Source organism: Bacillus sp. CR71 (assembly GCF_003429245.1).
Lineage (GTDB): Bacteria > Bacillota > Bacilli > Bacillales > Bacillaceae_G > Bacillus_A > Bacillus_A thuringiensis_S.
Genome location: NZ_CP031748.1, coordinates 4,218,302 through 4,448,987, shown reverse-complemented (window position 1 = coordinate 4,448,987; position 230,686 = coordinate 4,218,302). Strand labels below are relative to the sequence as shown.

The following is a 230,686-nucleotide window of genomic DNA, read 5'->3' as shown; positions in this document are numbered from 1 at the left end:
TGTAAGAAATACGGATGACATTCAGAAAATGATTGAACAGATTGATGAGAAGTTTGGTCGAATTGATGTTTTAATAAATAATGCAGCTGGAAACTTTATTTGTCCAGCAGAAGATTTATCTGTGAATGGTTGGAATTCAGTCATTAATATTGTGTTAAACGGTACATTTTACTGTAGCCATGCTGTCGGAAAATATTGGATTGAAAAAGGTATAAAAGGGAATATCATTAACATGGTAGCAACATATGCATGGGATGCAGGTCCAGGAGTTATTCATTCGGCTGCAGCGAAGGCAGGGGTATTAGCGATGACGAAGACGCTCGCTGTTGAGTGGGGACGTAAATATGGAATACGAGTTAACGCTATCGCGCCAGGACCAATTGAACGTACGGGCGGTGCTGATAAATTATGGATTTCAGAAGAAATGGCTAAGCGTACGATACAAAGTGTTCCGCTTGGAAGGCTGGGTACGCCAGAAGAAATCGCTGGTCTAGCTTATTATTTATGCTCAGATGAAGCTGCGTACATAAATGGAACTTGCATGACAATGGATGGAGGACAACATTTACATCAATATCCATTTTAAAAGGGATAAAAAAATGAATGTTTGATTCATTTTTTTATGGTTAAATGTGACGGAATTGTGACATATGAAAGAAAAGTGTTTACAAGAGGTCATATATACGTTATATTTAAGACCTCTTTTTTCTTCATAGTAGAATTGCTAATTCCCCTTAGCATTTTACCCCTCTAATCCCTTCAGGAAAACTGAAGGGATTTTTTATTATTTTTCCGTAAATATCATGTTATAATTTTTGAAAAGTAAAGGGAGGGAAGCACGTTGATAGATGCATTAGATGTAATGAGTAACTTGGATAAAGTCCTTCCTTATTATCAAGCTATTTTTAGTGCTGATGAGCATACTGTAATTGGATATGAAGTAGTAGGACGTATTCAAACAGAAGAGGGCATACAAAGTTTAGCTTCTTTCTTTCACGATGATTCGATTCCAAGTGAATTTCAACTGGAAGCGGATAATATTATAGTAGAAAAAGCTTTAAATCGTTATTTAGAAAGCGATCAAAAATTATTATTATTTATACATCGGAATGCTAATGTATTAATGAATGATGATGATGAAAGCTTGCTTCAACTTTTATTGAGGTATGAAGAACAAGGTTTAAATTTAAAACAAATTGTTTTAGAGATTACAGAACATGAATGTAAAGAAGATATAGAGCAATTTAATCATTTGCTTATGTATTATCGTACATATGGTATTCAAATTTCGATTAATAAAGTCGGAACGGGCACAAGTAATTTAGAGCGTATTAGCGTGTTAGCACCTGATATTTTAAAAGTAGATTTAACGAATTTAAGGCAAACAGCACTTTTACAATCTTATCAAGATATTTTATATTCTTTATCATTACTTGCTAGAAGAATTGGTGCAACTTTGTTATATGAAGAAATAGATGCTTTTTATCAACTGCAATATGCTTGGAAGAACGGCGGAAGATATTATCAAGGTAATTATTTGAAAGAATGTTTACCTGATTTTATTGAAACGAATGTTTTGAAAGAGCGACTTGGTAATGAATGTCATCAGTTTATTCAGCATGAAAAGAAGAAGTTACAAAAAATTTATAATTTGACAGAGATGTTACGCGATCGCATTGGCGATGTTTTATCAAAACAAAAAAAGAATGAAGATATAAATGATTGGTTATTACAATTTAGTCAAAGTGTATCACAGTGTAGTTTTCGTATATTTATTTGTAATGAAGATGGTTTCCAACAATCAGGAAATGTTATGAAAAAAGATGGAGAATGGATTGTGATGCCGGATTATTATATGAAGAACTGGAGTTGGCGCCCGTATTTTCTCGAGAATATCATGAAAATGCGTTTTGAGAATAAGGCAAGGCTTTCAGATTTATATGCAGATATCGAAACGGGCGAAATGGTACGAACATTTTCTTTCCCAATAGATGATGACAACTTTTTATTTATAGATTTATCTTATGAATATTTATATGAAGAAGATGTTTTATTTTAATGCACGAAGAGATTCGTGCATTTTTTGTTTGTTTTTATCATAAATTGGTAATAGTGAAAATGGTGATGAAAATGCTGTCTATCGTTGTAAAGATTTTACGAACGAAATCTGTCCTTTCTTTGCATAATCATTGTTACAATGAATACTACAAAGACAAGTTCTTTTAAAAGGAAGGTGAAAAAATGAGGAAATATGGAATATGGCTTGTTCTATTTGTATGTGTTGCCTTTCTAGTTGGTTATAGTGTTACGACTGTTTTAGGGAAAGAGGAAGTGAAAGTTGATCGGAAAGAAGTATTTACAACGATACAAAAAGGCTATGAAACCCAGTTTTCAATTCGTGGGAAGCATTTGCCGATGAATAAGATGATAGAGACGTTATCACCGTATTTTACAGATAATTTCCTTCAAGTGTTTACAGATGAAAATAGCAGAAGTGATAAACAAAGTGGTGAATATTTACTTCCGGCAAAAGAAGCACCGTTTTCTTTTAATTCAGAAACGAAAATATCGTATGATGAAGAACATAAAAATTTATATGTATATGAGCGGACAAAAAGTGGACAATATCAAATTGTAACATTGAAAAGGGATCAAGATAAATGGAAGTTAGCAGGATATCATGAAAGTCAGGAACTCTTAACTGAAATAAAAAGGTTGCAACAATTATAAAGTGAAACTTTTAATCAGTGGGAGGGATTACTAGCCCATCTAACTCCTTTGCTTTAGCTAAATTTTTTGGGTTTTACTACCTACAAATAGCGGGATAAGAATAGGAATAGGTATTTACCTATTCCTATTCTATATTGAGTAGTTTTTGTAACTTTTCAATTTGAAAACCTGCAACTACTTCGCCATCAATTACGACTGTTGGAGTTGAATAAGAATCATAGTCGTTTAAAAGACGATTGCGAGCAGCAGCGTCTTTTTTTACGTCAAATTCTTCATATGCAACGTTATTATGCTTCAAAAATTCTTTAACAATAACACATGGCGGACAATCAGGTTGTGTATAAACCTCAATTTTTTTCATTGTAATTCCTCCTTTTTTCTGTTTTTTATTATATTCTTCCAGTATAAAAACCGCAATAAAGAAGGGGAAATATGTTCTTTCTGTTTTTTCCTTCGCATTTCGACAAATTTTTAGTTGAGTTTCTGGCCAATAACCTTTATCCTAGAGTGTGGAACATTTTTTCTGTTATGACGGATAGAATGAGTATAGCTGTAAAACCTATTGGTAGGAAGATCAGAGAAAGGAGAGATTTCATGTCTCTACTCCAAGGAATTTTAACTCGACTTGTTAGTCTACAAGAACAAGCTGAAAGCGGTGAAGTAGCACAACGCTATTTTGAAGTGAACGGTGAGCGCAAATGTAGCGTGAAATTTTTCGATAAAAGTGAAATGTATGAGTTAGAAGTGTATCAACAAGGTGAAAAACCTCAAGTGTACCAATTCGATAATATCGACATGGTTGCAATTGAGATTTACGATATCATTTCTTGATACATATAAAAAAGGTACTGCCATATGGCAGTACCTTTTTTAGTTCTATTACTTTCCAGCGTAATGTATAGAATTTTTTTATTTTTCCTACAATGGTATTAAAATGAAAATTTAATCTGTGTAAGTTTGCCTATCCATGTGGATAAGTAGTCCCGCCAACCGGATGAATATGTGAAGCTAAACTTCTCACAATTGCTGGGTTCTGCAAATAGTGGGAGAAATATAACTAGGAGGTTATCGTATGGAACATTTACCAGTTGTGATTTGTCCTAATTGTCAAAGCTCTGCTGAGATTACTCATGTATTAACGGCTCAATCTAATCAAAATGTAATTTATACGTGCCAAGTTTGTCACTTTGTAATTCGAAATATTGAAACGAATAAAGGATAGGAAGTTATAATTTTAGTTTTTGTCCCATACAATGAGAATACGAAAAGTCTGTCTAATTGAAAGGACGTGACTCTGTGGACGGTGCACATAAATTTTACAATGTTTCAGAGAGACATTTAAATTTTGATATGGTCTTTAGCCGTATTTGTAGTTTCATTGAAAAGGATCCACGAAATTTATATCGATTATCCATTGGGACAGACTCGCAAGCACATCAAAAGGATACGAGGTTTATTACAGCAATCCATATTCATCGTGTTGGAAAAGGTGGCTGGGGTTGTTTACACCATAGATCAGTAAAAGATAAGCCAGCAACCTTACGTGAGAAAATATATTTAGAAACGCAGTTTAGTCAAGAAATCGCATGTCTATTTACACCTACTCATATACAAACAATATGGGAGTTATTGCATCCTTATGCTCAAGATGGGGCTGGATTCATAATGGAAATTCATTTAGACATTGGGAATGATGGTTTAACAAAGGAATTTATTTTAGATATGACAGAAAAAATTCGAGCGATGGGATTAACTGCAAAAATTAAGCCGGATGCTTATGCGGCGTTTAGCTATGCAAATCGATATACGAAATGACTTTTTGTATGTTTACAATTGCTACATATCTTTTGGTAAAAACTGAATATTACATCTATTAAATAGGTTAAATTTTTTATATAATAAGAGTAACGATGCGATTGTAAGGAGAGGGGTATATGCAAAGGGAAGTTGTTTTAACGAAGGAAGAAGAAAGTTTACTACTAGATATTTTATTTCAGCAAAATTATGCAAGTGAAATTTTAGCTGTGGAACTTACAGATATTGAGAATGGTTTGAAACAGACGGATGTGATGCAATATAAAAAAATCACAAGGTTATTTTACAGATTAAAAAATAAAGGGTATTAAGCGCTACCGGAATGGTAGTCTTTTTTTTGTGCTGTATGCTAAAATAGCTGTGTGATTGTATTTTTATTGAAATAAATTTAGGACAAAATAATAATATGAAAACGCTGTCATAAAATGTGAATAGAGTTATGAACATAAGCAGGAAAAAGGGAAAATGGGGGATGTAATATGATTAGTATTCCGAAAGACGAATTTCAACAAATTCTTGTGAAGGATTTAATGATTTCATCGGAAAAAGTAGCTCATGTCCAAATTGGAAATGGTTTAGAACATGCTTTACTCGTTCTTGTGAAATCTGGATATTCGGCGATACCTGTCTTAGATCCAATGTATAAATTACATGGTTTGATTAGTACTGCCATGATATTAGATGGTATGTTAGGATTAGAGCGTATTGAGTTTGAAAGACTTGATGATATGAAAGTAGAGCAGGTGATGAAGGAAGATATACCTTTTCTTAGATTAGAAGATTCATTTGCAAAAGCTTTAGAAATGACAATTGATCATCCTTTTATTTGTGCTGTTAATGAAGAAGGCTATTTTGAGGGGATTTTAACACGTCGTGCTATTTTAAAATTGTTGAATAAGAAAGTAAGGCAACATAATCGATAACGTGAGAAAAGTGACTTCATAGAAACGAAGAAGTCACTTTTTTTCGTGCATATCACTTGTGTATGTATTATATTTAAAAAGACATAAAACATAAGGAAAGTTTGCGCTGGAAAATTGTATTTTCTGAATGAAAGCTTGTTGAAATAAGGTGTATGGAAGCTAAGGAAAGAGGGAGAAAGTTGCAAATTGATGATTTTCAAATGATGGTTGTGTTAGCTCAGGAATCAAATATGAGAAAAGCGGCGGAACGTTTATTTGTTTCCCAACCTGCGCTGAGTCAACGATTACAATCTATGGAGAAACAATGGGGAATGAAGTTTTTTATTCGCTCACAAAAAGGATTGACAATTACACCTGAAGGGGAAAAAGTTGCAAATTATGCCAAAGAAATGTTGCAAAAGGAAGAGGATATAAAAAGTGAGCTAGCTGTTTTTAGAACGGAAACGCATGGAACGTTAAAAATAGCTGTTGCATCAGTTATTGGTCAATATTGGCTTCCTCCTGTTTTGAAAAAGTTTGTGCATAAATATCCTTCTGTAAAGATATCGCTGTTTACTGGATGGAGTAGTGAAGTGCAAAAGCAGTTTTATGAAGGAGACGTTCATGTTGCTATACTGAGGGGAACACAAGAATATAAAGGTCAAAAGCAAAAATTATTTGAAGATGAACTGTATTTAGTTGATAAAGAAATAAAAGATATTTCGATGCTAAAAGAAACAAATAGGCCGTTCATTCAATTTAAAAGTGACTCGACTTATTATGGACAAATACAAAATTGGTGGTATGGTTTATTTTCTAATCCGCCTAAGCGAACGATTGTAGTTGACCAAATTGAAACATGCAAACAACTTGTTTTAAATGGTATAGGTTATGCCCTTTTACCTTCTACTGTTTTAAAGGAAGTACAGGAAAATATGTATAAAACACCTGTTCAATTGACGAGAGAAACATGGTTGTTAACAAGTGACTCAGCAAGGCAGTTGAAGCAAGTACAAGCATTTTTAGAAATTATAGAAGAAATTCAAAGGGAAAAATAAGATTATTATCTTGCTACTCGCTCTTTCGTTTGGTAGAGTAACATTATAAATGGATTTAGGAGGCAACAAGAATGAAAATGATGGACGCTAACGAAATTATTTCGTTTATTCAAAAAAGTGAAAAGAAAACTCCTGTAAAGGTATACATAAAAGGGGATTTAAAAGAAGTAACATTCCCTGAAACAGTACAAGCATTTGTGAATAAAAAATCAGGTGTATTATTCGGAGAATGGTCTGAAATTAAGACAATTCTTGATGAGAATAATAAGCACATCGTTGACTACGTTGTAGAAAACGATCGTCGTAATTCTGCAATCCCAATGCTTGATTTAAAAGGTATTAAAGCTCGCATCGAGCCCGGTGCTATTATTCGTGACCATGTTGAAATTGGTGACAACGCTGTAATTATGATGAATGCAACAATTAACATTGGTGCTGTAATTGGTGAAGGTTCTATGATCGACATGAACGCAGTACTTGGTGGACGTGCAACAGTCGGTAAAAACTGTCACGTAGGTGCAGGTGCTGTACTTGCAGGTGTTATTGAGCCACCTTCTGCAAAACCAGTTATCGTTGAAGATGATGTAGTAATCGGTGCAAACGTAGTTGTTTTAGAGGGTGTTACAGTAGGTAAAGGTGCAGTTGTAGCAGCGGGAGCTGTTGTAACAGAAGATGTGCCTCCATACACAGTTGTTGCAGGTACTCCAGCACGTGTAATTAAAGAAATTGATGAGAAGACAAAAGCAAAAACAGAAATTAAACAAGAGCTTCGTCAATTAAACCCAGAGAAATAAAAAGAAAAAAAAGCGTAAGAGCGTAAATGGGCTCTTACGCTTTTTATAGATAGAGGTGCAAAAATGACAGTAAGCAAATTTGTCCAAATTCGTAGAGATCTACATAGAATTCCAGAAATCGGATTTAAGGAATGGAAAACACAACAGTATATTTTAGATTATATAGGAACGCTTTCTCATGAATTTGTGGAAGTGAAGACATGGAAAACGGGTGTAATCGTTAAAGTAAATGGAAAAAATCCAGAAAAAATAATAGGTTATCGTGCAGATATAGACGGTTTACCAATTACAGAGGAAACTGGATATGAGTTTGCTTCTATTCATGAAGGAATGATGCATGCATGTGGCCATGATGTACATACAACAATCGGTTTAGGCCTTCTAACGAAAGCTGTGAGCGAAAGAATAGATGATGACCTTGTATTTCTATTCCAGCCAGCAGAAGAAGGACCAGGCGGTGCTCTTCCTATGTTAGAAAGTGAAGAGTTAAAAGAATGGAAACCAAATATAATTCTTGGTCTTCATATTGCACCAGAATACGCTGTAGGGACAATTGCAACGAAAGAAGGACTGTTATTTGCCAATACTTCAGAATTATATATCGATTTAAAAGGGAAAGGTGGCCATGCTGCCTATCCGCATACTGCAAATGATATGATTGTTGCAGCGAGTCATCTTGTTACACAGCTTCAATCCGTTATTAGTCGCAATGTAAATCCTCTTGATAGTGCAGTAATTACAATCGGAAAAATTACAGGTGGTACGGTTCAAAATATTATTGCAGAAAAATCTCGTTTAGAAGGAACGATTCGAACATTATCAGTAGAATCAATGAAGCGTGTGAAAAGCAGAATTGAGGCAATTGTTGCAGGTATCGAAGCTTCTTTCCAGTGTGAGGCGATTATAGATTACGGAGCAATGTATCATCAAGTATATAACCATGAAGAGTTAACGAGAGAGTTTATGCAATTTGTACATAAACAAACAGATATGAATGTTATTACATGTACTGAGGCAATGACAGGTGAAGATTTTGGTTATATGCTTCGAGAAATCCCTGGATTTATGTTTTGGCTTGGAGTAAATTCAGAATATGGTTTACATCATGCGAAATTAAAGCCAGACGAAGAAGTGATTGAAAAGGCAATTACATTTTTAAGCCAATATGTAAAGTGGAAAGGGAATAGAAAATAAAACTTCCGCTTTCTTGAAGTTTCCAAAAAAAATTTTGTTCTGAGGTGTAAGTAACGCTCGTATAGATTGATTTTAGGCGTTTATATACAAATGAAAGAATAAAGTTAATTGGACTGTTTTAATAATGAGCAGGGGGTTTTTAGCCACTGCTCATTATTAATTATTTGACTAACTTATATATGTTTACTTTTAGTATGAAAAGTGTGTAAAATCAATGTGAAACATAGAAAAAAGGGTGGGGAATTACGTGCAAATTAGCAGTGCGATTTTATGTTTCGTCTTATATGCGTATGTTATTATTGCGGCGGTTTATTTTGGGATAAGTTTTTATGCCTATCGTCTAGTAGATAATAATGAATATGACGAAACATACAAATGGGTGAAGAGATATTTATCACCTGTACTAGAAATTATGAATGGGTTTGTGCTCTTTTTATTTATTGGATTAATTGCTTTCTCAACGAGTTTAGTAGGGAATAAAACTACGTTATTTGTATTGGGTATCATTATTTTTATGCTGTTAGGAATAAGGATTGGTAATACGGTCTTTTGGAATGAAAGAAAAGTAGATGGTTGGACGGGAATGTTAATTCCGTGTATGTTAGCTGCAATCGTGACAAATATAGAACATGAATATTATCAATTACATTTTTGGCTCATTATCGTTTTAACAATTCTTTCTGTTTTGTATATAAGCACAGTAGTACTAACATATATTGCACATGAAAAAGGAGATGTTAAAGGCACTCGTTTCTTTAGAGGACGGGCATTATTTTGGAGTGTGCCGACGATGGCAGTTATCGCGCTTATTGCGATATTAGTAAATGGATATCAATTTTCTAATTGGCAACTATTTTTAGAAAATTGGTGGATCTTTATCTTTTCGTTTATTGCTTTTTTAGGTGCAACGCATTATTTATTTCATCAACATCATTACATATGGGCGTTGTTATTTGCATTCATACAGCTGCTATTTGCCTTTTTTGGTCAAGAAACATTATTATTCGTTTTTGAAACATTTAGTTCGTTTGGAAATATATTTGTATTTGCTATGTTACTTGTTGGTATCGCTTTTTACTTGCAACAATATTTTTATATACAAAAACAAAAATAAGAGCTAATTACAGTTTTTGTGACGCATATAAAGTGTGTTACACTGAAAATAAATAGTACTTGAAGTTATTGGAGGAATTCCTGTGGGTGAGAAAGAAAAAGAGTTTGCTGTCATTGGACTTGGTCGCTTTGGTGGAAGTATTTGCCGAGAACTAGCTCAATTAGGTATGGAAGTAATGGCAATCGATTCAGATGAGGATAAAATTAATGAATTTGCAAATATAGCTTCGCATGCTGTAATTGCAGATTCAACAGATGAGATGGTATTAAAAAGCCTTGGTATTCGAAATTTTGATCACGTAGTCGTTGCTATTGGAGATAATTTAAATTCAAGTATTTTAACTACTTTGATTTTGAAAGAATTGGGTGTAAAAAATATTACTGTAAAAGCTCAAAATGATTATCATGAAAAAGTGTTAAGTAAAATAGGTGCAGATCATATTGTGCATCCAGAACGTGATATGGGAAAAAGGATTGCTAATAATATTGCATCAAGCAATGTGTTAGACTACCTTGAGCTTTCAGATGAGCATAGTATTGTAGAGATTATTGCGAATAAAAAAATTGATGGGCACTCTTTAATTGAATTAGATATTCGTGCGAAGTTTGGATTGAATATTGTAGCAATTAAACGAGGTAAAGAAGTTATCGTATCCCCTCGGGCTACGGAGAATATTCAAGCAGGAGATATATTAATTGTCATTGGTCATGACGATGAAGTGGATCGATTTAAACACTTTTTAAGATAAGAGAAAAGAAAAGGACAATGCCTTCATAGCATTGTCCTTTTTCTTATATTTCCATAATGATTGGTAAAATCATTGGACGGCGTTTCGTTTTCTCATATAGGAATGGAGCTAATGTGTCTGTAATTTCATTTTTAATTTCAGACCATTGTGTTGTTTTACGCTCCATTACTTTTTCTAAATGAGTTGTAATTAATGTTTGTGCATCATTGATTAAATCGCTGCTTTCACGCATGTAAACGAAACCGCGTGAGATGATATCAGGTCCTGCTGCAACTTTAAATTCTTTCATATCAATGCTTACAACTACAATTACAAGTCCTTCTTCAGAAAGGATACGACGATCTCGTAATACGATATTGCCGATATCCCCAATACCGTTTCCATCAATGTAGACCGAACCAGATGGGATTTTTCCAGCTACGCTAGCTTCATCAGAACGTAAAGCAAGAACATCGCCATTATCCATAATGAAGCAATTTTCTTCAGGGATACCACAATCATTTGCTATGTTCATGTGCATACGCTGCATACGATATTCACCATGAATTGGCATGAAGTACTTCGGTTTAATTAGACGTAACATTAACTTTTGTTCTTCTTGTCCACCGTGTCCACTTGTATGGATATTTGAAAGTTTCCCGTGAATTACATCAGCGCCAGCGCGGTACAACATGTTAATTGTACGACTTACGCTAATTGTATTTCCTGGAATTGGTGAAGAAGAGAAAACAACTGTATCTCCAGGAATAATTTGAATTTGGCGGTGTGTACCGTTTGCAATACGTGAAAGTGCTGCCATCGGTTCACCTTGACTACCTGTACATAAAATAACAACTTTATTAGCTGGTAAGCGGTTTAGTTGAGATGCATCTATGAATGTATCTTTCGGGCAACGAATATAACCAAGGTTTTGTCCGATTTCAATCGCTGCTTCCATACTTCGACCAAACACAGCTACTTTACGGTTGTTTTCAACAGCAGCTTCAATAACTTGTTGTAAGCGGTGAATATTTGATGCAAAGGTTGCGAATATAATCCGTCCGTCTACTTTACGGAAAATGTCTTGAATGCTATCACCAACGCGACGCTCAGACATAGTAAAGTTTGGAACTTCACTGTTCGTACTATCAGATAATAGACATAGCACGCCATCTTTACCGATTTCAGCCATTTTTGTTAAATCAGCTGGTTCACCAACTGGTGTGAAATCAAATTTGAAATCACCTGTATGAACAACTTGACCTTGAGGTGTTTTCACAACAACGCCGTACGAATCTGGAATACTGTGAGTTGTACGGAAGAAGGATACAGACGTTTTTTTGAATTTAATAACGTCATCTTCTTGAATTTCGTAAAGTTTTGCTTTACGAAGTAAGCCGTGTTCTTCTAATTTGTTTTTGATGAGTGCAATTGCTAATTTTCCGCCGTAAATCGGGATGTTCACTTGACGTAATAGGTAAGGGATTCCGCCGATATGATCTTCGTGACCATGTGTAATGAATAACCCTTTAATTTTATCTTCGTTTCGCACAAAATAAGTGTAGTCTGGTATTACATAATCGATTCCGAGAAGTTCGTCCTCTGGAAATTTAATTCCAGCATCAATTATAATAATTTCATCTTGAAATTGAACAGCGTATGTATTTTTACCGATTTCACCAAGCCCACCGAGAGCAAATACAGCAACTTGGTCGTTTTTTAGAAATTTCATATCGCTATACGATTTCCGCTAATGTTAAATCAGCGTTTTCTTTTTCATATTCAAGATGAGCGCCAGTAACAGACTGAACAAACTCGATATTATATGCGAACTTATTTAATTTTGTACGAACATCCTTTTCAGACGTAGCCTCTAAATATAAAACTTTTGTATTTTCACGTACTGGAACCTCAGTTAATTTTTCTTGATAAAATACTTTAAAAATCATTTGGAAAACCTCTCCTTGTCTATGTTTTGCATTATCTGTTACTTATTATAAAGCAAACAGTCACGATTTTCATGTTTTTTCGAATGAGAATGAAGAAAAAGCCCGAAATGGGCACAATTTAAGCGATTGTCTTTTTACGGACTAGACCGTTTAAATAACGCTTGAGCTTTTTCTTCAGCTTCTTCAGCATGATTACTCCTTCCTTTCCTTATTTTAAACATGCATATTACTAGTGAAAATTCTATCTCTGATATAAGAGATAGGACAAAAGTGAATGGTGAGTCTTGTCCTTTCCCATACAGTGAAAGTTATTCTATAGTAACGATTAGTAGCCGTTAGTTATAGGTATAGTATGAGGAAGAATGGAAAAGAAAATTCATCCGAACAAGTATCCACATGTTTTACTAATATATATATGCAAAGTTTACAAATAAGGTCAGAAAGGGAACGCTTTCTTCACAGATGTTTAATATGTTATACTTTTTTTTAGAATTTGAAAAGTGATATTCAAAATAGGAATATAGAGTACCAGAAAGGATTTTGACAAATGAATGATAAAATTGTCTTTTTTGATATTGATGGAACATTATTAGATCATGATAAAAAAATTCCACAATCTACACGAGATGCAGTAAAACAGTTACAAGAAAAAGGTGTACATGTAGCAATTGCGACAGGGCGCGCGCCATTTATGTTCGAAGATATTCGTAAGGAACTTGATATACATAATTATGTTAGTTTTAATGGACAATACGTTGTCTTTGAAGATGAGGTAATATTTAATAATCCGTTACATCCAGATTCTTTACATAAGTTTACTCAGTTTGCAAAACAAGAAGGATATCCACTTGTATATCTTGACCATCAAGATATGAGAGCATCAGTGGAATATCATGATTATGTGAAAGAAGGCTTTGGAAGCTTAAACTTTGAGCATCCACCATATGAGCCTAATTTTTATGAGGAACGTAATATTTATCAAACACTACTTTTTTGTGAAGTAAATGAAGAGGAAAAGTTTATTAATCATTATCCAGATTTTCATTTTATTCGTTGGCATGCATATTCAATGGATATCATTCCGAATGGTGGTTCTAAGGCAAAAGGAATTGAGAAATACATTGAAAAGTTAGGTTTTAATCGTGATCAAGTGTATGCATTTGGAGATGGTTTAAATGATTTAGAAATGATCGAAGCCGTTGGCACAGGTATTGTGATGGGAAATGGCCATGAAGACTTGAAAAAGCTTGCAAATCATGTGACAAAGGATGTTAGTGAAGACGGTATATATCATGGACTAAAGTGGGCTGGATTGCTATAAGTGAATATGGAACCCATTTCATAATAAAGAGGCGGAAGATTAACTTCCGCCTCTTTATTATTATCGCTCTAGAGGTTTGGAATCATCAGGAGCGGCAAAAGGATTTTCTTTATTGATATGGTCATAGAACATAACGCCATTTAAATGGTCAATCTCGTGTTGGAATACGATTGCTGGTAAACCTTTTAAACGTAATTTTACTTCTTCCCCGTTAATAGAAGTTGCTTTTACTGTAATTCTTGTATAACGAGGAACATAACCAGGTACTTCGCGGTCTACAGATAGACAGCCTTCACCGCCCTGTAAATATGTACGTTCAACAGAATGGCTAATGATTTTTGGATTGAATAATGCATGGCTATATAATGTACCGTCCGCATCGGTTACATGAACTGCAATCATTTTTTTTGAAACACCGATTTGCGGAGCCGCTAATCCGATTCCAGGGCGTAAACTATATTTTTCAGCCATTTCAGGATCTTGGCTATTTATTACAAATTCAATCATTTCTTTTAGGGTAGTTGTATCTTTTTCGCTTGCCGGTAATGAAACATCTTCTGCAACGTTGCGCAAAATAGGATCTCCTTCGCGAATAACATCTTTCATTGTAAGCATATGTAATCTCTCCTTTCCTCTTTAGTCTACCAAAGGAGATGGAAAAAGTCATCGGCAAGAAAGGGAAGGTATTTTGGAAATCGTTCTATTATAGAGTATTTATGTATGTGATAAACAGAAAAAGACGGCAAAGCCGTCTTTTTCTTTCCATAGTTGTTTCGTTTTACATTAGCGAATGCAAGCAGCACCAACGATAATTAAAAGAATAAACAACACAACGATTAAGGCGAAGCCGCGTCCAGACCCGCCACAAGAACCGCCATAACCGTAGGAAGGATATGAACAAGTTGGATAGCAATATGAGTATCCGTACATGAGATGACCTCCTTTATCATTTCCCGCTAATACTGCGGTTACTATAATGTATGGAAGAGAGGGTAGAAATGTATAGGTATTTACCTAAAAAAGGAAGGATAGTTTGTATATTTTTGTTACGAAGAGAGAAAAACTAAAGAGAATTAAATCGTTTACATATTATTCTAAGAGAAAAAATAAGTGAAAAAGGGAATAATATAACAGTAGGTCAATGCTTACTAATACAGATGTAAAAAATAAAAACACGTTTGTGTAGTAGAAACCTGCATATTATTTATAAAAAAACGTATTCAAAGTAATTGACATCGTAATTAGAATAGTTGTAAACTAAAAAACGTGATCAAGATTGTATTAATATGTTTCTGAAAAAACATTAGTACAGATTGTTAGGTACACAAAATTATTCTCAACCGACAGATAAACATGTTGGTTTACATCGTTGCGCTTTTTAAACTGGAAAATAGCCAGTGAAAGCGTTTCAGAATATGGTTCAAGAGAGGAAGAGGTGAACGGAATGGGTACTAAAACAAAAAAGACCCTATTTAATGTTGATGAGCAAATGAAAGCTATCGCAGCTCAATTTGAAACATTACAAATTTTAAATGAAAACGGTGAAGTTGTGAATGAAGCAGCTATGCCTGAATTATCTGATGATCAATTAAAAGAATTAATGCGTCGTATGGTGTATACTCGCGTATTAGATCAACGTTCTATTTCTTTAAACCGTCAAGGACGTTTAGGTTTCTACGCACCTACAGCTGGACAAGAAGCTTCTCAATTAGCGAGTCATTTCGCACTTGAAGCAGAAGACTTCATCTTACCAGGATACCGTGATGTACCACAATTAGTATGGCACGGACTTCCATTATATCAAGCATTCTTATTCTCTCGTGGACACTTCATGGGTAACCAAATGCCTGAGAATGTAAATGCATTAGCTCCACAAATCATTATCGGTGCGCAAATCATCCAAACTGCTGGTGTTGCGTTAGGTATGAAACTACGTGGTAAAAAATCTGTTGCAATTACTTACACTGGTGACGGTGGTGCTTCACAAGGTGACTTCTACGAAGGTATGAACTTTGCAGGTGCATTCAAAGCTCCAGCAATCTTCGTTGTTCAAAACAACCGTTATGCAATCTCTACTCCAGTAGAAAAGCAATCTGCAGCTAAAACTGTAGCACAAAAAGCAGTAGCAGCAGGTATTTACGGAATTCAAGTAGACGGTATGGATCCATTAGCTGTATACGCAGCAACTGCTTTCGCTCGTGAGCGCGCAGTAAATGGCGAAGGTCCTACTTTAATCGAGACTTTAACATTCCGTTACGGTCCACATACAATGGCTGGTGATGACCCAACTCGTTACCGTACAAAAGATATCGAAAACGAATGGGAACAAAAAGACCCAATCGTACGCTTCCGTAAGTTCTTAGAAGCTAAAGGCCTATGGTCTCAAGAAGTTGAAGAGACAGTAATCGAAGAAGCAAAAGAAGATATCAAACAAGCAATTGCTAAGGCTGACCAAGCTCCAAAACAAAAAGTAACTGATTTAATGGAAATCATGTACGAAAAAATGCCTTACAACTTAGCTGAACAATATGAAATCTACAAAGAAAAGGAGTCGAAGTAAGCCATGGCTCAAATGACAATGATTCAAGCAATCACTGATGCTTTACGCGTTGAAATGAAAAATGATCCTAACGTACTTGTATTTGGTGAAGACGTTGGTGTAAACGGCGGTGTATTCCGTGCTACTGAAGGTTTACAAGCTGAATTTGGTGAAGATCGTGTAATGGATACTCCACTTGCAGAGTCTGGTATTGGTGGACTTGCAGTTGGTCTTGCACTTGAAGGATTCCGTCCAGTTCCAGAAATCCAATTCTTCGGTTTCGTTTTTGAAGTAATGGATTCAATTTCTGGTCAATTGGCTCGTATGCGTTACCGTTCTGGTGGACGTTGGACTGCTCCAGTAACAGTTCGTTCTCCATTCGGTGGTGGTGTTCATACTCCTGAACTACATGCTGATAGCTTAGAAGGATTAGTGGCTCAACAACCTGGTCTAAAAGTTGTTATTCCATCTACTCCATACGATGCTAAAGGTCTTTTAATCTCTGCGATTCGTGACAACGATCCAGTTATCTACTTAGAGCATATGAAATTGTACCGTTCATTCCGTCAAGATGTACCAGAAGGCGAATACACAATTGATTTAGGTAAAGCTGATATCAAACGTGAAGGTACAGATGTATCTGTTATCGCTTACGGTGCTATGGTTCACGCTGCATTAAAAGCTGCTGAAGAACTTGAAAAAGAAGGTATCTCTTTAGAGGTTGTTGACTTACGTACAGTTCAACCATTAGATATCGAAACAATCATCGCTTCTGTTGAAAAAACAGGTCGCGTAGTTGTAGTTCAAGAAGCTCAAAAACAAGCTGGTATTGCAGCTAACGTTGTAGCGGAAATTAACGACCGTGCAATCTTAAACTTAGAAGCTCCAGTTGTACGTGTTGCAGCTGCTGATACAGTATTCCCATTCTCTCAAGCAGAGAGCGTATGGTTACCAAACCACAAGGATATTGTTGAAGCTGTAAACAAAGTAATGAACTTCTAATTTTTAGTTTTTCATGTGCAAAAGAAATCAGCACATGCTGGTTTCTTTTGTACATATTCCATAATAATGAAATGAATCAGGGGGCTGAATTCCGTGGCATTTGAATTTAAACTACCAGATATCGGTGAAGGTATCCACGAAGGTGAAATCGTAAAATGGTTTATTAAACCAGGCGATGAAGTAAATGAAGACGATGTACTTCTTGAAGTACAAAATGATAAAGCAGTAGTAGAAATCCCTTCTCCTGTTAAAGGTAAAGTACTTGAAGTACTTGTAGAAGAAGGAACAGTTGCAATCGTAGGAGATACATTAATTAAATTTGATGCTCCTGGATACGAAAACCTTAAATTTAAAGGTGACGATCATGATGAAGCTCCAAAAGCTGAAGAAGCAGCAGTAGAAGCTCCAGCAGCGGAAGCTACTCCAGCAGCAACTGCAGAAGTAGTAAATGAACGCGTAATCGCTATGCCATCTGTTCGTAAATACGCTCGTGAAAAAGGTGTAGACATTCATAAAGTAGCTGGTACTGGTAAGAACGGCCGTATCGTAAAAGCTGACATCGATGCATTTGCAAATGGTGGACAAACTGTAGCAGCAACTGAGGCTCCAGCAGCAGTAGAAGCTACTCCAGCAGCAGCGAAAGAAGAAGCACCAAAAGCACAACCAATTCCAGCTGGTGAATATCCAGAAACTCGTGAGAAAATGAGTGGTATCCGTAAAGCGATTGCGAAAGCAATGGTTAACTCTAAACACACAGCTCCTCACGTAACATTAATGGATGAAGTTGATGTAACTGAGCTTGTTGCTCACCGTAAGAAGTTCAAAGCAGTAGCAGCTGACAAAGGTATTAAATTAACTTACCTTCCATACGTTGTTAAAGCTTTAACATCTGCATTACGTGAATACCCAATGTTAAACACTTCTTTAGACGATGCATCTCAAGAAGTAGTTCATAAACATTACTTCAACATCGGTATCGCAGCTGATACAGACAAAGGTCTATTAGTACCAGTTGTTAAAGATACAGATCGTAAGTCTATCTTCACTATTTCTAACGAGATCAACGATCTTGCTGGTAAAGCACGTGAAGGTCGTCTAGCTCCAACTGAAATGAAAGGTGCTTCTTGCACAATTACAAACATTGGTTCTGCAGGTGGACAATGGTTCACTCCAGTTATCAATCACCCAGAAGTAGCAATCCTTGGTATCGGCCGTATCGCTGAAAAACCAGTTGTGAAAAATGGCGAGATCGTTGCAGCTCCAGTATTAGCATTATCTCTAAGCTTTGACCATCGTTTAATTGACGGCGCAACAGCTCAAAAAGCGTTAAACCAAATTAAACGTCTATTGAATGACCCACAATTATTAGTAATGGAGGCGTAATAACAATGGTAGTAGGAGATTTCCCAATTGAATTAGATACAGTCGTTGTTGGTGCAGGTCCTGGTGGATACGTTGCGGCAATTCGTGCAGCACAATTAGGTCAAAAGGTAGCAATTATTGAAAAAGCTAACCTTGGTGGCGTATGCTTAAACGTTGGATGTATTCCTTCAAAAGCGTTAATCAATGCAGGTCATCGTTATGAGAATGCAATGCATTCTGATGACATGGGTATCACTGCAGAGAACGTAAAAGTTGACTTTACAAAAGTTCAAGAATGGAAAAACGGCGTAGTTAAGAAATTAACTGGCGGTGTTGAAGGCCTTCTTAAAGGTAACAAAGTTGAAATCATTCGCGGTGAAGCTTACTTCGTAGATGCTAACACATTACGCGTTATGACTGAAGATGCAGCTCAAACTTATACGTTTAAAAATGCTGTTCTTGCAACTGGTTCTACACCAATCGAAATTCCAGGATTCAAATACTCTAAACGTGTTATCAACTCTACAGGTGCTTTAAGCTTACCTGAAATTCCTAAAAAACTTGTTGTAATCGGCGGCGGTTACATCGGTATGGAATTAGGTACTGCATATGCTAACTTCGGTACAGAAGTTACTGTAGTAGAAGCTGGCGACGAAATCTTAGCTGGTTTCGAAAAAGCTATGAGCTCTGTTGTTAAACGTGCTCTACAGAAAAAAGGTAACGTAAATATCCATACAAAAGCTATGGCTAAAGGCGTTGAAGAAACAGAAACTGGCGTAAAAGTTAGCTTTGAAGTTAAAGGTGAAATCCAAACTGTAGAAGCAGATTACGTATTAGTAACTGTAGGTCGTCGTCCAAACACTCAAGAAATCGGTCTTGAGCAAGTTGGAGTTAAAATGACTGACCGCGGCATCATCGAAATCGATGAGCAATGTCGTACAAATGTACCAAACATCTATGCAATCGGTGATATCGTTCCTGGACCACCATTAGCTCACAAAGCTTCTTACGAAGGTAAAGTAGCTGTAGAAGCAATTAGTGGCCATGCATCAGCTATCGATTACATCGGAATTCCTGCAGTATGCTTCACTGATCCAGAATTAGCATCTGTTGGTTACACTAAAAAACAAGCTGAAGAAGCTGGAATGACTGTAACTGTATCTAAGTTCCCATTCGCTGCTAACGGTCGTGCATTATCATTAAACAGCACTGACGGTTTCCTACAACTTGTAACACGTAAAGAAGATGGTCTTCTTGTAGGTGCTCAAGTTGCAGGTGCAGGTGCTTCTGATATTATCTCTGAGATTGGTTTAGCTATCGAAGCTGGAATGACAGCTGAAGATATCGCTCAAACAATCCATGCTCACCCAACATTAGGTGAAATCACAATGGAAGCAGCTGAAGTTGCTCTTGGAATGCCAATTCACATTGTAAAATAATTTAAGTAATGTAAATAGCCCCTCTCTTATTGTAAGAGAGGGGCTATTTTTATTTTCATCAAATGACTTGCAAGGTCTTTAAACGTACTTGTCGAATGAATATATAATACTTTAACAAATGATTTAGGCGTAACTTACTTCAAAGGTAATATATATCATCCTATAATATGTAATTGATTCAAACTTAACCCCATATATTAATAAAATAGAGCATGTCAAAGGAGAAGGTTCCATGAAAATATTACATGTTATATTTTATCATTTACTACTATGGAGTGGCTTTTCCACTGTATTAACATTATCGAATGGTGATAAGTTTCATTATAAAGTTATTCTTTTTTTCGTATTCCTGTATTTAGCCTATGTAATAGCATATTTTGTATTACACGTAAGAAAGCAAGCTTTATTTCTTACATGTTCGAATTGTATACTATTTTTAATCATATTATCTATTTTTTAAATTAACGTTTATAAAAATACATTGTTCTTCCATTAAATAATTGTAACTCTCCTTCTAATTTCTTCGCTAAAAAACGGCAAAATTCATTCGCTTTCCCTTTGTCACCATATGTTGCATTAGGTGGTAAAGAAACTTGGATGAAAGATTGTTCATTTTCTATACCAACACCAATATAAATTGAGTCATACCGGTCGTGATTGGATTGAAGTTTTAATGTTGTTGTAGATGTATCTAAAATTTCATAAGGAAAAGCGGTATTTGTATACGTGTAATTAATTTGGGCCCCAGTTTTAGAAGTAACTGTTTTATAATAATGAAAAAGTTGTTTTATATCATCTACTGAAACAGATTGTTGATTGGATTTAGGTACAAGCGTAATAAAGGCATGTTGCATATAACTTCCCCCCTAACTTAGTAGAATACTATCATTCTACATCCTACTGAATTTTTTGACAATTAAAAGGAGTATTACATGTTTTGTTTAATATACTAGTAATGAAACGTGATGTAGAAAGGTGGAAACCAATGTTTGAAAAATTGTATGATGAGCATGAAAGTGTGAAGGTACGATTTTTAGGGTTTATGACACATGATACACGTTATGATTTTGGTGTTATTTATACAAATATGTTTTTTGGAAAGCCGCTCATTGTTTGTATGCAAACAGGAAGGTCTACTTTACTCGGACGAGATGATGTAGAGAATGTTCAATATATACAGGAGATTTTTAAATTAGGATCAGAAGAGGAAGCGAAGGAGTTAGCTCAGTTTTTCAAATTTCTTGTTCCGTCAACTTCTTTACATGCGGAATATGAAGAATAATTAGTGTGAAACAGTCGTACTTATAAATATGGCTGTTTTTTTATTTGAATATCGCATACTAATTTAAATTTAAAATATTTAATGTGTTATACTAAAAACCTATTGACGTAAAAAGTATAACATATTAAAATAAAGACAGAAAGTTAAGCGGTTACAAAAAGTTTTTGGGATTATAAACTTAGGGGGAAATGAAAAATGGGAACAATCGTATGTCAAGATTGTGAAGGTACAATTGCACACTTCGAAGATGAGAAAGTAACGGTACTTTACGGGAAATGTGGATCTTGCGGATGTGATCACACAGAGCATACAAAAGCCCAATAATTGATAGGAAATGGACAGCTAAAAGTTTTTAGGACCATAAACTTAGGGGGAAATGAAAAATGGGAACAATCGTATGCCAAGTATGTGAAGGAACAATCGGACATTTTGAAGATGAGAAAACGACGGTACTTTACGGAAAATGTGGAACAAATTGTGACTGTGCTAGAAAAGATAATGCGAAAGCTTAATGATAAATAAATAGATTACTATTAAAACTCAGGGGGAAATGAAAATGGGAACAATCGTATGCCAAGTATGTGAAGGAACAATTGGACATTTTGAAGATGAAAAATCAACAGTACTATACGGGAAATGTGGATCTCATTGCGAATGTGACCATAAAGAACATACAAAAGCTTAATAATAAGAAAAAGCGCCTACATGTGTAGGCGCTTTTTTAATAAATTGTAGTTGTATGGCCAACTGTTGCAACGATTGCATCATCTCTAATTGGAATAAAGCTTATGGATGTCTGTGGTGTACTAGAAGAAGCGTATTGGCTCATTATACGGCTATCGATACGGGTAATAGTATCGGTCAAGAAAGCTGAAATAAAAGCGTAAGGGACTCGTCGTTCATTTAATGAATAAATAATTTCTTCTTTTGTTTTTACACCTACGCCATGTCCGTAAAAAAAGAAATTTCCTAAATAGATTGTGTTTTCTCCTTGCCACTCAATCGTAGCTGGATTCACTTGTGGGTTTTTAAAGTAAACGAGGTCACCTGGAACAAGATCGCCACCGGTTTTTGTTATGAGCCTTAGATCTTGATCGTAGTCCCATGTATAAAGTAAAAGGTTTGCAAATAGACGATTGAAAGTTTCTTCCTCATACAATGATAATAAAGCTTTATAAAAAATAATGATCATAGCGGTTGCACATTCAGTTCCATATAGTTTTCCGTTTTTGAAAATATCTTGTATGGCAATAGAAGGTGGTATGTTTGGAAGAAGCTCGAATCCTCCAAGGGATGTTCTTTTCCAATACTGGGGGTTGCAAAAGGATTGTTGAAATGTGCGAAACTGAAATCCACTTTGAAAAAGTTCTAGTGCAGAGATAATAATATTAACTCGTAAATTGAGATCAAAGCTGAGTTCATCAGCTGTTCGGAAGGAATAAACTTCTTGATTTCCTGCCATTATTGATAAAATTTGTTGTTTCTCTGCTGCAAATGGCTCATATTCATTTGTAATATAAGGATGTACAATAGAACGGCCTATTACAATCATAATAGTATCCCCACCTATACGTTACATTCTTTAGTATCGTATGAAGAATAGGAAAAAAGGTGAAAAAAAAGCCTATCAACTGATAGGCTTGTACTCTTTAATAACACGTAATGTTTGTAATGTCATATCTTCAGGACCTTGTACAGGTAAACCTGCTTCTAAGTTTTTACGAATATACTCTAAGTTTTCTTGTGTAATAATTTCCCCCGGAGTAAAGATTGGAATCCCTGGCGGATAAACCATAACAAAATCAGCTATAATACGACCCGCTGCATTTTCAAATGGAATGACTTCTGTTTCCGAATAAAAAGCATCTCGAGGAGAAAGTGCTAGCACTGGAATTTCTGGAATCTCTACTTGTACTTGAACACCTTTATCTGCCCTATTTCTAAATGTTGCTGCTAAATCTTGTAATGCTGCAATAAGTGTATTTGTATCACTTTCTGTATCTCCCAAAGTGATAAGACATAGTATGTTGTATAAATCTGAGAGTTCTACTTCAATGTTATATTTCTCTCTAAGCCATACTTCAGCTTGGTGGCCGGTAATACCTAAATCTTTTACAGATACAATTATCTTTGTAGGATCATAGTTAAAGGTAGCATCTGTACCTAACATTTCTTTTCCAGGACAGTAAAGATGCTCAATAGAATTTATAGCATCACGAACATGTTCAGCTAATTGTATTGTTTGTTCTATGAGTGCTGTTCCTTCTGTGGCAAGACGTTTTCTGGCAACATCAAGTGATGCTAACAAGATGTAAGAAGTTGATGTAGTCGTAAGCATGCTAATAATAGATTGGACATGCTTTACATTCACCAAGCCTTCTTTCACATTAAGAATAGAACTTTGAGTTAAAGAGCCTCCTAATTTGTGGACACTTGTTGCTGCCATGTCTGCACCAGCTTGCATCGCCGACATCGGCAATTTATCGTGAAAATGAATATGAACACCATGAGCCTCGTCGACTAGTACAGGGATGTCATAAGAATGTGCTAATTGTACAATCTGTTCTAAGTCTGCAGCAAACCCAAAGTACGTTGGATTAATAACAAGTAAGCCCTTTGCATCTGAGTGCTCTTCAAGTGCTTTTTTGACAGATTGAATTGTGATTCCATGAGAAATACCGAGCTTCGGATCGATTTCAGGATGCATGAAAATCGGTTTTGCACCTGAGAAAATAATAGCTGACATTACTGATTTATGCACGTTTCGTGGTACTAGGATTTTGTCACCAGGACCGCAAACGCTCATCACCATTGTCATAATAGCGCCACTTGTACCTTGAATAGAAAAGAAAGTATGATCTGCACCGAATGCAGCGGCTGCTAAATCCTGTGCTTCTTTAATCATACCTTTTGGATGATGTAAATCATCGAGTGGCGCAATATTAATTAAGTCAATTGCTAATGCATTATGCCCAATAAATTCGCGAAATGTAGGATCCATGCCCTGTCCTTTTTTATGACCAGGAATATGGAATTGAATTGGATTTCGCTTACTGTGCTCAACTAAAGCGGTAAACAATGGTGTTTCGTATTGGGACAATCTATACACCCCTTCTTCTTCATAATATTTAGTATAATTTGTTTTATATAATCCTGCTCTAAAAAAGGTAAGTCTTTTTTTAGAATGAGGCTTGTTTTTCTGCCATTCAAAAAATCGTTTTTGAGATGGTAGCTTCACTTTATTTTCTATAAAACAAAAGCATTATATCACCAATAATTATAGATGTATAGAAAAAAATGTTTTTAAGGTGAGTATGTTTAATAGTTAGCCTCAACTAATGAATAGAGGAAGACAATTCCATTAAAATGAATAAATAGTGTATAATGCAGAGTGGCTATAATGAATAATAAAATATTCTCTTTAAGATAGCATAATGAAACAAGAAGAAATGATAAATGAGGTGCGAAATGGAATATCAATATCCGTTAGATTATGATTGGTCAAATGAGGAAATGGTTACAATTGTGAAGTTTTATGAAGCGATTGAGAAAGCTTATGAAAAAGGAATTATAAGAGAAGAATTAATGGGTTTATATCGTCGTTTTAAAGAGATTGTTCCATCGAAAGCAGAAGAAAAGAAAATTGATAAAGAGTTTCAAGAAGTAAGTGGATACTCTATATATCGTGCTATTCAAAGGGCAAAGGAAGTTGAAGAACAAAAGGTTGTAAAAATATAAAAATATTTTGAAAAATAAAAACTGAAGTGATATAATGTGATAACAACTAAAAACGGACAATATAAATTGTCCGTTTTCTACTATCGATTACAAAGTGCATATAAAGGAAGGAGTGGTTGCATCGTAGATTCAATCTTAGCAAGGAATTGTTCGTTGGTCATTGCTGAAAACTCCTCTGGTGATATATGAATACCAACTAATAATTCTGCTTTTTTTACAGTAGCTAGTCGTTCAATCATCTTTTGTAAGTCTTCGGTTTCAAGTGTTTTATGTAATTTCACACTTGGTTTAGTATGGTCAATGGACCAAACGAAGTCATTTGGAATATTTGTTTTTAAATCATTTAAATGTTCTAAGAAGGCATGAGCCGTCTCAACTTTTTGTGGACACTCATAGATTAAACCAAAGTATATGAAGGCATGAGTACCCCATAAGCCGATTTGGAAATGCGGTAGCATTTTATATCCTCGTTTATTTGTTGAAAAAGCAACCCAAGTATCGTTTGGTGGATTGACTTTCCGTCGTGCGTGTTTTGCAACATGATAAAAAAAGTTCTCATCAGTGTGTTTGGATAAGTATTCTGCAAATTGTTCCCCTAAAGCTTCTAGCTTAGGATGAATGTTCGTTTTAATTGCACTCATTCGTTCTTCGAGACCATCAACTGTAAAGACATCAAAATCAGTTGACTTGAATGTTTGTATTGTCATGATTGTTCCTCCAACTCCTATTTTGCTTTTATTTTAGCATAGCTTGTACTATTCATAAAAAAAACAGCACAAAAAAATTAAAATAAAAAATATAATTTTGTTGCATAGATGATTTATCCAACATAGTATAGTATAAAACAAAAAATCAGAAAATTGAATTAATTCTAGTCCGAGGGCAGACGAATATTGGGAGGAGGCAAATAATATGAGACAGGTGATTAATGCGTTAAAGAGAACAGATGCCGAAAAGAGAATACCGGTGCTACGTTTGGAGCTAGATTATGAATTAGCAACTTTATATGATGCGATGATGGAAGATGATAAACAGAAAAAAGAAGAGTGTGTACAAAAGTTAGAAGTGTTAAGACTTGAAATGATTCGTTTAGAAGCGTAATAATAGTATATGTATAAAAAATTAGTTGGTGCGAACCTTATAAAGGGTTCGTTTTTTCTGTGAACAGTATAGATCGGAGTGTTTAAACATGCAAGAAGTATGGAAAGACATCGATGCACACGCCAAACGGTGGATTCGGGATGCAGGAGAGCATTTGATGGCATCAATGAAAAAAGCACTTATTATAGAAACAAAATCAAATGCAGCTGACTTAGTTACAAATATGGACCGAGAGATAGAACGGTTTTTAATTGGGAAAATTAAAGAAACATTCCCGAATCATAATATTTTAGGAGAAGAGGGTTATGGAGACGAGATAACGTCTTCTGGCGGGGTTGTTTGGTTAATTGATCCAATTGACGGTACGATGAACTTTGTTCATCAAAAAAGAAATTTTGCGATTTCAATTGGTATTTATGAGAACGGTATCGGAAAGATTGGACTTATTTATGATCCAGTGCACGATGAACTATATCATGCAGTCAAGGGATCCGGAGCTTTTTGTAATGATATATCAATTCCTCCATTGGAAAAAGGAACTGTAGAGCAAGGTATTGTAGCTTTAAATGCGATATGGCTTACAGATAATCCATTGCTTAATATGGAAAGTATGATGGCACTTGTTAAGAAAGCAAGGGGCACGAGATCATATGGCTGTGCAGCACTAGAGATGATATACGTTGCAACAGGAAGAATAGATGCATATGTAACGCCGAGATTATCACCATGGGATTTTGGCGGAGGACAGATAATTGTAGAAGAAGTTGGAGGTAAGGTGACGACATTCTCTGGAGCGCCACTTTCTATCATAGAGAAGAGCAGTGTGTTAGTTGCAAAACCAGGAGTGTATGAAGAAGTGTTATCGTTTATATTAGAGCAACAAAAAAAGTAAGAGGCTGTGTATAAGCTTCTTACTTTTTAGCGTTATTGTGATTTGCGCATTTTTCTTTTTGTTACAAAACCGTACCCAACTGCAACAAATGTGCCGATAATGCAAATAATAATACCGATTGGACTATTTTCAGCAATCATAATGCCGATACCGATTAAGAAAATAACACCGATAATTGCGGTTAATAAAAAGCGATATTGAATGTGTTCCATTTCTTCACCCTCCAATCTCATTTTACTTTCACAAAAGTAAGAATACAACTATATTTTCATTCTTGCTTTTATTTTAATTGCTATTGTATCCCCTTCGCTCTTATAATAGAGAAGGATTAAAAAGACATTAGGAGTTGGACATGTTGAAAAAACGACAAGATTTACGTAATATAGCAATTATTGCCCACGTTGACCATGGTAAAACAACACTTGTTGACCAGTTATTACGTCAAGCGGGGACTTTCCGTGCGAACGAACACGTTGAAGAACGCGCAATGGATTCAAATGATCTAGAAAGAGAACGCGGTATTACAATTTTAGCGAAAAATACAGCGATTCACTATGAAGATAAAAGAATTAACATTTTAGATACACCAGGTCACGCTGACTTCGGTGGAGAAGTAGAACGTATCATGAAAATGGTTGATGGTGTTTTACTTGTTGTTGATGCATATGAAGGTTGTATGCCACAAACACGATTTGTTTTAAAGAAAGCTCTTGAGCAAAACTTAACTCCAATCGTAGTTGTAAACAAAATTGACCGTGACTTCGCTCGTCCTGATGAAGTAGTTGATGAAGTAATCGACTTATTCATTGAGCTTGGTGCAAACGAAGATCAATTAGAGTTCCCAGTTGTATTTGCATCAGCAATGAACGGAACAGCAAGCTTAGATTCAAACCCAGCAAATCAAGAAGAGAATATGAAATCATTATTTGATACAATTATCGAACATATTCCAGCACCGATTGATAACAGTGAAGAGCCACTTCAATTCCAAGTAGCACTTCTTGATTACAACGACTATGTTGGACGTATTGGAGTTGGACGCGTATTCCGCGGTACAATGAAGGTTGGACAACAAGTTGCTTTAATGAAAGTTGACGGAAGTGTAAAACAATTCCGCGTAACGAAATTATTCGGTTACATTGGATTAAAACGTCAAGAAATCGAAGAAGCAAAAGCTGGGGACTTAGTAGCCGTTTCTGGTATGGAAGACATTAACGTTGGTGAAACGGTATGCCCGGTTGAGCATGAAGATGCGTTACCATTACTACGTATTGATGAGCCAACACTACAAATGACGTTCCTTGTAAATAACAGCCCATTTGCAGGTCGTGAAGGTAAATACATTACATCTCGTAAAATTGAAGAGCGTCTTCGTTCACAATTAGAAACAGATGTAAGTTTACGTGTAGATAATACAGAGTCTCCTGATGCGTGGATCGTATCTGGACGTGGGGAACTACATTTATCTATCTTAATCGAAAACATGCGTCGTGAAGGTTATGAATTACAAGTATCTAAGCCAGAGGTAATCATTAAAGAAGTTGATGGCGTAAGATGTGAACCTGTAGAGCGCGTACAAATCGATGTACCTGAAGAATACACTGGTTCTATTATGGAATCTATGGGTGCACGTAAAGGTGAAATGTTAGATATGGTGAATAACGGAAACGGTCAAGTGCGCCTTACTTTCATGGTTCCAGCACGTGGTTTAATTGGTTACACAACAGAATTCTTAACATTAACTCGTGGTTACGGTATTTTAAACCATACATTCGATTGCTACCAACCAGTACACGCTGGACAAGTTGGTGGACGTCGCCAAGGTGTTCTAGTTTCACTTGAAACAGGAAAAGCATCACAATACGGTATTATGCAAGTTGAAGACCGTGGTGTAATCTTCGTTGAACCAGGTACAGAAGTATATGCTGGTATGATTGTTGGAGAACACACTCGTGAGAACGACTTAACAGTTAACGTTGTGAAAATGAAACAACAAACTAACATTCGTTCTGCGACGAAAGATCAAACTTCAACAATGAAGAAACCACGCCTAATGACTTTAGAAGAATCATTAGAGTACTTAAACGATGATGAGTTCTGTGAAGTAACTCCAGAATCAATTCGTCTGCGTAAAAAGATTCTTGATAAGAGTGAGCGCGAAAGAGCTGCTAAGAAAAAGAAATCGGTTGAAGCGTAAAAACAAAAAAACAACGACCTTTATAAAAGGTCGTTGTTTTTTATTTTGTTTATTTTTTAGAATATTTACTCTTTTTTGTGGACAGTATTTTTTTTGCGAGTTACTCTTGTATTAAGTGTATAAAGAAAATTGTATTTTACTGCTAGGGGGGAAGAGTGTGTTAGAAAGGATGTCTTTTTTTGCAAAATTGTGTAAGGTAGATGAAAATCCAGAGTTAGGAATGTGGTTACTTTATGGGACGATTATTATATTAAGTGCTCTCGTCTATAATTTAGGGTTTGCTAGAAAGTTGTCTGTACTTAAAAATATTGTGATATACATATCATTAGCAATTGGATGTACAGTATTAACCTTTTTTGCTGTATTTTTACCCGTTGGAGAAGGACTTGTTGTAGCAGCAATTGTACTTGGGATTTATAGATTACGTTTGCGTCAAGCGAAACAACAAAAAGCAGGATGAGGAAGGGGGAGTTTTTATGCGTTCAGTACAAGATGCACTATATAATTGGTTAACAATTAAAACAGTTGCTGAAGCACGTTCAGATGATAGTGCTGCAAAAGAAACGTATTTGTTATTTCAAAATATGATATATGAAGAACATAAATTAAAAAATGTGGAAGTCGAAAAGAACGAGGAGATGTATTTAATTACATACGAAATAAATGGAGAACGGAAATCTGCAAGGTTTCCGTTAGAAGCCATTGATTGTTTTTTGGATCAGATGAATCGTGAACCAGAAAAATATAAATAAGTCCTTATCTATATGAGTAAGGACTTATTTACATTTTACCAATCATCTTCGATTTTTTTATCACGATATAATCGGAAATTACCACTTGCATGACGTTCCATTGTACGCTCTGCAATTCGTTCCGAACATTCCATGCACATATATGTATGAATAGGGCGATTACGCAGTTTTTTTGCCATAGGATTTTCATCATCTAACATATCTTTTTTATCACAAATCATACATTTGACTCTCATTTCGTCACCTCAATACGAATTCTATCAGTATAAGTATATCATGGAAGTATAATGTTTTTGAATAATAGTGGGAAAAAATAATATTTTCGCAATTCAAAAAATAAGTTATGATAAGGATATACCAAGTATGTTTGGAGGTGAAAATATGGCGAATGTAGTAGAGCCTACCTTAACAGAGGGTTTAGTACAAACGTTGCGTAAAGAGTGTATTGTTATGATAGCAACGACAGATTTCGAAAAACAAGTTCCTAACGTAAGTGCTATTTCTTGGGTGTATGCAGTGAGTAAAACTAGTATTCGATTTGCAGTAGATCAACGTTCACGTATTGTGGAAAATATACGGCATAATACAGGTGTGGTATTGACTATAATGGCGAATGAATCCGTATTTTCCATAAGTGGTGCAGGTGAAATTTTGACAGATAGAATGGAAGGTATTTCTTTAAAATTAACTGTAATAGAAGTAAATGTGCAAGAAGTGCGTGATGTTATGTTTTATGGAGCGAAACTTGCAATTGAACCAACATATGAAAAAACATATGATCTTCGGGCAGCGAAAAAGCTGGATAACGAAGTGCTAGTAGGGATAAGAGAATTATAAAGATGCTAAATAAGAAATTCGTTTATTCACTTTTGTAATCGGTTATTGTGATTTAACGTTAATAATTATAATAAAAGGTAATATATTGAATAGAAATGAATAAAGAATAAATAAAAGGTTTAATGACTATGATTTTCGATTCTACCTCGTTTACACGGTACATATAATTATAACAATGGTTCGTCCATATTTTATGGATGAAACCCTTGTTCTACAAATTTAAAAGTGGAGTCAGGGGGTAACAGGTTGGATAAAATTTATGTGTTAGATACGAATGTACTTTTGCAGGATCCTTTATCTATTTTTTCATTTGAAACCAATGAAGTAGTGATTCCAGCAGTTGTATTAGAAGAGGTTGATTCGAAAAAACGTTATATGGATGAAGTAGGACGAAACGCTCGTTATGTATCTAAGTTAATAGATAAATTTCGTGAAATAGGAAAGTTGCATGAAAGTATCCCGCTAGAAAACGGCGGAACATTTCGTATTGAATTGAACCATCGTTCATTTGTGCAACTACAAGATATTTTTGTAGAAAAAACAAATGATAATCGAATTTTAGCTGTAGCAAAAAATCTATCTTTAGAAGAACAGGAAAAAGAGGACGGGAAGTCTGTTATTTTAGTAAGTAAAGATGTACTCGTAAGGGTAAAAGCTGATGCAATTGGTTTGAAGGCTGAAGATTATTTAAGTGATCGCGTAATTGAAGTAGAAAATATATATTCTGGCTTTTTAGAAGGATATATATCAAAAGAACAATTGGATTATTTTTATGAGAAAGGTGAATTGCCTCTATCTGAAATTGCGAATCATCCTTTTTATCCAAATCAATTTGTAGTAATGAAAGATGCATTGGGGGGCTCTAGTTCTGCGCTTGGCATCGTGGATCACTTAGGTAAGAAGGTAAAGAAACTTATTTTTCACAATGAACAAGTGTGGGGGATACGACCACGAAACGTGCAGCAAATCATGGGATTAGAATTGTTGCTTCGTGAAGATATTCCGCTTGTAACGTTAACAGGGAAAGCCGGCACAGGAAAAACGTTACTTGCATTAGCTTCGGGACTTATGCAAACAGAAGACTTAGGGTTATATAAAAAATTACTCGTTGCAAGACCAATTGTCCCAGTCGGAAAAGATATCGGTTATTTACCAGGAGAAAAAGAAGAAAAGTTAAGACCATGGATGCAGCCAATTTTTGATAACCTAGAGTATTTATTTAATACGAAAAAGCCAGGAGAGTTAGATGCTATTTTAGCTGGAATGGGTTCAATTGAAGTAGAAGCCCTTACTTATATACGCGGGAGAAGTATTCCAGATCAGTTCATTATCATTGACGAAGCACAAAATTTAACAAAGCATGAAGTGAAAACGATACTAACTAGGGTAGGGGAAAAGAGTAAGATTGTATTGATGGGAGATCCTCAGCAAATTGATCACCCATACTTAGATGAATATAATAATGGCTTAACGTATGTTGTAGAGAAGTTTAAAGAACAGCGCATTAGTGGTCATGTGAAGTTTGTTAAAGGGGAGCGATCTAATTTAGCTCAACTAGCAGCAGATTTATTGTAAAAAGGAGTGAGCTTAAGCTCACTCCTTTTCTTTAAATAATTGTAAATTTACGGATGTTCCGGATTGGATTTTGTCGATTAGATCCATCATTGAAATAGAGATGAACAGGTCCGTCTTCTTTTAATGGTTTTCCTTCTTTTGAAAAGCCTAGTATAGCATTTTTGACAGTTTCTAATGGAAGTGTCATTGTATGATCTACCGTTTCAATTTCAACTTGCGTAGTGCCCTCTAAAATTTCAGCGTTAGCAAGGAATGGATGAAATGGTATACCAAATGTTCCAGTAATCAGCTGTTCTTTTTTATATTTCTTCACACTTTGTTGTATCGGCGGGAAGGCAGCACCATCACGGATTTCGCGATCCCAATGTTCTGAAGTGTTTTTTAAATAAGTTTCTAGTTCAGACGTGTTTTCTCTAGTTTCATCAAAGTAAGTTGTCAAATCTACTTTTCGATCATCAAAGATCCAAACAGTTGGATCAATAGTGATTGGAAAACGTACTTTTCCGTTAATAAATAAAATTTCGCTCATTGTTCTTCCCCCATTTGTGTTATACTCCCACTTTTCAGTATAATAGTATTAGACACTGTTGTCACAAAAAATGTTTCTATTGCAATTTATGAAAACTATCGCTAATATTAATAGATAGGATAGAGGAGAGTAGGACGGAAACGGAGGGAATCAATTTGGCGTCTGAGACAGTAGCAAATCATCAGGAAAAGGCACTAGCCCTTCTACAAGCGGATGCAGAGAAGATTTTAAGACTTATTAAGGTGCAAATGGACCATCTTACAATGCCGCAATGTCCATTATATGAAGAAGTGTTAGACACACAAATGTTTGGACTATCCCGCGAGGTCGATTTTGCAGTTCGCCTTGGTCTTATTGCAGAAGAACAAGGGAAAGCAATGTTAGGTGAGCTCGAACGTGAGTTATCTGCACTTCATGAAGCGTTTACAAACAAACAACAATAACGGGTTCAAATAAGGGGGCTCAAACTAAATTAGTTTGAGCTTTTTATTTGTATAATAAAGCAGGAAGAATCAATGTACATATGGAATACAACAATAATTAAATTGAAACAGAAAGAGGAAATGAAATGAAAAAAGTATGGAAATCAATGGATTATTCATTGGTACTTCCTCTTGTTATCTTATGTGTGCTGGGAGTTATAATGGTATATAGTTCTAGTTCCATTGTTGCGATTTCGAGATTTGATAAACCAGCAAATTTCTTTTTTAAAAGACAATTAATTACTTTAGTTGTTGGGACAATAGTATTAATAATTATTGCTACTATCCCATATAAAGTTTGGAGAAAACGAATTTTTTTGTTGGGGAGTTACGGTGCTAGTGTTGCCTTATTAGCTGCAGCTGCTTTTTTCACTAAGAAAGTAAACGGTGCAAACGGGTGGATATTTGGAATACAGCCTGCAGAATTTGTTAAGATAACAGTTATTCTCGTCTTAGCTCATTTCTTTGCCAAAAGACAAGAAACGAATACACCTGTTTCCAAAGGGTCAGGTCCAGTACTTATTGGTGTTGGTATAATCATGTTTTTAATATTAAAGCAAAATGATTTAGGTACTGATTTGTTAATTGCAGGAACAGTAGGAATTATGTTTCTTTGTTCGGGAGTACAGGTTAACTTATGGATTAAACGAATTGCTTTAACTTCTATAGTATGGATTCCAGCACTATATCTGCTTGGTAATTATGCATTAAATCCATATCAAAAGGCACGTTTTTCTGTTTTCCTTGATCCGTTTAATGATCCTCAAAAGGATGGATTTCAATTAGTGAATTCATTTATTGGAATCGCTTCTGGAGGGCTTAATGGTAGAGGATTAGGGAATAGTGTACAAAAATATGGTTATTTACCAGAACCGCAAACGGATTTTATAATGGCAATTATATCTGAAGAACTTGGTTTTATAGGTGTAGCTATCATTTTAATCTGTTTATTACTAATTATTATTCGGTCATTTAGAGTTGCACAAAAGTGTACAGATCCATTTGGAAGTTTAATAGCTATCGGAATTGCAAGCTTGTTTGGAGTTCAAACGTTTATTAATGTTGGTGGTATGTCTGGGGTAATACCACTTACCGGAGTACCATTACCGTTTGTCAGTTACGGTGGTAGTTCTTTATTAGCTAATCTACTTGCGATGGGGATACTACTCAATATTGCTAGTCACGTGAAACGACAAGAGAAACAACAGAATGGATTAATGAAAGAAAAAGAACAAAATGGACCACATCTTGTAGTTGTAAAATAAAAAACACATTGTGCTTTAGAGCATAATGTGTTTTTTATTTTTAAGTAGTTTTAAATGTGATGTATTAATATATATTTCAGTTAAAAGATATATCACATTAAGTTGAATGTGATATACAATTAAGTTGTTAGAAAAGGAAGAGGTATGCTATACTATTTTTGTGAAACAAATTGCACAGAAAACTTATCATTTGTTAAAAAATAAGGTATGATGGATAAAAATAAAGTGAAGCTTTCTAAGTATAATATAATGTGGAAAGTGAAGAACTTCACGCTTTTTAAGGTGTGTATATATTTTATCTCTAGAGTGGTAGGAAAGTAGAGGGGGAAAATCATGACAAAGCTGCAACGTATTCAAAAAGTATTGGTAGCTAACCGTGGAGAGATTGCAATTCGTGTGTTTCGAGCTTGTTCGGAACTAGGATTAAAAACAGTTGCAATCTATTCTAAAGAGGATAGTGGTTCTTATCATCGCTATAAAGCCGATGAGTCCTATTTAGTTGGGGAAGGAAAAAAACCAATTGATGCTTATCTAGATATTGAAGGCATTATTGAGATTGCAAAAAGTAATCATGTAGATGCAATCCACCCTGGATATGGTTTCTTGTCAGAAAATATTCAATTCGCGAAACGTTGCGAAGAAGAAGGAATTATCTTTATCGGTCCGAAAAGTAAGCATTTAGATATGTTTGGAGATAAAGTGAAAGCAAGAACACAAGCGCAGCTAGCACAAATTCCAGTTATACCTGGTAGTGATGGTCCAGTAGATTCATTAGAAGAAGTCGAAAAATTTGCTGAAAAGTATGATTACCCGATTATTATTAAAGCGTCCCTTGGTGGTGGCGGTCGTGGTATGCGTATTGTGCGTACTAGTGAGGAATTAGGAGAATCATATAATCGAGCGAAATCAGAAGCGAAAGCAGCCTTTGGTAATGATGAAGTTTACGTCGAAAAATTCGTTGAAAAACCTAAACATATAGAAGTACAAATTTTAGCAGATGAAGAAGGCAATGTTGTTCATTTATACGAGCGTGACTGTTCTGTACAACGTCGTCATCAAAAAGTTGTAGAAATAGCACCGAGTGTATCACTTTCAGATGATTTGCGTCAGCGTATTTGTGATGCTGCTGTGAAGTTAACGAAAAATGTAAACTATTTAAATGCAGGAACAGTAGAATTCCTTGTAAAAGATGATGAGTTTTACTTCATTGAAGTAAATCCACGTGTTCAAGTAGAACATACGATTACAGAAATGATTACAGGAGTAGATATCGTTCAATCACAAATTTTAATAGCTGATGGACATTCATTACATAGCAAAATGGTAGGTGTGCCGAAGCAAGAGGAAGTAGTTGTGCATGGATTTGCAATTCAATCTCGTGTAACAACTGAAGATCCGCTAAATAATTTTATGCCGGATACAGGAAAAATTATGGCGTATCGATCAGGCGGTGGTTTTGGTGTGCGTCTTGATACAGGAAATAGCTTCCAAGGTGCAGTTATTACACCGTACTACGATTCTTTACTTGTAAAAGTTACAACTTGGGCACTTACTTTTGAGCAAGCAGCTGCAAAAATGGAACGTAACTTAAAAGAATTCCGTATTCGTGGTATTAAAACAAATATTCCATTCCTAGAGAATGTAGTAAAACATAAAAACTTTTTATCAGGAGAATATGATACTTCGTTTATTGATGTGTCACCTGAACTATTCTTGTTCCCGAAACGTAAAGACCGCGGAACGAAAATGTTAAATTATATTGGTTCAGTAACAGTAAATGGCTTCCCAGGAGTAGGGAAAAAAGAGAAACCAATTTTTCCAGATGCTCGTATACCGAATGTATTACACTCAGAGCCAATCCAAAATGGCACGAAACAAATTTTGGATGAGCGTGGAGCGGACGGATTAGTAAAGTGGGTACAGGATCAAAAACGTGTACTTTTGACGGATACAACATTCCGTGATGCACATCAGTCATTACTTGCAACTCGTATTCGTACAAAAGATTTACATCAAATTGCAGAGCCAACAGCGAGAATGTTACCGAACCTATTCTCAGCGGAAATGTGGGGCGGTGCAACGTTTGATGTTGCGTATCGTTTCTTAAAAGAAGATCCATGGGAACGATTACTAGATCTTCGTGAAAAAATGCCGAACGTGTTATTCCAAATGTTACTTCGTTCTTCAAACGCAGTTGGATACAAAAACTATCCAGATAATTTAATCCAAAAATTTGTAGAATGTTCTGCTCAAGCTGGCATTGATGTATTCCGTATTTTTGATAGTTTAAACTGGGTAGAAGGCATGAGAGTTGCAATTGATGCTGTACGAGATACTGGTAAAATTGCAGAAGCAACAATGTGCTACACAGGAGATATTCATGATCCATTACGTAGTAAATATGATTTGAATTATTATAAAAACTTAGCAAAAGAGTTGGAAGCATCGGGAGCTCACATTTTAGGTATTAAAGATATGGCTGGCTTACTAAAACCAAACGCAGCATATGATTTAGTTTCAGCATTAAAAGAGACGGTATCGATTCCGATTCACCTGCATACGCACGATACGAGTGGAAATGGTATATTAACGTATACGAAGGCAATTGAAGCAGGTGTTGATATTGTCGATGTAGCAGTGAGTTCTATGGCTGGTCAAACGTCACAACCGAGTGCGAACACATTATTCTATGCACTAGGTGGAAATGAAAGACAACCAGATGTTAATATCGATTCTTTAGAAAAGCTATCTCATTATTGGGAAGATGTACGCAAATACTATGCACCGTTTGAAAGTGGTATGAATGCACCTCACACAGAGGTATATATGCATGAAATGCCAGGTGGACAGTATAGTAATCTTCAACAACAAGCGAAGGCGGTTGGTTTAGGAGATCGCTTTGATGAAGTGAAAGTAATGTACCGTCGTGTGAATGACATGTTTGGAGATATTGTAAAAGTAACACCGTCATCAAAAGTTGTTGGCGATATGGCATTATTTATGGTTCAAAACCACCTGACAGAACAAGATGTTTTAGAGCGTGGACATGCGTTGGACTTCCCGGGATCTGTTGTTGAAATGTTCTCTGGTGATTTAGGTCAACCGTACGGTGGTTTCCCGAAAGAATTGCAAAAGATTATTTTAAAAGGGAAAGAGCCGTTAACAGTAAGACCAGGTGAACTACTAGAGCCAGTAGATTTCGACGCGTTAAAAGAAGAATTATTCCATAAACTTGGACGCGAAGTAACAATTTTTGATGTAGTTGCATATGCATTATATCCAAAAGTATTTATGGACTATGAAAAAGTTGCTGAGCTTTATGGAAATGTATCTGTACTTGATACACCGACGTTCTTCTATGGTATGAGACTAGGTGAAGAAATTGATGTGGAGATTGAACAAGGTAAGACATTGATGGTTAAACTTGTATCAATTGGAGAACCACAGCCGGATGGAAATCGTGTCCTTTACTTGGAATTTAATGGTCAACCACGTGAAATTGTCGTGAAAGACGAGAATGTGAAAGCAACAGTTGCACAACGTGTGAAAGGAAACCGTGAAAATCCAAATCACATTAGTGCAACAATGCCAGGAACGGTAATTAAAGTAGTTGTAAAAGAAGGCGATGAAGTGAAAAAAGGCGATTCTATGGCAATTACAGAGGCAATGAAAATGGAAACGACAGTTCAAGCGCCGTTTAATGGTAAAGTGAAAAAAGTATATGTTAACGATGGTGATGCAATTCAAACGGGTGATTTACTTATTGAATTAGATCACTAAAATAAAGAAAAGAGCTGTGTAAATACAGCTCTTTTCTTTATTGCAAAAAATCCCTTGCCTAATTGGCAAGGGATTTTAGTTTTAAATTATTTTGTTTGTTTAGAAGTTGATCCGGCTTCTTTTGCATTCACTTTACTTCTTGTTCCTAACATAACTAAATAGCATAGTACGGCAAACAAGCAAGAAATGAATAGAGAATGTAACAATGCCATCGCTAAACTAGCGTTTGTAAATACAACTAAAACTCCTACTACAGCTTGAAGTGTAACAAGGATAAATGAAATGATCCATCCCCAATATACTACAGGTTGCTGCTTGTAATGGCGAATAGCGAGAATCATCGCGTATAGTATCCAAGCGAAAATTAACATCGCTGCAACTCTATGGCCCATTTGAACCCATTCATGTAGTTGAGTTGGCATAGGTCTGTTTTTGCTACATAAAGGAAAGTCTGGACAGGCTAAGCTAGCTCGTTCGTGACGTACTAAAGCACCTGTGTAGACGACGATATAACTGTAAATTGTTACACCATAAATATGAAATTTCATTTTTTTGTCCATAATAAGAGAACGTGCATCAAATTTTTGGTCAATTTCAAAGATAAGACACGTTAATAAAATGACAGAAGCAAATGAAATTAAGGAAATACCGAAATGGATAGCAAGTACAGCTGGCATTTGTCCCCAAACAACTGCTGCTGCTCCCATTAATGCTTGTGCAACTAAAAATACGAAGGATAAAATTGCTAACGTTTTTGTTTCACGCACATGTTTATAATATTTCCAGGACAAAATACAAAGGAGAGTGACAAGAATTCCAGCTGATCCTGATGTTAATCGGTGGCTAAGTTCAATAATAGTTTCCATTGATAAATTAGATGGAACAAATTCACCGTTACAAAGTGGCCATGATTTACCACAACCTTGACCAGAACCTGTTTTTGTAACTAAAGCGCCTCCTAATAAAACTATTAATAAATCAAGGCTTGTAATGACTGCTAACCATTTAATAAAGCGTTGCAATCTCTTTCACCATCTTTCTGCTATGAAGTTATTGCGAAATATTTTCATTCCATTATGTATAGAATAAAACGCGCTAGTTCCTATGATATATAAAAAATAATAAAATAGCAAAGAAATGGAGGGGAAAGGAAAGGGGGAGAAAATAGGTGTAAAAACAGGGTTCCTAAGGAAAAATTTAGGTGAAAAATAGGCTGTTTTGAAAAGAAATGGGGAGAATACGTGTTAAATAGGATAAAATAGTTTATTATAGAAGGTAACATCATGTTATGATAAGGACAAGTCAGAATGAAGTTTTTTATATTCGACACAAAAAGTTCATGTTTTCTTCACAAAATGTTCGGGAAATATGATTTAATATATTGGAGTATGGGCGTAGATTAGTAGTAGAATGGGTTAACAATGTTTCTACTGTAATAATATTGCTATATAGAAGCGAATTATTTCATTTGAAATAGGCGCAAAAAGAAAGATGAAAGTTTTAAGAGGGGGTTAGAGTGATGAACCATGCAACAAGTGAGCTGCATGATGAGTCCGCTGTTACAAGTGTACCGGAAACAACTCGGATACAAGATTTAAAAGCACTCGTTAAAATGGGGATTGTAAACTCAAATACACTTACTGTATTTACAGGATTTTGGTTGGCATTACACTTTAATGGATTAAGTGTAATGGACAATCTGGATAAGTTATTCTTTACAATCGTTGGTTCTGGATTAGTTATGGCAGGGGTATGTTGTTTAAACAACTACATTGATCGAGACATCGATCCATTAATGGAAAGAACAAAGACCCGTCCAACGGTTACTGGAAAGTATAAACCAGGATTTGCACTTACATTTGGACTAGTCATATTACTTCTTGGTTTTGTATTTTTATTATTAACAACACCAATGGCAGTCTTAATGGGATTTATTGGTGCTTTCACATATGTTGTTCTATATAGTTTATGGACAAAGAGAAAGTATACACTAAATACTGTTGTAGGTAGTATATCTGGTGCAGTTCCACCTTTAATTGGATGGGCAGCAATCGATCCATCTTTAGGTCATCCAATTGCTTGGATGTTATTTTTAATTATGTTTATTTGGCAAATCCCACATTTCCTTGCATTAGCGATGAAACGTGTTGATGAATATCGAAATGCAGGAATTCCAATGCTTCCTGTAGTTCATGGATTTGAAATTACGAAACGCCAAATTATGATTTGGACAGTATGTTTATTACCACTACCATTTTATATGAGTGGACTAGGGATAACATTTATGGTAATTGCAACACTGCTTAACATCGGATGGATCGTTTTAGGATTTTATGGATTCCGTAAGAAAGATGACATAAAATGGTCCGTGCAAATGTTTGTTTATTCCCTAAATTATTTAACAATCTTATTTGTATCAATGATTGTAGTTACATTCTTCTAAGACAACGACATAATTGGATTTCTTTACGTTGAGATTTACTTTACTTAACTATAAAGTACAATCTAATTCACAAGGAAAGTGGGGGTTGTTTGTATGAAGAAACAGTGGCGACTGCTTTCGTTCGTTTCACTGCTGGCTTTACTGTTAGGGGGATGCGGTAAAGCCTTTCAATCTACTTTAATTCCGCAAGGAGAAGTAGCAAAAATGCAATATGATTTACTTCTACTGGCGAGTGCAATCATGGTAGGAGTAGTACTAGTAGTTACTATTATTTTCTTGTATGTAATTGTGCGTTTCCGACAAAAGAAAGGTCAGGAAGATTATATTCCAGAGCAAGTTGAAGGAAATCACAAGCTAGAAATTATATGGACAGTTATTCCGATTATTCTTTTACTAATCTTAGCTGTTCCAACGGTTACATATACATTCAAACTTGCTGATGTAAGTGCGATGGAGAAAAAGAATATTGATAAAGATACTATCGTTGTTGATGTAACAGCGAATCTTTATTGGTGGGAATTTTCTTACAAATCAGAAAAGATAGTAACTTCGCAAGATTTAGTCATCCCCACAGGTAAGAAAGTGTATTTAAATTTGAAGGGTGCCGATATTAAACACTCATTTTGGGTTCCATCTTTAGCTGGGAAAATGGATACAAATACAGACAATGTGAACAAAATGTGGTTAAAGGCAGATAAATCGGGCACTTATAATGGTTTTTGTACAGAATTTTGCGGCCCATCACATTCTTTAATGCAATTTAAAGTGAAAGCTTTAGATGAAAGCGAGTACAAAAATTGGCTTGCTGATATGAAGAAGATTGATGGGAAGAAAGAAGTAGCTTCAACAAAGGCGCAAGAGGGCCAAGAAATATTTAATAAAAGCTGTATTGGTTGTCACGCAGTTGGATCTAATGATAGTAGACCACCTTCCGCTCGTATCGCACCAAACTTAGCAAACTTTGCGGATCGCGATATGGTTGCCGGTATTGCCGAAAACAATGAAGAAAACTTAAAAAAATGGCTGAAAGATCCTGAAAATATGAAGCCAGGAAACAAAATGACTGGCAAATATGGCAACTTAACGGATGATCAAATTGATGCATTAAATGCATACTTACAAACGTTAAAAGTTGAAAAGTAAAGAGGGATTATTCGTGAAGGGGAGGTTGAAAACGTGAGTTCTGTAGCAAAAAAACAGGGGATGGGTGCTGTCATATGGGATTATTTAACGACAGTAGACCATAAAAAGATTGCCATTCTCTATTTAATTGCAGGTGGATTGTTTTTTGTAATAGGCGGAATAGAAGCTCTATTTATTCGCCTTCAATTAGCGATTCCTAACAACGCTTTTCTTGTTGGGGATGCTTATAATCAAGTATTGACGATGCACGGTACAACAATGATTTTCCTCGCAGCTATGCCACTCGTGTTTGCATTTATGAACGCCGCTGTACCACTTCAAATTGGTGCACGTGATGTAGCGTTCCCGTTTTTGAATTCACTCGGATTTTGGTTGTTTTTCTTTGGTGGAGTATTTTTAAATTTAAGTTGGTTTTTAGGTGGAGCACCTGATGCAGGATGGACATCTTATGCATCTTTAGCTTTAGCCTCTAAGGGTCATGGTGTTGATTTCTATGTACTCGGTTTGCAAATCTCAGGTATTGGTACATTAATTGGAGGTATTAACTTCCTTGTAACCATTATTAATATGCGTGCGCCAGGAATGACGTATATGCGTATGCCGATGTTTACATGGACGACATTTGTAACATCTTCGCTTATATTATTCGCTTTTCCACCGTTAACTGTAGGATTAGGACTTTTAATGTTAGATCGTTTATTTGGAACAAGTTTCTTTAATCCAGCATTGGGCGGGAATACAATTATATGGGAGCATTTATTCTGGATTTTCGGTCATCCAGAAGTATACATTCTTATACTCCCAGCTTTCGGAATATTCTCAGAAATCTTCGCGACATTTTCGAAAAAACGATTGTTTGGTTATTCATCGATGGTGTTTGCGACTGTATTAATTGGATTTTTAGGATTTATGGTATGGGCCCATCATATGTTTACTGTTGGACTTGGTCCAGTTGCTAATGCTATTTTCTCAGTTGCAACAATGGCGATTGCGGTTCCGACTGGTATCAAAATATTCAACTGGCTCTTTACAATGTGGGGCGGAAGTATTCGTTTTACGACACCAATGATGTGGGCAGTAGCTTTCATTCCATCATTCGTAATGGGTGGAGTTACAGGGGTTATGCTAGCATCTGCACCAGCTGATTATCAATTTCATGATAACTATTTCGTAGTAGCACATTTTCATTATGTAATCGTTGGCGGTGTTGTATTTGGTTTACTTGCAGGAGCTCATTATTATTGGCCACTGATGTTTAATAAAGTATTAAATGAAACATTAGGAAAGATAACGTTTTGGCTATTCTTTATTGGTTTCCATTTAACGTTCTTTATTCAGCATTTCCTTGGCTTGATTGGTATGCCACGCCGTTACTACACATATCTTGAAGGGCAAGGGTTGGAAATGGGGAATATGATTAGTTCTATTGGAGCGGTGTTTATGGCTCTTGGGACTATTGTTCTTCTATTCAATGTAATTAAAACGACAGTATCAAAAGAAAAAGCTGGTCGTGATCCGTGGGATGCACGTACATTAGAATGGACAATGCCAGCACCGACACCAGAATATAACTTTAAACAATTACCATTTGTTCGCGGATTAGATCCGTTTTGGATTGAAAAACGTGAAGGTAATAAAGAGATGACAGCAGCGGAACCAGTTGGTGATATTCATATGCCAAATCCTTCGTTTTCACCATTTGTCATTTCTTTTGGATTGTTTATAGCGGCATTTGGTGCAATGTATATGCAGGGTGGAAAAGATAAGTTCTGGTTATTGGTAGCAATTATTGGTTTAATCATTACATTTGGCGCAATGTTCCTACGTTCAGTAATCGATGATCATGGATATCATATTCATAAAGAAGATTTAGATGATAAGGGGGGCAAGGCATAATGCATGTAGATGAAAAATTAACGAATGAAACATTTCCAGCAGAGCCTGAAAAAGCAACCCTTGAAGGGAAAAATAAGTTTGTCGGTTTTTGGTTATTTCTTGGAGGCGAAACAGTATTGTTCGCTTCCTTATTTGGCACATATTTAGCGTTAAAGAATTCTACAAATGGTGGACCAACATCTCAAGAGATGTTCCAAATGCCACTCGTTTTCATTATGACGATGCTTTTATTAACGAGTAGCTTAACGAGTGTATATGCGATGTATCACATGAAAAACTTTAACTTTAAGAAAATGCAACTTTGGTTACTAGTAACTGTATTGCTAGGTTTAGGGTTTTTAGGGTTTGAGATATATGAGTTTTATCATTATACACATGAATTTAAGCATACTATGAGAAGTAGTGCGTTTGGCTCTGCGTTTTATGCTCTTGTTGGTACACATGGACTCCACGTATTGTTTGGGTTATGTTGGATTTTAACATTAATCTTTAGAAATGCGAAGAGAGGTCTAAATTTATACAATGCACCAAAGTTTTATGTTGCATCGATTTATTGGCACTTTATTGACGTAGTTTGGGTGTTTATTTTCACTGTAGTATATTTAATGGGAATGGTGGGATAAACAATGGCGATAAAGCAAACGAATAATCCTAAAGTTGATCTTGTTTATCGGAAGAGAAAAAGTGCGGAGGAAATGAAGCATCAAGTTATTACGTTTGCATTAATGATTTTTTTAACATTAGTTGCATTTGTAGCAGTGGCGTATCCAAAAACTTTTAGTCCGACTTTCTCTGTTCCATTTATTTTACTATTAGCAGTGGTACAAGTAATTTTTCAATTGTATTATTTTATGCATATGAGTCATAAAGGACATGAAGCAGCAAGTTTCTTTCTATACTCTGGTCTGCTAATAGGGTTAATTACAATTTTAGCATTTATGACAATCGTCTGGATTTGAAAAGTGAAAAATAAGGGAGCTTGTGTTGTCACAGCTCCCTCTTCATATTATGGATAACCTTACGAAGGTAGGTGTGAAAATGAGTAACTTGTGGATATTTGGATTTCAGGCTTTATGGAGTCCAATCTTTTTAATATTTATGCTGTCGATTCTTATTGGGTACTTCTTAATTATTGGTCCATATAGAATGCGATTTGAAAATGCGACGAAGGTAAGTAAGAAGCAAATTTTTTATTTTACGACTGGTATTGTTCTTTTGTATTTTGTAAAGGGAGGGCCTATTGATTTAATTGGCCATATTATATTTAGTGCTCATATGTTTGAAATGGCAGTCATGTATATTGCAGTTCCACCGTTACTGTTGCTTGGTATACCGATTTGGTTATATCGTTACATTACTTCTTTTAAGTTCGTTCAAATTATATTAAAGGTATTTGCTAAACCACTTATTGCGTTGTTTGTATTTAACGGCCTGTTTTCTTTTTATCATTTACCAGTTGTTTTTGATACGGTAAAACAAAGTCAAATTGCTCATCCTATTTGTCTCGCTATATTGTTTTTTACAGCAATCATGATGTGGTGGCCGATGTTAAATCCATTACCAGAATATCAAACGTTAAGTGATATAAAGAAACTTGGTTATATGTTTGCTAACGGTATATTATTAACGCCTGCTTGTGCGTTAATCATTTTTGCGACAGCCCCGTTATTTGCAACGTATACGGATCCGGCTGCTTGGATGAAAGCGATGGAACTATGTGTACCAGCGGGCACTTTATCAGATTTAAATATAACGGGACCAGAATTTTTGCACTGGATGCCAGTTGTACAAGACCAGCAAACTGGTGGTATCATAATGAAAATTGTCCAGGAAATAGTGTACGGTACAATTATAGGCTATGTATTCTTTAGGTGGGCACGTAGAGAACGTGAAAAGGATAAGGAGCAGTTGCAACAATTGCCGCCGTATTTACAGACTAAGTGAAAAAGTGTATGGGATTCCATGCGCTTTTTCTTTTTAGTTTTAGCTCCTTTTAAGAAGGTTGAATTTTCTGACTTTTTATGTTAAGTTAGTGTAGGCGTGTACTAAAAGTGGATATAAAATTTACTACTAGCTTTCATGCGTAATAATTCCATATGTAGTGCAAGTTTTTTAGAGAGTTACAAATATATATTGTTATCTTTAATAAACACGAACTATTTTAAGGGGGAATTTTAATGGGTAGTAGTGGAAGTATGGTAAAGCCGATTAGTGGTTTTTTGACAGCACTAATTCAATATCCAGTACCAGTAGTAGAGTCACGTGCGGACATTGATAAACAAATTCAACAAATCATAAAAACAATTCATTCGACCAAATCAGGTTATCCTGGATTAGAATTAATAGTATTTCCTGAATATAGTACACAAGGGCTCAATACAAAAAAATGGACCACAGAAGAATTTTTATGTACAGTGCCTGGGCCAGAAACCGACTTATTTGCTGAGGCATGTAAAGAATCTAAAGTATATGGTGTTTTTTCGATAATGGAAAAAAATCCTGGTGGTGGAGAGCCATATAATACAGCAGTTATTATTGATCCACAAGGTGAAATGATTTTGAAGTATCGTAAGCTAAATCCTTGGGTACCAGTCGAGCCTTGGAAAGCTGGAGATTTAGGCTTACCTGTTTGTGTTGGACCTGGAGGAAGTAAATTAGCTGTTTGTATTTGTCATGATGGCATGTTCCCTGAAGTAGCTCGTGAAGCGGCCTATAAAGGTGCAAATGTCTTGATTCGTATTTCTGGATATAGCACACAAGTTAGTGAACAATGGATGCTAACCAATCGTTCAAATGCATGGCAGAATTTAATGTATACATTGTCGGTAAACTTAGCGGGTTATGATGGTGTATTTTATTACTTTGGTGAAGGACAAGTATGTAATTTTGATGGGACTACTTTAGTACAGGGGCATCGAAATCCTTGGGAGATTGTTACTGCTGAAGTATATCCAGAACTAGCAGATCAGGCTAGATTAGGATGGGGATTAGAAAATAATATATATAATCTAGGTTCAAGAGGATATGTAGCAACTCCTGGTGGGGTGAAAGAAAACCATATACGTTTATAAAAGATTTAGCTGAAGGTAAATATAAGGTTCCTTGGGAAGATGAGATTAAAGTAAAAGATGGATCTATTTATGGATATCCAGTAAAAAAAACGATTCATTCTTAGGGAAGGGAAATAAAACAAGCGCATCATATTGATGCGCTTGTTTTTGTTAATCAATAATTTGAAGTTCTTTTAACTCTTTTTCGACATTTTGTAGGAGTTGTTCACTTTTTTGAAGTACATTCGTTGGGAAAGTCTCATCATCGCCATATTCAACGCCGTGAGGATAATAATGTTTTCCTAATAAGGGGGGGAGTAGTTTTACTTCAGCGTGTCTACTGCCGATGTCACCTTCAACAGCAACTCCTTGCACTCGTAAATAATAAATATCCTTTAATATTTCAAATTTATAATCGTATGTAACCCGTTCATAATCCCACTGTCCAGCAAGTACGAAGTGGTTGTTTTCCATGATTTCAGTTAAAAGAGTTAATTCAACGACGGCTCCATTAAATTTCGTATTTGTAAATTGCATATAATACCTCCTTTTTTAATGTTACACCATTATTTTTATAATAGTATGAATAATAAGAAAGTGCAATTCATATTGAGAGAAAAGGGATAATCCAGACTTTTTTCACGAAAATATGATATAGTGAAAAGAGTACGGTACACACAAAAAGAAAGAAAAGGATTTGTGTATATCTCAATTTTATGTTTTGTTCAGGAGGTATATCGTTTGAAGAAATTATTGCGTATCGTAATGATTACATTTTTAATTTTAGCTGTTGATTTATACGGAAAATTACTCGTTTCACAATATATATTAACCCCATCTCAATCAAAGCAAGAAAATAAAATTGTGAAAAAGAAAAAGCAAATTAAGGAAGACTCCTCAGACACTGTTTTAAATATGATTGGTGAAGACTCTGAAAATTTATTGGCGAAGTGGGGAGAACCCTCTCGAATAGAGCCGTCTGCATACGGATATGAATGGTGGGTATACAATCAGGATTTAACTCAGTATGCTCAATTTGGAGTTTCTGAACGTAAAGTTGTAACGGCGTATGCTGCTGGTGAACAAGTTAAGGTTCCACCTTATTATATAAATGAAAAATATGAAGAAGTATATAAAAAAAGTCCGCCTTCGCATGAAATTGCGTTAAAAAGAGGGAAAAATAGTTATCAATTTGAACTATCTGATACCGAAGTCATGGAACAACCGTTAATACCTGTAGAAGATGGATGGGCGCAATTGTATTTTGATCAATTTACACATGAGCTTGTGGGTGTTCGTTATATGGATGATGAAACATTATTACGCCAAAGACCGTATCAGCTCGTTTATTCAGGTGAATTAATAGCAGAACAACCATTGACTCCAGAAAAAATAAAACAAGTAGAAAATGGGAATATGCAACAAATTTTTGATTTAACAAATATCATTCGAAGTCGTCATAAATTATCATTATTAACATGGGATCAGGAAACAGCAGATGTTGCTGTTGGTCACAGTAAAGATATGAAAGACAATAATTATTTTTCTCATGACTCACCTACATTAGGTACGCTAGGAGATCGATTGCAGCGCGGGAAAGTAGGATTTCAACTTGCTGGTGAGAACATAGCGGCGCAACATAGTGATGGAATTGCGGCAGTGCAAGGTTGGTTAAATAGTGAGGGGCATAGAAAGAATTTATTAAATGAACAATTTACAGGATTAGGTGTTGGTGTATACGATAAATTTTATACACAAAACTTTATTCGAAAATAAAGCGAAACTGTAAGCGGTGGGGTGTTACATCACCTAATTAGTTACTTCGTATTCACTGAATTGTAGGTGGGAATCTGACCGTATGCAAATAGCAGAAAAAAAGGTGCATGAATCGTCTGAAAATAGGCGAACCATGTGCCTTTTTTTTCTTACTATATAGTAGATATACATGGAGAGGTGAGGATTATGCCAACAACAAAAGGGCCGTTACATCCATCGGTTCAACAGTTTAAAGAATTTGTAAACCATCACCCTAAAATGGTTCATGAGGTTAGAAATGGTCACAAAACTTGGCAACAATTTTATGAAGAATGGTACTTACTTGGTGAAGAAGATCCAATATGGGCAACTTATAGACCGGATGGAGCGCCTGCGTTTTCTTCGGTAAAAGAAAATAAAAAAGAAAAAGATAATCGAACTGAAGAGGAAAAAACTGCTGATGTGATGGGGCAAATGCTTTCTTTTTTTAAAAAGTTGGACGTGGAACAAATGCAGAACCATTTAGCCAATGTGACGAGTGCTATTGGGAGCGTGCAACAAGTTATTCAGCAATTTCAAGGTAACCGTACGCAGCAAGAACAAAGTACTTCAGAAAATAACCCGTTTTTCTTTCAAAAGGATTAGGGGGGAAAGATGATGAGAGCAGAAATTATGGAGTTTATAAAGGCTGATGAGGATTTATCTCGCTATATTAGAGAGCAACCGTACTGGTATAGAAAATTAACACGAAATCCTGAAGAAAAAGAGGCTTTTGAGTTAGCGGCGATGCAACATTTCAAAAAAACAATACCAGATAAAGTGGAAAAATTTCAAAATCAATTGGCTGTTGCTTCGATCATGATTGATATGTTTCAGTATATGAAGCAACAAAATGCAACCTAATTGCAAGTGAAAAATATGTCCGTCATGCAGAACTTTTGTTACAATAGAGATTGATTATTTAAAAAGGAGTTGCAGCATGACGGAAATTTGTTTAGTACGACATGGACAAACTGATTGGAATTTTCAAGAAATTATTCAGGGGCGAGAAGATATTCCGCTTAATGAAGTTGGTAAGAAGCAAGCGAGTCAAAGTGCAGCTGCTTTACAAGAAGAAACGTGGGATATCATTATAAGTAGCCCGTTAATTAGAGCGCAAGAAACGGCTAATGAAATCGCAAAGGCGGCTGGATTACAATCGATTTTATTAGATGATCGATTTGTTGAACGGAATTTTGGAGAAGCTTCAGGGAAGCCAGTTGCGACTGTTAGAGAGTTGATTGCTGAGGGTAAAGTAGAAGGTATGGAGCAAGATGAAGAGATTGTAGCTCGTTGCTTTGCTGCTTTAGAAGATGTTGCAACAACTCATTTTGGCAAACGTATTATTATTGTTGCTCACTCACACGCGATAAAAGCAATTTTACATGCCATTGAACCAGATGAAATTACATTTAAGACACCATTAAAAAATGCGTGTATTAGTTATGTGAAACAAAATAGTGGGAAATGGGATGTTCTTAAATATAATATAGCGGAACATATTAATGTATAAGTGTGTACGGATATAGTGTGAAAATAGTTTCATTATATCTTTCTTTTGAGTAAGTCACTTCAATTAGTAGTTCTAATCTAAATGTGGTATGATGGATACTCGGAGGTGTCTCTCATGATTGTAGCGACGCTAGAAAGCGTATTAATATTAGATAAGGCAGAGCAGCTTGCAAAAGCGATTATCTGTTCAGATATAGCAGAAGATTATCGTAAGTATTATAGAGAATTACATGAAGATATAGAACTTCAGACGTTAATTCAGCAATTTACAGCGATGAAAGAACGGTATGAGGAAGTACAGCGTTTTGGAAAATACCATCCTGACTACACTACCGTATCAATGAAAATGAGAGAATTAAAGCGTTCTGTGGACTTACATGATAAGGTTGCAGCTTTTAAAAGAGCAGAAACTGCTTTGCAGAAGTTATTAGATGAAGTTAGTGTAGCAATCGGTTCGGAAGTGTCTTCTTCCATTAAAGTACCAACAGGAAATCCATTCTTTGATGCTGGTGGCTGTGGTGGAGGTTGTGGTACTGGCGGAGGTTGTGGTTGTAAAAAAACGGGGTGATGTACCCCGTTTTTTAGAAGTTGGAAGAAAACGTATACAGAGTTTGTCCTGTAATGTTATAAATTTCTGATTGGTTTTCATAGAATATAAAATATATGTTTTTAAAAGGAGAAGATGGAGAAGATTATGTTCGGGCAACGACAAAGTATGATTGTTTATTTACATTCATTGAAACATGCCAAGATTTTAAGGAAATATGGTAACATACATTACATATCAAAACGATTAAAATATGCTGTAGTATATTGTGACATGGAACAAATTGAGCATATGATGCATAAGTTGAACAAACTTCCTTTTGTGAAAAAGATAGAACAGTCGTATCGCCCGTATTTAAAAACGGAATTTGAAAATTCCCGTCCTGATCGAGCAAAAGAATACGATTATAGCTAATAGAAAAAATCCCCTGCTAAGTTTAGCGGGGGATTTTTTAATTGAAATAAAGTGTTATTTCATCGGAGGAATGAAATTGTTCATTCGTAAAATGCCAATTAAATGATTAAAAAATAGTTCTTTTTCTGGGAAAGTTGTAGATGGCTTTACAGTAAAAGTAGCCACTTTTTTTCCGAGTTGCTCTGCCGTTTCTTCAAATAAAATGACACGTTTACTTTTTTTATTTTCAAATACAGGAATGCCTTCACGACATATGTATAATGGTTGGAAATCACCAGTAGTAGTTGGTTTTAATATTACAACAAGCGAACACACTTTTTTATCGTTTTTTATCGTTTCAAATTGTAACATATGTGCTATACGTTCTTGATTTGTTTTGGCAATTTCAAGTAATTCATATAAATCAGAGTAGCCTTCTCCGAGTTCTATAAAGCGTTGAATCATATTTTTTCCTCCTCTTTCTTTTACTGTACCATTTCACTTTTTAAATGAAAAGCACACAAAGAAAAAAAACCCTGCATAGCAGGGCCCTTCTTATACTAGCATGTACTAGTAAGAAGGAAAAGGGAGAGGAGAAACCGGAGGAAGAACTTATGGGGAAACGTAAGTCTTCTCCGCGGTTGGCAACAACATCGAAGGTGATGTTGTTATAATTATTTATGTCCAATCTAAATGAAGATATACATAATGAAATTAAATTTTATGTTGGGCTTTTTATTTTTCTTTTTTTTATTTTGTGATAGGATAAAAAAGATAAAGTGGAACTAATATACATATTGGATTCATATTAGTGAATGATGAGATGAATACATAAAAATAATGAGCGGTTATTTGATGGTGAGTTTTCCGATATTTAGGTGAATGTAATTTGTTAACGGTTACCGAAGTGGGAATGGCTTTGTATAATCGCTCGATAGATTGAAATAAAGGTAGTGACAACAGATGAGAGTAGTTTCAGGAAAATGTAAAGGACACCCACTTAAAGCGGTTCCTGGTAATACAACACGTCCAACGACAGATAAAGTAAAAGAATCTATTTTTAATATGATAGGTCCTTATTTTGATGGTGGTATTGCCCTTGATTTATTTGGTGGTAGTGGTGGTCTTGGAATTGAGGCTTTGAGCAGAGGGATCGATAAAGCGATTTTTGTTGATAGGGATAGTAAAGCGATAAAAGTAATTCATCAAAATTTAGAAAGTTGTAGAATACAGGAACAAGCTGAAGTATATCGAAATGATGCGGAACGTGCAGTAAAGGCGCTAATAAAACGTGAAATGTCATTCGATCTTATATTAATAGATCCTCCATATAAAGAGCAAAAAATTGTATCTTTAATTAGTGTAATGGATCAACATGGATTGCTGCATAGTGATGGATTAATTATGGCAGAGCATGGTAATGATGTGGTTTTACCTAATTCAATAGGCAGGCTTGTGAAAGTACGAGCTGAGAATTATGGGATTACTGCAATATCGATTTATAAGTATGAAGGTGAGGGGACAGAATGACAAGTATAGCTATTTCTTCAGGAAGTTTTGATCCAATTACCCTTGGGCATCTGGATATTATTAAAAGGGGAGCAAAAGTATTTGATGAGGTGTACGTAGTCGTTTTAAACAATTCATCAAAAAAACCATTCTTTTCAGTTGAAGAGCGATTAGAACTAATTCGAGAAGCGACAAAGGATATCCCGAATGTAAAAGTAGATTCGCATAGTGGGCTGTTAGTAGAGTATGCAAAAATGCGTAATGCAAATGCAATATTACGTGGTTTACGAGCAGTTTCTGATTTTGAATATGAGATGCAAATTACTTCTATGAATCGAAAATTAGATGAAAATATTGAAACATTTTTTATTATGACAAACAACCAATATTCATTTTTAAGCTCGAGTATTGTGAAAGAAGTTGCGAGGTATGGAGGAAGTGTAGTAGATCTTGTACCTCCTATTGTGGAGCGTGCTTTAAAAGAAAAGTTTCAAACCCCGTTAAAGTGAACGGGGTTTTTCTTTATACGTGCGCAAAAATAATAAAATAATATATAAGTATAGACAAAATAATGTAAAAATTGGTCCGTAATGTATAAAAGATGTCCAAATTTCATGTAGTATAGAAGGATGCTTGGATAAAAATACAGGAATATCTTTTGGTATAGGTGAGAAAGAACTCACTTTCTCATAAAATGGTGTCCAAAATACAAATGTAAAAATAGGGGCAAGAATACTTTGAATAATTCGTGCGAAAAAATAGGGTTTAAATCGGATATCTGTTTCAGCTAATATGCTAGCAACTTGTGCCTGAATAGAAAGACCGCTAAATGCTAAAATGAAGCTTGTTACCATAGCTTGTTGTAAGAGCGGTGTTTCATTTATTTGACTAATCATTTGGCTTCCGAGTGTCATTTCGAAAATACCTGATAATATAGGTATACTAAAATCCGTACTTAGTTGGAAGAATGATAAAATATGTTGCATAATAAAAGAAAGAGCTGCTGTAATGTGGAATACAGTAATCATTTTATTTAACACAGAGAATAAAATAATAAATCCGCCAATCATAAGTAATGTTTGAATAGAAGAAACGATAGCATCCCCAAGTAATTTACCGATTGGCCTTTTTTCTTGTAAGCGCGTCTCGTGAAGAATTAAAAAAGGGTTTTGAAAGCGGCGTTTTTTTGTAGTGTGTGTATTATTTTTGTAAGCGGTATTATGTCCGTAAAAACGCATAATAAATCCGACGGCAAAGTTACTGAAATAATGGGCAGCCGCTAATATAATTCCTAATTTCGGATTATTAAAAAAACCGATAGACACAGCACCGAAAATAAAAAGTGGATTAGAAGAATTTGTGAAAGAAACGAGGCGCTCCGCTTCAATCTGAGTTAAAAGATTGCTTTTTCGTAGTCTAGCGCTTAATTTGGCGCCTGCAGGGAAACCAGAAGCCATTCCCATGGCCCAAACAAATCCACCTATCCCTGGAACGCGAAAAAGTGGGCGCATGAGTGGTTCTAATATAACGCCAATAAATTTTACAACACCGATACTAATTAGAAGTTCTGCAATGATGAAAAACGGTAGTAGTGAAGGGAATACAACTTCCCACCATATATTTAACCCGCGAATAGAAGCTTGCAAAGCGGCTTGGGGGTGGAGTACAAGAGAAAAGGTTAAAAATAGCGTTGATATGGTAAGGAAAGCGGTTTTCCATTTTTCATACATGTAAGTAAATCCCCCTTTGTCCCAAAAAACGTTCATTTCAGTATACGTGGATACGTAGTGAATTTAGACCATAAGTATGAAAAAGGAATGAAAAAAATTAAAGGGTGAGAAAAATGAAAGAACCAAAGATTGGTTTAGCGCTTGGGTCTGGAGGAGCGAAAGGGTTTGCTCATATTGGTGTAATAAAGGTTTTAAGGGAAGCGGATATCCCTATTCATATGATTGCAGGAAGTAGTATGGGGGCGCTAATAGGTACGTTTTATGCGGCAAGTAGTAACGTTGAAAGATTGTATAAATTGGCATCTGTTTTTAAGCGGAAGTATTATTTAGATTTCACGGTACCAAAAATGGGATTTATTGCTGGAAAACGTGTCAAAGATATGATTAAAATGTTTACATATAATAAAAATTTAGAAGAGTTAGATATCCCGACGGCTGTTGTGGCTACTGACATACTGAAGGGGGAAAAAGTGGTTTTTACAAGTGGGCCAGTTGCAGATGCGGTTAGGGCTAGCATATCTGTTCCTGGAGTGTTTGTACCAGAAAAAATAGATGGACGATTATTAGTGGATGGTGGAGTTATTGATCGCATCCCAGTATCGGTTGTGAAAGAGTTAGGGGCCGATATTGTTATCGCTGTTGATGTATCTCCAATTAAGGTGAATGGAGATGTTACGTCCATTTATGACGTAATCATGCAAAGTATTGAAATTATGCAGCATGAGCTTGTAATGAATCGGCAAATTGCATCGGATTTAATGATGCGACCAGCTGTAGAGCAATTTAGTTCACGTGCTTTTACGAACATTGAAGACATTATTCGAGTTGGAGAAGTAGAAGCGGAAAAACATGTTTCAAATATTTATTTATTAATTGAGCAGTGGAAGGAGAAACATAATGTTTAAGCGTTTTCGGTTTATATATGCAATCTTAATAGGGGTTATATTGGCGATGTTACTTGTTTACGTACGTTTACCGTATTATGTAACAAAACCAGGAATGGCTGCCAAATTAGAGCCTTACGTTCAAGTTGAGGGTGGAACGAAAGAATCTGGTGATTTTATGCTTGTTACGGTTTCAATGGGGCCAGCAAATGTGGTGAATTTAATAGCGGCACAGTTTAATAAATATACACATATTTCGAAAGCGGAAGAAATATTGCAAAAAGGTGAGAGTGATGAAGAATATCAATTTCGCCAAAATTATGCGATGAAAGATTCACAAAATGCCGCAATTTATAATGCATATAAACGTGCAAATCGCTCTGTTTCTTTTGAAAATAAAGGTGTATTAGTTGCTGGTGTGGCAAAAGGAATGCCGTCAGAAGGAAAGCTTAAGCTTGGTGATGTTATTATAGCTGTTGACGGAAAAACATTTGAAAAGACGGAGCAATTTATTGAATATATGACTGGGAAAAAAGAAAGCGATGCTGTAAGTATTGAGTACATGAGAAATGGAAAACAATTGAAAGAAAATTTAAATGTAAAGACGATTCCTAATGGAAATGGACGTGTCGGTATAGGTGTTTCTATCGTTACGGAAAGAGAATTAGTGGTCGATCCGAAAGTGAAAATTAATTCTCATGAAATTGGTGGACCATCCGCAGGTTTAATGTTTACATTAGAAATATATAATCAACTTGTGGAAGAAGACTTAACAAAAGGACATGAGATAGCTGGAACAGGTACAATTAATGAAAAAGGAGAAGTGGGCCCAATTGGTGGTATAAATCAAAAAGTGGTGGCTGCTAGCGATGCCGGGGCTGAAGTGTTCTTTGCGCCAAATGAAAAAGGTGCGGAGAAATCGAACTATAAAGATGCACTTGAGACTGCAAAGGATATTAAAACAAAAATGAAAATTATACCAGTGGATACGCTGGATGATGCGTTAACATATTTAGAAAAGATGGATAAGGAAAAAACCTCTCTGAAATAGAGAGGTTTTTTTATAGGAATTTTGTAGTTGTTTCATCATAGCGAATAGGATGGTGTGTTATATCCTGTTTTAATAGTTGCGTGCGTAACGGTTCGTGCATGATGGAGAAATATACAGAGTTTGCTTTTTTCTCTATATCTAAAGCGGCATGGTCAAATGTTTTTGTATGAGTAAGGATTGGAAGTTCGATTTTTTTCTTGTTTTTTGAAAGATAAGTTTGTCCTTTTTGTGACATGCCTAACAGGCGGATATATGGTGCGTGTTGTTCTATATTTGCGCTACGTATTTCCTCTTTTGTTGTGTTTGTTAAAATGTGTGTACAAGCTCTTTGTAATCTAGTCCATGTATAACGTTTTGTTTTTAATGCTTCCATGAATGAATAGAAGGAGGAACTGTTTTGTATTTTTGATAAAATACGATGCTCTAAACCTTCTTCTATTTCATATATATGTCGTAAGTCCCCTGGAGACATCGTCATGAGTTTATATTTAAAAAATGAAAAGTATTGTTCCCAATTATGTAATATCCCGTAGTTTTGTTTGTAATTTGCTAAAAGCGAAGTGGTTGCCTGTGGGAGAAAAGGTTCAATTGTTGTAAATGATCCTTCTTCGCTAAAGAGTTGTTTTCGGATGCTTGTCGCGCTTGCAATATATTGGTCATTAAATGTTTCATCATGATAATGAGAGGCAAATCTTTGTATAGTTTGAGCTTGTATAGAACTATTCTGTGACAGAATTGCTTTCATATATTGGAAGCCTAAAATATTATTTGGTTGTGACATATCAATGTTGTTTTCGGATGTTAAAATGTGTGAGAAAGCATCTGATGTTGCTTTTGCATAACTATTACCAGCGTCCATGAATTGTTTTACAAGGCAGTTAAAAGTCTCTTCTTCGTTTTTTTGTACGGAGATGGTATTATAAAAGTTTTTGATTTGTCCATCCTCACTACCGAAACAAATTTCAGAAACACGTAGGGCATTTAAAATGGAAATAGCACCATTTGCGAAGGTTTCAGCCTTTTGTGTTGCAAAGACGTATGGAAGCTCTACAACAAGGTCTACGCCGTTTGCTAAGGCCATTTTAGTGCGATACCATTTGGAAATGAGTGCGGGCTCACCACGCTGTAAAAAAGGACCACTCATAACGGCAATTATTATATCGGATTGTGTTAACTTTTTTGTCTGTTGCACATGATAAAGATGACCGTTATGAAAAGGGTTATATTCAACAACAATACCACCAGCTTTTATGGTAATCTCTCCTTTCGATGTAGCATCTTTTTGAAAAACGTGATACTCTATATATTATTTACTATGATGACTTCATTATAGTGTAAAGAAAAAACATTGACAAATATAAAATGGCTAGCTATAATTTTGTTTGTTGCCTTGAGGTGATATGATATGAAATGGTCCATCCATCAATTGAATAAATTGAGAAATAAAGGATTGACATTGGATGAGATGGTAGATGTAAGTGAGCTAAAAGAGGTCGAGAAAGATATTCGTGAAATTAATCCTGTGCATGTAATGGGAAGAGTTGATTTTGGCTCCGGTAAGTTTACGTTTCATCTACATATAACTGGAAGCATGGTTTTACCATGTTCTCGCTCTTTAGTAGATGTGACATTACCATTTGACATTAAAACAACTGAGGTGTTCCAAACTTCACAAGAAGAATTTGAAACTGAAGCTGAAATTCATTCTTTAGAAGGAGAAGTACTTGACTTACTGCCCGTAATCAAGGAAAATATACTTTTGGAGATTCCAATGCAAATTTTCAGTGATGATGTTTCTGGTGGAGCACCGACGCAAGGTCAAGACTGGCAAGTGATTTCGGAAGAAGACAAAGAAAAGACTGTTGATCCAAGATTGGCAGGACTTGCAAAGTTTTTTGACAAATAATCGGAAGACTGGTTCAGGCCTTCATATGAAAATAACTATTTCTTTTAAGGAGGTGGGAAGAATGGCTGTACCTTTTAGAAGAACTTCTAAAACAGTAAAAAGAAAGCGTCGTACGCATTTCAAATTATCAGTACCTGGTATGGTAGAGTGCCCAAGCTGTGGTGAAGCGAAATTAGCTCACCGTGTATGTAAAGCATGCGGTACTTACAAAGGTAAAGAAGTAATCAGCAAGTAATTGCGGGAAAATAAACGCAGAAGATATCTTCTGCGTTTATTTTTTTTTGTCTTAATCTTTAGTTGTTGTATTCTATCTTTTCTAGTAACTGCATATGCTTAATAAAAAATGCATAGGGAGGACTAGAGAGATGGCGACAACAAGACAAGATGCTTGGACTGATGATGAAGATTTGCTTCTGGCAGAAGTAGTACTCCGGCATATTCGAGAAGGTGGAACACAACTTTCTGCCTTTAAGGAAGTGGGAAAAAATTTATCACGTACACCAGCAGCATGTGGATTTAGATGGAATTCTTACGTAAGAAAGCAATATAAAGAACGTATTGAGGAAGCAAAGCAACTTCGTAAAGTAGAAAATTATGAAGTGAAAGAGACGAAGGTGTTAGAACCTACGTCAATTACGTTGAATGATGTTATTGACTTCTTGCAAAATTATAAAGATGAAAACTCTTTAACGGTGTTGCAACAACAAGTTGAATCATTACAAACAGAAAGAGAGCGTCTTCTGGAGCGATTATCAGTATATGAGGAAGAGTATAGAACATTACTTGATTATATCGATCAAAAAAGAAGTGTAATGGTAGTGGAAAGAAACAACGCTCGCTCGAATGAAAAGTTAGAGAAGCTTAAGAAATAAAAAACAGCTGTTATACAGCTGTTTTTTTTATTTATTTATTAAGCCGATTCTTCGTTTGTAACCGCATTCAAATTTGTTTCTGGATGCCAAATATAAAAATCTCCATCAGTTACTGATACGGGGTTGAAACTTAATTTATCCCAAAAACCAGATGAATGAATACGCGCTATCGTTTTAATAGGAAATTGCATTTGTTTCGCATGATTTACAAGCATTTGCCCGAATCCTTGTTTTTGAAAAGTTGGTAATACTTCAAGTTTATAAAGTTCTAGGTAAGGACCTGTAATTTCGAATGGTTCTCCGCCGTTTCTTTTCATATATAGACTCATACGTGCAATTAGTGATCCGCCATAATAAATACCGTAAAATGGAGATTCACTGTCGTTTTCAATAATGTTTGCTTGCAATTCTTCCAGCATAGATAGTTCTTGGGCTCCGCACCCTTTAAATTTTTTAAATTCATCTAACGTTTTATAATTGATGAGCAAGCGCTCAACTTTTGGGAATCCCATTACATCACATCCTTTTCTTATCTCGTTGAATGCAGAAAAGTAAAAATATTTACAATAATAGTATAACTCATTTTTTTATTTTTATGAAGAAGATAGTATATTTCTTTTATTATTTTTTTGAGGATTTGCTAAACTAAGAGTATAAGTGTATTAATAGGCAGTATATACGTAGTGAAAAATGAGAGTGTATTTGTTTGGCAGAGGACAACGAAATTATAGGGCGTGCTCATGTACTTTAAAAAGATATAAAAAAAGGGGGGCGGCAAGGGCGCTTAATGTGAATCCCTTGTGTGAAAATGAAAATTGGAATTGTCGGACCAGGTGCTATTGGTCTATTGTATACATTTTATTTACAAAAAAGTAACCAAAATGTTACGTTGTTTACAAGAACAGCTAAGCAGGCTGAAGAGTTAAATGAAACAGGTGTAACTTGTATTAGAGATAGAACATGTGAAACAGTATATCCATCTGTTTTACCGATAGAAAGTATGGTAGCGCAAAATTTAGATTATATATTTATTGCTGTGAAGCAATATCATATAGATGACATACTACCGTTTGTGGAAGGGGCAGCATCATTAATCTTTTTGCAAAACGGAATGTCACATCTTCAAAAGATGCTGAACATAGGGTGTGAAAATATAGCTGTTGGTATTGTAGAACATGGTGCGAAAAAAGAGGGAGGGCATATCGTTCATCATACTGGAGTTGGGGTAACGAAATTTGGAGTGGTTTGTGGTCAATCTATACATTTCGAAAGTGTATTCCATTCTTTTCCCGTGTCTTATTTTCCAGTTCAAATAGAAACGGATTGGAAAGAGATTATGCATAAAAAATTAGTGGTAAATGTATGTATCAATCCGTTGACGGCGTTATTGGGAGTTAAGAATGGTGAATTAACCAAGAATCGTTTTTTTTATCAAATGATGGAGCAAGTGTTTCAGGAGGTCGCCTTTCTTATTAGAGGAGAAAAAGAGATGGTATGGCAAATGGTACGCAATGTGTGTGAAGGAACGTCTCGTAATACATCCTCTATGCTAGCCGATGTAAGAGCGAATAGACAGACGGAAATTAATGCGATTGTTGGATATGTATTAGAAGAGGCTAAGAAACAGCAACGACCAGTTCCGACACTTCAATTTTTGTTCGATGCAATAAAAGGGTTAGAAACAAGAGTATAAGTGTTATTCTTTGCTTTTACGTGAAACATTGACTACAATGTGGATTGGTGAGAGAACTGGATACGAAAGGAAGAATTATATGGAGATAAAAGAAATCTCTGTTCCGCAACAAGGTGTTGTAGCGGACTATATGAACGGTAAAAAAGAGATACAGTCATGTTTTGATTATATGTTAACAGAAGATGCTTTTAAACAGCGTTTACATGATTTGCGTGAAAGGGAGTTTTTCCGCCAAGATGTAGTAGCGCATTTATTAGAATATAATACAAAATTACAAGCGGGAGAATCTACACTTCAAAATGTAAAAGCGCTTGGAGATGAAAATACATATGTTGTAATAGCTGGACAACAAGCGGGGTTATTAACTGGACCGCTTTATACAATTCATAAAGTTATTTCAATTTTAAAGCTTGCAAAGGAAAAAGAAGAAAGTTTAGGGGTGAAAGTTGTCCCTGTCTTCTGGATTGCGGGTGAAGACCATGATATGGATGAGATTAACCATACTTTTTTAGCGAAAAATAAAAAGATGAAAAAAACTATTTTTTATGATCGTAATCCGAAAAAGGCGAGTGCTTCTGAGTCTGAACTTTCTGTTGAAGATTGTAGAAATTGGATTGAAGAGATTTTTAAAACATATCCAGAAACAAATTTTACAAAGGATGTATTAAAATTTGTTGATGATGCTTTGGAAAAATCGAATACGTATGTAGATTTCTTTGCTCATCTTATTACGAAAATCTTTGCTAATTCTGGTTTAATCCTTGTTGATTCACATCATCCTGAATTAAGAAAGTTAGAAATTCCATTTTTTAAGCGAATTATAAGTAAGTATAAAGAGGTACAAGAGGGCCTTCGTAATCAGCAGGAAGTAATTAAAGAACTAGGATACAAACCGATTATTGAAACGAAGTCTCATGCAGTGCATATATTTATGGAAATAGATAATGAACGAGTATTGCTTGAAGAGCATCAAGGTAAGTTTGTTGGAAAGGATGGGGCGCATTCATTTTCATACGAAGAGTTGATTGAAGAGATGGAGAGAAATCCGGCACGTTTTAGTAATAATGTTGTAACACGTCCTCTTATGCAAGAGTATGTATTTCCTACGCTCGCATTTATTGGAGGTCCAGGGGAATTAGCTTATTGGAGTGAATTACAACAAGTATTCCATACTGTCGGTTTTCAAATGCCACCTGTCGTTCCTCGTCTTACAATTACTTATGTGGAGAGATGTATAGCGACAGATTTATTCGATCTGCAATTGAGAGAAAGTGATCCGTTTTTAAATGATGTCGATAAACTGCGTGAAAACTGGTTGTCTAATCAAATAGAGGAACCGATTGATAATCATTTTGAAAAGGCGAAAAAAGAAATTGCCGATATTCATACATCTTTACAGCAATTTGTAAAGAAAATAGAGCCGGGGTTAAGTGCGTTTGCAGGGAAAAACGAATTGAAAATTAATGAACAAATTGAACTGCTGGAAAGAATGTTGAAAAGAAATGTTGAGAAAAAGTATGAGGTTCAGCTAAATAAATTTCGCCGTATACAATTCGCACTTCGTCCATTAGGTGCGCCGCAAGAACGTGTGTGGAATGTATGTTATTATTTAAATCAGTTTGGTTTGGATTTCGTTGATCGTGTAATGGAAAACCCTTTTTCTTGGGACGGAAAACATCATGTTATAAAACTATAAAATCTTGCTCCTTGGAGCAGGATTTTATTTTTATTCCGTTGAATTTACTGTGAAGTGATTTTTTTCTGAATTATCAATCAAAAAAATAGATGTGATAATTGTGTTGGATACTTAAATATATGACAAAATAGCACAAAATGTAAACGTATTATTCGCTTTTTCGACAGTTTTTTATTTAAATTCCCGCAAAAGATGATAAAATTTAGTATATAATAAAAGAAAATAGCGATTTGTATAGTATGTTGCCTTTATTGGTAAGTTAAATGAGTCGTTCTTTCGTATTATTTCATTCTCTAAGCGTGAAAGATGTGTTTAGAGGAAGGGATACATTCAACATAATTAATTGGAAAAAGAGTAGGTGCAACAATGTTTAAACACGTAACAGTGCTTTTAAAGGAAACAGTAGACGGCTTAGATATAAAGCCAGATGGTACATATGTAGATTGTACACTGGGGGGAGGAGGACATAGTTCTTATTTATTATCCCAATTAACTGAAGGTGGAAAATTAATAGCGTTTGATCAAGATGAGATAGCGATTCAAAACGCGAAAGAAAAGTTCTCTTCATACGGTGAACAGTTTATAACAGTAAAGAGTAACTTCCGCTATTTAGCTGAAAAACTGCAGGAAATAGGTATAACAGAAGTAGACGGTATTTTATTTGATTTAGGTGTTTCATCCCCACAATTAGATACACCAGAGCGAGGCTTTAGTTATCATCATGATGCACCGTTAGATATGCGGATGGATCAAGATGCCCCATTAACAGCATATGATGTTGTAAATAGTTGGTCATATGAACAACTTGTAAGGATTTTCTTCCAATACGGTGAAGAGAAATTTTCAAAACAAATTGCAAGAAAAATTGAAGCTTATCGTGAGAATAAAGCTATTGAAACGACAGGAGAATTAGTAGAGCTAATTAAAGAAGGTATTCCGGCTCCTGCTCGTAGAACTGGTGGGCATCCTGCTAAGCGAGTGTTTCAGGCAATTCGTATAGCTGTAAATGATGAATTAAAAGTATTTGAAGAAGCATTGGAATCTGCTATTGAGATGGTTAAGCCAGGTGGAAGAGTTAGTGTTATAACATTCCATTCATTAGAAGATCGTATTTGTAAAACAACGTTTAAGCGAAATAGTACAACGCCACAATTGCCGCCAGGATTACCGATTATTCCTGATGAATTTAAGCCAAAATTAAAGCTTATTACAAGAAAACCGATTTTACCTTCTGATATAGAGCTAGAAGAAAATAATCGTGCGCGTTCTGCGAAGTTGAGAATCGCTGAAAAACGATAAAAGGGAGAGAGAGGTATGACTAATTTAGCTGTAAAGTACAAACAACAAGCGCAAGAAGAGGTGCAAATTCAAACGCCCCCACAGCAGATGGTTAAGCCGAAAGTTAAAGCGAAAATTACAAGAATCGAAAAACTGTTGTATGTAGCGTTTATTGGCTTTTTATTGTATGCCTGTGTCGCGTTTATTGGAAATAAAGCAGGCCTTTATCAAGTTAATGTAGAAGCAGCGACGATAGAAGAAAAAATTGTACAGCAGCAAAAAGAAAATCAAGAATTACAAGCTGAAGTAGAGAAGTTAAGTCGCTATGAACGAATCGCTGAAGTTGCAAAAAAACACGGGCTAGAAATTAATGCGAATAATGTGAAAGGCCTCAAATAAGGCAATAGGTGTGAAGGAACGATGAAGAAGAATATGACTAAATTTCATACCAATAAGGGAGCAGGTTATTTTATGATATTTTTCCTCCTGCTCTTTTTGCTGTTATTAGCCCGATTTTTTTACATACAATCAACAGGAACAGTTCATAATCAAGATTTAGATGCACTTGCTAAACAAAAGCATAGTAAAACAGGAGTTCTTGAAGCGAACAGAGGAACCATTTATGATCAAAACGGTCATGTGTTAGCGCAAGACGCAAACTCTTATAAAATAGTAGCCGCCCTAAAAGGTGCTAACTCTGTTGAGAATAAAGAAGATACTGCAAAGAAAATTGCAGGAGTACTTGGAAAAGGCGAAGAGGATATTTTAGCTTCTTTAAATAAGGAAGGTAGAAGTCAAGTCGAATTTGGAACGTTAGGTAAGGATTTGACGAAAGAAAAGAAGGAACAAATAGAAGCGTTGAAGTTGCCGGGAATATCTTTTATTACAGAAAATGCAAGGGTGTATCCAAACGGTGATTTCGCATCTTACGTTATAGGTCATGCAAAACCAAATGAGAATGGAACCTCGGTAGGTCAATTTGGCATAGAGAAAAGCTTGGATAAATATTTAAGTGCTTCTAACGGAGAAGTAGCATATACAGGTGACCGTAAAGGTGTGTCTCTTGATGGTGGAAAAGTTAATGTAAAGGCACCTAAAAATGGAGATAACGCGTATTTAACAATTGATCACCGTGTCCAAAGTTATTTAGAAGACGCGATGAAAGCAGCAAGTAAGCAATATGAACCAGAAAGTTTAATAGGGATTGTTGCAGATCCGAAAACTGGAAAAATATTAGCGACGTCTACTAAACCTAGTTATGACCCTAATGATCGTCAAATTAAATATTTCTTCAATGACGCAATTGCCAATGCATTTGAACCTGGATCAACAATGAAAATTTTCACGTTAGCGGCAGCTATTAATGAAGGTGTGTACAAAGGGCAAGATTATTATCAGTCCGGGACATATCAAGTCGGAAATAGGAAAATAAAAGATCATAACGGCGGTGCTGGTTGGGGCTCTATCACGTTTGATGAAGGGGTAGAACGTTCTTCAAACGTAGCGTTTGCAATTTTAGGAGATCAAAAACTTGGTCCAGAACGTTTCCGAAAATATATTCATAGTTTTGGATTAGATGAAAAAACGAACATTGATTTATCAGGTGAAGGATCGAATACAATTTTATTTGATCAGCAAATACAACAAGTGACAACAGCTTTTGGACAAGGTTCCACTGTAACACCAATTCAGCTTGTACAAGCTGCAACAGCTATTGCAAATGATGGGAAAATGATGAAACCTTATGCAATTGATAAAATTGTAGATCCGATAACAGGGAAAGTAAAATTAGAACATAAGCCAGAAGAAGTAGGAAAACCTGTTACAAAGGAAACAGCAGCGCAAGTAAGACAGTTATTAGAACGTGTTGTTACATCTCCGAAAGGTACAGGGACAGCTTATAAAATTGATGGATATTCAGTTGGTGGTAAAACAGGTACAGCGCAAATTCCGGATGGAAAAGGCGGCTATATGACAGGAAGACAGAATTATATATTCTCATTCTTAGGTATGGCACCAATGGACGACCCACAACTTGTTGTTTATGTAGCTGTAAAACAGCCGAAATTAAAAGATGATGAGAACGGTGCACAGCCTTTAGCTGATATTTTTAAATATGTAACAAAAAATAGTTTAGAGTATTTAAAGATTAAGCCAAATGAAGTGAAAGATCCGAAAAAACATCTGAAAGAGCAACAAACTACTGTTCCAGATGTAACTGGTAAAACGATGGCTGAAGCGGGGAAAGCAATTGATAAAGCAAAACTTCGTCCAATCGTATTAGGTGAAGGGAAAGTACAGCAACAAGTACCAAAAGCGACTGAACAAACATTGAAAGGCGACCGAGTCTTCTTGGTAGGAGATAAGCCTACAATGCCAAATATACAAGGATGGGCACTGCGTGATGTTATGAATTTAGCGAAGACATTACAGCTTAACTTGAAGCCTTCTGGTACAGGATACGTAACAGAACAAAGTGTGGCGGAAGGAACATTATTACAACCTGGTACAGAATTAGGTGTCACACTCGTACCGCCACTCGAACCACAACAAGAAGCAGAAAAGCCGTAATGGTAAAAGAGAAGAAGTTCTAATTAAATAAGTACAAGCATATATTGGAACAAGCTAGGCGTAAGGGAGGCTTGTTCCGATATGCGTGTATCAAATGTAACAGTTAGAAAACGACTTATTTTTATACTTATATCAGGTATACTTATCTTCACTATTATCGATATTCGTCTTGGATATGTGCAATTTTTTCTTGGGAATATGTTAACGGATCGTGCGAAAGATTCATGGAGTCGTAATATTACTTTTGAACCCGAACGTGGGAAAATTTTAGACCGAAATGGTGTGGAACTTGCCACGAATAAAAGTGCTCCAACTGTCTTTGTTGTACCGAGGCAAATTGAAAAACCAGCAGAGACTGCAGAGAAGTTAGCTGCAGTATTAGGTGTGGAAAAAGATGAGATTTATAAGAGGATTACAAAAAAAGAATCGATTGTAAGGTTAGATAAAGGCGGAAGGAAAATATCACATGACAAAGCGAAAGAGGTACGAGGCTTAAGTTTGAAGGGCGTGTATATCGCAGAGGATTCTATCCGGTACTACCCATTTGGGAATTTTTTATCACATGTATTAGGTTTTGCAGGTAGCGATAACCAAGGTCTTATGGGACTAGAAAAATATTATGATAAGGAGCTAAATGGGGACAAAGGTCATGTGCGTTTTTTTGCAGATGCGAAAGGACAAAGGATGCCTAATGTTGGTGATGATTTCAAAAAACCAGAAGCTGGTTTAAATTTAGGATTAACAATCGATGCGCGTATTACAAGGATTATGGAAAGAGAAATGAATATTGCGGAGTCAACTTATAATCCAGACGGTATGATTGCGATTGCAATGAATCCTAAAAATGGTGAAATTTTAGGTATGTCTAGTCGGCCGAGTTTTGATCCAGCGGATTTTCAAAGTGTCTCTCCAGAAGTGTATAACAGAAATCTACCTGTGTGGAGTACGTATGAGCCTGGTTCAACATTTAAGATCATTACATTAGCTGCAGCATTGAATGAAAATTTAGTAGACTTAGAGAAGGATACGTTTTATGATGATGGAGCAGCTGAAGTCGGTGGAGCTAGATTGAAATGCTGGAAAGCAGGAGGTCATGGCAGTCAAACGTTTTTAGAAGTCGTTCAAAACTCATGTAACCCGGGATTTATTGAACTTGGTGATCGCCTTGGTAAAGACCGATTATTTAAATACATTCGTAATTTTGGTTTTGGGCAGAAGACTGGAATTGACTTGCAAGGTGAAGGCAGTGGGATTTTATTTAATTTAGATAAAGTTGGTCCAGTAGAGCAAGCAACAACTTCATTCGGCCAAGGGGTTTCTGTTACACCAATTCAACAAGTAGCAGCTGTAGCGGCGGCTGTAAATGGTGGAACATTGTATCAGCCGTATATAGCTAAGGAGTTTATTGATCCAAAAAATAATCAAGTTGTTAGTAAAAAGACACCTGTTGAGAAAAGAAAAGTTATTTCCAAGGAAACTTCAGAAAAAGTTCGTTATGCATTAGAGAATGTTGTAGCGAAAGGTTCTGGTAAAGGAGCTTATATTGATGGATATCGTGTAGGTGGAAAAACGGGTACTGCTCAAAAGGTGAAAGATGGTAAATATTTAGAGAATAATTATATTGTATCTTTTATCGGATTTGCTCCAGCGGATGATCCAGAGATTGTTGTGTATGTTGCTGTGGATAATCCAAAAGGGGTTACACAGTTTGGTGGAGTGGTAGCAGCTCCAATTGTCGGGAATATCCTTCGAGATGCTCTTCCTGTTATGGGAGTGAAACCGAGAAAAGAACAAGTTGAGAAAGAATATAAATGGGGCGATACACCAACTGTGGAAGTTCCGAATTTAATTGGAATGAAAAAGAAAGACTTACAAACACAACTCGTCGATTTGCAGCTTGATATAAGTGGAGATGGAGAGAAAGTAATTAAGCAATCACCAGAAGCGGGAGCTAAAGTAAAAGAAGGCTCAAAAATTAGAATTTACTTCGGGAATTAAAGGTAACATAGTACGTTTTATGGTACAATTGGTGGAAGTGAGTTCTTTATAGAACAGTTACTTAATGTGAGACAATAAGTGTCTCATTCATAAATAGGCCAGTAGCACTTACCTCCTTATATAGGAGGTAATGTGTTGCTTACTGAAAAAAAGATAAATAAACAATGTAGAGAGGGTTTAGTGAAATGAAGTTGCATACACTTTTATCATGTTTGCATGATTTTCCAGTTGTTCCAAAAGAAAATCCAGAAATCACATCTATAGAAGCTGATTCACGTAAAGTGAAAGAAGGAAGCTTATTTGTATGTATGAAAGGATATACGGTTGATAGCCATGATTTTGCTAAGCAAGCAGCGGCACAAGGAGCGGCTGCTATTGTTGCGGAAAGACCAATTGATGTTGACGTTCCAGTTGTACTTGTGAAAAATACTTTTCGTTCGTTAGCGGTTTTAGCTGATTATTTTTATGGTCAACCGACACACAAGTTACATTTAATCGGAATTACAGGTACAAATGGAAAGACAACAACATCGCATATTATGGATGAGATTATGCGAGCACATGGTCATAAAACAGGGCTAATTGGGACGATTAATATGAAAATCGGTGATGAAACATTTGAGGTGAAAAATACAACACCAGATGCACTAACACTTCAACAGACGTTTTCAAAAATGGTTGAACAAGGTGTGGACAGCACGGTAATGGAAGTTTCGTCACATGCGTTAGATCTTGGTCGTGTACACGGATGTGATTACGATGTAGCGGTGTTTACGAATTTAACACAAGATCATTTAGATTATCATAAAACGATGGAAGAATATAAACATGCAAAAGGGTTACTATTTGCACAGCTTGGCAATAGTTATAATCATAATCGTGAAAAGTACGCTGTGCTGAATAGCGATGATAATGTAACAGAAGAGTATATGAGAAGTACTGCAGCAACAGTTGTAACATATGGTATTGATACAACAAGTGACATTATGGCAAAAAATATCGTTATGACGAGTGGCGGGACTACATTTACGCTTGTCACACCGTATGAAAGTGTAAATGTTACGATGAAATTAATAGGTAAATTCAATGTATATAACGTACTTGCAGCAACAGCAGCAGGACTTGTTTCGGGTGTGAAATTACAAACAATCATTGCTGTTATAAAAGAACTAGCTGGGGTTCCAGGACGTTTTGAAGTTGTTGATGGCGGACAAAATTATACAGTTATTGTTGATTACGCGCATACGCCGGATAGTTTAGAAAATGTATTAAAAACTGCAAAACAATTTGCAAAAGGTGATGTGTATTGTATCGTTGGTTGTGGCGGCGATAGGGATCGAACAAAGAGACCGATAATGGCAAGTGTTGCAACAAAATATGCAACTCATGCAATTTATACATCAGATAATCCAAGAAGTGAAGATCCAGCGGCTATTTTAGATGATATGGTACAGGGTGCAAGTGGGAATAATTATGAAGTGATTATTGATAGAAAAGAAGCGATACACCATGCGATCGCTAATGTGAAAGCAGATGATATCATTATTATTGCTGGTAAGGGTCATGAAACGTATCAAATTATTGGTAAAGAAGTTCATCATTTTGATGATCGTGAAGTTGCGAAAGAAGCAATTACAGGGCGTTTAAACAACGAAGAGTAACAACGTGAGAGGAGGACTATATGTGCTTGAGCAAGGTTTATTAGTAACGGCTGGGGTAGCATTCTTAATTTCTGTTGCCCTTTCGCCATTGTTTATTCCATTTTTAAGAAAATTAAAGTTCGGACAGAGTATTCGTGATGAGGGACCAAAGTCACATCAAAAAAAATCAGGGACACCGACAATGGGCGGTATTGTCATATATGTATCTATGATGGTCACTTCACTTATTATGGCGATTAAGTTTAATCATTTAGGTGCAGAGGTTTCGTTATTATTATTAGTGACATTTGGTTATGGATTGATTGGATTTTTAGATGACTACATAAAGGTAGTTAAGAAGAGAAATCTTGGTTTAACATCAAAACAAAAATTAGTAGGTCAGCTTGTTATTGCTATTGCGTTCTTTTTAATTGGAAAAGGGCAAGCATTTCACACATATATCATGATTCCAGGTACGGATGTTAAGTTTGAATTAGGTTGGGCGTATTTTGTACTTGTGCTATTTATGCTAATCGGTGGCTCGAATGCGGTTAACTTAACTGATGGTTTAGATGGTTTATTATCAGGAACAGCGGCTATTGCATTTGGAGCATTTAGTATTATTGCAGTAGCGCAAGAACAATTTGGAGTTGCGATATTCTGTATGGCAGTTGTCGGAGCAGTACTGGGATTTTTAGTATTCAACGCGAATCCAGCAAAAGTATTTATGGGGGATACAGGTTCCTTAGCTTTAGGTGGAGCTATCGCAGCTGTAGCAATTTTATTAAAACAAGAATTACTACTTGTAATTATTGGTGGAGTATTCGTAATGGAAACTTTATCTGTTATTATTCAAGTTATTTCGTTTAAAACAACAGGAAAACGTGTCTTTAAAATGAGTCCATTACACCACCATTATGAATTATGTGGTTGGTCAGAATGGCGCGTTGTTGTAACGTTTTGGTCTGTAGGATTTTTATTAGCTGTGTTAGGAATTTATATCGGGGTGTGGATGTAATTGAAAACTGTAACTGAATTTCAAAATAAAAATATTCTTGTATTAGGCATTGCAAAGAGTGGTTATGCAGCAGCTACTTTGTTGCAAAAATTAGGGGCGAATGTCATTGTAAATGACGGAAAGCCTTTAGCAGACAATGTACTTGCTGCAGAATTACAAGCAAAAGGAATGGACGTTGTATGCGGTGGCCATCCTTTAGAATTATTAGAGAGAAATATTTCTCTTGTCGTTAAAAATCCAGGAATCCCGTATTCTAATCCAATATTAGTTGCTGCGAAAGAAAAAGAAATTCCAATTGTTACGGAAGTTGAATTAGCATATCGTATTTCAAAAGCACCATTTGTTGGAATTACAGGGTCTAATGGTAAAACGACGACAACAATGCTGACATTTGAAATGTTAAAAGAAGGGCAAAAGCATCCTGTTATTGCAGGGAATATAGGAACTGTAGCTTGTGAAGTAGCACAGGATGCAAAAGAAAATGAAGTTGTAGTTACAGAGCTTTCATCGTTCCAATTGATGGGAGTAGAATCGTTCCAACCTAAAATTGCAGCGTTCTTAAACTTATTTGAAGCCCACTTAGATTACCATGGGACGAAGAAGGAATATGGTTTAGCAAAAGCAAATGTTTTTAAAAACCAAACAGAAAACGATTATAGTGTAATAAATGCGGATGATGCAGATGTGATGGAGTTATCTGCGGATACTAAAGGTCAAAAAATCCTGTTTTCGACAACGAAAGAAATTGAAGATGGTGCGTGTATAAAAGATAACGCTCTTTATTTCAAAGGTGAAAAAGTTGTTGAAGTAAGTGATATCGTTTTACCTGGTCAACATAATCTAGAAAATATTTTAGCTGCGATGAGTATTGCGAAATTATTAGGTACTTCTAATGAAGCAATTACGGTCGTGTTAAAACGTTTTACTGGTGTAAAACATCGTTTAGAATATGTAACAACGATTAACAACCGTAAGTTTTATAATGATTCAAAAGCAACGAATATGTTAGCGACTGAGAAAGCACTATCTGCGTTTACACAACCGATTGTGTTACTAGCGGGTGGGCTTGATCGCGGAAATGAATTCGATGATTTAATTCCGTATTTCAAAAATGTAAAAGCGATTGTAACATTTGGACAAACAGCTCCCAAACTAGTAAGAGCGGCAGAAAAAGCGGGATTAGATATAATTGAAAGTGTCGATACTTTAGATGAAGCAGTGGTGAAAGCTTATGCTCATTCTAAAGAAGATGATGTTGTTCTTCTTTCTCCAGCGTGTGCAAGCTGGGATCAATTTAAAACATTTGAAGAAAGAGGAGACATTTTTATACAAGCTGTGCATAAACTTATATAAAGTAAATCAAAACATCAGTAGGCTAACACCTACTGATGTTTTGTTACATAGGGCAAAAGGTTCTGCCTAAAGAGGTGGTGTTTGTGGGTAATGAAGAAAACGCCTGATTTTATTCTCATCATCGTAACACTTTCATTGTTGACAATCGGAATGATTATGGTTTATAGTGCGAGTGCAGTTTGGGCCTCTTATAAAATGGGGGACTCATTCTTTTTTGCCAAAAGACAATTACTGTTTGCGGGTCTTGGTGTAGTAGCTATGTTTTTTATTATGAAAATTGATTATTGGGTGTGGCGTACGTATTCAAAAGTAATTTTGCTAGTTTGCTTCATTCTTCTTATTCTCGTTCTTATTCCTGGAGTAGGTCTTGTTCGAGGAGGAGCACGAAGTTGGATTGGGATCGGAGCATTTTCGATTCAACCGTCAGAATTTATGAAGTTTGCGATGATTATTTTCTTGGCAAAGTTTTTAGCGGAACGGCAAAAATTGATTACATCTTTTAAACGTGGTTTATTACCGGCTCTTAGTTTTGTGTTTCTTGCTTTTGGGATGATTATGTTACAGCCAGACCTTGGGACAGGAACGGTAATGGTTGGGACATGTATCATTATGATATTTATTTCGGGAGCGAGGGTCTTTCACTTTGCGATGTTTGGTTTGCTTGGTGTAGCAGGGTTTGTAGGGTTAATCGCATCAGCACCGTATCGAATGAAGCGCATTACATCATATTTAGACCCGTGGGCAGATCCGCTTGGAAGTGGATTTCAAATTATCCAATCATTACTCGCAATTGGACCCGGTGGATTATTTGGACTTGGGCTTGGACAAAGTAGACAAAAATTTCTTTATTTACCTGAACCACAAACTGACTTTATATTTGCAATCTTATCCGAGGAATTAGGTTTTATTGGTGGTTCATTTGTGTTATTATTATTTAGTCTATTATTATGGCGCGGGATTCGTATCGCATTAGGAGCGCCAGATTTATATGGTACGTTTTTAGCAGTAGGTATTGTGGCGATGATTGCGATTCAAGTAATGATTAATGTTGGTGTTGTAACAGGACTGATGCCCGTTACGGGTATTACCTTGCCGTTTTTAAGTTATGGTGGATCAAGTTTGACATTAATGTTAATGGCAGTAGGTGTATTATTAAATATAAGTCGCCATTCTCGCTACTAAACCCTGTTTATAAGACAGGGTTTTTCGTATGTGTGTAAAAATGCAATATGTATATAGAAATAAATATAATGGAAATAAGAAAAGAGAAGCGGAGGAGTTAGTAGTGCGTGTATTAGTGAGTGGTGGGGGTACTGGTGGTCATATTTATCCAGCTCTTGCTTTAATTAGAGAAATAAAAAAGTTAAATCCAGAAGCAAGATTTTTATATATTGGTACGGAAAATGGACTAGAGAGTACAATCGTTCCAAAAGCAGGTATACCATTTCAATCTATTGTTATAAGCGGATTTAAACGAAAAATATCATTAGATAATGTGAAAACAGTAATGCGTTTTCTAAAAGGTGTACAGGATAGTAAACGATATATTCGTCGTTTTAATCCGGATATCGTAATTGGAACGGGTGGATATGTATGTGGACCAGTTGTATACGCTGCAGCCAAATTAGGTATTCCGACTATTGTACATGAACAAAATAGTGTACCAGGTGTAACGAACAAATTTTTAAGTCGTTATGTTGATAAAGTTGCTGTTTGTTTTGAAGCAGCTACAGAGCATTTTCCAGAGTCAAAAGTGGTAATGACAGGTAATCCGCGAGCATCAGAGGTAATGGATCAAAATGGAATGAAAGGGAAACGTTCAGTTGGGCTTTCTCTTCCTAAAAAGTCTGTACTTATATTTGGTGGAAGTCGTGGGGCTAGACCGATTAACGATGCCTTCGTTGAAGCAATTGAACAGTTTGGGAACAAAAGCTACGAAATACTATATGTAACAGGTGAAGTACATTATGACAAAGTGATGGAAGCCGTGAAGCAAAAAGGGAACCCGAACAATGTTATTATTAAGCCGTTCATTCATAATATGCCAGAGGTACTAACTGGTGTAGACCTTGTTGTTTCAAGGGCTGGGGCAACAACACTTGCAGAATTAACAGCGTTAGGAAAACCAAGTGTGTTAATACCGAGTCCGTACGTAACAAATAATCATCAGGAAAAGAATGCACGTTCAGTTGTTGATAAAGGAGCGGCAAAAATGTTACTTGAAAAAGATTTAACAGCTGAAACACTTATTCGTGATATTGATGAGATTTTATTGGATGCACAAACATTACAAAATATGAAGCTAGCTGCTAAGAAACTAGGTATTCCAGATGCAGCAAATAAGCTGTATGAAGTAATGAATAAGCTTGTAAAAAAATAAAGTGAGGCTTTAATCAGTGGGGAGTGATTCTCTCTCGTTGATTATTACCTTTCACTAATCGGATGTTTACTGGCATCCCGATACCGCCTAACTTCTTTGTTACCGCCGAATTTTGATTTAGGAGCTGTAATGCCCGTAAATAGAGGGATAACGTTAGGTGAACGCCCTGCATATTATTGTCATAAGGAGACTTAATATGGGGGAGATTGTCTATGGAACAATTAGTAAATGAGCTTATAGAAGCAGACGTTGGTCGTGTTTTAGTTAACGAGTCGTTAGCGCGTTATACAACTATGAAAATAGGTGGACCAGCGGATATTTTAATTGTGCCTAAGCATGTAGCTGGTATTGAAAAAACATTACAGTTAGTAAAGCAATACAAAACGAAGTGGACTGTAATTGGGCGCGGTTCAAACCTTCTTGTATCTGATCGAGGCATAGAAGGTGTTGTTATTCGTTTAGGAGAAGGATTAGATCACTTAGAGGTCGAAAAACATAAGGTAAGAGTTGGTAGTGGATATTCTCTTATTAAATTGTCAACTTTACTTAGTCGTCAAGGGTTAGCTGGATTGGAGTTTGCAAGCGGCATTCCAGGAAGTGTCGGTGGTGCAGTATATATGAATGCAGGTGCACATAAATCGGATATATCGAGTGTATTATCGAAGGCTCTCATTCTGTTTGAAGACGGTACAATTGACTGGTTAACGAATAAAGAACTGGAGTTTTCTTATCGGGCATCTGTATTGCAAACGAAACGGCCTGGTATTGTTTTAGAGGCGGAGTTTCAATTACAGGCGGGAAAACGTGAAGAAATTGTACGTAGCATGCAAAATAATAAAGATTACCGCCGTGAAACGCAACCATGGAATCACCCGTGTGCAGGAAGTATATTTCGGAATCCAATCCCACATTTTGCAGGCGATTTAGTAGAAAAAGCAGGGCTTCGTGGTTATAGGATTGGTGGAGCTCAAATTTCTCAAATGCATGGCAATTTTATTGTTAATACCGGGGGAGCTTCAGCGCAAGATGTATTGTCCTTAATTGAATTAATAAAACATACAATTAAGGATAAATTTGATGTAGATATGCACACAGAAGTAGAAATCATTGGAAGATAACGGTTATTCGTTCCGCTCATTATCATTTATGTTATAATAAGAAGATAAGAACGGCATGAGGAACATGCCGTTCTTTATGTTACATAGGGGGATCGTACATGAATAATAGTAAAGTGATTAAACTACAAGATCGTGTACCAAAATTGAAAAATCAAAAGAAAAAAAACAAAAAAAATGTTAATCATCGATTGATTTTATACATATCAATTTTATTTTTATTAGTGCTCTTTTTAATTTATTTTCGGTCTCCGCTTAGTAATATAAAAAAGATTAGTGTGTTTGGAAATCATTATATGACGGATGAGCAAGTAATGAAGGATTCAGGCGTGACATATGATACAAGTTATTTCCGAGTGACAGCACATAAAGCTGAAGAAAACTTAACGAAGCGAAAAGAAATTAAAGCAGTAAATGTAAAAAAACGTTTTCCAAACAAGATTGATGTTCATATTGAAGAATATTTAACGATTGGTTATATAAATAAAGAGGGAAAATTACAACCGTTATTAGAGAATGGAAAAACACTTGATGTACTACCTAATGGAAAACTTCCTGTTGCAGCACCGATTTTCGAACCTTTTAAAGAAGAGAAAATGAAGGAGTTAATCGCTGAACTAGAAAAATTAACACCAGCTATTTTAAAATCTATTTCGGAGATTCGCTATTCTCCAACGAATGCGAATGAAGATCATCTTACTTTATATATGAATGAAGGTTATGAAGTGAGCACTACGATTCAAAATTTCGCAAAACGTATGGAAGCCTATCCGCTTATTTTAAAAACAATTGAGCCAGGTAAGAAGGTATTAATTGATTTAGAAGTAGGTGCATATACGAAAGAATTAGGTGCGGAAGAAAAAAAAGAATAGAATGGTAGTTTTCGTTGCTTATAGCAGAAAAAACAAAACAAACGTTCTATTATATGCATACGAATTTAGAAGAATGGTTCATTTGATGAAAAATATGTAAAAATTCTTAGATTCATACTAGTATTGGTACAAGTTTCACTTTTCTATGAGTACATCTTAGTGTAGACTTATACTTGGCGGTAAACTTTACACTCGAAATAGAATTATTTCAAGATAAGCAGTTATTCATAGTTTACTGCGATATTCTTAATTGAATGCTAAATAAAAATAAGAAAAATATAGGGTTAAAAAAGGGAAACGTATAAAGACGTTGAATATTTTTCTTATAAATAGTAAAGTTGCGATTGTTGTTCCATATATTGAGTTGTATGGTATAAATAAAGAAGGAGGTGCCAAAGAATGAACAGCAATGAAATATATGTTAGTCTTGACATCGGTACATCCAATGTTAAAGTCATCATTGGTGAAATGGTTAATGACAGCTTAAACATTATTGGTGTTGGAAATGTAAAATCAAATGGTTTAAAGAAGGGATCGATAGTTGATATAGACGAGACTGTTCGATCAATTAAAAAAGCAATTGAACAAGCTGAGCGTATGGTGGGAATCCATATTGAGCAAGTTGTAGTAGGTGTCAATGCAAACCAGGTACAGCTACTTCCTTGTCACGGAGTAGTCGCTGTTTCAAATGAAGATCGTGAAATCGGGAATGAAGATGTCTTACGCGTTCTAGATGCAGCACAAGTTGTGTCAATTGCTCCAGAACGTGAGTTTATTGATGTGGTACCTCGACAGTTCATCGTAGACGGTCTTGACGAGATTAACGATCCACGCGGGATGATCGGTGTAAGATTAGAAATGGAAGGTACACTTATTACAGGCTCGAGAACTTTACTACATAACCTACTTCGTTGTGTAGAAAAAGCAGGTCTTGAAATTGTTGATATTTGTCTTCAACCTTTAGCGGCTGCAACAGTTGCTATATCTTCAGATGAAAAAAATAGAGGAGTAGCCCTTGTTGATATGGGGGGAGGATCTACAACTTTATCTATTTTTAAAGACGGAGAGTTACAAGCGACGAGCGTATTACCATTAGGTGGAGACCATATAACGAAGGATATTGCAATTGGGTTGAAAACTTCAACAGAAAATGCAGATCAAATTAAGTTGAAATATGGACATGCTTTTTATGATACAGCATCTGAAGAAGAGATGTTTACGGTTCCTATTATGGGAAGTGATCAAACAGAACAATATTCTCAGTTGGAATTATCGGATATAATAGAGGCTCGTGTAGAGGAAATTTTAATGTTTGTTCAAGATGAAGTGCGTAAGTTAGGAGTAAAGCAAGTGGCTTCTGGTTATGTACTAACTGGCGGAATTGCTTCTATGCCAGGTGTTCTTGATCTTGCATATGATATTTTACATGAAAATGTTCGTGTAGCAACTCCTGATTATATTGGTGTGCGTGAGCCCCAATATACAAGCGGAGTTGGATTAATTAAACATTCTTATCAAAAAGCTAAATTACGTGGGAAAAATGTGCAGGAAAAGCAAGAGCATTTTGAAACAGTACCAGCACCAGCACCAACGCCGGTACAACAGCAACCTGCGAAACAAAAAACTCGTAATCAAAACAATAATAATCAAAATGATGACCGTATGATGTCAAAAGTAAAACGTGTATTCCGTTATTTATGGGATTAAAATTGGACACGAAAAATGAGGTTCTAGGGGGATTTCGACATGTTAGAGTTTGATACTACTCAAGATCAATTAGCGAATATAAAAGTTATCGGTGTCGGCGGTGGCGGAAACAATGCTGTAAACCGTATGATTGAACACGGTGTACAAGGTGTAGACTTTATCGCTGTGAACACTGATGCACAAGCATTAAATCTATCAAAAGCTGAAACAAAAATGCAAATTGGTGGAAAATTAACGCGTGGACTTGGTGCAGGCGCAAACCCTGAAGTAGGGAAAAAAGCTGCAGAAGAAAGTAAAGAACAGATCCAAGAAGCACTTCGTGGTGCGGATATGGTCTTCGTAACTGCTGGTATGGGCGGTGGAACTGGAACTGGTGCAGCTCCAGTTGTTGCTCAAGTTGCAAAAGAATTAGGTGCTTTAACAGTTGGTGTTGTAACACGTCCATTTACTTTTGAAGGACGTAAACGTGCAACGCAAGCAGCATCTGGTATTGCAGCATTTAAAGAAAATGTAGATACTCTTATTGTAATTCCAAACGATCGCTTATTAGAGATCGTTGATAAAAATACGCCAATGTTAGAAGCATTCCGTGAAGCTGATAACGTATTACGTCAAGGTGTTCAAGGTATTTCGGATTTAATTGCAACGCCAGGTTTAATTAATTTAGACTTTGCAGACGTAAAGACAATTATGTCTAATAGAGGTTCTGCTTTAATGGGTATTGGTTCTGGTAACGGGGAAAATCGTGCTGCAGAAGCTGCGAAAAAAGCGATTTCTAGTCCATTACTAGAAACATCTATTGATGGAGCTCAAGGTGTTATCATGAATATTACGGGTGGCGCTAACTTAAGCTTATATGAAGTACAAGAAGCGGCAGATATCGTAGCCTCAGCTTCAGATCCAGAAGTAAATATGATCTTCGGTTCTGTTATTAACGAAGGATTAAAAGATGATATCGTTGTAACTGTAATTGCAACTGGTTTTGATGATAGCATTGCAACTCAACCACCAAAACCAATTATTCGTCCGAATGCGAACCACACGCAACAACAGCAACAACCAGTAGCTCAACCTTCAAAACAACGTGAAGTAAAACGTGAAATGAAGCGTGAAGAGCCAGTTGTACATGAACGTCATTCAGATTCAGATGATATCGATATTCCAGCATTTTTACGTAACCGTCGTAGACGATAAAAAAAGGAGCTTTCATGCTCCTTTTTTGTTTTTTAAATGGAAAAGACCTGCTAAGCAGGTCTTTTTTTATTTCGTATATTTCAATATATTTTGTTGGTGAAAATAAGAGTATATCATTCTATGAATTTGTACTTTTATTCTTTACCGACAGATTATGTCTAGAAATCACAAAATAACAAAAAAACACCTCCGCAAATTGACACACTTTCCTATTGGATATGCATTATACTAGTCTCAACTTGAAAAAAGAGGTGAATTGTTTGGTTGTTTACGCCGACGTTGTTTGGTTGTTAAACGCCTGCATTGATTTTCTTTTGCTTTTATTAACAGCTACCGTGTTAAAAAAGAAAATCAAAAGATGGAGGCTTGTGTTAGGGGCATTTATAGGTTCAACTATTGTTATTTTTGCCTTTACTCCTTTTGCTTCTATGATGACACATCCAATTATGAAACTACTGTACTCGTTACTTATTGTGTATACAGCATTTGGGTTTACAACATTTAGAAATTATGCACAGACTGTTTTTACTTTTTACTTTGTAACCTTTATGGTTGGCGGAGGATTAATTGGAACTCATTTCTTTTTGCAAACGAATGAAATGGTAAATGGATTGGTTCAATCTCAGTCAATTTCTTACGGCGATCCAATTAGTTGGTTATTTGTTATTTTTGGCTTTCCGGTAATTTATTATTTTTCTAAAAAGCGTATTGAAAGCGTAGAGGTCACGAAAATACACTATGACCAAATTGTGAAAGTAAAAATTCAATTGGCCGAAGAAGAACTAGAACTGGCAGGTCTTATTGACAGTGGGAACCAACTTTACGATCCATTAACAAAAACACCCGTTATGATTATGCATGTTTCATCATTAGAACATTGCTTACCATCTTGGTTAACAGAACAAATTTATTCCAAAACAGAAATTCCTCAAATACCAGAAAATGATTCTGGTTGGGCGACAAAATTACGTTTAATTCCTTTCCGTGCAGTAGGAGTAGAAAGTCAATTTTTGTGGGCAATTAAGCCTGACAGTGTGCAAGTTGATCATGAAGGTAGTTCTATTGTTGTAAACAAAGTATTAATTGGATTAAATACACAACAACTGTCTACAAATGGGGAGTATCAATGTATTGTGCATCCAAAAATGTTGATTTCACAAAAAATGGTGATCGCTTAATAATGAGAGGCGGGATAATATGATGAAATTAAAATTTTATTTAGTATACCTTTGGTATAAAGTATTGCTGAAATTAGGAATTAAGACCGATGAAATTTATTATATTGGTGGAAGTGAAGCGTTGCCACCACCGTTAACGAAAGAAGAAGAGGAAGTTCTTTTGAATAAATTGCCAAAGGGAGATCAGGCAGCAAGGTCATTACTTATTGAACGTAACTTAAGGCTCGTTGTATATATAGCAAGAAAGTTTGAAAATACAGGGATAAATATTGAAGATTTGATTAGTATAGGAACAATCGGCCTTATTAAAGCGGTAAATACATTTAATCCAGAAAAGAAAATAAAATTAGCAACATATGCATCGCGTTGTATAGAAAATGAAATTTTAATGCATTTACGTCGAAATAACAAAAATCGTTCAGAAGTTTCTTTTGATGAACCGTTAAACATTGATTGGGATGGGAATGAACTGTTGTTGTCTGACGTGTTAGGTACAGATGATGATATTATTACAAAAGATTTAGAAGCTACTGTAGATCGTCACCTTTTAATGAAAGCATTACACCAATTAAATGATCGTGAAAAACAAATTATGGAACTTCGGTTTGGTCTTGCCGGAGGAGAGGAAAAGACGCAAAAAGATGTGGCGGATATGCTTGGGATTTCACAGTCATACATTTCGCGTTTAGAAAAAAGAATTATAAAAAGATTACGAAAAGAATTTAATAAAATGGTGTGAAGAATAAGACCAGCCGTTATGTAGGCTGGTCTTATTCTATTTAGTTGTATTAGGAAAGATAATTTAAATAAAAAATCGTGAAAAAACCATATGCATAAAATCCCCTTCAAAGGAAATACTTTACACTGTACAGCAACTCCCGATAGGAGGGAACACTTTGACGAGAAACAAAGTAGAAATTTGCGGTGTTGATACAGCTAAACTTCCAGTATTAAAAAATGAAGAGATGCGTAAATTATTTCGTGAAATGCAAAGTGGAGAGATAAGCGCAAGAGAAAAATTAGTGAATGGAAACTTACGTCTTGTACTGAGCGTCATCCAAAGATTTAATAACAGAGGAGAATATGTTGACGATTTATTTCAAGTTGGTTGCATTGGACTTATGAAATCAATTGATAATTTTGATTTAGGCCAAAATGTAAAATTTTCAACGTATGCTGTGCCGATGATTATTGGGGAAATACGCAGATATTTGCGTGATAATAATCCAATTCGCGTATCGCGCTCATTGCGAGATATTGCGTATAAAGCTTTGCAAGTAAGAGAAAAGTTGATTGCAGAAAATTCAAAAGAACCAACAGCAATGGATATTGCAAAAGTGCTAGAAGTAACTCATGAAGAGATAGTATTTGCTTTAGATGCGATTCAAGACCCAGTTTCATTATTTGAACCGATTTATAATGATGGAGGAGATCCTATCTTTGTTATGGATCAGTTAAGTGATGAAAAACAAAAGGACGAGCAGTGGGTTGAAGAATTAGCATTAAAAGAAGGAATGAAGCGTTTAAATGATCGAGAGAAAATGATTATTAGAAAACGTTTCTTCCAAGGAAAGACACAGATGGAAGTTGCAGAAGAAATTGGGATTTCCCAAGCGCAAGTATCACGTTTAGAGAAGTCAGCCATTAAACAAATGAATAAAACGATTCAAGGATAAGGTCTCACCAATTATGGTGAGACCTTTTTATATGTAATATGGTTTGTGCTCATAGTAGGGGATTAGTGTTCATATAATGAAACTAGCATGGTGTTTCGTATAGGTGGCTTCCTGTAAATATGAGAAACAGTTTCCAATTCGTCATATAAGGGAGAGGATAAAAATGGTGATACGAATTTCAGAGTTACAGATGAAGGATGTTATAAATATTTCAGATGGAAAAAGGATTGGGAATATTGGAGATATTGAAATTGATATGAACACAGGGAAAATTTGTTCTGTTATTATTTCCAAACAGACACGTATGCTAGGTATTTTTGGAAAAGATGTTGAGATTGTAATTCCTTGGAAGGAAATTGTGAAAATTGGGGAAGATGTCATACTTGTAAGAGTAAATCCTGTTAATTCTGTAACAGAATCAATACAAACACCGACAATTTCATAAAGAATATTACAAATTCCTCTTTTTTTTCTGTTAGGATTATGAAAAAATAAAAGTATGGTAAAATAGACAGGAAGTACCATGCTTTTTTCTGTTATTTTAATTAAAAGGAGCCGCTTTATTATGAGAGAACCATTTAAATATGTGGACGGTATACTGTATTTACAAGCGTGGAAAGAACTTGGAAACATTACTGCTGGATTTACGACAAAAGATGGTGGGATAAGTACGGGCTCCTTTCATGCGATGAATTTAGGATTACATGTGAATGATATCGTGGAGAACGTTCATGAAAACAGACGCATTTTAGCAAATAAGTTACAAAAACCATTAGAAAACTGGATTTGCTCTGAACAAGTTCATGCTCATCATGTTGAAAAAGTAGGGCAACAGGAAAAAGGAAGTGGCGTCTATTCATATGAGGACGGCATTTCAAAAACAGATGGCATTTATACGAGTAATGAAGATGTTCTGTTAACGTCTTGTTACGCGGATTGTGTTCCGCTCTATTTTTATGCACCATCACATGGTATGATAGGACTTGCGCATGCTGGATGGAAAGGCACTGTACAAGAGATTGCAAAGGAAATGATTCAAAAGTGGAATGCAGAAGGTATTTCAAGTGATGAAATTCATGTTGCAATTGGGCCGTCGATCGGATCTTGTTGTTATGTTGTGGATGATCGTGTATTAACAGCAGCACAGGAAGTAGTTAGCGGTGCTGTTCCTCATCAAAAAATTTCTGACGGGCAGTACGCAATTAATTTAAAAGAAATTAATCGTATATTATGTGTACAAGCAGGCATAAAAGAAGAGCATATTGTAATGTCATCTCTTTGTACAAGCTGTGAAGAGCAACTATTTTTCTCTCATCGTCGTGATCAAGGTAAGACAGGAAGAATGTTGAGTTTCATAGGTTTTAAGGAGGAAGGAAGCAAGTGACAGTACAAGAAAATTTAGTGATTGTAAACGAAGCTATTAAAGAATCTTGCGCTCGAGCTGGACGTTCGTTGCAAGATATTAAACTTGTTGCAGTGACAAAAACTGTAGGGATTGAAAAAACAAACGAAGTAATTGAAGCTGGAATTATCGATTTAGGTGAAAATAGAAATGAAGGTTTCTTACAGAAATACGAGCATTTCGGTTCAAAAGTTAATTGGCACTTTATTGGCTCATTACAAACGAGAAAAGTAAAAGAAATCATTAATGAAATTGATTATTTACATTCGTTAGATCGTCTTTCCCTGGCGAAAGAAATTCAGAAACGTGCTGATAAGAAAGTGAAATGCTTTATTCAAGTGAAAACCTCATCCGAAGAATCGAAGCAAGGATTGGCAATAGAAGAGGTTGTTTCTTTTATTCAAAGTTTGCAAAAATTCGATAAAATTGAAGTGGTCGGACTAATGACGATGGCTCCATTTACAGAAGAAGAGGAAGAAATCAGACGCTGTTTTAAGGAATTACGTATGCTACAAACAGAGGTGCAGGAGCTAGAGTTATTACATGCGCCATGTAAAGAATTATCAATGGGAATGTCCAACGATTACACGATTGCAATTGAAGAAGGGGCTACATATATTCGTTTGGGAACGATTTTAGTAGGAAAAGCGTAAAAGGAAGGAGAATCTTATTATGAGTTGGTCAAAAGTAAAATACTTCTTTTTTGATACACCGGAAGAAAAAGAAGCAGCTCAATATGGTTATGAAAAGGAGCAAACAGACATGAAAAAGCAGCAAGATCCACCAGAACAACAAGATGTTACGTTTCCGAAAGCGCAACCGAAGCAAAATGTTGTGAGTATTGAAACAGCAAAACAATCTTCAAAAGTTGTTTTATTAGAACCACGCACATATTCGGAAGCGCAAGGGATTGCGGACCACCTAAAAGGTAGACGAGCTGTTGTAATTAATTTGCAGAGAATGTCTACTGATCAAGCGGTACGTATCGTTGACTTTTTAAGTGGTACTGTATACGCTATAGGCGGGGACATTCAAAAAATAGGACCGAAAACATTTATGTGTACACCTGAAAATGTTGATATTGTTGGTGCAATTTCAGAGTTATTCGGTGAAGAAGAAGAAACAAATATAAAGAGGTGGTAATACGCCATGACAACAGTTTTAATGGTGTTAAGTTCTGCTATCGAGATTTACTCGTGGGCACTGATTATTTACATTCTCCTATCATGGTTTCCTGGTGCAAAGGAATCATCTTTTGGAGAGTTCTTGGCGCGAATTTGTGAACCGTATTTAGAACCATTCCGCAGATTTATTCCGCCGCTGGGTATGATTGATATTTCTCCACTCGTTGCGATTTTTGCGTTAAAACTTGCTAAAAGTGGTTTGTTCAGCTTGTTCGGCTATTTCTTATAGTAAGAGGTTAAATACATGAGCATTTACGAACATTTTAGGCCTGATGAAGAGGTCTTTGTAGATAAAGTGCTAGAGTGGAAGCGAACGGCGGAGTACCATCAAGTGAAATTAACAGATTTCCTTGATCCAAGACAGCAACAAATTGTTTCTATGGTAATTGGACAAGGAGATGTTGCTGTGCAATTTGGTGGTGCAACGCCTAATGCAGAGCGTAAAAGAGCACTCATTTATCCAGACTATCTAGAATTAAATGAAGAAGAATTTCAAGTAGAAGTATTAGAAATTGACTATCCTTCCAAGTTTTATACGCTAGAACATAGGCAAATATTAGGTACATTTATGTCTCTTGGTTTAACGAGAGAAAAATGTGGTGATATTTTGCTGCAAGAAAATCGTGCCCAAATTGTAGTTGCGAAAGAAATCGTATCGTACATTGAGATGAACTTACAAGCAATAGGAAAAGTAAAAGTCTCCTTATCAGCAGTACAAGGAGAACAAATTCTACAGATACATGAAACGTGGGGGGAGAAATCTGGAACGGTTTCTTCACTTCGTTTAGATGTTATGTTAGCTGAAATGTTACATTTATCTAGACAGAAAGTACAACCTTTCATTAAAAATGGTTTAGTAAAAGTTAATTGGAAAATAGTGGAACAAACTTCTTATGAATGTTATCCAGGAGACGTTTTCTCTGTTAGAGGATATGGCCGAAGTAAATTATTTTCTGTAGAAGGTAGAACAAAACGCGACAAATGGAGAATTTTGTATGGTATACTAAAATGATTGGTTTTTTAGAAGGAAATCCTCCTATTTTGTCGAAGAAAAGATATAATTGAAAGAGGAAATTTAGATAACTACTTGGAGGTGGCGTTGTGCCGTTAACACCATTAGATATTCATAACAAAGAATTTGGTCGCGGATTCCGTGGCTATGATGAAGATCAAGTAAATGAGTTTCTTGATCAAATTATCAAAGATTATGAATTGGTCATTCGTGAGAAAAAAGCTTTAGAAGAAAAAGTTGCGCAGTTAGAAGGGAAGTTAGATCATTTCTCTAATATTGAAGATACGTTAAACAAATCTATCGTTGTTGCGCAAGAAGCAGCGGAAGAAGTAAAACGTAATGCGCAAAAAGAAGCGAAATTAATTGTGCGTGAAGCTGAAAAGAATGCTGATCGTATTATTAACGAAGCATTAGTAAAATCAAGAAAAGTTGCTTTTGATATTGAAGAGTTAAAGAAACAAGCGAAAGTATTCCGAACTCGTTTCCGTATGTTATTAGAAACACAGCTTGAAATGTTAAACAACGATGATTGGGATAAACTAATTGAGTTAGAAGACGAAGTAGATGAACTGTTGAAAAAAGAAGAAACAGTGTAAGCTTGACGTTTTTCTCATTATTACATATAATTTTAAACAACATATTTATTAAGAAAAACGAAGATAGGGATAAGTACCTTTTCAAACCTTATATAGCGAACTGAGGACGGTGTAAGCTCAGGATAAGGAGATAGTGGGAATATCACCCTGGAGTTCCGCGCTGAACAAATAGAGTAAGCGTAGGCGTGTATTCGCGTTAAGAATATAAGAGGATTCTATACATATGTATATGATCTACTAGGGTGGTACCGCGGGAGACTTTCTCGTCCCTTTTTGGGATGAGAAAGTCTCTTTTTTATTCCGTTTTTTAAGTATTTCTTATATACATGTAAGGAGGAATTGAGCATGGAGTACAAAAATACATTACTGATGCCGAAAACAGAGTTCCCAATGCGTGGGAACTTACCAAAACGTGAGCCTGCAATGCAAGAAAAATGGGCTGAAATGAATATTTACGAAAAAGTACAAGAACATACAAAAGGTCGTCCTTTATTTGTATTGCATGATGGACCTCCATATGCGAATGGTGACATTCATATGGGACATGCATTAAATAAAGTATTAAAAGACTTTATTGTTCGTTATAAATCAATGACTGGTTTTAGTGCGCCATATGTTCCAGGATGGGATACGCACGGTTTACCAATTGAACAAGCTTTAACAAATAAAGGTGTAAAGCGTAAAGAAATGACAGTTGCTGAGTTCCGTAAGTTATGTGCAGAGTATGCATATGAACAAGTAGAACGTCAACGTGAACAATTTAAGCGTCTAGGTGTACGTGCAGATTGGGATAATCCATATATTACTTTAGAGCCCGCTTATGAAGCACAACAAATTAAAGTGTTTGGTGACATGGCGAAAAAAGGTTATATCTATAAAGGTCAAAAACCAGTTTACTGGTCTCCAACGAGTGAATCTGCTTTAGCAGAAGCTGAAATTGAATATCAAGATAAAAAATCAGCATCTATTTACGTAGCATTCCCTGTAAAAGATGGAAAGAACGTATTAGAAGGTGATGAAAAGTACATCATTTGGACAACAACACCTTGGACATTACCTGCAAACTTAGGTATTTCTGTTCACCCAGAGCTTGAATATAGCATTGTAAAAGTAAATGATGAGAAATATATCATTGCTTCTGAGCTGTTTGAGACAGTTGCAAAAACGTTAGAGTGGGAAAATGCTGAAGTTGTGAAAACAGTAAAAGGTAGCGAACTGGAGTACACAGTTGCAAAACATCCATTCTACGATCGTGATTCATTAGTAATGCTAGGAGATCACGTAACAACAGATGCAGGTACAGGTTGTGTTCATACAGCACCAGGACACGGGGAAGATGACTTCGTTGTTGGTAAAAAGTATGGATTAGAAGTACTTTGCCCAGTTGATGATAAAGGTGTATTAACAAATGAAGCACCTGGATTTGAAGGCTTATTCTATGATAAAGCTAACAAGCCAATTACAGAAAAATTAGAAGAAGTAGGCGCGTTACTGAAACTAACATTCATTACGCATTCATACCCACATGATTGGAGAACGAAAAAACCAATTATTTTCCGTGCGACAGCACAGTGGTTTGCATCTATTGAAGCATTCCGTAAAGAATTAATAGAAGCTGTAGCGGAAACAAAATGGGTACCAGCATGGGGAGAAACTCGTCTTCATAATATGGTTCGTGACCGTGGTGACTGGTGTATTTCTCGTCAGCGTGCATGGGGTGTGCCAATTCCGGTATTCTATGCTGAGAATGGCGATCCAATTATTACAGATGAAACAATTAACCATGTAGCAGATTTATTCCGTGAACACGGTTCTAACGTATGGTTTGAGCGTGAAGCGAAAGATCTATTACCAGAAGGATTTACACATCCAGGTAGCCCAAATGGCGAATTCCGTAAAGAAACAGACATCATGGATGTATGGTTCGATTCAGGTTCTTCTCACCAAGCTGTATTAGAAGAGCGCGAAGATTTACAGCGTCCAGCTGATTTATATTTAGAAGGATCTGACCAGTATCGTGGTTGGTTTAACTCTTCATTATCAACAGCAGTTGCTGTAACAGGTAAAGCTCCATATAAAGGCGTACTAAGCCACGGTTTCGTACTAGATGGTGAAGGACGTAAAATGAGTAAGTCGATTGGAAACATCGTCGTACCGAAGAAAATCATGGATCAATTAGGCGGAGACATCTTACGCTTATGGGTATCTTCTGTTGACTATCAATCTGACGTACGTATTTCAGATGATATTTTAAAACAAGTAGCAGAAGTGTATCGTAAAATCCGTAACACATTCCGTTTCTTATTAGGAAACTTAGACGACTTTAAGCCAAGTGAAAATGCAGTAGCTGTAGCTGAGCTTCGTGAAGTAGATCGTTACATGTTAGTGAAATTAAATGACTTAATTACAAAAGTTAAAGAAGCATATGAGACATACGATTTCGCTGCTGTGTATCATGCAATTCATAACTTCTGTACAATTGATTTAAGTTCATTCTACTTAGATTTTGCAAAAGATATTTTATACATTGAAGGTGCAAACCACGAAGATCGTCGTGCAATTCAAACTGTATTATATGATGTTCTTGTTGCGTTAACGAAACTTGTAACACCAATCTTACCGCATACAGCTGATGAAGTATGGCCATACATTCCAGGCGTAACAGAAGAAAGTGTACAATTAACTGATATGCCAGAAGCTGTACAATTATATGACGCGGAAGCATTAAAAACAAAATGGGATGCATTTATGACATTACGTGATGACGTGTTAAAAGCACTAGAAGTAGCTCGTAATGAAAAAGTAATCGGTAAGTCATTAAATGCAAGCATTACGCTATATCCAACTGCAGAAATGAAAGCTATGTTAGAGTCTATTAGCGAAGACTTAAAGCAATTATTCATCGTTTCTGAGTATAAACTTGGTGGTATGATGGAAGAAGCGCCAGCAGATGCACCGAAGTATGAACATACAGCGGTTGTTGTTGCTCAAGCAACTGGTGAAACATGTGAACGTTGTTGGGTAGTTTCAGAAACAATTGGTAAAGATGCTGAACATGAAACATTATGTGAGCGTTGTGCAACAGTTGTGAAAGAAAACTATGTAAAATAATAAAAAACTGACTGCTATTTATGCAGTCAGTTTTTTATTTTGATGATATATCAAAATAACTTTCAGGCTCTTTCCTGTGAAGGAAAAATGTGTGTGAGGTAAGCAAATAAATTTCGGACACACTAACTGTACATTACAGCTAGGAGGAATGTACACGTGAATGAAATCTACATGGAAATAAAAGAAGAATTGCAATTGATGAGAAAAGAGTTGCAAGAGAGACTAGCTAAAGAAGTAATGCACAAATATGATGTCGAGTTCAGCCAAGAGCTTGGATATGAAATTAAGGAAGAGATAAAGAAAAAATTGCTATTACATGATATAAAAGAGGATTTAAAGGATGTAGAACGTGCATTATTTAAAATGGAAATAGACATGTACGGTATTTGTGAAGAGACCGGGAGATTAATTTCGACAAAGCAAATGAAAACAATGCCGACTGCCCGAACAATTCATGAATTTTTCTATGAAAAGGTAAATGTATGAATACGCACAACGATATTATATTACCTTTTTTTAATTTATTTTATTCTTCTATAAAGGTTCATTGTGAAAAGGTAGCAGCTATGCTAAAATTTTGAGGTACACTGTCTTTGTGGGGGAAATGAAAATGATATATTATGTAATAGCGTTATTTGTCATTGCTATCGATCAAATATCGAAGTGGTTAATTGTAAAGAACATGGAATTGGGTACGAGTATTCCGATTATCGACAATGTATTATACATAACATCACATCGAAATAGAGGCGCTGCCTGGGGTATTTTAGAAAATAAAATGTGGTTCTTCTACATTATTACAGTTGTTTTTGTAGTGTTTATCGTATTTTATATGAAAAAGTATGCGAAAACAGATAAGCTTCTAGGTATTTCGTTAGGCCTAATTTTAGGCGGGGCAATTGGTAACTTTATTGATCGTGTATTTAGACAAGAAGTAGTGGATTTCATTCACGTGTATATTTTCTCGTACAACTATCCAGTATTCAATATAGCTGATTCAGCGTTATGTATTGGTGTTGTATTAATTATTATTCAAACATTATTAGAAGGCAAGAAAGCGAAGGAGTAATTGAATGAGTGAAGTAGTACAAGTAACAGTTGTAGAAGAGCAAAAAAATGAGCGAATTGATAAATTCGTTGCAGGAATAAATAACGAATGGTCACGTTCACAAGTACAGCAATGGATTAAAGATGATGTTGTGACAGTAAACGGGAAAGCAGTAAAAGTGAATTATAAAGTAAAAGAAGAAGATGAAATTACAGTAACGATTCCTGATCCAGAAGCGTTAGATATTCAACCAGAAGATATGAATTTAGAAATTTATTATGAAGATGCAGATGTGCTTGTTGTAAATAAACCACGTGGTATGGTTGTACATCCAGCGCCAGGACATACAAGTGGTACGCTTGTAAACGGCCTTATGCACCATTGTACAGATTTATCAGGTATCAACGGTGTAATGCGTCCAGGTATTGTGCATCGTATTGATAAAGATACATCTGGATTATTAATGGTTGCTAAGAATGATATGGCGCATGAATCACTTGTAAATCAACTTGTAGCAAAAACAGTAACAAGACGTTACAAAGCAATTGTGCACGGTGTTATCCCGCATGATAAGGGGACTATCGATGCACCAATTGGTCGTGATAAGAAAGAGCGTCAAAGTATGACAGTTGATGAAAATGGTAAAAATGCTGTTACTCACTTCCAAGTGTTAGAACGCTTTAAAGACTTTACACTTGTAGAATGTCGCTTAGAAACGGGACGTACGCACCAAATTCGTGTTCATATGAAATATATTGGCTATCCACTTGCAGGAGATCCGAAGTATGGTCCCAAGAAAACGTTAGATATGAATGGACAAGCACTTCATGCAGGTATTTTAGGCTTTGATCATCCTCGTACTGGTGAATATATTCAGTTTGAGGCACCGATTCCAGAAGTATTTGAAGAAGCATTAAATATTTTACGGAAATAGTATTGACAAATCACAAGAAAACTGAGATACTGACAACAGTTAAATAATGATCCTTTAACACAGCCCCGTGAGGTTGAGAAGGTAACGGTTTGAAATACTTAGGGTATGCTGTACCCTTTTTTCAAAAGTCCTCTCGCACACGCTGAGAGGACTTTTTTTATACCATTACTCTCACGCAAGAAAAAAAGCTTGGAGGTGTAGAGCATGCAAGAGAAAGCTGTCGTTTTAGATGACCAAATGATTCGCCGTGCTTTAACACGAATTAGTCATGAAATCGTGGAACGAAATAAAGGTGTCGATAATTGTGTTCTTGTCGGAATTAAAACTCGTGGAATTTTTATTGCACAACGTTTGGCAGAACGAATTGGTCAAATTGAAGGAAAAGAAATGGAAGTTGGAGAGTTAGACATTACGTTATATCGTGATGATTTAACACTGCAATCCAAAAATAAAGAACCACTTGTAAAAGGTTCTGATATCCCTGTAGATATTACGAAGAAAAAAGTTATCCTTGTGGATGACGTGTTATATACAGGAAGAACAGTTCGAGCAGCAATGGATGCTCTTATGGATTTAGGTAGACCATCTCAAATCCAACTGGCGGTTCTTGTTGATAGAGGTCATCGTGAACTACCAATTCGCGCTGATTATGTAGGAAAGAACATTCCAACATCAAGTGAAGAGCGTATCGAAGTTGATTTGCAAGAGACAGATCAACAAGATCGAGTAAGCATATACGATAAGTAAAGCCCTTTTAAATGTAGTCCTGTGAGGCTGCCAAAGGGTCTTGGCTTTCATATGTCAAATTTGGCATACGAAAGTGTAGGACTCTTTGTGCACAGGCACAAAGAGTTTTTTTATTGCAAAGATTTAAACTGAAGGAGGATGTAACAATGGAACAAAAGCCAGTGTTAGACGTTAATGAAGTACCGAAACCGGGAAAATGGTTATTTTTGAGTATACAACATTTGTTCGCGATGTTTGGATCAACAGTGCTTGTTCCGTTTTTAACAGGATTGAATCCATCAGTAGCATTAATATCAAGTGGATTAGGAACGTTAGCGTTTCTTCTTATAACGAAAGGTCAAGTACCTGCCTATCTAGGATCATCATTCGCCTTTATCGCACCGATTATAACAGCGAAAACGGCAGGTGGACCGGGAGCAGCAATGCTTGGTGGTTTGCTAGCAGGGCTTGTGTACATCTTAATCTCACTCGGAATTAAGAAATCAGGATCAGAGTGGATTATGAAATTACTTCCGCCAATCGTAGTTGGACCGGTAGTAATGGTAATCGGTTTAGCGTTAGCACATACAGCAGTTAATATGGCGATGAACGGTGCGGATGGCAAATATAGCTTTATACACTTTTCAGTAGCATTAGTAACATTAGCAATTACAATTATATGCTCGATATTCGGAAGAGGATTTTTCAGTATCATACCAGTGTTACTTGGCATTATCGGCGGATATATCTTCGCTTACTTCCAAGGGCTAGTAGACTTAAAGCCGGTAGCTGAGGCAAAATGGTTTGTTGTACCAGATTTCACAGTACCATTTGTCACATACACACCAGAGTTTTCATGGAAGATTGTACTCTTGATGGTACCAGTTGCACTAGTAACAATATCAGAACATATCGGACATCAAATTGTACTTGGAAATGTTATTAAAAGAGATTTAATTGAAAAACCAGGTTTACACCGTTCGATCTTCGGTGACGGAGTAGCAACATTAATCGCATCACTAATCGGTGGGCCACCGAATACAACGTATGGTGAAAACATCGGTGTGCTAGCAATTACGAGAGCATACAGTGTATACTTATTCATCGGTTCAGCAGTATTCGCAATCATGTTCGGATTTATAGGTAAGATTTCTGCGCTGATTCATTCGATCCCAACACCAGTTATGGGTGGGGTATCAATCTTACTATTCGGTGTAATTGCATCAAGCGGATTACGCATGATGGTAGATGATAAAACAGATTTAAGTGACAAACGAAACTTAATGATTGCATCAGTAATACTAGTAATCGGTATTGGTGGAGCGGTACTTCACATAGGAGAATCGTTCCAAGTAGAAGGAATGGCACTAGCAGCAATTGTAGGTGTACTGTTAAATCTACTACTACCGGAAACGAAACAAATAAAACAACCTAAGCAGATTGCTTCATAATAATAACCTTTTAATTCAGTCCTGTGAGACAGAAAAGGGTGGCTTCTTCCTTGCACCCTAGTCTTACATGATTAGGGTATTTTTATACAAATGTTGTTATAAAAATACAAAAGTGGTAACATAAAAATCAGAAAGATGAGGGATGACGATGAGCCATTTGTTAACGATGAGTGAATTATCGGAAGTAGAAATTTCAGAAATCCTAAAAGACGCAGAAGATTTCGCGAATGGAAAAGAGAGCAAAACGACAGAGCAAACTTTTGTTGCGAACTTGTTCTTTGAGAATAGTACGAGAACGAGATTTAGCTTTGAAGTTGCTGAGAAGAGATTAGGACTAGATGTTTTAAACTTTTCAGCGGATGCATCTAGCGTACAAAAAGGAGAAACTCTATACGATACGATACGAACACTAGAATCAATCGGAACAAAAGCGGTGATCGTCCGCCATGAGCAAGATCGCTACTTCGATGAACTAAAAGATCAGGTAAATATCCCAATCTTAAACGCTGGAGATGGATGTGGAAACCACCCAACGCAGTGCCTACTCGATCTTCTTACAATTAAACAAGAGTTTGGAAGATTTGAAGGATTAAAGATTGCGATAGTAGGAGATGTTCGTCATAGCCGAGTAGCACGTTCTAATGCAGAAGCATTAACGAAACTGGGTGCAACAATTTACTTTGCAAGTCCAGAAGAGTGGAAAGATGAAGACAGCACATTTGGAACATACAAACCATTGGATGAACTTGTTCCAGAAGTGGATGTAATGATGTTACTTCGTGTACAACATGAGCGTCATGATCAGTATGAAACAGACATTATGAAAGAGTATCATGAGAGACACGGATTAACAGTGGAAAGAGAAAAGCGTATGAAAGAAGGAAGCATTATTATGCATCCAGCTCCTGTAAACCGTGATGTTGAAGTTGCAAGTGAACTTGTTGAGTGTGAGCGTTCACGCATATTTAAACAAATGGAAAATGGAGTTTACGTAAGAATGGCTGTACTAAAACGCGCCTTACCAAATGTATTAGGAGGAATGAAACATGAATTACTTGTTTAAAAATGGTCGTTATATGAATGAAGAAGGAAAAATCGTAGCAACAGATCTTCTCGTACAAGACGGTAAAATCGCTAAGGTAGCAGAAAATATTACGGCAGATAATGCTGAAGTAATCGAAGTGAACGGAAATTTAATCGCACCTGGATTAGTAGATGTACACGTACATCTTCGTGAACCAGGTGGTGAACATAAAGAAACAATTGAAACAGGTACACTAGCAGCGGCAAAAGGTGGATTCACTACAATTTGCTCAATGCCAAATACACGCCCAGTACCAGATTGCAGAGAACATATGGAAGACCTGCAAAAACGTATTAAAGAAAAAGCGCATGTCAACGTACTACCATACGGAGCAATTACAGTACGTCAAGCTGGTTCTGAAATGACAGATTTCGAAACATTAAAAGAACTTGGAGCATTTGCTTTCACAGATGACGGCGTAGGCGTACAAGATGCTAGCATGATGTTAGCGGCTATGAAACGTGCAGCGAAATTAAATATGGCAGTAGTTGCGCACTGTGAAGAGAATACGCTTATTAATAAAGGTTGTGTACATGAAGGGAAGTTTTCTGAGAAACACGGATTAAACGGTATCCCATCAGTATGTGAATCTGTACATATTGCAAGGGATATACTGCTTGCTGAAGCAGCAGATTGTCACTATCACGTATGTCACGTAAGTACAAAAGGTTCTGTACGTGTAATCCGTGATGCGAAACGAGCTGGAATTAAAGTAACAGCAGAAGTAACACCACATCACCTAGTGTTATGTGAAGATGATATCCCATCAGTTGATCCTAACTTTAAAATGAACCCACCGCTTCGTGGAAAAGAAGACCATGCAGCATTAATTGAAGGATTACTAGATGGAACGATCGATATGATCGCAACTGACCATGCACCGCATACAGCGGAAGAGAAAGCACAAGGAATTGAAAGAGCGCCATTCGGAATTACTGGTTTTGAAACAGCATTCCCACTTCTATACACAAACCTTGTGAAAAAAGGAATTATTACATTAGAGCAGTTAATTCAATTCTTAACAGAAAAGCCAGCTGATACATTCGGCTTAGAAGCAGGTCGCCTGAAAGAAGGTAGAACAGCTGATATTACAATCATTGATTTAGAACAAGAAGAAGAGATTGACCCAACAACATTCTTATCAAAAGGAAAAAATACACCATTCGCAGGTTGGAAATGCCAAGGATGGCCGGTAATGACAATCGTTGGTGGTAAGATCGCATGGCAAAAGGAGAGTGCATTAGTATGAAAAGACAACTTATCTTAGAAGATGGAACAGTATTAATTGGAAAAGGTTTCGGAGGCGAAATTGAAAAGTCAGGTGAGGTTGTATTTACAACAGGAATGACTGGATATCAAGAAACATTATCTGATCCATCATATTGCGGTCAAATCGTAACATTCACGTACCCATTAATCGGAAACTACGGCATTAACCGTGACGATTTTGAATCGATTCACCCATCTGTAAATGGCTTAATCGTAAACGAAATTTGTGATCACCCATCAAACTTCCGTAATGAAATTTCGTTAAATGATTACTTAAAAGAAAGAAATATCCCAGGGTTAGCAGGAATTGATACAAGAAAATTAACGAGAAAAATTCGTCAATACGGTACATTACGTGGACGTCTATGTAACATGGATGCAGATGTAGAATACATCGTGAGCCAATTAAAAGCGACAGTATTTACAGATCACGTGAAACGCGTATCAACGAAAGATCCATACCCAAGCCCAGGCCGTGGACACCGAGTTGTACTTGTAGACTTCGGAATGAAACATGGTATTTTACGAGAATTAAACAAACGTGACTGTGATGTAATTGTAGTACCTTACAATACAACAGCAGAAGAAATTTTACGCCTTAGCCCAGATGGAATTATGTTAAGTAACGGACCTGGAGATCCGAAAGATGTACCAGAAGCAATTGAAATGTTAAAAGACATTATCGGTAAAGTTCCTTTATTCGGAATTTGCTTAGGACATCAACTATTCGCTCTAGCATCTGGTGCGAATACAAGTAAGTTAAAATTCGGTCACCGTGGTTTAAACCATCCAGTAAAACATCTTGCAACTGGAAAAGTAGCAATTACATCTCAAAATCATGGTTACGCAGTAGAAGAAGAATCAGTTAAAAATACAGAACTTGAAATTACACATGTCGCTTTAAATGATGGAACAGTAGAAGGTCTTCGTCATACGAAGTTCCCAGCATTTACAGTGCAATACCATCCAGAAGCTTCAGCAGGACCAGAAGATGCAAATGATTTATTCGAAGATTTCTTAGAAATGATTGAAAACTTCAAGAAAGAAGGGGAAGAGTTATGCCAAAACGCCTAGACATTAACACAATTTTAGTAATCGGATCAGGACCAATTGTAATTGGGCAAGCAGCAGAGTTTGACTACTCTGGTACACAAGCTTGTCAATCTCTTAGAGAAGAAGGTTACAAAGTAATCCTTGTTAACTCTAACCCAGCAACAATTATGACAGATACTGCAACAGCAGATAAAGTATATATAGAACCATTAACACTAGAATTCGTAAGCCGTATCATTCGTAAAGAACGTCCAGATGCAATCTTACCAACATTAGGTGGTCAAACAGGTTTAAACATGGCTGTTGAACTTGCGAAATCAGGCATACTTGAAGAGTGTGGAGTTGAAATTTTAGGAACGAAATTATCAGCAATTGAGCAAGCGGAGGATCGCGATTTATTCCGTACATTAATGCAGGAATTAAATGAACCAATTCCATCTAGTACCATCATTCATACGCTAGAAGAAGCACATGAATTTGTAAAAGAAATTGGATATCCAGTTATTGTTCGCCCAGCATTTACAATGGGGGGAACAGGTGGCGGAATCTGTAGTAATGAAGAAGAACTAATTGAAATCGTATCAGGTGGATTAAAACATAGTCCAGTAACACAATGTTTATTAGAAAAGAGCATTGCTGGTTGTAAGGAAATTGAATATGAAGTAATGCGTGATTCAAATGATAACGCGATTGTAGTATGTAATATGGAAAATATCGATCCAGTTGGAGTTCACACAGGTGATTCTATCGTAGTAGCACCGAGCCAAACATTAAGTGACCGTGAATATCAAATGTTACGAAACACTTCATTACGAATTATTCGTGCATTAGGAATTGAAGGTGGATGTAACGTTCAGCTTGCACTTGATCCACATAGCTTCCAATACTATGTAATCGAAGTAAACCCGCGTGTAAGTCGTTCATCTGCACTAGCATCTAAAGCAACTGGATATCCAATTGCGAAGCTAGCGGCAAAAATTGCAGTCGGTCTAACATTAGATGAAATTATAAACCCAGTAACGCAAAAAACATACGCTTGCTTCGAGCCAGCATTAGACTATGTCGTTTCAAAAATTCCGCGCTGGCCATTTGATAAGTTTGAATCAGCAAACAGAACACTGGGTACACAAATGAAGGCAACTGGTGAAGTTATGTCAATCGGACGTAACTTAGAGCAATCATTATTAAAAGCGGTTCGTTCTTTAGAACTTGGCGTTTATCACTTAGAGTTAGAGCATTTAAAAGAACTTGATAAAGAAACAATGAAAAAACGCATTATAAAAGCTGATGATGAGCGACTGTTTATTGTAGCAGAAGCAATTCGTCAAGGTGTAACGAAAGAAGAAATCAACGAATGGTGTGAAATGGACTTCTTCTTCTTACAAAAAGTTGAAAACATCGTAAATATGGAACGTGAAGTAAAAGCGAATGTAGGAAATATGGAAGTACTACAAACTGCGAAAGAAATGGGCTTCAGCGATCACTACGTTGCAGCAGCTTGGAATAAAACAGAGCGTGAAATTTACGATATGCGTAAAGAAAGCAATATAACTCCTGTTTATAAAATGGTAGATACTTGTGCGGCAGAGTTTGAATCTGCAACACCATACTACTACAGCACATATGGTGACGAGAATGAATCGGTTAGAACAGATCGTAAGAGTGTAGTAGTTCTAGGATCTGGTCCAATCCGTATCGGTCAAGGTGTTGAGTTTGACTACGCAACTGTTCACTCTGTATGGGCAATTAAAGAAGCTGGATATGAGGCAATCATTGTTAATAACAATCCAGAAACAGTTTCAACAGACTTCAGTATTTCTGACAAATTATATTTTGAACCATTAACAATTGAAGATGTAATGCACATTATCGATTTAGAAAAGCCAGAAGGTGTTATCGTTCAGTTCGGTGGACAAACGGCAATTAACTTAGCGGCGAAATTAGAAGAACACGGTGTGAAAATTTTAGGAACATCACTTGAAGATTTAGACCGCGCAGAAGATCGTGATAAGTTTGAAGCAGCTCTAACACAGCTTGGTATCCCGCAACCAGTTGGTAAAACAGCAACAACTGTAGAACAAGCAGTAGCAATCGCTGAAGAAATTGGATATCCAGTATTAGTAAGACCGTCTTACGTACTAGGTGGACGTGCGATGGAAATCGTATATCGTCAAGAAGAATTACTGCACTACATGAAAAATGCAGTTAAAGTTCATGCAGAGCATCCGGTATTAATTGACCGTTACATGGTTGGTAAAGAAATTGAAGTAGATGCAATTTCAGACGGTGAGAATGTATTCATTCCAGGTATTATGGAACATATTGAACGCGCTGGAGTTCACTCTGGTGACTCAATTGGAGTATACCCACCACAAAGCTTATCTGAAAAACTAAAAGAACAAATCATTGAACATACAATTGCACTTGGAAAAGGTTTAAACATTGTTGGATTACTAAATATCCAGTTCGTAGTATTCAAAGATCAAGTGTACGTAATTGAAGTAAACCCACGTGCGAGTCGTACAGTACCGTTCTTAAGTAAAATTACGGGCGTACCGATGGCGAATGTTGCAACGAAAGTTATTTTAGGTCAAGACTTAGTAGAGCAAGGATACGGAACTGGTTATCACCCAGAAGAGAAAGAAGTATATGTAAAAGCGCCGGTATTCTCGTTTGCGAAACTACGCTCAGTTGATACAACATTAGGACCTGAAATGAAGTCAACAGGGGAAGTAATGGGTAAAGACTTAACGCTTGAAAAAGCATTATACAAAGGATTAGTTGCTTCTGGAATTAACATCCCAACGCACGGATCAGTAATCATCACAGTAGCGGATAAAGATAAAGAAGAGGCAATGGAAATTGCAAAACGTTTCCACGAAATCGGTTATAACTTATTAGCAACAGCTGGAACAGCACAATCGTTAGCAGAGCAAAATATTCCAGTGCAAGTGGTAAACAAAATTGATTCTGAAGACTATAACTTACTTGATATTATCCGTCAAGGAAAAGCACAGTTTGTAATCAATACATTAACAAAAGGCAAACAACCAGCGCGTGATGGTTTCCGCATTCGCCGTGAATCAGTAGAAAATGGTGTGGCTTGCTTAACATCACTTGATACAACGAGAGCAATCTTACGAGTATTGGAATCTATGACATTCTCAGCTCATTCAATGAAAGAAATTACGCAAACAAAGCGTCACGAGGTGGTACATGCATGATGCAAAAGCAAAATATGATTGTCGTTAACCAAAAAGAAATCGCAAAAAACATTTACGAATTAGTGCTTCAAGGAACGTTAGTACAGCAAATGAACGAACCAGGGCAGTTTGTACACATTAAGGTAGCAGAGGGCATTGCGCCCCTTCTGCGCCGCCCAATTAGTATTTGTAATGTAGATCAAGAGAAGAACGAATTTACAATGCTATATCGTGCCGAAGGACAAGGGACAAAAACATTAGCAACTAGAAAACAAGGTGAAATGATAGATGTACTAGGACCATTAGGACACGGTTTTCCTGTAGAAGAAGCAGAAGCTGGTCAAACAGCTTTACTAGTAGGCGGGGGAATTGGTGTACCACCACTTTATGAATTATCACAGCGCCTCGTTGCAAAGGGTGTAAGTGTGATTCACATCTTAGGTTTTCAAACGAAAGATGTTGTTTTCTATGAAGAAAAATTTGCAGAACTTGGTGATACGTACGTTGCGACAGTAGACGGTACACACGGTACAAAAGGATTTGTCACAGATGTAATTGATAATTACGGAATCGAATTTGACATTCTTTATTCATGTGGCCCGTTAGCGATGCTTCGTGCATTAGAAGGACGTTACAAAGAGAAAAAAGCATATATTTCATTAGAAGAGCGTATGGGCTGTGGTATTGGAGCTTGTTTCGCATGTGTATGCCACTTACAAGAAGATCCAAGTGGACATTCTTACAAGAAGGTGTGTAGCGACGGACCAGTATTTCCAATCGGGGAGGTTGTACTATGAACAGATTGCAAGTTGAATTACCAGGATTATCATTAAAAAATCCAATTATACCGGCATCTGGATGCTTTGGATTTGGTCGTGAATATGCACAGTTTTACGATTTAAGTGTACTAGGATCAATCATGATTAAAGCGACGACAGAACAACCACGTTATGGAAATCCAACGCCTCGTGTTGCTGAAACACCAGGCGGCATGTTAAATGCAATCGGACTTCAAAACCCGGGATTAGACAAAGTAATGAATTCGGAATTACCATGGTTAGAACAATTTGACCTTCCAATTATTGCAAACGTTGCAGGCTCACAGGCTGAGGATTACGTAGCGGTTGCGAAGGAAATTTCTAAAGCGCCTAATGTCCATGCACTAGAATTAAATATTTCTTGTCCAAACGTAAAAACAGGTGGTATCGCCTTTGGTACAAATCCTGAAATTGCTGCTGATTTAACGAAGCGAGTAAAAGAGGTTTCTGAAGTACCTGTATACGTGAAATTGTCACCGAACGTGGCAAACATAGTGGAAATTGCAAAAGCGATTGAAAATGCAGGTGCAGATGGTTTAACGATGATTAATACATTGCTTGGTATGCGTCTAGATTTAAAAACAGCTAAACCAATTTTAGCAAACCGTACAGGCGGATTATCAGGTCCTGCGATTAAGCCAGTAGCAATTCGCATGGTACATGAAGTAAGCCAAGCGGTTAACATTCCAATTATCGGAATGGGCGGTATTGAAACAGCGGAAGATGTAATTGAATTCTTCTACGCTGGCGCAAGCGCAGTTGCAGTAGGTACAGCGAACTTTATCGATCCGTTCGTATGTCCGACAATTATTGAAGAGTTACCAGCATTACTAGATGAATTAGGATTTGATCATATTTCGGAATGTCAAGGAAGGAGCTGGAAGCAAACATGTCACAGTCGTTAATCGTTGCACTAGATTTTCCAGGGAAACAAGAAGTAGAACAATTCTTACACCACTTTGAAGGGGAAGAGTTATTTGTCAAAGTAGGTATGGAGTTATTTTACAAAGAAGGCCCTGCAATTATTACGTACTTAAAAGAAAAAGGACATAAGATTTTCCTAGATTTAAAACTTCATGATATTCCGAATACAGTAAAAAGCGCTATGCGTAGCCTAGCTAGTCTAGATGTTGATATGGTAAATGTTCATGCTGCTGGGGGAAGTAGCATGATGAAAGCTGCGATTGAGGGATTAGAGGAAGGTAAGCAAGAAGGAAAAGAGAGACCGATTTGTATTGCAGTTACACAACTAACAAGCACTTCGGAAGCTATGATGAAAAAAGAGATTGGCATTGAGAAAACGTTAGAAGAAGCGGTTGCTCATTATGCAAAATTAACGAAAGACAGTGGACTTGATGGCGTTGTTTGTTCAACACTTGAAGTTCCAAAATTACGTGAGGTATGCGGAAATGAATTTGTAACAGTAACACCGGGGATTCGTCTTGCAAGTGATGATGTTAATGACCAAGTGCGCGTAGCAACACCGAAACGTGCGAGGGAACTTGGCTCAAGCTACATCGTAGTTGGGCGCAGTATTACGAAAGCAGAAAATCCGCTTGAAGCGTATAAAACAGTAAAACAACAGTGGGAAGGTGTAACAGTATGAAAAAAGAAATCGCATCGCATTTATTAGAAATTGGAGCAGTATTTTTACAACCGAATGATCCATTCACTTGGTCTTCAGGTATGAAATCACCAATTTATTGTGATAACCGTTTAACTTTATCTTATCCAAAAGTACGTCAAGCGATTGCAGCTGGATTAGAAGAGTTAATTAAAGAGCACTTCCCAACTGTAGAAGTTATTGCAGGAACAGCAACTGCTGGTATTGCGCACGCTGCATGGGTAAGCGGTCGTATGGATTTACCAATGTGCTACGTACGTAGTAAAGCAAAAGGTCACGGTAAAGGGAACCAAATTGAAGGAAAAGCTGAAAAAGGTCAAAAAGTAGTAGTAGTAGAAGACTTAATTTCAACTGGTGGTAGTGCAATTACGTGTGTAGAAGCACTTCGCGAAGCTGGCTGTGAAGTATTAGGAATCGTATCAATCTTCACATACGAGCTAGAGTCAGGAAAAGAAAAATTAGAAGCAGCTAACGTAGCATCATATTCTTTAAGTGATTACAGTGCATTAACTGAAGTTGCAGCAGAAAAAGGTATGATCGGACAAGCTGAAACGAAAAAATTACAAGAGTGGCGTAAAAATCCAGCTGACGAAGCTTGGATCACAGCGTAACATAAAAAAAGACGACTGCGGGGGAACGCAGTCGTCTTTTTTATCATTGTTAAAAATTCAAGTAAAGTCCTATCGATATCAAAGAAAATTCATATTATAATCTTTCTACTAAAAACTACTTAGCGCTTTCTGCAAGCTCATATCCTCTTACAAACAATAGAGTCATATAAGAAACAATAAATGAGAAGATGCTGTACATGCCAACCCAAAAGAAGAATTTTGGAGTGAAGGCGATAACACCTATTATTAAAAAACTAGCAAACGTTACAATCGGCATTACGTAATACGTTTTCGTCTTGCGTGTTCCAATAACAGAAACGATAAAGATAAGTAATGGACAAATTAATAAGACGAAAATCAATTCATTCATAGTTATGTCCCCTTTTCTAATGGAAGTAATCTGTACCTCGTAAACGTTTTTTAAATAAATATTCTCTTAATATAACTTCGCTAACATGTAGATAATCCCTTTAGAAAGTCACTGGATTTCATAATAAAAAGCGTAAGCAAGAGAAAACTTGCTTACACTATAGAATAAACATCGCAACGATCGTGGTGACAATTAAGCCAATCACAACTGGTAAAAAGTTTCGGCGTGCGAGTTCAAATGGATCCACTTTACAAATGGCAGCGGCAGGAATAAGCGCCCAAGGAATTAAAGTCCCGCCTCCGGTCCATATGGCAGCAATTTGCCCGAGTGCTGTTAATGTAGCTGTTCCATGCCCAAGTGCTGTTCCAAAAAGATTGGCAATTGAACCAGCAAGTGATATACCAGAAAAGCCAGATCCATCTAATCCTGTTATGACACCAACGATAGTTAATGTTCCCGCCGATACGTATTGATTTAAAGGAACAGTTTGAGATAAGGCAATCCCTAAGTCGTTAATGATTCCATGTGAACCTTTCGGTAAATAGTCTCCGATAATTTTCACAAAACCGCTATCTCCTAAATAAAAGAGTGCAGCAATTGGAATAACTGGACCAAAGATTTTAAATCCAAATTGGAGCCCTTCTATAAAATAATCGGTTGTTTTATTTAGTCCATTACCTTTGTAGGCGATGAGGGAAATGATGATAATCATAATAACAGTCGTTCCGCCGATAAGTGCTGTTGCATCGCTTCCTTGTAGTTTAAATTGAATCATGCAAAGGATATCGATGATATATACGATAGGGATACATATAGCGAGCCATTTCTTTATGCGAGGAGATAATAAAATAGTAGTTTTAGATGGTTCCGTTGATGCAGGGGAGTTTTGCAAGGATAATCCTGTATCAAATTCTTTTCGTAAGAAGAAAAAAGCGACAGAAGTTGTAACAACGCCCATCACGATAACGAGGGGAACACTGGCAGAAACGACGCTGGAAACAGGAAGACCAGCCGCGTCTGCAGTTAATTTCGGTGCACCTTGAATAACGAAGTCGCCAGATAAGGCGATGCCGTGTCCGAATAAGTTCATAGCGATGGCAACCCCAATTGGAGGAAGACCGACGCGTACAGCGACGGGGAATAAAATAGCTCCCATTAAGGCGACAGCTGGAGAAGGCCAAAAAAAGAAAGAAATTGTCATCATTAAAAGGCCGATAATCCAGTAGGCGAGGGTAGGGGTACGAATCATCTTTGTAAATGGTGAAATCATCGTATCATTTATGCCAGTATGAACGAGTAGATTGCTCATTGATACGATAATAGAGATGATTAATATAGTTGGTAAAAGTTCAGTAATAGCGTAAATGAAACTTTGAAAAATACCGCTAACGGCAAGAGGGATAGAACTTGTAGCGGTTAATGCTAATAAAAAGATAAAAACGATACAAATAATCGTCGTATCTTTCCGGAGAATAAAAAAGGTAATAATAGTGAGTAAGCAAATAACATAGAGAGCGTGTAATAGCGTTAATTCAACTCCCATAACATTCACATCCTTAGGCATTCGTGTAGTTTATTGTATGAAAGCAGTGAAAGTATGTGAGTATAGGAAAAGAAAAAAAGTGAAATTTCATGTACTGTAATGGTAAGAATAAAAAATGGATGATGCAATACAATTAATCCTAAAAATGGAATTAGAGGAGGGCGTATGTGCAAAAAATTGGTTTTTGGGGATTTATTATTTCTTGTAGTCTATTAATCATTTTAAATCTATTTACAAACAATGAATGGATAAGTATCAACCCTCTTTTTGGGTTTGTTTTTATACTGTTATACCGATGGGATGACATGAAACAACATAGTAAGAAAAGCATTGGAATTATGATAGGTATCATTGTTGTTTGCTCATTTTTCATAGGGTTTATTTTAATAGAAGGACAGAAACAGATGGAGAAAATGTCTATTTTTCAAGAATGGATGTCTTCTGCAAAAGGTCTTTATATTGTAATTGTAGTTGTTATTTTTCTTAGGTTCACGATAAGAATATGGAGTTACATATTAAAGAGAGGATAGAATGGAGGTAGTAAGAATGAGAGAAAAAATAGGATATTATGGTATGCTCGTTTGTTTACTATTATCAGTTATTTCAGGGCAATTTTTAAAAAGTGAATGGGTACCAGTTATATTATGTATAGGAGTATTGATTTTTGCACCTATGTATCGCTGGAATGAATGGAAAGCATATAGTCGAAAAAAGAAAATGGTTTTCAGCATCGAATTTGTCATTATAATCAGCACAATTCCGTTTTTGTTATGGAAAGGAAATGAGATAATAGATGGAATTGTAATGTTTCAAGGGTGGTTGTTTATTGCGAAAATGCTATATTTAATATGCATTTTAATGTTGGTAGTGGTAGTCACTAAAATAATAAACGAAAAGCTATTCGTTAATGAATAAAAGAAAATGCCACCTTATTCGGTGGCATTTCCTCATTTTACTGCATGAGCTTTTTGCATCTTTTTAATTAAACGAATTTGTCCACGATGATTGATTTCATCTTCAAAAACGTGAAACCACTTAAAATAGTTATTTGCTGGTTTGTCATACCAAAAGTCTGTCGTTTTAAATAACCATTCATCAGGTAACGATTGAAAAGTCTCGATTGTTTTGGAACGTAATTCTTGTAATGTATTTATGTAAAATTCTATAGCGTTTCCTTTTATTTTCTCACGTCCAAGATCGCCTAATTCAATGCCAGGTAACCAGCGTTCTAATTCAGCCTCCGTTGGTTCACGGTCTTCAAAAGTATGAATCTGGTAGTAAAATTCAATAGCAGCCATATGATACAATAACATGCCAATTGAATTTGCTTCCTTATCATATAAATAATCAAGTTCTTCAATTGTTAAACTTTCCACTGCTTGCATTGTTGTATAGCGAGCGTAATTCATCATGGAAACAAGCTTTGAAAATTCTACATGTAAACCCTCCAATTTATCAATTACAAAATTCAATTAAAATTCCCCCTCTTTAAATGAATACTCCAGAGAAGGAATTCTATGTGCAAAAAAAGTTTTGTTTAAACCTTCATAATATTAACAAGGGATTACAATTAGTTCTCTATTTGATTTTGTAATAACGTCATAACCACCTTTGGTGATGACAATATCATCTTCAATTCTACAACCGCCCCAGTTCGGTATGTAAATGCCCGGCTCAACTGTAACAACCATACCTTCTTGTAAAGTTGTCTTGCTTTCTTAGGATAGGCGAAGTGGTTCATGTATTTCTAACCCAAGACCGTGCTCGGTAGAGTGTCCAAAGTATTGACCGTATCCATGTTCTGTAATGTAATCTCTCGTTATATCATCGATACTTTTCGCAGTTTCTCCAGGCTTAATTGCTTCAGTCCCACGCTTTAACGCTTCTCGTACAACATTGTATATTTTTTGGAATTCTTCTGATGATTCTCCGATTGCTACAGTACGAGTTATATCGGAACAATATCCATCGTAAAGTGCACCGAAATCTAATGTAACGATGTCGCCTCGCTCGATTATTTTATTTGATGCAACTCCATGAGGAAGTGAAGAACGAACGCCAGAAGCTACAATGATTTGGAATGAAGAGGATGTAGCCCCTTTTTTTCGCATGAAAAATTCCAACTCATCTCGTACATCATTTTCACTTATTCCTGGTTTTAGAAACGTAATGATGTGGTGAAATGCTTCGTCAGCAATATTAGCTGCGATTTTCATTGTTTCTATTTCCGGCATGTCTTTAATAATACGAATATTTTCGATGATTTCGCACACTTGAACCATTTCCACATGTACGCATTTTTGTAAGTTTTTATATTGTTGCAATGTCATGTTGTTCTCTTCAATTCCGAGTTTTTGAATGTTTAATTTTGATACTTGATTTGCAATTTCTTTTTCTAAATTTCCTGTATGCATAATAATTTCTGCATCTTTTATTTGTGATTTCGCTTGATCTACATAGCGAAAATCAGTTATAAAAACAGCTTTATCCGCAGAGATTAAGACGACGCCAGCACTACCTGTAAAGCCTGTTGCATATTGGCGATTTTCTTTTTTGGTAATGAGTAACCCGTCAATTTCATAGTTTTGTAGTTGATTTTGGATTTTATTAATTTTTAAAGTCATGTTAATTCCCCCTATTCACAGTATTTAATAAAGCAAATAGTGTGCCAAAATGTATATTTGAAGAAAGGATAGTAGGGAAAACATATATTTTAAGGGAGATAAGAAAATAGCCCGCCATTTGTGGGAGACGGTTTGTTTATGAAATTCAGATTGCTTCAATAAATAGCAGGGGGATGAAAAAATATTGATTGGAGTTACACTTGTACTTTATTTACATGCTTTAAAAAATTTATACAAATGTAAAATGACACTGTCAATTTTTTTGACAATATGGAATGGATATAGCAACTAAATTGAAAATAAATAAAAAATGCGTTGCTTATAAGCAACGCATTTTTTATTTACGCTTTTAATTTCATTACAATATCAGCATCTGGTGTTACATATACGGTTTGCTGATTGTCGTACGTAACAAAACCAAGTTTTGCACCACTCGGTTTTTTGACATGGCGTATTTTGGTGAAATCAACAGGTACAGAGCTAGACTCTTTCGCTTTACTGTAATACGCAGCAATTTTGGCAGCTTCTAGTAAAGTTTCTTCAGCAGGCTCTAAAGAACGAATGACAACGTGAGAGCCAGGTATGTCTTTCGTATGTAACCAAATTTCATCACGGCGGGCAAACTTCGTTGTTAAATAATCATTTTGTTTATTGTTTTTACCAACGAAAATCTCTGTACCATCACTTGCTAAATATTTATCTAATACTGGTTTAGTAGGTTTTTTCTTTGTGTTTTTCTTTTTGCGATTGCGCACATAACCTTCTTCAGCTAATTCTTCACGAATTTCTTCAATATCTTTTGAAGAAGCAGCTTCCATTTGTTGAAGTAAGCTATCAAAATAAAGAATTTCTTCATTTGTTTTTTCGATTTGTTCTTCTACAATAACAACTGAATTTTTCGCTTTTTGGTACTTTTGGAAATAGCGTTGCGCATTGTCAGATGGTGTTTTTAAAGGATCTAATGTAATTTTTACAGTTCCGCTATTTTCGTCGTAATAGTTAACGACTTCAATATCTTTATCCCCTTTTTTCAAAGCGTACATATTGGCTGTAAGTAGTTCTCCAAATAGTTGATATTTATCTGCCTTTCCGGCATCTTGCAGTGTTTTTTCGAGTTTAATGAGTTTTTTCTCGTTTTTATTTTTTTCGTTTTGCATAAAGCGTTCTAAATCATGAGCTTGTTGTTTTACACGATCACGTTCTGCTTTGCCAAAGAAGAAACGATCTAACAATTCGCTCACTGATGAGAATGTTTTTTCTTCTCCTTGCAAGTGTGTAAGAGGGAAAAGATAAAAGAATTCTTTTCCATTTGCAGTAATCATTGCTGGTGTATATGCATGAGATAGTAATGGTGTTTGTATAGAGAAAAATGCTTCTGATAATGCTTTCTCATTTACCATACCGGCTTTCTTTACTACTTCTTTTGCAAATAATGGGGATATTCCCATGAAAGCCCCGACGAGTTGTTTATCCATATTTCCAGATAGAAAGTCTAGCGGTCTAATAAAATCATCTGCGGTTTCAATTTGCAGAGGATTGATTTTATGTTGGGCTGGTGGCGCGACGTACTCAGCACCAGCATATACAGTTCGGTGACGGTTTACGGCTAATGAAACGTGTTTTAAGCTATCTAAAATCACGTTTGTTTTCGTATCTAATAAGATAATGTTGCTATGTCTTCCCATTATTTCAATTACTAATGTTTTTAATGATTCGTCTCCGATTTCATTACGACTGCGAACTGTAATTTGGATAATCCGTTCTAAGTCGATTTGTTCAATTTTTTCAATAAATCCACCTTCTAAATGTTTACGAAGAAGCATACAAAACATCGGCGGTATTGCTGGCGAATCGTAGTTTTGATTCGTTAAGTGCATACGCGCATATGTAGGATGAGATGAAAGAATTAGTTTTTGGTTCTTTCCATTCGCTCGAATATGTAATAAAATCTCGTATTTTGAAGGTTGGTATATTTTGGAAATCCTTCCCGTGTAAAGAGAATTTTCAATTTCATGTGTAATCGCTCTTGTAAATAATCCATCGAATGCCATTAATGAACACTCCTTTCTAACTAAAAGTTAATTATAGCATTTTTTTGGACGAGGCTGAATAAGCTTTCAATAGAGTATGTCTGGAATCAGGAGGTCGATGGCAGGATGAACTGGTATGGAATGCGAGCACATGAAGTGGAAGAAAGAACGAATACGAATGTAAAGGTTGGACTTACGGAGAAAGAAGCAGAAGGGCGAATTAAGAAATTTGGTACAAATGAATTAGAAGAAGCAAAAAGGCCTTCTGCACTAATGGTATTTTTAGCGCAATTTAAAGATTTCATGGTACTCGTTTTGTTTGGAGCAACAATTGTTTCTGCGTTTTTAGGTGAATACATTGATTCTATTGCTATTGTTGCCATTGTTATTATCAATGGTATTCTCGGCTTTTTTCAAGAAAGAAAAGCTGAAAAATCATTGGAAGCTTTAAAGGAACTAGCTGCTCCACAAGTTACTGTAATGCGGAATGGAAAGTGGGTAAAAGCACCATCTAAAGCACTTGTTTTAGGTGATATTATTAAGTTTTCCAGTGGTGATCGTATTGGGGCTGATGTGCGTCTTGTTGAGGCATCAAGTTTATATATTGAAGAGTCTGCTTTGACAGGGGAGTCCGTACCTGTGCAAAAGAAGGTAGAAGCATTGCAAGGGCAAGAGGTTGCAATTGGTGATCAAAAAAATATGGCTTTTATGGGGACAATGATTACGCGAGGATCTGGAACAGGTGTCGTTGTAGCAACTGGTATGAATACAGCGATGGGTCAAATTGCAAATATGTTACAAAATGCAGAGCAAATGGAAACACCACTGCAAAGAAGGTTAGAACAGCTCGGAAAAATATTAATTATTGTAGCTCTTATTTTGACAGCGCTCGTTGTATTGGCTGGTGTGTATCAAGGGAATGAAGTATATCATATGTTTTTAGCTGGCGTATCGCTAGCTGTTGCGGCTATTCCAGAAGGGTTGCCAGCAATTGTTACAGTAGCTTTATCACTTGGTGTACAGCGTATGATAAAAAAGAGAGCAATTGTACGAAAGTTACCAGCCGTAGAAACGTTAGGTTGTGCTTCCGTTATATGTTCTGATAAAACGGGGACAATGACGCAAAACAAAATGATGGTAACACATATGTGGTCAGGCGGAGAATTGTGGAAAGTGACAGGGCAAGGATATGAACCTAATGGCTCTTTTATGAAAGGTGAAATAGAAGTGAATCCAGCTAAGACAAAAGCACTTTATCAGCTACTTACATTTGGTTCACTATGTAACAATGCAAATATTATTCAAAAGAAAAAGGCGTACGTATTAGATGGAGATCCAACAGAGGGAGCGCTTGTAGCTGCAGCAATGAAAGCTGGGATTACACGTGAGGCATTGAAAGGGAAATTTGAAATTATTCGTGAATTTCCATTTGATTCAACTCGAAAAATGATGAGTGTTATTGTACGAGATCGAGAGGGGAAGAAGTTTATTGTTACGAAGGGAGCACCGGACGTTCTTTTGCAAATGAGTCAAACGATTTTATGGGGGGATAAGCAGCAGCCGTTAAGTGAGTTATATAGAAGAGAAGTACAGGCGGCTATTCATAGCTTAGGTAGTCAAGCGCTTCGAACAATTGCAGTTGCGTTTAAACCTTTAAAAGTCACGGATTCTATTGAACATGAAAGAGACGTTGAAAAAGATTTTATGTTGGTTGGGATACAAGGTATGATTGACCCGCCAAGGCCAGAAGTGGCGCAGGCGGTAAAAGAGTGTAAAGAAGCTGGTATTCGAACGGTAATGATTACAGGTGATCATAAAGTGACAGCAATGGCGATTGCTGAACAATTAGGAGTTTTGCCACCAGATGGACGCGTTGTTGAAGGCGTAGAACTCGCGAATATGGATGTGGAGGAATTAGAAAATGTTGTAGAAGATACGTATGTATTCGCTCGTGTATCACCTGAGCATAAATTAAAAATTGTTAAGGCACTGCAAAATCAAGGACATATAGTAGCCATGACAGGCGATGGAGTGAACGATGCTCCAGCTATAAAAACAGCGGATATTGGGATAGCGATGGGAATTACAGGGACAGATGTTGCGAAAGAGGCCTCTTCACTTGTTTTACTAGACGATAATTTTGCTACAATTAAATCAGCAATTAAAGAAGGAAGAAATATATACGAGAACATACGTAAGTTTATTCGCTACTTATTGGCGTCAAACGTTGGAGAAATTTTAGTCATGTTATTTGCGATGTTACTTGCATTACCACTGCCGATGGTTCCTATTCAAATTTTATGGGTGAACTTAGTTACTGATGGTTTACCAGCGATGGCATTAGGTTTGGATAAGGCGGAAGGAGATGTGATGAAGAGAACGCCGCGCCACCCGAAAGAAGGGGTATTCGCTAGAGGGCTTGCGTGGAAAATAATAAGTCGAGGGTTTTTAATTGGGGCAGTGACGTTAGTAGCGTTTATTATTGCGTATAACCAACATCCAAATGAACTGAAATATGCACAAACTGTAGCGTTCGCGACGTTGGTACTTGCTCAGCTTATTCATGTATTTGATTGTCGTAGTGAGCATTCTGTCTTTCACCGCAATCCATTTGGGAACGTGTATTTAGTAGGGGCGGTTATCATTTCGTTACTACTCATGCTAGTGGTTATATATTATCCACCGTTACAACCGATCTTTAGCACAATGCCGATACAAGCAAGAGATTGGTTATTAATTGGAGGTTTGTCATCAATTCCGACTTTCTTACTAGTAGGTTCTTTATTAACAGGGAAAAAGGCGAAAAAGAAAAAGCCAATGTTATATAAGAAGGGATTAAACTTGAAATAGTCAATGTTATGAAAATGTGATATAATTTACAGAAGGTAGTAGAGCCTTGTCTCTATTACCTTTTTCATTGAGTTATTTTATGGCTTGGATGTGATAAAAATGATTTCTAGTATGACAGGGTTTGGAAGATCGAAAGTAGAAAGTGATACTTTTCAAATTACAGTAGAAATGAAATCGGTGAACCACCGTTTTTTAGAGATGAGTATTCGACTTCCTAAGCAAATGATGGTATTTGAGGACAAAATTCGTAAAATAATTGCACAGCAAGTTCGACGTGGACGCATTGAGGTGTCTATTAGTATAGCAGGTGAAGGACTTGTTGAAAGAAAATTAAGTGTGAATTGGTCACTTCTTGAGCAGTACCAATCGATGATGGAAGATATAAAAGGAAAGTTTCAATTACAAGATTCTATTACACTCGAGCAATTAATGGCAATGCCAGAAGTAACAGCAATTGAAGAAATAGAAAATGTAAATGAACATTTTGAGAACAGTTTATATGAGGCTGTTCGTCAAGCTGCTCATATGTTGAAAACGATGAGAGATGGCGAAGGAGAACGATTACATAAAGATATAGCGTATCGTTTACAAGAGATTAGCAATTGTGTAAATGCAATTATTCCACATGCACCAATTGTTACACAAAAATATCGTGAACGATTAGAAAATCGCTTAAAAGAATTACATAATCAAGAGTTAGATGAACAAAGATTGCTAACAGAAGTCGCAATCTTTGCAGAGCGTTGTGATATTCATGAAGAGTTAGTTCGTTTGCAAAGTCATTTAGAGCAATTTCATGAAACATTGCAGATTGAAGAGCCTGTTGGAAGAAAAATGGATTTCATCGTGCAAGAGATGCATAGAGAAATTAATACGATTGGTTCTAAGGCAAATGACTTAACAATTTCAAAATATGTTGTAGAAATGAAAAATAACCTTGAAAAAATTCGTGAACAAGTACAAAATATTGAGTAGCTTTCAAAAAATATATAAAGTTATACGTGGTGGAGAAATCGGATAGACTTACTAGGAGGCGCAAACTATGGCCATGCGGTTTTTAAATATTGGATACGGAAATATTGTATCTGCTCATCGAATTATTGCTATTGTAAGTCCGGAGTCAGCTCCTATTAAACGAACAGTACAGGAAGCACGCGAACATAATGCTTTGCTTGATGCTACGTATGGGAGAAAAACAAGGGCGGTTATTGTTATGGATGATGGGCATGTTGTATTAAGTCCAATTCAACCAGAGACGATTGCACATCGTTTGAATAATAAAGAAGATTTAAGTGAGGAAGGGTAGGTTTTACATATTTATGAGAAGTAGAAGAGGATTGCTCATCGTTCTTTCAGGGCCTTCTGGGGTTGGAAAAGGAACGGTTCGTAAAGAGCTGTTTAGCCATGAGGATACACGTTTTCAGTACTCTATTTCAGTAACGACACGTAAGCCGCGTGAAGGTGAAGTAGATGGTGTGGATTATTTCTTTAAAGAAAGAGAAGAATTCGAGGAAATGATTCGTAATGAAAGATTACTTGAGTGGGCTGAGTTCGTAGGTAATTATTACGGAACACCGATTGACTATGTTGAAAAAACATTACAAGAAGGAAAAGATGTATTCTTAGAAATTGAAGTGCAAGGAGCAATTCAAGTTAAGAAAGCTTTCCCAGAAGGTGTATTTATTTTCTTAGCACCTCCAAGTTTATCTGAACTAAAGAGCCGTATTGTCGGCCGTGGTACAGAGACTGAAGATGTTATTGAAAATCGTTTAACTGTAGCGAAAGAAGAAATCGAGATGATGGACGCTTACGACTATGTAGTAGAAAACGATCAAGTTGAATTAGCTTGTGATAGAATTAAAGCAATTGTGGTTGGCGAACATTGCCGCCGCGAAAGGGTAGCAAAATATTATAAAGAAATGACGGAGGGTCTATAATTATGTTAAATCCATCAATTGACTCATTACTACAAAAAATCGATTCTAAATACACACTAGTAACAGTGGCTGCAAAGCGTGCACGTGAAATGCAACTTGCTAATAACTGTGTTGTAGAGCAACCGGTTTCTCATAAGTGTGTAGGTAAAGCATTAGAAGAAATCGATGCGGAAGTATTAAGCTACGTACCAAGTGAAGATAAAGTTGCTGAATAAGCCTTTGCCTTCGACAAAATAAAACATAGACTTTATAATTTTCTATGTAACGGTAACAACCTATTTACAAGTAGGTTGTTATTTTTTTACGAAAGGAATGAAATATTGGTACTGACGAGCTGGGAATTCTATTTCAGTATTATAAGTTTGAAAAAGAAAGAGGACGAGTCATATGCTAAAAGGGAAAAAGATACTTCTATGTGTAACAGGAGGCATTGCGGTTTTTAAAGCAGCTGCGTTAACGAGTAAATTGACACAATCTGGCGCGATTGTAAAAGTAATGATGAGTGAGTCGGCAATGAAGTTTGTTACGCCTCTTACATTCCAAGCACTTTCTCGCCATGATGTATATACGGATACATTTGATGAGAAAGACTCGGCTGTTATTGCTCATATTGATTTAGCAGATTGGGCGGATGTTGTACTTGTCGCACCTGCTACTGCCAATTGTATTGGAAAGTTAGCTGGTGGTATTGCAGATGATATGATTACAACTACTTTGTTAGCTACTGCAGCTCCGGTATGGATTGCGCCTGCTATGAATGTGCATATGTATGAAAATAAAATTGTTCAAAAAAATATGATGACATTGAAAACGCTAGGATATACGTTTATTGAGCCTGGGGAAGGCTTTTTAGCATGTGGATATGTAGCAAAGGGACGACTAGAAGAACCTGAAGCGATTATCGCACGGTTAGAGGAAGCTTTCTCAGAACACAAACCATTGCAGGGAAAAAGAATATTAATAACTGCTGGCCCAACACGTGAAAAGGTTGATCCAGTTCGTTTTATGACGAATTTTTCTTCTGGAAAAATGGGGTATGCGATTGCAGAAGTGGCGGCGAATTTAGGCGCTGATGTTATACTCGTTTCAGGACCGACAGCATTAAATCCACCGTTACATGTAACGACAGTGCAAGTGGAATCTGCACAAGATATGTTAGAAGCAGTTCTTCAACATTATCAAAACGTAGACGTTGTCATTAAAACAGCAGCAGTTGCAGATTATCGTCCGAAATATGTTCATGATAATAAAATGAAAAAGCAAAATGGTGATGCTGTCATTGAACTCGAAAGAACGGTGGATATTTTAAAAACGTTAGGTCAGAAAAAGGATAAACAGTTACTTATCGGTTTTGCTGCTGAAACGACAAATGTAGAGGAATATGCAACGAAAAAACTACGTGAGAAAAATGCAGATATGATTGTCGCGAATGATGTAAAAGCGCAAGGAGCTGGATTTGGCACGGATACGAATATTGTAACGATGTATAGAAAAGATGGAAAAGTTATTGAGTTGCCACTTTTAATGAAAAAAGAGGTAGCTCGTGAAATATTAAAGCAAATTGAAATGATGTTAGAAGATGATCGTTTATGAAATTTGCAAGTGTAATTGTTGATGTACCTGCCCGTCAGACAGATCGACCATTTGATTACATTATCCCTAAAAAATGGGAAGATATTGTACAGACAGGAATGCGGGTAGTAGTTCCGTTTGGGCCAAGAAAATTGCAAGGTTTTATTATTGGGATTAAAGATTCGGTGGATGTAGAAAGTAAGAAGTTAAAGATGATCCATGAAATATTAGATGTAACACCGGTTTTAAATGATGAATTATTAAAACTTGGATATTGGCTTACAAGTGAAACGTTATGCTACATGATTTCAGCTTTTCAAGTGATGCTTCCAACTGCGATAAAAGCAACGTATAAAAAACGTCTACAACTTTGTAAACAGGAAGAAATAGCACCTGAAATACTATATTTATTTCAGGATAAAGAAGCAATTGATTTTGAAGTAATCGAGCAACAGCCACATTTATACCGGACTATTCAACAAGAAATTAAAAATGGTACGGTTGAAGTCGTTTATCAAGTGAAAGATAAAGTACAAAAGAAGAAGCAAAGAGTTGTTCAGCCGGAGTTGCCAGAAGATAAATTAGAATTAGCGGCATTTGAACTGAAAAGTAAAAAACAACAAGATGTACTCTATTATTTTGTGGAAAATTATAAAAGTGTACCGTTGAAAGTAATTACAGAAGAGTTACAAATAACAGATGCTCCAATAAAAGCACTTGTTAAAAAGGGATTCATTTCAGAAAAGTATGTGGAAGTATACCGAAATCCGTATGACGATGATGGTTTTGAACAAACGAAACCATTGCCACTTACGGAGGAACAAAAACAAGTTATTACACCGATTTTATCATCAATTACAAATGAAACTTATAATCCATTTTTACTATATGGTGTTACAGGAAGTGGAAAGACAGAAGTATATTTACAATCTATAGCAGCAGTGCTCGAGAAAGGAAAAGAAGCTATCGTTCTTGTTCCTGAAATTGCACTAACACCCCAAATGGTGGATCGTTTTAAAGGTAGGTTTGGCTCGCAAGTTGCAGTTCTTCATAGTGCGTTGTCTGTTGGAGAAAAGTATGACGAGTGGCGTAAGATTTTAAGAAAAGAAGTGAAAGTTGTAGTTGGTGCGCGTTCAGCCGTTTTTGCGCCTTTTGAGAATTTAGGGATTATTATTATTGATGAAGAGCATGAATCAAGTTACAAACAAGAAGATAATCCAAGGTATCATGCAAGAGATGTGGCTGTCTGGAGAGGGCAATACCATAAATGTCCTATCGTTCTTGGTAGTGCGACACCAACACTTGAATCGTTTGCAAGGGCGAAAAAAGGTGTTTATGAACTACTAACAATGGAAAAACGTATGAATGAACAAGCTTTACCAACGGTAGAGATTGTTGACATGCGAGAAGAACTTCGTGACGGGAATCGATCAATGTTTTCTAAGGCGCTGCATGAAAAAATAGCAGATCGATTAGAAAAGAAAGAACAGATGGTACTCTTCTTAAATAGAAGAGGTCATTCTACATTTGTTATGTGCCGTGATTGTGGGTATGTTGTACAATGTCCGCATTGTGATATTTCATTGACATATCATAAAATGAATCATCGTTTAAAATGTCATTATTGTAGTTACGAAGAAAATATGCCAACTGAGTGTCCAGCTTGTCAAAGTACATACATTCGTTTCTTTGGTACAGGTACACAAAAGGTAGAAGAAGAAATTACAAAACTATTTCCAGAGGCGCGAGTCATTCGAATGGATGTAGATACGACAAGTCGAAAAGGAATGCATGAAAAATTATTAAAGGCGTTTGGGGAAGAAAAAGCAGATATATTACTTGGAACACAAATGATTGCTAAAGGATTAGATTTTCCGAAAGTAACGCTTGTTGGGGTTTTAACTGCAGATACGATGCTTCACTTACCTGATTTTCGTGCAAGTGAAAAGACATATCAGTTATTGACGCAAGTAAGTGGACGAGCGGGTAGACATGAATTGCCAGGGGAAGTTGTGATTCAAACGTATACGCCAGAACATTACAGTATAGAGTTAGCGAAGAACCAACAATATGATGTGTTTTTTGACCAAGAAATGCAAATGAGACGAACAAGACAATATCCTCCATATTACTATGTTGTACTCGTAACCGTATCTCATCCTGAATTATTAAAAGCGGTACAAGTGACGGAAAAAATTGCCTCGTATTTACGAACGCATTGCTCGCAGCAAACAATGGTGTTAGGACCAGTTGCTTCAGCAATTCCAAGGATAAAAGATAGATATCGTTATCAATGCATGATAAAATACAAACGGGAACCAAACTTAAAGAACGTGCTCAAAATGGTAAATGAACATTATCAAGCAGAAATGCAAAAAGAGCTACAAATCTCAATTGATTTTAATCCAACAATGTTAATGTAGCGGAGGGAAATATGGCAGTTTTAGAAATAGTAAAGCATCCAAATGAAGTGTTAGAAACACCATGCGAAAGAGTAATTAACTTTGATAAAAAGTTAGTGAAATTGTTGAAAGATATGCATGAAACAATGTTAATTGCGGACGGAGTCGGTTTAGCTGCGCCTCAAGTAGGTGTAAGCTTGCAAGTAGCGGTTGTTGATGTCGATGATGATACTGGGAAAATCGAGTTAATCAATCCATCAATATTAGAAAAACGTGGTGAACAAGTAGGTCCCGAAGGATGTTTAAGCTTCCCGGGACTTTATGGTGAAGTAGAACGTGCGGATTATATTAAAGTAAGAGCACAAAATCGCCGTGGGAAAGTATTTTTATTAGAAGCGGAAGGATTTTTAGCGCGTGCAATTCAACATGAAATCGATCATTTACACGGTGTTTTATTTACATCGAAAGTGACAAGATATTATGAAGAAAACGAACTAGAATAGGTGTTAAAAGGAGCGGTTTTTAAATGATAAAAGTAGTGTTTATGGGAACACCGGACTTTTCAGTGCCGGTGCTTCGTCGTCTTATTGAAGATGGCTATGAGGTAGTAGGTGTTGTGACGCAACCTGATCGTCCAGTAGGTAGAAAAAAAGTATTAACACCTACACCTGTTAAAGTTGAAGCGGAAAAACATGGTATCCCTGTGTTACAGCCGTTAAAAATTCGTGAAAAAGATGAATATGAAAAAGTATTGGCATTAGAGCCAGATTTAATTGTAACAGCTGCATTTGGTCAGATTGTACCAAATGAAATTTTAGAAGCACCGAAGTATGGATGTATTAATGTCCACGCTTCTTTACTTCCTGAACTTCGTGGTGGTGCACCAATTCATTATGCAATTATGGAAGGTAAAGAAAAAACAGGTATTACAATTATGTATATGGTAGAAAAATTGGATGCTGGTGATATCTTAACGCAAGTGGAAGTGGAAATTGAAGAGCGTGAAACGACAGGCTCATTATTTGATAAATTAAGTGAAGCAGGAGCACATCTTCTATCTAAAACAGTACCTTTATTAATTCAAGGTAAGTTAGAACCGATTAAACAAAACGAAGAAGAAGTAACGTTTGCGTACAATATAAAACGTGAGCAAGAGAAAATTGATTGGACAAAAACAGGTGAAGAAGTATACAATCACATTCGCGGATTGAATCCATGGCCAGTTGCTTATACAACTTTAGCAGGACAAGTTGTTAAAGTATGGTGGGGAGAAAAAGTGCCTGTAACTGAACCGGCTGAAGCAGGTACGATTGTTGCGATCGAAGAAGATGGTTTTGTAGTAGCAACTAGTAATGAAACAGGTGTTAAAATTACTGAATTGCAACCTTCTGGTAAAAAGCGTATGAGTTGTTCACAATTTTTACGTGGAACAAAACCTGAAATTGGAACGAAGTTAGGAGAAAATGCATGAGACAAAATGTTCGTGAATTAGCTCTTGATGGTTTAATTCAAGTGGAAAAAAGTGGTGCATATAGCAACTTACTTTTAAATAATTTAATTGAAAAAAGTGCAATTGATAGAAAAGATATTGGTTTATTAACTGAAATTGTATATGGAACGATTCAACGTCGTGACACATTAGATTATTATTTACAGCCTTTTTTAAAAAAGAAGGTTGAGGCGTGGGTAAGAGTATTGCTTCGCTTATCTTTATATCAAATGATTTATTTAGACCGAGTGCCAGAAAGAGCGGCTATTCATGAAGCGGTTGAGATTGCAAAGCGTCGCGGGCATAAAGGAATTGCTGGTATGGTGAACGGTGTATTACGTTCGATTCAGAGAGAAGGTGTACCTTCTGTAGATGAAATCAAGGATCCAGTAGAACGGCTTGCAATTGCGATGAGTCATCCAGTTTGGCTTGTACAAGAGTGGACTTCTGCATATGGCTTAGAAACTGCAGAGAAAATGTGCGAAGTAAATATGTTACCTCCTGTACCTACAGCGCGTGTGAATGTTGATAAGGTAACGGTAGAAGAAGCGATTGAGTTGTTGGCAAGTGAAGGTATAGAAGCAAAACGTGGTGACTTGTCAGATGATGCAATTCAGATTGAAAGAGGAAATGTAGCGCATACAGAAGCGTTTAAAAAAGGATTTCTTTCTATTCAAGATGAAAGTTCTATGCTTGTAGCACGCGCTTTAGAACCAAATGAGGGAGAGACAGTTCTTGATAGTTGTGCGGCTCCTGGTGGTAAAACTACGCATATAGCTGAGCGTTTAAAGGGAACTGGTAAAGTAATGTCTCTTGATTTACATGCACACAAAGTACGTTTAATTAAACAGCAAGCAGAGCGACTTGGGTTAGAAAATGTCGAAACAAAAGCGCTAGATGCTAGAAAAGTGCAAGAGCACTTTTCAAATGAAACGTTTGATAAAATATTGGTAGATGCACCGTGTTCTGGATTTGGTGTAATTAGACGTAAGCCTGATATTAAGTTAGGAAAAGATAAAGGCGATAGTGAAAGATTATCGACGATTCAACTTGCGATACTAGAAAAAATAGCACCGTTATTAAAACAAGGCGGTCGTCTTGTTTATAGTACGTGCACAATTGAGAAAATAGAAAATGAACAAGTAATAGATAAATTTTTAAAAGAACATCCTGAATTTGAATGGGATACTACGATAAAAGAACGTATGCCAGAAAAATTAAGTCCGTATATTAATGAAGGTCAAGTACAAATTTTACCGCATTATTTTGCAACGGATGGCTTTTATATTGCTTGTTTAAGGAAGAAGGTGTAGCATCATGGAAACGACTGTAAGAAAACAAAAGAAAAATGTAGAAACGAAGAAACCATCAATTTACTCTTTACAAATTCATGAAATGCAAGATTGGTTAAAGGAACAAGGAGAACCGAAGTTCCGCGCTGGACAAATTTTTGACTGGCTATATAAAAAACGTGTAAAAAATTATGAGGATATGTCAAACCTTTCTAAAGGATTGCGTGATAAATTGTCGAATTCCTTTGATATTACTACTTTAAACACGTTAGTAAAACAAACGTCTTCGGATGGAACGATTAAATTCTTATTCCAATTATATGACGGGTATTCTATTGAAACGGTATTAATGCGACATGAATATGGAAATTCCATTTGTGTAACAACGCAAGTTGGTTGTCGTATTGGATGTACGTTCTGTGCTTCGACGCTTGGTGGACTAAAACGAAACCTAGAAGCTGGAGAAATCGTAGCGCAAGTAGTAGAAGTTCAGCGTGCGCTTGATGAAACAGAAGAACGTGTAAGTTCTCTTGTTGTTATGGGAATTGGAGAACCATTTGATAATTACGATAATTTAATGGGATTCTTACGCATCACTAACCATGAAAAAGGACTTCATATTGGTGCTAGACATATGACTGTTTCGACGAGTGGAATTATCCCGAAAATTTATAAGTTTGCTGAAGAAGAACTACAAATTAATTTTGCGATTTCATTGCATGCTCCAAACTCAGAATTACGTTCAAAATTAATGCCGATTAACCGTGCTTATAAATTACCGGATTTAATGGAAGCTATTAAATACTATGTAAATAGAACAGGGCGCCGTATTACTTTTGAATATGGATTATTTGGAGGAGAAAATGACCAAGTTGAGCACGCTGAAGAGCTTGCTGCGCTCTTAAAAGGTGTAAAATGTCATGTAAACTTAATCCCGGTAAACTACGTACCTGAACGTGATTATGTACGTACACCACGTGAGCAAATTTTCTTGTTCGAGAAAACGTTAAAAGATCGTGGAGTGAATGTAACGATTCGCCGTGAACAAGGTCATGATATTGACGCAGCCTGCGGTCAGTTGCGTGCGAAGGAGCGCAAAGAAGAGACGAGGTGACGAGATGAAAGCCGTATTTCTATCGGATAAAGGAAAAGTTCGTCAACATAATGAAGATAGTGCAGGAGTTTTTCACAATTTAGATGGAAATGTTTTAGCGGTAGTAGCAGATGGAATGGGAGGTCATCGAGCTGGTGATGTAGCTAGCTCGATGGCCATTCAATTATTCCATGATTATTGGAAGCAAACGCATAATATGAATGAACCGAAAAAAGTAGAACAATGGTTACATACTAGTGTTGGGATTATTAATGAGCGTATATATGAATACGCTCAGCAAAATGTAGAATGTAATGGTATGGGAACAACGCTTATAATAGCTGTTTGTACAACAAGTTTTGTGACGATAGGGCATATAGGAGATAGTCGTTGCTATATGGTATCAGAAGGAGAAATGACGCTTGTAACGGAAGATCATTCGCTTGTAAATGAGCTTGTGAGACATGGTGAAATTTCAAAGGAAGATGCAGAGTATCATCCGAAAAAGAATGTGTTATTAAGAGCGCTAGGAACAGAAGAAAAAGTTGGATTAGATGTTAAAACGTTGGTGCTTGAGGAAGATGATCAATTACTTCTTTGCTCTGATGGGTTATCAAACAAAGTTTCTATTGATGATATGCAACAAATTTTACAGTTAAATGAACAGCTTGAAGGTAAAGGGCAGCGTCTCATTCAATTGGCGAATGATCGCGGTGGAGAAGATAATATCACACTTGTTCTTATTGATTATGCGGGTTCGACAAACGAAAGTAGGTGAAGTGCAACGTGCTGATTGGAAAACGCTTAAATGACCGTTATAAGCTACTGAAAATGATTGGTGGTGGCGGAATGGCCAATGTATATTTAGCTCATGATGATATACTTGGCCGAGATGTAGCGGTAAAAATATTAAGACTCGACTACTCAAATAACGAAGAGTTTATTAAACGTTTCCATCGAGAAGCGCAGTCTGTTACAACGTTGTCGCATCCAAATATTGTGAATATGTATGATGTCGGAGAAGAAGATGGTATATATTATCTTGTCATGGAATATGTACCCGGGCAAACATTGAAGCAATACATAATTGAGCGAGGTATGTTACCTATAGGAGAAGCTCTTGATATTATGGAGCAGTTAACATCCGCCATGGCACACGCCCATCATTTTGAAATTGTGCATCGTGATATAAAGCCGCACAATATTTTAATTCGAGCTGATGGAATAATAAAAGTAACAGATTTTGGAATTGCGACAGCTACAAGTGCAACAACAATTACACATACAAATTCAGTACTGGGTTCAGTCCATTATTTATCACCAGAACAGGCACGTGGCGGGATAGCAAATAAACAATCGGATATTTATTCTCTTGGAATAGTTATGTTTGAATTGTTAACAGGAAGACAACCGTTTTCTGGCGAATCTGCTGTTGCTATAGCTTTAAAACATTTACAAAGTGAAATCCCATCACCAAAAAGATGGAATGAAAATATTCCGCAAAGTGTTGAAAATATTATATTAAAGGCAACTGCAAAAGATCCTTTCCATCGATATCAATCTGCCAATGCGATGAAGCGAGATATTGAAACTGCGCTATATCCAGAGAGGATAAATGAGCAACCATTTTACATACCAGAAGATATGGAAGCGACGAAAGCGATTCCGATTATTCAACAAGAACAATTATTTGAAAATGTAAGTGATGAAACGATTGTTTTAAAAGGGAGTAAGGTGGAAGAACCGATAAGAGCAGAAGCAGCGGAGTTAGATAAGAAGAAAAAACGGAGTAACAAGTGGCTTAAAGTTTTAATTTCAACATTTTTATTTTTAGCAATAGGAATAACATTAGCGCTTACGGTTATTCCAGGATTATTTATTCCGAAAGATGTGAAAGTGCCTGATGTGGCTGGTATGAAATACACGACAGCTGTAAATACGTTAGTAGAAAAGGGCTTTGAGGTGACGGAGCCTAATATTGTATATACAGATGATGTTGAAGTTGGGGATGTAATAAAAACGGAACCTGTAGCAGGAAGAGTCGTAAAAGAAAACGCTAAAATTACTATCTATCAATCAGGTGGAAAAAAGAAAAGTAAGATGGCGAATTTCACAGGGCAAAACTTTGAGAGTGTAAAAGCTGAGTTAGAAGAAAAATATAAACAAGTTACAGTAAATTATATTGAAAATGATAAGCCGAAAGGTGAAATTGTAGAGCAAATTCCGACGCCTGATCAAATGGTTATAGAAGCGGAGCAAGAACTGAAAATCTGGGTAAGTAAAGGTCCTTATCAAATTAGACCAGGTGACTTTTCGGGGTGGACTGAAAATAGTGTAACTGGTTATTTGAATGAGAGAAAACTAACGTCAGATATAAAACGAGAGTACTCAGATTCAGTCGAAAAAGGACTTGTAATTTCGCAATTTCCAAAACCAGGTACACCATTAAAAGAGGGAGATAAAGTAACTATTATTATCTCTGATGGTCAAAAGCCTAAAGTGACTAAAACGGTAAAAGTGGACAATATCTCTATCCCATATGAGCCTGCTGTAACAGGTGAAAAAAAGCCGCAAACAATAGAAATTTATAAAGAAGACATGCAGCAAAAAATGGATAGACCGGTTGAAACGAGAACAATTACTGAATCAGCGACTATTTCTTTAGAATTTGTAATTCAAGAAGGTTCAAAGGGACACTATAAAATTGTACGAGATGGAGTAACGATTATTGATAAAGAAGTACCATATCCAACTCAATAATAGTGAAAGTCTACTTATTATTATTGCCTGTTATGCTGTCTACAAAGTGGACGGTATAGCAGGCAAAAATATATGATTCAAAAAGCTAGTAAAGTGATGCAGCTGTAAATATTTTTTTGCATTTAATGGAAGATTTAATGTATATTAGCGAAAGTATATATGGTAGGTTTTGAAATCGTTATTTGGAAAATTTAAATCCATTCATTTTTAAATTCAGCATCACCTTATACAAAAAAAGGAGAATTCTATGCCAGAAGGAAAAATTATAAAAGCTTTAAGTGGGTTTTATTACGTGCAGCATGAAGAAGGGGTTACGCAATGTCGTGGGCGAGGTGTATTTAGAAAAAATAAAATTACACCACTTGTAGGAGACCAAGTTGTTTTTCAGGCAGATAATCCAACTGAAGGTTATGTGCTTGAAGTGTTTGATCGAAAAAATGAACTTGTTAGACCTCCTATTGCTAATGTCGATCAAGCGATCCTTGTGTTCTCTGCAGTAGAACCAGATTTTAATCCTGGACTGTTAGATCGATTTTTAGTGCTGATTGAATATCATAACATTAAGCCAATTATTTGTATTAGCAAGATGGATTTAGTAGATGAAAAGATGAAAGCAACTGTTGAAGCTTATGCGAATGATTATCGTGAGATGGGTTATGATGTTTTATTTACTTCTATTAATACGTCAGAAAGTATTGATATATTAAAACCATACTTAGAAAATTGTGTTTCTGTTGTTGCGGGTCAATCTGGTGTTGGGAAATCTTCAATGCTTAATGTGCTACGTCCAGAATTAGAGCTGAAAACAAATGATATTTCCTCCCATTTAGGACGCGGGAAGCATACGACAAGACACGTAGAATTAATTGCAATTGGGAGTGGACTAGTAGCAGATACACCGGGTTTTAGTTCACTAGATTTCATTGATATAGAAGTAGAAGATCTTACATATTGTTTTCCAGAGTTGAAAGAAGCGAGCCAATACTGTAAATTTAGAGGGTGTACACATCTTTCTGAACCGAAATGTGCTGTGAAAGCTGCGGTTGAAGAAGGGAAGATTACAGAATATCGCTATAAGAACTATAAACAATTCGTAGAAGAAATTAGAGAGAGAAAGCCGAGGTATTAGTTATGATTAAAATTGCACCATCGATTTTATCAGCAGATTTTTCAAAATTAGGGGAAGAGATTAAAGATGTAGAAAAGGGCGGAGCGGATTACATTCACGTTGACGTAATGGATGGACATTTCGTACCAAATATTACGATTGGACCATTAATTGTAGAAGCTATCCGTCCAATTACATCATTACCATTAGATGTACATTTAATGATTGAAAATCCTGATAACTATATCCCGACTTTCGCACAAGCGGGAGCGGATATTATTACTGTTCACGCAGAGGCGTGTCCACATCTGCATCGTACAATTCAGTTAATTAAATCTCACGGTATTAAAGCGGGCGTTGTATTAAATCCACATACGCCAGTTTCAGTGATTGAGCATGTATTAGAAGATATAGATATGGTATTACTTATGACAGTAAACCCTGGATTTGGTGGACAGAAGTTTATCCATTCTGTATTACCGAAAATTAAACAAGTTGCAGACATGGTGAAAGAGCGCAATCTAGAAGTAGAAATTGAAGTTGATGGTGGTGTAAATGCTGAAACAGCAAGACTTTGTGTGGAAGCAGGAGCAAATGTACTTGTAGCTGGATCAGCAGTATACAATCAAAAAGACCGCGGTGAAGCAATTCGCGTAATTCGTGGGTAGTGATGAACTTTTATCCTAGTAAGGTATTCATAGGATAGGGTAAAAATATGTAAAAAGGCAATCTACCGAATGGCAGATTGCCTTTTTACAATGGAAGGGGAAGAAAAAATGATTATTCATATTTTGGCAGGAGGACCTTCGGAATATTGCGCAGATTTTGCTCGATATGAGAATGAGGAAGTAGTGTGGGCTGCGGTTGATAGGGGAGTATACCGTCTATTAAAGAAAGGGATTACCCCGGCTGTTGCGTTTGGAGATTACGATTCAGTTACTGAAGAAGAATTAGTATGGATGGGACAGCAAACGAACGAATTACATATTGTTCCGCGGGAAAAAGATCAAACGGATTTAGAAATTGCAATCAACTGGGCATTAGGACAGAAGCCGGCACTAATTCGTATTTTTGGTGCTACCGGTGGAAGACTTGATCACGGTTTGGCAAATATACAAATGCTTTTAAAAGGGTTAGAAGTAGAGATAGAAATGTGTATTGTGGACAATAAAAATGAAATAACAGTTAAAAAAGTGGGTACACATATAATTGAAGAAAATAAAAATTTTCCTTATGTATCTTTTGTACCAGTTACTGAAATAGTGGAAGGGATTACATTGTTTGGTTTTAAGTACCCTCTTACTAATAAAACAATAGAGTGGGGATCAACACTTTGTATTAGTAACGAACTCGTTGAGGAAAAAGGTACTTTTTCATTTACTTCTGGCATATTAATGTTGATAAGAAGCACTGATTGAAGAAACAATTTTGCTCCTTACATCATATAGTGACCAAGTGGAGTAATGGGGATTAGGAGGGAAACCATGAGATTTTATACAATTAAGTTACCTAAATTTCTTGGTGGAATTGTTCGTGCAATGTTAAATACCTTCAAAAAAGATTAAAAAAGCACCTATCACCGGTGCTTTTTCCATTGTTATAGTAAAAAAAGAGCCTATCGGCTCTTTTTTTTATTATTAAACACGTTCGATTTTGCCAGATTTTAATGCTCTAGCAGAAACGTAAACACGTTGAACTTTTCCGTCGATGCGTACGCGAACTTTTTGAAGGTTAGCGCCCCACTTACGTTTTGTAGCGTTCATTGCGTGAGAACGAGAGTTACCAGAACGAGCTTTTCTTCCAGTAATAGCACAAACACGAGCCATTTATATTTCCCTCCCTTGATACCTTACCATACGTAATTTTTCAATGTTAGTCTTTTATGCGATGCTAAAAACACTACTATAATTTAACACAACTAAAAAGAGAATGCAACACCGTAGAAAAAAGAAATCAAGAAAATTTACTTGACACTATATGTCAATGAAGAAAAGTTAAAATCCATAAAAATTGCTTGACATATTATAGTGGTACATGTTGTATAATAACAATGGACTATTTTGCTCATCATAAAAAAGTGTAATTTAAAACATAAAATATGAGAGTGAAAAGAAAGAACGATGGAATTTTCTTTAAAAAGATTATATGATAGTAACTAAAGTAGTCTAGCTCACTTTCACCATTTATGAAGGGGGAAACGAGATGTCAATTGAAATTAAAACGAAGTACGGTCAAATTGATATTAGTACAGATGTAATTGCAACAATTGCTGGAGGTGCCGCGGTAGATTGCTACGGTATCGTAGGTATGGCATCAAAAAATCAGTTAAAAGATGGATTAACAGACATTTTACGAAAAGAAAACTTCACTAGAGGTGTTATTGTTCGTAAAGATGAAGATGAAGTACATATTGATATGTATATTATTGTGAGCTATGGTACGAAAATTTCAGAAGTGGCACATAATGTGCAGACGAAAGTGAAATATACACTAGATCAAACTGTAGGACTAGCAGTAGATTCTGTAAACATCTACGTACAAGGAGTTAAAGTAATAAACTTGTAATGTGCATTAAGGAGGAAAATCTGTGTCAATTCAAAAAATTGATGGAAAACGTTTATCACAAATGATCATGCAAGGAGCGAATAATTTAACAAATAATGTTCAGCTTGTTGATGCATTAAACGTATTTCCAGTTCCAGATGGCGATACCGGTACAAACATGAACTTATCTATGACTTCAGGTGCGCGTGAAGTGAAAGCAAATCCTTCACAGCATGCTGGTAAAGTCGGCGTAAGTTTAGCCAAAGGATTATTAATGGGAGCTCGTGGTAACTCTGGAGTTATTCTATCTCAGTTGTTCCGTGGTTTCTCTAAATCCATTGAACAAAAAGAAGAATTAACAACAGTTGATTTTGCTGCAGCACTAGAAGCTGGAGTAGAGGCGGCTTATAAAGCGGTTATGAAACCGATTGAAGGAACGATTTTAACGGTTGCAAGAGAAACGGGTAAATATGCAGTAACAGTTGCGAAAAAACAGCGCGACTTTGTTTTGTTTATGGAAGACGTTGTGAAAGAAGCAAACGCATCGTTAAATCGTACGCCAGATTTATTACCTGTATTAAAACAAGTTGGCGTTGTAGATAGCGGTGGTAAAGGTCTTGTAGTGGTATACGAAGGATTTTTAGCTGACTTAAAAGGAGAAACGATTTCTTCTGATGCACCGACGCAAACATCTATGAATGAGATGGTACGCGCAGAACATCACCGTAGTGTACAAAGCCAATTGAGTACAGAAGATATTAAGTATGGATATTGTACGGAGTTCATGGTGAAATTAGAGGCTGAAAAGGTGAAAGAGCATAATTTCTCTGAACAAAAATTCCGTGAAGATATTAGTGTATATGGTGATTCTCTACTAGTTGTGTCTGATGATGAAATTGTAAAAGTTCATATCCACGCAGAACATCCTGGAGACGCTATGAACTACGGGCAAAAATACGGTAGTTTAATTAAGATTAAAGTAGAAAATATGCGTGAACAGCATACTGCTTTATTAGATGAACCTGCTATGGTTCCTGAACAACCAGCTCAATCGAAAGAAAAACAACCATATGGTATCGTAACTGTGGCAATGGGGTCTGGTATTAAAACTTTATTTGAGAGCATCGGCGCAACGAAAGTTATCGAAGGTGGTCAAACGATGAATCCAAGTACGGAGGATATCGTGAAGGCAATTGAAGAAGCAAATGCTGAAAAAATCATTATTTTACCGAATAACGGAAATATTGTAATGGCAGCAGAACAAGCGGCATCAGTTGTAGATCAAGAAGTTATTGTTGTTCGTTCGAAAACAGTTCCTCAAGGTATGGCAGCAATGTTAGCATTTAACCCAGTTGGAACGTTAGAAGAGAATGAAGAAAACATGCAAGAAGCTTTATCTCATGTGAAAACAGGTCAAATTACGTATGCTGTACGTGATACGGAAATTGATGGTGTAGCAATTCAAAAAGATGACTTCATGTGTATTGCAGATGGAAAAATTGTATCTACAAATGCTGAAAAAGTAGGAGCTGCGAAGCAATTACTAGAAGCGCTTATTGATGAAGATTCTGAAATCGTAACGATTCTACAAGGTGAAGATGCAACTGACGAAGAAGTAGCGGAGTTAGTTGAATTTGTAGAAGAGAAATTTGAAGATGCAGAAGTAGAAGTGCATGCTGGAAACCAACCAGTGTATTCTTTCATCTTCTCTGTAGAATAAGATAAGATTCGTTTTGAAAATAAATGGATTACTTACTTGCTAATGGATAAGGAGTAGTAATATGAAGTTTATTACTAGTTTTTATTCAAAAGGCTAGCATATCGAAGAGAGAAAAGAGCCTTGCTGCTAATAGTGAGGCTCTTTTTTACTTGTTTTATATAAGGGATTTGAGTAGTTTCTCTTAGAATGCCTATGATAGAATATATAAGGTGAAAGAGAGCGATTACAGATGCTAATTGGTACTCAAATAAAATGCAATAAAGAAAATAATGTGACGGGGTGTGAGAATCTTGAATGATGTTGTACAAGTTCCTGTTACGGATGTAAAGGGGATCGGAGGAGAAACATCTGAGTTACTACATGAGATGGGGATTTATACAGTTTCTCATCTATTAGAACATTTTCCGTACCGTTATGAAGATTATGCGATGAAAGATCTTGCTGAAGTAAAGCATGATGAACGTGTAACGGTTGAAGGGAAGGTTCATAGTGCTCCTTTGCTGCAATATTATGGTAAGAAGAAATCTCGTCTAACAGTTCGTGTTCTCGTCGGTCGTTATTTAATTACGGCGGTATGTTTTAATAGGCCTTACTATAAGCAAAAATTAACGTTAGATGAAACGGTAACGATTACTGGTAAATGGGATCAACATCGTCAAACAATTGCTGTATCAGAACTTCATTTTGGGCCAGTTGTACGTCAACAAGAAGTGGAGCCAGTTTACTCAGTAAAGGGGAAACTTACAGTAAAACAGATGCGTCGTTTTATTGCTCAAGCGTTAAAGGAATATGGAGATTCTATAGTCGAAGTGTTACCGGATGGTTTGTTAGGCCGGTATAAATTATTACCAAGATATGAAGCACTTAAGGCTTTGCATTTTCCGGTAGGACAGGAGGATTTAAAGCAAGCGCGTCGCCGTTTTGTATATGAGGAATTTTTCTTATTTCAGCTGAAAATGCAAACGCTGAGGAAAATGGAGAGGGAAAATTCAAAAGGGACGAAGAAAGAGATTCCGTCAGTAGAATTACAAGAATTTATCGATGCACTGCCGTTTCCGTTAACGGGTGCGCAGCGCCGAGTTGTAGATGAAATTTTAAAAGATATGACATCTCCTTATCGGATGAACCGACTATTACAAGGTGACGTTGGTTCTGGGAAAACAGTTGTTGCTGCGATTGGCCTTTATGCATCGAAATTAGCTCATTATCAAGGTGCTTTAATGGTTCCTACAGAAATTTTAGCTGAGCAACATTATCAGTCGCTTGCTGAAACGTTTTCGCATTTTGGTATGAAGGTGGAACTGCTAACAAGTTCTGTTAAAGGTGCGAGACGACGAGACATTTTAGCGAAGTTAGAACAAGGAGAAATAGATATTCTTGTTGGAACGCACGCTTTAATTCAAGATGAAGTTATATTTCATAGGTTGGGTCTCGTTATTACGGATGAACAGCATCGATTTGGTGTAGCGCAGCGCCGAGTTTTACGGGAGAAAGGTGAAAGTCCAGATGTATTATTTATGACAGCGACACCAATTCCGCGTACGCTTGCAATTACTGCATTTGGAGAGATGGATGTTTCAATAATCGATGAGATGCCAGCAGGGAGAAAGGTGATTGAAACATACTGGGCAAAACATGATATGTTAGATCGCGTCCTCGGTTTTGTTGAGAAGGAGATAAAAAAAGGAAGACAGGCATACGTTATTTGTCCTCTAATTGAAGAATCTGAGAAACTTGATGTGCAAAATGCTATCGACTTACATAGTATGCTGACGCATCATTACCAAGGGAAATGCCAAGTTGGATTGATGCATGGGAGATTATCGTCTCAGGAAAAAGAAGAGATAATGGGACAGTTTAGTGAAAATAAAGTGCAAATTCTTGTATCGACAACAGTTGTTGAGGTTGGTGTGAACGTACCGAATGCGACTGTGATGGTTATTTATGATGCAGAACGTTTCGGTTTATCGCAGCTTCATCAGCTTAGAGGGCGTGTCGGGCGTGGTAGTGAACAATCATATTGTTTATTAATAGCAGACCCTAAATCAGAAACAGGAAAAGAAAGAATGCGCATAATGACTGAAACAAATGATGGATTTGTATTGTCAGAAAAAGATTTAGAATTACGAGGTCCTGGAGATTTCTTTGGGAGTAAGCAAAGTGGCTTACCGGAATTTAAGGTTGCTGACATGGTACACGATTATCGAGCGTTAGAAACAGCAAGGCAAGATGCGGCGATACTAGTAGAGTCAGAAGCATTTTGGCACAATGATCAATACGCTGCCTTGCGTACGTATCTTGATGGGACAGGTGTGTTCCAAGGAGAGAAGCTCGATTAAAGGGAGTCAACAAAAAAATTGTTGCATTCTACTTTCAATGATTATATACTACTGTTAGTACCTAGTCATAAAAATGGATGGTGCGGTATGAAGAAAAGAAGAAGTAAAAAAGAAAGACAAGAATTATTACAACAAACAATCGAATCAAATCCTTTTATTACGGATGAAGATTTAGCGGAAAAATTTCAAGTGAGTATACAAACAGTACGACTGGATCGTATGGAATTGTCTATTCCTGAATTAAGAGAGAGAATTAAACATGTAGCTACAAAGCAACATGAAGAAGATGTGAAATCTTTACCGTTAGAAGAGGTTGTCGGAGAAATTATTGATATTGAATTAGATAGACATGCAATCTCTATCTTTGAAGTAAAGGTAGAACATGTATTTAAAAGAAATCAAATTGCCCGTGGGCATCATCTGTTTGCGCAAGCAAACTCACTAGCTGTTGCGGTTATTGATGAAGAATTAGCTTTAACTGCAAAGTCTACCATTCGATATATTCGCCCTGTAAAATTAGGAGAGCGTGTTGTTGCAAAAGCGCGTGTTGAAGACGTAGAGAATGATAAGGGACGGACGGTTGTCAAAGTGCGTAGCTTCGTTGGAGAAGAACTTGTTTTTACAGGCACTTTTGAAATGTATCGATCTAGTAATTATAGTGAGGAAGGTAACAACTTATGAAAATCGCAATAGATGCAATGGGCGGAGATCACGCTCCGAAGGCTGTAGTATTAGGGGCAATGAAAGCTATTAAGGAATATTCTGATTTACATATTACGTTAGTAGGGAAAGAAGAGGAAATTCGTCAATACTTAACGAGTGATGAACGAATTACTATTCTTCATACAGACGAAAAAATAGAATCGACGGAAGAACCAGTAAGAGCGGTTCGTCGAAAAAAACAAGCTTCAATGGTACTTGCGGCACAGCAAGTAAAGGATGGAGAAGCAGACGCTTGTATATCCGCAGGTAGCACAGGAGCTTTAATGGCAGCTGGATTATTTGTTGTCGGTCGTATGGAAGGAATTGAGCGACCAGCTTTATCGCCTACAATGCCAACTGTAGATGGAAAAGGTTTTGTTATGTTAGATGTTGGAGCAAATGTTGATGCAAAACCAATTCATTTATATCAATATGCAGTAATGGGATCTGTTTATGCTGAGAAGGTAAGAGGAATTGAAAATCCTCGTGTTGGACTATTAAACGTTGGAACAGAGGATGGAAAAGGAAACGAGCTTTCAAAGCAAGTATTTGCAATGCTTAAGGATGCGCCAATTAATTTCGTTGGGAACGTTGAATCGAGAGATTTATTGCAAGGTGTAGCAGATGTTGTTGTATGTGATGGTTTTACAGGGAATGTAGCGTTGAAATCATTAGAAGGAACAGCACTTGCGCTATTCTCTATGTTGAAAGAACAACTAATGAGTTCGTTTACGAGCAAATTAGCAGCGGCGGTATTAAAGCCAAAACTTATGGTATTAAAAGATAAAATGGATTATTCGGAGTATGGGGGAGCTGCATTATTTGGATTGAAAGCACCTGTCATTAAGGCTCACGGTTCTTCTAATGACCAGTCGATATTTAGTGCGATTCGTCAAACGAGAGAAATGGTAGCGAAAGAAGTAATTCCTACAATTTCAAGCGTAATGGAGAAAGAGTCACTCCAATAAGAGGAGGATTTGAAATGGGAAAAATAGCATTTCTTTTTCCGGGCCAAGGTTCACAGGCAGTTGGAATGGGTAAACAATTAGCAGAGAATAATAAAGAGGTTGCAAAAGTGTTTGCAAAAGCAGATGAGGTGTTACAAGATTCACTTTCAGAAGTGATTTTTGAAGGACCGCAGGAAAAGCTTACATTAACAACAAATGCTCAGCCTGCATTATTAACAACGAGTTTTGCTATTTTGACAGCTTTGAAAGAGTATGACATTACACCTAACTTTGTCGCTGGTCATAGTTTAGGTGAATATAGCGCTCTTGTAGCAGCTGGTGCATTAACTTTTGAAGATGCTGTATATGCTGTAAGGAAACGTGGCGAATATATGGAAGAAGCTGTTCCAGACGGGGAAGGTGCGATGGCAGCTATATTAGGTGCTGACCTAGATATGCTGAAACAAGTTACAGAAGAAGTAACAAGTGAAGGATATGCAGTGCAAATCGCTAATATGAATAGTACGAAGCAAATTGTGATTTCTGGAACGAAGCAAGGTGTAGAGGTTGCTTCTCAAAGAGCGAAAGAAAATGGTGCAAAGAGAGCAATTCCACTAAAAGTAAGTGGGCCTTTCCATTCTTCACTTATGAAGCCGGCAGCTGAGAAGTTCCAAAGTGTTTTAAATGAAATTACAATTCATGACACGAATATTCCTGTTATTGCAAATGTTACAGCGGATGTTATTACACGTGGTGCTGACATTCAAGAAAAGTTAATCGAACAGCTTTATTCGCCTGTATTATGGTACCCGTCTATTGAATGTATGGTGCAGCAGGGAGTAGATATATTTATTGAAATTGGACCTGGAAAAGTACTTGCTGGACTTATGAAGTCGATTGATTCATCAGTGAAAGCATATGCGATATATGATGAAGAGACATTAAAAGATACCATTTCAAATTTGAGAGGAGAAAACTGATGTTAAAAGGGAAGGTAGCATTAGTAACTGGCGCTTCACGTGGAATTGGTCGCGCGATTGCGATCGATTTAGCGAAACAAGGGGCAAATGTAGTAGTGAATTATGCAGGTAATGAACAAAAAGCAAATGAAGTAGTAGATGAAATTAAGAAATTAGGTTCTGATGCAATTGCGGTAAGAGCAGATGTTGCAAATGCTGATGATGTTACAAATATGGTGAAACAAACAGTAGATACATTTGGACAAGTTGATATTCTTGTAAATAATGCTGGTGTAACAAAAGATAATTTATTAATGCGTATGAAAGAAGAAGAATGGGATACAGTTATTAATACAAACTTAAAAGGTGTATTCTTATGTACAAAAGCAGTATCTCGCTATATGATGCGTCAACGTCACGGTAGAATTATAAATATCGCTTCGGTTGTTGGTGTTATAGGAAACCCAGGGCAAGCTAATTATGTTGCTGCTAAAGCGGGTGTTATTGGATTAACAAAAACATCTGCAAAAGAGTTAGCAAGTCGAAATATTACAGTGAATGCAATTGCGCCGGGCTTTATTGCGACTGATATGACAGATGTACTAGATGAGAATATTAAAGCAGAAATGTTAAAAGTTATTCCAGCTGCTCAATTTGGTGAAGCGCAAGATATCGCGAATGCTGTAACGTTTTTTGCTTCTGATCAAAGCAAATATGTTACAGGTCAAACGTTAAATGTTGATGGCGGTATGGTAATGTAATAAAAGAATCGATTTCACCTAGTTTTTTTGGTCAATATTTAATATAATATTTGAGGGGAGGTGAATGGAATGGCAGATGTTTTAGAGCGCGTAACAAAAATCATCGTTGATCGTTTAGGAGTAGAAGAGACTGAGGTAGTACCAGCTGCAAGCTTCAAGGAAGATTTAGGAGCAGACTCCCTAGATGTAGTAGAACTTGTAATGCAATTAGAAGATGAATTCGAAATGGAAATTTCTGATGAAGATGCTGAAAAGATTGCTACTGTTGGCGATGCTGTGACTTACATAGAGAGTCATCTATAATGCTTAAGTGAAGTCCCGTTTTTTAGCGGGGCTTTCTGGCTTATATCTGGAGGGACCTATGCCGTACCGAAAATATAGAGAAAAAAAATACGAAACAAAATATCGTGAAGCATTTAAAGTGTTTCAAGAAAAGATAGGTATTACGTTTACAGATGAAAAATTATTGATTCAAGCATTTACGCATTCATCGTATGTGAATGAGCATCGAAAAAAACCGCATGAAGATAACGAGCGTCTTGAATTTCTTGGAGATGCAGTATTGGAACTTACTGTATCGCAGTATCTGTTTCAAAAATATCCGACAATGAGCGAAGGAGAGTTAACAAAACTACGTGCAGCTATTGTATGTGAGCCATCTCTTGTTCGTTTTGCGAACGAATTGTCATTTGGTAGCCTTGTTTTATTAGGAAAAGGTGAAGAAATGACAGGTGGACGTGAACGACCGGCTTTATTAGCGGATGTCTTTGAAGCGTTTATTGGTGCCCTTTATCTTGATCAAGGGTTAGAAACAGTTTGGGAATTCTTAAAAGAAATTGTATATCCGAAAATTAATGAGGGTGCTTTTTCTCATGTGATGGATTATAAGAGTCAGTTACAAGAATTGATTCAGCGTGATGGTAGTGGCAATGTTGAGTATCAAATTTTGCAAGAAAAAGGACCAGCTCACAATCGAGAATTTGTGTCACGTGTTACGTTAAATAACGTAGCTTTAGGTCTTGGTAGTGGTAAGTCGAAAAAAGAAGCAGAGCAACAAGCTGCTGCAGAAGCATTGAAAAAATTAAAAGAACAACTATAAGGAATCCCCCTTTGAATGAGGGGGATTCCTTATGCATAGAATGAAACTTTCTTTTTGTTTGTGAATAAAAGGAAGGGAAATCCGTATGATAGCTCGTTTTTGTATAGATAACAGTTATAGCAACGGAGAATAGGAGGAAGGCCTTTCGTGTTTTTAAAAAGATTAGAAATAGCAGGATTTAAGTCTTTTGCTGAGCGTGTATCTGTTGATTTTGTCCCAGGTGTAACTTCTGTAGTAGGCCCTAATGGAAGCGGGAAAAGTAATATTACTGATGCGATTCGCTGGGTACTTGGTGAACAATCTGCAAAATCATTACGTGGTGCAAAGATGGAGGATATTATTTTTGCAGGCAGTGATACGAGGAGAGCGGTTAATGTTGCTGAAGTAACAATAACTTTAAATAATGAAGATCAACGTTTACCAATTGAATACAATGAGGTGTGTGTAACACGTCGTGTATCTCGTTCAGGTGATAGTGATTTTTATATTAATAAACAATCATGTAGATTGAAAGATATTATCGATTTATTTATGGACTCTGGTATGGGAAGAGAAGCTTTTTCAATTATTAGCCAGGGGAAAGTGGAAGAGATTTTAAGTAGTAAGTCAGAAGAGCGTCGAGGTGTATTTGAAGAAGCGGCAGGCGTACTGAAATACAAACTTCGCAAAAAGAAAGCTGAAGGGAAGTTAGCAGAAACACAAGAAAACTTAAATCGTGTACAAGATATAATTCATGAATTAAGTAGTCAAGTAGAACCTTTAGAAAGACAAGCTTCTATTGCGAAAGATTATCTTGAGAATAAAGAAGAATTAGAGAAAGTAGAAGCTGCGCTTATTGTACATGAAATTGAAGAATTGCATGAGAAATGGGAAGCGCTTCGAAATCAGTTTGGGCATAATAAAGACGAAGAAGCTAAAATGTCAACGGATTTACAAAAAAGTGAAGAAGAGCTTGAGGAATTACGAGGACAATTACAAGCGGTAGATGAGTCTGTAGATTCGTTGCAAGAAGTACTTCTTCTTTCTAGTAAAGAGCTAGAAAAACTAGAAGGACAGCGCGAGTTGTTAAAAGAGAGAAAGCAAAATGCTACGACGCATTGTGCGCAACTTGAGCAGTTAATTGTTGAATTAACAGAGAAAGCTAAAAGTTACGATGGTGAAATTGCGTCAAGTACAGAAGCTTTAATGCAATTTGTGAATGAAGTAAAAGAGTTAGAGCAAAAATTGCATGATAATGAGCAACTGCTTGCTACTTTTGCTGACAATTTAGAGGAACAGATTGAGAATTTAAAAGGTGACTATATTGAACTTTTAAATCAACAAGCTAGTCATCGCAATGAATTATCTATGATTGAAGAACAATCTAAACAGCAAACGTCTAAAAACGAGCGGCTGGATGAAGAGAATGCGAAATATGTAGAAATGCGTATGGAAATTACAGCGAAAAAGACGAAACTTGTAGAAAATTACGAACAAGTGAAAGAAAAAGTAGCTGGCATCCTCTCAAACATACAGAAGACAGAGGCGGCGCTCGGGAAATGTAAGACGCAGTATAGTGAAAATGAAACAAAACTGTATCAAGCATATCAATTTGTGCAACAGGCACGTTCTCGAAAAGAAATGCTTGAAGAGATGCAAGAAGATTATTCTGGCTTCTATCAAGGTGTACGTGAAGTATTGAAAGCTAGAGAAAATAGGTTGCAAGGTATCGAGGGTGCTGTTGCGGAACTGTTAACGGTACCTAAAGAATACGAAGTTGCAATGGAAATCGCTCTAGGTGCAGCGATGCAGCACATTGTTGTACAAACAGAGGAACATGCTCGTAATGCAATTGCATTTTTAAAGCAAAATAAACATGGGCGTGCAACGTTTTTACCGCAAGCTGTTATTAAAAGTAGGTCGTTATCATTTGAGCAATTACGCATTGTAAATCAACACCCATCGTTTGTAGGTGTGGCGGCAGAACTTGTGCAGTACAATAATAAATATGAAAATGTAGTTTCAAATTTATTAGGTACTGTTATTGTTGCGAAAGATTTACGCGGAGCAAATGAGTTGGCGAAACAACTGCAATACCGTTATCGCATTGTAACAATCGAAGGGGACGTAGTGAATCCTGGCGGTTCTATGACTGGTGGAGCGGTAAAACAAGCGAAATCTTCTTTATTAGGACGCCAACGTGAACTGGAAGAGTGGACTCGCAAGTTAACTGATATGGAAGAAAAAACAACGAAGTTAGAAAACTTTGTTAAAGCAGTAAAACAAGAGATTCAAGAAAAAGAAGTGAAAATACGCGAACTAAGGCAAACTGTAGAAGCAGAGCGTGTAGATGAGCAGAAATTAAGAGAAGAGATTAATCGTTTAGAATTAGAAGAACATCGTATTAATGACCGCTTGTCTATTTATGATTTAGAGATTGAAGGTTTTTTACAAGATCGAGTAAAAATACAAGGGCGTAAAGAGGCGTTAGAAGGGATTTTAACGAATCTTCAAGCTGATATCACAGAGTTAGATAGTAAAATTGCAGCTTTAACAAAACAAAAAAGTGAGCAACATTCTTCAAAAGAAAAAGTTCAAAAAGAAATGACTGAGTTAAAAGTGCTGGTAGCTGAAAAGCAACAACGCTTATCTAATCAAAAAGAAAAAGTTGAACGATTTACGAAGGAAAAAGAAGAAACGGATGCGACACTTGTAAAAACGAAAGAGGATTTAGCTTTCTTAAAACAAGAAATGACATCTAATTCAAGTGGTGAAGAGCAAATTACGAATATGATTGAGAAGAAAGCGTATGATCGTAATCAAACTTCAGAATTAATTCGCTCTCGTCGCGAACAACGTGTCTCGTTGCAAGAGAGAGTAGAACATTTAGAGCGTAATTTGAAAGAAACGACAGGTAAACATAAATATATTATTGAAATGTTGAAAGATCAAGAAGTGAAAATAAACCGACTTGATGTAGAGTTGGAAAATAGATTACAACATTTACGTGAAACATATACGATTTCATTTGAAGCGGCAAAACTAAAATATACAATGACAATGCCTGCAGAAGATGCGCGTAAGAAAGTAAAATTAATCAAATTATCCATAGAAGAGTTAGGTACAGTGAACCTAGGGGCAATTGATGAATATGAACGCGTAGCGGAGCGTCATACATTTTTACTAGAGCAGAGAGACGACCTAGAAGAAGCGAAAACGACATTGCACCAGCTTATTACCGAAATGGATGAAGAAATGAAAAAACGCTTTTTTACTACGTTTGAAGGCATTAGAATGGAGTTTCAATCGGTATTCTCTGAGTTATTTGGAGGCGGAAGAGCGGATTTAGTAATGACTAATCCAGAGGATTTACTAAATACGGGTATTGATATTGTAGCACAACCGCCAGGGAAGAAATTGCAGAACTTAGGTTTACTTTCAGGTGGAGAGCGTGCTTTAACGGCAATTGCGCTTTTATTTGGTATTTTAAAAGTGCGCCCAGTACCGTTCTGTGTACTAGATGAGGTAGAGGCCGCCCTTGATGAAGCGAATGTAGCTCGTTTTGCACAGTATTTAAAGAAATTTAGTGATGAGACGCAGTTTATTGTAATTACACATAGAAAAGGTACAATGGAAGAGTCTGATGTGTTGTACGGTGTAACAATGCAAGAATCAGGGGTATCTAAACTTGTTTCGGTTCGTTTAGATGCCGGAGAAGAACTTATTGCAAGTGAATAGGAAGGATGGGAAAGTATGAGTTTTTTTAAAAAACTAAAAGAAAAAATTTCAAAACAAACGGATACAGTTACAGAGAAATTTAAACACGGATTAGAAAAAACTAGAAATTCATTTGCGGATAAAGTGAATGATTTAGTGTATCGTTACCGTAAAGTGGACGAAGATTTCTTCGAAGAGTTAGAAGAAATCTTAATCGGTGCAGACGTTGGCGTCGCAACGGTAATGGAATTAATTGATCAATTGAAAGAAGAAGTACAACGTCGTAACATTCAAGATCCAAAAGAAGTACAAGCTGTTATTTCAGAAAAACTAGTAGGAATTTACAAAGGTGACAGCGATTTTAGTAACGAAATTAATATGCAAGAAGACCAATTAACGGTTGTTTTATTTGTTGGTGTTAACGGTGTAGGAAAAACGACGACAATTGGTAAACTGGCGCATAAGTTTAAATCAGAAGGTAAGTCAGTCTTATTGGCGGCAGGAGACACATTCCGTGCTGGGGCGATTGAACAATTAGAAGTATGGGGCGATCGCGTTGGTGTAGAAGTGATTAAACAAGGATCTGGATCTGATCCAGCGGCGGTTATGTATGACGCTGTACAAGCTGCAAAAGCACGTAAGGTAGATGTATTACTATGTGACACAGCAGGACGCTTGCAAAATAAAGTAAACTTAATGAAAGAGTTAGAGAAGGTGAAGCGTGTAATTGAGCGTGAAGTACCAGGTGCTCCTCATGAAGTATTGCTTGTTATTGATGCAACAACAGGACAAAACGGTTTAAGCCAAGCGAAAACATTCCGTGAAGCAACGAATGTAACAGGTATTGTTTTAACGAAGTTAGATGGAACTGCTAAAGGTGGTATTGTATTAGCGATTCGTAACGAAATTGATGTACCGGTGAAGTTTGTTGGATTAGGAGAGCAAATGGATGACTTGCAGCAGTTTGATCCAGAACAATATGTGTATGGTTTATTTGCGAACTTAGTAGAAACAGAAGAAGCGTAAGCGAAAGAAGCGGTATTTCCGCTTCTTTTTCTATAAAAATATATGATGTTAAGAAAAAAACTTGACACTCTTTTGGACTCCATGTAAACTAACTTATGTAAAGGGAAATCACTTAACAAAGGATGATCCAACATGCTCGAAAAAACAACGAGAATGAACTATTTATTTGATTTTTATCAATCGTTGTTAACGCAAAAACAAAGAAGTTATATGTCGCTTTATTATCTAGATGATTTATCTCTTGGTGAAATTGCGGAAGAATTTGATGTAAGTCGCCAAGCCGTGTATGATAACATTAAACGGACTGAAGCGATGCTTGAAGAATATGAAGAAAAATTAGTATTACTTCAAAAGTTTCAAGAGCGACAGCGACTTGTTGCAAAGCTAAAACAGCTAATCAGCGAAGAAGAGCATGTGAATGAAGAAATGAAACAAGTTGTTGAAGCTATCGAAAAATTAGATTAGGAGGGCGGCAATATGGCATTTGAAGGATTAGCCGACCGACTTCAACAGACAATGCAAAAAATCCGCGGCAAAGGAAAAGTTTCTGAAGCCGATGTGAAAGAAATGATGAGAGAAGTTCGTCTAGCTCTTTTAGAAGCAGATGTTAACTTTAAAGTAGTAAAAGATTTTGTGAAGCGTGTGTCTGAACGTGCTGTCGGACAAGATGTAATGAAAAGTTTGACACCTGGACAACAAGTAATTAAAGTTGTACAGGAAGAACTTACAGAACTTATGGGCGGAGAGCAAAGCAAAATTGCTGTTGCTAATAAGCCACCGACTGTTATTATGATGGTTGGTCTGCAAGGTGCGGGTAAAACAACGACGACAGGTAAGCTTGCGAATTTGCTTCGTAAAAAGCATAATCGTAAACCGATGCTTGTTGCAGCGGATATTTACCGTCCAGCAGCGATTAAACAGCTTGAAACATTAGGGAAGCAATTGGACATGCCTGTATTTTCTTTAGGAGATCAAGTAAGTCCTGTTGAAATTGCGAAACAAGCGATTGCAAAAGCAAAAGAAGATCATCATGATTATGTTTTAATCGATACAGCGGGTCGCCTGCATATTGATGAAGAACTAATGGATGAATTAGCGAAAGTTAAAGAAGTTGCGAAACCGGATGAAATTTTCCTTGTTGTCGATGCGATGACGGGACAAGACGCGGTAAATGTTGCACAAAGTTTCCATGAACAGTTAGGTTTAACAGGTGTTGTATTAACGAAATTAGATGGTGATACCCGCGGTGGTGCTGCATTATCTATTAAGGCTGTAACAAACACACCGATTAAATTTGCTGGTATGGGTGAAAAACTAGATGCAATTGAAGCGTTCCATCCAGAGCGTATGGCATCCCGTATTTTAGGGATGGGCGATGTCTTAACATTGATTGAAAAAGCGCAAGCTACAGTTGATGAAGAGAAAGCAAAAGAACTTGAGCAAAAAATGCGTACGCTTTCGTTTACGCTTGACGATTTCCTAGAACAACTTGGACAAGTGCGTCAACTTGGACCGCTTGATGAATTGTTAGGAATGCTTCCTGGTGCAAATAAAATTAAAGGGCTGAAAAATGCGCAAGTTGATGAAAAACAAATTGGGCATATTGAGGCAATTATTCGTTCTATGACTAAATTAGAACGAGAACAACCGGAAATAATCAATGCTAGTCGCAAAAAGCGCATTGCCAAAGGTAGCGGTACAACTGTACAAGAAATCAATCGTCTAATTAAGCAATTCGATGACATGAAAAAAATGATGAAGACGATGACGGGAATGCAAAAAGGCAAGAAAAAAGGACTAGGTGGATTGAAGTTTCCATTCATGTAAGGAAAAAAAGATGGCTCTGTTAAGAAAAAATACTTTACAAAGCAATAGTCTTTTTGCTAATATAATTATCTGTGTGAAATAAATTCGGAGGTGCTTTATAAATGGCAGTTAAAATTCGTTTAAAACGTATGGGAGCTAAAAAAACTCCTTTCTATCGTGTAGTTGTTGCAGATTCTCGTTCTCCTCGTGACGGACGTTTCATTGAGGAAATCGGAACTTACAATCCAGTTGCTCAACCAGCTGAAGTTAAGATCGACGAAGAAGCAGCATTAAAATGGTTAGGAAATGGTGCTAAACCATCTGATACAGTTCGTAACTTATTCTCTAACCAAGGTATCATGGAGAAATTCCACTTATCTAAACAAGGTAAGTAATTGAGGCAATGACTATGAAGAAGTTAGTCGAGACGATTGTCAAGCCTCTTGTCGATCATCCTGAAGATGTAAAAGTTACACAGGAACTTTGCAACGGAGAGATAAAGTATCGATTAACTGTACATCCTGAGGATGTTGGAAAAGTCATTGGAAAGCAAGGGAGAGTTGCGAAAGCGATTCGAATGCTCTTGTATTCAGTGGGACATCATAATGATGAAAAAGTAACACTGGAAATTCAATAAACGTAAAAAGGGCGAGGAGTTATTCCTCTCCCTTTTTTAACATTTAAATAGAGATTGCATGTTCCATCTATGAAATGGAGATGCTTAATTTATATAGAAACCAGGGGTGACATACTATTTATGACAAAGTGGTTTAACGTAGGGAAAATTGTAAATACTCATGGAGTAAGAGGAGAAATCCGTGTGATTTCTCGTACTGATTTTCCAGAAGAGCGATATAAAGTAGGAAACACGCTATACATATCGAATGAGAAAGACACAGACTATCTTCCAGTGAAGGTAACTTCTCATCGCCAACATAAGACATTCGATTTATTAACATTTGAAGGATATAACAATGTAGATGAAGTAGAGAAGTTTAAAGGTTCTTTAATAAAAGTACCGGAAGAGCAGTTAGGTGAACTTGCTGAAGGTGAATACTACTATCACGAAATTATTGGTTGCAGCGTTGTAACGGAAGAAGGAGAAGCGCTAGGGACAATCAAAGAGATTCTCTCTCCTGGTGCAAATGATGTTTGGGTGATTAAACGTCCGAAGGGTCAAGATCTCTTAATTCCTTATATTGATGACGTTGTACTTCAAGTTAATATTGAAAATAAATTAGTAACCATTCATGTAATGGAAGGATTGCTATAATGAAAATTGATATTTTAACGTTGTTCCCAGACATGTTTACCGGTGTATTTGGATCTTCTATATTAAAGAAGGCACAAGAAAAGGAAGCGGTAAACCTTCGTGTTGTTAACTTTCGTGATTATACAACAAGTAAGCATAATAGCGTAGACGATTATCCTTACGGCGGAGGAGCTGGTATGGTGCTTACTCCTCAGCCTATTTTTGACGCTGTAGAAGATTTGACGAAAGAGACAGAGCGTAAGCCGAGAGTTGTCTTAATGTGTCCGCAGGGCGAAAGATTTACGCAGAAGAAAGCGGAAGAGCTTGCAGGGGAAGAACATTTGATCTTTGTATGTGGGCATTATGAAGGGTATGACGAACGAATTCGTGAGCATCTCGTAACGGATGAGATTTCTATTGGTGACTATGTATTAACGGGCGGAGAATTAGCTTCTATGGTTATTACTGATAGTGTTGTACGTCTCTTGCCAGGCGTGCTAGGAAATCATGCTTCACAAGTAGAGGATTCGTTTAGTACAGGTTTATTAGAGCATCCTCATTATACACGTCCGGCTGATTTTCGTGGTATGAAGGTACCGGATGTATTAATGTCAGGGAATCATAAAAATATTGACGAATGGCGACATAAGGAATCTTTGCGCCGTACGTATACGCGTAGACCTGATTTGTTAGATGATAGAGATCTATCTAAACAAGAGAAAAAATGGCTTGAGGAAATAAAGCGAGAGCAGTAATAACTTCATATATTTGCTATTGCAACAGGCCTAGTAATATGCTATTATAACATTTGTGCTACTGAAATCAGTAGCCGTATTAACGATGTTCCGCTGTAATTTATTAAGACTTTATAAGAGCATCTGTTTAAAGGAGAGAATTTAATATGCAACAATTAATCGCAGAAATTACAAAAGGCCAATTAAAAACTGACCTTCCTTCATTCCGTCCTGGTGACACTTTACGTGTACACGTAAAAGTTGTTGAGGGAACTCGTGAAAGAATTCAGCTTTTCGAAGGTGTTGTAATTAAACGTCGTGGTGGCGGAATTAGTGAAACATTCACAGTTCGTAAGATTTCTTACGGTGTAGGTGTTGAGCGTACATTCCCAGTTCACACGCCAAGAATCGCGAAAATCGAAGTACTTCGCCGTGGTAAAGTACGTCGTGCTAAGTTATACTACTTACGTAACCTTCGCGGTAAAAAAGCACGTATTAAAGAAATTCGATAAGACATGTATGGGAGCTTGTAAATGCACAAGCTCCCTTTTTCCAATCTATATGAAATTTTGGTATAATACGAACAGCTTACATAACCGTGGAGGGGAAATGCATGAAAAAAGAGAAGAGTTCACTTTGGGAATGGATTAAAGCAATTTTGATTGCTGTTGTATTAGCTGGTGTTATTAGACAGTTTTTCTTTGCGCCAATTCTCGTAGACGGGGTATCGATGGCACCTACTTTACATGATCGTGATCGAATGATTGTAAATAAAATTGGTTATCACATTGGAGATCCGAAACGATTTGATATTATCGTATTTCGAGCAACAGAAGATAAAGATTACATTAAGCGCATTATAGGCCTACCGGGCGATGAAATAGAGTATCGTAATGATAAGCTGTATGTTAACGGAAAGGCTTATGAGGAGCCGTATTTAGACAAGCAGAAAAAGCAAATTGCTGACGGACCGCTTACATATGATTTTAATCTTGAAGAAATGACAGGCAAGAAAACCGTTCCAAAAGATCAATTATTTGTTTTAGGTGATAATCGTCGTTTTAGTAAAGATAGCCGTTCAATCGGTACGATTTCAATGGATCAAGTAATTGGTAAAGCTAATATGTTATATTGGCCGTTAGAAGACGCACGTATTGTGAAATAAATGAAAAAGAAGGTGGCAACATGGTAATTCAATGGTTTCCAGGGCATATGGCGAAGGCTAGACGCCAAGTAACGGAGAAATTAAAATTAATTGATGTTGTAATTGAACTTGTAGATGCTCGATTACCATTATCATCTCGAAACCCAATGATTGATGAAATCATTACACATAAGCCAAGGCTTGTTGTTTTAAATAAAGCGGATATGGCAGATGACCGTTTAACAAAACAATGGATCGCATATTTTAAAGAAAAAGGTCATATGGCAATTTCGATTAACGCGCAAGCTGGACAAGGTATGAAAGAAATTGCAGCAGCTTGTAAAGTGCTTGTTAAAGAAAAATTTGATAAAATGGTTGCAAAAGGTATTAGACCGAGAGCGATTCGTGCATTAATTGTAGGTATACCAAATGTTGGTAAATCTACATTAATTAATAAATTGGCAAAGAAAAATATTGCTAAAACAGGAGATCGTCCAGGTGTGACAACAGCTCAACAATGGATTAAAGTTGGGAAGGAAATGGAATTGTTAGATACGCCAGGTATTCTGTGGCCTAAATTTGAAGATCAATTAGTGGGTCTTCGCTTAGCGACGACGGGTGCAATTAAAGATTCAATTTTAAATTTACAAGATGTAGCTGTTTACGCATTACGTTTTATGGAGAAACAATATCCAGAACGCTTGAAAGAACGCTATAATTTAAATGAGATTCCAGAAGATATTGTGGAATTATTCGATGCAATTGGAAAAAATAGAGGCTGCTTAATGGGCGGCGGAATGATTGATTATGATAAGACATCTGAGCTTGTACTTCGTGAGCTTCGTGGTGGCAAACTTGGAAAAATGACGTTTGAAACACCGGAAGAGTTTGCAGAGCAAGTAGAAGATGTGGAAAAAATAGAAGAAGTATAAGACGTGCGTTTGTGCGTCTTTTCTTTTTGGATACGTTTAAAAAGGAGTTTGTATAAATGCAAAAAATGACGATAAAAGAAGCGGAAAATGTATTGAAAGAAATTATGAATGAAGAAGATGATCGCTTTCAACTGTTAATGAAAGATGAGCGAAAAGGCGTTCAAAAGCTCGTTTTGAAGTGGTATAAACAAAAAGAGTTAGAACAGAAAGAAAAAGAGAATTTTTTTGAAATGTCCAAGTATGAAAATACTTTGCGTGAAAAAGGGGTCACATATATCGCGGGTATTGATGAAGTAGGGCGTGGCCCGTTGGCTGGGCCTGTTGTGACGGCAGCTGTCGTCCTTCCAGAGGATTTTTATATTCCAGGGTTAAATGACTCAAAAAAGCTGAGTGAAGCGAAACGTGAGCGTTTTTATGATGAAATAAAAGTACAAGCAATTGCAATTGGAGTAGGAATTGTATCACCGCAAGTTATTGATGACATTAATATTTACCAAGCAACGAAACAAGCAATGTTAGATGCAGTTGCAAATTTATCTTGTACACCCCAACATTTATTAATTGATGCGATGAAGCTTCCTACACCAATTCCGCAAACCTCAATTATTAAAGGTGATGCGAAAAGTATTTCTATTTCAGCTGCATCTATTATTGCGAAAGTAACGAGAGATCGTATGATGAAAGAACTGGGAGAAAAGTATCCTGAATACGGATTTGAGCAACATATGGGATATGGCACAAAGCAACATTTAGAGGCAATTGAAGTGCATGGAGTATTAGATGAACACCGAAAGTCATTCGCGCCAATTAAAGATATGATTCAAAAATAAGCTGTAAATATACAGCTTATTTTTTATTTTGGCATATAAACATTACTATTTTCGAAAAAGAATAAAGCGATTTCAGTTTTCTGACACTTTATTGTAGACAGCGTGCCAATCATCTTATACAATGGCAATGTAATGTTTTTTAAACATTAAAAAACTTTTCGAGTAAAACAGGAAAACAGGGGAGGATGGGACCATGAATATCCATGAGTACCAAGGTAAGGCAGTCCTTAGAAGCTATGGGGTTAGCGTTCCGAACGGGAAGGTTGCATTTACAGTAGAAGAAGCTGTAGAAGCAGCGAAAGAACTAGGAACAGATGTATGTGTAGTGAAAGCACAAATTCACGCTGGTGGACGCGGCAAAGCTGGCGGAGTAAAAGTTGCAAAAAATTTAGATGAAGTTCGTACATATGCAGAAAGCATTTTAGGAACTACACTTGTGACACATCAAACAGGTCCTGAAGGTAAGGAAGTAAAACGCTTACTTATCGAAGAAGGTTGCGATATTAAAAAAGAATATTATGTAGGTCTAGTTTTAGATCGTGCAACTTCTCAAGTTGTTTTAATGGCGTCTGAAGAAGGCGGAACAGAAATTGAAGAAGTAGCAGAAAAAACACCTGAAAAAATCTTTAAAGAATATATTGATCCAGCAGTAGGCTTACAAGGTTTCCAAGCACGCCGAATTGCATTTAACATCAATATTCCAAAAGAGCTTGTAGGACAAGCTGTGAAGTTTATGATGGGCTTATACCGTGCGTTTATCGAAAAAGATTGCTCTATCGCTGAGATTAACCCACTTGTTACAACAGGTGAAGGTAAAGTTATGGCATTAGATGCAAAATTAAACTTTGATTCTAATGCGTTATATCGCCATAAAGACATTTTAGAGCTTCGTGATCTTGATGAAGAGGATTCAAAAGAAATTGAAGCTTCAAAATACGATTTAAACTACATTCCTTTAGATGGAAATATCGGTTGTATGGTTAATGGTGCAGGTTTAGCGATGGCTACAATGGATATCATTAAACATTACCACGGTGACCCAGCTAACTTCTTAGATGTTGGTGGCGGTGCAACTGCTGAAAAAGTTACAGAAGCATTCAAAATTATCCTTTCTGACAAAAATGTAAAAGGTATCTTCGTTAACATTTTTGGTGGTATTATGAAGTGTGATGTTATTGCAGAAGGTGTTATTGAAGCAACGAAACAAGTAGGTCTTGAGTTACCTTTAGTTGTACGTCTTGAAGGTACAAACGTAGAACTAGGTAAGAAAATTTTAAATGAGTCTGGCTTAAATATTGTTGCAGCAGAATCTATGGCAGACGGTGCACAAAAAATTGTTTCACTAGTGGGCTAATAGAAAGCGGGGGAGAAAAATGAGCGTATTAGTTAATAAAGATACAAAAGTTATTGTTCAAGGTATTACAGGTTCTCAAGGTTTATTCCATACAAAACAAATGATTGAATACGGTACGAAAATTGTCGGTGGTGTAACACCAGGTAAAGGCGGCACTGATATTGAAGGTGTACCAGTATTTGATACAGTAGAAGATGCAGTGAAAGCAACAGGCGCAAACGCTTCAGTTGTATACGTTCCACCCGCTTTTGCGGCAGATGCAATTATGGAAGCAGTTGATGCAGAAATTGATTTAGTAGTATGTATTACTGAAGGAATTCCTGTATTAGATATGGTAAACGTAAAGAGATATATGGCTGGTAAACATACACGTTTACTTGGACCAAACTGCCCAGGTGTAATCACACCAGATGAATGTAAGATTGGTATTATGCCAGGATATATTCATAAAAAAGGTCATGTTGGTATCGTATCTCGCTCTGGTACATTAACGTATGAAGCTGTACATCAATTAACACAAGAAGGTATTGGTCAATCTACTGCTGTAGGTATCGGTGGAGACCCTGTTAACGGTACAGACTTTATTGATGCGTTAAAAGCATTTAATGAAGATGAAGAAACACATGCTGTAATTATGATTGGTGAAATCGGCGGTACAGCAGAAGAAGAGGCAGCTGAATGGGTAAAAGCTAATATGACAAAACCTGTTGTAGGCTTCATTGGTGGTCAAACAGCGCCTGCTGGCAAACGTATGGGCCATGCTGGTGCAATCATTTCTGGTGGTAAAGGAACTGCTGCTGAAAAGATTAAAACAATGGAAGCTTGTGGCATTAAAGTAGCTGAAACTCCAGCAGTTATGGGAGAAACGCTAATCTCTGTTTTAAAAGAAAAAGGTCTATTTGAGACTTGCAAAAACTATTAATCTGTTGAAAGACACCTTCTTACTTGAGGGTGTCTTTTTACACTTTTTTCTGTTTACATAATAAAAATTATGGGTAAGGAGAATCAAGATGAAAAGAGAGCGGTTATTACATCTTCATTACTTGCTAGCAGATTATTGGAAAGCGATGGAGAGGCTACTATATGTCGATCCAGAATTAAAGAACATATATAATTTTAACGAAAAACAAATGGAGCACTACACTGGAATATCCTCGAAAAAATCTTCAGAACTAGTGAAATTTCTTCAAAGTTCAAATCTTCCGCAATATATATCTTATTTAGAGAAAAATCGTATCTTTTATATAACGATATGGGATGAAAATTATCCACAATTATTACGTGAAATACAAGACCCTCCCTTCGTTTTATATGGAAAAGGAGAGAAAGATTTTCTAAATAAAGTAAATAAATTAGCAGTTGTTGGAACGAGAGAACCATCATTATATGGTCATGAGAGCTTGAAATTTATTTTACACCCTTTATTAGAAAGAGAGTGGCTTATTGTCAGTGGGTTTGCAAAAGGGATAGATACAATGTCTCATGAGATTACAGTAAGGCATCATTGTCCCACTATTGGGATATTAGGGCATGGATTGTCGTTTATGTATCCGAAAGAAAATAGACATTTATATGAAATGTGGAAGGAATATATATTGTTATTGACAGAGTATCCTCCGCACTATGCACCGAAAAAATGGTATTTTCCAAAAAGGAACCGGATTATTAGTGGTATAAGTAAAGGTGTTTTAGTTGTAGAAGCGAAATCGAGAAGTGGGACACTTATTACTGCAGACCTTGCGTTAGAGCAAAATAGAGAGGTGTTTGCGCTTCCTGGACCTATATTTATAGAGGGGGCATCGGGAACAAATCATCTTATTCAACAAGGCGCAAAATTAGTAAGAAATGCAGAAGATATCTTGGAAGAGATTTTAAATTAACCTTATATTTTTAAATTTTTATTAAACAATTATTGACAAATGGTAGATTGGCACTGTATGGTATATTCATTCTTGATTGACAAAAACAAGAGAAATCAATAAGATTAATGAAGACTTGAATCCACCTCTTAAGGAGGCACTAGCATGTCAGATTACCTCGTGATCGTGGAGTCGCCTTCTAAGGCGAAGACCATTGAGAAATATTTAGGGAAAAAATACAAAGTTGTCGCGTCTATGGGACATGTTCGCGATTTGCCAAAAAGTCAAATGGGGATAGAAGTAAAGAACAACTTCACCCCGAAGTATATTACCATTCGTGGTAAAGGTCCCGTCTTAAAAGATTTAAAATCAGCGGCGAAAAAAGCAAAGAAAGTCTATCTCGCGGCCGATCCAGACCGCGAAGGGGAAGCAATTGCTTGGCATTTAGCGAATACGTTAAATGTGGACGTTGAATCAGATTGTCGGGTTGTGTTTAATGAGATTACGAAAGATGCAATCAAAGAATCATTTAAACATCCTCGTGCAATTAATATGGATTTAGTAGATGCACAACAAGCAAGACGTATACTTGATCGTCTTGTTGGTTACAATATTAGTCCTTTATTATGGAAGAAAGTAAAAAAAGGATTAAGTGCAGGGCGTGTACAATCTGTAGCAGTTCGTTTAATCATCGAACGTGAAAAGGAAATTCAAAGCTTTGAACCTGAAGAATTCTGGACAATTAAAACAGAATTTGTAAAAGGAAAAGACACATTTGAAGCAAGCTTTTACGGTGTAGATGGGGAAAAGGTTCAATTAACGAATGAAACGCAAGTGAATGAAATAATTGAACAGATGAAAGACAATGCGTTTTCAGTTGAAAATGTAACGCGCAAAGAGCGAAAACGTAATCCTGCATTACCGTTTACAACATCTTCCTTGCAACAAGAAGCAGCACGTAAGTTAAACATGCGAGCAAAGAAAACGATGATGCTTGCACAGCAATTGTATGAAGGGATAGATCTTGGAAAACAAGGAACTGTAGGTCTTATTACGTATATGAGAACTGATTCAACACGTATCTCAGAAACAGCTCAAACAGAGGCTCGTACTTACATCACTGAAGCGTATGGTACGGAATACATAGGAACAGAAAAGAAGAAAGAAACGAAAAAGTCAAATGCACAAGATGCACATGAGGCAATTCGTCCTACTTCGGTAATGAGAAAGCCAGAGGAACTAAAAAGTTTCTTAAGTCGTGATCAACTTCGATTATATAAATTGATTTGGGAGCGATTTGTTGCAAGTCAAATGGCGTCTGCTATAATGGATACTGTGACAGCGAGACTCATTAATAACAATGTTCAGTTCCGTGCAAGTGGATCGGTTGTAAAGTTCCCAGGATTTATGAAAGTGTATGTAGAGTCGAAAGATGATGGTGCTGAAGAAAAGGATAAGATGTTGCCGCCTTTAGAAGTAGGGGAAACTGTATTTTCGAAGGATTTAGAACCGAAGCAACATTTTACACAACCTCCTCCGCGCTATACAGAGGCTCGTCTAGTAAGAACACTTGAAGAACTTGGAATTGGAAGACCGTCGACTTATGTACCTACACTTGAAACGATTCAAAAACGTGGATATGTAGGCTTGGATAATAAACGCTTCGTTCCGACTGAACTTGGTGAAATAGTAATTGAACTTATTTTAGAATTTTTCCCGGAAATTATTAACATTGAATTTACTGCCAATATGGAGCAAAGCCTTGATGAAGTGGAAGAAGGAAATGCCAATTGGGTGAAAATTGTTGATGATTTCTACGTAGGATTTGAACCGCGCTTAGAAAAAGCGGAAAAAGAAATGCGTGAAGTGGAAATTAAAGATGAGCCAGCTGGGGAAGACTGTGAATTATGCGGACATCCAATGGTCTTTAAAATGGGTAAATACGGGAAGTTTATGGCTTGTTCGAATTTCCCTGATTGTCGTAATACAAAACCGATTGTGAAAGAAATCGGTGTAACTTGTCCGAAATGTGAAGAAGGACAAATTATTGAGCGTCGTAGTAACAAAAAGAAACGCCTTTTCTATGGATGCGGTACGTATCCAGAATGTGACTTTGTATCTTGGGATAAGCCGATTGGTCGTAAATGTCCGAAGTGTGAAGGCATGCTTGTAGAGAAGAAGTTGAAAAAAGGCGTGCAAGTACAATGTATTTCGTGCGATTATGAAGAAGAACAACAAATGTGAGCGTAACTGCTCACATTTTTTTCGGGAAGAAAAGGAAAGGTGATATATATGACAACACAAGTAGTAAACGTCATTGGCGCAGGTCTTGCAGGAAGTGAAGCGGCTTACCAAATTGCAAAACGTGGTGTCCAAGTTAGATTATATGAAATGAGGCCGGTAAGGCAAACGCCAGCTCATCACACAGATAAATTTGCTGAATTAGTATGTAGTAACTCACTTCGTGCAAACACTTTAACAAATGCAGTTGGAGTTATTAAAGAGGAAATGCGTTTAATGGATTCTGTAATTATTCGTGCGGCAGATGAGTGCTCTGTACCAGCTGGAGGTGCGTTAGCTGTAGACCGTCATGAGTTCGCAGCTAAAGTAACAGAATACGTAAAAAACCATCCGAATGTAACGGTAGTGAACGAAGAGCTTACTGAAATTCCAGAAGGACCAACAATTATTGCAACAGGTCCACTTACATCTCCTGATCTTGCTGCACAATTAAAAGAACTAACAGGTGAAGATTATTTCTATTTCTACGATGCGGCAGCACCAATCGTAGAAAAAGACAGTATTGACATGAATAAAGTATATTTAAAATCGCGTTATGACAAAGGGGAAGCTGCATATTTAAATTGCCCAATGACAGAAGAAGAGTTTGACCGTTTTTATGAGGCTTTAATTGCTGCTGAGACAGTGCCTTTAAAAGAGTTTGAAAAAGAAATTTTCTTTGAAGGTTGTATGCCAGTAGAAGTTATGGCAAGTAGAGGGAGACAGACGCTAGTATTTGGACCTATGAAACCTGTTGGATTGGAAGATCCAAAAACAGGGAAAACGCCATATGCTGTTGTTCAGTTACGTCAAGATGATGCAGCAGGAACTTTATACAATATCGTAGGTTTCCAAACGCATTTAAAGTGGGGACCACAAAAAGAAGTTCTACAGTTAATACCGGGACTGGAAAATGCAGAGATTGTACGTTATGGTGTAATGCATCGTAATACGTTTATTAATTCACCTAATTTGCTTCGTCCAACATATCAATATAAACAACGTGATGATTTATTCTTTGCTGGTCAAATGACTGGAGTAGAGGGATATGTTGAATCAGCAGCATCAGGATTATTAGCAGGAATTAATGCTGCACGTCTTGTGCAAGGTGAAGAGCCAGTTGTATTACCGTCAGTAACTGCGATGGGCAGCATGGCAAATTACATTACGGCAACGAACGCTAAAAACTTCCAACCGATGAATGCGAACTTCGGTCTATTTGCACCGTTAGAGAAGAAGATCAAAAAGAAAGCGGAACGAAATGAAGCATACGCAACACGCGCTTTAGAAACAATTCAAAATTTTGTAAATATTTAGTTAAATTTCTTGCAAAGGCTACTAAGTTGTGATACGATTTAGTAGCCTTTATTGAGGTGAGTTGTGTGAATGTGAAGAAATTGTTACAATTATTCGTTGGATATTTACAAATTGAAAGAAATTATTCAAAATATACAATTGCAAGTTATCAAAATGATTTAGAACATTTTGTGCAATTTATGGAGCGAGAAGGCATATCCTCTTTTTTAGACGTTACATACGCGGATGTTCGTTTGTACTTAACGACGTTGCACGATGAAAAGTTAGCCCGTAAATCTGTCGCAAGAAAAGTATCAAGCTTACGAAGTTTATATCGTTTTTTGATGCGTGAAGGTTATCGGAAAGATAATCCGTTTGCACTTGCGTCACTCCCCAAAAAAGAATTGTCAATCCCAAAGTTTTTATATGCTGAAGAGTTAGAGGAATTATTTGAAGTTTCTGACACGGGAACGCCATTAGGTCAAAGGAATCAAGCTTTATTAGAGTTGATGTATGCGACTGGAATCCGTGTGAGTGAATGTGTCAATTTACAACTTACCGATATTGACTTTGCGGTGGGAACAATTTTAGTAATGGGAAAAGGAAAAAAACAAAGGTATATTCCGTTCGGAAGCTATGCGCAAGATTCTTTAATTACTTATATAGAGAATGGGAGAAAACAGTTAGTTAATAAGACTGACGAAGACTCTCGTATGGTGTTTTTAAATGCGAAAGGTACACCGCTAACAAGTCGTGGAGTGCGTTATGTTTTAAATGAACTCATTAAAAAGGCTTCACTGACAATGCGAATAAGTCCCCATATGTTAAGGCATACATTTGCTACACATATGTTAGATGAAGGGGCGGATTTACGTACTGTACAGGAGCTATTAGGTCATGAGAATTTGTCGACCACACAAATTTATACGCATGTCTCTAAAGAAAGATTGCGTTCTGTTTACATGAAGCATCACCCGCGGGCATAAATTGCTTTAAAAGCTATAAAAACAAATAAAGGAGTTTTTTCTATGGGGAATTTCCACGCTACAACGATATTTGCAGTTCATCATAATGGAGAATGTGCAATGGCTGGAGATGGTCAGGTGACAATGGGAAATGCTGTTGTAATGAAACATACAGCTCGTAAAGTTCGCAGACTTTTCCAAGGTAAAGTTTTAGCTGGTTTTGCAGGTTCAGTTGCTGATGCATTTACTCTTTTTGAAATGTTTGAAGGAAAATTAGAAGAGTATAATGGCAACTTGCAGCGTGCAGCTGTTGAAATGGCAAAACAATGGCGTGGCGATAAAATGTTACGTCAACTAGAAGCGATGCTCATTGTCATGGATAAAACAACTATGCTCCTTGTTTCAGGTACAGGAGAAGTGATTGAACCGGATGATGGTATTTTAGCAATTGGATCTGGTGGGAATTATGCACTTTCTGCAGGTCGTGCTTTAAAGCAATATGCAAGTGAACACTTAACAGCGAAACAAATTGCGAAAGCGAGTTTAGAGATTGCTGGCGATATTTGTGTTTATACGAATCACAACATAATTGTTGAAGAATTGTAGAATCGTAAGGGAGGCATTTTATATGCATTTACATTTTACTCCGCGCCAAATTGTGGAAAAATTAGATCAATACATCATCGGTCAAAAAGACGCAAAGAAAGCGGTTGCTGTAGCGTTGAGAAATCGATACCGTCGCAGTAAATTAGCTGAAAATTTACGTGATGAAATAGCACCTAAAAACATTTTGATGATTGGACCGACAGGTGTTGGGAAAACAGAGGTAGCACGACGAATGGCGAAACTCGTTGGAGCACCTTTTATTAAGGTTGAGGCTACAAAATTTACAGAAGTTGGATATGTGGGTAGAGATGTAGAGTCGATGGTACGTGACCTTGTGGAAACATCGGTTCGTATTGTAAAAGAAGAAATGGTAGTGAAAGTTCAAGATAAAGCAGAAGAGCAAGCGAATCAACGTCTTGTTGAAATTTTAGTGCCGAGTCCGGAGAAGCAATCTGGATTTAAAAATCCATTAGAGATGCTTTTTGGGGGCGCTCAAAATTCGAGTCAAACGTCTGATACACAAGAAGATGGTGAAATTGAAAAGAAACGTCAAGATGTGGAGAGAAAGCTTGCTGCAGGGCTTCTTGAAGACGAAATTGTATCGATTGAAGTGACTGAGCAACAGTCGTCAATGTTTGATATGTTACAAGGAACTGGCATGGAGCAAATGGGAATGAATTTCCAAGATGCGTTAGGGAGTTTTATGCCGAAAAAAACAAAAAAACGTAAACTTTCTGTAAAAGAAGCAAGAAAACTCTTGACAAATGAAGAGGCACAGCGCTTAATTGATATGGATGAAGTTACACAAGAGGCTGTTTATCGTGCTGAACAGCTCGGGATTATTTTTATCGATGAAATTGACAAAATTGCTGGTAAGCAGTCGAATAGCGTAGATGTATCACGTGAAGGTGTGCAACGTGACATTTTGCCAATTGTAGAAGGGTCGAATGTTGCGACAAAATACGGATCAGTAAAAACGGATTATATTTTATTCGTTGCAGCTGGAGCGTTCCATATGTCTAAACCGTCGGATTTAATTCCGGAATTGCAAGGGAGATTTCCGATTCGAGTAGAATTAACGAAATTATCGACAGACGATTTTGTTAAAATATTAATCGAGCCTGACAATGCGTTAATTAAACAATATATGGCATTATTAGCGACTGAAGGTATAGAAATTGAATTTTCAGACGAAGCTATTCGTAAGATTGCTGAGATTGCTTATCAAGTTAATCAGGATACAGATAATATTGGAGCAAGAAGACTTCATACGATTATGGAGAAGCTCCTTGAAGATTTATCGTTTGAAGCATCTGAAATTACGTTAGAGAAAATAACGATAACCCCTCAATACGTTGAGGAGAAATTAGCATCAATTGCTAAAAATAAAGATGTGAGCCAGTTTATTTTGTAATAGTGTCATCAGGTGACTCGCCCTAGTTTCCAAGTGATGAAAAAATATGTGAGTAACATGTAGGAGGAACTTTTGAAATGGAATTATTAGCAAAAACAAGAAAATTAAATGCGTTATTACAGAGCGCAGCAGGGAAGCCTGTAAACTTTAGAGAAATGTCTGACACAATGTGTGAAGTAATCGAAGCAAACGTATTCGTAGTTAGCCGTCGTGGTAAATTACTAGGTTATGCAATTCACCAACAAATCGAAAACGAACGCATGAAGCAAATGCTTGCAGAACGTCAATTCCCAGAAGAATATACACAAAGCTTATTCAACATTACAGAAACATCTTCAAACTTGGATGTGAACAGTGCTTACACAGCATTCCCAGTAGAAAACAGAGAATTATTTGGTCAAGGTTTAACTACAATCGTACCAATCGTTGGTGGTGGTGAGCGTCTAGGTACATTAGTATTAGCTCGTCTAGGTCAAGAGTTCTTAGATGACGATTTAATCCTTGCTGAGTACAGCTCAACTGTTGTAGGTATGGAAATCTTACGTGAAAAAGCAGAAGAAATCGAAGAGGAAGCACGTAGTAAAGCTGTTGTTCAAATGGCGATCAGCTCATTATCTTACAGTGAGTTAGAAGCAATTGAGCACATCTTCGAAGAATTAAATGGAACAGAAGGTTTACTTGTTGCAAGTAAAATTGCTGATCGCGTAGGAATTACTCGCTCTGTAATCGTAAATGCACTACGTAAATTAGAAAGTGCTGGTGTTATTGAGTCTCGCTCTTTAGGTATGAAAGGAACATACATTAAAGTGCTAAACGACAAGTTTCTACAGGAACTTGCTAAATTAAAAACAAACTAATTTATAAAAAACTCTCCTCGATTGAGGAGAGTTTTTTTGTGCAATGATTGATGGTGCTTGTGAAAAGTGGCATAAGCGTGTTTTCTGGGAAAACTATTAATTGTATTTTGCTTTTTTGCTTAAAAGAAATGAAGGTTGGTAATACTAGAATTCGAGTATGAACAAAGAAAGTTTTACATTGTTCGCATTTTCGACTTGATTGTAATATTTCAGTATGATATAGTAAGCAGTGGTGTCAGTACAAAGTACACACGTTTACTGATTTAAGTGTTGGTGCTACGTTTGTAGTTTCGCTTAGAGATGAAGTAAACGGAGGATATCAAAAACCATTTAGGAGGAACTATATTATGTCAGTAATTTCTATGAAGCAATTGCTTGAAGCTGGTGTTCATTTCGGACATCAAACTCGTCGTTGGAACCCAAAAATGAAGCGTTACATTTTCACAGAGCGTAACGGTATCTACATCATCGACTTACAAAAAACTGTGAAAAAAGTTGAGGAAGCTTACAGAACGATGCGTGACATCGCTGCTGAAGGTGGAGACATTTTATTCGTAGGTACTAAAAAACAAGCACAAGAAGCTATTAAAGAAGAAGCAACTCGTGCGGGTATGTACTTCGTTAACCAACGTTGGTTAGGTGGAACTTTAACAAACTTCCAAACAATCCAAAAGCGTATCAAGCGTCTTAAAGACATCGAAAGAATGCAAGAAGATGGTACTTTCGAAGTACTACCTAAGAAAGAAGTTGTTCAACTTAAAAAAGAGTTAGAGCGTCTTGAGAAATTCTTAGGCGGTATTAAAGATATGAAAGGTCTTCCAAGTGCATTATTCGTAGTAGACCCTCGTAAAGAGCGTATTGCAGTTGCTGAAGCACGCAAATTACACATTCCAATCATCGGTATCGTTGATACAAACTGTGATCCAGACGAAATCGATCACGTTATCCCAGCAAACGATGATGCAATTCGTGCTGTAAAACTTCTTACATCTAAAATGGCAGACGCGATCCTTGAAGCAAAACAAGGTGAAGAAACTGTTACTGCGTAACAAAGTTGGAAAGGTGATAAGGGGTTCGGCCTTTTATCACCTTTTTTAAGGTATAAACACCTTTATAAAAAGTATAAATACATATTTTAGGAGGATGAAAAGTATGGCAATCACTGCTCAAATGGTAAAAGAATTACGTGAAAAAACTGGCGCAGGTATGATGGACTGCAAAAAAGCTTTAACAGAAACTAACGGCGACATGGAGAAGGCAATTGACTTCTTACGTGAAAAAGGTATTGCGAAAGCTGCTAAAAAAGCAGACCGCATTGCTGCTGAAGGTTTAACTTTCATCGAAACAAACGGTAACGACGCTTTAATCTTAGAATTAAACTCTGAAACTGATTTCGTTGCGAAAAACGAAGGTTTCCAAGCATTAATTAAAGAACTAGCTGCTCACTTATTAGCTAACAAACCTGCTAACGTTGAAGAAGCTATGACTCAAACAATTGAAGGCGGCAAAACAGTAGAAGAGCACATCAACGAAGCAATCGCTAAAATTGGTGAAAAACTTACACTTCGTCGTTTCGAAATCGTATCAAAAACTGATGCAGATGCATTCGGCGCTTACCTACACATGGGTGGACGTATTGGTGTATTAACAGTTCTTGAAGGTTCTACTGATGAAGCAGCTGCTAAAGATGTAGCAATGCACATTGCAGCAGTTAACCCTAAATACATCGACCGCGATGCTGTAACAGCTGAAGAAGTTGAGCATGAGCGTCAAGTATTAACACAACAAGCATTAAACGAAGGCAAGCCTGAAAAAATCGTTGCAAAAATGGTTGAAGGCCGTCTAGGCAAATTCTTCGAAGAGATTTGCTTACTTGACCAAGCATTCGTTAAAAACCCTGATATGAAAGTTCGTCAGTTCGTTGAGTCTAAAGGCGGAACATTAAAAGGATTCGTTCGCTACGCTGTTGGCGAAGGTATCGAAAAACGTGAAGACAACTTTGCTGAAGAAGTAATGAACCAAGTAAAAGGTAGTAACTAATACAGATTAGGGAACACATTGTGTTCCCTTTTTTAAAATAAAGATGTAAGCAATTGGAGGTTCATTATGAGTAAACCGAAATATAATCGTGTCGTTTTAAAGTTAAGTGGAGAAGCTTTAGCTGGAGAGCAAGGATTTGGAATTAATCCAACTGTTATTAAGTCAGTTGCAGAACAAGTAAAAGAAATTGCAGAACTTGATGTAGAGGTTGCTGTTGTTGTTGGTGGCGGTAACATTTGGCGTGGGAAAATTGGAAGTGAAATGGGCATGGATCGTGCAGGAGCAGATTACATGGGCATGTTAGCTACAGTTATGAATTCATTAGCTCTTCAAGATAGCTTGGAGAATATTGGAATCCAAACTCGTGTACAAACTTCAATTGAGATGCGTCAAGTGGCAGAGCCTTACATTCGCCGTAAAGCAGTTCGTCACTTAGAGAAAAAACGTGTTGTTATCTTTGCAGCAGGTACAGGTAATCCATACTTCTCTACAGATACAACAGCAGCATTACGTGCAGCGGAAATCGAAGCAGACGTTATTTTAATGGCGAAAAATAATGTGGATGGCGTATATAGCGCAGATCCATCTATTGACCCAACGGCTACGAAATACGAAACGCTTACTTACTTAGATGTATTAAAAGAAGGTTTAGGTGTAATGGATTCTACAGCTTCTTCTCTATGTATGGATAATGATATTCCATTAATTGTATTCTCGGTTATGGAAAAAGGTAATATTAAACGTGCCGTTTTAGGCGAAAATATTGGAACAGTTGTAAGGGGGAAATAAATATGGGACAACAAGTATTGAAGTCTTCAAATGAAAAAATGGAAAAAGCAGTTGCTGCTTATTCTCGTGAATTAGCAACAGTTCGCGCTGGTCGTGCAAGCTCGTCTGTATTAGATAAGGTACAAGTTGATTACTATGGTGCACCAACACCAGTTGTGCAATTAGCGAACATTACAGTTCCAGAAGCACGTTTACTTGTAATTCAACCTTATGATAAAACTTCTATCGGTGATATCGAAAAAGCAATTTTAAAAGCAGATTTAGGCTTAAACCCTTCTAATGATGGAACTGTAATTCGTATTGCATTCCCTGCATTAACAGAAGAGCGTCGTCGTGATCTTGTTAAAGTTGTGAAAAAATATGCTGAAGAAGCAAAAGTTGCTGTTCGTAACGTACGTCGTGACGGAAATGATGATCTTAAGAAGCTTGAAAAAGCTGGCGAGATTACAGAAGATGATTTAAGAGGATATACTGAAGATATCCAAAAAGAAACAGATAAATATATTGCAAAAGTTGACGAAATCGCAAAAAACAAAGAAAAAGAAATCATGGAAGTGTAATAGCGATTACTTCGCAAATATGACCCTCTTCTTAAGGGGGTCTTTTTACACTTTTAGGCATACGTCTGCTTGTTGGAGGGTATGAATGATGTTTAAAAACTTTCCTTTTTTTAAAGGTAAAAAGGACACATCGTTTGATCATCTCGTTGAAGAAGTGAAAAAAGGATATATCCCAGAACATATTGCCATCATTATGGATGGGAATGGAAGATGGGCAAAGAGGAGAGCAATGCCTCGTATTGCGGGACATCATGAAGGTATGCAAGTTGTAAAGAAAATTACAAAATTTGCAAGTAAACTTAATGTGAAAGTGTTAACTCTCTATGCTTTTTCAACTGAGAACTGGAAAAGACCGAAAAAGGAAGTTGATTATTTAATGAAGCTTCCAGAAGAATTTCTAGGTACATTTTTACCAGAATTGATTGAAGAAAACGTACAAGTCCGAGTAATAGGGCAAAAAGATCGTCTTCCTACGCATACACGCAGAGCGATGGAGAAAGCCATGGAAGATACGAAAGAGAATACGGGATTAATTCTTAATTTCGCGTTAAACTATGGAAGTCGAGATGAAATCGTTTCTGCTGTGCAACATATGATGAAAGATAACGAGGAAGGAAAAATTCGTTCTGAAGAGGTAAGTGAAGAAATGCTTTCTTCCTACTTAATGACGAGTTCTTTACCTGATCCAGAGTTGTTAATCCGAACAAGCGGAGAGCTACGTATTAGTAATTTCATGTTATGGCAAATTGCGTATTCGGAGTTTTGGTTTACAGACGTGTATTGGCCAGACTTCAAAGAAGAACATTTGCTAAATGCAATTACTGACTTTCAACATAGAGGGCGCAGATTCGGAGGCGTGTAGAAAGAGAGGGTTTGGTAGTGAAACAGAGAATTATTACTGGAGTGGTTGCTGCCGCGCTATTCATTCCCATCGTAATATACGGTGGCGTGCCTTTTACGGTTTTAGTGTATGCACTTGCTTCTATAGGTTTATATGAATTAATTCGTATGAATAAGCTTACGCTTATTTCAGTACCGACAGTTTTAGCTGCAGTATTATTGTGGATTCTTTTAATTCCAAGTAGTGCATCAGAACTGTTTACATGGATTGGATTAGGTAAATTGGAAATCACATTTGTGATTGTTTTATTACTTTTATCATATACAGTCCTTTCTAAGAATACATTTACTTTTGATAATGCTTCATTTTTACTGATGGCAACGACATATGTGGCAATGGGATTCTTATATTTAAATGAAACGAGAATATTAGGAATTAAATATGTGTTTTGCGCATTATTTATTATATGGGCTACTGATTCAGGCGCATATTTCGTAGGAAAAGCATTAGGCAAGAGAAAATTGTGGCCAGAAATTAGTCCAAATAAAACGATTGAAGGTTCATTAGGCGGCATCGTTTGCGGAATTATCGTGGCACTTGTTTACAACGCGTTCTTCCCAGTTGAATCGAATGTAGTAATTTTAATTGTGCTGACAATTATCATTTCTATTTTTGGACAAATTGGTGATTTAGTACAATCTGCTTTTAAACGTCATTATGGCGTAAAGGATTCAGGTACAATTTTACCTGGACATGGTGGTATATTAGATCGAACAGATAGTTGGTTATTCGTTTTACCAATTCTCTACTTCTTATTACAATACAATTAATAAATGAACGAGGGGTTGGAGTCATGAAAAACATTAGTTTATTAGGTGCGAGCGGATCAATTGGTACACAAACTTTAGATGTATTACGCTCGCACCCAGACCAATTCCGTCTCGTTGCTTTTTCTGTAGGGAAAAATATTGACTACGCAGTAAAGGTAATTCAAGAATTTTCTCCGCAAATCGTCTCTGTGCAAAGAGAGGAAGATGTTTTAAAATTACAAGCTGTTTCTGGTAATACAAAAATTGTATATGGTAGTGAAGGGCTTTTAGAAGTAGCATTACATCCAGATGCGGAGATTGTAGTAAATGCTGTTGTAGGTAGCGTAGGGTTGTTACCAACACTTCGTGCAATTGAGGCGAAAAAAACAATTGGAATTGCAAATAAAGAAACGTTAGTAACTGCAGGACATCTTGTAATGGAAGCAGCACGAAAACATAATGTTTCGTTACTTCCAGTAGATAGTGAACATTCAGCTATTTTTCAATGCTTGAATGGTGAAAATGAGAAAAGAATTTCTCGTCTTATTATAACGGCTTCTGGTGGAAGTTTCCGTGATAAAACGAGGGATGAATTGCATCATGTGACCGTAGAAGATGCGCTTCGACATCCAAACTGGTCAATGGGTTCGAAAATTACAATTGATTCTGCTACAATGATGAATAAGGGACTAGAAGTAATTGAAGCACATTGGCTTTTTGGTATCCCTTACGAGCAAATCGATGTTGTTTTACATAAAGAAAGTATTATCCATTCTATGGTTGAATTTGAAGATCGTAGTGTAATGGCGCAGCTTGGTTCACCTGATATGCGAGTACCAATTCAATACGCACTTACATATCCTGATAGATTGCCTCTTTCAGACACAAAACAGTTAAACTTATGGGAAATAGGGACGTTGCATTTTGAGAAAATGGACCAAGAAAGATTCCGTTGTCTACGTTTTGCGTATGAAGCTGGAAAAGCAGGTGGAAGTATGCCAGCTGTAATGAACGCAGCGAATGAAGTAGCTGTTGAAGCCTTTTTACAAAAGAGAATTGGTTTCTTAACAGTAGAAGACCTCATTGAAAAAGCAATGAACCATCACAATGTCATTGCACGTCCGAGCTTAGAGGAAATTCTGGAAATTGATGCAGCCACAAGACGGTTTGTGATGGAACAAATTTAGCAAAGGTGGTTATGGAATTGAATACAGCGATTGCCTTTATATTAATTTTCGGTGCACTCGTATTTTTCCATGAGCTAGGACATCTATATTTCGCAAAAAGAGCAGGTATTTTATGCCGCGAGTTTGCGATTGGTTTTGGTCCGAAAATATTCTCATTTGAAAAGAATGAAACGGTGTATACGATTCGATTACTGCCCCTTGGTGGCTATGTAAGAATGGCTGGCGAGGATGCGGACACAGTTGAGTTAAAGCCTGGGAAAAAGGTTGGCCTTGTATTAAATGAAAAAGACGAAGTTGTGAAATTAGTTTTTGATGGATATGAAAAGTATCCAAATGTTCGTGTCATTGAAGTCGAACAAGCTGATTTGGAGCACAATCTAACAATTTCGGGCTATGAGGAGTACGAGGAAGAGCTTCAAACGTTCCGAGTGAATGAAAAAGCTCGTATTATTACTGCGGGGGAAGAAATTCAAATTGCTCCGTATAATAGACAATTTGGTTCAAAAAAATTAGGGCAACGCGCTTTAACGATCTTTGCGGGTCCTGCAATGAACTTCATTTTAGCATTTGTTATTTTTGTGATTCTTGGATTTGTACAAGGGGTTCCTATTGACAAACCAATGGTCGGAAAAGTGATGGATAATAGTGCAGCACAGCAAGCTGGATTGAAAGAGAATGATACAATTCAAGCGATTGATGGAAAAAACACAAGTACATGGAAAGATGTTGTTGACATTGTACGTGAAAATCCGGATAAAGAAATTACGTTACAAGTAAAGCGTGATAATGAACAGTTTAATGTGAAAGTAACGCCAACACTCGATAAAGAAGGAAAAGACGAAGTTGGTAGAATTGGTGTTTATTCCCCTGTAGAGAAAACAGTAATGGGTTCTATTAAATCAGGATTTGAACAAACATACCAATGGACGAAACTAATTTTTGAATCTCTTGTGAAATTAGTAACTGGTCAATTTTCTATTAATGAGTTGTCAGGTCCAGTAGGAATTTATAATCTAACAGATCAAGTTGTAGATTATGGATTTACGCGTGTACTAAGTTTAGCGGCAGTTTTAAGTATTAATCTTGGTTTATTCAATTTATTACCAGTTCCTGCTTTAGACGGTGGCCGTTTATTCTTCTTCTTAATTGAGGCGTTACGAGGAAAACCAATTGACCGTCAAAAAGAAGGAATGGTTCACTTTATTGGTTTTGCATTATTAATGTTATTAATGTTAGTTGTAACATGGAATGACATTCGTAAGTTTTTCTTGTAAAATAGAATGAAACTTATAATGAAATAGAGCCCGTAGAATAAAATCCCTCACCTAATTCGAGGTGAGGGGTTTTACTGCGTGTAAGAGTAAAATGAAGAGGTGCAAATAAATGAAACAAAGTATGGTATTCAGTCCTACATTACGTGAAGTTCCAGCTGATGCTGAAATTAAGAGTCATCAATTATTACTTCGCGCAGGTTTTATGCGTCAAAATGCTTCTGGTATTTATAGTTTTCTACCATTTGGGTTAAAAGTATTACACAAAGTAGAACGTATCGTTCGAGAAGAAATGGAGCGCGCAGGAGCTGTGGAATTATTGATGCCAGCTATGCAAGCTGCAGAATTATGGCAAGAATCAGGTCGTTGGTATTCTTACGGATCTGAATTAATGCGTATGAAAGATCGTAACGCTCGTGAGTTTGCTTTAGGAGCGACGCATGAAGAAGTAATTACTGATCTTGTACGTGATGAAATAAAATCATATAAAAAATTACCGTTAACATTATATCAAATTCAAACGAAATTCCGCGATGAACAAAGACCTCGTTTCGGTTTATTACGTGGAAGAGAGTTTTTAATGAAAGATGCATACTCTTTCCATGCTACACAAGAGAGCTTAGATGAAGTATACGATCGCTTATACAAAGCATATTCTAACATTTTTGCTCGTTGTGGTTTGAACTTCCGTGCAGTTATTGCTGATTCTGGAGCAATGGGCGGAAAAGATACACATGAATTCATGGTATTATCTGATGTTGGTGAAGATACAATTGCATACTCTGATACATCTGATTATGCAGCGAACATTGAAATGGCTCCTGTTGTAGCTACGTATACGAAGAGTGACGAAGCGGAAATGGCACTTGAAAAGGTTGCAACGCCAGATCAAAAAGCGATTGAAGAAGTATCTGCATTCTTAAACATTGAAGCTGACAAGTGTATTAAGTCTATGGTATTTAAAGTAGATGAGAAATTAGTAGTTGTACTTGTTCGTGGTGATCACGAAGTAAACGATGTAAAAGTGAAAAATGTATACGGCGCTTCAGTTGTTGAGCTTGCTTCTCATGAGGAAGTAAAAGAATTATTAAATTGTGAAGTTGGTTCATTAGGACCGATTGGTGTAACAGGTGATATCGAAATTATCGCTGACCATGCTGTAGCATCAATTGTCAACGGATGTTCAGGAGCGAACGAAGAAGGATTCCATTATGTAAATGTAAATCCAGAACGTGACTTTAAAGTAAGTCAGTATACAGATTTACGCTTTATTCAAGAAGGAGACCAATCTCCAGACGGAAACGGAACAATTCTTTTTGCACGTGGAATTGAAGTTGGTCATGTATTCAAATTAGGAACTCGTTATAGTGAAGCAATGAACGCAACATTCCTAGATGAAAATGGGAAAACACAACCACTTATTATGGGTTGTTACGGTATCGGTGTATCTCGTACAGTGGCAGCAATTGCAGAGCAGTTTAATGATGAGAACGGCTTAGTTTGGCCGAAAGCTGTAGCACCGTTCCATGTGCATGTAATTCCAGTAAATATGAAATCTGATGCACAACGTGAAATGGGTGAAAACATCTACAACTCATTACAAGAAAAAGGCTATGAAGTGTTATTAGACGATCGTGCAGAACGTGCAGGTGTTAAATTTGCAGATGCAGATTTATTCGGCCTTCCAGTTCGTGTTACAGTTGGTAAAAAAGCAGACGAAGGTATTGTAGAAGTGAAAGTACGTGCTACAGGTGAGTCTGAAGAAGTAAAAGTAGAAGAACTTCAAACATATATTGCAAATATTTTAAAATAAGAAGAGGTACCTCGTAATGGGGTACCTTCTCTTTCTTTGTAAACGTATTTTGTAAAAGAAGAAGTGAGAAATCTTTCTTTGTAGTACGTTTCAATTTATAATAGCAAATGGAAGGAGAGTGCTTATGTCTTTAACAAATGAACAACAAGAGCGATTTCAAATTTTGCTCCAGCAGTTGCAAATACCAGACGACCTTATAAATCAATATTTACAAGGCGGTGGTATTGAAAGGCTCGTTATTGATAAAGCGAATAAAAGTTGGCATTTTGATTTACAAGTGCCACGTATTTTGCCTACAGAATTATATGAATTGCTAGAAACAAAGCTTAAGCAATCATTTTCTCATATTGCAAGAACAACATTTGCATTAGAAACAGAGAATAAACAATTTACAGAAGAAGAAGTGAGGGCGTATTGGCCGCTTTGTACGGAACGAATTACATTTTCACCTATGTTTGCTTACTTAAAGAAACAGCTTCCGCAGGTGAATGGAGTGAAGTTGCTAATAAATGTGAATAATGAGCTGGAGTCTACTGCTTTAAAGAAAAACGTTGCGAAACCAGTAGGGGATCAATACGAAGCTTTTGGATTTCCACGTTTCCAGTTAGACACACATATACAGCAAAATGCAGAAGAAATGCAAAAGTTTCGTGAGCAAACGCAGCAAGAAGACCGCGAGCGTGTTATACAAGCTATGGAAGAAATGGCGAAGAAGCAAGCTGAAGAAAGTAGCGTTGTGTATGAAGGACCGATTACACTCGGGTATCTTATTAAGCCAGATGAAGAGATTACACCGATGCGAGAAATTCAAGATGAAGAAAGAAGAAAAACGGTTCAAGGATATGTCTTCCATGTAGAGACAAAAGAGCTTCGTAGTGGACGTACGTTATTAACTTTAAAAATAACGGATTATACGGATTCTATTATGATCAAAATGTTCTCGCGTGACAAAGAAGATATTCCAATGCTGCAATCCTTGAAAAAAGGAATGTGGGTGAAAGCCCGTGGTTCAGTTCAAAACGATACATTTGTTCGAGATTTAGTAATGATTGCGAATGATATTAATGAAATAACAGGTCCGTCTCGTAAAGATAAAGCGCCAGAAGGCGAAAAGCGTGTAGAACTTCATCTTCACACTCCCATGAGCCAAATGGATGCTGTTACTCCTGTTTCTAGGCTTGTTGCCCAAGCTGGTAAATGGGGACATGAAGCTATTGCGGTTACAGACCATGCTGTGGCTCAGTCGTTCCCGGAGGCATATTCTGCGGGGAAAAAGGCTGGAGTTAAAGTTATATACGGTGTAGAAGCGAATTTAGTTAATGATGGTGTACCGATAGCGTATAACGAAGCGCATCGTTTACTTGCGGAGGAAACGTATGTTGTTTTCGACGTTGAGACGACAGGTTTATCAGCTGTATACGATACAGTCATTGAGTTGGCTGCCGTAAAAGTAAAGGGTGGCGAAATCATTGATCGTTTTGAATCTTTTGCAAACCCACATCAACCATTATCAGCGACGATTATTGAATTAACAGGTATTACAGATGATATGTTAACTGATGCACCAGAAGTGGACGAAGTGTTTAAAAAGTTTGAGGAATGGATGGGTGACCATACCCTTGTTGCCCATAACGCAAGCTTCGATATGGGATTTATTAACGTAGGTTTTAAAAAGGCTGGGTTAGAAAAAACGAATAACCCTGTTATTGATACGTTAGAACTTGCACGATTCTTATTCCCAGAAATGAAAAATCACCGATTAAATACGATGTGTAAAAAACTTGATATTGAATTAACGCAACATCACCGTGCGATTTATGATACAGAAGCGACGGGATATTTACTTGTGAAAATGTTGAAAGACGTAATTGAAAAGGGATTTGAATATCACGATCAATTAAATGATAGTATGGGGCAAGGGGATGCGTATAAGCGTGGCCGTCCAAGCCATCTGACGTTACTTGCCACATCAGATGTTGGATTGAAAAATTTATATAAACTTGTTTCATATTCTCACCTTAATTACTTTTACCGTGTACCACGAGTACCGAGGTCACTATTAAAAAAATATCGTGAAGGAATTTTAGTAGGAACGGCTTGTGATAAAGGTGAAGTGTTTGAGGCAATGATGCAAAAAGCTCCTGAAGAGGTAGAAGAAATTGCACAGTTTTATGATTACATTGAAGTAATGCCTCCAGAGGTGTTGCGTCATTTAGTAGAGCGTGAACTCGTTCGAGATGAGGGACAATTAAAAACAATTATCTCTAACTTAGTAAAACTAGGCGAGACGTTAGATAAACCAGTTGTTGCTACAGGGAACGTGCATTACTTAGATCCAGAAGATGCAATGTATCGTAAAATTTTAGTCAGTTCGCAGGGCGGAGCCAATCCGTTAAATCGACATTCATTACCGCCAGTACATTTCCGTACAACTGATGAAATGCTAGAGTGTTTTTCATTTTTAGGTGAAGACAAAGCGAAAGAAGTTGTTGTGACGAATACACAAAAGGTTGCGTCATTAATTGGTGATGTTCGTCCAGTAAAAGATGATCTATATACACCGAAAATTGAGGGTGCCGATGATGAAACACGTGATATGAGTTATAAAATGGCACGCAGTATATATGGTGAAGAACTACCAGAAATTGTAGAGGCTCGTTTAGAAAAAGAATTGAAAAGTATTATTGGACATGGATTTGCCGTTATCTATTTAATCTCACATAAGCTTGTGAAAAAATCGTTAGTCGACGGATATCTAGTAGGTTCGCGTGGTTCGGTAGGTTCATCGTTCGTTGCAACGATGATGGAAATTACAGAAGTAAACCCATTACCACCACACTATGTCTGTCCAAAGTGCAAGCAATCTGAATTCTTTAATGATGGTTCCGTAGGCTCTGGTTTCGACTTACCAGATAAAGATTGTCCGACATGTAATGTGGCATATGTGAAAGATGGACATGATATTCCATTCGAAACGTTCCTTGGATTTAAAGGAGATAAGGTACCCGATATCGATTTGAACTTCTCCGGGGAATACCAACCACGTGCCCATAACTATACGAAAGTACTGTTCGGTGAAGACTATGTATACCGTGCTGGAACGATTGGTACAGTTGCGGAAAAAACCGCTTATGGATATGTAAAAGGTTATGCAAATGATCACAATTTAACAATTCGAAATGCAGAGATTGATCGCTTAGTAGCGGGATGTACAGGGGTAAAACGTACAACTGGACAGCATCCAGGTGGTATTATCGTTGTGCCAGATTACATGGATATCTTTGATTTTTCACCAATACAGTTTCCTGCTGATTCAATTGGTGCTGAGTGGAGAACAACGCATTTTGACTTCCACTCGATTCATGATAATTTATTGAAACTTGATATACTAGGACACGATGATCCGACCGTTATTCGTATGTTACAAGATCTAAGTGGTATTGATCCGAAAACAATCCCAACGGATGATCCAGAAGTAATGAAAATTTTCTCTGGTCCAGAAACGTTAGGGGTAACGGAAGAACAAATTAACTGTAAAACAGGTACACTTGGTATCCCGGAATTCGGTACGAAGTTCGTAAGACAGATGTTAGAAGAGACAAAACCAACGACATTTTCAGAATTGGTCCAAATTTCTGGGCTGTCACATGGTACTGACGTATGGCTTGGTAATGCAAATGAGTTAATTTATAACGGTACATGTACGCTGAGTGAAGTTATCGGTTGTCGTGATGACATCATGGTATATTTAATCTATCAAGGTTTAGATCCATCATTAGCCTTCAAAATCATGGAGTCGGTTCGTAAAGGTAAAGGTGTACCAGAAGAATGGGAAGATGACATGAAAGGTAATAATGTGCCAGGTTGGTATATTGATTCATGTAAGAAGATTAAATACATGTTCCCTAAAGCCCATGCGGCTGCTTACGTACTTATGGCTGTGCGTATCGCATACTTTAAAGTACATTTTGCACTTTTATTCTATGCGGCATATTTTACAGTCCGTGCAGATGATTTTGATGTAGAGGCGATGGCGAAAGGTTCAGCATCCATACGTGTAAAAATTGATGAAATTGCTCAAAAAGGATTGGATGCAGCGCCGAAAGAGAAGAGTTTATTAACAGTACTAGAAATGACACTGGAAATGTGTGAGCGTGGATATTCATTCCAAAAGGTCGATTTATACCGCTCGCATGCAACTGAGTTTATTATTGATGGGGATACTTTAATTCCTCCATTTAATGCAGTGCCTGGTCTTGGTACGAACGCAGCCTTAAGTATTGTGGAAGCGCGCAAAAATGGAGACTTCTTATCAAAAGAAGACTTACAGCAGCGAAGTAAGGTTTCGAAAACAATTATTGAGTATTTAGATAGCCAAGGTTGTTTAGGAGATTTGCCAGATCAAAACCAATTATCACTGTTCTAATAGGTAGGAAAAGTCTTTGCAAATCAATATTTGCTATGGTATACTATAAACCGAGATAACCATGTCATGTATATTTTGTGAAAAAGAGAGTGGGGAAACCCACTCTTTCGTGTTACTATCTACATTTTATTCATGTAGATAGTAAAGACATTTCTGTCGTATATACATATTTTGTTACAAGTTTTACTTCTTAAATTTGGTAATACTAAGACAGATATTCCCTGCTTAACGGCAGGGGCTTTTGTTAGCTAACGAGAAAGAATAAGATAGACCGTCTTTGTGAACGGGATCTTTTCTTGTAAATGGTACATGGCGGCAGGAAGGAGGCTGTTTATGGATAAGAAAGTCACAGAAGTTGTAGAAGCATTTGCGCAGCCAATCGTTGAAGAGTTAAATCTTGAACTTGTAGATGTAGAGTATGTGAAAGAAGGACAAGACTGGTTCTTACGCGTATTCATCGATTCTGAAAAGGGAGTCGACATTGAAGAATGCGGTGCGGTAAGTGAACGTTTAAGCGAAGCTTTAGATAAAGAGGATCCAATTCCTCACCTTTACTTTTTGGATGTATCATCTCCTGGAGCAGAACGCCCATTAAAGAAAGAGAAAGACTTCCAGCAAGCGGTAGGAAAACAAGTGGCAATTAAAACATATGAGCCAATTGATGGCGAAAAGATGTTTGAAGGAAAGTTACTTTCCTACGACGGTACTACAATTACACTACTATTAACAATTAAAACACGTAAAAAAGAAATCCAAATTCCAATGGATAAAGTTGCAAATGCGCGACTTGCTGTTACGTTTTAGTAAGAAGGGGGATCTTCATGAGCACTGAGTTGTTAGATGCTTTGCTCGTATTAGAGTCAGAAAAAGGTATTAGTAAAGATATTATTATTGATGCGATTGAAGCAGCATTAATCTCTGCTTATAAACGCAATTTTAACCAAGCACAAAACGTTCGTGTGAGCTTTAACCCAGAAGTGGGAACAATTCAAGTTTTAGCACGTAAGGACGTTGTTGATAATGTGTTTGATCCACGTCTTGAAATCTCTGTAGAAGAGGCAAGACAAATTAATCCAAACTACCAAGATGGCGACGTACTAGAAATTGAAGTAACGCCAAAAGATTTTGGTCGTATTGCAGCGCAAACTGCAAAACAAGTTGTAACACAACGAGTTCGTGAAGCAGAACGTGGTGTTATTTACTCAGAATTTAGTGATCGTGAAGAAGACATTATGGTTGGTATTGTACAACGCCAAGATGCTCGTTTCATCTACGTAAGCTTAGGCAAAGTAGAAGCTTTATTACCTGTAAGTGAGCAAATGCCAAATGAGCAATATAAGCCACATGATCGTATTCGCGTATTTATTACAAAAGTAGAAAAGACAACAAAAGGACCACAAATTTACGTATCACGTACACATCCTGGTCTTTTAAAACGTTTATTCGAAATGGAAGTTCCAGAAATTTATGATGGAACTGTAGAAATTCGCTCTGTAGCGCGCGAAGCAGGAGATCGTTCTAAAATCTCTGTGCATGCAGAAAACATTGATGTTGATCCAGTTGGTTCTTGCGTAGGACCGAAAGGACAACGTGTACAACGTGTTGTAGATGAACTAAAAGGTGAAAAGATTGACATCGTTCGCTGGTCAAATGACCCAGTTGAATATGTTGCAAATGCTTTAAGCCCATCACAAGTTGTTAAAGTACTTGTAGATGAAGATGAAAAAGCAACAACTGTTGTTGTTCCAGACCACCAGCTATCGTTAGCTATCGGTAAGCGTGGACAAAATGCACGTCTTGCAGCTAAATTAACAGGCTGGAAAATTGATATTAAAAGTGAGTCTGATGCGAAACAACTTGGAATTGTTACAGAAGAAGATAGCGTAATCGCATTCGGATTCGATTCAGTTGAAGACGAAATCGAATAGAGGTGATGAGTATGAGCAATCGAAAAGTTCCGTTACGAAAATGTATTGCGACGCAAGAGATGAAATCAAAACGAGAGCTGGTTCGCATTGTTCGTTCCAAAGAGGGCGAAGTGTCTATTGATTTATCTGGAAAAAAATCAGGACGAGGTGCATATTTGTCAAAAGATAAAGAATGCATTATACAAGCCCAAAAGAAAAACATTTTGGAACATCATCTAAAAGCGAAAATCGACAGTTCTCTGTACGAAGAGCTTCTTGAGCTTGTTGAGAAGGAGTCGAAATAAGTGTCCGATTGGAAATCGTTTTTAGGACTAGCAAATCGCGCTCGAAAAATCATTTCGGGTGAAGAACTCGTTTTAAAAGAAGTACGAAGTGGTAAAGCAAAGCTCGTATTGCTTTCTGAAGATGCGTCAGCGAACACTACTAAACGTATCACTGATAAAACGACGTACTACAACGTACCAATGAAAAAAGTCGAAAATCGACAACAATTAGGGCATGCGATTGGGAGAGACGAGCGAGTCGTTGTAGCTGTGTTAGATGAAGGCTTTGCGAAAAAGCTACGTAGCATGCTCGATACAAATTACCGGGGGTGAAGGTATGAGTAAAATTCGAGTACATGAATATGCAAAAAAAAATAATATCTCAAGTAAAGATCTTATGACAAAACTTAAAGAGATGAATATCGAGGTTTCGAATCATATGACAATGTTAGAAGACGAAGTAGTAAATAAATTAGATAATGAATATAACACTGGAGCGGAAAAACCTTCTGTTGCAGATGAGTTTGAAGTAGAAGAGAAAGTTGTTCGCAGTAAAAAGAACAGCAATAAGAAAAAGAAAAAAGGCAAAGGAAATGAAGACAAACGTCAAGATAACTTTGCTGGAAGACAACAAACACAAATAGTAGAAACACCAGATAAAATTACTTTCTCTGGAAGCCTTACAGTAGGTGAACTTGCTAAAAAGTTAAGCAAAGAGCCATCTGAAATTATTAAAAAGCTCTTCATGCTAGGAATTATGGCGACAATTAACCAAGATTTAGATAAAGATACAATTGAGTTAATCGCTACTGATTACGGTATTGAAGTAGAAGAAGAAATAGTGGTAAGTGAAACTGAGTTTGAAACATTCATGGATGAGCAAGATGATGAAGAAAACTTAAAAGAGCGTCCAGCTGTTGTTACGATTATGGGACACGTTGACCATGGTAAAACAACATTACTTGACTCTATTCGTAATTCAAAAGTAACTGCTGGCGAAGCTGGTGGAATTACTCAGCATATTGGTGCATACCAAGTTGAAGTAAATGATAAGAAAATTACATTCTTAGATACGCCTGGTCACGCGGCATTTACAACAATGCGTGCTCGTGGTGCGCAAGTAACTGATATTACAATCCTTGTTGTTGCAGCTGATGACGGTGTTATGCCACAAACAGTTGAAGCGATTAGCCATGCAAAAGCAGCTGGAGTACCAATTATTGTTGCTGTGAATAAAATGGATAAACCAGCGGCGAATCCTGATCGTGTAATGCAAGAATTAACAGAATATGAATTAGTTCCAGAAGCTTGGGGCGGAGACACAATTTTCGTACCAATTTCTGCAATTCAAGGCGAAGGCATTGACAACTTGCTAGAGATGATTCTTCTTGTAAGTGAAGTAGAAGAATATAAAGCAAACCCAAATCGTTATGCAACGGGTACTGTAATTGAAGCACAGCTTGATAAAGGTAAAGGAACTATCGCGACATTATTAGTTCAAAACGGTACGCTTCGAGTTGGAGATCCAATTGTTGTTGGAACTTCATTCGGACGTGTTCGTGCAATGGTAAGTGATATTGGTCGTCGTGTAAAAGTTGCTGGTCCATCAACTCCTGTTGAAATTACAGGTTTAAATGAAGTACCACAGGCTGGAGATCGTTTCATGGCATTCGCTGATGAGAAGAAAGCTCGTCAAATCGGTGAATCACGTGCACAAGAAGCGTTAGTTGCACAACGTGGTGAGAAATCTAAATTAAGCCTTGAAGATTTATTCCAACAAATCCAAGAGAGCGATGTAAAAGAAATCAACTTAATCGTAAAAGCAGACGTACAAGGTTCTGTTGAAGCGATGGCAGCATCACTTCGTAAAATTGATGTTGAAGGCGTAAAAGTTAAAATCATTCACACTGGTGTAGGTGCGATTACAGAATCTGATATTATTTTAGCTTCTGCATCTAATGCAATTGTAATTGGATTTAACGTACGTCCGGATGTGAACGCGAAGCGTACAGCTGAATTAGAGAACGTTGATGTTCGCTTACACCGCATTATCTACAAAGTAATCGAAGAAATTGAATTAGCAATGCAAGGTATGCTTGATCCAGAATTCGAAGAAAAAGTAATCGGTCAAGCGGAAGTTCGTCAAACATTCAAGGTAACAAAAGTTGGAACAATTGCAGGTTGTTACGTAATTGACGGTAAAATTACACGCGATAGTGGCGTTCGTATTATCCGCGATGGTATAGTAATTTTCGAAGGACAACTTGATACGTTAAAACGTTTCAAAGACGACGTAAAAGAAGTTGCACAAAACTATGAGTGTGGTATTACAATTGAGAGATATAATGACCTTAAAGAAGGGGACATCATTGAAGCATACGTTATGGAAGAAGTGAAGCGATGATTGTCGCTTCACTCTCATTCGAGTGTATGATTTACGATGTACATTCTTTAAAAGAGAAACGGGCAATTTTGCAACGAGTGCTAACTCGTGTGAAACAGCGCTATAATGTAGCTGTTTCTGAAGTTGGGCATCAAGATGTATGGCAACGTACAGAAATTGCGATTGTTTCCGTATCCTCAAATCGTGTTATCTGTGAAAAAGAAATGAATCGTGTACTGGAGTACATCGATTCATTTCCTGAAATTGAACGTACGATAACACAATTGGAATGGTATTGAATGAGGTGAAGAGTTATGAAATTACGTGCAAACCGTGTAGGCGAGCAAATGAAAAAAGAATTAGGCGACATCATTAGTCGTAAAATTAAAGACCCACGTATCGGATTTGTTACAGTAACAGATGTACAAGTGAGTGGTGATTTACAAATTGCCAAAGTATATATTTCTGTTTTAGGTGACGAAGAACAGAAAGAAAATACGTTAAAAGGTTTAGCGAAGGCAAAAGGCTTTATTCGTTCAGAAATTGGCCAACGTATTCGTCTTCGTAAAACACCGGAAATTACCTTTGAGTTTGATGAGTCTATCGGATATGGTCATCGAATTGATACACTTTTACATGAAATTAATAAAGACGGTAAACGTGAAGAATAATGGATAGACATTTGTCTATCCATTTTTTCAATGCAAAATAAGTTTTGGATATTTACTACGAAAGAATTATGATGAGGTGAACATATATGGAAGGTGTAGTATTATTACATAAGCCAAAAGGCATGACATCACATGATTGTGTATTTAAATTAAGAAAGGTATTGAGAGAAAAGAGAATTGGTCATACGGGAACATTAGACCCAGATGTAACAGGAGTATTACCAATTTGCGTCGGAAGAGCAACAAAAATTGCACAATTTTTAACAAGTGAAACGAAAACATATGAAGGTGAAGTAACATTAGGATTTTCAACGACAACTGAAGATGCTTCTGGTGAGGTTGTTGAAACGAAAAATATAGATCGTGCTATTACTCGTAAGGAAATAGAAAAAGTTCTTGCTGAATTAACAGGCACGATTGAACAAATGCCACCAATGTTCTCGGCTGTAAAAGTAAACGGGAAAAAATTATACGAATATGCAAGAGCAGGACAAGAGGTGGAACGTCCAGTTCGTACAATTACGATTCATGAGTTCGTATTACTTGATGATCGTGAAGTTTTTGAAGGAGAAAATATTTCATTCCGTTTCCGTGTAACGTGTAGTAAAGGAACATATGTAAGAACGTTAGCGGTAATGATTGGGGAGAAACTTGGTTTCCCATCACATATGTCTCACCTTGTAAGAACGGCATCTGGTGAATTTTTATTAGAAGATTGCATATCATTTGAAGAAATTGAAGAAAACGTGCAAAATGGAACAGTAGAGTCTATCTTCATTTCAATTGATGAAGCATTAAGTAAGTTTCCAAAAATGGTTGTAGATGAAAAGCAAGCAGAGAAAATTAAGAATGGTATGTTCTTAAAGAATGAATTAGAAATAACGGCACCATTTATTACAGTGTTTGATAAAAATGATCGTTGCTTAGCAATTTATGAACATCATCCGAAACATCCTGGCATGTTAAAGCCGATGAAAGTACTTGTGAATAATCAAGAACTAAAGCTATAATGAATTATTGGAAGGATTATTACAGAAAAAGGTGAATTCAAGCGTGAAACTTATTCATTTAACTCATCCACATGAACAAAATAAATTAGAATTACCACCTACTGTAATGGCATTAGGATTTTTTGATGGCATTCATTTAGGACATCAATGTGTAATTCGAACTGCGAAAAAAATAGCGGACGACAGAGGATATAAAAGTGCAGTTATGACATTTCATCCCCACCCATCTGTTGTTTTAGGGAAAAAGGATGCGCATGTGGAGTATATTACACCAATGCGTGATAAAGAAAAAATAGTCGAAAGCTTAGGAATCGATATATTATATGTGATTAAATTTGATGAATCATTTGCAGGGTTATTACCGCAACAATTTGTAGATGATTATATTATTGGTTTAAATGTAAAGCATGTAGTAGCAGGGTTTGATTATTCATATGGACGTTTAGGAAAAGGAAAGATGGAGACTTTACCATTTCATGCAAGAGGGGAGTTTACACAGACTGTGATTGAAAAAGTTGAATTTCAAGAAGAGAAAGTAAGTTCTACAGCATTACGAAAGTTAATTCGAAATGGCGAAATGGAACAAATTCCATCTATTTTAGGTAGAGCCTATACTGTAGCGGGAACAGTTATACACGGCGACAAACGTGGACGCCAAATTGGTTTTCCAACAGCTAATGTAGGTTTAAGTGATGAGTATTTATTGCCACCTGTAGGTGTTTATGCAGTGAGATTAAAAGTTCACGATGAATGGTACGATGGTGTATGTAATATTGGATATAAACCGACTTTTAAAGAAGATGAGCGTCAATTATCAATTGAAGTGCACTTATTTGAATTTAACAAAGATATATACGACCAAAATGTTACAGTAGAGTGGCATATGCGTATAAGAGAAGAGAAGAAATTCAATGGCATTGATGAGTTAGTTGAACAAATCGCAAAAGATAAGAAAACAGCACAAGAATATTTTGCGAGCGAAAAGAATATACTTGCTTTTTCAAATGAAAAGTAGTATTCTATGTTATGTACTTTATGACAACCATTGCTTGGCATTGCGACTCACCGACGCTTGCTAGGTAATTGGGGGTTTAATTAATAGGAGGTGAAATAGGATGGCTTTAACACAAGAGCGTAAAAACGAAATCATTGCACAATTTAGAACTCATGAGACTGATACTGGTTCTCCAGAGGTTCAAATTGCTGTCCTAACGGAGCAAATTAACACTCTAAACGAGCACTTACGTACTCACAAGAAAGATCATCATTCACGTCGTGGTCTATTAAAGATGGTTGGTAAACGTCGTAACTTACTAACTTACCTTCGTAATAGCGATATCACACGTTACCGTGAATTAATCACAAAGCTTGGCTTACGTCGATAGTCAAAGAAGCGGGAATATTCCCGCTTTTTTGTTAGGTAAAAATATATCTTCTACGCTTTATAGCTTACTTAATTTTAGGCAATACTAGAGGTAGAATATTGTGATATACTATCCATTTACATAGAAGAATTGAATACTTTAAATTGAGAGGGGTACTTAAATGAGTCAAGAAAAGCAAGTCTTCTCGATAGATTTAGCTGGTCGCCAGCTAACAGTTGAAACTGGTCAGCTTGCCAAACAAGCGAACGGAGCAGTATTAGTAAGATATGGCGATACAGCGGTTCTATCTACAGCAACTGCATCAAAAGAAGCTAAAAATGTAGATTTTTTCCCACTTACAGTAAACTATGAAGAGCGTTTATATGCAGTCGGAAAAATTCCTGGCGGTTTTATTAAGCGTGAAGGTCGTCCAAGTGAAAAAGCAATTTTGGCAAGTCGTTTAATCGACCGTCCAATTCGTCCGCTATTCGCAGATGGTTTCCGTAACGAAGTGCAAGTTGTCAGCATTGTAATGAGTGTTGATCAAGATTGTTCTTCTGAAATGGCAGCTATGCTTGGTTCTTCATTAGCGTTATCGATTTCAGATATTCCATTTGAAGGTCCAATCGCTGGTGCGACAGTTGGTCGTATTAATGGCGAATTCGTTATTAATCCAACAGTAGAACAGCAAGAACAAAGTGATATCCACTTAGTTGTAGCTGGTACGAAAGATGCGATTAACATGGTTGAAGCAGGAGCAGATCAAGTGCCTGAAGAAACAATGTTAGAAGCAATTATGTTTGGTCATGACGAAATTAAACGTTTAATTGCATTCCAAGAAGAGATTGTACAAGCTGTAGGTAAAGAGAAATCAGAAGTGAAACTTTATGAAGTTGACGCTGATCTTAATCAAGCTGTACGTGAAATGGCTGAGAAGGATATGCATTCTGCAATTCAAGTACATGAGAAACATGCACGTGAAGATGCAATTAACGAAGTGAAAAAGCGTGTAATTGAGCATTACGAAGCTGAAGAAGCTGACGCTGATACATTAGGACAAGTAAATGAGATTTTATATAAAATTGTAAAAGAAGAAGTACGTCGTCTTATTACAGTTGAAAAAATTCGCCCAGATGGCCGTAAAGGTGACGAAATCCGTCCTTTAGCATCAGAGGTTGGTATTTTATCTCGTACACACGGTTCTGGTTTATTCACACGTGGACAAACACAAGCATTAAGTATTTGTACATTAGGTGCATTAGGCGATGTGCAAATTTTAGATGGTCTTGGTGTAGAAGAATCAAAACGCTTTATGCACCATTACAATTTCCCATCATTTAGTGTTGGTGAAACAAGACCGATGCGTGGACCAGGTCGTCGTGAAATTGGTCACGGGGCACTAGGAGAGCGCGCACTTGAGCCTGTAATTCCATCTGAAAAAGATTTCCCATACACAGTACGCCTTGTATCTGAAGTATTAGAATCAAATGGTTCTACTTCACAAGCAAGTATTTGTGGTAGTACTTTAGCAATGATGGATGCGGGTGTTCCACTTAAAGCTCCAGTTGCAGGTATTGCAATGGGTCTGGTTAAATCTGGTGAGCATTACACAATTTTATCTGATATTCAAGGTATGGAAGATCATTTAGGTGATATGGACTTTAAAGTAGCAGGTACAGCACAAGGTGTAACTGCACTGCAAATGGACATTAAAATCGATGGTTTATCACGTGAGATTTTAGAAGAGGCATTACAACAAGCGAAAATTGGTCGTGTGCACATTCTAAATCATATGTTATCTGTTATTGCAGAGCCACGTACTGAATTATCAGCTTACGCTCCAAAGATTATTACAATGACAATTAACCCAGATAAAATCCGTGACGTTATTGGACCAAGCGGTAAACAAATCAATAAAATTATTGAAGAAACTGGTGTTAAAATTGACATCGAGCAAGATGGTACAGTATTCATTTCATCAATAAATCAAGAAATGAACGACAAAGCTAAGAAGATTATCGAAGATATCGTTCGCGAAGTACAAGTAGGTGAGATCTACGAAGGAAAAGTGAAACGTGTTGAGAAATTCGGTGCTTTCGTTGAATTATTCAGCGGTAAAGATGGATTAGTTCATATTTCTGAACTTGCACTTGAGCGTGTAGGTAAAGTAGAAGACGTTGTGAAAATCGGTGATGTAATTACAGTTAAAGTTATCGAGATTGACAAGCAAGGTCGCGTAAATCTATCTAGAAAAGTATTGCTAAAAGAAGAGCAAGAAAAAGAAGCTGCTAAAGAAGAAGACAAACAAGAGCAGCAATAAGTAAAAGCCAGTTAAACTGGCTTTTTTTGTTATGTAAAAAACATGATGTTCATATATTTTTATGTCGGTATAGGTATAGTTTTCATTATAACGCTCAAATTAACAAAGATAAGAAGAAAATGTTTTTATATAGTTAATTTGGGAGGGTTTATATGAAAGTTCGTATATTGGCATACATATGTATATTTTCTTTATATGTCAGTTTAGGCTCTTATTCTGTTTTTGCACAAGATAACTTGCATGAAGAAATTCAAAAGCATGCAAAACAGTATGAGATTGCACCTCAAAATGCGATGATTGATAAAATATGGAAGGCAACACCTGGATATAATGGAAGACAAGTGGATATTGAAGCATCGTATAATAATATGAAGAAGCTAAAGGAATTTGATCAAAAATATCTTGAATTCAAAGAAGTCTCACCGAGTGTTCATTTGGAAGATTTATCACCAGCTCCAATTTATAGAGGGCATCCAAATAAAAAGATGGTAGGATTAACAATAAATGTGGCATGGGGAAATGAGTATTTGCCTCGCATATTAGAAATCTTGAAAAAGCATGATGTGAAGGCCACTTTCTTTTTAGAAGGACGTTGGGTGAAAGAAAATTTGCGGTTTGCAAAAATGATTGTCGATGCAAAACAAGAAGTTGGAAATCACTCATACACACACCCTAATATGAAAACGTTATCCTCAGATGAAATACGAGATCAGTTACAAAAAACAAATCGAATGATAGAAGTAGCAACGAATCAAAAAGTAAGATGGTTTGCCCCGCCGAGTGGAAGCTTTCGAGATGAAGTCGTAAAGATTGCAGATGATTTTCAAATGGGAACGATTATGTGGACTGTAGATACGATTGATTGGCAGCGACCTGAGCCAGATGTACTATTGCAGAGAGTAATGAGAAAAATACATCCAGGTGCTATCATATTAATGCATCCTACTTCGTCTACAGCAGAGGCTTTAGATATAATGATTACAAAATTGAAGGAACAAGGATATAAAGTGGGGAATATAACTGAATTACTGGATGAAAAACGTGTGGATTAAATACATTTGCATGACATTCATCCTTAAACTTGTTATCATTAAATAATAGCGTTTTATTTAGAGAAACTGGCAGTAGGAGGAAAGTTTTTGATTAAAAAATATACTTGTAAAAATGGTGTAAGAATAGTTATGGAGAATATACCAACTGTAAGATCGGTTGCAATTGGTATTTGGATCCATGCGGGATCAAGAAATGAAAATGAAAAAAATAATGGGATTTCTCACTTTTTAGAGCATATGTTCTTTAAAGGGACAGAGACACGTAGTGCACGAGAGATTGCAGAATCATTTGATAGCATTGGTGGTCAAGTGAATGCATTTACTTCAAAAGAATATACTTGTTACTATGCAAAAGTATTAGATGAGCATGCTAAATATGCTTTAGATGTTTTAGCAGATATGTTCTTTAATTCAACATTTGATGAGGAAGAACTGAAAAAAGAGAAGAATGTCGTATGTGAAGAAATTAAAATGTACGAAGATGCGCCAGATGATATTGTGCATGATATGTTAACGAAAGCAACATATGAAACGCATCCACTTGGATATCCTATTTTAGGAACAGAAGAAACGCTTAATACGTTTACAGGTGATACGTTACGTCAATATATAAAAGATCATTACACACCTGAAAATGTAGTTGTATCAGTTGCAGGAAATATTGATGAAGCATTTTTACAAACAGTGGAGCAATATTTCGGTAGTTATGAAGGAACAACAAACCGTGAACAAGTACATAGCCCAATTTTCCATTTTAATAAGGTAGCCCGTAAAAAGGAAACGGAACAAGCTCATTTATGTCTAGGATATAAAGGTTTACAAATGGGACACGAAGATATTTATAACTTAATTGTATTAAATAATGTTTTAGGCGGTAGCATGAGTAGCCGTTTATTCCAAGAAGTACGTGAGCAACGTGGATTAGCTTACTCGGTATTTTCTTACCACTCTTCTTATGAAGATACAGGTATGTTAACACTTTACGGTGGAACAGGTAGCCAACAATTAGATACACTGTATGAAACAATGCAAGAAACATTAGAGACATTGAAAAATACAGGTATTACAGAAAAAGAGCTTATGAATAGTAAAGAGCAATTAAAAGGAAACTTAATGTTAAGTTTAGAAAGTACAAATAGCCGTATGAGCCGTAACGGTAAAAATGAATTGCTTCTTCGTAAACATCGTTCACTTGATGAGATTATTGAAAGTGTAAACACTGTAACAAAAGAAAATGTGGACGGATTAATTCGCAACATGTTTACTGATGAATTCTCTGCGGCACTTATTAGTCCAGATGGAAAACTTCCAAAAGGAATAAAACTATAATCGATTTTTATGATGTATCTGATAATAACCTTCTCTCTTTTTAAATGAGAGAAGGTTATTTTTTTTATACATATAGAATAGGTACTAATTATAGACAATGCAAATGAAAAATTCAGTAGTGGGAGTGGAGTATGTATGCGATTAAGTGAATTAAGTGGTAAAGAGGTTGTAGATATAGAAAAAGCGGAAAAAATGGGAGTCTTAGGTTATATGGATTTAGAGATTAATGAGAAAGACGGACAAATACAAACACTTATAATACCTGTAGGGAAGTGGGGAGGTTTTAAAAAGGAACCACAAGAAGTAAGGGTGGCATGGAGTCAAATAAAGAAAGTCGGACATGATATGCTTCTTTGTGATAGTATAGATCGTTCAAATTCGGAGTGAAGGATGGCCATTTTGGTCATCTTTTTTTGTATCTACATAGAAACCTGATAAATCATATGTGCATTTGGATTTTCAATCACCATAAACTCGTACATTACATATGATGTGGAGGAAAAAGAAAAAGTAGGCACTTTTCTTATAAATGACAGAAAAAGAAGGTGAATTAGGGAATGTTGACTGAGATGCATATTGCTGTCATAGGAGGAGATGCAAGGCAGCTAGAAGTAATTCGTAAGCTAGTTGAATTGGATGCGAAACTTTCTTTGATAGGGTTTGATCAGTTAGATCATGGTTTCACAGGGGCAGCAAAAGAAAGTATACAAAATTTAGATTTCACTTCTGTAGACGCAATTATTTTGCCGGTTGCAGGTACAAATGCTAAAGGAGAAGTAGATACTATTTTTTCAAATGAAAAAGTTTCAATAACGAAAGAACAAATTGAAAATACACCAGAACACTTTACTATATATTCGGGTATTGGTACACCTTACTTGGAAAATCTCGTATCTACTACGAACCGAAAACTTGTTAAATTATTTGATCGTGATGATGTGGCAATATACAATTCTATTCCAACTGTAGAAGGTACATTAATGATGGTAATTCAACATACCGACTATACAATTCATGGGTCCAATGTAATGGTTCTAGGATTTGGTAGAACAGGAATGAGTGTTGCGAGAGCATTTCAATCATTAGGAGCCCATGTCAAAGTTGGAGCAAGACGATCTGAACATATTGCACGTATTACAGAAATGATGTTTTCTCCTTTTCATATGCAAGACATAGAGAAAGAAGTAGGAAATATCGATATTGTAATCAATACAATTCCGCACCTCGTTGTAACAGCGAATGTTATTGCAAAAATGCCAGCTCATACGTTAGTGATTGATTTAGCTTCTAAACCAGGCGGTACTGACTTTAGATATGCGGAAAAAAGAGGAGTCAAAGCGTTGCTAGCACCTGGATTACCAGGTATTGTTGCTCCCAAAACGGCTGGGCAAATTTTAGCAAATGTTCTTTCTCAGTTATTAGCAGCAGATGCAATTGCAAAGGAGGAGGAAAAGAAATGAGTTTGAAGGGGAAACGAATTGGTTTCGGATTTACGGGTTCACATTGTACGTATGAGGAAGTTATGCCGCACTTAGAAAAATTAATTGCTGAAGGGGCAGAAGTACGTCCCGTTGTTTCATACACTGTTCAATCAACAAATACTAGATTTGGAGAAGGAGCAGAGTGGATTAAGAAAATTGAAGAAATAACAGGTTTTAAAGCAATTAATTCAATTGTTGGAGCAGAGCCACTTGGACCTAAAATTCCATTAGACTGCATGGTAATCGCTCCTTTAACAGGAAATTCTATGAGTAAATTTGCAAATGCAATGACAGACTCTCCAGTACTAATGGCAGCAAAAGCGACGTTAAGAAATGGCAAGCCTGTCGTATTGGCGGTTTCGACGAATGATGCATTAGGATTAAATGGGGTAAATCTCATGCGCCTAATGGCAACAAAAAACATCTACTTCGTTCCATTCGGTCAAGATGCACCAGAGAAAAAACCCAACTCAATGGTAGCTCGCATGGAGCTGCTGGAAGACACAGTATTAGAAGCACTGCAAGGAAAGCAATTGCAACCGGTGGTCGTAGAAAAATTCAGATATATGAATTAAAAAACGAAAAAAAACGGACAATTTTTGATGAAACCATCATTCTTACTGTAGAATATGATAAAATTAACGTTATTAAGATTAGAAGGGGTATTGTATACTCCTTCTGATTCTAAGTTATAGAAGGATTGGTATCTAGAAAGGGGCATAGTGATGGAAAAGCAAAAAACTTTTCATGTCGCTGTAGTTGGAGCAACCGGCGCAGTTGGTGAACAAATGTTAAATACTTTAGAGAAACGAGAATTTCCGATTGGGAAGTTAACGTTACTTTCATCTAAACGATCTGCAGGTAAGAAACTTGTATTTAAAGGCGAAGAATTTACAGTTCAAGAGGCAACTCCTGAAAGCTTTGAAGGAGTAGATATCGCACTATTTAGTGCTGGTGGATCTGTATCGAAACAATTAGCGCCAGAAGCAGCAAAACGCGGTGCGATTGTTGTTGATAATACAAGTGCATTCCGTATGACAGAAAACGTGCCACTTGTTGTACCTGAAGTAAATGAAAATGACTTAAAAGAACATAATGGCATTATTGCAAATCCAAACTGTTCTACAATTCAAATGGTAGTAGCTCTTGAGCCAGTTCGTCAGCAATATGGTTTAAAACGAGTAATCGTTTCCACATATCAAGCTGTATCAGGTGCTGGTGCGGCAGCTATTGAAGAACTTCATGAACAATCACAAGCAATCTTAAATGGCGAAGAAGTTAAGGCAAATGTTCTTCCTGTATCAGGTGATAAGAAGCATTTCCCAATTGCTTTTAATGCGATTCCACAGATTGATAAGTTCCAAGATAATGGATTTACATTTGAAGAAATGAAAATGATTAACGAAACGAAAAAAATTATGCATATGCCTGAATTAGAAGTAGCGGCAACATGTGTACGTTTACCAGTTGTATCAGGACACTCTGAGTCTGTTTACATCGAAGTAGAAAAAGAAGGCGTAACAGTAGCAGAATTAAAGAGCTTACTTGCAAATGCGGAAGGTATTGTTCTGCAAGATAATCCAGAAGAGCAGTTATATCCAATGCCAGCTACTGCAGTAGGTAAAAACGAAGTATTCGTTGGAAGAATCCGTAAAGATTTAAATAACGATAAAGGATTCCATCTTTGGGTCGTATCTGATAACTTATTAAAAGGCGCTGCATGGAATTCTGTTCAAATTGCAGAGCGCTTAGTAAAATTACAATTAGTGTAAACGGCTAAGAGAAGGTGCAAAATATGAAAATAATTGTTCAAAAATTTGGTGGCACATCAGTACGTGATGACAATGGACGTAAGCATGCGCTTCATCATATAAAAAAATCATTAGCTGCTGGTTATAAAGTAGTTACTGTCGTATCTGCTATGGGTCGTAAAGGTGAACCATATGCAACGGATACGTTATTAAGTCTTGTAAATCAAGAGGAATCTACTATTTCTAAACGTGAGCAAGATTTATTATTATCGTGCGGAGAGTTAATCTCTGCAATTGTTTTCTCTAATATGTTGAATGAGAACGGTATAAAAGCAGCAGCATTAAATGGTGCACAAGCTGGTTTTGTAACGAATGATGACTTTACGAATGCAAAGATTATTGAAATGAATTGCGATCGTATACATGAAGAGTTAGAAAATGTAGATGTAATCGTCGTTACAGGATTCCAAGGGCAAACGAAAAAAGGTGATACGACAACACTTGGACGCGGAGGTAGCGATACTTCAGCTTCAGCATTAGGTGTTGCGCTTCATGCTGAATACATCGATATATTCACTGATGTAGAAGGTGTTATGACTGCGGATCCTCGTATTGTAAAAGATGCACGTCATCTTCAAACTGTAACGTATAACGAAATTTGTAACATGGCTTATCAAGGTGCGAAAGTCGTTCATCCACGTGCAGTTGAAATTGCGATGCATGCAAAAGTACCGCTTCGTGTACGTTCTACGTATTCTGAGAGTGAAGGTACGCTTATTTCAGCATATGACGGTGCTACAAGAGGTCGTGATGTAGAAGAACGTCCTGTTACAGGTATTGCCCACGTATCAAACGTAACGCAAATTAAAGTGCTTGCAAAAGAAACGGCATATGATTTGCAGCAACATGTGTTTAAAGAAATGGCGAACGAAGGAATCAGTGTCGATTTAATTAACATTTCACCTACTGGCGTAGCATATACGGTGAGTGATAATGTATCAAGTCATGCAGTTAAATTATTAAAGAACCTTGGATATGAGCCAATTGTGACAGAGCATTGTGCGAAAGTATCTATCGTTGGAGCTGGAATGGCAGGATACCCAGGGGTTACTGCGAAAATCGTTACAGCTTTAGCAGAAAAAGGTATTCAAATTCTGCAATCGGCAGATAGTCATACAACAATTTGGGTTCTTGTAAAAGAAACTGATTTAGTGGAGGCTGTAAATGCATTACATAGTGCGTTTGAGCTTTCAAAAGAAAAGCAACTGGAACAATAAGGAGTGAGACCATGATAGATTTTGGGACAATTGCAACTGCGATGGTAACACCGTTTGATATAAACGGTAATATCGATTTTGCGAAGACAACGAAATTGGTAAATTATTTAATTGATAACGGTACAACAGCAATCGTGGTAGGAGGAACGACAGGCGAATCTCCTACATTAACTTCAGAAGAGAAAGTAGCGTTATATCGCCATGTCGTATCTGTTGTCGATAAAAGAGTGCCCGTAATCGCTGGAACAGGTAGCAATAATACGCATGCTTCTATTGACTTAACTAAAAAGGCAACAGAAGTTGGTGTGGATGCAGTAATGCTAGTAGCACCGTATTATAACAAACCGAGTCAAGAAGGAATGTATCAGCATTTTAAAGCAATTGCTGAAAGCACGCCGCTTCCGGTTATGCTATATAACGTTCCAGGACGATCTATTGTACAAATCTCCGTTGATACAGTTGTTCGTTTATCAGAAATAGAAAACATTGTTGCTATTAAAGATGCCGGCGGCGATGTGTTAACAATGACAGAAATCATTGAAAAAACAGCGGACGACTTTGCGGTATACAGCGGTGATGACGGTTTAACGTTACCGGCTATGGCAGTTGGAGCGAAAGGTATCGTTTCGGTAGCATCTCATGTCATCGGAAACGAAATGCAAGAAATGATTACAGCATTTCAAGCAGGAGAGTTTAAGAAGGCGCAAAAATTACATCAATTACTTGTAAGAGTAACTGATTCGTTATTTATGGCGCCAAGTCCAACTCCAGTAAAAACAGCGTTACAAATGGTTGGATTAGATGTAGGTTCTGTACGTTTACCACTTCTTCCATTAACAGAAGAAGAAAGAGTAACGTTACAATCTGTAATGCAATCTATTCCTCGTTAATAAAAATGACCTAGTGTGGAACTAGGTCATTTTTTTATTGATATGAAAATGTTTGAATCTGTTTTAATGTGAATCTTTTGTAAAATGATTTTAGGCTCGCCTTTCTCGTCTGTATATGACCCTATATAGAAAACATTTTATGTTGAAAACGAGTATATTACGCTACGCGTTCTCTACTGGCTAAAGTATGATATGGTCCTTTCGTTAATTTTGTTTCAACCTCTTGTTCTCGATAGTGACTGTCAAATCCCGCTAAAAATTTAACCTTATTAAATTTTTAGCGGGATTTTGTAATTCATAGCTTTTTGTCATGTAATGCAATGTTTATAAGAAAAGGATCTTACATCTTTAATTTTGTTGAAAAGTAGTTGCTAGTACAGGAAATACTTTCGGTTATGTTTTTAGAGGAATTGCCTCAAATATGACGTAATCTATAAAAAAAGTTTCATTTTATAAGTGTTTTTGTGCAATTCAAGAAAAAAATCTAGGAAATCCATCAAATGAAAGTAATTTAAAGTGTTTAGGGGTTTTTTTTTCAAATAACATGGAGTATAAAAGCAGCGGAAATAAGCCATATACTTTTAGTACTGTTCCTTTCTTTTACTTTTTCTTTCGCACGATTTAACTTGTGTTCTATTTCTTCTATCAGGTATAATATGGCTAAGTAGCTTAGTACGGGTATGCTTAGCAAAATTGGGAAAAATTATAATTTAATTACATTTTCATATCATATCGAATAAGATATTTGATTTATATAATGAAAGAGAGGTGAAACCTGGTTTAAAAAATAAACAAGGACATGATATCGCATAACGGTAAGGACATTCGTCTTGGACGGTGAATATATGGTGGTTGTAGAGTTTCCCCTGGTGTCTCTGCAATTTTAGTGAAATCAGTGTTTGCAAGATTTTTAAACCAGGCAACAACATGAAGAGAAAAGAGAATGAGTCTGTTAAAGTATTTGCTCTTGGTGGAGTAGGTGAAATCGGGAAAAACATGTACTGTGTTGAAATTGATTCTGAAATCTTTATTGTGGATGCAGGGTTAATGTTCCCGGGAGATGAAATGTTTGGAATTGATATCGTTATTCCTGATATTACATATTTAGTGGAAAACCAAGAGCGAGTAAAGGGTTTATTTATTACTCACGGTCATGAAGATCATATTGGTGGTATTGTTTACGTACTTCGTAAATTATCTATTCCAGTGTATGCAACGAAATTAACAGTAGGACTTATACAAGAAAAACTTGGCGAAGCGGGTATGTTAGGTCGTGTAGACTTAAAAACAATCGATTCAAATTCAACAGTAGAGTTTAATACTACAACGGTGTCATTCTTTGGAACGACACATAGTATTCCAGATTCTGTTGGTGTTTGTTTCCATACATCAAAAGGTGCAATCGTATATACAGGAGACTTTAAATTCGATCAAACTCCAATTGGAAATAGTGGAGCAGACCTTGGGAAAATGGCTCAAATTGGAAATGAAGGCGTACTTTGCTTATTATCTGATAGTACAAACGCAGAGCGCCCAGGTTATACAGGTTCTGAAAAAGAAGTTGGTGTAGAAATTTCTAAAGTGTTCTACGGCGCAGAAGGTCGTATTATCGTTGCTTCATTTGCATCGAATGTACATCGTATTCAACAAGTATTTGATGCAGCTGCCGAAACAGGGCGAAAAGTAGCGGTAGTAGGACGTAGTATGGTGAAAGTAGTAGACATTGCAAGACGTCTTGGTTATTTAGATGTTCCAGAAGGTATGGTTATTTCATTACAAGAAGTAGACAACTTCCCAGAGAAAAAGGTAGCTATTTTAACGACAGGTAGTCAAGGTGAACCGATGGCTGCTCTATCTAGAATGGCAAAACAAGCACATAAACAAATTTCAATTCGTAAAGGTGATACTGTTATCATTGCTGCTTCGCCAATTCCGGGTAATGAAATATCTGTATCAAAAATTATTGATTTGTTATTTAGAGCTGGAGCTGAAGTTGTTTATTACGGCGAAAGAAAAGTTCATGTTTCAGGTCACGGTAGCCAAGAAGAATTAAAATTAATGTTAAATTTAATGAAACCGAAGTACTTTGTACCCGTACATGGTGAGTTCCGTATGCAAAAAGCACATGCGTATTTAGCTGAAGATGTAGGTATTACAAGAGAAAATATCTTTATCGTAGAAAAAGGCGATGTAATTGCTTTTGGTGACGATGAAGCGAACTTAGTCGGTAAAGTACAAGCTGGTAATGTTTTAATTGATGGATTAGGTGTAGGTGACGTTGGTAATATCGTTCTTCGAGATAGAAAGATGTTATCTCAAGATGGAATATTAGTAGTAGTTGTAACGCTTGGTAAAGATGAAAAGAAAATTATCTCTGGTCCAGAAATCATTTCACGTGGTTTCGTATATGTTCGTGAGTCAGAAGCGTTAATTGAACGATCTACAGAGATTGTACGTATGATTGTTGAGCAGTCAATTAAAGAATATTCGATTGAATGGTCAATGTTAAAACAAAATATTCGTGAATTATTAGGACAGTTCTTGTACGAAGAGACAAAGAGAAAACCTATGATTTTACCGATTATTATGGAAGTATAAAAAAGATCACCCTTATGGGTGATCTTTTTTTCTTTTTAACCCTATCGAATGAAATTTATAACTTAAGAAATAATAGTTATATACGAGTGAAAGGGGATGCGAAATGACAGAACGTGATCGATATACAAATGAAGAAAAAGAAACTGAGCCAAAAGAAGCTGGAAAAGAGGCTTCAATAGTAGAAAAAATTCAACAGCTTGGACAGACAAATGTACCACAGATGAATGAATCACGTATTCATTGTTTAACGATTATCGGACAAGTGGAAGGTCATGTTCAATTACCGCCGCAAAATAAAACAACAAAATACGAGCATATCATTCCGCAAATTGTTGCGATTGAACAAAATCCGAAAATTGAAGGTTTGCTTTTAATATTAAATACGGTTGGAGGTGACGTTGAAGCTGGACTAGCAATTTCAGAAATGGTAGCTTCACTTTCAAAACCAACAGTATCTCTAGTTTTAGGTGGGGGACATTCCATCGGTGTACCGATTGCTGTTTCTACTGACTATTCGTTTATTGCGGAAACTGCGACGATGACAATTCATCCAATTCGTTTAACAGGTCTTGTCATAGGTGTGCCGCAAACATTTGAGTATTTGGATAAGATGCAAGAAAGAGTTATTCGTTTTGTGACGAAGCACTCGAAAGTAACAGAGGATCGTTTTAAAGAGCTTATGTTTGCGAAAGGAAATTTAACGCGAGATATTGGGACGAATGTAATTGGTGGAGATGCAGTAAAGTACGGTCTTATAGATGATGTTGGTGGTATTGGAAATGCGATTCGAAAATTAAACGAATTAATAGATGTTCGCGCGGAAGGTAGTGCAGAAGGGACAATGTTACAATGATTTTATATACAATTATGCCAGAGCAACTTGTGTATCCGGCCGATTATTCACAATGTGAAAGTCAAAAAGTTGTAAATATAAATGGTGTGGAATTAATGGTTTCTGAAGAGGAACATGGGTGTTATTCTATTGTACGTGTGCTAAGTACGGACCCACTTCACTATTTAGAGTTTGAGCCCGGTCAGAAAATAACCTTTTAGCAAAAAGAAGGATTTTGTTTAGAAGCTATGGTATAATATAAAAAACAAGACGGTTGAGCAGCCATGAGTAGGCTGCTTTCTTCTGTTTATTTAGCATTTTACAAGAAGTGTAAAAATAGAAGATATAAAGACCTGAAAAATAGAGAAAACAGACATATAAATAGAGCATTTTTAGGGGAGCTTTACTTATATGTAGAACACGAGGTGAAGAAATGGCAAAACAAAAGCAAAGAGGGACGAAGGCAAAGGCAAGACGTACGATAAAGCCAACTTTGTATTATGAAATCGTCGGTTTAACTCTTTTTGCACTTTCAATCATTACGATTTTACAGCTAGGCGTTGTAGGGAAATCGTTTGTGTTATTTTTTCGCTTCTTCTTTGGTGAGTGGTACATAATTGGTGTGTTAGGTGTAATAGCTTTATCGGTTTCCTTTGTTATAAAACGCGGATGGCCGAACCTTTTAAATAAACGGTTAATTGGATTTTATTTAATTGTATTGGCAATATTAATGTTTAGTCATATTACATTATTTAACCTTCTTACAAAAGATGGAGCAGTGCAAAATACTTCTGTTATTGTGAGTACGAAAGATAACTTCTTTCTTGAAATGAAAAAAGGGCCAGATAGCGTTCATTTAGGCGGTGGTATGTTTGGTGCGCTTATGTTCGCGACATGTTACTTCTTATTCGACGAAGTAGGAGCCTATATCATTGGAATTATTTTAGTTATTCTTGGGGTACTTTGTATAACAAATAAACATATTGGAGAAGTGTTAGCTCCAGTTGGTAGAATTCTTAGAAGTCAATTTCAAGTGATGCAAGGGGATTATAAAGATTGGAGATCCAAAAGAACGGCTGAACAAACAGAAAAGAAAAAAACAACAAGAAGTACAAGAAGCAAACGTGTTGCAGAACAAGAAGAAGTTATTGAGCCGATGGAAGAAATCCAAATTGATCCGCCAATTATTTCAAATTTCACTGAGAATTATCCTGCAAATGAAGAAGAGGATAAACGAATTGAAGTAGAGCAAGAAGATTTGATCACTTCACCGTTTATTGAAGAGACTCCACCAATTGAAGAATCAAAGAAAAAGCGTGGAGAAAAAATCGTTGAATCGTTAGAGAGTGAAGCGCAAGCACCTCCTATGCAATTTTCAAATGTAGAAAATAAAGATTACAAGCTTCCTTCACTTGATATATTAAAATTTCCAAAGAATAAGCAAGTTACAAATGAAAATGCGGAAATTTATGAGAATGCTCGTAAATTAGAACGTACATTCCAAAGTTTCGGAGTGAAAGCGAAAGTAACAAAAGTGCATAGAGGTCCTGCAGTTACAAAATATGAAGTGTATCCTGATATGGGGGTAAAGGTAAGCAAAATTGTCAGTTTAAGTGATGATTTAGCCCTTGCATTAGCTGCAAAGGACATTCGTATTGAAGCGCCAATTCCCGGGAAATCAGCTGTAGGGATCGAAGTTCCGAACTCAGAAGTTTCGATGGTAACGCTGAGGGAAGTTCTTGATTCTAAGGCTAACAATCATCCGGAAGAGAAGTTGTTAATTGGTCTTGGCCGAGATATTACAGGTGAAGCTGTATTAGCCCGTTTAAATAAAATGCCCCATTTACTCGTAGCTGGTGCGACAGGGAGCGGGAAAAGTGTATGTATTAACGGTATTATTGTTAGTATTTTAATGCGTGCAAAACCACATGAAGTAAAATTAATGATGATTGACCCGAAAATGGTAGAGTTAAATGTATATAACGGTGTGCCTCATTTGTTAACACCAGTTGTAACTGATCCGAAAAAAGCATCGCAAGCATTGAAAAAAGTTGTGAGTGAGATGGAACGTCGTTATGAATTGTTTGCTCATAGTGGTACACGTAACATTGAAGGATACAACGATTATATAAAAGAGCATAATAGTCAATCAGAAGCGAAACAACCCGAATTACCGTATATTGTAGTAATTGTGGACGAGTTAGCAGATTTAATGATGGTTGCTTCGTCTGATGTAGAGGATGCGATTATGCGTCTAGCGCAAATGGCTCGTGCTGCTGGTATTCATTTAATTATTGCAACGCAACGTCCGTCAGTTGACGTTATTACGGGTGTTATTAAAGCGAATATTCCATCACGTATTGCATTCGCTGTATCTTCTCAAACAGATTCTCGTACAATTCTTGACGGTGGTGGTGCAGAGAAGCTACTAGGTCGTGGCGACATGCTGTTTATACCAATTGGTGCATCGAAACCTGTACGTGTACAAGGTGCATTTTTATCAGATGATGAAGTTGAGAGAGTTGTAGAATATGTTATTGGACAGCAAAAAGCACAATATCAAGAAGATATGATTCCGCAAGATGTTCCTGATACGAAGCAGGAAGTAGAAGATGAATTATATGATGAAGCGGTTCAACTTGTAGTGGAAATGCAAACAGCATCTGTTTCTATGCTACAACGTAGGTTTAGAGTAGGTTATACGCGAGCTGCTCGTCTAATTGATGCAATGGAAATGAATGGTGTAGTAGGTCCATATGAAGGTAGTAAACCGAGAGAAGTACTCATTAATGATGTACAAGAAAAAAGTTCTTAAAAAAGCCTAATTGTTTTTACAATTAGGCTTTTTTATATAGTGTTTTTGTTATATACTATACTCAGCAATAAAGAAAGGGCTTACATTTAGAGGGTATCTTTAGAATACGAATACTTTGAGTATGTTTTATGTAAATGTTCGATATTTAATGCAGAAAAATGTTGGATTTTGTTGACACGTATGAGAGCAAGTGGTAAGATTACTTCGAAAAGAATCACTGCCTCATATAATCTTGGAGATAAGGTCCATAAGTTTCTACCTGGCAACCATGAATTGCTAGACTATGAGGGGAAAAGTGTGTAACAAAGGATGTAAAGGATCTTTGTGCCGAACTTTTTCTCGAAATGAGGAATGTTTATGGTGCAAAGTTTTTTTTATACAGTAAAGAGTGAAAATTTCATTTTAAAAAATTATTATTATTTATTCGACAATTGCGCTTATTTTTAGTGGTTAGTCATTTGTACTATGTTGTAAGTTGAAAAAAGAGAAAAGAAGTCTTACATCAGAGGTCGAATAATTGAAATGCGGGGGAGTCTTATGTCAGTAAAATCCGATAGTCGTCACCTATATTTACGGGTGATTGATCACATCAAAGAAAAAATTAAAGATGGGGCTTATAAAGAACGACAAAAGTTACCATCAGAGTTTGATTTAGCGAAAGAACTTGGCGTAAGTAGAGCGACTTTAAGGGAAGCGTTACGTATTTTAGAAGAAGAAAATGTTGTCATTCGTAGACATGGTGTAGGGACATTTGTAAATGCAAAGCCATTATTTTCTTCTGGAATAGAACAACTTTCTAGTATTACAGATATGATTTCTAGTGTGGGGAAAACACCAGGAACGATCTTTTTATCATCATCTACTACAACTTTAACAGAAGAGGAAAAAGAGAAGTTTAATAGTGAAGATGGTTTCAATGCAGTGATGATTGAACGCGTGCGTACAGCAGATGGGGAACCTGTTGTATATTGTATCGATAAACTTGCAAAAGAAATATTGCCAGATTTATCGGGTTACAATGAGGAGTCATTATTAACGGTGATACATAATAACACGCATAAGCGCATAACATATGCGGTTGCTCACATTGAGCCAATTGGCTATCACCCTAAAATCTCACCGATTTTAGAATGTGAGCCTGAAACAGCACTGCTTGTATTAAAACAAATGCACTATGATCAAAATGATGAGCCAATCTTATATTCTATCAATTACTTTAGAGCTGATAAGTTTAGCTTCCACGTATTAAGAAAGCGTATGTAGGTAAGTTCCTTTTTAGGGAGGTGACAGCAAGAAGTAAGGGACAGCAGCGAAAGAATAAAAAAATATATATCATTTTTGGAGGGGTTTCTAGTATGAAGAAAAAAGCAGGTCTTTTATTATCATTAACATTAGCAGCAAGTACAGTTTTAGGTGCATGTGGTAACTCGGATAAGGCAAGCAGTGATAAGAAAGACACGAAAGACTTCAAGGTCGGTATGGTAACGGATGTTGGGGGCGTTGATGACAAATCGTTCAACCAATCGTCTTGGGAAGGACTAAAAAAGTTTGGTAAAGATAACGGATTAAAGGAAAAGACAAATTATCGTTACCTACAGTCTGAAAAAGAAGCGGATTATATTCCAAACTTAAAGAAATTTTCAAAAGATAAGTATGATTTATCTTTCGGAATTGGTTATAAATTAGAAGGTGCAATTAAAGAAGTAGCAAAAGAATCTCCAAAACAACAATTTGCAATCGTTGATACTGTAGTAGATGCACCAAACGTAACGAGCATTACATTTAAAGATCATGAAGGTTCATTCCTTGTAGGTGCGGTAGCAGCTATGTCAACAAAATCGAATAAAGTAGGATTTGTTGGTGGGATGAAGAGTGATTTAATTAGTAAATTCGAAAATGGATTTAAAGCGGGTGCAAAAGCAGTAAATCCAAACATTGAAATCGTATCTGAATATGCAGAAGCATTCGATAAACCTGAAAAAGGTACAGTTCTTGCATCAGCAATGTATGGTCAAGGCGTAGACGTAATTTATCATGCTGCTGGTGGTACAGGTAACGGTGTATTCACTGAAGCGAAAAACCGTAAGAAAAAAGGTGAAAATGTTTGGGTAATCGGTGTTGACCGTGATCAAAACCAAGAAGGTATGCCTGAAAACGTAACATTAACTTCAATGGTAAAACGTGTAGATATCGCTGTTGAAAAAGTAGCGCAAGAAGCGAAAGACGGTAAGTTAAAAGGCGGTAAAGTAGAAGCGTTTGGTTTAAAAGATGACGGTATTGGTATTTCAAAAACAACTGATAACGTGAAAAAAGTTAACCCTGAAATTTTAACAAAAGTAGAAGAATTTGAAAAGAAAATTACAGACGGTGAAATTAAAGTACCGGCTACAGATAAAGAGTATAAAGAATATGAAGCTTCTCTAAAAAAATAAATAGAGAAATAGCAAAGGTTAGTTCATAGAACTAACCTTTGTATGTATAAAACTTCCGAATTGCTTAATAAGTTAATAGTGTAATAGGGAATGTTCCCTGTTAAAAGGAGGAACACAATGGAATACGTAATTGAGATGAATAACATTACGAAAGTATTCCCAGGCATTGTAGCGAATGATGATATTACGCTGCAAGTAAAGCAGGGTGAGATACATGCTTTACTTGGAGAAAATGGTGCAGGGAAATCCACATTGATGAATGTACTATTTGGTTTGTACCAACCAGAACAAGGTGAAATTAAAATTAAAGGAAAGTCTGTAAATATTACCAATCCGAATGTGGCAAATGACCTTGGTATTGGAATGGTTCATCAGCACTTTATGCTTGTTCATAATTTTACAGTTACAGAGAATATTATTCTCGGAAATGAACCGAGGAAAAAAGGGAAAATTGCTGTTGAGGAAGCTGCTAAAGAAATTCAAAAACTGTCTGAACAATACGGTTTAGCTGTAGATCCATATGCGAAAATACAGGATATTTCAGTGGGTATGCAACAGCGTGTTGAGATTTTGAAAACTCTTTACCGCGGTGCAGAAATTTTAATATTTGATGAACCGACAGCTGTGTTAACACCACAAGAAATTCATGAGCTAATTCAAATTATGAAAAAGCTTGTGCAAGAAGGAAAATCTATTGTTCTTATTACACATAAGTTGAAAGAAATTATGGAAGTTTGCGATCGTTGTACGATTATTCGTAAAGGAAAAGGAATTGGAACGGTTGACGTTGCAAATACGGATGAAAATAAACTTGCAGAATTAATGGTCGGACGTCAAGTGAATTTTAAAACAGAAAAAATAGACGCGAAACCAAAAGAAGAGGTACTTTCAATTGCAAATCTTGTTGTTCACGATGCACGTCAACTACCTGCTGTAAAAGGCCTTGACTTAACTGTTCGTGCGGGGGAAATTGTTGGGATTGCAGGGATTGATGGAAATGGACAAAGTGAATTAATAGAAGCAATTACTGGTTTACGAAAAGTTGAGTCAGGTTCTATTGCAATTAAAGGGAAAGAAATAACAAATTGGCCTGTTAGAAGAATAACAGAAGAAGGAATTGGTCATATTCCAGAAGATCGTCATAAACACGGACTCGTCCTTGATTTTTCTGTTAGAGATAATATAGTTCTGCAAACGTACTATAAGAATCCGTTTTCAAAGAAAGGGATTTTAAATTTCAGCAAAATTACAGAAAAAGCAAAGGCTCTTATTGAACAGTTTGATGTACGTACACCTAGTGAGCAAACTTTAGCACGCGCTCTATCTGGGGGAAATCAACAAAAAGCAATTATTGCACGTGAAGTAGACCGTGATCCAGATTTATTAATCGCAGCACAGCCAACACGTGGTTTAGATGTAGGAGCAATTGAATTTATTCATAAGAGATTAATAGAGCAAAGGGATAAAGGGAAAGGTGTATTACTTTTATCACTAGAGTTAGATGAAATCTTAAATGTTAGCGATCGAATTGCTGTTATTTATGAAGGGAAAATTGTAGCAATAGTTGATGCGAAAGAAACGAATGAACAACAGCTTGGATTGTTAATGGCTGGGGGAACAAAGAAGGAGCAGGTGGGTACAAATGGCTAAAAAACTTTTAACAGAACGAACGATAAATATTTTAGTCCCAGTACTATCCGTTATTTTTGGCTTACTTGTCGGAGCGATTGTAATGTTAGTTAGTGGTTATGATCCAATTGTAGGTTATAGTGCACTTTGGACAGGGATGTTCGGTAGCGCAAGTGCGATTGGTGAAACGCTTCGTACAATGATACCGCTTATTCTTGCTGGTTTATCAGTGGCGTTTGCATTTCGTACAGGTTTATTTAATATCGGGGTAGAGGGTCAATTGCTAGTTGGTTGGCTTGCAGCGGTTTGGTTCGGTTATGCAGTTTCACTACCAGCTTTCCTTCATATTCCATTATCTATTTTATTCGCAGCATTGGTAGGAGGAATTTGGGGCTTCATTCCTGGATATTTAAAAGGAAAGTTTCAAGTTAATGAGGTTATTGTAACAATTATGATGAACTATATCGCATTATATGTAACATATGACATCATTAAGCGCTTTTTACATGAAGGTAATGATAAAACGTATGACATTAAAGAGAGTGCATCACTATCTTCAGACTGGCTTGCTAGCATTACTGATGGTTCGCGTCTTCACTGGGGAATTATTGTAGCAATATTAATCGCTATTTTAATGTGGTTCTTATTAGATCGAACAACTTTAGGCTACGAATTAAAGTCGGTAGGATTTAATCAGCATGCTTCTCAATATGCAGGTATGAAAGTTTCTCGTAATGTAGTATTCTCCATGACAATTGCTGGTGCATTTGCGGGGATTGGTGGAGCGATGGAAGGATTAGGAACATTCCAGAGTATGACCGCGATGTCTTCGTTTACAGGAGTAGGATTTGATGGGATTGCCGTAGCATTACTTGGAGGGAATAATCCGTTTGGTATAATCCTTTCAGCTTTATTATTTGGTGGTTTGAAAAGTGCTTCCCCTCAAATGAACTTTGAGGCAGATGTACCATCAGAGCTTATTAATGTAATTATTGCATGTATCATCTTCTTTGTTGCATGTAGTTATGTGTTAAGATGGGCGCTTACACGCATGAGCAAGGAGGGGAAATAAATGAGCTTTTTAGATATATTAGCCATTCTTGTGACGGGTACGTTATATACATCGGCACCTATCATTTTCACAGCACTAGGTGGAGTATTTAGTGAACGATCGGGTGTTGTAAATATCGGATTAGAAGGACTAATGCTATTTGGTGCATTTATTGGAGTTGTTACAAACTTATTAATGGGTGATACTTGGGGAACGATGACCCCGTGGATTGCGTTATTATTTGCGGCAATTGGTAGTGGATTATTTGCATTACTTCATGCGGTAGCTTCTATTACATTCCGAGCAGATCAAGTTGTAAGTGGTGTAGCAATTAACTTCTTATCTCTTGGTTTAACGGTATTTGCAATTAAGAAGATTTTTGATAAAGGGCAGACTGACTTTATTCAGTATCGTATTGAAAAGATTGATATTCCAGGCCTTTCGGATATTCCGGTTTTAGGGAAAATATTTTTCTCGAATGTACCAATAACGTCGTATATTGCCATTATTTTAGCATTCGTTGTTTGGTATGTTATTTATAAAACACCGTTCGGTCTTCGTCTACGTGCTGTTGGTGAACACCCAATGGCAGCGGATACGATGGGGATTAACGTATATAAAATGCGCTATATTGGAGTCTGTATTTCAGGAGTGTTTGCTGGAATTGGTGGAGCGATTTTTGCAATGTCAATTTCTAATAACTTCTCAGGGGCAACTATTACAGGACAAGGTTTCTTAGCTTTAGCTGCTATGATTTTTGGAAAGTGGAATCCACTAGGCGCACTAGGTGCAGCTCTATTCTTTGGTTTTGCGCAATCTCTTAGTGTAACGGGCGGAACAATTCCTGTATTAGATCAAATTCCAAGTGTTTTATTAACGATATTACCATATGTATTCACAATATTAGCGCTTGTTGGTTTTGTAGGTCGTTCTGAAGCTCCGAAAGCATTAGGAACTCCTTATGAAAAAGGAAAACGATAAGTATTTTATAAGTATAAAAAAGCTCGCACATTAGTGTGGGCTTTTTTACATAGAATATATTTAATACGGAATTTTACTATGTTCCTTACATATTAAAGTTTTTAGAAAGAATCATATGTAAGCATAATAAGGGAGAAAAGTTGATTTTTTATTTCTAAAAACTGTATATTGAAGAGGAATATTCCTATATACGTAAAGGAGGGCTATAAATGAAACTAATGGAACAACAACTACATGAGTTAGGTGGTTTGCGCGTACATATTATTCCGACTGATAAATATAAAACGAATACCTTTGTATTTCGTTTTAAAGCGCCTTTAAATGAGGAGACGGTGACAGAGCGTGCCCTATTGCCATACGTATTGCAAAGTGCCACAGAAAAATTACCTTCTGTAATTCGTCTTCGTCAATATTTAGAAGAATTATACGGGTCTTCTTTAGCGGTAGATGTAAGTAAAAAAGGGGAAGACCATATTATCTCCATTTATGTAGACATTGCAAATGAAGTTTATTTACATGATGCACCACCGTTATTTGAAAAAGCGCTTTCTATGTTGTCTGATATTGTGTTACATCCAGCAACCGAGGGGAACGGTTTCCTATCTTCTATCGTAGAAAGTGAAAAAAGAGCACTGTTACAGAGAATTGAAGCTACTTATGATGATAAAATGCGTTATGCAAACGAGCGTTTAATTGAAGAAATGTGCAAAGTAGAACCGTATCGTTTAAGTGCAAATGGAAAAAAAGAGAGTGTTACGTCTATTACAAATGAAAGTCTGTATCAATATTATCAAAAGGTGTTAGCAGAAGATGAAATGGATCTATATATTATTGGTGATATTTCAGCAAACGCCGTTGATCTTGTAAGTAAGTATTTTTCTATTTCAGCTCGTCCAGTGAGAGAAAGAAATGTACTCCTTCATAGACGAAATAATGAAGAAAAAGAAGTTGTTGAAAAACAAGAATTAAAACAAAGTAAATTACACATCGGTTATCGTACATTTGTCACATATAAAGATGAAGATTATTTTGCATTGCAATTGTTCAATGGATTGTTTGGTGGTTTTTCTCATTCGAAGTTATTCGTAAATGTGCGTGAAAAAAATAGTTTAGCGTACTATGCAGCATCGCGCTTTGAAAGTCATAAAGGTTTATTATTTGTTATGTCAGGAATCGAAGCGAAAAATTATGAAAAAGCAGTTGAGATTATTAAAGAACAAATGCTTGCGATGCAAAACGGAGAGTTTTCTGAAGAAGAAATACATCAAACAAAAAGTGTCATCCAAAATCAAATATTAGAGGCGATTGATACACCGCGTGGATTTGTAGAAATGCTATATCATGGTATTATTTCAAATCGTACACGTCCAGTTGAAGAATGGCTTACAGGTATAGAAAGTGTAACAAAAGAAGAAATTGTAAAAGTAGCTAAAAATATTGAACTAGATACAATTTACTTTTTACAAGGAACGGAGGGAGAGTAAATGGAAAAAATTGTTTATGAGCAATTAAAAGAAACACTCTATTATGAAAAACTTCCTAATGGATTAGATGTATATGTTTTACCGAAACAAGGATTTAATAAAACATTTGCGACGTTTACGACGAAATATGGTTCAGTAGATAATACATTTGTACCATTGGGGAAAGAAGAAATGATTCGTGTGCCTGATGGGATTGCACATTTTCTTGAGCATAAATTATTTGAAAAAGAAGATCACGATGCTTTCCAATTGTTTAGTAAACAAGGAGCATCGGCAAATGCTTTTACATCCTTCACACGAACAGCTTACCTTTTTTCATGTACTTCAAACGTAGAACAAAATTTAAATACATTGCTAAACTTCGTGCAAGAGCCTTATTTCTCTGAAAAAACAGTTGAAAAAGAGAAGGGGATTATTGGGCAAGAAATTCAAATGTATCAAGATAACCCAGATTGGCGTTTGTACTTTGGGTTAATTGATAGCTTGTTTGTAAAACACCCAATTAAAATTGATATTGCAGGCACAATCGAATCTATTAGTAAAATTACCAAAGATTTATTATATGAATGTTATGAAACATTTTATCATCCGAGCAATATGTTATTATTTGTTGTGGGTGCAATTGATCCAGAGAAAACAATGGATTTAGTACGTGAAAATCAAGCGGAAAAAGATTATAAAAACCAGCCAGAAATTGTGCGTTCATTTGAAGAGGAACCAAATGAGGTAAATGAAAAGAAAAAAATTATTTCAATGCCTGTGCAAACACCGAAATGTTTAGTTGGTATTAAAGCGACTAATTTAAAAGAAAAGGGGCAAGCGCTTTTAAAACAAGAAATTGCGCTTACGTTACTCTTAGATTATTTATTTGGAAAAAGTTCTGTTCATTACGAAGCTTTATATAATGAAGGACTTATTGATGATTCATTCTCGTATGACTATACAGAAGAAAATAACTTCGGTTTTGCAATGGTTGGTGGTGATACGAAACAACCTGATGAATTGGCAGATCGTTTAAAAGATATTTTATTAAAAACAGATTATGATCAATTAGATGCGGCGGCATTAGAACGAGTGAAGAAAAAGAAAATTGGTGGTTTTTTACGCTCGTTGAATTCACCAGAATATATTGCAAATCAATTTACACGATATGCGTTTAATGAATCTAGTCTATTTGATGCATTGACTGTATTAGAAGGGCTGACGGTTCAAGACTTACAAGAAGTAGCAAAATTATTGTTATCAGAAGAAAAAATGAGTGTTTGTCAGGTGTTACCGAAAAAATAACATTTTAAAGATACCCTCATCTTATCATTGAAAAATTGTAAGATGAGGGTATTATTTAGTTGTGTGAAAATTGAACTTGTAGAGATAAGAGAGGGAATTTATGAAAAAGTATGCGTTAGTAACTGGAGGGAGCGGAGGGATTGGCTCTGCTATTTCGAAACAATTAATTCAAGATGGATATACAGTTTATGTTCATTACAATAACAGTGAAGGAAAGGTATTGGAATTGCAGAAAGCATGGGGAGAAGTTATCCCTGTTCAAGCGAATTTGGCTTCTAGTGATGGAGCAGAGCAATTGTGGGGACAAATTGAACACCCTATTGATGTTATTGTATACGCAGCTGGGAAGAGTATTTTTGGACTAGTAACAGATGTAACAAACGAAGAATTGGGTTATATGGTAGAACTTCAAGTGAAGAACGTATATAAATTACTTTCAATGGCACTTCCGCCTATGATCGGGAGGAGAAGTGGTAATATTGTAATTATTTCATCTATATGGGGACAAATAGGGGCTTCTTGTGAAGTGCTGTATTCAATGGTAAAAGGGGCGCAAAATTCATATGTGAAAGCTTTAGCGAAAGAAGTTTCTTTAAGTGGATTACGTGTGAATGCAGTAGCACCAGGAGCAATTGAAACGGAAATGTTAAGTGTTTTTTCTGAAGAAGATAAAATGGGAATTGCTGAAGATATACCATTAGGTAGAATAGGATTACCAGAAGAAGTAGCAAAAACAGTTTCATTCCTCGTATCACCAGGAGCATCATACATAACTGGACAAATCATCGGAGTGAATGGCGGTTGGCACTGCTAAAAATTTCTTACATAAAAAATGAACAGTTGCACAAATTAAGGATGATTTTATTACTCAATAGTGAGGTGCTTAATTATGTCAGTATTAGATAATTTTGATCAGTGGAAGAGCTTTTTAGGAGATCGTTTAGAGCAAGCGCAAGGAAAAGGTTTAGACGGCGGTGCGGTATCAGATATGGCATTTCGTGTTGGCGACTACCTTGCTAATGAAGTAGAAGGGCGCAATGACCAAGAGAAATTATTAGCTGAGCTTTGGAAAGTTGCTGATGAACAGGAGCAACATACAATTGCAAACTTAATGGTTAAGTTTGTACAACATAAGTAAAAGTAGAGAGGAGATTCTCCTCTCTACTTTTTTTGTATAATAATTACACAGGATAGATTATACATTTAGCTTCCCTATTAAGGTGAAATCATATAATATAGTACGTAGGTGTAAAGTAAGCAAGGGGAGTGATCTTGGATGATTGAATGGTATTTTGAATATGAAATACATAAAAACCGACCTGGCTTGCTTGGTGACGTTTCTTCGTTAATCGGTATGCTCGGCATTAATATTGTCACAATTAATGGTGTAGATAATGCACGACGTGGGTTACTTCTTATGTGTGATAATCAAGAGCAAATCTCTAGACTTGAATCAATTTTAAATACGATGGATAACATAACGGTAACGAAATATCGTCCGCCCAAGCTAAGAGATAAGCTAGCGGTTAGGCATGGTAGGTACATACAACGAGATGCAGATGATAAGAAAACATTTCGATTTGTGCGTGATGAATTAGGCTTACTTGTAGACTTTATGGCAGAAATTATGAAAAAAGAAGGCCATAAACTAATTGGGATACGCGGAATGCCTCGTGTCGGAAAAACAGAATCCATTGTTGCTGCAAGTGTTTGTGCAAATAAAAGGTGGTTATTTGTATCATCTACTCTTATTAAGCAAACTGTTCGTAGTCAATTAATTGAAGATGAGTATAGCGATGACAATATTTTCATCCTAGATGGAATTGTGTCAACGAAGCGTGCCAACGAAAGACATTGGCAGCTCGTTCGTGAAATTATGAGATTGCCTGCAACGAAAGTTGTGGAACATCCTGATGTATTTGTGAGTCAGTCAGAATACACATTGGATGATTTTGATTATATTATCGAGTTGCGTAACGATTATGATGAAGAAATTCAATATAATTTAGTAGATGAAATTGAGCAAGGTACGCAAAATAATTTCTCTATGTTTGACTTTTAAAGAAATATTGAGGTGTTAGTAGTGACGGAATTGGGACAAAAGCTGAAAGAAGCAAGAGAAGCGAAAGGCTTGTCTATTGATCAGCTGCATGAAATTACAAAAATTCAAAAACGCCATCTAGTGGCAATTGAAGAAGGCAATTATGATGTATTGCCAGGAGCTTTTTATGCGCGTGCATTCATTAAACAATACGCAGATGCTGTTGGATTAAATGGAGAGGAACTGCTTGTAGAACATCAGAGTACGATACCACAATCTGAAAGGCGTGAAGTTCCACAAGTATCAACGGGACAAAAAACACAAGAAACAATGCAAAAATCTTCATCATGGCCAGTTGCAGATCACATGCCGAAAATCTTAGTTGCGCTGTTAGTAATCGCGGTTGGAGTCGTAATCTGGTTTGTGTTTCAAGCGTTAACTGGAAAAGATGATGAAAAAGTTCCGAGTGCTCAAAGTGAGAAAATTGAAGTTCAAAAAGCGAAAGATTCTCCATTAGATACGAAGAAAGCGGAAGAGCCAAAGAAAGAAGAGCCAAAGAAAGAAGAACTAAAGAAAGAAGAACCAAAGAAAGAGGAGCAGCCAGCACCACCAACTGGACAGCAAGAAGTGAAAGTAGTTGGAACAACTGGTAAGGTATCTACTTTGGAAATTCATAATAATAAAACGTTAGAATTGGAAATTTCAGCGAAGGGTGCAAGTTATGTAGATGTTAAGGATGATGCGGGTAATGAAATTCTAAACACTACAGTACAAAGCGGTCAAACAGAGAAACGCGATGTATCAACATTAAAAGAAGTACGACTTAATATTGGAAGTGCACCGAATGTTGAAATTAAACTGAATGGCCAAGTGCTTGCTTTCCCGTTAGATCCACAAAAAGAATATCACCAAAGATTGGTGATTAAAAACCAAGGGATAGAGCAACCTGCACAATAACAGTCATCGCTTCGATGACTTTTTTTTCGATGAACAAATGTTTTTGATATGATGGAGGAATAGCTGTGAATTTACCAAATAAAATTACAATATCTAGAATCTTCTTAATTCCAATTTTTATGGTAATTATGTTAGCGCCCTTTGATTGGGGTTCATACAAAATTGGTGATGTTGATTTGCCAATTCAACATTTAGTAGGGGCACTTATCTTTATCATTGCTTCAGCTACAGATTGGATTGATGGACATTACGCAAGAAAGTATAATCTTGTAACGAATTTAGGAAAGTTTCTTGACCCATTAGCTGATAAATTACTTGTTTCAGCAGCACTTATTACATTGGTAGAGATGCAATATGTACCGGCTTGGATTGTTATTGTAATTATCAGTCGTGAGTTTGCTGTAACAGGTTTACGTCTTGTACTTGCTGGAACAGGGGAAGTAGTTGCGGCAAATCAGCTAGGGAAAATTAAGACATGGACACAAATTATTGCGATTGCAGCATATTTATTACACGATGTACCTTTAAATTTAATCCATATTCCAGTTGCTGATATCTTCATATGGATTGCATTAATCTTTACTGTTATTTCAGGATGGGATTATTTCTGGAAAAATAGAGCTGCTTTTGTAAACTCAAAATAGAAGTTTATGGGGGAATTAGGATGAATGCTGAGATTATTGCGGTTGGAACTGAATTATTACTTGGACAAATTGCAAATACAAATGCCCAGTTTTTATCTGAAAAGTTAGCTTCAATTGGAATTAACGTGTACTATCATACTGTTGTTGGTGATAATAATAAGCGACTGCAAAAGGCGATTGAAGCTGCGGAAGAACGTGCTGATATACTTATTTTTACAGGTGGATTAGGACCGACAAAAGATGATTTAACGAAAGAAACGATAGCGGCTAGTTTAGATGAAGCGCTTGTGTATGATGAAAAGGCATTAGCCTTAATAAGTAATTACTTTAAGCGTACAGGCCGTGAATTTACGGAGAATAATAAAAAGCAAGCGCTCGTCTTAAATGGAGCAACAGTATTTGCAAATGACCACGGTATGGCGCCTGGTATGGGGGTAAATAAGAACGGAAAAGTTTATATTTTATTACCAGGGCCGCCAAAAGAAATGAAACCAATGTATGTAAGTTACGTGGAGCCTTTTTTACGTAATTTTACAACAGGAGAAAACATTTATTCCCGTGTGCTTCGTTTCTTCGGTATCGGGGAGTCCCAATTAGAGGTGAAAGTTCAAGATTTAATTGATGGACAAACAAACCCAACAATCGCCCCGCTAGCAAATGATGGAGAAGTGACATTACGTTTAACCGCTAAGCATCAAAATGTTAGCGAAGCGGAGAAACTAATTCAACATGTGGAAGATTTGATTTTAGAAAGGGTAGGAGAATTTTTCTACGGATATGACCAAGAATTTTTGCATTATAAGGCAATCGAGTTATTGAAGAGAAAAGGGTTAACTTTAGCATGTGCAGAAAGTTTAACAGGTGGTCTTTTTGGAAATCAAGTAACTGAAAATGCTGGTGTTTCTTCTGTATTTAAAGGCGGTGTCATTTGTTATCATAATGATGTGAAGCAACATGTATTGCGTGTGCCTGAAGAAGTGTTGCATACTGATGGTGCAGTTAGTAAAGAATGTGCTCGTTATCTTGCTGAAAATGTTAAGGATTTATTAAAAGCGGATATCGGAATTAGTTTCACTGGGGTAGCAGGGCCAGATGCTTCAGAACAGAAAGAGCCAGGAACAGTATTTGTTGGATTGGCGATTAAAGGTGAACAAACTGCAGTTTTTCCTCTTAATTTAAGTGGAAGTCGTCAACAAATTAGAGAACGCTCGACAAAATATGGATTTTATCATTTATATAAAAAGCTAGAAGAGATATAAGTTTCTTCTAGCTTTTTTTATAGTTAAATTACGTATTTATGTAATGGAAAATAAAAAAATCGAATAAATGTTCGATTTTTGTTGGCAAATTGAATTGAAAATAGGTATAATAAGATTAGCAATTCAGTTAAGGAGGAATTTTGAATGAGTGATCGTCAAGCGGCATTAGATATGGCGTTAAAACAAATAGAGAAGCAATTTGGTAAAGGTTCAATTATGAAATTAGGAGAACAAGCGGAACGTAGAATTTCTACAATTTCAAGTGGTTCTTTAGCACTTGATGTGGCATTAGGGGTAGGCGGATACCCACGTGGCCGTATTATCGAAATTTACGGACCTGAAAGTTCAGGTAAAACGACAGTTTCATTACATGCAATTGCAGAAGTACAACGTCAAGGTGGACAAGCAGCATTCATCGATGCGGAGCACGCAATGGATCCTGTATATGCACAAAAATTAGGCGTTAACATAGATGAATTACTATTATCACAGCCTGATACAGGGGAGCAAGGATTAGAAATCGCGGAAGCTCTTGTACGAAGTGGTGCGGTTGACATTATCGTAATTGACTCTGTAGCAGCTCTTGTACCGAAAGCAGAGATTGAAGGCGACATGGGTGACTCACACGTAGGTTTACAAGCACGTTTAATGTCACAAGCACTTCGTAAGCTTTCAGGAGCAATCAACAAATCAAAAACAATTGCAATCTTTATTAACCAAATTCGTGAAAAAGTTGGGGTTATGTTCGGAAACCCAGAAACAACTCCAGGTGGTCGTGCGTTGAAATTCTATTCAACTGTCCGTCTTGAAGTGCGTCGTGCGGAGCAATTAAAGCAAGGTAACGACATCGTTGGTAATAAAACAAAAGTAAAAGTAGTGAAAAATAAAGTAGCGCCACCATTCCGTGTTGCTGAAGTTGATATTATGTACGGAGAAGGTATTTCAAGAGAGGGTGAAATCTTGGATATGGCTTCTGAGCTTGATATCGTTCAAAAGAGCGGTGCTTGGTATTCTTATAATGAAGAACGTTTAGGACAAGGTCGTGAAAATTCGAAGCAATTCTTAAAAGAGAATACGGACTTAAGAGAGGAAATTGCCTTCTTTGTTCGTGATCATCACGGAATTGGTGAAGATTCTGGTGTGGAAGACACGGAAGATGCAACTCTTCAAGATTAAAAAATAAAAGACACGGGTCCCGTGTCTTTTATTTTTTTACCTTCTATTAAAGGGGTATCTATCGTAGTGGTTAAAATATTTTTTTGACTCAAATGGGATGTGTAAAGAGGAATATTCATACGTTTTAAGGGAATAAAATGGTATTTACTAAGGTTTTCCAGGATAGTATGCTATCAATTTTTCAAATTCAGATAACATTAAGGACTGAAGGTAAAGAAAGTAAAAGTAGACAACGCTTGACAATGAAAATTACGATAGATACAATGAGAATGTATATTTTTTCTTATATACGATATACTCTTCTCAAGAAGAGAAGTAATATTCGGAGTAAGGTTTAAATCTTACCGAAATAATAATATGACATTTTAATTGTGAAATGAAGAAAGTCCCTTAAAAAAGCGGGACGACGGTCTTTGCTGTATATTGTAATTTAATGTACATGCCGACAGTCTTTTTTCATTCATAGCAAGGGGAGGTGAAATCATGAGTAGTACAGTTTGGATACTCATCTCCATTTTGCTTGCAACAACAGTCGGTGCAGTTGTTGGCTTTTTTGTTCGAAAGTCTATTGCTGAAGCGAAGATTAATGGTGCGGCTAATGAAGCGAAACGTATTTTAGACGAAGCGAATCGTGAGGCTGAAGCACTTAAGAAAGAAGCGCTTTTAGAAGCAAAGGATGAAATTCATACACTTCGTACAGAAGCTGAATTAGAAATTCGTGACCGTAGAAGCGAATTACAAAAACAAGAAAATCGTTTAATGCAAAAAGAAGAGAACCTTGATCGTAAAGACGAAACGCTCGATAAACGCGAGCAGCAGTTAGAGAAGAAAGAGGAATCTCTTGTAGCGAGACAACAACAGATTGAAGAGTTGGAAAGCAAAGTGGGAGAGTTAGTTCAAAAGCAACAAACAGAATTAGAGCGCATTTCCAATCTGACACGCGAACAAGCGAAAGCAATTATTCTTGGTAAAGTAGAAAATGAAGTTTCTCATGAAATCGCTGTTATGGTAAAAGAAAGTGAAGTTCGCGCGAAAGAAGAAGCGGATAAGAAAGCAAAAGAGATTTTATCTCTTGCAATGCAAAGATGTGCAGCTGATCATGTTGCTGAAACAACCGTTTCGGTTGTAAATCTTCCAAATGACGAAATGAAGGGACGTATTATCGGGCGTGAAGGTCGTAATATTCGTACGTTAGAAACGTTAACGGGTATTGACTTAATTATCGATGATACACCAGAGGCGGTAATTCTTTCTGGATTCGATCCAATTCGTCGTGAAACAGCTCGTATCGCTCTTGATAAACTAGTACAGGACGGACGTATTCACCCAGCGCGTATTGAAGAGATGGTCGAAAAATCAAGACGTGAAGTGGACGAGTATATTCGCGAAGTCGGAGAGCAAACAACGTTTGAAGTGGGTGTTCACGGATTACACCCAGATTTAATTAAAATTTTAGGTCGTTTAAAATACCGTACAAGTTATGGACAAAACGTCTTAAAACACTCTATGGAAGTTGCATATTTAACTGGACTTATGGCAGCAGAGCTTGGTGAGGATGAAAAACTAGCAAGACGTGCTGGTCTATTACATGATATCGGAAAAGCGATTGACCATGAAGTAGAAGGTAGCCACGTTGAAATTGGTGTTGAACTCGCAACGAAATATAAAGAGCATCCTGTAGTTATAAACAGTATCGCATCTCACCATGGTGACACAGAACCAACTTCTATCATTGCAGTTTTAGTTGCAGCAGCAGATGCTTTATCAGCTGCAAGACCGGGAGCTCGTAGTGAAACGCTTGAAAACTACATTCGTCGTCTTGAAAAGTTAGAAGAGATTTCAGAGTCTTATGAAGGCGTTGAAAAATCATTTGCAATTCAAGCAGGACGTGAAGTTCGTATTTTGGTAAAACCAGATACAATCGATGACTTAGAAGCTCATCGTTTAGCTCGTGATATCCGAAAACGTATTGAAAATGAACTGGATTACCCAGGACATATTAAAGTAACTGTTATTCGTGAAACACGTGCAGTGGAATACGCAAAATAAAGTGGTGAAACACCACTTTATTTTTTTGTGTTGGAATTGGATAAAATAAAGACAGTTAGTTATATAGCGTAAAAGTGAAACAAACTTATAATAAACATATTATAAGGAATTTCCTTAATGCTATAGCAATAAAAAATGCAGTACATAGAAAGGGTAAGACATATGAGAATATTATTTGTTGGGGATGTAGTAGGATCTCCTGGTAGAGGTATGATTCAACAATACGTACCGGCATTAAAGAAAAAATATACACCTACAGTAACAATTATTAATGGAGAAAACGCAGCAGGTGGCCGTGGGATTACAGAAAAAATATATCGAAACTTTTTAGAGTGTGGGGCACAAGCAGTTACACTTGGAAACCATGCTTGGGATAATCGTGAAGTATTTGAATTCATCGATGATGCAAAATATCTTGCAAGACCAGCTAACTTCCCAGAAGGAACTCCAGGAAAAGGACTTATCTTTGTGAACTGTAATGGAACAGAAGTTGCAGTTATTAACTTACAGGGGCGTACTTTCCTTCCTCCGATTGATTGTCCATTCCGTAAAGTGGATGAATTAATTAATATTGCGAAAAAACGTACGAATATTATCTTTATTGATTTCCATGCGGAGACTACAAGTGAAAAACAAGCGCTAGGTTGGTATGTAGATGGACGTGCTACAGCAGTAGTAGGTACGCATACGCATGTCCCTACAGCGGATAACCGTATTTTACCAAGCGGAACGGCATATATTACAGATGTTGGGATGACAGGGCCATATGATGGAATTTTAGGTATGGACCGAGAAGCAGTATTGAAGAAGTTTTTAACGAACTTACCGGTACGATTTGAAGTAACAAGTGGTAGAACGCAATTAAGTGCAGTGTTAATTGATGTGGATCCAAATACAGGAAAAGCAAAGAAAATTGAGCGCATTTTAATTAATGACGATCAACCATTTTTTGAGTAAATTTCCGTTAAATTTTAGATAAGTTATTATATTTTAATTTTTTAGAAAAATTACGAAAATTTAGCAGGAATACGCGCCATTCCTCGTGAATATAAGTTAAAGTGAAATAATTGCTAATACTTTTTAAAGAAACGAGGAGGAAACGCGGAATGGAAATATTAAAAGTTAAAGCAACGTCGGTCCCTAATTCTGTAGCTGGTGCACTTGCAGGTGTTATTCGCGAACGCGGAACAGCAGAAATTCAAGCTATTGGTGCAGGTGCATTAAACCAAGCGGTAAAGGCAGTAGCAATTGCAAGAGGGTTTGTAGCGCCTAGTGGTTTGGACCTAATTTGTATCCCAGCGTTTACAGATATTATGATTGATGGCGAAGAGCGTACAGCAATAAAATTAATTGTAGAACCTCGTTAAGTTTAAACAACCTGTTTGCAGTATGCAAACAGGTTGTTTTTATAATGGAGGAATGAAAATGAAAATTTTTGATGCTCATTGTGATGTGCTCTTTCAGTTATGGAGTGCAAAGGGAAAAAAGAATTTTAAAAACGATCCGCAATTACATATTACATTTCAACAGTTAAAGGAAAGACAAGGAAGTATACAATGTTTTGCAATATATGTGCCAGAAACAGTGACGTATGAAAAACGATTTGAAGCGGCATTACAAATGATAGATATTTTTTATAATGAAATTCTATCGCTACCAGGTGTGAGATTTATCCGAACGAAAGAGGATATAAATAGATTAAAACAAGACGAGGTTGGCGCGCTATTAACGTTAGAAGGGTGCGAAGCAATTGGCAAAGAAGCGATGAAATTACGTTTGTTTTATCGGTTAGGTGTACGTTCTTTCGGATTAACATGGAACTATGCGAATTTGTTAGCTGATGGGGCGCTAGAGACGCGTGGAGCAGGTTTAACTACTGTTGGTAGACAAGTTGTACAAGAGTTGAATACTTTGCAATTATGGACGGATCTATCACATTTAAATGAGAGAAGTTTTTGGGATGTGATAGAAATTGCAAATAACCCAATTGCATCCCACTCAAATTGTTATAAACTGTGTGAGCATCCACGCAATTTAAATGACGAACAAATTAAAGCGCTTATACAGAGAAATAGCATAATCGGTGTTACTTTTGTACCGCAGTTTCTAACAAGTGAAAGACAAGCAAATATAACAGATATAGTAAAACATATCGAATATATTTGCTCGCTAGGTGGAGAAAACAATATAGGGTTTGGTTCAGATTTTGATGGGATTGTAGATACGGTTGTCAATGTATCTGCCTACCGAGATTATGAAAATGTCATGAATGAGCTTTATAAATACTATGCTGCATCTACTGTAGAAAGATTTTTATATGATAATTTTGTTGAACATATGAGTTTTTAAGTTTTTGGTTTAAAATTCAGAATAATTAAAATTAATTCATTTGATTTTATTGCTTTTTTTAAGACCTAATACTAGAATGAAAAACAAAATAGCTTTATACTAAAGATTCAGGGAAATCAGAAGAGGCATAATTTGCGTCCGTTGTAGTTTATTTGCATAAAAAATGCTAAACTATTACTGTAAAAAAATACACTACAATGAATGCAGCCAAAAGGGGTGTAGGAGATGATTAGTCAACTTTCATGGAAAGTTGGAGGCCAACAAGGTGAAGGAATTGAAAGTACAGGAGAAATCTTCTGTATTGCATTAAACCGATTAGGATATTACCTATACGGTTACCGCCACTTCTCATCACGTATAAAAGGCGGCCATACAAATAATAAAATTCGTGTAAGTACAACAGAAGTACGAGCGATCTCAGATGATTTAGATATTTTAATTGCTTTTGACCAAGAAACAATTGATTTTAACTTCCACGAACTACGTCCAGGTGGAATTGTAGTTGCGGATGCGAAATTTAATCCAACAATACCTGATAATACAGATGTAAATCTATATGTGATACCGTTTACAGATATTGCTTCAGAATTAGGCACATCATTAATGAAAAACATGGTTGCTGTTGGAGCATCAAGTGCAGTATTAGGATTAGACGAAACAGCTTATTTAGATGTTGTTGAAGAAATCTTTGGTCGTAAAGGAGAGCAAGTCGTTCAAAAGAATATGGACGCAATTAAACGCGGCTCTCAATATATGAAAGAATTACTAGGTGAGAAAGTAAACATGATGCAGCTTGAAAAAGCTGATGGTAAAAAACGCATGTTTATGATTGGAAACGACGCAATCGCATTTGGTGCGGTAGCTGGTGGTGCTCGTTTTATGTCAGCATACCCAATCACACCTGCATCAGAAATTATGGAATACTTAATTAAAAAATTACCGAAAGTCGGCGGAACAGTAATCCAAACTGAGGATGAAATCGCAGCTTGTACAATGGCAATCGGTGCAAACTATGCTGGTGTTCGTACATTAACTGCATCTGCTGGTCCTGGTCTTTCATTAATGATGGAAGCAATCGGTTTAGCAGGTATTACAGAAACTCCATTAGTAATTGTTGATACACAACGTGGTGGTCCAAGTACGGGATTACCAACGAAACAAGAACAGTCTGACTTAATGGCGATGATTTACGGTACGCATGGTGAAATTCCAAAAATCGTAATGGCGCCAAGTACAGTTGAAGAAGCTTTCTATGACATTGTAGAAGCATTTAACTTATCTGAAGAATATCAAGTTCCTGTTATTTTCTTAACAGATTTACAGCTTTCGTTAGGAAAACAAACAGTAGAACCACTTAAATTAGATAAAGTGGAAATTCGTCGTGGTAAGCTTGATTTAGAAGCGGAATTACCAGAACGTGAAAATAAAGCATACTTCAAGCGTTATGAAGTAACTGAAGACGGCGTTTCACCGCGTGTTTTACCTGGTATGAAAAATGGTGTTCACCATGTTACAGGTGTAGAACATGATGAAACTGGAAAACCATCGGAATCAGCAATAAACCGTAAAGATCAAATGGACAAACGTTTCCGTAAAATGGAAAACTTGAAGTTTAATACCCCTGTTTATAAAAATGTTAAGCATGAAGAAGCAGACGTATTGCTTGTTGGATTTAACTCAACTCGTGGTGCGATCGAAGAGGCAATGACGCGTTTAGAACAAGAGGGTATGAAAGTAAACCATGCTCATGTACGTTTAATTCACCCGTTCCCAACAGCTGAAATCGATCCACTTGTGAAAAAGGCGAAGCGTGTTGTAGTAGTAGAAAACAATGCAACAGGTCAGCTTGCTAACATTATGAAAATGAATCTTGGTAATGGTGAGAAAATTTCTAGTCTTTTAAAATATGATGGAAACCCATTCTTGCCGAAAGAGATTTACAACGAATGCAAAAAAGGGGTTGTATTAAATGGCAACATTTAAGGACTTTCGTAACAGTGTAAAGCCAAACTGGTGCCCAGGTTGCGGAGACTTCTCAGTGCAAGCTGCAATTCAACGTGCGGCAGCTAACGTTGGTTTAAATCCAGATGAACTTGCTGTTATTTCTGGTATTGGCTGTTCAGGCCGTATTTCAGGTTATATTAATTCATATGGTGTGCATAGTATTCATGGTCGTGCCCTTCCGATTGCACAAGGTGTAAAAATGGCAAATCGTGATTTAACAGTCATCGCTTCAGGTGGTGATGGTGATGGATTTGCGATTGGTATGGGACATACAATCCATTCTATTCGTCGTAATATCGATATTACGTACATCGTAATGGATAACCAAATTTACGGGTTAACAAAAGGGCAAACTTCACCACGTAGTGAAGCTGGATTTAAAACGAAAAGCACACCGCAAGGTTCAATTGAACCATCACTAAATGTAATGGAAATGGCTTTAACAGCTGGTGCGACATTTGTGGCGCAAAGCTTTTCGAGTGATTTAAAAGAATTAACACAAATTATTGAAGCTGGTATTAACCATAAAGGATTTTCATTAATTAACGTATTTAGCCCATGTGTTACTTACAATAAAGTAAATACCTACGATTGGTTTAAAGAGAATTTAACGAAACTAAGCACAGTAGAGGGATATGATCCATCTAATCGCATGATGGCTATGCAAACTTTAATGGAAAATAACGGTTTAGTAACAGGTTTAATTTATCAAAATACTAAGCAACCATCATATCAAGAACTTGTTAAAGGCTATAGTGAAGAGCCTTTAGTGAAATCTGATTTAAATATGGATCAGAAAATGTTTGATGAGCTTGTTGCTGAATTTATGTAATATAAGAAGAGGAGGTTGCCATGTGGCAACCTTTTTTTATTAGAAAAATATAGGGTAGTCTTATTTACTTAGAAAATTCAGAATGGTAAAATAATATATAAATCGTTGTATGAAAATGGCAAGTTCATTGCTTATGAAATGTAAGATAATAAAGGGCCTCTGTATTGTTAAAATTGGCGAAACAGGTCATACTATGGTAATGTTTATAGGGATAAAGCAATATGCTTTTGGGTAGGACAACAAGAAATAATAAAAAGGGAATGTCTATTTGCGTGGGGAAGACTTCATTCTTATGAATGATTAGATTGATTACTCAAGTTTCAAAGGACAAGTTATCTCTCAAGCTATCTAACCATTTTTGAGGTGAGTCTAGGCGCATTAAAATGGACTATAGAGTGTGTATAGTTAAGGGTGAAAGGAGATTACCGATGAACGAGCAACAACGATTAGCAAGTCAACAAGCAAATTCCTCTACGAAAAAAGAAGAGAAAGATTATAGTAAATACTTTGAAAGTGTATATCAACCACCTTCCTTAAAGGATGCGAAAAAGCGAGGGAAAGAAGAAGTTAAAATTGAACGGGATTTTGGCTTACCTGAAGAGTTTCGCAATTTTGGTACAGGAAGAAAGTTCTATATTCGTACATATGGTTGTCAAATGAATGAGCATGATACGGAAGTAATGGCAGGTATTTTCACAACGCTTGGATATGAACCAACTTTTTCGACTGAGGATGCAGATGTAGTTTTATTAAATACTTGTGCAATTCGTGAAAATGCTGAAAATAAAGTGTTTGGTGAACTAGGCCATTTAAAGTCACTAAAGCGAAGAAATCCGGACCTTTTAATTGGTGTATGTGGTTGTATGTCTCAAGAAGAATCTGTTGTAAATAAAATTATGCAAAAAAATCAGCATGTAGATATGGTATTTGGAACGCATAATATTCATAGATTACCGTACATTCTAAAAGATGCGATGTTCTCGAAAGAGACGGTAGTTGAAGTATGGTCAAAGGAAGGCGACGTAATTGAAAACCTTCCGAAAGTACGTCGTGGTGATATTAAAGCTTGGGTAAATATTATGTATGGCTGTGATAAGTTCTGTACGTATTGTATTGTACCGTATACGCGCGGAAAAGAGCGGAGCAGACGTCCAGAAGATATTATCCAAGAGATTCGTCATTTAGCTGCGAATGGTTATAAAGAAATTACATTACTTGGACAGAACGTAAATGCATATGGTAAAGACTTTGAAGATGTAGAATACGGTCTTGGTGATTTAATGGACGAACTTCGTAAAGTTGATATTGCCCGTATTCGTTTTACAACGAGCCATCCACGTGATTTCGATGATCACTTAATTGAAGTGCTTGGCAAAGGTGGCAACTTAGTAGAACATATCCATTTACCAGTTCAATCTGGAAGTACAGATATGCTGAAAATTATGGCGCGTAAATATTCACGTGAGCATTATTTAGAACTTGTAAGAAAAATTAAAGAAGCAATTCCAGATGCAGTATTAACAACAGATATTATCGTTGGTTTCCCAAATGAAACAGATGAGCAATTTGAAGAAACGATGTCGTTATATCGTGAAGTAGGATTTGATACTGCCTTTACATTTATTTATTCTCCTCGCGAAGGTACACCAGCTGCAAAAATGAAAGATAATGTACCTATGGAAGTGAAGAAAGAACGTCTTCAACGCTTAAATACACTAGTAAATACGTTGGCAATTGAAAAGAATAGTCGTTACAAAGGTCAAATTGTAGAAGTGTTAGTTGATGGGGAAAGTAAAAATAATCCGGAAGTACTTGCAGGTTATACTCGCACGAATAAACTTGTAAACTTCGTCGCTTCAAAATCTTTAATTGGTCAGCTTGTGAAAGTAAAAGTAACGGAAGCAAAAACTTGGTCTCTTAACGGGGAATTAGTTGAAGAGCCGATTGAGGTGAAATAATAGATGAAAGTATATTCGAAAGATGACATTGTTGAACAAGCAAAAGAATTAGCAAAAATGATTTCTGAAACAGAAGAAGTTGATTTTTTTAAGAAAGCAGAGGCGCAAATTCATAAAAATGAAAATGTAAAGCGCGCAATCGATGAAATTAAAGCACTGCAAAAACAAGCAGTAAACTTGCAGCATTACGGGAAGTGGGAAGCTTTAAAAAAGGTAGAAGCTGAAATTGATGCATTGCAAGATAAGTTAGACAGTATTCCAGTCGTACAAGAATTTAAATCTTCACAAACATATGTAAATGACTTATTACAGTTAGTTGCTAGTACAATTTCTAACAACGTAACAGATGAAATATTAATTTCAACTGGTGGCGATGTACTTAAGGGTGAAACTGGCGCAGCGGTAGAAAGTAAAAAAGGAAATTGTGGTTGTTAAAGAGATGTCATATTGACATCTCTTTTTTTTAGTTGATTAAACGTAAGTTCTTCTCAAAAAAAGAATGACACATTCCGCTATTGTCACGCATATGATTAAGTGAATAGTGATTGAGGAGGGTTACGAATGTCCGAATTTAGAGAGATTATTACAAAAGCAGTGGTTGGAAAAGGACGTAAGTATACAAAGTCAACGCATACATGTGAATCGAATAATGAACCAACAAGTATTTTAGGGTGCTGGGTAATTAACCACTCGTACGAAGCAAGAAAGAATGGGAAGCATGTGGAAATTGAAGGTTTCTATGATGTGAACACTTGGTATTCATTTGATGGAAATACAAAGACTGAAGTTGTAACAGAACGCGTGAACTACACGGACGAAGTAAGCATTGGTTATCGTGATAAAAACTTTTCTGGTGACGATTTAGAAATTATTGCTCGTGTTATTCAGCCACCAAATTGTTTAGAAGCGCTTGTATCACCAAACGGTAATAAAATTGTTGTAACTGTAGAACGTGAATTTGTAACAGAAGTAGTTGGAGAAACGAAAATTTGTGTAAGTGTAAATCCTGAAGGCTGCGTAGAATCAGATGATGATTTCCAAATTGCTGATGATGAATTTGAAGAATTAGATCCGAACTTTATCGTTGATGCAGAAGAAGAGTAATAGAAAGCTAGGGAGAAGTTCTTCCTAGCTTTTTACTTTACATAAGTGGCGCTGAATGAACATGATTCTTTATGAAATATGTTATAATGAAGATAGACTCCTGAAATAGGAGATATGGATGTCCGTGAAATGTGACATATATGAAAATTGATTACTATGTAAGAATTATGGAGGAAAAGTATGACGCAATATACCCCTATGATACAGCAATATTTAAAGGTTAAGGCAGACTATCAAGATGCCTTTTTATTTTTCCGATTAGGCGATTTTTATGAAATGTTCTTTGAAGATGCCGTTAAAGCAGCTCATGAACTTGAGATTACATTAACGAGCCGAGATGGTGGCAGTAGTGATCGTATACCGATGTGCGGTGTACCGCATCATGCAGCTAAAAACTATATTGAACAACTTGTTGAAAAAGGATATAAAGTTGCTGTTTGTGAGCAAGTGGAAGATCCAAAAACAGCTAAAGGTGTAGTGCGCCGTGAAGTAGTACAACTAATTACGCCAGGAACGATGATGGAAGGGCGTACAATTGATGAGAAAGAAAACAACTTCTTAGCCGCATTAACACATTTTGAAGATGGATCATATGCTTTAGCTTGTAATGATTTAACGACTGGACAAAATACAGTAACGTTATTGACTGGTTCAGTAGAAGATATTTTATTGGAAGTGTATGCAACTGGTTCGAAAGAAATTGTTGTAGATTCTTCATTTTCTAAAGATGAATTAAATAAATTAACTGAAACGTTAAAAATGACAATTTCATATGAAGATGCAACGGCAATTCCTGAAGGATTAGAACATCTTGTGAAAAATGTTTCGCAAGCAAAGTTAATTAAAGCAATTGGACGCTTATTTAACTATGTGATAAGAACGCAAAAACGTTCATTAGATCATTTACAACCTGTAGAAATTTATTATACGAATCAATTTATGAAAATTGATGTGCATTCAAAGCGAAATTTAGAGCTGACGGAAACACTTCGAACGAAAGAAAAAACAGGATCATTATTATGGCTATTGGATAAAACAAAAACAGCTATGGGTGGTCGTATGTTAAAACAGTGGATGGAACGTCCACTTATTCAGAAAGAAAAAGTTGAAGAGCGTTTAGAAATGGTTGAAACATTTGTAAATGATTACTTCTTACGTGAAGATTTAAAAGAAAAATTAAAAGAAGTATATGATTTAGAACGTTTAGCAGGAAAAGTTGCATTTGGTAATGTCAATGCACGGGACTTATTACAGTTAAGACGATCTTTACTTCAAGTACCAGCTATTTTAGAAGCGATTAGTTTGTTAGATAATGCTTATGCAGCAAGGTTAATTCAAGGCGCGGATCCATGTGAGAGCTTAACTGAATTACTAGGAAGAAGTATTCAAGAAAACCCACCGCTTTCTATTAAAGATGGAGATATTATTAAAGACGGTTATAATGACAAGCTTGATCAATATCGTTACGTTAGTAAAAACGGAAAAACGTGGATCGCTGAGCTTGAAAAACGAGAGCGTGATATTACAGGAGTTAAATCGTTAAAAATCGGGTACAACCGTATTTTCGGCTACTACATTGAAGTGACGAAGGCGAATCTTGCAGCACTTCCAGAAGGCCGCTACGAACGAAAACAAACGCTTGCTAATGCTGAACGTTTCATTACAGATGAACTGAAAGAAAAAGAAACGTTAATTTTAGAAGCAGAAGAAAAAATTGTACAACTAGAATACGATTTATTTACAGCGCTTCGTGAAGAAGTAAAAGTATTTATTCCGAAATTACAACATTTAGCAAAAGTAATTAGTGAATTAGACGTACTGCAAAGTTTTGCGACAGTTAGTGAAGAAGAACAGTTTGTAAAACCTGTACTAACAACGAAGCGTGAAATCTTTATTAAAGATGGTCGTCATCCTGTCGTTGAAAAAGTATTGAACGGGAAATTGTATGTACCGAATGATTGTATTATGCCAGAGAAGATGGATGTCTTTTTAATTACAGGACCGAACATGTCTGGTAAAAGTACGTATATGAGACAGTTAGCACTTGTAACGGTTATGTCACAAATTGGTTGTTTCGTACCAGCGACAGAAGCAGTATTACCTGTATTTGACCAAATCTTTACGAGAATTGGTGCAGCAGATGATTTGATTTCAGGTCAAAGTACATTTATGGTCGAAATGTTAGAAGCGAAAAATGCAATTGCAAACGCATCAGAAAGAAGTTTAATTTTATTTGATGAAATTGGACGAGGTACATCTACGTATGATGGCATGGCACTTGCACAGGCAATCATTGAACATATTCATGACCAAATTGGGGCAAAAACGTTATTTTCTACACATTATCATGAATTGACTGTGTTAGAAGAGAGTTTAGATCAACTGAAAAATGTACACGTTTCAGCAATTGAAGAGAATGGTAAAGTAGTATTCCTTCATAAAATTCAAGATGGAGCAGCAGATAAAAGTTACGGAATCCACGTTGCGCAACTTGCAGAGCTTCCAGATAGCTTAATTGCCCGTGCGAAAGAAGTGTTAGCACAACTAGAAGGACAAGAAGAAATTATTATTCCAAAGCGTGTAGAAGTGAAAGTGCAGGAGCAAGAAGTTATTCCAGAACCTGTAGTTGTAAAAGAAGAGCCAGTAGAAGTACTAGAGGCGAAAGTAGAGACTGAGGAAGAATCACAACTATCTTTCTTTGGAGGAGAACAGTCTTCGAAGAAACAAGACAAGCTTGCGTTAGATCAAAAAGAAACAGCAGTACTGGCGCAAATTAAAAAAATTGATTTACTTGATATGACGCCTTTAGAAGCGATGAACGAACTGTATCGCTTACAGAAAAAGTTAAAGAAAGGATGAGTAAGTAGATGGGGAAAATTCGCAAACTCGATGACCAACTCTCTAACTTAATTGCGGCAGGAGAAGTAGTAGAGCGTCCTGCTTCAGTCGTAAAAGAACTTGTGGAAAATTCTATCGATGCGAATAGTACATCTATTGAAATCCACTTAGAAGAAGCTGGTTTATCGAAAATTCGCATCATTGATAATGGAGATGGCATTGCAGAAGAAGATTGCATCGTAGCTTTTGAACGACATGCGACAAGTAAAATTAAAGATGAAAACGATCTGTTTCGCATCAGAACACTCGGTTTCCGTGGTGAGGCATTGCCGAGTATCGCCTCAGTTAGTGAATTAGAATTAATCACTAGCACAGGTGATGCACCTGGTACACACCTTATTATTAAAGGTGGAGACATTATAAAGCAAGAGAAAACCGCGAGCCGAAAAGGAACAGATATTACAGTACAAAACTTATTCTTTAATACACCAGCGCGTCTTAAATATATGAAAACCATTCATACAGAGCTTGGTAATATTACAGATATTGTGTATCGTATTGCAATGTCACATCCAGAAGTATCGTTAAAGCTGTTTCATAATGAAAAGAAATTGCTTCATACGTCAGGTAATGGTGATGTAAGACAAGTACTTGCATCGATTTACAGCATTCAAGTTGCGAAGAAACTTGTTCCGATTGAAGCTGAATCTTTAGATTTCACAATTACAGGCTATGTAACATTACCAGAAGTAACGAGAGCATCTCGAAATTATATGTCAACAATCGTAAATGGCCGTTACGTTCGAAACTTTGTATTAATGAAAGCAATTCAGCAAGGATATCATACATTACTGCCAGTCGGACGATATCCAATCGGATTTTTATCGATTGAAATGGATCCAATGCTTGTTGACGTTAACGTACATCCTGCAAAATTAGAAGTTCGTTTTAGTAAAGAACAAGAATTGCTAAAGCTTATCGAAGAAACATTGCAAGCTGCATTTAAAAAAATACAGCTCATTCCAGATGCAGGCGTAACAACGAAGAAAAAAGAAAAAGACGAGAGTGTGCAAGAACAGTTCCAGTTTGAGCATGCGAAGCCGAAAGAACCATCCATGCCGGACATTGTTTTACCAACTGGCATGGATGAAAAACAAGAAGAACCGCTGCCTGTGAAACAGCCAGCACAACTGTGGCAACCGCCGAAACAAGAATGGCAACCACCACAGTCGCTCGTAAGAGAAGAACAAAGTTGGCAGCCATCTACTAGACCGATAATGGAAGAACCAATTCGAGAAGAAAAATCGTGGGACAGTAATGAAGAGGACTTTGAATTAGAGGAATTGGAAGAAGAAGTTCAGGAAATAAAAGAGATTGAAATGAACGGTAATGACTTACCGCCACTTTATCCAATTGGACAAATGCATGGAACATATATTTTCGCTCAAAATGATAAAGGCTTATATATGATTGACCAACATGCCGCGCAGGAACGTATTAATTATGAATACTTCCGTGATAAAGTAGGAAGGGTAGCGCAAGAAGTACAAGAACTGCTTGTACCGTACCGTATCGATTTATCTCTTACTGAATTTTTACGTGTTGAAGAGCAACTAGAAGAACTGAAAAAAGTCGGTCTATTCTTGGAGCAATTTGGCCATCAATCCTTTATCGTCCGCTCACATCCAACGTGGTTCCCGAAAGGACAAGAAACAGAAATTATCGATGAAATGATGGAGCAAGTTGTTAAACTAAAAAAAGTTGATATTAAAAAATTACGTGAAGAAGCAGCCATCATGATGAGCTGTAAAGCATCGATTAAAGCGAATCAATATTTAACGAACGATCAAATATTTGCTTTACTGGAAGAACTACGTACAACAACAAACCCGTATACATGCCCGCACGGAAGACCGATTCTTGTGCATCATTCTACTTATGAGTTGGAGAAGATGTTTAAGAGGGTTATGTAGAGTGAATAAACTACATTTCAAAAGGGGGCAACATTTACTGTTGCTCCCTTTTAATATGTAGATTTAATTGTTAAACGAGAATATGGTGAAGTAATTTTGCAGTTTATTTCTTGGCTGCGTTAGCTTATATTTATCTATGTATAAAAAAGCGCTGTATACAGCACTTTTTAAAAGGTGCATGAATAGTATAATGAAGATTTTTACATTATTAAAGACATAACTATGCATGGCCTAATATTGATTCTTATTTGGTTAATTGTCATAAGGATCTATACGATTATTTATTTTTATTATTATTAATTTTTTCAGTGTATAGAACTTGCTCTTTGTAGTGTTTCTTAATTGGAAAGTTATGTGTACCTGTGCCGTTCTTGAATTTTTTATCAATGGGGTTCTTTAGAGGAACTGTTGTGGTTTCAGTAAATTCATATGGGTAATTTATTTTAGATTTATCTTCAAACATGAAAATGCCTCCTTTTAGGATTTCCTAAATTCTTTACTATAACATGATATGCATATAGATTTTTTTTGGACTAGTTATTTATATAGGTTAATGGAATTTAATTACATAACCACTGAAGCCTTTTAAAGGAAAATAATTTGAGAAAGAAATGGTATGAATAGCCGTTGGCTCCTATTGTTATTTTTTTGTTTGACAGCGCAGTGAATAATGCATATAAATTCAATATAGATTGTTTTTATAATATTGTTTATATGAGATTTTCTTGATAATATAATGTGAAATATTATAGTATTATTAGGTTATTAGGAACATTTAATGCTGTTTCATAACTGAAAGGGAATTGAAAAAAAACTGAAACTTTTCTCATAAAAATTCAATCTAACTTGAAAAATGAAAGGAAAATGAAATTTTCCAAAAGATATTCTTTGTTAAGATAAAAAGCATACATACAAAAAGTATTGGTATATCTTAAAAATGTATTTTCAAGATATAGTGGGGGAAAAGATGAGATTAGAAAAACAATTAATAAAAAAGATGTATTATGAAACATTCCTAATGGAGAATGAAACAAAACCAACTCTTGACGTACTTGGACAAGCTTATGTAAACGATGAAAAAAATGAGATTTCTGATGGGTCTTATATTCGTTTTGCACAAGGTGAATTTTATTATCGTCATCAAGATTTTGAAGCAGCTATTTTTAAATGGGAGAAGGTTAGTAATGAATTAGCACCATGGGCACAAAAAAATATTGCGGATGCTTATTTCGAACTTAATCAATTATCATATGCTGAAAATATTTATACTTCTATTACTACTGATAATAAAATATTGATGATCGAAATTAGACTACAATTACTTTCTCTTTACATTGAGCAAAATAATTTTGACTCAGCTTTCGGTGTTATTAAAGAAGCAGTTTCTTTAAATCCTGATTATCCGAATGTCACAAAAATTGCCCGTTCCTTTTATGAGGAACAGCAAGATTTTGATAGTGCAGTAGAGCTTGCTGTGAATGAGTTAATTCGAATAGAATCGTATCCGTGGTTTGAGGTATTAAAAGGATATATTGATAAAGGGTTTACTAAACATATTTCACCAGATTATTTTTATAATGCATTAGCTACATTAAATAATGTAGATCAAGTACAGTTTACGCAAATGGTTTCATCACTTTGGAACAGTTATAAAGATGAACAAAATTATTTATTATGGCTTAATACAATAAATGAATTTTTCTTACATATTGAAATACATTCGTCCGATATATGGAACAAAGTTTCTGCTCTTTACGAAGAAACTTACTTTGCATTAATTCAAGGTCAATATACGCTTAGACAATTAAATGATATCATACCCAATCTGTTAGCAAATTGGTTAAAAGTAGTTAATCCATCTTATGCTGTATTTCCATCTGCAGCTGTATTGGCATGGGATGAGATTTTCCCTTCCAAAATAGATTCAGCAAATATAGAGCATGCGGAAAACTTACTGTCACATTCTATTAATCATGTAAATGGCTTAGAGTACAGCTTACACCTTTTTGAATCTATTACACAGTGGGCACAAAAGCACAATATAGAAATAGGTCACCGATTTAAATGGTTAGTTGACGAACTCGCAGATTTAAGAACAAATCGTATTTTAGTAACGGGAACTTCAGGAAATGGAAAAACTACATTTATTAACTCTATATTAGGAGAAAACATATTAGAAAAATCAATTTCAAATGTAGTAGTTTTAAAAAATGATGCTCATATAGAAATAAACGCTATAACAGACTCAGCAATTACAACAACGGAAGATGTCTCTGATTACCATAATATGATGTCTCAGCACCATCAAACATATAGAGATAGAGCGTGTGTTGAATTTAAATTACCATGCAGATTTTTAAATGAAAATAAACTTACATTTGTAGTGACACCTGGCTTTAATAGGAATAACGACACTAGAGATGAGATATTCGAATATTTAAATTCTGTAGACGAATTACTGTTCGTATTGAATGCGGATTCACCTTTTACTGACAAAGAACGTGACATTCTATTAAGTATTCAAGAACATACGCCAAATTTACAAATTCATTTCTTATTAAATAAAATCGATAACATTTACAGTGAAGCAGAAGTGAAAAGGGTATTACATGATACGGCAACGAGAATAAACACATATTTCCCGCATGCGAGAATTTTCCCTTATTCCTCGTTATATACAAGTAGTAAACAATTAAATGATTTAACTGAGTTTATTCATTTTAACTTTAATCATAAAAATATCGATGCAGAACGTACTGAAAAGTTATTATTTTTCATTCGAAAAACAATTACATATCTTTTGGATAAACGTGTTGAGAAAGAAAATAATCTAGTAGATGCTATTAATTGGAATGAAGATATGCTAGTGAAACTAAACGGTAGCATTAATAACCTTACTGCATTTGAGAGGGAAAAAATTCATTTCATTACACAATCATATCGTTCAATGAAGACTGAAATTACAAATGATCTTACTGAAAATATTCCGAAGATATTAAAGAGCTGTTCTAATTTAATTAGTGAAGAAAGTGATTTCGGGCACATGGATACGGAACTAAATAAAGCAATGAATGAAAAAGTGCATAAATATTTAGAACAAACTGTATTACCTAATCTCGCTCTTTCTATGCAAAATTGGATTGCA

At 36.5% G+C, this 230,686-nt stretch carries 224 protein-coding genes, 2 pseudogenes, 1 riboswitch and 1 other annotated feature (2 of these 228 cut by a window edge); of the genes and pseudogenes, 201 read left to right on the top strand and 25 right to left on the bottom strand.

The window, feature by feature from the left end; translation table 11 throughout:
* The 3 genes from fadH to DOS87_RS22170 form a co-directional block, all read left to right on the top strand.
* Positions 1 to 586, top strand: the 3' portion of a protein-coding gene (gene fadH / locus DOS87_RS22180) for a 2,4-dienoyl-CoA reductase (protein WP_000660913.1). 179 nt of this gene lie to the left of the window's left edge; 586 of the gene's 765 nt are visible here — the last part of the coding sequence; the start codon falls outside the window, past its left edge; the stop codon is at positions 584 to 586.
* 255 nt (positions 587 to 841) lie between these two features.
* The gene (locus DOS87_RS22175) at positions 842 to 2,059 is read left to right on the top strand and encodes an EAL domain-containing protein (RefSeq protein ID WP_000564306.1); all 1,218 of its coding nucleotides are present in this window, start codon (positions 842 to 844) and stop codon (positions 2,057 to 2,059) included.
* 182 nt (positions 2,060 to 2,241) lie between these two features.
* Positions 2,242 to 2,730: a DUF3993 domain-containing protein gene (locus DOS87_RS22170; RefSeq protein ID WP_001233816.1), complete on the top strand. Its 489-nt coding sequence runs from the start codon at positions 2,242 to 2,244 to the stop codon at positions 2,728 to 2,730.
* A 124-nt stretch (positions 2,731 to 2,854) separates the two neighbouring features.
* On the opposite strand, the gene DOS87_RS22165 is transcribed toward DOS87_RS22170, so the two are convergent.
* Entirely contained in the window at positions 2,855 to 3,091 is a 237-nt protein-coding gene (locus DOS87_RS22165; RefSeq protein ID WP_000717872.1) for a glutaredoxin family protein, read from the bottom strand.
* A 233-nt stretch (positions 3,092 to 3,324) separates the two neighbouring features.
* On the opposite strand from DOS87_RS22165, the gene DOS87_RS22160 reads away from it, so the two are divergent.
* From DOS87_RS22160 to DOS87_RS22115, 10 genes are all read left to right on the top strand, one after another.
* Positions 3,325 to 3,561 carry a YkuJ family protein gene (locus DOS87_RS22160; RefSeq protein WP_000055151.1) on the top strand — a complete coding sequence of 79 codons (237 nt, stop codon included), beginning with the start codon at positions 3,325 to 3,327 and terminating at the stop codon, positions 3,559 to 3,561.
* 241 nt (positions 3,562 to 3,802) lie between these two features.
* The gene (locus DOS87_RS22155) at positions 3,803 to 3,952 is read left to right on the top strand and encodes a hypothetical protein (protein ID WP_000400650.1); all 150 of its coding nucleotides are present in this window, start codon (positions 3,803 to 3,805) and stop codon (positions 3,950 to 3,952) included.
* A gap of 74 nt (positions 3,953 to 4,026) precedes the next feature.
* Positions 4,027 to 4,545, top strand: a complete 519-nt coding sequence (locus DOS87_RS22150) for a ribonuclease H-like YkuK family protein (protein WP_098578377.1) — start codon at positions 4,027 to 4,029, stop codon at positions 4,543 to 4,545.
* 119 nt (positions 4,546 to 4,664) lie between these two features.
* Complete coding sequence (gene abbA / locus DOS87_RS22145; RefSeq protein ID WP_001188692.1) at positions 4,665 to 4,856, top strand: antirepressor AbbA; 192 nt, start codon at positions 4,665 to 4,667, stop codon at positions 4,854 to 4,856.
* Between the two features lie 168 nt (positions 4,857 to 5,024).
* A complete protein-coding gene (gene cbpB / locus DOS87_RS22140; RefSeq protein WP_098578376.1) occupies positions 5,025 to 5,468 on the top strand; it encodes a cyclic-di-AMP-binding protein CbpB in 444 nt (147 codons plus the stop codon).
* Between the two features lie 152 nt (positions 5,469 to 5,620).
* The gene (locus DOS87_RS22135; RefSeq protein WP_003261853.1) at positions 5,621 to 6,505 is read left to right on the top strand and encodes a transcriptional regulator CcpC; all 885 of its coding nucleotides are present in this window, start codon (positions 5,621 to 5,623) and stop codon (positions 6,503 to 6,505) included.
* 71 nt (positions 6,506 to 6,576) lie between these two features.
* A complete protein-coding gene (gene dapD / locus DOS87_RS22130; RefSeq protein ID WP_000783241.1) occupies positions 6,577 to 7,299 on the top strand; it encodes a 2,3,4,5-tetrahydropyridine-2,6-dicarboxylate N-acetyltransferase in 723 nt (240 codons plus the stop codon).
* 63 nt (positions 7,300 to 7,362) lie between these two features.
* The gene (locus tag DOS87_RS22125) at positions 7,363 to 8,493 is read left to right on the top strand and encodes an N-acetyldiaminopimelate deacetylase (protein WP_000218671.1); all 1,131 of its coding nucleotides are present in this window, start codon (positions 7,363 to 7,365) and stop codon (positions 8,491 to 8,493) included.
* A gap of 247 nt (positions 8,494 to 8,740) precedes the next feature.
* The gene (locus DOS87_RS22120) at positions 8,741 to 9,607 is read left to right on the top strand and encodes a hypothetical protein (RefSeq protein ID WP_001167320.1); all 867 of its coding nucleotides are present in this window, start codon (positions 8,741 to 8,743) and stop codon (positions 9,605 to 9,607) included.
* A gap of 82 nt (positions 9,608 to 9,689) precedes the next feature.
* Entirely contained in the window at positions 9,690 to 10,355 is a 666-nt protein-coding gene (locus tag DOS87_RS22115) for a potassium channel family protein (protein ID WP_000504032.1), read from the top strand.
* Between the two features lie 43 nt (positions 10,356 to 10,398).
* Here the strand turns inward: DOS87_RS22115 and rnjA are convergent, their stop codons facing one another.
* Positions 10,399 to 12,066, bottom strand: a complete 1,668-nt coding sequence (gene rnjA, locus DOS87_RS22110; RefSeq protein ID WP_000670375.1) for a ribonuclease J1 — start codon at positions 12,064 to 12,066, stop codon at positions 10,399 to 10,401.
* A 4-nt stretch (positions 12,067 to 12,070) separates the two neighbouring features.
* Positions 12,071 to 12,283, bottom strand: a complete 213-nt coding sequence (locus DOS87_RS22105; protein WP_000576435.1) for a DNA-dependent RNA polymerase subunit epsilon — start codon at positions 12,281 to 12,283, stop codon at positions 12,071 to 12,073.
* A 547-nt stretch (positions 12,284 to 12,830) separates the two neighbouring features.
* Here DOS87_RS22105 and DOS87_RS22100 point away from each other — a divergent pair.
* Positions 12,831 to 13,604 carry a Cof-type HAD-IIB family hydrolase gene (locus DOS87_RS22100; RefSeq protein WP_000998271.1) on the top strand — a complete coding sequence of 258 codons (774 nt, stop codon included), beginning with the start codon at positions 12,831 to 12,833 and terminating at the stop codon, positions 13,602 to 13,604.
* 60 nt (positions 13,605 to 13,664) lie between these two features.
* Here DOS87_RS22100 and def (DOS87_RS22095) read toward each other — a convergent pair whose 3' ends face one another.
* A complete protein-coding gene (def, locus tag DOS87_RS22095) occupies positions 13,665 to 14,219 on the bottom strand; it encodes a peptide deformylase (protein WP_000957043.1) in 555 nt (184 codons plus the stop codon).
* A gap of 168 nt (positions 14,220 to 14,387) precedes the next feature.
* Positions 14,388 to 14,534, bottom strand: a complete 147-nt coding sequence (locus DOS87_RS22090; RefSeq protein ID WP_000274562.1) for a YjcZ family sporulation protein — start codon at positions 14,532 to 14,534, stop codon at positions 14,388 to 14,390.
* A gap of 514 nt (positions 14,535 to 15,048) precedes the next feature.
* Between DOS87_RS22090 and pdhA the strand changes: the two genes are divergently transcribed.
* The 5 genes from pdhA to DOS87_RS22065 all read left to right on the top strand — a co-directional run bounded on the left by pdhA (position 15,049) and on the right by DOS87_RS22065 (position 20,406).
* Positions 15,049 to 16,164, top strand: coding sequence for a pyruvate dehydrogenase E1 component subunit alpha (pdhA, locus tag DOS87_RS22085; RefSeq protein WP_000536895.1), 1,116 nt, complete (start codon positions 15,049 to 15,051; stop codon positions 16,162 to 16,164).
* Positions 16,165 to 16,167: 3 nt separating this feature from the next.
* Complete coding sequence (gene pdhB / locus DOS87_RS22080; protein WP_000068163.1) at positions 16,168 to 17,145, top strand: pyruvate dehydrogenase complex E1 component subunit beta; 978 nt, start codon at positions 16,168 to 16,170, stop codon at positions 17,143 to 17,145.
* 93 nt (positions 17,146 to 17,238) lie between these two features.
* Positions 17,239 to 18,528, top strand: a complete 1,290-nt coding sequence (gene pdhC / locus DOS87_RS22075; RefSeq protein ID WP_000863420.1) for a pyruvate dehydrogenase complex dihydrolipoyllysine-residue acetyltransferase — start codon at positions 17,239 to 17,241, stop codon at positions 18,526 to 18,528.
* Between the two features lie 5 nt (positions 18,529 to 18,533).
* Entirely contained in the window at positions 18,534 to 19,946 is a 1,413-nt protein-coding gene (gene lpdA, locus DOS87_RS22070; RefSeq protein ID WP_000260104.1) for a dihydrolipoyl dehydrogenase, read from the top strand.
* Positions 19,947 to 20,178: 232 nt separating this feature from the next.
* Positions 20,179 to 20,406, top strand: a complete 228-nt coding sequence (locus tag DOS87_RS22065; protein WP_000697469.1) for a hypothetical protein — start codon at positions 20,179 to 20,181, stop codon at positions 20,404 to 20,406.
* A gap of 1 nt (position 20,407) precedes the next feature.
* Here DOS87_RS22065 and DOS87_RS22060 read toward each other — a convergent pair whose 3' ends face one another.
* A complete protein-coding gene (locus tag DOS87_RS22060) occupies positions 20,408 to 20,800 on the bottom strand; it encodes a DUF1885 family protein (protein WP_001163316.1) in 393 nt (130 codons plus the stop codon).
* A gap of 131 nt (positions 20,801 to 20,931) precedes the next feature.
* Here DOS87_RS22060 and DOS87_RS22055 point away from each other — a divergent pair, with 131 nt between their 5' ends.
* The 4 genes from DOS87_RS22055 to DOS87_RS22040 all read left to right on the top strand — a co-directional run bounded on the left by DOS87_RS22055 (position 20,932) and on the right by DOS87_RS22040 (position 21,913).
* Entirely contained in the window at positions 20,932 to 21,228 is a 297-nt protein-coding gene (locus DOS87_RS22055; protein WP_000462038.1) for a DUF3055 domain-containing protein, read from the top strand.
* Between the two features lie 195 nt (positions 21,229 to 21,423).
* Positions 21,424 to 21,552: a GapA-binding peptide SR1P gene (locus DOS87_RS22050; protein WP_000536778.1), complete on the top strand. Its 129-nt coding sequence runs from the start codon at positions 21,424 to 21,426 to the stop codon at positions 21,550 to 21,552.
* Between the two features lie 59 nt (positions 21,553 to 21,611).
* Positions 21,612 to 21,740, top strand: coding sequence for a GapA-binding peptide SR1P (locus tag DOS87_RS22045; protein WP_000536803.1), 129 nt, complete (start codon positions 21,612 to 21,614; stop codon positions 21,738 to 21,740).
* Between the two features lie 44 nt (positions 21,741 to 21,784).
* Positions 21,785 to 21,913 (top strand): GapA-binding peptide SR1P, encoded by a 129-nt coding sequence (locus DOS87_RS22040; protein ID WP_000536796.1) that lies wholly within the window; start codon positions 21,785 to 21,787, stop codon positions 21,911 to 21,913.
* 36 nt (positions 21,914 to 21,949) lie between these two features.
* Here DOS87_RS22040 and DOS87_RS22035 read toward each other — a convergent pair whose 3' ends face one another.
* Positions 21,950 to 22,780, bottom strand: a complete 831-nt coding sequence (locus tag DOS87_RS22035) for a protein-glutamine gamma-glutamyltransferase (protein WP_000635339.1) — start codon at positions 22,778 to 22,780, stop codon at positions 21,950 to 21,952.
* 75 nt (positions 22,781 to 22,855) lie between these two features.
* Complete coding sequence (gene speA / locus DOS87_RS22030) at positions 22,856 to 24,328, bottom strand: arginine decarboxylase (RefSeq protein ID WP_000084903.1); 1,473 nt, start codon at positions 24,326 to 24,328, stop codon at positions 22,856 to 22,858.
* A gap of 368 nt (positions 24,329 to 24,696) precedes the next feature.
* Here speA and DOS87_RS22025 point away from each other — a divergent pair, with 368 nt between their 5' ends.
* Positions 24,697 to 24,966 (top strand): UPF0223 family protein, encoded by a 270-nt coding sequence (locus tag DOS87_RS22025; RefSeq protein WP_000456553.1) that lies wholly within the window; start codon positions 24,697 to 24,699, stop codon positions 24,964 to 24,966.
* Between the two features lie 80 nt (positions 24,967 to 25,046).
* On the opposite strand, the gene DOS87_RS22020 is transcribed toward DOS87_RS22025, so the two are convergent.
* The gene (locus DOS87_RS22020; RefSeq protein ID WP_000155316.1) at positions 25,047 to 25,673 is read right to left on the bottom strand and encodes a YktB family protein; all 627 of its coding nucleotides are present in this window, start codon (positions 25,671 to 25,673) and stop codon (positions 25,047 to 25,049) included.
* 205 nt (positions 25,674 to 25,878) lie between these two features.
* Between DOS87_RS22020 and DOS87_RS22015 the strand changes: the two genes are divergently transcribed.
* Together DOS87_RS22015 and DOS87_RS22010 are read left to right on the top strand one after the other, a co-directional pair.
* The gene (locus tag DOS87_RS22015) at positions 25,879 to 26,067 is read left to right on the top strand and encodes a hypothetical protein (protein WP_001250164.1); all 189 of its coding nucleotides are present in this window, start codon (positions 25,879 to 25,881) and stop codon (positions 26,065 to 26,067) included.
* Positions 26,068 to 26,155: 88 nt separating this feature from the next.
* Complete coding sequence (locus DOS87_RS22010) at positions 26,156 to 26,959, top strand: inositol monophosphatase family protein (RefSeq protein ID WP_001158709.1); 804 nt, start codon at positions 26,156 to 26,158, stop codon at positions 26,957 to 26,959.
* Positions 26,960 to 26,991: 32 nt separating this feature from the next.
* Here the strand turns inward: DOS87_RS22010 and DOS87_RS22005 are convergent, their stop codons facing one another.
* The gene (locus DOS87_RS22005) at positions 26,992 to 27,171 is read right to left on the bottom strand and encodes a DUF5325 family protein (protein ID WP_000400123.1); all 180 of its coding nucleotides are present in this window, start codon (positions 27,169 to 27,171) and stop codon (positions 26,992 to 26,994) included.
* 140 nt (positions 27,172 to 27,311) lie between these two features.
* Here DOS87_RS22005 and typA point away from each other — a divergent pair, with 140 nt between their 5' ends.
* The 3 genes from typA (at position 27,312) to DOS87_RS21990 (ending at position 29,908) form a co-directional block, all read left to right on the top strand.
* On the top strand, positions 27,312 to 29,156 hold the full coding sequence (gene typA / locus DOS87_RS22000; RefSeq protein WP_000914761.1) for a translational GTPase TypA: 1,845 nt from the start codon (positions 27,312 to 27,314) through the stop codon (positions 29,154 to 29,156).
* Positions 29,157 to 29,313: 157 nt separating this feature from the next.
* A complete protein-coding gene (locus tag DOS87_RS21995; protein ID WP_000893662.1) occupies positions 29,314 to 29,616 on the top strand; it encodes a YlaH-like family protein in 303 nt (100 codons plus the stop codon).
* Between the two features lie 16 nt (positions 29,617 to 29,632).
* Positions 29,633 to 29,908, top strand: coding sequence for a hypothetical protein (locus DOS87_RS21990; RefSeq protein ID WP_098578246.1), 276 nt, complete (start codon positions 29,633 to 29,635; stop codon positions 29,906 to 29,908).
* Positions 29,909 to 29,943: 35 nt separating this feature from the next.
* On the opposite strand, the gene DOS87_RS21985 is transcribed toward DOS87_RS21990, so the two are convergent.
* Positions 29,944 to 30,144 (bottom strand): YlaI family protein, encoded by a 201-nt coding sequence (locus tag DOS87_RS21985; protein WP_002082250.1) that lies wholly within the window; start codon positions 30,142 to 30,144, stop codon positions 29,944 to 29,946.
* 145 nt (positions 30,145 to 30,289) lie between these two features.
* Between DOS87_RS21985 and DOS87_RS21980 the strand changes: the two genes are divergently transcribed.
* Positions 30,290 to 30,745 carry a pyridoxamine 5'-phosphate oxidase family protein gene (locus tag DOS87_RS21980; protein WP_000024600.1) on the top strand — a complete coding sequence of 152 codons (456 nt, stop codon included), beginning with the start codon at positions 30,290 to 30,292 and terminating at the stop codon, positions 30,743 to 30,745.
* A 246-nt stretch (positions 30,746 to 30,991) separates the two neighbouring features.
* The gene (locus DOS87_RS21975; RefSeq protein WP_000358083.1) at positions 30,992 to 32,320 is read left to right on the top strand and encodes a PhoH family protein; all 1,329 of its coding nucleotides are present in this window, start codon (positions 30,992 to 30,994) and stop codon (positions 32,318 to 32,320) included.
* 31 nt (positions 32,321 to 32,351) lie between these two features.
* Here the strand turns inward: DOS87_RS21975 and DOS87_RS21970 are convergent, their stop codons facing one another.
* Positions 32,352 to 32,849, bottom strand: coding sequence for a hypothetical protein (locus tag DOS87_RS21970; RefSeq protein WP_016077289.1), 498 nt, complete (start codon positions 32,847 to 32,849; stop codon positions 32,352 to 32,354).
* A 155-nt stretch (positions 32,850 to 33,004) separates the two neighbouring features.
* Between DOS87_RS21970 and DOS87_RS21965 the strand changes: the two genes are divergently transcribed.
* The 3 genes from DOS87_RS21965 to pyc all read left to right on the top strand — a co-directional run bounded on the left by DOS87_RS21965 (position 33,005) and on the right by pyc (position 38,376).
* Complete coding sequence (locus tag DOS87_RS21965; protein ID WP_000135694.1) at positions 33,005 to 33,292, top strand: Fpa/YlaN family protein; 288 nt, start codon at positions 33,005 to 33,007, stop codon at positions 33,290 to 33,292.
* 125 nt (positions 33,293 to 33,417) lie between these two features.
* Entirely contained in the window at positions 33,418 to 34,596 is a 1,179-nt protein-coding gene (locus DOS87_RS21960; protein ID WP_000758416.1) for an FtsW/RodA/SpoVE family cell cycle protein, read from the top strand.
* A gap of 333 nt (positions 34,597 to 34,929) precedes the next feature.
* Positions 34,930 to 38,376, top strand: coding sequence for a pyruvate carboxylase (pyc, locus tag DOS87_RS21955; protein WP_000164058.1), 3,447 nt, complete (start codon positions 34,930 to 34,932; stop codon positions 38,374 to 38,376).
* 86 nt (positions 38,377 to 38,462) lie between these two features.
* Here the strand turns inward: pyc and ctaA are convergent, their stop codons facing one another.
* The gene (gene ctaA / locus DOS87_RS21950) at positions 38,463 to 39,398 is read right to left on the bottom strand and encodes a heme A synthase (RefSeq protein WP_001188745.1); all 936 of its coding nucleotides are present in this window, start codon (positions 39,396 to 39,398) and stop codon (positions 38,463 to 38,465) included.
* Positions 39,399 to 39,895: 497 nt separating this feature from the next.
* Here ctaA and ctaB point away from each other — a divergent pair, with 497 nt between their 5' ends.
* The 7 genes and pseudogenes from ctaB (at position 39,896) to DOS87_RS21915 (ending at position 47,033) form a co-directional block, all read left to right on the top strand.
* Positions 39,896 to 40,819: a protoheme IX farnesyltransferase gene (ctaB, locus tag DOS87_RS21945; RefSeq protein ID WP_001015054.1), complete on the top strand. Its 924-nt coding sequence runs from the start codon at positions 39,896 to 39,898 to the stop codon at positions 40,817 to 40,819.
* 93 nt (positions 40,820 to 40,912) lie between these two features.
* Positions 40,913 to 41,962, top strand: coding sequence for a cytochrome c oxidase subunit II (coxB, locus tag DOS87_RS21940; protein ID WP_000745273.1), 1,050 nt, complete (start codon positions 40,913 to 40,915; stop codon positions 41,960 to 41,962).
* A 60-nt stretch (positions 41,963 to 42,022) separates the two neighbouring features.
* Positions 42,023 to 43,858: a cytochrome c oxidase subunit I gene (gene ctaD, locus DOS87_RS21935; RefSeq protein WP_153577875.1), complete on the top strand. Its 1,836-nt coding sequence runs from the start codon at positions 42,023 to 42,025 to the stop codon at positions 43,856 to 43,858.
* Positions 43,858 to 44,481: a cytochrome c oxidase subunit III gene (ctaE, locus tag DOS87_RS21930; RefSeq protein WP_000557861.1), complete on the top strand. Its 624-nt coding sequence runs from the start codon at positions 43,858 to 43,860 to the stop codon at positions 44,479 to 44,481. The genes ctaD and ctaE overlap by 1 nt, the downstream gene beginning before the upstream one ends.
* A gap of 3 nt (positions 44,482 to 44,484) precedes the next feature.
* A complete protein-coding gene (gene ctaF, locus DOS87_RS21925) occupies positions 44,485 to 44,817 on the top strand; it encodes a cytochrome c oxidase subunit IVB (RefSeq protein WP_000985703.1) in 333 nt (110 codons plus the stop codon).
* 79 nt (positions 44,818 to 44,896) lie between these two features.
* Positions 44,897 to 45,802 carry a cytochrome c oxidase assembly factor CtaG gene (gene ctaG, locus DOS87_RS21920; RefSeq protein ID WP_041488175.1) on the top strand — a complete coding sequence of 302 codons (906 nt, stop codon included), beginning with the start codon at positions 44,897 to 44,899 and terminating at the stop codon, positions 45,800 to 45,802.
* 233 nt (positions 45,803 to 46,035) lie between these two features.
* Positions 46,036 to 47,033 (top strand): annotated as a pseudogene (locus tag DOS87_RS21915) (formamidase).
* 46 nt (positions 47,034 to 47,079) lie between these two features.
* On the opposite strand, the gene DOS87_RS21910 reads toward DOS87_RS21915, so the two are convergent.
* Complete coding sequence (locus DOS87_RS21910) at positions 47,080 to 47,445, bottom strand: YugN family protein (RefSeq protein WP_001160945.1); 366 nt, start codon at positions 47,443 to 47,445, stop codon at positions 47,080 to 47,082.
* Positions 47,446 to 47,649: 204 nt separating this feature from the next.
* On the opposite strand from DOS87_RS21910, the gene DOS87_RS21905 reads away from it, so the two are divergent.
* The 6 genes from DOS87_RS21905 (at position 47,650) to DOS87_RS21880 (ending at position 51,175) form a co-directional block, all read left to right on the top strand.
* Positions 47,650 to 48,684 (top strand): CAP domain-containing protein, encoded by a 1,035-nt coding sequence (locus DOS87_RS21905; protein WP_000735371.1) that lies wholly within the window; start codon positions 47,650 to 47,652, stop codon positions 48,682 to 48,684.
* A 186-nt stretch (positions 48,685 to 48,870) separates the two neighbouring features.
* Positions 48,871 to 49,308 carry a YlbD family protein gene (locus tag DOS87_RS21900; RefSeq protein ID WP_001143333.1) on the top strand — a complete coding sequence of 146 codons (438 nt, stop codon included), beginning with the start codon at positions 48,871 to 48,873 and terminating at the stop codon, positions 49,306 to 49,308.
* Positions 49,309 to 49,320: 12 nt separating this feature from the next.
* Entirely contained in the window at positions 49,321 to 49,566 is a 246-nt protein-coding gene (locus tag DOS87_RS21895; RefSeq protein WP_001200990.1) for a YlbE-like family protein, read from the top strand.
* A 76-nt stretch (positions 49,567 to 49,642) separates the two neighbouring features.
* The gene (locus DOS87_RS21890; protein WP_000134944.1) at positions 49,643 to 50,215 is read left to right on the top strand and encodes a histidine phosphatase family protein; all 573 of its coding nucleotides are present in this window, start codon (positions 49,643 to 49,645) and stop codon (positions 50,213 to 50,215) included.
* Positions 50,216 to 50,329: 114 nt separating this feature from the next.
* Positions 50,330 to 50,782 (top strand): YlbF/YmcA family competence regulator, encoded by a 453-nt coding sequence (locus tag DOS87_RS21885; protein WP_000634361.1) that lies wholly within the window; start codon positions 50,330 to 50,332, stop codon positions 50,780 to 50,782.
* A gap of 126 nt (positions 50,783 to 50,908) precedes the next feature.
* Positions 50,909 to 51,175 carry a YlbG family protein gene (locus DOS87_RS21880; protein WP_002082261.1) on the top strand — a complete coding sequence of 89 codons (267 nt, stop codon included), beginning with the start codon at positions 50,909 to 50,911 and terminating at the stop codon, positions 51,173 to 51,175.
* A gap of 54 nt (positions 51,176 to 51,229) precedes the next feature.
* Here DOS87_RS21880 and DOS87_RS21875 read toward each other — a convergent pair whose 3' ends face one another.
* Entirely contained in the window at positions 51,230 to 51,619 is a 390-nt protein-coding gene (locus DOS87_RS21875) for a DUF7147 family protein (protein ID WP_000616017.1), read from the bottom strand.
* Positions 51,620 to 52,117: 498 nt separating this feature from the next.
* Here DOS87_RS21875 and rsmD point away from each other — a divergent pair, with 498 nt between their 5' ends.
* The gene (gene rsmD / locus DOS87_RS21870) at positions 52,118 to 52,684 is read left to right on the top strand and encodes a 16S rRNA (guanine(966)-N(2))-methyltransferase RsmD (protein ID WP_001266977.1); all 567 of its coding nucleotides are present in this window, start codon (positions 52,118 to 52,120) and stop codon (positions 52,682 to 52,684) included.
* Complete coding sequence (gene coaD, locus DOS87_RS21865; protein WP_000200601.1) at positions 52,681 to 53,172, top strand: pantetheine-phosphate adenylyltransferase; 492 nt, start codon at positions 52,681 to 52,683, stop codon at positions 53,170 to 53,172. The genes rsmD and coaD overlap by 4 nt, the downstream gene beginning before the upstream one ends.
* Here coaD and ylbJ read toward each other — a convergent pair.
* Complete coding sequence (gene ylbJ / locus DOS87_RS21860) at positions 53,164 to 54,393, bottom strand: sporulation integral membrane protein YlbJ (RefSeq protein WP_098578245.1); 1,230 nt, start codon at positions 54,391 to 54,393, stop codon at positions 53,164 to 53,166. The two genes, coaD and ylbJ, sit on opposite strands and share 9 nt — an antisense overlap.
* A 113-nt stretch (positions 54,394 to 54,506) precedes the next feature.
* On the opposite strand from ylbJ, the gene DOS87_RS21855 reads away from it, so the two are divergent.
* Positions 54,507 to 55,298: a patatin-like phospholipase family protein gene (locus tag DOS87_RS21855; RefSeq protein WP_000662584.1), complete on the top strand. Its 792-nt coding sequence runs from the start codon at positions 54,507 to 54,509 to the stop codon at positions 55,296 to 55,298.
* Positions 55,291 to 56,328 carry a SepM family pheromone-processing serine protease gene (locus DOS87_RS21850; protein WP_000476296.1) on the top strand — a complete coding sequence of 346 codons (1,038 nt, stop codon included), beginning with the start codon at positions 55,291 to 55,293 and terminating at the stop codon, positions 56,326 to 56,328. The genes DOS87_RS21855 and DOS87_RS21850 overlap by 8 nt, the downstream gene beginning before the upstream one ends.
* Positions 56,329 to 56,338: 10 nt before the next feature.
* Here the strand turns inward: DOS87_RS21850 and DOS87_RS21845 are convergent, their stop codons facing one another.
* The gene (locus DOS87_RS21845; protein WP_003307657.1) at positions 56,339 to 57,520 is read right to left on the bottom strand and encodes a nucleotidyltransferase; all 1,182 of its coding nucleotides are present in this window, start codon (positions 57,518 to 57,520) and stop codon (positions 56,339 to 56,341) included.
* A 213-nt stretch (positions 57,521 to 57,733) separates the two neighbouring features.
* On the opposite strand from DOS87_RS21845, the gene DOS87_RS21840 reads away from it, so the two are divergent.
* The 3 genes from DOS87_RS21840 to DOS87_RS21830 all read left to right on the top strand — a co-directional run bounded on the left by DOS87_RS21840 (position 57,734) and on the right by DOS87_RS21830 (position 59,106).
* Positions 57,734 to 58,234, top strand: coding sequence for a YceD family protein (locus tag DOS87_RS21840; RefSeq protein WP_000872137.1), 501 nt, complete (start codon positions 57,734 to 57,736; stop codon positions 58,232 to 58,234).
* 61 nt (positions 58,235 to 58,295) lie between these two features.
* Positions 58,296 to 58,469 (top strand): 50S ribosomal protein L32, encoded by a 174-nt coding sequence (rpmF, locus tag DOS87_RS21835; protein ID WP_001984764.1) that lies wholly within the window; start codon positions 58,296 to 58,298, stop codon positions 58,467 to 58,469.
* Between the two features lie 130 nt (positions 58,470 to 58,599).
* Positions 58,600 to 59,106 (top strand): RsfA family transcriptional regulator, encoded by a 507-nt coding sequence (locus DOS87_RS21830; protein ID WP_000246470.1) that lies wholly within the window; start codon positions 58,600 to 58,602, stop codon positions 59,104 to 59,106.
* Positions 59,107 to 59,144: 38 nt separating this feature from the next.
* Here DOS87_RS21830 and DOS87_RS21825 read toward each other — a convergent pair whose 3' ends face one another.
* On the bottom strand, positions 59,145 to 59,618 hold the full coding sequence (locus DOS87_RS21825) for an N-acetyltransferase (RefSeq protein WP_000506698.1): 474 nt from the start codon (positions 59,616 to 59,618) through the stop codon (positions 59,145 to 59,147).
* A 296-nt stretch (positions 59,619 to 59,914) separates the two neighbouring features.
* Here DOS87_RS21825 and panE point away from each other — a divergent pair, with 296 nt between their 5' ends.
* The 39 genes from panE (at position 59,915) to pyrE (ending at position 103,601) form a co-directional block, all read left to right on the top strand.
* On the top strand, positions 59,915 to 60,799 hold the full coding sequence (gene panE / locus DOS87_RS21820; RefSeq protein WP_002082267.1) for a 2-dehydropantoate 2-reductase: 885 nt from the start codon (positions 59,915 to 59,917) through the stop codon (positions 60,797 to 60,799).
* Positions 60,800 to 60,878: 79 nt separating this feature from the next.
* On the top strand, positions 60,879 to 62,495 hold the full coding sequence (gene bshC, locus DOS87_RS21815) for a bacillithiol biosynthesis cysteine-adding enzyme BshC (protein WP_000403044.1): 1,617 nt from the start codon (positions 60,879 to 60,881) through the stop codon (positions 62,493 to 62,495).
* Between the two features lie 366 nt (positions 62,496 to 62,861).
* Positions 62,862 to 63,794 carry a 16S rRNA (cytosine(1402)-N(4))-methyltransferase RsmH gene (rsmH, locus tag DOS87_RS21810; protein WP_000472508.1) on the top strand — a complete coding sequence of 311 codons (933 nt, stop codon included), beginning with the start codon at positions 62,862 to 62,864 and terminating at the stop codon, positions 63,792 to 63,794.
* A gap of 15 nt (positions 63,795 to 63,809) precedes the next feature.
* On the top strand, positions 63,810 to 64,172 hold the full coding sequence (gene ftsL, locus DOS87_RS21805; RefSeq protein ID WP_000182806.1) for a cell division protein FtsL: 363 nt from the start codon (positions 63,810 to 63,812) through the stop codon (positions 64,170 to 64,172).
* 72 nt (positions 64,173 to 64,244) lie between these two features.
* On the top strand, positions 64,245 to 66,344 hold the full coding sequence (locus tag DOS87_RS21800) for a penicillin-binding protein (protein ID WP_002082273.1): 2,100 nt from the start codon (positions 64,245 to 64,247) through the stop codon (positions 66,342 to 66,344).
* Between the two features lie 81 nt (positions 66,345 to 66,425).
* The gene (locus DOS87_RS21795; RefSeq protein ID WP_001266235.1) at positions 66,426 to 68,342 is read left to right on the top strand and encodes a stage V sporulation protein D; all 1,917 of its coding nucleotides are present in this window, start codon (positions 66,426 to 66,428) and stop codon (positions 68,340 to 68,342) included.
* 185 nt (positions 68,343 to 68,527) lie between these two features.
* Positions 68,528 to 70,003, top strand: a complete 1,476-nt coding sequence (gene murE, locus DOS87_RS21790) for a UDP-N-acetylmuramoyl-L-alanyl-D-glutamate--2,6-diaminopimelate ligase (protein ID WP_000766291.1) — start codon at positions 68,528 to 68,530, stop codon at positions 70,001 to 70,003.
* Between the two features lie 22 nt (positions 70,004 to 70,025).
* The gene (gene mraY, locus DOS87_RS21785) at positions 70,026 to 71,000 is read left to right on the top strand and encodes a phospho-N-acetylmuramoyl-pentapeptide-transferase (RefSeq protein ID WP_000893058.1); all 975 of its coding nucleotides are present in this window, start codon (positions 70,026 to 70,028) and stop codon (positions 70,998 to 71,000) included.
* Positions 71,001 to 72,353 carry a UDP-N-acetylmuramoyl-L-alanine--D-glutamate ligase gene (gene murD / locus DOS87_RS21780; protein WP_000860096.1) on the top strand — a complete coding sequence of 451 codons (1,353 nt, stop codon included), beginning with the start codon at positions 71,001 to 71,003 and terminating at the stop codon, positions 72,351 to 72,353.
* A gap of 90 nt (positions 72,354 to 72,443) precedes the next feature.
* Positions 72,444 to 73,535 carry a stage V sporulation protein E gene (spoVE, locus tag DOS87_RS21775; RefSeq protein WP_000753521.1) on the top strand — a complete coding sequence of 364 codons (1,092 nt, stop codon included), beginning with the start codon at positions 72,444 to 72,446 and terminating at the stop codon, positions 73,533 to 73,535.
* A gap of 103 nt (positions 73,536 to 73,638) precedes the next feature.
* On the top strand, positions 73,639 to 74,733 hold the full coding sequence (murG, locus tag DOS87_RS21770) for an undecaprenyldiphospho-muramoylpentapeptide beta-N-acetylglucosaminyltransferase (RefSeq protein WP_014894899.1): 1,095 nt from the start codon (positions 73,639 to 73,641) through the stop codon (positions 74,731 to 74,733).
* Between the two features lie 212 nt (positions 74,734 to 74,945).
* Positions 74,946 to 75,851 (top strand): UDP-N-acetylmuramate dehydrogenase, encoded by a 906-nt coding sequence (murB, locus tag DOS87_RS21765; protein ID WP_000437031.1) that lies wholly within the window; start codon positions 74,946 to 74,948, stop codon positions 75,849 to 75,851.
* Between the two features lie 98 nt (positions 75,852 to 75,949).
* Complete coding sequence (gene divIB, locus DOS87_RS21760) at positions 75,950 to 76,720, top strand: cell division protein DivIB (protein ID WP_001065791.1); 771 nt, start codon at positions 75,950 to 75,952, stop codon at positions 76,718 to 76,720.
* 399 nt (positions 76,721 to 77,119) lie between these two features.
* A complete protein-coding gene (gene ftsA / locus DOS87_RS21755; protein WP_001087559.1) occupies positions 77,120 to 78,427 on the top strand; it encodes a cell division protein FtsA in 1,308 nt (435 codons plus the stop codon).
* 39 nt (positions 78,428 to 78,466) lie between these two features.
* Positions 78,467 to 79,621 carry a cell division protein FtsZ gene (ftsZ, locus tag DOS87_RS21750; protein ID WP_000888984.1) on the top strand — a complete coding sequence of 385 codons (1,155 nt, stop codon included), beginning with the start codon at positions 78,467 to 78,469 and terminating at the stop codon, positions 79,619 to 79,621.
* A 260-nt stretch (positions 79,622 to 79,881) separates the two neighbouring features.
* A complete protein-coding gene (spoIIGA, locus tag DOS87_RS21745) occupies positions 79,882 to 80,799 on the top strand; it encodes a sigma-E processing peptidase SpoIIGA (protein ID WP_000261975.1) in 918 nt (305 codons plus the stop codon).
* 19 nt (positions 80,800 to 80,818) lie between these two features.
* Positions 80,819 to 81,538, top strand: coding sequence for an RNA polymerase sporulation sigma factor SigE (gene sigE / locus DOS87_RS21740; RefSeq protein WP_000976948.1), 720 nt, complete (start codon positions 80,819 to 80,821; stop codon positions 81,536 to 81,538).
* A 157-nt stretch (positions 81,539 to 81,695) separates the two neighbouring features.
* A complete protein-coding gene (gene sigG / locus DOS87_RS21735; RefSeq protein ID WP_000197755.1) occupies positions 81,696 to 82,475 on the top strand; it encodes an RNA polymerase sporulation sigma factor SigG in 780 nt (259 codons plus the stop codon).
* Between the two features lie 163 nt (positions 82,476 to 82,638).
* Positions 82,639 to 82,920, top strand: a complete 282-nt coding sequence (locus DOS87_RS21730; RefSeq protein ID WP_000236745.1) for a YlmC/YmxH family sporulation protein — start codon at positions 82,639 to 82,641, stop codon at positions 82,918 to 82,920.
* A 120-nt stretch (positions 82,921 to 83,040) separates the two neighbouring features.
* Positions 83,041 to 83,859, top strand: coding sequence for a peptidoglycan editing factor PgeF (gene pgeF / locus DOS87_RS21725; protein ID WP_001209008.1), 819 nt, complete (start codon positions 83,041 to 83,043; stop codon positions 83,857 to 83,859).
* Positions 83,856 to 84,530, top strand: a complete 675-nt coding sequence (locus DOS87_RS21720; RefSeq protein ID WP_098577800.1) for a YggS family pyridoxal phosphate-dependent enzyme — start codon at positions 83,856 to 83,858, stop codon at positions 84,528 to 84,530. Before pgeF ends, DOS87_RS21720 begins: the two co-directional genes overlap by 4 nt.
* A 19-nt stretch (positions 84,531 to 84,549) precedes the next feature.
* The gene (locus DOS87_RS21715) at positions 84,550 to 85,020 is read left to right on the top strand and encodes a cell division protein SepF (protein ID WP_000119129.1); all 471 of its coding nucleotides are present in this window, start codon (positions 84,550 to 84,552) and stop codon (positions 85,018 to 85,020) included.
* 6 nt (positions 85,021 to 85,026) lie between these two features.
* Entirely contained in the window at positions 85,027 to 85,290 is a 264-nt protein-coding gene (locus DOS87_RS21710) for a YggT family protein (RefSeq protein ID WP_000214323.1), read from the top strand.
* Between the two features lie 15 nt (positions 85,291 to 85,305).
* Positions 85,306 to 86,073: a YlmH family RNA-binding protein gene (locus tag DOS87_RS21705; protein WP_000029712.1), complete on the top strand. Its 768-nt coding sequence runs from the start codon at positions 85,306 to 85,308 to the stop codon at positions 86,071 to 86,073.
* 89 nt (positions 86,074 to 86,162) lie between these two features.
* Entirely contained in the window at positions 86,163 to 86,669 is a 507-nt protein-coding gene (divIVA, locus tag DOS87_RS21700; RefSeq protein ID WP_001131611.1) for a septum site-determining protein DivIVA, read from the top strand.
* Between the two features lie 51 nt (positions 86,670 to 86,720).
* Positions 86,721 to 86,943, top strand: a binding site (T-box leader).
* A 71-nt stretch (positions 86,944 to 87,014) separates the two neighbouring features.
* Positions 87,015 to 89,780 carry an isoleucine--tRNA ligase gene (gene ileS2 / locus DOS87_RS21695; protein WP_000455954.1) on the top strand — a complete coding sequence of 922 codons (2,766 nt, stop codon included), beginning with the start codon at positions 87,015 to 87,017 and terminating at the stop codon, positions 89,778 to 89,780.
* 156 nt (positions 89,781 to 89,936) lie between these two features.
* Positions 89,937 to 90,266 carry a TraR/DksA C4-type zinc finger protein gene (locus DOS87_RS21690; RefSeq protein ID WP_001002956.1) on the top strand — a complete coding sequence of 110 codons (330 nt, stop codon included), beginning with the start codon at positions 89,937 to 89,939 and terminating at the stop codon, positions 90,264 to 90,266.
* 124 nt (positions 90,267 to 90,390) lie between these two features.
* Positions 90,391 to 90,849, top strand: coding sequence for a lipoprotein signal peptidase LspA (gene lspA, locus DOS87_RS21685; RefSeq protein ID WP_000642180.1), 459 nt, complete (start codon positions 90,391 to 90,393; stop codon positions 90,847 to 90,849).
* A 4-nt stretch (positions 90,850 to 90,853) separates the two neighbouring features.
* Entirely contained in the window at positions 90,854 to 91,762 is a 909-nt protein-coding gene (locus DOS87_RS21680; RefSeq protein WP_000005854.1) for an RluA family pseudouridine synthase, read from the top strand.
* 204 nt (positions 91,763 to 91,966) lie between these two features.
* A complete protein-coding gene (gene pyrR, locus DOS87_RS21675; protein WP_001156491.1) occupies positions 91,967 to 92,509 on the top strand; it encodes a bifunctional pyrimidine operon transcriptional regulator/uracil phosphoribosyltransferase in 543 nt (180 codons plus the stop codon).
* Positions 92,510 to 92,655: 146 nt separating this feature from the next.
* On the top strand, positions 92,656 to 93,939 hold the full coding sequence (gene uraA / locus DOS87_RS21670) for a uracil permease (protein WP_016098906.1): 1,284 nt from the start codon (positions 92,656 to 92,658) through the stop codon (positions 93,937 to 93,939).
* A gap of 148 nt (positions 93,940 to 94,087) precedes the next feature.
* On the top strand, positions 94,088 to 95,002 hold the full coding sequence (gene pyrB / locus DOS87_RS21665; protein ID WP_086402774.1) for an aspartate carbamoyltransferase: 915 nt from the start codon (positions 94,088 to 94,090) through the stop codon (positions 95,000 to 95,002).
* Positions 94,986 to 96,272: a dihydroorotase gene (gene pyrC, locus DOS87_RS21660; RefSeq protein WP_001108387.1), complete on the top strand. Its 1,287-nt coding sequence runs from the start codon at positions 94,986 to 94,988 to the stop codon at positions 96,270 to 96,272. Before pyrB ends, pyrC begins: the two co-directional genes overlap by 17 nt.
* Positions 96,269 to 97,366: a carbamoyl phosphate synthase small subunit gene (locus tag DOS87_RS21655; protein WP_000828669.1), complete on the top strand. Its 1,098-nt coding sequence runs from the start codon at positions 96,269 to 96,271 to the stop codon at positions 97,364 to 97,366. Before pyrC ends, DOS87_RS21655 begins: the two co-directional genes overlap by 4 nt.
* Positions 97,351 to 100,569, top strand: a complete 3,219-nt coding sequence (carB, locus tag DOS87_RS21650; RefSeq protein WP_001126139.1) for a carbamoyl-phosphate synthase large subunit — start codon at positions 97,351 to 97,353, stop codon at positions 100,567 to 100,569. Before DOS87_RS21655 ends, carB begins: the two co-directional genes overlap by 16 nt.
* Positions 100,566 to 101,345 (top strand): dihydroorotate oxidase B electron transfer subunit, encoded by a 780-nt coding sequence (gene pyrK, locus DOS87_RS21645; RefSeq protein WP_098577801.1) that lies wholly within the window; start codon positions 100,566 to 100,568, stop codon positions 101,343 to 101,345. The genes carB and pyrK overlap by 4 nt, the downstream gene beginning before the upstream one ends.
* Positions 101,342 to 102,271: a dihydroorotate oxidase B catalytic subunit gene (gene pyrD / locus DOS87_RS21640; RefSeq protein ID WP_001081049.1), complete on the top strand. Its 930-nt coding sequence runs from the start codon at positions 101,342 to 101,344 to the stop codon at positions 102,269 to 102,271. Before pyrK ends, pyrD begins: the two co-directional genes overlap by 4 nt.
* Entirely contained in the window at positions 102,256 to 102,972 is a 717-nt protein-coding gene (gene pyrF, locus DOS87_RS21635; RefSeq protein WP_000083509.1) for an orotidine-5'-phosphate decarboxylase, read from the top strand. The genes pyrD and pyrF overlap by 16 nt, the downstream gene beginning before the upstream one ends.
* Positions 102,969 to 103,601: an orotate phosphoribosyltransferase gene (pyrE, locus tag DOS87_RS21630; protein WP_000711463.1), complete on the top strand. Its 633-nt coding sequence runs from the start codon at positions 102,969 to 102,971 to the stop codon at positions 103,599 to 103,601. The genes pyrF and pyrE overlap by 4 nt, the downstream gene beginning before the upstream one ends.
* A gap of 115 nt (positions 103,602 to 103,716) precedes the next feature.
* On the opposite strand, the gene DOS87_RS21625 is transcribed toward pyrE, so the two are convergent.
* Positions 103,717 to 103,971, bottom strand: coding sequence for a YbeF family protein (locus DOS87_RS21625; protein ID WP_001003933.1), 255 nt, complete (start codon positions 103,969 to 103,971; stop codon positions 103,717 to 103,719).
* A gap of 157 nt (positions 103,972 to 104,128) precedes the next feature.
* Positions 104,129 to 105,514, bottom strand: a complete 1,386-nt coding sequence (locus DOS87_RS21620; protein ID WP_000537904.1) for a membrane protein — start codon at positions 105,512 to 105,514, stop codon at positions 104,129 to 104,131.
* A 167-nt stretch (positions 105,515 to 105,681) separates the two neighbouring features.
* Between DOS87_RS21620 and DOS87_RS21615 the strand changes: the two genes are divergently transcribed.
* The gene (locus DOS87_RS21615) at positions 105,682 to 106,044 is read left to right on the top strand and encodes a YoqO family protein (protein WP_001169220.1); all 363 of its coding nucleotides are present in this window, start codon (positions 105,682 to 105,684) and stop codon (positions 106,042 to 106,044) included.
* Positions 106,045 to 106,060: 16 nt separating this feature from the next.
* Complete coding sequence (locus DOS87_RS21610; protein ID WP_001208246.1) at positions 106,061 to 106,429, top strand: YoqO family protein; 369 nt, start codon at positions 106,061 to 106,063, stop codon at positions 106,427 to 106,429.
* 32 nt (positions 106,430 to 106,461) lie between these two features.
* On the opposite strand, the gene DOS87_RS21605 is transcribed toward DOS87_RS21610, so the two are convergent.
* From DOS87_RS21605 to DOS87_RS21595, 3 genes and pseudogenes are all read right to left on the bottom strand, one after another.
* The gene (locus tag DOS87_RS21605) at positions 106,462 to 106,986 is read right to left on the bottom strand and encodes a DinB family protein (RefSeq protein ID WP_001012054.1); all 525 of its coding nucleotides are present in this window, start codon (positions 106,984 to 106,986) and stop codon (positions 106,462 to 106,464) included.
* Between the two features lie 81 nt (positions 106,987 to 107,067).
* Positions 107,068 to 108,138: pseudogene (locus DOS87_RS21600) on the bottom strand (M24 family metallopeptidase).
* A gap of 341 nt (positions 108,139 to 108,479) precedes the next feature.
* Positions 108,480 to 110,189 carry an Rqc2 family fibronectin-binding protein gene (locus DOS87_RS21595; RefSeq protein ID WP_000863281.1) on the bottom strand — a complete coding sequence of 570 codons (1,710 nt, stop codon included), beginning with the start codon at positions 110,187 to 110,189 and terminating at the stop codon, positions 108,480 to 108,482.
* 105 nt (positions 110,190 to 110,294) lie between these two features.
* On the opposite strand from DOS87_RS21595, the gene DOS87_RS21590 reads away from it, so the two are divergent.
* From DOS87_RS21590 to spoVM, 17 genes are all read left to right on the top strand, one after another.
* On the top strand, positions 110,295 to 113,018 hold the full coding sequence (locus tag DOS87_RS21590) for a calcium-translocating P-type ATPase, SERCA-type (RefSeq protein WP_001104763.1): 2,724 nt from the start codon (positions 110,295 to 110,297) through the stop codon (positions 113,016 to 113,018).
* A 99-nt stretch (positions 113,019 to 113,117) separates the two neighbouring features.
* Positions 113,118 to 113,993, top strand: coding sequence for a YicC/YloC family endoribonuclease (locus DOS87_RS21585; protein ID WP_000625867.1), 876 nt, complete (start codon positions 113,118 to 113,120; stop codon positions 113,991 to 113,993).
* A 67-nt stretch (positions 113,994 to 114,060) separates the two neighbouring features.
* The gene (gene remA, locus DOS87_RS21580) at positions 114,061 to 114,324 is read left to right on the top strand and encodes an extracellular matrix/biofilm regulator RemA (RefSeq protein WP_001251456.1); all 264 of its coding nucleotides are present in this window, start codon (positions 114,061 to 114,063) and stop codon (positions 114,322 to 114,324) included.
* A gap of 13 nt (positions 114,325 to 114,337) precedes the next feature.
* On the top strand, positions 114,338 to 114,955 hold the full coding sequence (gmk, locus tag DOS87_RS21575; RefSeq protein ID WP_001257742.1) for a guanylate kinase: 618 nt from the start codon (positions 114,338 to 114,340) through the stop codon (positions 114,953 to 114,955).
* Positions 114,956 to 114,957: 2 nt separating this feature from the next.
* Positions 114,958 to 115,170, top strand: coding sequence for a DNA-directed RNA polymerase subunit omega (gene rpoZ / locus DOS87_RS21570; RefSeq protein ID WP_000933962.1), 213 nt, complete (start codon positions 114,958 to 114,960; stop codon positions 115,168 to 115,170).
* 172 nt (positions 115,171 to 115,342) lie between these two features.
* Complete coding sequence (gene coaBC, locus DOS87_RS21565; protein ID WP_000911744.1) at positions 115,343 to 116,548, top strand: bifunctional phosphopantothenoylcysteine decarboxylase/phosphopantothenate--cysteine ligase CoaBC; 1,206 nt, start codon at positions 115,343 to 115,345, stop codon at positions 116,546 to 116,548.
* Complete coding sequence (priA, locus tag DOS87_RS21560; RefSeq protein WP_098577803.1) at positions 116,545 to 118,950, top strand: primosomal protein N'; 2,406 nt, start codon at positions 116,545 to 116,547, stop codon at positions 118,948 to 118,950. The genes coaBC and priA overlap by 4 nt, the downstream gene beginning before the upstream one ends.
* Positions 118,951 to 118,961: 11 nt before the next feature.
* Positions 118,962 to 119,432 carry a peptide deformylase gene (gene def / locus DOS87_RS21555; RefSeq protein ID WP_000279470.1) on the top strand — a complete coding sequence of 157 codons (471 nt, stop codon included), beginning with the start codon at positions 118,962 to 118,964 and terminating at the stop codon, positions 119,430 to 119,432.
* Between the two features lie 23 nt (positions 119,433 to 119,455).
* Entirely contained in the window at positions 119,456 to 120,400 is a 945-nt protein-coding gene (gene fmt, locus DOS87_RS21550; protein ID WP_000598805.1) for a methionyl-tRNA formyltransferase, read from the top strand.
* Positions 120,397 to 121,731 carry a 16S rRNA (cytosine(967)-C(5))-methyltransferase RsmB gene (gene rsmB / locus DOS87_RS21545; RefSeq protein ID WP_001249661.1) on the top strand — a complete coding sequence of 445 codons (1,335 nt, stop codon included), beginning with the start codon at positions 120,397 to 120,399 and terminating at the stop codon, positions 121,729 to 121,731. Before fmt ends, rsmB begins: the two co-directional genes overlap by 4 nt.
* A 4-nt stretch (positions 121,732 to 121,735) precedes the next feature.
* Positions 121,736 to 122,824, top strand: a complete 1,089-nt coding sequence (gene rlmN, locus DOS87_RS21540; RefSeq protein WP_000450548.1) for a dual-specificity RNA methyltransferase RlmN — start codon at positions 121,736 to 121,738, stop codon at positions 122,822 to 122,824.
* Positions 122,825 to 122,828: 4 nt separating this feature from the next.
* Positions 122,829 to 123,581 carry a Stp1/IreP family PP2C-type Ser/Thr phosphatase gene (locus DOS87_RS21535; protein ID WP_000648709.1) on the top strand — a complete coding sequence of 251 codons (753 nt, stop codon included), beginning with the start codon at positions 122,829 to 122,831 and terminating at the stop codon, positions 123,579 to 123,581.
* 8 nt (positions 123,582 to 123,589) lie between these two features.
* Positions 123,590 to 125,563 (top strand): Stk1 family PASTA domain-containing Ser/Thr kinase, encoded by a 1,974-nt coding sequence (gene pknB, locus DOS87_RS21530; RefSeq protein ID WP_000904750.1) that lies wholly within the window; start codon positions 123,590 to 123,592, stop codon positions 125,561 to 125,563.
* Positions 125,564 to 125,810: 247 nt separating this feature from the next.
* The gene (rsgA, locus tag DOS87_RS21525; protein ID WP_001113932.1) at positions 125,811 to 126,692 is read left to right on the top strand and encodes a ribosome small subunit-dependent GTPase A; all 882 of its coding nucleotides are present in this window, start codon (positions 125,811 to 125,813) and stop codon (positions 126,690 to 126,692) included.
* A 2-nt stretch (positions 126,693 to 126,694) separates the two neighbouring features.
* The gene (rpe, locus tag DOS87_RS21520; protein WP_000589970.1) at positions 126,695 to 127,339 is read left to right on the top strand and encodes a ribulose-phosphate 3-epimerase; all 645 of its coding nucleotides are present in this window, start codon (positions 126,695 to 126,697) and stop codon (positions 127,337 to 127,339) included.
* A gap of 69 nt (positions 127,340 to 127,408) precedes the next feature.
* On the top strand, positions 127,409 to 128,089 hold the full coding sequence (locus DOS87_RS21515; protein WP_000752665.1) for a thiamine diphosphokinase: 681 nt from the start codon (positions 127,409 to 127,411) through the stop codon (positions 128,087 to 128,089).
* 66 nt (positions 128,090 to 128,155) lie between these two features.
* Complete coding sequence (gene spoVM / locus DOS87_RS21510) at positions 128,156 to 128,236, top strand: stage V sporulation protein SpoVM (protein ID WP_001213599.1); 81 nt, start codon at positions 128,156 to 128,158, stop codon at positions 128,234 to 128,236.
* Positions 128,237 to 128,308: 72 nt separating this feature from the next.
* Here the strand turns inward: spoVM and rpmB are convergent, their stop codons facing one another.
* Complete coding sequence (gene rpmB / locus DOS87_RS21505) at positions 128,309 to 128,497, bottom strand: 50S ribosomal protein L28 (RefSeq protein WP_000124776.1); 189 nt, start codon at positions 128,495 to 128,497, stop codon at positions 128,309 to 128,311.
* A gap of 376 nt (positions 128,498 to 128,873) precedes the next feature.
* On the opposite strand from rpmB, the gene DOS87_RS21500 reads away from it, so the two are divergent.
* From DOS87_RS21500 to mutL, 88 genes are all read left to right on the top strand, one after another.
* Complete coding sequence (locus tag DOS87_RS21500) at positions 128,874 to 129,236, top strand: Asp23/Gls24 family envelope stress response protein (protein ID WP_000021109.1); 363 nt, start codon at positions 128,874 to 128,876, stop codon at positions 129,234 to 129,236.
* 22 nt (positions 129,237 to 129,258) lie between these two features.
* Positions 129,259 to 130,935, top strand: coding sequence for a DAK2 domain-containing protein (locus DOS87_RS21495; protein ID WP_000027131.1), 1,677 nt, complete (start codon positions 129,259 to 129,261; stop codon positions 130,933 to 130,935).
* A 290-nt stretch (positions 130,936 to 131,225) separates the two neighbouring features.
* On the top strand, positions 131,226 to 133,274 hold the full coding sequence (gene recG / locus DOS87_RS21490; protein WP_001000822.1) for an ATP-dependent DNA helicase RecG: 2,049 nt from the start codon (positions 131,226 to 131,228) through the stop codon (positions 133,272 to 133,274).
* A gap of 87 nt (positions 133,275 to 133,361) precedes the next feature.
* Positions 133,362 to 133,955, top strand: coding sequence for a transcription factor FapR (gene fapR / locus DOS87_RS21485; RefSeq protein ID WP_000747349.1), 594 nt, complete (start codon positions 133,362 to 133,364; stop codon positions 133,953 to 133,955).
* Positions 133,952 to 134,944, top strand: a complete 993-nt coding sequence (plsX, locus tag DOS87_RS21480; RefSeq protein ID WP_000684100.1) for a phosphate acyltransferase PlsX — start codon at positions 133,952 to 133,954, stop codon at positions 134,942 to 134,944. Before fapR ends, plsX begins: the two co-directional genes overlap by 4 nt.
* A gap of 14 nt (positions 134,945 to 134,958) precedes the next feature.
* Positions 134,959 to 135,903 carry an ACP S-malonyltransferase gene (gene fabD, locus DOS87_RS21475; protein WP_000515907.1) on the top strand — a complete coding sequence of 315 codons (945 nt, stop codon included), beginning with the start codon at positions 134,959 to 134,961 and terminating at the stop codon, positions 135,901 to 135,903.
* Entirely contained in the window at positions 135,903 to 136,643 is a 741-nt protein-coding gene (gene fabG / locus DOS87_RS21470; protein ID WP_000911774.1) for a 3-oxoacyl-[acyl-carrier-protein] reductase, read from the top strand. The genes fabD and fabG overlap by 1 nt, the downstream gene beginning before the upstream one ends.
* Positions 136,644 to 136,712: 69 nt before the next feature.
* A complete protein-coding gene (acpP, locus tag DOS87_RS21465) occupies positions 136,713 to 136,946 on the top strand; it encodes an acyl carrier protein (RefSeq protein ID WP_000786062.1) in 234 nt (77 codons plus the stop codon).
* 58 nt (positions 136,947 to 137,004) lie between these two features.
* Positions 137,005 to 137,742, top strand: a complete 738-nt coding sequence (rncS, locus tag DOS87_RS21460) for a ribonuclease III (RefSeq protein ID WP_001146875.1) — start codon at positions 137,005 to 137,007, stop codon at positions 137,740 to 137,742.
* A gap of 147 nt (positions 137,743 to 137,889) precedes the next feature.
* A complete protein-coding gene (gene smc, locus DOS87_RS21455) occupies positions 137,890 to 141,459 on the top strand; it encodes a chromosome segregation protein SMC (protein ID WP_000478965.1) in 3,570 nt (1,189 codons plus the stop codon).
* Between the two features lie 15 nt (positions 141,460 to 141,474).
* Positions 141,475 to 142,464, top strand: coding sequence for a signal recognition particle-docking protein FtsY (gene ftsY, locus DOS87_RS21450; RefSeq protein ID WP_000007640.1), 990 nt, complete (start codon positions 141,475 to 141,477; stop codon positions 142,462 to 142,464).
* A 132-nt stretch (positions 142,465 to 142,596) separates the two neighbouring features.
* Positions 142,597 to 142,929, top strand: a complete 333-nt coding sequence (locus DOS87_RS21445) for a putative DNA-binding protein (protein WP_000891062.1) — start codon at positions 142,597 to 142,599, stop codon at positions 142,927 to 142,929.
* A 12-nt stretch (positions 142,930 to 142,941) separates the two neighbouring features.
* Entirely contained in the window at positions 142,942 to 144,291 is a 1,350-nt protein-coding gene (gene ffh, locus DOS87_RS21440; protein ID WP_000863460.1) for a signal recognition particle protein, read from the top strand.
* Positions 144,292 to 144,392: 101 nt separating this feature from the next.
* Positions 144,393 to 144,665, top strand: a complete 273-nt coding sequence (gene rpsP / locus DOS87_RS21435; RefSeq protein ID WP_000268748.1) for a 30S ribosomal protein S16 — start codon at positions 144,393 to 144,395, stop codon at positions 144,663 to 144,665.
* A gap of 14 nt (positions 144,666 to 144,679) precedes the next feature.
* Positions 144,680 to 144,907, top strand: a complete 228-nt coding sequence (locus tag DOS87_RS21430; protein WP_000737393.1) for a KH domain-containing protein — start codon at positions 144,680 to 144,682, stop codon at positions 144,905 to 144,907.
* Positions 144,908 to 145,027: 120 nt separating this feature from the next.
* Positions 145,028 to 145,543, top strand: coding sequence for a ribosome maturation factor RimM (gene rimM / locus DOS87_RS21425; RefSeq protein ID WP_000170272.1), 516 nt, complete (start codon positions 145,028 to 145,030; stop codon positions 145,541 to 145,543).
* Positions 145,543 to 146,277 carry a tRNA (guanosine(37)-N1)-methyltransferase TrmD gene (gene trmD, locus DOS87_RS21420; RefSeq protein ID WP_000686901.1) on the top strand — a complete coding sequence of 245 codons (735 nt, stop codon included), beginning with the start codon at positions 145,543 to 145,545 and terminating at the stop codon, positions 146,275 to 146,277. Before rimM ends, trmD begins: the two co-directional genes overlap by 1 nt.
* Before the next feature lie 146 nt (positions 146,278 to 146,423).
* The gene (rplS, locus tag DOS87_RS21415; protein WP_001186516.1) at positions 146,424 to 146,768 is read left to right on the top strand and encodes a 50S ribosomal protein L19; all 345 of its coding nucleotides are present in this window, start codon (positions 146,424 to 146,426) and stop codon (positions 146,766 to 146,768) included.
* A 101-nt stretch (positions 146,769 to 146,869) separates the two neighbouring features.
* Positions 146,870 to 147,421 carry a signal peptidase I gene (gene lepB / locus DOS87_RS21410; protein ID WP_000711853.1) on the top strand — a complete coding sequence of 184 codons (552 nt, stop codon included), beginning with the start codon at positions 146,870 to 146,872 and terminating at the stop codon, positions 147,419 to 147,421.
* A gap of 20 nt (positions 147,422 to 147,441) precedes the next feature.
* On the top strand, positions 147,442 to 148,332 hold the full coding sequence (gene ylqF, locus DOS87_RS21405) for a ribosome biogenesis GTPase YlqF (protein ID WP_000236705.1): 891 nt from the start codon (positions 147,442 to 147,444) through the stop codon (positions 148,330 to 148,332).
* A gap of 56 nt (positions 148,333 to 148,388) precedes the next feature.
* Positions 148,389 to 149,162 (top strand): ribonuclease HII, encoded by a 774-nt coding sequence (locus tag DOS87_RS21400; protein WP_098577804.1) that lies wholly within the window; start codon positions 148,389 to 148,391, stop codon positions 149,160 to 149,162.
* 193 nt (positions 149,163 to 149,355) lie between these two features.
* Complete coding sequence (gene sucC, locus DOS87_RS21395) at positions 149,356 to 150,516, top strand: ADP-forming succinate--CoA ligase subunit beta (protein WP_001020791.1); 1,161 nt, start codon at positions 149,356 to 149,358, stop codon at positions 150,514 to 150,516.
* 19 nt (positions 150,517 to 150,535) lie between these two features.
* A complete protein-coding gene (sucD, locus tag DOS87_RS21390) occupies positions 150,536 to 151,438 on the top strand; it encodes a succinate--CoA ligase subunit alpha (RefSeq protein WP_000115178.1) in 903 nt (300 codons plus the stop codon).
* 88 nt (positions 151,439 to 151,526) lie between these two features.
* Positions 151,527 to 152,396, top strand: coding sequence for a DNA-processing protein DprA (gene dprA, locus DOS87_RS21385; protein ID WP_000818044.1), 870 nt, complete (start codon positions 151,527 to 151,529; stop codon positions 152,394 to 152,396).
* Between the two features lie 144 nt (positions 152,397 to 152,540).
* Positions 152,541 to 154,619, top strand: a complete 2,079-nt coding sequence (gene topA / locus DOS87_RS21380; protein ID WP_001286957.1) for a type I DNA topoisomerase — start codon at positions 152,541 to 152,543, stop codon at positions 154,617 to 154,619.
* Positions 154,620 to 154,667: 48 nt separating this feature from the next.
* Entirely contained in the window at positions 154,668 to 155,972 is a 1,305-nt protein-coding gene (gene trmFO / locus DOS87_RS21375) for an FADH(2)-oxidizing methylenetetrahydrofolate--tRNA-(uracil(54)-C(5))-methyltransferase TrmFO (RefSeq protein ID WP_000213006.1), read from the top strand.
* Between the two features lie 65 nt (positions 155,973 to 156,037).
* Entirely contained in the window at positions 156,038 to 156,937 is a 900-nt protein-coding gene (gene xerC, locus DOS87_RS21370; RefSeq protein WP_001101245.1) for a tyrosine recombinase XerC, read from the top strand.
* A gap of 42 nt (positions 156,938 to 156,979) precedes the next feature.
* The gene (gene hslV, locus DOS87_RS21365) at positions 156,980 to 157,522 is read left to right on the top strand and encodes an ATP-dependent protease proteolytic subunit HslV (protein WP_000526274.1); all 543 of its coding nucleotides are present in this window, start codon (positions 156,980 to 156,982) and stop codon (positions 157,520 to 157,522) included.
* Between the two features lie 22 nt (positions 157,523 to 157,544).
* On the top strand, positions 157,545 to 158,936 hold the full coding sequence (gene hslU / locus DOS87_RS21360) for an ATP-dependent protease ATPase subunit HslU (RefSeq protein WP_000550083.1): 1,392 nt from the start codon (positions 157,545 to 157,547) through the stop codon (positions 158,934 to 158,936).
* A 77-nt stretch (positions 158,937 to 159,013) separates the two neighbouring features.
* Entirely contained in the window at positions 159,014 to 159,793 is a 780-nt protein-coding gene (gene codY, locus DOS87_RS21355) for a GTP-sensing pleiotropic transcriptional regulator CodY (protein ID WP_000421290.1), read from the top strand.
* A gap of 347 nt (positions 159,794 to 160,140) precedes the next feature.
* On the top strand, positions 160,141 to 160,842 hold the full coding sequence (rpsB, locus tag DOS87_RS21350) for a 30S ribosomal protein S2 (RefSeq protein ID WP_000111485.1): 702 nt from the start codon (positions 160,141 to 160,143) through the stop codon (positions 160,840 to 160,842).
* 103 nt (positions 160,843 to 160,945) lie between these two features.
* The gene (gene tsf, locus DOS87_RS21345) at positions 160,946 to 161,833 is read left to right on the top strand and encodes a translation elongation factor Ts (RefSeq protein WP_001018576.1); all 888 of its coding nucleotides are present in this window, start codon (positions 160,946 to 160,948) and stop codon (positions 161,831 to 161,833) included.
* Positions 161,834 to 161,899: 66 nt separating this feature from the next.
* Positions 161,900 to 162,622: a UMP kinase gene (gene pyrH / locus DOS87_RS21340; protein WP_000042669.1), complete on the top strand. Its 723-nt coding sequence runs from the start codon at positions 161,900 to 161,902 to the stop codon at positions 162,620 to 162,622.
* A gap of 2 nt (positions 162,623 to 162,624) precedes the next feature.
* Positions 162,625 to 163,182: a ribosome recycling factor gene (frr, locus tag DOS87_RS21335; RefSeq protein ID WP_000531505.1), complete on the top strand. Its 558-nt coding sequence runs from the start codon at positions 162,625 to 162,627 to the stop codon at positions 163,180 to 163,182.
* An 85-nt stretch (positions 163,183 to 163,267) separates the two neighbouring features.
* Positions 163,268 to 164,044, top strand: a complete 777-nt coding sequence (gene uppS, locus DOS87_RS21330; RefSeq protein WP_000971296.1) for an undecaprenyl pyrophosphate synthase — start codon at positions 163,268 to 163,270, stop codon at positions 164,042 to 164,044.
* A 17-nt stretch (positions 164,045 to 164,061) separates the two neighbouring features.
* On the top strand, positions 164,062 to 164,853 hold the full coding sequence (gene cdsA, locus DOS87_RS21325; RefSeq protein ID WP_000813589.1) for a phosphatidate cytidylyltransferase: 792 nt from the start codon (positions 164,062 to 164,064) through the stop codon (positions 164,851 to 164,853).
* A 23-nt stretch (positions 164,854 to 164,876) separates the two neighbouring features.
* On the top strand, positions 164,877 to 166,019 hold the full coding sequence (gene dxr / locus DOS87_RS21320; RefSeq protein WP_000790358.1) for a 1-deoxy-D-xylulose-5-phosphate reductoisomerase: 1,143 nt from the start codon (positions 164,877 to 164,879) through the stop codon (positions 166,017 to 166,019).
* A gap of 17 nt (positions 166,020 to 166,036) precedes the next feature.
* Complete coding sequence (gene rseP, locus DOS87_RS21315) at positions 166,037 to 167,293, top strand: RIP metalloprotease RseP (protein ID WP_001090241.1); 1,257 nt, start codon at positions 166,037 to 166,039, stop codon at positions 167,291 to 167,293.
* 109 nt (positions 167,294 to 167,402) lie between these two features.
* Positions 167,403 to 169,103, top strand: coding sequence for a proline--tRNA ligase (locus DOS87_RS21310; protein WP_000814295.1), 1,701 nt, complete (start codon positions 167,403 to 167,405; stop codon positions 169,101 to 169,103).
* A gap of 124 nt (positions 169,104 to 169,227) precedes the next feature.
* Positions 169,228 to 173,529 carry a PolC-type DNA polymerase III gene (locus tag DOS87_RS21305; protein WP_000059996.1) on the top strand — a complete coding sequence of 1,434 codons (4,302 nt, stop codon included), beginning with the start codon at positions 169,228 to 169,230 and terminating at the stop codon, positions 173,527 to 173,529.
* 333 nt (positions 173,530 to 173,862) lie between these two features.
* On the top strand, positions 173,863 to 174,333 hold the full coding sequence (gene rimP, locus DOS87_RS21300; RefSeq protein ID WP_000359095.1) for a ribosome maturation factor RimP: 471 nt from the start codon (positions 173,863 to 173,865) through the stop codon (positions 174,331 to 174,333).
* 17 nt (positions 174,334 to 174,350) lie between these two features.
* Positions 174,351 to 175,457, top strand: a complete 1,107-nt coding sequence (nusA, locus tag DOS87_RS21295) for a transcription termination factor NusA (protein WP_000102598.1) — start codon at positions 174,351 to 174,353, stop codon at positions 175,455 to 175,457.
* 11 nt (positions 175,458 to 175,468) lie between these two features.
* Entirely contained in the window at positions 175,469 to 175,741 is a 273-nt protein-coding gene (gene rnpM / locus DOS87_RS21290) for an RNase P modulator RnpM (protein ID WP_000071123.1), read from the top strand.
* Entirely contained in the window at positions 175,742 to 176,053 is a 312-nt protein-coding gene (locus DOS87_RS21285) for a YlxQ family RNA-binding protein (RefSeq protein ID WP_001286522.1), read from the top strand. It abuts the gene before it with no gap.
* A gap of 4 nt (positions 176,054 to 176,057) precedes the next feature.
* Positions 176,058 to 178,124 (top strand): translation initiation factor IF-2, encoded by a 2,067-nt coding sequence (gene infB / locus DOS87_RS21280; RefSeq protein WP_000036346.1) that lies wholly within the window; start codon positions 176,058 to 176,060, stop codon positions 178,122 to 178,124.
* The gene (locus tag DOS87_RS21275) at positions 178,121 to 178,402 is read left to right on the top strand and encodes a DUF503 domain-containing protein (protein ID WP_000634349.1); all 282 of its coding nucleotides are present in this window, start codon (positions 178,121 to 178,123) and stop codon (positions 178,400 to 178,402) included. The genes infB and DOS87_RS21275 overlap by 4 nt, the downstream gene beginning before the upstream one ends.
* A gap of 15 nt (positions 178,403 to 178,417) precedes the next feature.
* A complete protein-coding gene (gene rbfA / locus DOS87_RS21270; RefSeq protein ID WP_000776437.1) occupies positions 178,418 to 178,774 on the top strand; it encodes a 30S ribosome-binding factor RbfA in 357 nt (118 codons plus the stop codon).
* Between the two features lie 86 nt (positions 178,775 to 178,860).
* Positions 178,861 to 179,784, top strand: coding sequence for a tRNA pseudouridine(55) synthase TruB (truB, locus tag DOS87_RS21265; RefSeq protein ID WP_000399364.1), 924 nt, complete (start codon positions 178,861 to 178,863; stop codon positions 179,782 to 179,784).
* A gap of 43 nt (positions 179,785 to 179,827) precedes the next feature.
* Entirely contained in the window at positions 179,828 to 180,799 is a 972-nt protein-coding gene (gene ribF, locus DOS87_RS21260; RefSeq protein WP_000766703.1) for a bifunctional riboflavin kinase/FAD synthetase, read from the top strand.
* Positions 180,800 to 180,899: 100 nt separating this feature from the next.
* The gene (gene rpsO, locus DOS87_RS21255; RefSeq protein WP_001229392.1) at positions 180,900 to 181,169 is read left to right on the top strand and encodes a 30S ribosomal protein S15; all 270 of its coding nucleotides are present in this window, start codon (positions 180,900 to 180,902) and stop codon (positions 181,167 to 181,169) included.
* Positions 181,170 to 181,329: 160 nt separating this feature from the next.
* The gene (gene pnp / locus DOS87_RS21250) at positions 181,330 to 183,468 is read left to right on the top strand and encodes a polyribonucleotide nucleotidyltransferase (RefSeq protein ID WP_000076744.1); all 2,139 of its coding nucleotides are present in this window, start codon (positions 181,330 to 181,332) and stop codon (positions 183,466 to 183,468) included.
* A gap of 152 nt (positions 183,469 to 183,620) precedes the next feature.
* The gene (locus DOS87_RS21245) at positions 183,621 to 184,520 is read left to right on the top strand and encodes a polysaccharide deacetylase family protein (protein WP_000868223.1); all 900 of its coding nucleotides are present in this window, start codon (positions 183,621 to 183,623) and stop codon (positions 184,518 to 184,520) included.
* A gap of 87 nt (positions 184,521 to 184,607) precedes the next feature.
* Entirely contained in the window at positions 184,608 to 185,849 is a 1,242-nt protein-coding gene (locus DOS87_RS21240; protein ID WP_000593001.1) for a M16 family metallopeptidase, read from the top strand.
* 135 nt (positions 185,850 to 185,984) lie between these two features.
* Positions 185,985 to 186,236: a YlmC/YmxH family sporulation protein gene (locus DOS87_RS21235; RefSeq protein WP_001239759.1), complete on the top strand. Its 252-nt coding sequence runs from the start codon at positions 185,985 to 185,987 to the stop codon at positions 186,234 to 186,236.
* Between the two features lie 170 nt (positions 186,237 to 186,406).
* A complete protein-coding gene (gene dpaA / locus DOS87_RS21230) occupies positions 186,407 to 187,309 on the top strand; it encodes a dipicolinic acid synthetase subunit A (protein ID WP_000954735.1) in 903 nt (300 codons plus the stop codon).
* Complete coding sequence (dpaB, locus tag DOS87_RS21225) at positions 187,306 to 187,905, top strand: dipicolinate synthase subunit B (protein WP_000053596.1); 600 nt, start codon at positions 187,306 to 187,308, stop codon at positions 187,903 to 187,905. The genes dpaA and dpaB overlap by 4 nt, the downstream gene beginning before the upstream one ends.
* A 150-nt stretch (positions 187,906 to 188,055) precedes the next feature.
* The gene (gene asd / locus DOS87_RS21220) at positions 188,056 to 189,102 is read left to right on the top strand and encodes an aspartate-semialdehyde dehydrogenase (protein WP_000414846.1); all 1,047 of its coding nucleotides are present in this window, start codon (positions 188,056 to 188,058) and stop codon (positions 189,100 to 189,102) included.
* Between the two features lie 23 nt (positions 189,103 to 189,125).
* Positions 189,126 to 190,358: an aspartate kinase gene (gene dapG, locus DOS87_RS21215; protein WP_000692456.1), complete on the top strand. Its 1,233-nt coding sequence runs from the start codon at positions 189,126 to 189,128 to the stop codon at positions 190,356 to 190,358.
* An 11-nt stretch (positions 190,359 to 190,369) separates the two neighbouring features.
* On the top strand, positions 190,370 to 191,248 hold the full coding sequence (gene dapA, locus DOS87_RS21210; RefSeq protein WP_000564763.1) for a 4-hydroxy-tetrahydrodipicolinate synthase: 879 nt from the start codon (positions 190,370 to 190,372) through the stop codon (positions 191,246 to 191,248).
* Between the two features lie 927 nt (positions 191,249 to 192,175).
* On the top strand, positions 192,176 to 193,846 hold the full coding sequence (locus tag DOS87_RS21205; RefSeq protein ID WP_000823089.1) for a ribonuclease J: 1,671 nt from the start codon (positions 192,176 to 192,178) through the stop codon (positions 193,844 to 193,846).
* Positions 193,847 to 193,949: 103 nt separating this feature from the next.
* A complete protein-coding gene (gene tepA / locus DOS87_RS21200) occupies positions 193,950 to 194,699 on the top strand; it encodes a translocation-enhancing protein TepA (protein WP_000139825.1) in 750 nt (249 codons plus the stop codon).
* Positions 194,696 to 194,899 carry a YlzJ-like family protein gene (locus tag DOS87_RS21195; RefSeq protein ID WP_000605020.1) on the top strand — a complete coding sequence of 68 codons (204 nt, stop codon included), beginning with the start codon at positions 194,696 to 194,698 and terminating at the stop codon, positions 194,897 to 194,899. Before tepA ends, DOS87_RS21195 begins: the two co-directional genes overlap by 4 nt.
* A gap of 212 nt (positions 194,900 to 195,111) precedes the next feature.
* On the top strand, positions 195,112 to 197,493 hold the full coding sequence (locus DOS87_RS21190) for a DNA translocase FtsK (protein ID WP_097891001.1): 2,382 nt from the start codon (positions 195,112 to 195,114) through the stop codon (positions 197,491 to 197,493).
* 202 nt (positions 197,494 to 197,695) lie between these two features.
* Positions 197,696 to 197,797: riboswitch (purine riboswitch) on the top strand.
* Positions 197,798 to 198,030: 233 nt separating this feature from the next.
* A complete protein-coding gene (locus DOS87_RS21185; RefSeq protein WP_000114182.1) occupies positions 198,031 to 198,756 on the top strand; it encodes a GntR family transcriptional regulator in 726 nt (241 codons plus the stop codon).
* A gap of 92 nt (positions 198,757 to 198,848) precedes the next feature.
* Positions 198,849 to 199,925: a BMP family lipoprotein gene (locus DOS87_RS21180; protein ID WP_000725767.1), complete on the top strand. Its 1,077-nt coding sequence runs from the start codon at positions 198,849 to 198,851 to the stop codon at positions 199,923 to 199,925.
* A gap of 117 nt (positions 199,926 to 200,042) precedes the next feature.
* Positions 200,043 to 201,575 carry an ABC transporter ATP-binding protein gene (locus DOS87_RS21175; RefSeq protein WP_000456928.1) on the top strand — a complete coding sequence of 511 codons (1,533 nt, stop codon included), beginning with the start codon at positions 200,043 to 200,045 and terminating at the stop codon, positions 201,573 to 201,575.
* Positions 201,568 to 202,626, top strand: a complete 1,059-nt coding sequence (locus DOS87_RS21170; RefSeq protein WP_001085255.1) for an ABC transporter permease — start codon at positions 201,568 to 201,570, stop codon at positions 202,624 to 202,626. The genes DOS87_RS21175 and DOS87_RS21170 overlap by 8 nt, the downstream gene beginning before the upstream one ends.
* The gene (locus tag DOS87_RS21165) at positions 202,627 to 203,586 is read left to right on the top strand and encodes an ABC transporter permease (RefSeq protein ID WP_000008857.1); all 960 of its coding nucleotides are present in this window, start codon (positions 202,627 to 202,629) and stop codon (positions 203,584 to 203,586) included.
* Positions 203,587 to 203,795: 209 nt separating this feature from the next.
* The gene (yfmF, locus tag DOS87_RS21160; protein ID WP_098577805.1) at positions 203,796 to 205,070 is read left to right on the top strand and encodes an EF-P 5-aminopentanol modification-associated protein YfmF; all 1,275 of its coding nucleotides are present in this window, start codon (positions 203,796 to 203,798) and stop codon (positions 205,068 to 205,070) included.
* Positions 205,071 to 206,357 carry an EF-P 5-aminopentanol modification-associated protein YfmH gene (gene yfmH / locus DOS87_RS21155; protein WP_000411972.1) on the top strand — a complete coding sequence of 429 codons (1,287 nt, stop codon included), beginning with the start codon at positions 205,071 to 205,073 and terminating at the stop codon, positions 206,355 to 206,357.
* A gap of 100 nt (positions 206,358 to 206,457) precedes the next feature.
* The gene (gene ymfI / locus DOS87_RS21150) at positions 206,458 to 207,171 is read left to right on the top strand and encodes an elongation factor P 5-aminopentanone reductase (RefSeq protein ID WP_000759625.1); all 714 of its coding nucleotides are present in this window, start codon (positions 206,458 to 206,460) and stop codon (positions 207,169 to 207,171) included.
* A 75-nt stretch (positions 207,172 to 207,246) separates the two neighbouring features.
* The gene (locus tag DOS87_RS21145; RefSeq protein ID WP_000114444.1) at positions 207,247 to 207,495 is read left to right on the top strand and encodes a DUF3243 domain-containing protein; all 249 of its coding nucleotides are present in this window, start codon (positions 207,247 to 207,249) and stop codon (positions 207,493 to 207,495) included.
* A gap of 138 nt (positions 207,496 to 207,633) precedes the next feature.
* A complete protein-coding gene (locus tag DOS87_RS21140; protein ID WP_000574107.1) occupies positions 207,634 to 208,419 on the top strand; it encodes a DUF3388 domain-containing protein in 786 nt (261 codons plus the stop codon).
* Positions 208,420 to 208,440: 21 nt separating this feature from the next.
* On the top strand, positions 208,441 to 209,355 hold the full coding sequence (locus DOS87_RS21135; RefSeq protein ID WP_000137465.1) for a helix-turn-helix domain-containing protein: 915 nt from the start codon (positions 208,441 to 208,443) through the stop codon (positions 209,353 to 209,355).
* Positions 209,356 to 209,420: 65 nt separating this feature from the next.
* Positions 209,421 to 209,999: a CDP-diacylglycerol--glycerol-3-phosphate 3-phosphatidyltransferase gene (pgsA, locus tag DOS87_RS21130; RefSeq protein ID WP_001052967.1), complete on the top strand. Its 579-nt coding sequence runs from the start codon at positions 209,421 to 209,423 to the stop codon at positions 209,997 to 209,999.
* A gap of 20 nt (positions 210,000 to 210,019) precedes the next feature.
* On the top strand, positions 210,020 to 211,258 hold the full coding sequence (locus tag DOS87_RS21125) for a competence/damage-inducible protein A (protein ID WP_000990684.1): 1,239 nt from the start codon (positions 210,020 to 210,022) through the stop codon (positions 211,256 to 211,258).
* A 144-nt stretch (positions 211,259 to 211,402) separates the two neighbouring features.
* Positions 211,403 to 212,434, top strand: coding sequence for a recombinase RecA (recA, locus tag DOS87_RS21120; RefSeq protein ID WP_001283853.1), 1,032 nt, complete (start codon positions 211,403 to 211,405; stop codon positions 212,432 to 212,434).
* 483 nt (positions 212,435 to 212,917) lie between these two features.
* Positions 212,918 to 214,483, top strand: a complete 1,566-nt coding sequence (rny, locus tag DOS87_RS21115) for a ribonuclease Y (RefSeq protein ID WP_000099770.1) — start codon at positions 212,918 to 212,920, stop codon at positions 214,481 to 214,483.
* 162 nt (positions 214,484 to 214,645) lie between these two features.
* Positions 214,646 to 215,440 (top strand): TIGR00282 family metallophosphoesterase, encoded by a 795-nt coding sequence (locus DOS87_RS21110; protein WP_001221092.1) that lies wholly within the window; start codon positions 214,646 to 214,648, stop codon positions 215,438 to 215,440.
* A 149-nt stretch (positions 215,441 to 215,589) separates the two neighbouring features.
* Entirely contained in the window at positions 215,590 to 215,850 is a 261-nt protein-coding gene (gene spoVS / locus DOS87_RS21105; protein WP_000404341.1) for a stage V sporulation protein SpoVS, read from the top strand.
* A gap of 22 nt (positions 215,851 to 215,872) precedes the next feature.
* A complete protein-coding gene (locus DOS87_RS21100) occupies positions 215,873 to 216,832 on the top strand; it encodes a dipeptidase (RefSeq protein WP_003309838.1) in 960 nt (319 codons plus the stop codon).
* A gap of 225 nt (positions 216,833 to 217,057) precedes the next feature.
* Positions 217,058 to 218,815, top strand: coding sequence for a 2-oxoacid:acceptor oxidoreductase subunit alpha (locus DOS87_RS21095; protein ID WP_000625417.1), 1,758 nt, complete (start codon positions 217,058 to 217,060; stop codon positions 218,813 to 218,815).
* The gene (locus DOS87_RS21090) at positions 218,802 to 219,668 is read left to right on the top strand and encodes a 2-oxoacid:ferredoxin oxidoreductase subunit beta (protein WP_000190155.1); all 867 of its coding nucleotides are present in this window, start codon (positions 218,802 to 218,804) and stop codon (positions 219,666 to 219,668) included. Before DOS87_RS21095 ends, DOS87_RS21090 begins: the two co-directional genes overlap by 14 nt.
* Positions 219,669 to 220,096: 428 nt before the next feature.
* Positions 220,097 to 221,626, top strand: coding sequence for a tRNA (N6-isopentenyl adenosine(37)-C2)-methylthiotransferase MiaB (gene miaB, locus DOS87_RS21085; RefSeq protein WP_001005392.1), 1,530 nt, complete (start codon positions 220,097 to 220,099; stop codon positions 221,624 to 221,626).
* Positions 221,627 to 221,629: 3 nt separating this feature from the next.
* Positions 221,630 to 222,061: a YlbF/YmcA family competence regulator gene (locus DOS87_RS21080; protein WP_000870460.1), complete on the top strand. Its 432-nt coding sequence runs from the start codon at positions 221,630 to 221,632 to the stop codon at positions 222,059 to 222,061.
* A gap of 126 nt (positions 222,062 to 222,187) precedes the next feature.
* Positions 222,188 to 222,730 carry an outer spore coat protein CotE gene (cotE, locus tag DOS87_RS21075; protein WP_001288799.1) on the top strand — a complete coding sequence of 181 codons (543 nt, stop codon included), beginning with the start codon at positions 222,188 to 222,190 and terminating at the stop codon, positions 222,728 to 222,730.
* Between the two features lie 180 nt (positions 222,731 to 222,910).
* Positions 222,911 to 225,589, top strand: coding sequence for a DNA mismatch repair protein MutS (mutS, locus tag DOS87_RS21070; RefSeq protein WP_000195990.1), 2,679 nt, complete (start codon positions 222,911 to 222,913; stop codon positions 225,587 to 225,589).
* A gap of 8 nt (positions 225,590 to 225,597) precedes the next feature.
* Positions 225,598 to 227,541, top strand: coding sequence for a DNA mismatch repair endonuclease MutL (gene mutL / locus DOS87_RS21065; RefSeq protein ID WP_000516486.1), 1,944 nt, complete (start codon positions 225,598 to 225,600; stop codon positions 227,539 to 227,541).
* Between the two features lie 277 nt (positions 227,542 to 227,818).
* Here mutL and DOS87_RS21060 read toward each other — a convergent pair whose 3' ends face one another.
* Positions 227,819 to 228,004 carry a hypothetical protein gene (locus DOS87_RS21060; protein ID WP_000461138.1) on the bottom strand — a complete coding sequence of 62 codons (186 nt, stop codon included), beginning with the start codon at positions 228,002 to 228,004 and terminating at the stop codon, positions 227,819 to 227,821.
* Positions 228,005 to 228,508: 504 nt separating this feature from the next.
* Here DOS87_RS21060 and DOS87_RS21055 point away from each other — a divergent pair.
* Positions 228,509 to 230,686, top strand: the 5' portion of a protein-coding gene (locus DOS87_RS21055) for a dynamin family protein (RefSeq protein ID WP_081143655.1). The gene runs 606 nt beyond the window's last position; the window shows 2,178 of its 2,784 coding nt (coding positions 1-2,178); it begins with the start codon at positions 228,509 to 228,511; the stop codon falls past the right edge of the window.

Coding starts and splice junctions, on each gene's coding strand:
- DOS87_RS21235 (WP_001239759.1), top strand. CDS start 185,985: ATGCGATTAAGTGAATTAAGTGGTAAAGAGGTTGTAGATATAGAAAAA.
- DOS87_RS21175 (WP_000456928.1), top strand. CDS start 200,043: ATGGAATACGTAATTGAGATGAATAACATTACGAAAGTATTCCCAGGC.
- spoVM (WP_001213599.1), top strand. CDS start 128,156: ATGAGATTTTATACAATTAAGTTACCTAAATTTCTTGGTGGAATTGTT.
- DOS87_RS21125 (WP_000990684.1), top strand. CDS start 210,020: ATGAATGCTGAGATTATTGCGGTTGGAACTGAATTATTACTTGGACAA.
- DOS87_RS22155 (WP_000400650.1), top strand. CDS start 3,803: ATGGAACATTTACCAGTTGTGATTTGTCCTAATTGTCAAAGCTCTGCT.
- sucC (WP_001020791.1), top strand. CDS start 149,356: ATGAATATCCATGAGTACCAAGGTAAGGCAGTCCTTAGAAGCTATGGG.
- rsgA (WP_001113932.1), top strand. CDS start 125,811: ATGCCAGAAGGAAAAATTATAAAAGCTTTAAGTGGGTTTTATTACGTG.
- DOS87_RS22090 (WP_000274562.1), bottom strand. CDS start 14,534: ATGTACGGATACTCATATTGCTATCCAACTTGTTCATATCCTTCCTAC.
- DOS87_RS21855 (WP_000662584.1), top strand. CDS start 54,507: ATGAAAGAACCAAAGATTGGTTTAGCGCTTGGGTCTGGAGGAGCGAAA.
- DOS87_RS21960 (WP_000758416.1), top strand. CDS start 33,418: ATGAAAAAAGTATGGAAATCAATGGATTATTCATTGGTACTTCCTCTT.
- DOS87_RS21180 (WP_000725767.1), top strand. CDS start 198,849: ATGAAGAAAAAAGCAGGTCTTTTATTATCATTAACATTAGCAGCAAGT.
- ftsY (WP_000007640.1), top strand. CDS start 141,475: ATGAGTTTTTTTAAAAAACTAAAAGAAAAAATTTCAAAACAAACGGAT.
- fmt (WP_000598805.1), top strand. CDS start 119,456: ATGATAAAAGTAGTGTTTATGGGAACACCGGACTTTTCAGTGCCGGTG.
- rpmB (WP_000124776.1), bottom strand. CDS start 128,497: ATGGCTCGTGTTTGTGCTATTACTGGAAGAAAAGCTCGTTCTGGTAAC.
- rpoZ (WP_000933962.1), top strand. CDS start 114,958: ATGTTAAATCCATCAATTGACTCATTACTACAAAAAATCGATTCTAAA.
- DOS87_RS21985 (WP_002082250.1), bottom strand. CDS start 30,144: ATGAGAGTCAAATGTATGATTTGTGATAAAAAAGATATGTTAGATGAT.
- tepA (WP_000139825.1), top strand. CDS start 193,950: ATGACAGAACGTGATCGATATACAAATGAAGAAAAAGAAACTGAGCCA.
- pyrE (WP_000711463.1), top strand. CDS start 102,969: ATGAAAAAAGAAATCGCATCGCATTTATTAGAAATTGGAGCAGTATTT.
- plsX (WP_000684100.1), top strand. CDS start 133,952: ATGAAAATCGCAATAGATGCAATGGGCGGAGATCACGCTCCGAAGGCT.
- DOS87_RS22005 (WP_000400123.1), bottom strand. CDS start 27,171: ATGGAACACATTCAATATCGCTTTTTATTAACCGCAATTATCGGTGTT.
- dprA (WP_000818044.1), top strand. CDS start 151,527: ATGAAAAGAGAGCGGTTATTACATCTTCATTACTTGCTAGCAGATTAT.
- dapG (WP_000692456.1), top strand. CDS start 189,126: ATGAAAATAATTGTTCAAAAATTTGGTGGCACATCAGTACGTGATGAC.
- DOS87_RS21880 (WP_002082261.1), top strand. CDS start 50,909: ATGTTCGGGCAACGACAAAGTATGATTGTTTATTTACATTCATTGAAA.
- DOS87_RS21430 (WP_000737393.1), top strand. CDS start 144,680: ATGAAGAAGTTAGTCGAGACGATTGTCAAGCCTCTTGTCGATCATCCT.
- cbpB (WP_098578376.1), top strand. CDS start 5,025: ATGATTAGTATTCCGAAAGACGAATTTCAACAAATTCTTGTGAAGGAT.
- ymfI (WP_000759625.1), top strand. CDS start 206,458: ATGAAAAAGTATGCGTTAGTAACTGGAGGGAGCGGAGGGATTGGCTCT.
- asd (WP_000414846.1), top strand. CDS start 188,056: ATGGAAAAGCAAAAAACTTTTCATGTCGCTGTAGTTGGAGCAACCGGC.
- DOS87_RS22045 (WP_000536803.1), top strand. CDS start 21,612: ATGGGAACAATCGTATGCCAAGTATGTGAAGGAACAATCGGACATTTT.
- priA (WP_098577803.1), top strand. CDS start 116,545: ATGAAATTTGCAAGTGTAATTGTTGATGTACCTGCCCGTCAGACAGAT.
- acpP (WP_000786062.1), top strand. CDS start 136,713: ATGGCAGATGTTTTAGAGCGCGTAACAAAAATCATCGTTGATCGTTTA.
- DOS87_RS21825 (WP_000506698.1), bottom strand. CDS start 59,618: ATGGGATTCCCAAAAGTTGAGCGCTTGCTCATCAATTATAAAACGTTA.
- dapD (WP_000783241.1), top strand. CDS start 6,577: ATGAAAATGATGGACGCTAACGAAATTATTTCGTTTATTCAAAAAAGT.
- rnjA (WP_000670375.1), bottom strand. CDS start 12,066: ATGAAATTTCTAAAAAACGACCAAGTTGCTGTATTTGCTCTCGGTGGG.
- infB (WP_000036346.1), top strand. CDS start 176,058: ATGAGTAAAATTCGAGTACATGAATATGCAAAAAAAAATAATATCTCA.
- topA (WP_001286957.1), top strand. CDS start 152,541: ATGTCAGATTACCTCGTGATCGTGGAGTCGCCTTCTAAGGCGAAGACC.
- DOS87_RS21400 (WP_098577804.1), top strand. CDS start 148,389: ATGCAAAAAATGACGATAAAAGAAGCGGAAAATGTATTGAAAGAAATT.
- spoVE (WP_000753521.1), top strand. CDS start 72,444: ATGAAGAAAACGCCTGATTTTATTCTCATCATCGTAACACTTTCATTG.
- rplS (WP_001186516.1), top strand. CDS start 146,424: ATGCAACAATTAATCGCAGAAATTACAAAAGGCCAATTAAAAACTGAC.
- lpdA (WP_000260104.1), top strand. CDS start 18,534: ATGGTAGTAGGAGATTTCCCAATTGAATTAGATACAGTCGTTGTTGGT.
- nusA (WP_000102598.1), top strand. CDS start 174,351: ATGAGCACTGAGTTGTTAGATGCTTTGCTCGTATTAGAGTCAGAAAAA.
- hslV (WP_000526274.1), top strand. CDS start 156,980: ATGGGGAATTTCCACGCTACAACGATATTTGCAGTTCATCATAATGGA.
- pdhA (WP_000536895.1), top strand. CDS start 15,049: ATGGGTACTAAAACAAAAAAGACCCTATTTAATGTTGATGAGCAAATG.
- DOS87_RS21715 (WP_000119129.1), top strand. CDS start 84,550: ATGAGTTGGTCAAAAGTAAAATACTTCTTTTTTGATACACCGGAAGAA.
- rnpM (WP_000071123.1), top strand. CDS start 175,469: ATGAGCAATCGAAAAGTTCCGTTACGAAAATGTATTGCGACGCAAGAG.
- DOS87_RS21205 (WP_000823089.1), top strand. CDS start 192,176: ATGAAGAGAAAAGAGAATGAGTCTGTTAAAGTATTTGCTCTTGGTGGA.
- DOS87_RS21875 (WP_000616017.1), bottom strand. CDS start 51,619: ATGATTCAACGCTTTATAGAACTCGGAGAAGGCTACTCTGATTTATAT.
- DOS87_RS21840 (WP_000872137.1), top strand. CDS start 57,734: ATGAAATGGTCCATCCATCAATTGAATAAATTGAGAAATAAAGGATTG.
- ffh (WP_000863460.1), top strand. CDS start 142,942: ATGGCATTTGAAGGATTAGCCGACCGACTTCAACAGACAATGCAAAAA.
- DOS87_RS21515 (WP_000752665.1), top strand. CDS start 127,409: ATGGCAGATTGCCTTTTTACAATGGAAGGGGAAGAAAAAATGATTATT.
- rsmB (WP_001249661.1), top strand. CDS start 120,397: ATGAGACAAAATGTTCGTGAATTAGCTCTTGATGGTTTAATTCAAGTG.
- ctaB (WP_001015054.1), top strand. CDS start 39,896: ATGAACCATGCAACAAGTGAGCTGCATGATGAGTCCGCTGTTACAAGT.
- pyrK (WP_098577801.1), top strand. CDS start 100,566: ATGATGCAAAAGCAAAATATGATTGTCGTTAACCAAAAAGAAATCGCA.
- codY (WP_000421290.1), top strand. CDS start 159,014: ATGGAATTATTAGCAAAAACAAGAAAATTAAATGCGTTATTACAGAGC.
- ylqF (WP_000236705.1), top strand. CDS start 147,442: ATGGTAATTCAATGGTTTCCAGGGCATATGGCGAAGGCTAGACGCCAA.
- coaD (WP_000200601.1), top strand. CDS start 52,681: ATGACAAGTATAGCTATTTCTTCAGGAAGTTTTGATCCAATTACCCTT.
- rpe (WP_000589970.1), top strand. CDS start 126,695: ATGATTAAAATTGCACCATCGATTTTATCAGCAGATTTTTCAAAATTA.
- ctaE (WP_000557861.1), top strand. CDS start 43,858: ATGCATGTAGATGAAAAATTAACGAATGAAACATTTCCAGCAGAGCCT.
- DOS87_RS21800 (WP_002082273.1), top strand. CDS start 64,245: ATGATATTTTTCCTCCTGCTCTTTTTGCTGTTATTAGCCCGATTTTTT.
- pdhB (WP_000068163.1), top strand. CDS start 16,168: ATGGCTCAAATGACAATGATTCAAGCAATCACTGATGCTTTACGCGTT.
- DOS87_RS22055 (WP_000462038.1), top strand. CDS start 20,932: ATGTTTGAAAAATTGTATGATGAGCATGAAAGTGTGAAGGTACGATTT.
- coaBC (WP_000911744.1), top strand. CDS start 115,343: ATGCTAAAAGGGAAAAAGATACTTCTATGTGTAACAGGAGGCATTGCG.
- DOS87_RS21100 (WP_003309838.1), top strand. CDS start 215,873: ATGCAAACAGGTTGTTTTTATAATGGAGGAATGAAAATGAAAATTTTT.
- DOS87_RS21080 (WP_000870460.1), top strand. CDS start 221,630: ATGAAAGTATATTCGAAAGATGACATTGTTGAACAAGCAAAAGAATTA.
- DOS87_RS22100 (WP_000998271.1), top strand. CDS start 12,831: ATGAATGATAAAATTGTCTTTTTTGATATTGATGGAACATTATTAGAT.
- DOS87_RS21705 (WP_000029712.1), top strand. CDS start 85,306: ATGAGCATTTACGAACATTTTAGGCCTGATGAAGAGGTCTTTGTAGAT.
- murE (WP_000766291.1), top strand. CDS start 68,528: ATGAAGTTGCATACACTTTTATCATGTTTGCATGATTTTCCAGTTGTT.
- ctaG (WP_041488175.1), top strand. CDS start 44,897: ATGAGTAACTTGTGGATATTTGGATTTCAGGCTTTATGGAGTCCAATC.
- DOS87_RS21165 (WP_000008857.1), top strand. CDS start 202,627: ATGAGCTTTTTAGATATATTAGCCATTCTTGTGACGGGTACGTTATAT.
- sucD (WP_000115178.1), top strand. CDS start 150,536: ATGAGCGTATTAGTTAATAAAGATACAAAAGTTATTGTTCAAGGTATT.
- rlmN (WP_000450548.1), top strand. CDS start 121,736: ATGGAAACGACTGTAAGAAAACAAAAGAAAAATGTAGAAACGAAGAAA.
- DOS87_RS21610 (WP_001208246.1), top strand. CDS start 106,061: ATGAGAGAAAAAATAGGATATTATGGTATGCTCGTTTGTTTACTATTA.
- DOS87_RS22025 (WP_000456553.1), top strand. CDS start 24,697: ATGGAATATCAATATCCGTTAGATTATGATTGGTCAAATGAGGAAATG.
- trmD (WP_000686901.1), top strand. CDS start 145,543: ATGAAAATTGATATTTTAACGTTGTTCCCAGACATGTTTACCGGTGTA.
- DOS87_RS21195 (WP_000605020.1), top strand. CDS start 194,696: ATGATTTTATATACAATTATGCCAGAGCAACTTGTGTATCCGGCCGAT.
- carB (WP_001126139.1), top strand. CDS start 97,351: ATGCCAAAACGCCTAGACATTAACACAATTTTAGTAATCGGATCAGGA.
- DOS87_RS21990 (WP_098578246.1), top strand. CDS start 29,633: ATGCGTTCAGTACAAGATGCACTATATAATTGGTTAACAATTAAAACA.
- pyrH (WP_000042669.1), top strand. CDS start 161,900: ATGAGTAAACCGAAATATAATCGTGTCGTTTTAAAGTTAAGTGGAGAA.
- DOS87_RS21275 (WP_000634349.1), top strand. CDS start 178,121: ATGATTGTCGCTTCACTCTCATTCGAGTGTATGATTTACGATGTACAT.
- DOS87_RS21140 (WP_000574107.1), top strand. CDS start 207,634: ATGATTGAATGGTATTTTGAATATGAAATACATAAAAACCGACCTGGC.
- DOS87_RS22160 (WP_000055151.1), top strand. CDS start 3,325: ATGTCTCTACTCCAAGGAATTTTAACTCGACTTGTTAGTCTACAAGAA.
- cotE (WP_001288799.1), top strand. CDS start 222,188: ATGTCCGAATTTAGAGAGATTATTACAAAAGCAGTGGTTGGAAAAGGA.
- pyrR (WP_001156491.1), top strand. CDS start 91,967: ATGCAAGAGAAAGCTGTCGTTTTAGATGACCAAATGATTCGCCGTGCT.
- def (WP_000279470.1), top strand. CDS start 118,962: ATGGCAGTTTTAGAAATAGTAAAGCATCCAAATGAAGTGTTAGAAACA.
- ftsA (WP_001087559.1), top strand. CDS start 77,120: ATGAACAGCAATGAAATATATGTTAGTCTTGACATCGGTACATCCAAT.
- DOS87_RS21895 (WP_001200990.1), top strand. CDS start 49,321: ATGAGAGCAGAAATTATGGAGTTTATAAAGGCTGATGAGGATTTATCT.
- lepB (WP_000711853.1), top strand. CDS start 146,870: ATGAAAAAAGAGAAGAGTTCACTTTGGGAATGGATTAAAGCAATTTTG.
- ctaD (WP_153577875.1), top strand. CDS start 42,023: ATGGGTGCTGTCATATGGGATTATTTAACGACAGTAGACCATAAAAAG.
- dpaB (WP_000053596.1), top strand. CDS start 187,306: ATGAGTTTGAAGGGGAAACGAATTGGTTTCGGATTTACGGGTTCACAT.
- pgeF (WP_001209008.1), top strand. CDS start 83,041: ATGAGAGAACCATTTAAATATGTGGACGGTATACTGTATTTACAAGCG.
- DOS87_RS21620 (WP_000537904.1), bottom strand. CDS start 105,514: ATGGGAGTTGAATTAACGCTATTACACGCTCTCTATGTTATTTGCTTA.
- rpsB (WP_000111485.1), top strand. CDS start 160,141: ATGTCAGTAATTTCTATGAAGCAATTGCTTGAAGCTGGTGTTCATTTC.
- divIB (WP_001065791.1), top strand. CDS start 75,950: ATGAATAATAGTAAAGTGATTAAACTACAAGATCGTGTACCAAAATTG.
- tsf (WP_001018576.1), top strand. CDS start 160,946: ATGGCAATCACTGCTCAAATGGTAAAAGAATTACGTGAAAAAACTGGC.
- DOS87_RS21850 (WP_000476296.1), top strand. CDS start 55,291: ATGTTTAAGCGTTTTCGGTTTATATATGCAATCTTAATAGGGGTTATA.
- DOS87_RS21900 (WP_001143333.1), top strand. CDS start 48,871: ATGCCAACAACAAAAGGGCCGTTACATCCATCGGTTCAACAGTTTAAA.
- pyc (WP_000164058.1), top strand. CDS start 34,930: ATGACAAAGCTGCAACGTATTCAAAAAGTATTGGTAGCTAACCGTGGA.
- uppS (WP_000971296.1), top strand. CDS start 163,268: ATGATGTTTAAAAACTTTCCTTTTTTTAAAGGTAAAAAGGACACATCG.
- DOS87_RS21185 (WP_000114182.1), top strand. CDS start 198,031: ATGTCAGTAAAATCCGATAGTCGTCACCTATATTTACGGGTGATTGAT.
- yfmF (WP_098577805.1), top strand. CDS start 203,796: ATGAAACTAATGGAACAACAACTACATGAGTTAGGTGGTTTGCGCGTA.
- DOS87_RS21500 (WP_000021109.1), top strand. CDS start 128,874: ATGTCAATTGAAATTAAAACGAAGTACGGTCAAATTGATATTAGTACA.
- ileS2 (WP_000455954.1), top strand. CDS start 87,015: ATGGAGTACAAAAATACATTACTGATGCCGAAAACAGAGTTCCCAATG.
- remA (WP_001251456.1), top strand. CDS start 114,061: ATGGCCATGCGGTTTTTAAATATTGGATACGGAAATATTGTATCTGCT.
- DOS87_RS22105 (WP_000576435.1), bottom strand. CDS start 12,283: ATGATTTTTAAAGTATTTTATCAAGAAAAATTAACTGAGGTTCCAGTA.
- miaB (WP_001005392.1), top strand. CDS start 220,097: ATGAACGAGCAACAACGATTAGCAAGTCAACAAGCAAATTCCTCTACG.
- DOS87_RS21305 (WP_000059996.1), top strand. CDS start 169,228: ATGTCTTTAACAAATGAACAACAAGAGCGATTTCAAATTTTGCTCCAG.
- rsmD (WP_001266977.1), top strand. CDS start 52,118: ATGAGAGTAGTTTCAGGAAAATGTAAAGGACACCCACTTAAAGCGGTT.
- DOS87_RS22135 (WP_003261853.1), top strand. CDS start 5,621: ATGGAAGCTAAGGAAAGAGGGAGAAAGTTGCAAATTGATGATTTTCAA.
- DOS87_RS21890 (WP_000134944.1), top strand. CDS start 49,643: ATGACGGAAATTTGTTTAGTACGACATGGACAAACTGATTGGAATTTT.
- rncS (WP_001146875.1), top strand. CDS start 137,005: ATGCCGTACCGAAAATATAGAGAAAAAAAATACGAAACAAAATATCGT.
- dapA (WP_000564763.1), top strand. CDS start 190,370: ATGATAGATTTTGGGACAATTGCAACTGCGATGGTAACACCGTTTGAT.
- fapR (WP_000747349.1), top strand. CDS start 133,362: ATGAAGAAAAGAAGAAGTAAAAAAGAAAGACAAGAATTATTACAACAA.
- pyrD (WP_001081049.1), top strand. CDS start 101,342: ATGAACAGATTGCAAGTTGAATTACCAGGATTATCATTAAAAAATCCA.
- DOS87_RS22010 (WP_001158709.1), top strand. CDS start 26,156: ATGCAAGAAGTATGGAAAGACATCGATGCACACGCCAAACGGTGGATT.
- DOS87_RS21710 (WP_000214323.1), top strand. CDS start 85,027: ATGACAACAGTTTTAATGGTGTTAAGTTCTGCTATCGAGATTTACTCG.
- pyrC (WP_001108387.1), top strand. CDS start 94,986: ATGAATTACTTGTTTAAAAATGGTCGTTATATGAATGAAGAAGGAAAA.
- DOS87_RS21585 (WP_000625867.1), top strand. CDS start 113,118: ATGATTTCTAGTATGACAGGGTTTGGAAGATCGAAAGTAGAAAGTGAT.
- DOS87_RS21060 (WP_000461138.1), bottom strand. CDS start 228,004: ATGTTTGAAGATAAATCTAAAATAAATTACCCATATGAATTTACTGAA.
- DOS87_RS21680 (WP_000005854.1), top strand. CDS start 90,854: ATGAGTGAAGTAGTACAAGTAACAGTTGTAGAAGAGCAAAAAAATGAG.
- panE (WP_002082267.1), top strand. CDS start 59,915: ATGAAAATTGGAATTGTCGGACCAGGTGCTATTGGTCTATTGTATACA.
- def (WP_000957043.1), bottom strand. CDS start 14,219: ATGCTTACAATGAAAGATGTTATTCGCGAAGGAGATCCTATTTTGCGC.
- ftsZ (WP_000888984.1), top strand. CDS start 78,467: ATGTTAGAGTTTGATACTACTCAAGATCAATTAGCGAATATAAAAGTT.
- yfmH (WP_000411972.1), top strand. CDS start 205,071: ATGGAAAAAATTGTTTATGAGCAATTAAAAGAAACACTCTATTATGAA.
- ctaF (WP_000985703.1), top strand. CDS start 44,485: ATGGCGATAAAGCAAACGAATAATCCTAAAGTTGATCTTGTTTATCGG.
- DOS87_RS21090 (WP_000190155.1), top strand. CDS start 218,802: ATGGCAACATTTAAGGACTTTCGTAACAGTGTAAAGCCAAACTGGTGC.
- DOS87_RS21730 (WP_000236745.1), top strand. CDS start 82,639: ATGGTGATACGAATTTCAGAGTTACAGATGAAGGATGTTATAAATATT.
- DOS87_RS21445 (WP_000891062.1), top strand. CDS start 142,597: ATGCTCGAAAAAACAACGAGAATGAACTATTTATTTGATTTTTATCAA.
- mutS (WP_000195990.1), top strand. CDS start 222,911: ATGACGCAATATACCCCTATGATACAGCAATATTTAAAGGTTAAGGCA.
- hslU (WP_000550083.1), top strand. CDS start 157,545: ATGCATTTACATTTTACTCCGCGCCAAATTGTGGAAAAATTAGATCAA.
- dxr (WP_000790358.1), top strand. CDS start 164,877: ATGAAAAACATTAGTTTATTAGGTGCGAGCGGATCAATTGGTACACAA.
- DOS87_RS21655 (WP_000828669.1), top strand. CDS start 96,269: ATGAAAAGACAACTTATCTTAGAAGATGGAACAGTATTAATTGGAAAA.
- sigE (WP_000976948.1), top strand. CDS start 80,819: ATGATGAAATTAAAATTTTATTTAGTATACCTTTGGTATAAAGTATTG.
- rimM (WP_000170272.1), top strand. CDS start 145,028: ATGACAAAGTGGTTTAACGTAGGGAAAATTGTAAATACTCATGGAGTA.
- ylbJ (WP_098578245.1), bottom strand. CDS start 54,393: ATGTATGAAAAATGGAAAACCGCTTTCCTTACCATATCAACGCTATTT.
- rsmH (WP_000472508.1), top strand. CDS start 62,862: ATGTTTAAACACGTAACAGTGCTTTTAAAGGAAACAGTAGACGGCTTA.
- dpaA (WP_000954735.1), top strand. CDS start 186,407: ATGTTGACTGAGATGCATATTGCTGTCATAGGAGGAGATGCAAGGCAG.
- rpsP (WP_000268748.1), top strand. CDS start 144,393: ATGGCAGTTAAAATTCGTTTAAAACGTATGGGAGCTAAAAAAACTCCT.
- bshC (WP_000403044.1), top strand. CDS start 60,879: ATGGAGATAAAAGAAATCTCTGTTCCGCAACAAGGTGTTGTAGCGGAC.
- DOS87_RS21145 (WP_000114444.1), top strand. CDS start 207,247: ATGTCAGTATTAGATAATTTTGATCAGTGGAAGAGCTTTTTAGGAGAT.
- recA (WP_001283853.1), top strand. CDS start 211,403: ATGAGTGATCGTCAAGCGGCATTAGATATGGCGTTAAAACAAATAGAG.
- DOS87_RS21190 (WP_097891001.1), top strand. CDS start 195,112: ATGGCAAAACAAAAGCAAAGAGGGACGAAGGCAAAGGCAAGACGTACG.
- rimP (WP_000359095.1), top strand. CDS start 173,863: ATGGATAAGAAAGTCACAGAAGTTGTAGAAGCATTTGCGCAGCCAATC.
- DOS87_RS22060 (WP_001163316.1), bottom strand. CDS start 20,800: ATGCAACATGCCTTTATTACGCTTGTACCTAAATCCAATCAACAATCT.
- DOS87_RS21095 (WP_000625417.1), top strand. CDS start 217,058: ATGATTAGTCAACTTTCATGGAAAGTTGGAGGCCAACAAGGTGAAGGA.
- frr (WP_000531505.1), top strand. CDS start 162,625: ATGGGACAACAAGTATTGAAGTCTTCAAATGAAAAAATGGAAAAAGCA.
- fabD (WP_000515907.1), top strand. CDS start 134,959: ATGGGAAAAATAGCATTTCTTTTTCCGGGCCAAGGTTCACAGGCAGTT.
- truB (WP_000399364.1), top strand. CDS start 178,861: ATGGAAGGTGTAGTATTATTACATAAGCCAAAAGGCATGACATCACAT.
- rny (WP_000099770.1), top strand. CDS start 212,918: ATGAGTAGTACAGTTTGGATACTCATCTCCATTTTGCTTGCAACAACA.
- DOS87_RS21980 (WP_000024600.1), top strand. CDS start 30,290: ATGGCGAATGTAGTAGAGCCTACCTTAACAGAGGGTTTAGTACAAACG.
- DOS87_RS21590 (WP_001104763.1), top strand. CDS start 110,295: ATGAACTGGTATGGAATGCGAGCACATGAAGTGGAAGAAAGAACGAAT.
- pyrF (WP_000083509.1), top strand. CDS start 102,256: ATGTCACAGTCGTTAATCGTTGCACTAGATTTTCCAGGGAAACAAGAA.
- DOS87_RS22015 (WP_001250164.1), top strand. CDS start 25,879: ATGAGACAGGTGATTAATGCGTTAAAGAGAACAGATGCCGAAAAGAGA.
- pyrB (WP_086402774.1), top strand. CDS start 94,088: ATGAGCCATTTGTTAACGATGAGTGAATTATCGGAAGTAGAAATTTCA.
- DOS87_RS22125 (WP_000218671.1), top strand. CDS start 7,363: ATGACAGTAAGCAAATTTGTCCAAATTCGTAGAGATCTACATAGAATT.
- lspA (WP_000642180.1), top strand. CDS start 90,391: ATGATATATTATGTAATAGCGTTATTTGTCATTGCTATCGATCAAATA.
- DOS87_RS22040 (WP_000536796.1), top strand. CDS start 21,785: ATGGGAACAATCGTATGCCAAGTATGTGAAGGAACAATTGGACATTTT.
- DOS87_RS22065 (WP_000697469.1), top strand. CDS start 20,179: ATGAAAATATTACATGTTATATTTTATCATTTACTACTATGGAGTGGC.
- DOS87_RS22035 (WP_000635339.1), bottom strand. CDS start 22,780: ATGATTGTAATAGGCCGTTCTATTGTACATCCTTATATTACAAATGAA.
- DOS87_RS21910 (WP_001160945.1), bottom strand. CDS start 47,445: ATGCAATTTACAAATACGAAATTTAATGGAGCCGTCGTTGAATTAACT.
- DOS87_RS21595 (WP_000863281.1), bottom strand. CDS start 110,189: ATGGCATTCGATGGATTATTTACAAGAGCGATTACACATGAAATTGAA.
- coxB (WP_000745273.1), top strand. CDS start 40,913: ATGAAGAAACAGTGGCGACTGCTTTCGTTCGTTTCACTGCTGGCTTTA.
- ftsL (WP_000182806.1), top strand. CDS start 63,810: ATGACTAATTTAGCTGTAAAGTACAAACAACAAGCGCAAGAAGAGGTG.
- rpsO (WP_001229392.1), top strand. CDS start 180,900: ATGGCTTTAACACAAGAGCGTAAAAACGAAATCATTGCACAATTTAGA.
- DOS87_RS21795 (WP_001266235.1), top strand. CDS start 66,426: ATGCGTGTATCAAATGTAACAGTTAGAAAACGACTTATTTTTATACTT.
- DOS87_RS21245 (WP_000868223.1), top strand. CDS start 183,621: ATGAAAGTTCGTATATTGGCATACATATGTATATTTTCTTTATATGTC.
- typA (WP_000914761.1), top strand. CDS start 27,312: ATGTTGAAAAAACGACAAGATTTACGTAATATAGCAATTATTGCCCAC.
- DOS87_RS21310 (WP_000814295.1), top strand. CDS start 167,403: ATGAAACAAAGTATGGTATTCAGTCCTACATTACGTGAAGTTCCAGCT.
- DOS87_RS21110 (WP_001221092.1), top strand. CDS start 214,646: ATGAGAATATTATTTGTTGGGGATGTAGTAGGATCTCCTGGTAGAGGT.
- abbA (WP_001188692.1), top strand. CDS start 4,665: ATGCAAAGGGAAGTTGTTTTAACGAAGGAAGAAGAAAGTTTACTACTA.
- DOS87_RS21885 (WP_000634361.1), top strand. CDS start 50,330: ATGATTGTAGCGACGCTAGAAAGCGTATTAATATTAGATAAGGCAGAG.
- DOS87_RS22050 (WP_000536778.1), top strand. CDS start 21,424: ATGGGAACAATCGTATGTCAAGATTGTGAAGGTACAATTGCACACTTC.
- DOS87_RS22170 (WP_001233816.1), top strand. CDS start 2,242: ATGAGGAAATATGGAATATGGCTTGTTCTATTTGTATGTGTTGCCTTT.
- uraA (WP_016098906.1), top strand. CDS start 92,656: ATGGAACAAAAGCCAGTGTTAGACGTTAATGAAGTACCGAAACCGGGA.
- pnp (WP_000076744.1), top strand. CDS start 181,330: ATGAGTCAAGAAAAGCAAGTCTTCTCGATAGATTTAGCTGGTCGCCAG.
- rbfA (WP_000776437.1), top strand. CDS start 178,418: ATGAAATTACGTGCAAACCGTGTAGGCGAGCAAATGAAAAAAGAATTA.
- DOS87_RS21970 (WP_016077289.1), bottom strand. CDS start 32,849: ATGAGCGAAATTTTATTTATTAACGGAAAAGTACGTTTTCCAATCACT.
- spoVS (WP_000404341.1), top strand. CDS start 215,590: ATGGAAATATTAAAAGTTAAAGCAACGTCGGTCCCTAATTCTGTAGCT.
- murB (WP_000437031.1), top strand. CDS start 74,946: ATGGAACAATTAGTAAATGAGCTTATAGAAGCAGACGTTGGTCGTGTT.
- DOS87_RS21625 (WP_001003933.1), bottom strand. CDS start 103,971: ATGAATGAATTGATTTTCGTCTTATTAATTTGTCCATTACTTATCTTT.
- fabG (WP_000911774.1), top strand. CDS start 135,903: ATGTTAAAAGGGAAGGTAGCATTAGTAACTGGCGCTTCACGTGGAATT.
- trmFO (WP_000213006.1), top strand. CDS start 154,668: ATGACAACACAAGTAGTAAACGTCATTGGCGCAGGTCTTGCAGGAAGT.
- mutL (WP_000516486.1), top strand. CDS start 225,598: ATGGGGAAAATTCGCAAACTCGATGACCAACTCTCTAACTTAATTGCG.
- rpmF (WP_001984764.1), top strand. CDS start 58,296: ATGGCTGTACCTTTTAGAAGAACTTCTAAAACAGTAAAAAGAAAGCGT.
- DOS87_RS21535 (WP_000648709.1), top strand. CDS start 122,829: ATGAAAGCCGTATTTCTATCGGATAAAGGAAAAGTTCGTCAACATAAT.
- DOS87_RS21170 (WP_001085255.1), top strand. CDS start 201,568: ATGGCTAAAAAACTTTTAACAGAACGAACGATAAATATTTTAGTCCCA.
- DOS87_RS22165 (WP_000717872.1), bottom strand. CDS start 3,091: ATGAAAAAAATTGAGGTTTATACACAACCTGATTGTCCGCCATGTGTT.
- DOS87_RS21830 (WP_000246470.1), top strand. CDS start 58,600: ATGGCGACAACAAGACAAGATGCTTGGACTGATGATGAAGATTTGCTT.
- DOS87_RS22020 (WP_000155316.1), bottom strand. CDS start 25,673: ATGACAATACAAACATTCAAGTCAACTGATTTTGATGTCTTTACAGTT.
- gmk (WP_001257742.1), top strand. CDS start 114,338: ATGAGAAGTAGAAGAGGATTGCTCATCGTTCTTTCAGGGCCTTCTGGG.